At 65.6% G+C, this 225,030-nt stretch carries 219 protein-coding genes, 3 tRNA genes and 1 pseudogene (2 of these 223 running past the window's edge); 150 read left to right on the top strand and 73 right to left on the bottom strand.

The window, feature by feature from the left end; genetic code table 11:
* From ABD727_RS05255 to metK, 21 genes are all read left to right on the top strand, one after another.
* Positions 1-492, top strand: partial view of a TrbG/VirB9 family P-type conjugative transfer protein gene (locus ABD727_RS05255; protein ID WP_344706329.1) — the 3' portion only. It extends 279 nt beyond the left edge of the window; only the last 492 of its 771 coding nucleotides appear in the window; the start codon falls outside the window, past its left edge; it ends in the stop codon at positions 490-492.
* The gene (locus tag ABD727_RS05250) at positions 479-1,675 is read left to right on the top strand and encodes a TrbI/VirB10 family protein (protein WP_344706328.1); all 1,197 of its coding nucleotides are present in this window, start codon (positions 479-481) and stop codon (positions 1,673-1,675) included. Before ABD727_RS05255 ends, ABD727_RS05250 begins: the two co-directional genes overlap by 14 nt.
* Positions 1,672-2,688 (top strand): P-type DNA transfer ATPase VirB11, encoded by a 1,017-nt coding sequence (gene virB11, locus ABD727_RS05245; RefSeq protein WP_344706327.1) that lies wholly within the window; start codon positions 1,672-1,674, stop codon positions 2,686-2,688. Before ABD727_RS05250 ends, virB11 begins: the two co-directional genes overlap by 4 nt.
* A gap of 27 nt (positions 2,689-2,715) precedes the next feature.
* On the top strand, positions 2,716-2,946 hold the full coding sequence (tatA, locus tag ABD727_RS05240; RefSeq protein WP_344706326.1) for a twin-arginine translocase TatA/TatE family subunit: 231 nt from the start codon (positions 2,716-2,718) through the stop codon (positions 2,944-2,946).
* A gap of 4 nt (positions 2,947-2,950) precedes the next feature.
* Positions 2,951-3,244 carry a Sec-independent protein translocase subunit TatA/TatB gene (locus ABD727_RS05235; RefSeq protein WP_344706325.1) on the top strand — a complete coding sequence of 98 codons (294 nt, stop codon included), beginning with the start codon at positions 2,951-2,953 and terminating at the stop codon, positions 3,242-3,244.
* Entirely contained in the window at positions 3,241-4,011 is a 771-nt protein-coding gene (gene tatC, locus ABD727_RS05230) for a twin-arginine translocase subunit TatC (RefSeq protein ID WP_344706324.1), read from the top strand. The genes ABD727_RS05235 and tatC overlap by 4 nt, the downstream gene beginning before the upstream one ends.
* A 213-nt stretch (positions 4,012-4,224) precedes the next feature.
* A complete protein-coding gene (locus tag ABD727_RS05225) occupies positions 4,225-5,907 on the top strand; it encodes an efflux MFS transporter permease (RefSeq protein WP_344706323.1) in 1,683 nt (560 codons plus the stop codon).
* Positions 5,907-7,094: an HlyD family secretion protein gene (locus ABD727_RS05220; RefSeq protein WP_344706322.1), complete on the top strand. Its 1,188-nt coding sequence runs from the start codon at positions 5,907-5,909 to the stop codon at positions 7,092-7,094. Before ABD727_RS05225 ends, ABD727_RS05220 begins: the two co-directional genes overlap by 1 nt.
* Before the next feature lie 4 nt (positions 7,095-7,098).
* On the top strand, positions 7,099-8,478 hold the full coding sequence (locus ABD727_RS05215; protein WP_344706321.1) for an efflux transporter outer membrane subunit: 1,380 nt from the start codon (positions 7,099-7,101) through the stop codon (positions 8,476-8,478).
* 187 nt (positions 8,479-8,665) lie between these two features.
* Positions 8,666-13,267 (top strand): Calx-beta domain-containing protein, encoded by a 4,602-nt coding sequence (locus tag ABD727_RS05210; protein WP_344706320.1) that lies wholly within the window; start codon positions 8,666-8,668, stop codon positions 13,265-13,267.
* A 134-nt stretch (positions 13,268-13,401) separates the two neighbouring features.
* Positions 13,402-14,022 (top strand): tRNA (adenosine(37)-N6)-threonylcarbamoyltransferase complex dimerization subunit type 1 TsaB, encoded by a 621-nt coding sequence (gene tsaB, locus ABD727_RS05205; protein WP_344706319.1) that lies wholly within the window; start codon positions 13,402-13,404, stop codon positions 14,020-14,022.
* Complete coding sequence (locus ABD727_RS05200; protein WP_344706317.1) at positions 14,019-14,504, top strand: GNAT family N-acetyltransferase; 486 nt, start codon at positions 14,019-14,021, stop codon at positions 14,502-14,504. The genes tsaB and ABD727_RS05200 overlap by 4 nt, the downstream gene beginning before the upstream one ends.
* Positions 14,505-14,606: 102 nt before the next feature.
* Complete coding sequence (locus ABD727_RS05195) at positions 14,607-15,035, top strand: Ros/MucR family transcriptional regulator (protein ID WP_344706316.1); 429 nt, start codon at positions 14,607-14,609, stop codon at positions 15,033-15,035.
* 152 nt (positions 15,036-15,187) lie between these two features.
* A complete protein-coding gene (locus tag ABD727_RS05190; protein ID WP_344706315.1) occupies positions 15,188-15,610 on the top strand; it encodes a Fur family transcriptional regulator in 423 nt (140 codons plus the stop codon).
* Positions 15,594-16,403 carry a lysophospholipid acyltransferase family protein gene (locus ABD727_RS05185; protein ID WP_344706314.1) on the top strand — a complete coding sequence of 270 codons (810 nt, stop codon included), beginning with the start codon at positions 15,594-15,596 and terminating at the stop codon, positions 16,401-16,403. The genes ABD727_RS05190 and ABD727_RS05185 overlap by 17 nt, the downstream gene beginning before the upstream one ends.
* A gap of 10 nt (positions 16,404-16,413) precedes the next feature.
* Positions 16,414-17,724, top strand: coding sequence for a tRNA (N6-isopentenyl adenosine(37)-C2)-methylthiotransferase MiaB (gene miaB, locus ABD727_RS05180; RefSeq protein ID WP_344706313.1), 1,311 nt, complete (start codon positions 16,414-16,416; stop codon positions 17,722-17,724).
* 61 nt (positions 17,725-17,785) lie between these two features.
* Positions 17,786-18,808 carry a PhoH family protein gene (locus ABD727_RS05175; RefSeq protein WP_425566762.1) on the top strand — a complete coding sequence of 341 codons (1,023 nt, stop codon included), beginning with the start codon at positions 17,786-17,788 and terminating at the stop codon, positions 18,806-18,808.
* Positions 18,805-19,311, top strand: coding sequence for an rRNA maturation RNase YbeY (ybeY, locus tag ABD727_RS05170; protein ID WP_344706311.1), 507 nt, complete (start codon positions 18,805-18,807; stop codon positions 19,309-19,311). The genes ABD727_RS05175 and ybeY overlap by 4 nt, the downstream gene beginning before the upstream one ends.
* Complete coding sequence (locus tag ABD727_RS05165; protein ID WP_344706310.1) at positions 19,311-20,189, top strand: hemolysin family protein; 879 nt, start codon at positions 19,311-19,313, stop codon at positions 20,187-20,189. The genes ybeY and ABD727_RS05165 overlap by 1 nt, the downstream gene beginning before the upstream one ends.
* Before the next feature lie 4 nt (positions 20,190-20,193).
* A complete protein-coding gene (gene lnt / locus ABD727_RS05160; protein WP_344706309.1) occupies positions 20,194-21,774 on the top strand; it encodes an apolipoprotein N-acyltransferase in 1,581 nt (526 codons plus the stop codon).
* A 47-nt stretch (positions 21,775-21,821) separates the two neighbouring features.
* Positions 21,822-23,033: a methionine adenosyltransferase gene (gene metK / locus ABD727_RS05155; protein ID WP_344706308.1), complete on the top strand. Its 1,212-nt coding sequence runs from the start codon at positions 21,822-21,824 to the stop codon at positions 23,031-23,033.
* Here metK and ABD727_RS05150 read toward each other — a convergent pair.
* Together ABD727_RS05150 and ABD727_RS05145 are read right to left on the bottom strand one after the other, a co-directional pair.
* Positions 23,030-23,281: a hypothetical protein gene (locus ABD727_RS05150; RefSeq protein ID WP_344706307.1), complete on the bottom strand. Its 252-nt coding sequence runs from the start codon at positions 23,279-23,281 to the stop codon at positions 23,030-23,032. The two genes, metK and ABD727_RS05150, sit on opposite strands and share 4 nt — an antisense overlap.
* A gap of 60 nt (positions 23,282-23,341) precedes the next feature.
* Positions 23,342-23,851 (bottom strand): DUF2231 domain-containing protein, encoded by a 510-nt coding sequence (locus ABD727_RS05145; RefSeq protein ID WP_344706306.1) that lies wholly within the window; start codon positions 23,849-23,851, stop codon positions 23,342-23,344.
* Between the two features lie 59 nt (positions 23,852-23,910).
* On the opposite strand from ABD727_RS05145, the gene trmB reads away from it, so the two are divergent.
* Positions 23,911-24,615 (top strand): tRNA (guanosine(46)-N7)-methyltransferase TrmB, encoded by a 705-nt coding sequence (gene trmB / locus ABD727_RS05140; protein WP_344706305.1) that lies wholly within the window; start codon positions 23,911-23,913, stop codon positions 24,613-24,615.
* Here the strand turns inward: trmB and ABD727_RS05135 are convergent.
* Positions 24,609-25,319 (bottom strand): VV20781 family protein, encoded by a 711-nt coding sequence (locus ABD727_RS05135; protein WP_344706304.1) that lies wholly within the window; start codon positions 25,317-25,319, stop codon positions 24,609-24,611. The genes trmB and ABD727_RS05135 overlap by 7 nt on opposite strands.
* 121 nt (positions 25,320-25,440) lie before the next feature.
* Here ABD727_RS05135 and ABD727_RS05130 point away from each other — a divergent pair, with 121 nt between their 5' ends.
* Positions 25,441-25,707: a CsbD family protein gene (locus ABD727_RS05130; protein ID WP_344706303.1), complete on the top strand. Its 267-nt coding sequence runs from the start codon at positions 25,441-25,443 to the stop codon at positions 25,705-25,707.
* A 51-nt stretch (positions 25,708-25,758) separates the two neighbouring features.
* Here ABD727_RS05130 and ABD727_RS05125 read toward each other — a convergent pair whose 3' ends face one another.
* Complete coding sequence (locus ABD727_RS05125) at positions 25,759-26,847, bottom strand: PQQ-dependent sugar dehydrogenase (protein ID WP_344706302.1); 1,089 nt, start codon at positions 26,845-26,847, stop codon at positions 25,759-25,761.
* A gap of 99 nt (positions 26,848-26,946) precedes the next feature.
* Between ABD727_RS05125 and ABD727_RS05120 the strand changes: the two genes are divergently transcribed.
* The 10 genes from ABD727_RS05120 to ABD727_RS05075 all read left to right on the top strand — a co-directional run bounded on the left by ABD727_RS05120 (position 26,947) and on the right by ABD727_RS05075 (position 36,206).
* On the top strand, positions 26,947-27,993 hold the full coding sequence (locus tag ABD727_RS05120) for a type III polyketide synthase (RefSeq protein WP_344706301.1): 1,047 nt from the start codon (positions 26,947-26,949) through the stop codon (positions 27,991-27,993).
* Entirely contained in the window at positions 27,993-28,514 is a 522-nt protein-coding gene (locus ABD727_RS13945; RefSeq protein WP_425566761.1) for a hypothetical protein, read from the top strand. The genes ABD727_RS05120 and ABD727_RS13945 overlap by 1 nt, the downstream gene beginning before the upstream one ends.
* An 87-nt stretch (positions 28,515-28,601) precedes the next feature.
* On the top strand, positions 28,602-29,171 hold the full coding sequence (gene rimP, locus ABD727_RS05110) for a ribosome maturation protein RimP (protein ID WP_344706300.1): 570 nt from the start codon (positions 28,602-28,604) through the stop codon (positions 29,169-29,171).
* A gap of 3 nt (positions 29,172-29,174) precedes the next feature.
* Positions 29,175-30,839, top strand: coding sequence for a transcription termination factor NusA (nusA, locus tag ABD727_RS05105; protein WP_344706299.1), 1,665 nt, complete (start codon positions 29,175-29,177; stop codon positions 30,837-30,839).
* Positions 30,840-30,879: 40 nt separating this feature from the next.
* The gene (locus tag ABD727_RS05100) at positions 30,880-31,587 is read left to right on the top strand and encodes a DUF448 domain-containing protein (RefSeq protein WP_344706298.1); all 708 of its coding nucleotides are present in this window, start codon (positions 30,880-30,882) and stop codon (positions 31,585-31,587) included.
* 12 nt (positions 31,588-31,599) lie between these two features.
* Positions 31,600-34,272: a translation initiation factor IF-2 gene (infB, locus tag ABD727_RS05095; RefSeq protein ID WP_344706297.1), complete on the top strand. Its 2,673-nt coding sequence runs from the start codon at positions 31,600-31,602 to the stop codon at positions 34,270-34,272.
* A gap of 130 nt (positions 34,273-34,402) precedes the next feature.
* Entirely contained in the window at positions 34,403-34,798 is a 396-nt protein-coding gene (gene rbfA, locus ABD727_RS05090) for a 30S ribosome-binding factor RbfA (RefSeq protein WP_344706296.1), read from the top strand.
* Positions 34,795-35,337 carry a GNAT family N-acetyltransferase gene (locus ABD727_RS05085; RefSeq protein ID WP_344706295.1) on the top strand — a complete coding sequence of 181 codons (543 nt, stop codon included), beginning with the start codon at positions 34,795-34,797 and terminating at the stop codon, positions 35,335-35,337. Before rbfA ends, ABD727_RS05085 begins: the two co-directional genes overlap by 4 nt.
* 53 nt (positions 35,338-35,390) lie before the next feature.
* A complete protein-coding gene (locus ABD727_RS05080) occupies positions 35,391-35,537 on the top strand; it encodes a hypothetical protein (protein WP_344706294.1) in 147 nt (48 codons plus the stop codon).
* A gap of 36 nt (positions 35,538-35,573) precedes the next feature.
* Positions 35,574-36,206 carry a thymidine kinase gene (locus ABD727_RS05075; RefSeq protein WP_344706293.1) on the top strand — a complete coding sequence of 211 codons (633 nt, stop codon included), beginning with the start codon at positions 35,574-35,576 and terminating at the stop codon, positions 36,204-36,206.
* On the opposite strand, the gene ABD727_RS05070 is transcribed toward ABD727_RS05075, so the two are convergent.
* On the bottom strand, positions 36,161-37,159 hold the full coding sequence (locus ABD727_RS05070; protein WP_344706292.1) for a hypothetical protein: 999 nt from the start codon (positions 37,157-37,159) through the stop codon (positions 36,161-36,163). The two genes, ABD727_RS05075 and ABD727_RS05070, sit on opposite strands and share 46 nt — an antisense overlap.
* A 17-nt stretch (positions 37,160-37,176) precedes the next feature.
* Here ABD727_RS05070 and truB point away from each other — a divergent pair, with 17 nt between their 5' ends.
* The 4 genes from truB to ABD727_RS05050 all read left to right on the top strand — a co-directional run bounded on the left by truB (position 37,177) and on the right by ABD727_RS05050 (position 42,081).
* Positions 37,177-38,085, top strand: a complete 909-nt coding sequence (gene truB, locus ABD727_RS05065) for a tRNA pseudouridine(55) synthase TruB (protein ID WP_344706291.1) — start codon at positions 37,177-37,179, stop codon at positions 38,083-38,085.
* A gap of 17 nt (positions 38,086-38,102) precedes the next feature.
* Entirely contained in the window at positions 38,103-38,372 is a 270-nt protein-coding gene (gene rpsO, locus ABD727_RS05060; RefSeq protein WP_300975157.1) for a 30S ribosomal protein S15, read from the top strand.
* Positions 38,373-38,536: 164 nt separating this feature from the next.
* Complete coding sequence (gene pnp, locus ABD727_RS05055; protein ID WP_344706290.1) at positions 38,537-40,924, top strand: polyribonucleotide nucleotidyltransferase; 2,388 nt, start codon at positions 38,537-38,539, stop codon at positions 40,922-40,924.
* Between the two features lie 122 nt (positions 40,925-41,046).
* Positions 41,047-42,081 carry a sensor histidine kinase gene (locus tag ABD727_RS05050; RefSeq protein ID WP_344706289.1) on the top strand — a complete coding sequence of 345 codons (1,035 nt, stop codon included), beginning with the start codon at positions 41,047-41,049 and terminating at the stop codon, positions 42,079-42,081.
* On the opposite strand, the gene ABD727_RS05045 is transcribed toward ABD727_RS05050, so the two are convergent.
* From ABD727_RS05045 to ABD727_RS05035, 3 genes are all read right to left on the bottom strand, one after another.
* Entirely contained in the window at positions 42,078-43,007 is a 930-nt protein-coding gene (locus ABD727_RS05045) for a methyltransferase (RefSeq protein WP_344706288.1), read from the bottom strand. The genes ABD727_RS05050 and ABD727_RS05045 overlap by 4 nt on opposite strands.
* Positions 43,008-43,082: 75 nt before the next feature.
* Entirely contained in the window at positions 43,083-43,985 is a 903-nt protein-coding gene (locus tag ABD727_RS05040; RefSeq protein WP_344706287.1) for an iron-containing redox enzyme family protein, read from the bottom strand.
* A 188-nt stretch (positions 43,986-44,173) separates the two neighbouring features.
* Positions 44,174-44,249: transfer RNA gene (locus tag ABD727_RS05035), tRNA-Ala, on the bottom strand.
* A gap of 190 nt (positions 44,250-44,439) precedes the next feature.
* Here ABD727_RS05035 and ABD727_RS05030 point away from each other — a divergent pair.
* Both ABD727_RS05030 and ABD727_RS05025 read left to right on the top strand, forming a co-directional pair.
* Positions 44,440-45,918, top strand: a complete 1,479-nt coding sequence (locus ABD727_RS05030; protein WP_344706286.1) for a DUF2171 domain-containing protein — start codon at positions 44,440-44,442, stop codon at positions 45,916-45,918.
* Positions 45,919-45,996: 78 nt separating this feature from the next.
* Entirely contained in the window at positions 45,997-46,989 is a 993-nt protein-coding gene (locus tag ABD727_RS05025) for an NADP-dependent oxidoreductase (RefSeq protein WP_344706285.1), read from the top strand.
* Positions 46,990-47,101: 112 nt separating this feature from the next.
* Here the strand turns inward: ABD727_RS05025 and ypfJ are convergent, their stop codons facing one another.
* Positions 47,102-47,995: a KPN_02809 family neutral zinc metallopeptidase gene (gene ypfJ, locus ABD727_RS05020; protein ID WP_344706284.1), complete on the bottom strand. Its 894-nt coding sequence runs from the start codon at positions 47,993-47,995 to the stop codon at positions 47,102-47,104.
* A 130-nt stretch (positions 47,996-48,125) separates the two neighbouring features.
* Between ypfJ and ABD727_RS05015 the strand changes: the two genes are divergently transcribed.
* From ABD727_RS05015 to ABD727_RS04975, 9 genes are all read left to right on the top strand, one after another.
* Entirely contained in the window at positions 48,126-48,911 is a 786-nt protein-coding gene (locus ABD727_RS05015; protein WP_344706283.1) for a 3-hydroxybutyrate dehydrogenase, read from the top strand.
* Between the two features lie 79 nt (positions 48,912-48,990).
* Entirely contained in the window at positions 48,991-49,596 is a 606-nt protein-coding gene (locus tag ABD727_RS05010) for a DUF4893 domain-containing protein (protein ID WP_344706282.1), read from the top strand.
* A gap of 76 nt (positions 49,597-49,672) precedes the next feature.
* Positions 49,673-50,956 (top strand): amidohydrolase, encoded by a 1,284-nt coding sequence (locus ABD727_RS05005; protein ID WP_344706281.1) that lies wholly within the window; start codon positions 49,673-49,675, stop codon positions 50,954-50,956.
* A gap of 149 nt (positions 50,957-51,105) precedes the next feature.
* Positions 51,106-53,187 carry an XrtA/PEP-CTERM system histidine kinase PrsK gene (gene prsK, locus ABD727_RS05000; protein WP_344706280.1) on the top strand — a complete coding sequence of 694 codons (2,082 nt, stop codon included), beginning with the start codon at positions 51,106-51,108 and terminating at the stop codon, positions 53,185-53,187.
* A complete protein-coding gene (prsR, locus tag ABD727_RS04995; RefSeq protein WP_344706279.1) occupies positions 53,184-54,554 on the top strand; it encodes a PEP-CTERM-box response regulator transcription factor in 1,371 nt (456 codons plus the stop codon). The genes prsK and prsR overlap by 4 nt, the downstream gene beginning before the upstream one ends.
* Positions 54,555-54,609: 55 nt before the next feature.
* Positions 54,610-56,496, top strand: coding sequence for a M48 family metalloprotease (locus ABD727_RS04990; RefSeq protein ID WP_344706278.1), 1,887 nt, complete (start codon positions 54,610-54,612; stop codon positions 56,494-56,496).
* A gap of 71 nt (positions 56,497-56,567) precedes the next feature.
* On the top strand, positions 56,568-57,746 hold the full coding sequence (locus tag ABD727_RS04985) for a DUF47 family protein (RefSeq protein WP_344706277.1): 1,179 nt from the start codon (positions 56,568-56,570) through the stop codon (positions 57,744-57,746).
* A gap of 12 nt (positions 57,747-57,758) precedes the next feature.
* The gene (locus tag ABD727_RS04980) at positions 57,759-58,772 is read left to right on the top strand and encodes an inorganic phosphate transporter (RefSeq protein WP_344706276.1); all 1,014 of its coding nucleotides are present in this window, start codon (positions 57,759-57,761) and stop codon (positions 58,770-58,772) included.
* 69 nt (positions 58,773-58,841) lie between these two features.
* Positions 58,842-59,990, top strand: a complete 1,149-nt coding sequence (locus ABD727_RS04975) for a TraB/GumN family protein (RefSeq protein ID WP_344706275.1) — start codon at positions 58,842-58,844, stop codon at positions 59,988-59,990.
* Here ABD727_RS04975 and ABD727_RS04970 read toward each other — a convergent pair.
* Entirely contained in the window at positions 59,908-61,689 is a 1,782-nt protein-coding gene (locus ABD727_RS04970; protein WP_344706274.1) for an ABC-F family ATP-binding cassette domain-containing protein, read from the bottom strand. The genes ABD727_RS04975 and ABD727_RS04970 overlap by 83 nt on opposite strands.
* An 85-nt stretch (positions 61,690-61,774) precedes the next feature.
* Between ABD727_RS04970 and ABD727_RS04965 the strand changes: the two genes are divergently transcribed.
* From ABD727_RS04965 to ABD727_RS04950, 4 genes are all read left to right on the top strand, one after another.
* Complete coding sequence (locus ABD727_RS04965) at positions 61,775-62,161, top strand: VOC family protein (RefSeq protein ID WP_344706273.1); 387 nt, start codon at positions 61,775-61,777, stop codon at positions 62,159-62,161.
* Between the two features lie 47 nt (positions 62,162-62,208).
* Positions 62,209-62,499, top strand: a complete 291-nt coding sequence (locus ABD727_RS04960; RefSeq protein ID WP_344706272.1) for a hypothetical protein — start codon at positions 62,209-62,211, stop codon at positions 62,497-62,499.
* Positions 62,500-62,578: 79 nt separating this feature from the next.
* The gene (locus tag ABD727_RS04955; protein WP_314443682.1) at positions 62,579-63,241 is read left to right on the top strand and encodes a response regulator transcription factor; all 663 of its coding nucleotides are present in this window, start codon (positions 62,579-62,581) and stop codon (positions 63,239-63,241) included.
* Entirely contained in the window at positions 63,238-64,671 is a 1,434-nt protein-coding gene (locus ABD727_RS04950) for a sensor histidine kinase (protein ID WP_425566760.1), read from the top strand. Before ABD727_RS04955 ends, ABD727_RS04950 begins: the two co-directional genes overlap by 4 nt.
* On the opposite strand, the gene ABD727_RS04945 is transcribed toward ABD727_RS04950, so the two are convergent.
* The gene (locus tag ABD727_RS04945) at positions 64,652-66,637 is read right to left on the bottom strand and encodes a response regulator (RefSeq protein WP_344706271.1); all 1,986 of its coding nucleotides are present in this window, start codon (positions 66,635-66,637) and stop codon (positions 64,652-64,654) included. The two genes, ABD727_RS04950 and ABD727_RS04945, sit on opposite strands and share 20 nt — an antisense overlap.
* A 159-nt stretch (positions 66,638-66,796) precedes the next feature.
* Between ABD727_RS04945 and ABD727_RS04940 the strand changes: the two genes are divergently transcribed.
* The 3 genes from ABD727_RS04940 to ABD727_RS04930 all read left to right on the top strand — a co-directional run bounded on the left by ABD727_RS04940 (position 66,797) and on the right by ABD727_RS04930 (position 69,526).
* Positions 66,797-67,804, top strand: a complete 1,008-nt coding sequence (locus ABD727_RS04940; RefSeq protein ID WP_344706270.1) for a polyprenyl synthetase family protein — start codon at positions 66,797-66,799, stop codon at positions 67,802-67,804.
* Positions 67,805-67,890: 86 nt separating this feature from the next.
* On the top strand, positions 67,891-68,316 hold the full coding sequence (locus tag ABD727_RS04935; RefSeq protein WP_344706269.1) for an ExbD/TolR family protein: 426 nt from the start codon (positions 67,891-67,893) through the stop codon (positions 68,314-68,316).
* Positions 68,317-68,410: 94 nt separating this feature from the next.
* Positions 68,411-69,526: an NAD(P)-dependent alcohol dehydrogenase gene (locus ABD727_RS04930; protein ID WP_344706268.1), complete on the top strand. Its 1,116-nt coding sequence runs from the start codon at positions 68,411-68,413 to the stop codon at positions 69,524-69,526.
* A 45-nt stretch (positions 69,527-69,571) separates the two neighbouring features.
* Here the strand turns inward: ABD727_RS04930 and ABD727_RS04925 are convergent, their stop codons facing one another.
* Positions 69,572-70,675: an alpha/beta fold hydrolase gene (locus ABD727_RS04925; protein WP_344706267.1), complete on the bottom strand. Its 1,104-nt coding sequence runs from the start codon at positions 70,673-70,675 to the stop codon at positions 69,572-69,574.
* A 216-nt stretch (positions 70,676-70,891) separates the two neighbouring features.
* Between ABD727_RS04925 and ABD727_RS04920 the strand changes: the two genes are divergently transcribed.
* The 7 genes from ABD727_RS04920 to ABD727_RS04890 all read left to right on the top strand — a co-directional run bounded on the left by ABD727_RS04920 (position 70,892) and on the right by ABD727_RS04890 (position 78,221).
* Positions 70,892-71,155: a hypothetical protein gene (locus ABD727_RS04920; protein ID WP_344706266.1), complete on the top strand. Its 264-nt coding sequence runs from the start codon at positions 70,892-70,894 to the stop codon at positions 71,153-71,155.
* 52 nt (positions 71,156-71,207) lie between these two features.
* Complete coding sequence (locus ABD727_RS04915; RefSeq protein ID WP_344706265.1) at positions 71,208-71,963, top strand: leucine-rich repeat domain-containing protein; 756 nt, start codon at positions 71,208-71,210, stop codon at positions 71,961-71,963.
* A 261-nt stretch (positions 71,964-72,224) separates the two neighbouring features.
* Positions 72,225-74,681, top strand: coding sequence for an ATP-dependent helicase HrpB (gene hrpB / locus ABD727_RS04910; protein WP_344706264.1), 2,457 nt, complete (start codon positions 72,225-72,227; stop codon positions 74,679-74,681).
* 32 nt (positions 74,682-74,713) lie between these two features.
* The gene (locus ABD727_RS04905) at positions 74,714-74,995 is read left to right on the top strand and encodes an ETC complex I subunit (RefSeq protein WP_344706263.1); all 282 of its coding nucleotides are present in this window, start codon (positions 74,714-74,716) and stop codon (positions 74,993-74,995) included.
* Positions 74,996-75,056: 61 nt separating this feature from the next.
* A complete protein-coding gene (gene wecB / locus ABD727_RS04900; RefSeq protein WP_344706262.1) occupies positions 75,057-76,178 on the top strand; it encodes a non-hydrolyzing UDP-N-acetylglucosamine 2-epimerase in 1,122 nt (373 codons plus the stop codon).
* A 50-nt stretch (positions 76,179-76,228) separates the two neighbouring features.
* Positions 76,229-76,304: transfer RNA gene (locus tag ABD727_RS04895), tRNA-Glu, on the top strand.
* Positions 76,305-76,367: 63 nt separating this feature from the next.
* Positions 76,368-78,221 (top strand): DUF6538 domain-containing protein, encoded by a 1,854-nt coding sequence (locus ABD727_RS04890; protein WP_344706261.1) that lies wholly within the window; start codon positions 76,368-76,370, stop codon positions 78,219-78,221.
* Between the two features lie 6 nt (positions 78,222-78,227).
* On the opposite strand, the gene ABD727_RS04885 is transcribed toward ABD727_RS04890, so the two are convergent.
* On the bottom strand, positions 78,228-78,917 hold the full coding sequence (locus ABD727_RS04885; RefSeq protein WP_344706260.1) for a TRM11 family methyltransferase: 690 nt from the start codon (positions 78,915-78,917) through the stop codon (positions 78,228-78,230).
* On the opposite strand from ABD727_RS04885, the gene ABD727_RS13940 reads away from it, so the two are divergent.
* From ABD727_RS13940 to ABD727_RS04870, 4 genes are all read left to right on the top strand, one after another.
* Positions 78,886-79,305 (top strand): SH3 domain-containing protein, encoded by a 420-nt coding sequence (locus tag ABD727_RS13940; protein WP_425566759.1) that lies wholly within the window; start codon positions 78,886-78,888, stop codon positions 79,303-79,305. The genes ABD727_RS04885 and ABD727_RS13940 overlap by 32 nt on opposite strands.
* A gap of 142 nt (positions 79,306-79,447) precedes the next feature.
* Positions 79,448-80,128, top strand: coding sequence for a vWA domain-containing protein (locus ABD727_RS04880; protein ID WP_344706259.1), 681 nt, complete (start codon positions 79,448-79,450; stop codon positions 80,126-80,128).
* 1 nt (position 80,129) lies between these two features.
* Complete coding sequence (locus ABD727_RS04875; protein ID WP_344706258.1) at positions 80,130-80,882, top strand: PP2C family serine/threonine-protein phosphatase; 753 nt, start codon at positions 80,130-80,132, stop codon at positions 80,880-80,882.
* Complete coding sequence (locus tag ABD727_RS04870) at positions 80,879-83,812, top strand: TonB family protein (protein ID WP_344706257.1); 2,934 nt, start codon at positions 80,879-80,881, stop codon at positions 83,810-83,812. Before ABD727_RS04875 ends, ABD727_RS04870 begins: the two co-directional genes overlap by 4 nt.
* A gap of 241 nt (positions 83,813-84,053) precedes the next feature.
* On the opposite strand, the gene ABD727_RS04865 is transcribed toward ABD727_RS04870, so the two are convergent.
* From ABD727_RS04865 to ABD727_RS04855, 3 genes are all read right to left on the bottom strand, one after another.
* The gene (locus ABD727_RS04865) at positions 84,054-85,784 is read right to left on the bottom strand and encodes an amidohydrolase family protein (protein WP_344706256.1); all 1,731 of its coding nucleotides are present in this window, start codon (positions 85,782-85,784) and stop codon (positions 84,054-84,056) included.
* 279 nt (positions 85,785-86,063) lie between these two features.
* Positions 86,064-86,678, bottom strand: coding sequence for a response regulator FixJ (gene fixJ / locus ABD727_RS04860; protein WP_344706255.1), 615 nt, complete (start codon positions 86,676-86,678; stop codon positions 86,064-86,066).
* A complete protein-coding gene (locus ABD727_RS04855) occupies positions 86,668-88,119 on the bottom strand; it encodes a PAS domain S-box protein (protein ID WP_344706254.1) in 1,452 nt (483 codons plus the stop codon). The genes fixJ and ABD727_RS04855 overlap by 11 nt, the downstream gene beginning before the upstream one ends.
* A 178-nt stretch (positions 88,120-88,297) precedes the next feature.
* On the opposite strand from ABD727_RS04855, the gene ABD727_RS04850 reads away from it, so the two are divergent.
* The 5 genes from ABD727_RS04850 to ABD727_RS04830 all read left to right on the top strand — a co-directional run bounded on the left by ABD727_RS04850 (position 88,298) and on the right by ABD727_RS04830 (position 91,526).
* A complete protein-coding gene (locus tag ABD727_RS04850) occupies positions 88,298-88,987 on the top strand; it encodes an alternative oxidase (RefSeq protein ID WP_344706253.1) in 690 nt (229 codons plus the stop codon).
* Between the two features lie 25 nt (positions 88,988-89,012).
* The gene (locus ABD727_RS04845; RefSeq protein WP_344706252.1) at positions 89,013-89,372 is read left to right on the top strand and encodes a response regulator; all 360 of its coding nucleotides are present in this window, start codon (positions 89,013-89,015) and stop codon (positions 89,370-89,372) included.
* Between the two features lies 1 nt (position 89,373).
* The gene (locus ABD727_RS04840; protein WP_344706251.1) at positions 89,374-89,757 is read left to right on the top strand and encodes a group III truncated hemoglobin; all 384 of its coding nucleotides are present in this window, start codon (positions 89,374-89,376) and stop codon (positions 89,755-89,757) included.
* The gene (locus ABD727_RS04835) at positions 89,754-90,038 is read left to right on the top strand and encodes a TehB family protein (protein WP_344706250.1); all 285 of its coding nucleotides are present in this window, start codon (positions 89,754-89,756) and stop codon (positions 90,036-90,038) included. Before ABD727_RS04840 ends, ABD727_RS04835 begins: the two co-directional genes overlap by 4 nt.
* 477 nt (positions 90,039-90,515) lie before the next feature.
* Positions 90,516-91,526: an HWE histidine kinase domain-containing protein gene (locus tag ABD727_RS04830; RefSeq protein ID WP_344706249.1), complete on the top strand. Its 1,011-nt coding sequence runs from the start codon at positions 90,516-90,518 to the stop codon at positions 91,524-91,526.
* An 89-nt stretch (positions 91,527-91,615) separates the two neighbouring features.
* Here ABD727_RS04830 and ABD727_RS04825 read toward each other — a convergent pair whose 3' ends face one another.
* The gene (locus tag ABD727_RS04825; RefSeq protein WP_344706248.1) at positions 91,616-92,407 is read right to left on the bottom strand and encodes an ion transporter; all 792 of its coding nucleotides are present in this window, start codon (positions 92,405-92,407) and stop codon (positions 91,616-91,618) included.
* A 79-nt stretch (positions 92,408-92,486) separates the two neighbouring features.
* On the opposite strand from ABD727_RS04825, the gene ABD727_RS04820 reads away from it, so the two are divergent.
* The 5 genes from ABD727_RS04820 to ABD727_RS04800 all read left to right on the top strand — a co-directional run bounded on the left by ABD727_RS04820 (position 92,487) and on the right by ABD727_RS04800 (position 96,939).
* Entirely contained in the window at positions 92,487-93,458 is a 972-nt protein-coding gene (locus ABD727_RS04820; RefSeq protein WP_344706247.1) for a mechanosensitive ion channel family protein, read from the top strand.
* Positions 93,455-94,201, top strand: a complete 747-nt coding sequence (locus tag ABD727_RS04815; protein WP_344706246.1) for a hypothetical protein — start codon at positions 93,455-93,457, stop codon at positions 94,199-94,201. The genes ABD727_RS04820 and ABD727_RS04815 overlap by 4 nt, the downstream gene beginning before the upstream one ends.
* Entirely contained in the window at positions 94,198-95,550 is a 1,353-nt protein-coding gene (locus ABD727_RS04810; protein WP_344706245.1) for a DUF2254 domain-containing protein, read from the top strand. The genes ABD727_RS04815 and ABD727_RS04810 overlap by 4 nt, the downstream gene beginning before the upstream one ends.
* Positions 95,551-95,648: 98 nt before the next feature.
* On the top strand, positions 95,649-96,563 hold the full coding sequence (locus ABD727_RS04805; RefSeq protein WP_344706244.1) for a L,D-transpeptidase family protein: 915 nt from the start codon (positions 95,649-95,651) through the stop codon (positions 96,561-96,563).
* A gap of 10 nt (positions 96,564-96,573) precedes the next feature.
* Complete coding sequence (locus ABD727_RS04800; RefSeq protein WP_344706243.1) at positions 96,574-96,939, top strand: YidH family protein; 366 nt, start codon at positions 96,574-96,576, stop codon at positions 96,937-96,939.
* Between the two features lie 917 nt (positions 96,940-97,856).
* Here ABD727_RS04800 and ABD727_RS04795 read toward each other — a convergent pair.
* From ABD727_RS04795 to ABD727_RS04770, 6 genes are all read right to left on the bottom strand, one after another.
* Positions 97,857-98,297 (bottom strand): hypothetical protein, encoded by a 441-nt coding sequence (locus tag ABD727_RS04795; RefSeq protein ID WP_344706242.1) that lies wholly within the window; start codon positions 98,295-98,297, stop codon positions 97,857-97,859.
* A 648-nt stretch (positions 98,298-98,945) separates the two neighbouring features.
* A complete protein-coding gene (locus ABD727_RS04790) occupies positions 98,946-100,415 on the bottom strand; it encodes an META domain-containing protein (RefSeq protein WP_344706241.1) in 1,470 nt (489 codons plus the stop codon).
* 14 nt (positions 100,416-100,429) lie between these two features.
* Complete coding sequence (locus tag ABD727_RS04785; protein ID WP_344706240.1) at positions 100,430-101,671, bottom strand: serpin family protein; 1,242 nt, start codon at positions 101,669-101,671, stop codon at positions 100,430-100,432.
* Between the two features lie 56 nt (positions 101,672-101,727).
* The gene (locus tag ABD727_RS04780; RefSeq protein ID WP_344706239.1) at positions 101,728-102,627 is read right to left on the bottom strand and encodes a hypothetical protein; all 900 of its coding nucleotides are present in this window, start codon (positions 102,625-102,627) and stop codon (positions 101,728-101,730) included.
* A gap of 53 nt (positions 102,628-102,680) precedes the next feature.
* Entirely contained in the window at positions 102,681-104,231 is a 1,551-nt protein-coding gene (locus tag ABD727_RS04775) for a hypothetical protein (protein ID WP_344706238.1), read from the bottom strand.
* 1 nt (position 104,232) lies between these two features.
* Complete coding sequence (locus tag ABD727_RS04770) at positions 104,233-106,476, bottom strand: hypothetical protein (protein ID WP_344706237.1); 2,244 nt, start codon at positions 106,474-106,476, stop codon at positions 104,233-104,235.
* A gap of 995 nt (positions 106,477-107,471) precedes the next feature.
* Here ABD727_RS04770 and ABD727_RS04765 point away from each other — a divergent pair.
* Entirely contained in the window at positions 107,472-107,765 is a 294-nt protein-coding gene (locus ABD727_RS04765) for a hypothetical protein (RefSeq protein ID WP_344708095.1), read from the top strand.
* Here ABD727_RS04765 and ABD727_RS04760 read toward each other — a convergent pair.
* Positions 107,758-107,961, bottom strand: coding sequence for a helix-turn-helix domain-containing protein (locus ABD727_RS04760; protein WP_344706236.1), 204 nt, complete (start codon positions 107,959-107,961; stop codon positions 107,758-107,760). The genes ABD727_RS04765 and ABD727_RS04760 overlap by 8 nt on opposite strands.
* Positions 107,962-108,034: 73 nt before the next feature.
* On the opposite strand from ABD727_RS04760, the gene ABD727_RS04755 reads away from it, so the two are divergent.
* Positions 108,035-108,637, top strand: coding sequence for a hypothetical protein (locus ABD727_RS04755; RefSeq protein ID WP_344706235.1), 603 nt, complete (start codon positions 108,035-108,037; stop codon positions 108,635-108,637).
* 462 nt (positions 108,638-109,099) lie between these two features.
* Here ABD727_RS04755 and ABD727_RS04750 read toward each other — a convergent pair whose 3' ends face one another.
* Complete coding sequence (locus tag ABD727_RS04750) at positions 109,100-109,744, bottom strand: sigma-70 family RNA polymerase sigma factor (RefSeq protein WP_344706234.1); 645 nt, start codon at positions 109,742-109,744, stop codon at positions 109,100-109,102.
* A gap of 329 nt (positions 109,745-110,073) precedes the next feature.
* On the opposite strand from ABD727_RS04750, the gene ABD727_RS04745 reads away from it, so the two are divergent.
* The 3 genes from ABD727_RS04745 (at position 110,074) to ABD727_RS04735 (ending at position 111,476) form a co-directional block, all read left to right on the top strand.
* Entirely contained in the window at positions 110,074-110,247 is a 174-nt protein-coding gene (locus ABD727_RS04745; RefSeq protein WP_344706233.1) for a hypothetical protein, read from the top strand.
* A gap of 103 nt (positions 110,248-110,350) precedes the next feature.
* On the top strand, positions 110,351-110,881 hold the full coding sequence (locus tag ABD727_RS04740; RefSeq protein WP_344706232.1) for a YdcF family protein: 531 nt from the start codon (positions 110,351-110,353) through the stop codon (positions 110,879-110,881).
* A gap of 91 nt (positions 110,882-110,972) precedes the next feature.
* Positions 110,973-111,476, top strand: coding sequence for a hypothetical protein (locus tag ABD727_RS04735; RefSeq protein WP_344706231.1), 504 nt, complete (start codon positions 110,973-110,975; stop codon positions 111,474-111,476).
* Between the two features lie 65 nt (positions 111,477-111,541).
* Here the strand turns inward: ABD727_RS04735 and ABD727_RS04730 are convergent, their stop codons facing one another.
* The gene (locus ABD727_RS04730; protein WP_344706230.1) at positions 111,542-111,823 is read right to left on the bottom strand and encodes a hypothetical protein; all 282 of its coding nucleotides are present in this window, start codon (positions 111,821-111,823) and stop codon (positions 111,542-111,544) included.
* A gap of 639 nt (positions 111,824-112,462) precedes the next feature.
* Between ABD727_RS04730 and ABD727_RS04725 the strand changes: the two genes are divergently transcribed.
* A complete protein-coding gene (locus ABD727_RS04725; protein WP_344706229.1) occupies positions 112,463-112,774 on the top strand; it encodes a hypothetical protein in 312 nt (103 codons plus the stop codon).
* Positions 112,775-114,338: 1,564 nt separating this feature from the next.
* On the opposite strand, the gene ABD727_RS04720 is transcribed toward ABD727_RS04725, so the two are convergent.
* The 3 genes from ABD727_RS04720 to ABD727_RS04715 form a co-directional block, all read right to left on the bottom strand.
* On the bottom strand, positions 114,339-114,950 hold the full coding sequence (locus ABD727_RS04720) for an HIRAN domain-containing protein (RefSeq protein ID WP_344706228.1): 612 nt from the start codon (positions 114,948-114,950) through the stop codon (positions 114,339-114,341).
* Positions 114,940-115,275, bottom strand: a complete 336-nt coding sequence (locus ABD727_RS13935) for a helix-turn-helix domain-containing protein (protein ID WP_425566801.1) — start codon at positions 115,273-115,275, stop codon at positions 114,940-114,942. The genes ABD727_RS04720 and ABD727_RS13935 overlap by 11 nt, the downstream gene beginning before the upstream one ends.
* 2,384 nt (positions 115,276-117,659) lie before the next feature.
* Entirely contained in the window at positions 117,660-118,298 is a 639-nt protein-coding gene (locus ABD727_RS04715; protein WP_344706227.1) for a nucleoside/nucleotide kinase family protein, read from the bottom strand.
* Between the two features lie 779 nt (positions 118,299-119,077).
* Here ABD727_RS04715 and ABD727_RS13985 point away from each other — a divergent pair.
* The 3 genes from ABD727_RS13985 to ABD727_RS04705 all read left to right on the top strand — a co-directional run bounded on the left by ABD727_RS13985 (position 119,078) and on the right by ABD727_RS04705 (position 121,464).
* On the top strand, positions 119,078-119,191 hold the full coding sequence (locus ABD727_RS13985; protein WP_486387603.1) for a sunset domain-containing protein: 114 nt from the start codon (positions 119,078-119,080) through the stop codon (positions 119,189-119,191).
* 88 nt (positions 119,192-119,279) lie between these two features.
* Positions 119,280-119,786, top strand: a complete 507-nt coding sequence (locus tag ABD727_RS04710; RefSeq protein WP_425566758.1) for a Ros/MucR family transcriptional regulator — start codon at positions 119,280-119,282, stop codon at positions 119,784-119,786.
* A gap of 181 nt (positions 119,787-119,967) precedes the next feature.
* Complete coding sequence (locus ABD727_RS04705; RefSeq protein ID WP_344706226.1) at positions 119,968-121,464, top strand: hypothetical protein; 1,497 nt, start codon at positions 119,968-119,970, stop codon at positions 121,462-121,464.
* Positions 121,465-121,810: 346 nt separating this feature from the next.
* On the opposite strand, the gene ABD727_RS04700 is transcribed toward ABD727_RS04705, so the two are convergent.
* The 4 genes from ABD727_RS04700 to ABD727_RS04685 all read right to left on the bottom strand — a co-directional run bounded on the left by ABD727_RS04700 (position 121,811) and on the right by ABD727_RS04685 (position 126,961).
* The gene (locus ABD727_RS04700) at positions 121,811-122,749 is read right to left on the bottom strand and encodes a hypothetical protein (RefSeq protein ID WP_344706225.1); all 939 of its coding nucleotides are present in this window, start codon (positions 122,747-122,749) and stop codon (positions 121,811-121,813) included.
* Positions 122,750-122,830: 81 nt separating this feature from the next.
* Entirely contained in the window at positions 122,831-124,072 is a 1,242-nt protein-coding gene (locus ABD727_RS04695; protein WP_344706224.1) for a hypothetical protein, read from the bottom strand.
* 983 nt (positions 124,073-125,055) lie between these two features.
* Positions 125,056-125,688, bottom strand: a complete 633-nt coding sequence (locus ABD727_RS04690; RefSeq protein WP_344706223.1) for a hypothetical protein — start codon at positions 125,686-125,688, stop codon at positions 125,056-125,058.
* 748 nt (positions 125,689-126,436) lie between these two features.
* Positions 126,437-126,961: a hypothetical protein gene (locus tag ABD727_RS04685; RefSeq protein ID WP_344706222.1), complete on the bottom strand. Its 525-nt coding sequence runs from the start codon at positions 126,959-126,961 to the stop codon at positions 126,437-126,439.
* Positions 126,962-127,598: 637 nt separating this feature from the next.
* Between ABD727_RS04685 and ABD727_RS04680 the strand changes: the two genes are divergently transcribed.
* Both ABD727_RS04680 and ABD727_RS04675 read left to right on the top strand, forming a co-directional pair.
* On the top strand, positions 127,599-128,078 hold the full coding sequence (locus ABD727_RS04680) for a sigma-70 family RNA polymerase sigma factor (RefSeq protein WP_344706221.1): 480 nt from the start codon (positions 127,599-127,601) through the stop codon (positions 128,076-128,078).
* Positions 128,079-129,671: 1,593 nt separating this feature from the next.
* Positions 129,672-129,944, top strand: coding sequence for a hypothetical protein (locus ABD727_RS04675; protein WP_344706220.1), 273 nt, complete (start codon positions 129,672-129,674; stop codon positions 129,942-129,944).
* Between the two features lie 16 nt (positions 129,945-129,960).
* Here ABD727_RS04675 and ABD727_RS04670 read toward each other — a convergent pair whose 3' ends face one another.
* The gene (locus ABD727_RS04670) at positions 129,961-130,188 is read right to left on the bottom strand and encodes a hypothetical protein (protein ID WP_344706219.1); all 228 of its coding nucleotides are present in this window, start codon (positions 130,186-130,188) and stop codon (positions 129,961-129,963) included.
* Positions 130,189-130,274: 86 nt separating this feature from the next.
* Between ABD727_RS04670 and ABD727_RS04665 the strand changes: the two genes are divergently transcribed.
* The gene (locus ABD727_RS04665) at positions 130,275-130,478 is read left to right on the top strand and encodes a hypothetical protein (protein ID WP_344706218.1); all 204 of its coding nucleotides are present in this window, start codon (positions 130,275-130,277) and stop codon (positions 130,476-130,478) included.
* A gap of 337 nt (positions 130,479-130,815) precedes the next feature.
* Here ABD727_RS04665 and ABD727_RS04660 read toward each other — a convergent pair whose 3' ends face one another.
* The 4 genes from ABD727_RS04660 to ABD727_RS04645 all read right to left on the bottom strand — a co-directional run bounded on the left by ABD727_RS04660 (position 130,816) and on the right by ABD727_RS04645 (position 133,867).
* On the bottom strand, positions 130,816-131,148 hold the full coding sequence (locus ABD727_RS04660; RefSeq protein ID WP_344706217.1) for a hypothetical protein: 333 nt from the start codon (positions 131,146-131,148) through the stop codon (positions 130,816-130,818).
* 1,009 nt (positions 131,149-132,157) lie between these two features.
* On the bottom strand, positions 132,158-132,556 hold the full coding sequence (locus tag ABD727_RS04655) for a hypothetical protein (RefSeq protein WP_344706216.1): 399 nt from the start codon (positions 132,554-132,556) through the stop codon (positions 132,158-132,160).
* A gap of 53 nt (positions 132,557-132,609) precedes the next feature.
* Positions 132,610-132,825, bottom strand: coding sequence for a hypothetical protein (locus ABD727_RS04650; RefSeq protein ID WP_344706215.1), 216 nt, complete (start codon positions 132,823-132,825; stop codon positions 132,610-132,612).
* Between the two features lie 505 nt (positions 132,826-133,330).
* A complete protein-coding gene (locus ABD727_RS04645) occupies positions 133,331-133,867 on the bottom strand; it encodes a flavodoxin family protein (RefSeq protein ID WP_344706214.1) in 537 nt (178 codons plus the stop codon).
* Between the two features lie 478 nt (positions 133,868-134,345).
* Between ABD727_RS04645 and ABD727_RS04640 the strand changes: the two genes are divergently transcribed.
* The 3 genes from ABD727_RS04640 to ABD727_RS04630 all read left to right on the top strand — a co-directional run bounded on the left by ABD727_RS04640 (position 134,346) and on the right by ABD727_RS04630 (position 137,189).
* Positions 134,346-135,458: a hypothetical protein gene (locus ABD727_RS04640; RefSeq protein ID WP_344706213.1), complete on the top strand. Its 1,113-nt coding sequence runs from the start codon at positions 134,346-134,348 to the stop codon at positions 135,456-135,458.
* Between the two features lie 113 nt (positions 135,459-135,571).
* Positions 135,572-136,189, top strand: a complete 618-nt coding sequence (locus tag ABD727_RS04635) for a hypothetical protein (protein WP_344706212.1) — start codon at positions 135,572-135,574, stop codon at positions 136,187-136,189.
* 28 nt (positions 136,190-136,217) lie between these two features.
* The gene (locus tag ABD727_RS04630; protein ID WP_344706211.1) at positions 136,218-137,189 is read left to right on the top strand and encodes a radical SAM protein; all 972 of its coding nucleotides are present in this window, start codon (positions 136,218-136,220) and stop codon (positions 137,187-137,189) included.
* Positions 137,190-137,310: 121 nt separating this feature from the next.
* Here ABD727_RS04630 and ABD727_RS04625 read toward each other — a convergent pair whose 3' ends face one another.
* From ABD727_RS04625 to ABD727_RS04575, 11 genes are all read right to left on the bottom strand, one after another.
* On the bottom strand, positions 137,311-137,880 hold the full coding sequence (locus ABD727_RS04625) for a hypothetical protein (RefSeq protein WP_344706210.1): 570 nt from the start codon (positions 137,878-137,880) through the stop codon (positions 137,311-137,313).
* Between the two features lie 305 nt (positions 137,881-138,185).
* On the bottom strand, positions 138,186-138,494 hold the full coding sequence (locus ABD727_RS04620) for a hypothetical protein (protein WP_344706209.1): 309 nt from the start codon (positions 138,492-138,494) through the stop codon (positions 138,186-138,188).
* Positions 138,495-139,100: 606 nt separating this feature from the next.
* On the bottom strand, positions 139,101-139,292 hold the full coding sequence (locus ABD727_RS04615) for a hypothetical protein (protein WP_344706208.1): 192 nt from the start codon (positions 139,290-139,292) through the stop codon (positions 139,101-139,103).
* 109 nt (positions 139,293-139,401) lie between these two features.
* The gene (locus ABD727_RS04610; protein WP_344706207.1) at positions 139,402-140,181 is read right to left on the bottom strand and encodes a 3'-5' exonuclease family protein; all 780 of its coding nucleotides are present in this window, start codon (positions 140,179-140,181) and stop codon (positions 139,402-139,404) included.
* A 204-nt stretch (positions 140,182-140,385) separates the two neighbouring features.
* On the bottom strand, positions 140,386-141,027 hold the full coding sequence (locus ABD727_RS04605) for a hypothetical protein (protein ID WP_344706206.1): 642 nt from the start codon (positions 141,025-141,027) through the stop codon (positions 140,386-140,388).
* Between the two features lie 99 nt (positions 141,028-141,126).
* On the bottom strand, positions 141,127-141,960 hold the full coding sequence (locus tag ABD727_RS04600; RefSeq protein ID WP_344706205.1) for a ribonuclease H-like domain-containing protein: 834 nt from the start codon (positions 141,958-141,960) through the stop codon (positions 141,127-141,129).
* Positions 141,961-142,476: 516 nt separating this feature from the next.
* Complete coding sequence (locus tag ABD727_RS04595) at positions 142,477-142,935, bottom strand: hypothetical protein (RefSeq protein WP_344706204.1); 459 nt, start codon at positions 142,933-142,935, stop codon at positions 142,477-142,479.
* Between the two features lie 19 nt (positions 142,936-142,954).
* Positions 142,955-143,422 carry a hypothetical protein gene (locus ABD727_RS04590; RefSeq protein ID WP_344706203.1) on the bottom strand — a complete coding sequence of 156 codons (468 nt, stop codon included), beginning with the start codon at positions 143,420-143,422 and terminating at the stop codon, positions 142,955-142,957.
* Positions 143,422-144,105 (bottom strand): hypothetical protein, encoded by a 684-nt coding sequence (locus ABD727_RS04585; protein ID WP_344706202.1) that lies wholly within the window; start codon positions 144,103-144,105, stop codon positions 143,422-143,424. Before ABD727_RS04585 ends, ABD727_RS04590 begins: the two co-directional genes overlap by 1 nt.
* 275 nt (positions 144,106-144,380) lie before the next feature.
* Entirely contained in the window at positions 144,381-147,488 is a 3,108-nt protein-coding gene (locus ABD727_RS04580) for a hypothetical protein (RefSeq protein WP_344706201.1), read from the bottom strand.
* A 232-nt stretch (positions 147,489-147,720) separates the two neighbouring features.
* A complete protein-coding gene (locus ABD727_RS04575) occupies positions 147,721-148,389 on the bottom strand; it encodes a hypothetical protein (RefSeq protein ID WP_344706200.1) in 669 nt (222 codons plus the stop codon).
* Positions 148,390-148,731: 342 nt separating this feature from the next.
* Between ABD727_RS04575 and ABD727_RS04570 the strand changes: the two genes are divergently transcribed.
* From ABD727_RS04570 to ABD727_RS04510, 13 genes are all read left to right on the top strand, one after another.
* The gene (locus tag ABD727_RS04570) at positions 148,732-149,181 is read left to right on the top strand and encodes a hypothetical protein (protein ID WP_344706199.1); all 450 of its coding nucleotides are present in this window, start codon (positions 148,732-148,734) and stop codon (positions 149,179-149,181) included.
* A 355-nt stretch (positions 149,182-149,536) separates the two neighbouring features.
* On the top strand, positions 149,537-150,346 hold the full coding sequence (locus ABD727_RS04565; protein WP_344706198.1) for an RNA polymerase sigma factor: 810 nt from the start codon (positions 149,537-149,539) through the stop codon (positions 150,344-150,346).
* Positions 150,327-150,929 (top strand): hypothetical protein, encoded by a 603-nt coding sequence (locus ABD727_RS04560; protein WP_344706197.1) that lies wholly within the window; start codon positions 150,327-150,329, stop codon positions 150,927-150,929. Before ABD727_RS04565 ends, ABD727_RS04560 begins: the two co-directional genes overlap by 20 nt.
* A 4-nt stretch (positions 150,930-150,933) precedes the next feature.
* A complete protein-coding gene (locus ABD727_RS04555) occupies positions 150,934-154,368 on the top strand; it encodes a UvrD-helicase domain-containing protein (protein WP_344706196.1) in 3,435 nt (1,144 codons plus the stop codon).
* Positions 154,369-154,455: 87 nt separating this feature from the next.
* Positions 154,456-155,199 (top strand): multiubiquitin domain-containing protein, encoded by a 744-nt coding sequence (locus ABD727_RS04550; RefSeq protein ID WP_344706195.1) that lies wholly within the window; start codon positions 154,456-154,458, stop codon positions 155,197-155,199.
* Between the two features lie 109 nt (positions 155,200-155,308).
* Positions 155,309-155,581, top strand: a complete 273-nt coding sequence (locus ABD727_RS04545; protein WP_344706194.1) for an E2/UBC family protein — start codon at positions 155,309-155,311, stop codon at positions 155,579-155,581.
* Positions 155,578-156,924: a HesA/MoeB/ThiF family protein gene (locus ABD727_RS04540; protein ID WP_344706193.1), complete on the top strand. Its 1,347-nt coding sequence runs from the start codon at positions 155,578-155,580 to the stop codon at positions 156,922-156,924. The genes ABD727_RS04545 and ABD727_RS04540 overlap by 4 nt, the downstream gene beginning before the upstream one ends.
* Complete coding sequence (locus ABD727_RS04535; RefSeq protein WP_344706192.1) at positions 156,921-157,445, top strand: ubiquitination-like system serine protease family protein; 525 nt, start codon at positions 156,921-156,923, stop codon at positions 157,443-157,445. The genes ABD727_RS04540 and ABD727_RS04535 overlap by 4 nt, the downstream gene beginning before the upstream one ends.
* A 165-nt stretch (positions 157,446-157,610) precedes the next feature.
* The gene (locus ABD727_RS04530; protein ID WP_344706191.1) at positions 157,611-158,738 is read left to right on the top strand and encodes a metallophosphoesterase family protein; all 1,128 of its coding nucleotides are present in this window, start codon (positions 157,611-157,613) and stop codon (positions 158,736-158,738) included.
* Positions 158,739-158,750: 12 nt separating this feature from the next.
* On the top strand, positions 158,751-159,140 hold the full coding sequence (locus tag ABD727_RS04525) for a hypothetical protein (RefSeq protein ID WP_344706190.1): 390 nt from the start codon (positions 158,751-158,753) through the stop codon (positions 159,138-159,140).
* A 142-nt stretch (positions 159,141-159,282) separates the two neighbouring features.
* Complete coding sequence (locus tag ABD727_RS04520; protein ID WP_344706189.1) at positions 159,283-160,092, top strand: hypothetical protein; 810 nt, start codon at positions 159,283-159,285, stop codon at positions 160,090-160,092.
* A gap of 35 nt (positions 160,093-160,127) precedes the next feature.
* Positions 160,128-160,796, top strand: coding sequence for a hypothetical protein (locus ABD727_RS04515; RefSeq protein WP_344706188.1), 669 nt, complete (start codon positions 160,128-160,130; stop codon positions 160,794-160,796).
* 25 nt (positions 160,797-160,821) lie between these two features.
* Positions 160,822-162,894 (top strand): M13 family metallopeptidase, encoded by a 2,073-nt coding sequence (locus ABD727_RS04510; RefSeq protein ID WP_344706187.1) that lies wholly within the window; start codon positions 160,822-160,824, stop codon positions 162,892-162,894.
* A gap of 45 nt (positions 162,895-162,939) precedes the next feature.
* On the opposite strand, the gene ABD727_RS04505 is transcribed toward ABD727_RS04510, so the two are convergent.
* Entirely contained in the window at positions 162,940-164,082 is a 1,143-nt protein-coding gene (locus tag ABD727_RS04505; RefSeq protein WP_344706186.1) for a DUF1501 domain-containing protein, read from the bottom strand.
* A 2-nt stretch (positions 164,083-164,084) separates the two neighbouring features.
* Positions 164,085-165,563: a DUF1800 domain-containing protein gene (locus ABD727_RS04500; protein ID WP_344706185.1), complete on the bottom strand. Its 1,479-nt coding sequence runs from the start codon at positions 165,561-165,563 to the stop codon at positions 164,085-164,087.
* 503 nt (positions 165,564-166,066) lie between these two features.
* Here ABD727_RS04500 and ABD727_RS04495 point away from each other — a divergent pair.
* The 5 genes from ABD727_RS04495 to ABD727_RS04475 all read left to right on the top strand — a co-directional run bounded on the left by ABD727_RS04495 (position 166,067) and on the right by ABD727_RS04475 (position 171,587).
* A complete protein-coding gene (locus tag ABD727_RS04495) occupies positions 166,067-166,585 on the top strand; it encodes a hypothetical protein (protein WP_344706184.1) in 519 nt (172 codons plus the stop codon).
* Positions 166,586-166,713: 128 nt separating this feature from the next.
* On the top strand, positions 166,714-167,316 hold the full coding sequence (locus ABD727_RS04490) for a hypothetical protein (protein ID WP_344706183.1): 603 nt from the start codon (positions 166,714-166,716) through the stop codon (positions 167,314-167,316).
* A 120-nt stretch (positions 167,317-167,436) separates the two neighbouring features.
* The gene (locus ABD727_RS04485; protein WP_344706182.1) at positions 167,437-168,195 is read left to right on the top strand and encodes a fimbria/pilus periplasmic chaperone; all 759 of its coding nucleotides are present in this window, start codon (positions 167,437-167,439) and stop codon (positions 168,193-168,195) included.
* Positions 168,196-168,201: 6 nt separating this feature from the next.
* Entirely contained in the window at positions 168,202-170,706 is a 2,505-nt protein-coding gene (locus ABD727_RS04480; RefSeq protein ID WP_344706181.1) for a fimbria/pilus outer membrane usher protein, read from the top strand.
* On the top strand, positions 170,703-171,587 hold the full coding sequence (locus ABD727_RS04475) for a hypothetical protein (RefSeq protein ID WP_344706180.1): 885 nt from the start codon (positions 170,703-170,705) through the stop codon (positions 171,585-171,587). The genes ABD727_RS04480 and ABD727_RS04475 overlap by 4 nt, the downstream gene beginning before the upstream one ends.
* Before the next feature lie 16 nt (positions 171,588-171,603).
* Here ABD727_RS04475 and ABD727_RS04470 read toward each other — a convergent pair whose 3' ends face one another.
* Positions 171,604-172,005, bottom strand: coding sequence for a hypothetical protein (locus tag ABD727_RS04470; protein WP_344706179.1), 402 nt, complete (start codon positions 172,003-172,005; stop codon positions 171,604-171,606).
* Between the two features lie 135 nt (positions 172,006-172,140).
* Here ABD727_RS04470 and ABD727_RS04465 point away from each other — a divergent pair, with 135 nt between their 5' ends.
* Positions 172,141-172,818, top strand: coding sequence for a phytanoyl-CoA dioxygenase family protein (locus ABD727_RS04465; protein ID WP_344706178.1), 678 nt, complete (start codon positions 172,141-172,143; stop codon positions 172,816-172,818).
* Positions 172,819-172,866: 48 nt separating this feature from the next.
* Here the strand turns inward: ABD727_RS04465 and ABD727_RS04460 are convergent, their stop codons facing one another.
* Positions 172,867-173,751 carry a LysR family transcriptional regulator gene (locus ABD727_RS04460; RefSeq protein WP_344706177.1) on the bottom strand — a complete coding sequence of 295 codons (885 nt, stop codon included), beginning with the start codon at positions 173,749-173,751 and terminating at the stop codon, positions 172,867-172,869.
* Positions 173,752-173,874: 123 nt separating this feature from the next.
* Between ABD727_RS04460 and ABD727_RS04455 the strand changes: the two genes are divergently transcribed.
* The 8 genes and pseudogenes from ABD727_RS04455 (at position 173,875) to ABD727_RS04420 (ending at position 180,369) form a co-directional block, all read left to right on the top strand.
* A complete protein-coding gene (locus ABD727_RS04455) occupies positions 173,875-174,537 on the top strand; it encodes a glutathione S-transferase family protein (protein WP_344706176.1) in 663 nt (220 codons plus the stop codon).
* 33 nt (positions 174,538-174,570) lie between these two features.
* A complete protein-coding gene (locus ABD727_RS04450) occupies positions 174,571-175,050 on the top strand; it encodes a hypothetical protein (protein WP_344706175.1) in 480 nt (159 codons plus the stop codon).
* A 24-nt stretch (positions 175,051-175,074) separates the two neighbouring features.
* Positions 175,075-175,224, top strand: coding sequence for a hypothetical protein (locus ABD727_RS04445; protein ID WP_344706174.1), 150 nt, complete (start codon positions 175,075-175,077; stop codon positions 175,222-175,224).
* A 27-nt stretch (positions 175,225-175,251) separates the two neighbouring features.
* A complete protein-coding gene (locus tag ABD727_RS04440; RefSeq protein ID WP_344706173.1) occupies positions 175,252-176,388 on the top strand; it encodes a hypothetical protein in 1,137 nt (378 codons plus the stop codon).
* 30 nt (positions 176,389-176,418) lie between these two features.
* Positions 176,419-176,940: a hypothetical protein gene (locus ABD727_RS04435; RefSeq protein ID WP_344706172.1), complete on the top strand. Its 522-nt coding sequence runs from the start codon at positions 176,419-176,421 to the stop codon at positions 176,938-176,940.
* A 178-nt stretch (positions 176,941-177,118) separates the two neighbouring features.
* Positions 177,119-177,748: a biliverdin-producing heme oxygenase gene (locus ABD727_RS04430; protein ID WP_344706171.1), complete on the top strand. Its 630-nt coding sequence runs from the start codon at positions 177,119-177,121 to the stop codon at positions 177,746-177,748.
* A pseudogene (locus ABD727_RS04425) lies at positions 177,745-179,307 on the top strand (GAF domain-containing protein); the annotation flags it as partial. The gene ABD727_RS04430 and the pseudogene ABD727_RS04425, both read left to right, overlap by 4 nt.
* 66 nt (positions 179,308-179,373) lie before the next feature.
* On the top strand, positions 179,374-180,369 hold the full coding sequence (locus ABD727_RS04420; protein ID WP_344708026.1) for an HWE histidine kinase domain-containing protein: 996 nt from the start codon (positions 179,374-179,376) through the stop codon (positions 180,367-180,369).
* A gap of 16 nt (positions 180,370-180,385) precedes the next feature.
* On the opposite strand, the gene ABD727_RS04415 is transcribed toward ABD727_RS04420, so the two are convergent.
* Both ABD727_RS04415 and ABD727_RS04410 read right to left on the bottom strand, forming a co-directional pair.
* Positions 180,386-181,366 carry a YeiH family protein gene (locus tag ABD727_RS04415; protein WP_344706170.1) on the bottom strand — a complete coding sequence of 327 codons (981 nt, stop codon included), beginning with the start codon at positions 181,364-181,366 and terminating at the stop codon, positions 180,386-180,388.
* Positions 181,367-181,407: 41 nt separating this feature from the next.
* Positions 181,408-181,647 (bottom strand): DUF6356 family protein, encoded by a 240-nt coding sequence (locus tag ABD727_RS04410; protein WP_344706169.1) that lies wholly within the window; start codon positions 181,645-181,647, stop codon positions 181,408-181,410.
* A gap of 119 nt (positions 181,648-181,766) precedes the next feature.
* Here ABD727_RS04410 and ABD727_RS04405 point away from each other — a divergent pair, with 119 nt between their 5' ends.
* Complete coding sequence (locus ABD727_RS04405) at positions 181,767-182,240, top strand: Lrp/AsnC family transcriptional regulator (protein WP_344706168.1); 474 nt, start codon at positions 181,767-181,769, stop codon at positions 182,238-182,240.
* Here the strand turns inward: ABD727_RS04405 and ABD727_RS04400 are convergent.
* Positions 182,237-182,671 carry a DUF2141 domain-containing protein gene (locus ABD727_RS04400; protein ID WP_344706167.1) on the bottom strand — a complete coding sequence of 145 codons (435 nt, stop codon included), beginning with the start codon at positions 182,669-182,671 and terminating at the stop codon, positions 182,237-182,239. The two genes, ABD727_RS04405 and ABD727_RS04400, sit on opposite strands and share 4 nt — an antisense overlap.
* A 107-nt stretch (positions 182,672-182,778) precedes the next feature.
* Between ABD727_RS04400 and crtY the strand changes: the two genes are divergently transcribed.
* Genes crtY through ABD727_RS04385 form a run of 3 tightly spaced genes read left to right on the top strand, consistent with a single transcriptional unit; the run spans position 182,779 to position 186,304 of the window.
* Positions 182,779-183,918: a lycopene beta-cyclase CrtY gene (gene crtY, locus ABD727_RS04395; protein WP_344706166.1), complete on the top strand. Its 1,140-nt coding sequence runs from the start codon at positions 182,779-182,781 to the stop codon at positions 183,916-183,918.
* Complete coding sequence (locus ABD727_RS04390; protein WP_344706165.1) at positions 183,915-185,378, top strand: phytoene desaturase; 1,464 nt, start codon at positions 183,915-183,917, stop codon at positions 185,376-185,378. The genes crtY and ABD727_RS04390 overlap by 4 nt, the downstream gene beginning before the upstream one ends.
* Positions 185,375-186,304 (top strand): phytoene/squalene synthase family protein, encoded by a 930-nt coding sequence (locus ABD727_RS04385; RefSeq protein ID WP_344706164.1) that lies wholly within the window; start codon positions 185,375-185,377, stop codon positions 186,302-186,304. Before ABD727_RS04390 ends, ABD727_RS04385 begins: the two co-directional genes overlap by 4 nt.
* Here ABD727_RS04385 and ABD727_RS04380 read toward each other — a convergent pair.
* The 3 genes from ABD727_RS04380 to ABD727_RS04370 all read right to left on the bottom strand — a co-directional run bounded on the left by ABD727_RS04380 (position 186,264) and on the right by ABD727_RS04370 (position 187,706).
* Complete coding sequence (locus ABD727_RS04380; RefSeq protein ID WP_344706163.1) at positions 186,264-186,794, bottom strand: sterol desaturase family protein; 531 nt, start codon at positions 186,792-186,794, stop codon at positions 186,264-186,266. The genes ABD727_RS04385 and ABD727_RS04380 overlap by 41 nt on opposite strands.
* Positions 186,795-186,893: 99 nt before the next feature.
* Positions 186,894-187,181 carry a hypothetical protein gene (locus tag ABD727_RS04375; RefSeq protein WP_344706161.1) on the bottom strand — a complete coding sequence of 96 codons (288 nt, stop codon included), beginning with the start codon at positions 187,179-187,181 and terminating at the stop codon, positions 186,894-186,896.
* Between the two features lie 27 nt (positions 187,182-187,208).
* Positions 187,209-187,706 (bottom strand): DNA-deoxyinosine glycosylase, encoded by a 498-nt coding sequence (locus ABD727_RS04370; protein ID WP_344706160.1) that lies wholly within the window; start codon positions 187,704-187,706, stop codon positions 187,209-187,211.
* Positions 187,707-187,831: 125 nt separating this feature from the next.
* Between ABD727_RS04370 and ABD727_RS04365 the strand changes: the two genes are divergently transcribed.
* Positions 187,832-188,998 (top strand): glycosyltransferase family 4 protein, encoded by a 1,167-nt coding sequence (locus ABD727_RS04365; RefSeq protein WP_344706159.1) that lies wholly within the window; start codon positions 187,832-187,834, stop codon positions 188,996-188,998.
* A gap of 3 nt (positions 188,999-189,001) precedes the next feature.
* On the opposite strand, the gene ABD727_RS04360 is transcribed toward ABD727_RS04365, so the two are convergent.
* Complete coding sequence (locus ABD727_RS04360) at positions 189,002-189,619, bottom strand: PadR family transcriptional regulator (RefSeq protein WP_344706158.1); 618 nt, start codon at positions 189,617-189,619, stop codon at positions 189,002-189,004.
* Between the two features lie 95 nt (positions 189,620-189,714).
* Here ABD727_RS04360 and ABD727_RS04355 point away from each other — a divergent pair, with 95 nt between their 5' ends.
* From ABD727_RS04355 to ABD727_RS04330, 6 genes are all read left to right on the top strand, one after another.
* Positions 189,715-191,028 carry a replication-associated recombination protein A gene (locus ABD727_RS04355; protein WP_344706157.1) on the top strand — a complete coding sequence of 438 codons (1,314 nt, stop codon included), beginning with the start codon at positions 189,715-189,717 and terminating at the stop codon, positions 191,026-191,028.
* Positions 191,028-192,347, top strand: a complete 1,320-nt coding sequence (locus tag ABD727_RS04350) for a mechanosensitive ion channel (protein WP_344706156.1) — start codon at positions 191,028-191,030, stop codon at positions 192,345-192,347. Before ABD727_RS04355 ends, ABD727_RS04350 begins: the two co-directional genes overlap by 1 nt.
* On the top strand, positions 192,344-192,682 hold the full coding sequence (locus ABD727_RS04345; RefSeq protein WP_344706155.1) for a hypothetical protein: 339 nt from the start codon (positions 192,344-192,346) through the stop codon (positions 192,680-192,682). The genes ABD727_RS04350 and ABD727_RS04345 overlap by 4 nt, the downstream gene beginning before the upstream one ends.
* Complete coding sequence (locus ABD727_RS04340) at positions 192,625-193,524, top strand: hypothetical protein (RefSeq protein ID WP_344706154.1); 900 nt, start codon at positions 192,625-192,627, stop codon at positions 193,522-193,524. Before ABD727_RS04345 ends, ABD727_RS04340 begins: the two co-directional genes overlap by 58 nt.
* A 48-nt stretch (positions 193,525-193,572) precedes the next feature.
* A tRNA-Thr gene (locus tag ABD727_RS04335) sits at positions 193,573-193,648 on the top strand.
* A gap of 127 nt (positions 193,649-193,775) precedes the next feature.
* Positions 193,776-195,152 carry an ammonium transporter gene (locus tag ABD727_RS04330; RefSeq protein ID WP_344706153.1) on the top strand — a complete coding sequence of 459 codons (1,377 nt, stop codon included), beginning with the start codon at positions 193,776-193,778 and terminating at the stop codon, positions 195,150-195,152.
* A gap of 43 nt (positions 195,153-195,195) precedes the next feature.
* Here ABD727_RS04330 and ABD727_RS04325 read toward each other — a convergent pair whose 3' ends face one another.
* Together ABD727_RS04325 and ABD727_RS04320 are read right to left on the bottom strand one after the other, a co-directional pair.
* A complete protein-coding gene (locus ABD727_RS04325; RefSeq protein ID WP_344706152.1) occupies positions 195,196-195,501 on the bottom strand; it encodes a PspC domain-containing protein in 306 nt (101 codons plus the stop codon).
* 235 nt (positions 195,502-195,736) lie between these two features.
* Positions 195,737-196,957: a threonine synthase gene (locus ABD727_RS04320; RefSeq protein ID WP_344706151.1), complete on the bottom strand. Its 1,221-nt coding sequence runs from the start codon at positions 196,955-196,957 to the stop codon at positions 195,737-195,739.
* Between the two features lie 117 nt (positions 196,958-197,074).
* On the opposite strand from ABD727_RS04320, the gene ABD727_RS04315 reads away from it, so the two are divergent.
* Positions 197,075-199,159, top strand: a complete 2,085-nt coding sequence (locus tag ABD727_RS04315; RefSeq protein WP_344706149.1) for a TonB-dependent receptor — start codon at positions 197,075-197,077, stop codon at positions 199,157-199,159.
* Positions 199,160-199,161: 2 nt separating this feature from the next.
* Here ABD727_RS04315 and ABD727_RS04310 read toward each other — a convergent pair whose 3' ends face one another.
* Genes ABD727_RS04310 through ABD727_RS04295 form a run of 4 tightly spaced genes read right to left on the bottom strand, consistent with a single transcriptional unit; the run spans position 199,162 to position 200,101 of the window.
* Complete coding sequence (locus ABD727_RS04310) at positions 199,162-199,404, bottom strand: hypothetical protein (protein WP_344706148.1); 243 nt, start codon at positions 199,402-199,404, stop codon at positions 199,162-199,164.
* Entirely contained in the window at positions 199,401-199,790 is a 390-nt protein-coding gene (locus ABD727_RS04305) for a PspC domain-containing protein (protein WP_344706147.1), read from the bottom strand. The genes ABD727_RS04310 and ABD727_RS04305 overlap by 4 nt, the downstream gene beginning before the upstream one ends.
* Before the next feature lie 28 nt (positions 199,791-199,818).
* The gene (locus tag ABD727_RS04300) at positions 199,819-199,980 is read right to left on the bottom strand and encodes a hypothetical protein (protein ID WP_344706146.1); all 162 of its coding nucleotides are present in this window, start codon (positions 199,978-199,980) and stop codon (positions 199,819-199,821) included.
* Complete coding sequence (locus ABD727_RS04295) at positions 199,973-200,101, bottom strand: hypothetical protein (protein ID WP_344706145.1); 129 nt, start codon at positions 200,099-200,101, stop codon at positions 199,973-199,975. Before ABD727_RS04295 ends, ABD727_RS04300 begins: the two co-directional genes overlap by 8 nt.
* A 232-nt stretch (positions 200,102-200,333) precedes the next feature.
* On the opposite strand from ABD727_RS04295, the gene ABD727_RS04290 reads away from it, so the two are divergent.
* Positions 200,334-200,585 (top strand): hypothetical protein, encoded by a 252-nt coding sequence (locus tag ABD727_RS04290; protein ID WP_344706144.1) that lies wholly within the window; start codon positions 200,334-200,336, stop codon positions 200,583-200,585.
* A 109-nt stretch (positions 200,586-200,694) separates the two neighbouring features.
* On the opposite strand, the gene ABD727_RS04285 is transcribed toward ABD727_RS04290, so the two are convergent.
* Positions 200,695-200,976 carry a DUF3297 family protein gene (locus ABD727_RS04285; protein ID WP_344708025.1) on the bottom strand — a complete coding sequence of 94 codons (282 nt, stop codon included), beginning with the start codon at positions 200,974-200,976 and terminating at the stop codon, positions 200,695-200,697.
* A 94-nt stretch (positions 200,977-201,070) separates the two neighbouring features.
* On the opposite strand from ABD727_RS04285, the gene ABD727_RS04280 reads away from it, so the two are divergent.
* The 4 genes from ABD727_RS04280 to ABD727_RS04265 are packed head-to-tail and all read left to right on the top strand — an operon-like array spanning position 201,071 to position 205,181.
* Entirely contained in the window at positions 201,071-202,360 is a 1,290-nt protein-coding gene (locus ABD727_RS04280; RefSeq protein ID WP_344706143.1) for a thiamine pyrophosphate-dependent enzyme, read from the top strand.
* Positions 202,361-203,374, top strand: a complete 1,014-nt coding sequence (locus tag ABD727_RS04275) for an alpha-ketoacid dehydrogenase subunit beta (RefSeq protein ID WP_344706142.1) — start codon at positions 202,361-202,363, stop codon at positions 203,372-203,374.
* Complete coding sequence (locus tag ABD727_RS04270) at positions 203,374-204,684, top strand: dihydrolipoamide acetyltransferase family protein (RefSeq protein WP_344706141.1); 1,311 nt, start codon at positions 203,374-203,376, stop codon at positions 204,682-204,684. Before ABD727_RS04275 ends, ABD727_RS04270 begins: the two co-directional genes overlap by 1 nt.
* On the top strand, positions 204,681-205,181 hold the full coding sequence (locus tag ABD727_RS04265) for a TPM domain-containing protein (protein ID WP_344706140.1): 501 nt from the start codon (positions 204,681-204,683) through the stop codon (positions 205,179-205,181). The genes ABD727_RS04270 and ABD727_RS04265 overlap by 4 nt, the downstream gene beginning before the upstream one ends.
* A gap of 53 nt (positions 205,182-205,234) precedes the next feature.
* Here ABD727_RS04265 and ABD727_RS04260 read toward each other — a convergent pair whose 3' ends face one another.
* The 4 genes from ABD727_RS04260 to ABD727_RS04245 all read right to left on the bottom strand — a co-directional run bounded on the left by ABD727_RS04260 (position 205,235) and on the right by ABD727_RS04245 (position 207,429).
* Positions 205,235-205,783 carry a hypothetical protein gene (locus ABD727_RS04260; protein ID WP_344706138.1) on the bottom strand — a complete coding sequence of 183 codons (549 nt, stop codon included), beginning with the start codon at positions 205,781-205,783 and terminating at the stop codon, positions 205,235-205,237.
* Positions 205,780-206,322 (bottom strand): hypothetical protein, encoded by a 543-nt coding sequence (locus tag ABD727_RS04255; protein ID WP_344706137.1) that lies wholly within the window; start codon positions 206,320-206,322, stop codon positions 205,780-205,782. Before ABD727_RS04255 ends, ABD727_RS04260 begins: the two co-directional genes overlap by 4 nt.
* Before the next feature lie 121 nt (positions 206,323-206,443).
* Complete coding sequence (locus ABD727_RS04250) at positions 206,444-206,851, bottom strand: DoxX family protein (protein ID WP_344706136.1); 408 nt, start codon at positions 206,849-206,851, stop codon at positions 206,444-206,446.
* A 23-nt stretch (positions 206,852-206,874) separates the two neighbouring features.
* Positions 206,875-207,429 (bottom strand): FMN-dependent NADH-azoreductase, encoded by a 555-nt coding sequence (locus ABD727_RS04245; protein WP_344706135.1) that lies wholly within the window; start codon positions 207,427-207,429, stop codon positions 206,875-206,877.
* Between the two features lie 90 nt (positions 207,430-207,519).
* On the opposite strand from ABD727_RS04245, the gene ABD727_RS04240 reads away from it, so the two are divergent.
* The 13 genes from ABD727_RS04240 to mltG all read left to right on the top strand — a co-directional run bounded on the left by ABD727_RS04240 (position 207,520) and on the right by mltG (position 220,532).
* The gene (locus ABD727_RS04240) at positions 207,520-207,954 is read left to right on the top strand and encodes a winged helix-turn-helix transcriptional regulator (RefSeq protein ID WP_344706134.1); all 435 of its coding nucleotides are present in this window, start codon (positions 207,520-207,522) and stop codon (positions 207,952-207,954) included.
* A gap of 44 nt (positions 207,955-207,998) precedes the next feature.
* Complete coding sequence (locus ABD727_RS04235; RefSeq protein WP_344706133.1) at positions 207,999-210,290, top strand: transketolase; 2,292 nt, start codon at positions 207,999-208,001, stop codon at positions 210,288-210,290.
* Between the two features lie 20 nt (positions 210,291-210,310).
* Positions 210,311-210,766, top strand: a complete 456-nt coding sequence (locus tag ABD727_RS04230) for a MaoC family dehydratase (RefSeq protein WP_344706132.1) — start codon at positions 210,311-210,313, stop codon at positions 210,764-210,766.
* Positions 210,763-211,602, top strand: a complete 840-nt coding sequence (locus tag ABD727_RS04225) for an HpcH/HpaI aldolase/citrate lyase family protein (protein ID WP_344706130.1) — start codon at positions 210,763-210,765, stop codon at positions 211,600-211,602. The genes ABD727_RS04230 and ABD727_RS04225 overlap by 4 nt, the downstream gene beginning before the upstream one ends.
* Before the next feature lie 5 nt (positions 211,603-211,607).
* Positions 211,608-212,657 (top strand): NAD(P)-dependent alcohol dehydrogenase, encoded by a 1,050-nt coding sequence (locus ABD727_RS04220; protein WP_344706129.1) that lies wholly within the window; start codon positions 211,608-211,610, stop codon positions 212,655-212,657.
* 1 nt (position 212,658) lies between these two features.
* Positions 212,659-214,539, top strand: a complete 1,881-nt coding sequence (gene acs / locus ABD727_RS04215) for an acetate--CoA ligase (protein ID WP_344706128.1) — start codon at positions 212,659-212,661, stop codon at positions 214,537-214,539.
* Positions 214,529-215,020, top strand: coding sequence for a DUF3833 family protein (locus ABD727_RS04210; protein ID WP_344706127.1), 492 nt, complete (start codon positions 214,529-214,531; stop codon positions 215,018-215,020). Before acs ends, ABD727_RS04210 begins: the two co-directional genes overlap by 11 nt.
* A 50-nt stretch (positions 215,021-215,070) precedes the next feature.
* On the top strand, positions 215,071-216,456 hold the full coding sequence (gene rimO / locus ABD727_RS04205) for a 30S ribosomal protein S12 methylthiotransferase RimO (protein WP_344706126.1): 1,386 nt from the start codon (positions 215,071-215,073) through the stop codon (positions 216,454-216,456).
* Positions 216,437-217,219, top strand: a complete 783-nt coding sequence (locus ABD727_RS04200; RefSeq protein WP_344706125.1) for an SDR family NAD(P)-dependent oxidoreductase — start codon at positions 216,437-216,439, stop codon at positions 217,217-217,219. Before rimO ends, ABD727_RS04200 begins: the two co-directional genes overlap by 20 nt.
* A gap of 146 nt (positions 217,220-217,365) precedes the next feature.
* Positions 217,366-218,766, top strand: a complete 1,401-nt coding sequence (locus ABD727_RS04195; RefSeq protein WP_344706124.1) for a leucyl aminopeptidase family protein — start codon at positions 217,366-217,368, stop codon at positions 218,764-218,766.
* Between the two features lie 96 nt (positions 218,767-218,862).
* Positions 218,863-219,255: a MarR family transcriptional regulator gene (locus tag ABD727_RS04190; protein ID WP_425566757.1), complete on the top strand. Its 393-nt coding sequence runs from the start codon at positions 218,863-218,865 to the stop codon at positions 219,253-219,255.
* Between the two features lie 103 nt (positions 219,256-219,358).
* A complete protein-coding gene (locus tag ABD727_RS04185; RefSeq protein WP_344706123.1) occupies positions 219,359-219,559 on the top strand; it encodes a hypothetical protein in 201 nt (66 codons plus the stop codon).
* 1 nt (position 219,560) lies between these two features.
* Complete coding sequence (gene mltG / locus ABD727_RS04180) at positions 219,561-220,532, top strand: endolytic transglycosylase MltG (protein ID WP_344706122.1); 972 nt, start codon at positions 219,561-219,563, stop codon at positions 220,530-220,532.
* A 39-nt stretch (positions 220,533-220,571) separates the two neighbouring features.
* On the opposite strand, the gene fabF is transcribed toward mltG, so the two are convergent.
* Complete coding sequence (fabF, locus tag ABD727_RS04175) at positions 220,572-221,828, bottom strand: beta-ketoacyl-ACP synthase II (RefSeq protein ID WP_344706121.1); 1,257 nt, start codon at positions 221,826-221,828, stop codon at positions 220,572-220,574.
* A gap of 81 nt (positions 221,829-221,909) precedes the next feature.
* Complete coding sequence (locus ABD727_RS04170) at positions 221,910-222,146, bottom strand: acyl carrier protein (RefSeq protein WP_192586890.1); 237 nt, start codon at positions 222,144-222,146, stop codon at positions 221,910-221,912.
* Between the two features lie 73 nt (positions 222,147-222,219).
* On the opposite strand from ABD727_RS04170, the gene ABD727_RS04165 reads away from it, so the two are divergent.
* Positions 222,220-222,687 (top strand): vgr related protein, encoded by a 468-nt coding sequence (locus ABD727_RS04165; RefSeq protein ID WP_344706120.1) that lies wholly within the window; start codon positions 222,220-222,222, stop codon positions 222,685-222,687.
* 121 nt (positions 222,688-222,808) lie between these two features.
* Positions 222,809-225,030: the 5' portion of a TonB-dependent receptor gene (locus tag ABD727_RS04160; protein WP_344706119.1), read on the top strand. The gene runs 202 nt beyond the window's last position; the window shows 2,222 of its 2,424 coding nt (coding positions 1-2,222); it begins with the start codon at positions 222,809-222,811; its stop codon lies off the right edge, out of view.

The raw sequence follows: 225,030 nt of genomic DNA, 5'->3' as shown, positions 1-225,030 counted from the left end.
GTCATCACCGACCAGCGCACCTATCTGTTCGACCTTGAGGCGACCCGCGGCACGCAGCCGGTCTACACGCTGAGCTTCGACTATCCCGACTTCCCCGCTCCGGGTTCCATCCAGCCTCCGCCCGCGCCGCCATCGCCGTTGCCAGGAGCCACGCTCGCGAGCGTGGCGCCGGCCCCGCCACCGGTGCTGAACTTCGCGTGGAAGGCCGAAGGAGCCAAGTCGCTCCGTCCCGCCCGATTGTTCGACGACAGCAAGGCGGTCTATCTCAGCTGGCCCGAGACGTCGCCGCTCCCGGCGGTCCTGGTTCCCGGCCCCGACGGGACCGAGGGCCCGGTCGACTACCGGATGGAAAATGGCTTCATCGTGATCGCCGGCCTTCCGCGCCGGATCATCCTTCGCCGCGGCAAGGAATCGGCGATCGTGCAATCGACCGGCAACCGGCTGACCATGGTCAAGACCGCCACCACGGAGGCTCGTGATGGGCGTCGTTGAGACCCGCACCGGCGTCCGCGCTGAGGACATCCGGCCGGTCGGGATGAGCGGCCAGCTCGTCCCCTTCGATCCGCGCCGCGACCTCGACGAAGGCACGCTGATCGAGGCCAGCCGGCTCGCCTATCCGGCGGTCGCCATGCCGCCCTCGCGCAAGGAAGGCATGGCGATGGCGGTCGGCGGAGGCGCCGCGGTGCTGCTCGGCCTCGCCACCTTCCTCGGGATGAGCAGCAGCCGCGACATCCAGCAGGCGCCGGTCACCCGCACCGCACCTGCCGCTGCATCCCAGAACGGGCCGCTTCCCATCGTGCCGCCACCGACCGCCGAGCAGCTTGCCGCGATGAACGGGGCCGCGCAGCCTGCCGGGGGATCGCTGGTCTTCAGCTCGCCGCAGCAGCCCTATGTGTCGAGCATGCCGTTGACCTCGCCCGGACCGGTGGCGAGCGGAACGCCCCTCGCCGACCGCCTGCGCTCGCCGACCCTGATGTTCGACGAGTCGGGCCCGGTGCTCGGCACGGGTGCCGCCGCGGCACCCACCGCCGCCCTCGCGGGACCGGCAACGAACGGACGCCCGGCCGGCGGCGACGAATTCTCGGCCCGTGCCGATGCCTCGGCCGCCGACACGGCGACCGCTCGCCCGATGGCCAGTCCGGCATCGACCGTCAGTCAGGGCACGCTGATCCCGGCCGTGCTCGAGACCGCCATCAACAGCGATCTTCCCGGCTTTGTCCGCGCGGTGGTGAGCCAGGACGTCCGCAGTTTCGATGGAAGCCGGGTGCTGATCCCGCGTTCGTCGCGCCTCATCGGCCAGTATAAGAGCGGCCTCGCCTCGGGTCAGACCCGTGCCTACGTCCTCTGGTCGCGGCTGATCCGTCCCGACGGCGTGTCGGTCGCGATCGCCTCGCCCGGGACCGACGAGGCCGGACAGAGCGGTCTTGCCGGCGAGGTCGACAGCCACTTCTTCAAGCGCTTCGGATCGGCCCTGCTGCTGTCGGTGGTCGGCGCGGCGAGCGCGATCGGCACCGGCGGAGCGTCGGTTCTCGCCTCGGGCGGCGGGATCGGCGCGGCGGGCGTCGCCGCGCAGCAGAGCGGGGGCATCTCGCCCACGGTCAAGGTGCGCCAGGGCCAGCCGATCCGCGTATTCACCGCTCGCGACCTCGATTTCTCGCGGGTCTCGTCATCGTGAGTTCCCCGCTCGCCGTCGTCGAGCCGGAGGTCCCTTCTCCCTCCGCCGACGGCGGCGTCTACCTCAACGCCTACCTTCGCCCGTTCCGCAAGTGGCTGGAGCAGGACGATGTCTCCGAGGTCATCGTCAATACCTCGGGCGAGGTGTGGATCGAGCAAGCCGGCAACATGCACCTCCGGCGGGTCGCGGCGCCCGAAGTCGACGACGTCCTCGTCCGGCGCCTAGCCGAGCAGGTCGCGCGTTCCACCCACCAGGGCATCAGCCGCCAGCGCCCGCTCCTCTCCGCGACTCTGCCCGATGGTGCGCGAGTCCAGTTCATCGCACCGCCCGCGACACGTCGCGGCTGGGCGATGGCGATCCGCCGGCACCGGCTCGTCGATCTTCCGCTCTCGGCCTATGCCGCTGTGCCGGGCGCCGGCGCGACGCTTGCCGACAGCGTCGAGCCCGCCGCCGATCCGATCGAATATCTCCGCCAGGCGGTGCTTCAGAAGCGCACCATCCTCGTCAGCGGCGGCACTTCGTCGGGCAAGACCACTTTCCTCAACGCACTCCTTCGCGAGGTGCCGGTCGAGGAACGGGTGATCCTGATCGAGGACACGCCCGAGATTCGGCTCCACAGCCCGGCAAGCCTCGGACTGGTCGCGGTCAAGGGCGAGCTTGGCGAGGCGCAGGTCACCACCGACGATCTCCTCCAGGCCACGCTTCGCCTGAGGCCGGACCGGATCGTCCTCGGCGAGCTGAGGGGCACCGAGGCGATCAGCTTCCTGCGGGCGATCAACACCGGCCACCCCGGCTCGTTCAGCACCATCCACGCCAACACCCCGCTCGGCGCGCTCGAGCAGCTCGGGCTGATGGTGATGCACGCCGGGCTCGGCCTCACCCGCAAGGACACGCTGGCCTACGCCCGCTCGGTCATCGATCTGGTGGTCCAGCTCGATCGACGCAGCGGCACCCGCGGCATCTCCGAAATTCTCGACCTCCGAGCGCTGCCGCCCGGCGACAGCCTCTCCTGATCTCACTGCTACAAAGGAACATGCACGATGGGCAGCTTCAGCCTCATTCACTGGCTCGTACTCGGCCTTGTCATCTTGCTGCTGTTCGGCGGCAATCGCTTCTCGACCATGATGGGTGACGTCGCCAAGGGCCTCAAGGGCTTTAAGCAGGGCATGGCCGACGACCCCGCCCCGCCGCCCTCGGCCGCCCTTTCCGATCGCGCAGCGGCGCCGCCGATCGCTCCCGACGCCGCCCACCGCGACACCGTCCAGCGCTGAGCCGGTGTTCGGCATCGACAGCAGCGAGCTGCTCGTCATCGCGGTCGCAGCGCTGATCTTCATCGGTCCAAAGGAGCTTCCCGGAACCCTCCGAACGCTTGGACGGGCGATCGCCAAGGTCCGCGCCCATATGCGTCACTTCACCGGCGGGCTTGAGACGATGATACGCGAAGCCGAGCTGGCCGAGATGGACGCCAAGTGGCGTGCCGAGATGGCCGCGGCCGAGCGGCCCGCCCCGAGGCCGCCCGCCAGCACCCCTGCGGCTGAGCCGGTGGTGACGGACCGGCCGGCGCCGTGATCCCCACCGCGTCCGGAAAGCTCGAGGCGTTCGAGCATCTGACCGAACTTCGCCAGCGCCTTCTGGTAAGCGTGGCGGTGCTGGTGGCCGCCTTCTTCGGCTGCTTCGCCATGGCCAAGCCGATCTTCGCCGTCCTGGTCCACCCTCTCCTCGCCGCAGGCGAGGGGCGCCTCATCTACACCGACGTGTTCGAGGCCTTCTTCGCGGAGGTCAGGGTCGCGCTCTTCGCCGCGCTGATGATCTGCTTTCCGCTGTTCGCGATGCAGGCGTGGCGGTTCGTCGCGCCGGGGCTCTACGCCACCGAGAAAAGGGCGCTTCTCCCCTTCCTCCTGCTCACCCCATTGTTCTTCGCGGGCGGCGCCTGTTTCGCTTACTTCCTCGCCATGCCCTGGGCGCTGCACTTCCTGCTGGGCTTCGAGGGCAACATCGGCGGCGTCCAGCGCGAAGCCCTTCCGGGGGTCGGCAACTATCTGTCCTTCGTGACCCGCTTCCTGTTCGGCTTCGGAGTCGCCTTCCTGCTCCCGCTGGTGCTGGTTCTCGCCCAGCGGATCGGGCTGGTGACCCGCGAACAGCTCGCCGCCAAGCGGCGCTATGCGATCGTCATCGCCTTCGCCATCTCCGCGGTGCTGACCCCTCCCGACGTCATCAGCCAGTTCATGCTCGCGGTGCCCCTGTGGCTCCTCTACGAGGGCGCGCTCCTGACGATGCGGCTGACCGGTCCGACCCGCCGCGAAGCCGCCGCCGCCGTGCCGCTCGGGGCCGGCTGAGCGATATCTCCTTCGCCAAGGCTTTCGACCGCCTCCGGAACAACTGACCTTTGGCTTCGTAGATGATTCGGGTGAACCGGCGGTGAGAGGATCCGCCAGCCGCTCGTGTGCGTGATCAATTCCGCTGCGAAGGCCGAGCCCGTGACCCCGTTCCTGCTACCGATCAGCCCCGGCACGACCCTGGACGTCCTGCGCTGCGAGCGGTGACAGTGCGTGGCTGAGACTTCCCCGCTTCAGGACCCGCGGACCGGATACATCTTCCGTCCGCACGAGCTGCCGCTCATTCCCGGCTCTCCCGCGACGCCCGACCACCCGGCATCGCGCCGGCTCGCCTATCTGCTGATCGGCGTCTTCCTCGGACTGGTCGGAGGCGCGCAGAACGGCTTCCTGCTGGCGAACACCCCGGCGCTGCAGGGCGAGATGGCGCTGACCCCGGTCGAGGCCGGCTGGCTGTCGGTCGCCTTCTATTCGACCTACGCCTGCATGAGCATGCTGCTGCTCCGGATGCGGCAGGAATATGGGATCCAGCCCTTCGTCCGCTACGCCATGGTCGGACTGGTCGCGGCCAACTTCGTCCAGTTGCTCGACCTCGGCTATGGGCCCGAGCTCGCGGCACGGGCCGTCGCGGGAATCGCCGCGAGCGGCCTGTCGGCGCTGTCGATCTATTATCTGATGCAGGGGTTGCCCCCGGCCAAGCGGATCGGCGGGATGGTGCTTGGGGTCGGCCTTTCGCAGGTCGCCTTCCCGCTTGCCCGGGCGATCTCGCCCGCACTCCTCGTCGACGGCGACATCGGCCACGCCTTCCAGCTACAGTTCGCGCTGTCGCTGCTGGCGCTTGGCGCGGTCACCATCTTCCGCCTTCCCCCGGGACAGCGCCGCGAGACGATCGAGTGGCTCGACCTGCCGAGCATCCTCCTGTTCGTGACGGGCGTGGTCGCGCTGGTGATCTTCCTCATCCAGGGTCGCATTCAGTGGTGGGACACGCCCTGGCTTGCGATCGCCCTCGCCGTGGCGGTGCTCGGCCTCGGCGGCTGCCTGCTGCTCGAGGCCAATCGCCGCAATCCGATGCTCCACGTCCGCTGGCTGTCGAGCCGCGGGATCCTCGCAATGGCGATCACCGGAGCGGCCGTCCGGGTGCTCGTCGCCGAACAGAGCTTCGGCGCGACCGGGCTGTTCTCCGCGCTCGGCTACGCCAACGAGCAGCTGACGGGCTATCATCTCGCGCTCGCCGGAGCCACGGTCGCCGGGGTCCTGCTGTCGCTGGTCCGGCTCGACCCCACAGACCTCAACCGCCCGATCCTGTTCGCGCTGCTGGTCATCGCGATCGCGGCCTTCGCCGACACGCGGACCGGCGTCATGTCGCGCCCATCCGACCTCACCTGGACCCAGGCCGCCATCTCCTTCGCTGCAGTCTATGCGATGGGTCCGGTGCTGATGGAGGGGATGATCCGGGCGCTGGTCGCGGGCCCGGGCCACATGGTCAGCTTCATCGCCATCTTCTCGCTGTCGCAGACGCTCGGCGGACTGGCGGGCACCGCGGCGCTCTCGGCGCTCCACACCATTCGCCTCAAGACCCACCTGGTCGACGCGGGCGCGACGCTGACCGCGACCAATCCGCAGCTCGCCGACGGCCTCCGCCAGGCCTCGAGGGCGCTTGCGCCGACCCTCTCCGATCCCGCGCTCCAGCAGGGAGCGGCCGCGGCGCAGGTCGCCCGAGAAGCGGGGCGCGAGGCCGCGGTGCTGGCCTTCAACGACGTCTTTTTCGTGATCGGGTGGCTTGCGGTGATCGCCTTCGTCGCCGTCCTCATTCCCTGGACGGTCAACCGGGTTCGCGGGCGCAATCCGCTCGGCAAGGAACTCGCCGCCCTCCAGTCCATGCTCGCCGGGAGTCGTTGATGAACAAGGAAGTGCTGCTTGATCGGGATAAAGGCGAGGCGGACGAAGCCCACGCCGCTCCCGCAAGCGAGGAGCGGGAACAGCCGCGCGACCCGGAATTCGACGACCCCGATGCAGGCAGCGCCAAGTCGACTTCCGGCGGCTGGTCGCCGGGCGTGTCGCGTTCGAAGATCGCCGCCGGCCTCCTGGTCATCCTTGCCGGCATCGTCGCGGCCTTCCTCGCCTGGGGCATCAATCCCTTCGACCGCGGCGAGGAGACCACCAACAATGCCTATGTCCGTGGGCAGACGACGGTCATCAGCCCGCAGGTCGCGGGTTATCTGATCGAGGTTCCGGTCCGCGACTTCGACCGCGTGCAAGCCGGCCAGCTGCTCGCTCGGATCGATCCCGCTCCTTTCCGCCAGCGTCTCCGCCAGGGCGAGGCCAACATCGCCGCGCAGCGCGCGACGCTAGCCAACAGTCAGCAGAGCCTTCGTTCGGGCGAGGCGCAGGCGCGGCTCCAGGATGCCGCCGTCGCGAGTGCGCGCGCCGGTCTCGAGAAGGCGCAGGCCGACATGCGCCGGATCGCCGAACTGGCGGGCGAAGGTTCGGTCTCGCTGCGCGAACGCGACCAGGCGCGGGCCGCGCTCAAGCAGGCGCAGGCCGCGGTCCAGCAGGCGCAGGCGCAGCGCGCGATCGCGGGCGAGCAGGTCCGCACGGTCGAGGTCGGGCGCGGCGCGCTCGAAGCGCAGGTCGAAGGTGCCGGCGTGGCGGCCGAACTGGCGCGAATCGATCTGTCGCGGACCGAGATCCGGGCGCCGCGCGCCGGACGATTGAGCGAGGTCTCGGCGCGCGTTGGCCAGCTCGTCTCGGCCGGGACGCAGCTCATGTACCTCGTCCCCGACGACCTGTGGATCACCGCCAACTTCAAGGAGACGCAGACCGCGCGAATGGCGGTCGGGCAGCGCGCGAGCCTGACGGTGGACGCGCTCGGCGGCGCCAAGCTGTCGGGCCGGGTCCAGAGCATCGCGCCGGCGGCCGGGACCGAGTTCAGCCTGATCAAACCCGACGCCGGAGCGGGCAACTTCGTCAAGGTGCCGCAGCGCATCGCGGTGCGCATCGTGCTCGACCGCGATCAGCCGCTCGCCGCCCGGCTCGGCCCGGGTATGTCGGTGGTCGCGACCGTCCACACCGGCAACGGCAATTGACCGGATGAGACGCCCCCTTCGCTGCGGTGCCGGCGTCCTCGCACTGCTCGCCGCGGCCGGCTGCGCGCCGTCGCTTCGCCCGCTTCCGGCCGCCTCGACCGTCAATCCGCCGCTCGAGTGGCGGACGCAGCTTCCCGGCACCGCGGCAATCGAGCCGCGCTGGTGGGACGCATTCGGCGATCCCGCTCTCTCCGCCCTGGTCGAAGCCGCCCGCGCCAGCAACAATGACGTGCTGCTCGCCGCCGCCCGGATCGAGGAAGCCCGCGGGACCGAAGCCGCGTCGCGCTCGCTGCTCTTCCCGACGGTCGAAGCCGGGGTCAATGCGGCGGCTCGGCGCGAGGTGTCGCCGTTCGGCAAGGGCCAGGAATCGGTCGTCGCCCAGCCGCTTGCTCGGGTCTCCTACGAGCTCGACCTGTTCGGTCGCAATCGGGCCGGGATCGATGCTGCCCGCGCCGGGACCGCCGCAAGCGAAGCCGCGCGCGAGGCGACCCTGCTCAGCGTCAGCGCCGCCACCGCGAGCGGCTACGTCACCCTGCTCGCGCTCGACGAGCGGCTGGCGACGCTCCGACGCACGCTTGCGGTGCTCGAGCAGTCGGTCCGCTTTGCAAGGCGCAGAGCGGAAGTCGGCTACACCTCGCAGCTCGAGTGGCGCCAGGCGCAGGCCGAATATCAGGGCGCGGCCCAGTCGATCCCGCAAGTCGAGGCGCAGATCGCGCGACAGGAAAATGCGCTGTCGGTGCTCACCGGCCATTTGCCGCGGGCAATCCGTCGCGGCGGGACCCTCGCAAGCCTCATCCGGCCCGCGACCCCCGCCATCGTCCCCGCCGAGCTGCTTCGGCGGCGACCGGACATCGCGGCGGCCGAATATCAGCTGGCGGCAAGCGACGCGCAGATGCGCGCCGCCCGAGCCCGCTTCATGCCGACCTTCGGGATCAGCGCGACGGCCGGTGCAGTCGCGTCCGACCTGTTGAGCAACCCGATCTCGGTCTGGTCGCTCGGCGGGAGCGTGTTGGCTCCGATCTTCGACGGCGGGCGATTGAGGGGCCAGCTCACCTCCGCCACCGCGCGCCGCGACCAGGCGGCCTTCGCCTATCGCGGCACCGTGCTGACCGCCTTCCGCGAGGTCGAGGACCGGCTTGCGACGCTGGCCCGGCTCGACGAGCAGAAGCGCTCGCTCGACGCGCAGCGGCTGGCGGTCGCCGATGCGCTGCGGCACGCCCGCAACCGCTACGACGCCGGCTACTCGCCCTACATCGAGCAGATCGATGCGCAGCGGCAGCTGCTTGGAGTGGACCTGTCGATGGTCCAGCTCCGCGCCGACCAGTTGAACGCGGTCATCGGACTCTACCAGGCGGTCGGGACCGCGCCGCCGACCGCCCGCTAGGCGACTGCGACTTCTGTGCCGCAATGGGGCACAGCCTGCGGAAAAATGAGCCGCAGTCAGAATCCTGTCATGGATTCCGGCCAGTTGCGCGGTTAGCAAACACTTACCGGGACAGCGCCGATCGCATCCATGCCGCCTCTGGGCGGAGGCGGCAGGTCGCTGTTGCATGTGCAGGGGAAGCGACTCAGTGGGTAAGACCTATTTCAAGCTGTCGGGTGGCAATTTCTTCCAGGACTGGAGCGACACGGGACAGATCGCGGCCGACAACAACTGGGCCGGCGTGCCGAGCATCGTCGGCTATCGCGGCGACGACCTGACCACCTCCACCGCGACCGACCCGCGGACGATCACCACCGACAGCACGGTCGTCAACGTCATCGCCAACCAGACCAGCACCGCCAACTCGAGCGGCGGCATCGCCGAGTTCCAGATCGCCAATCCGACGGTCGCGCTGCAGGGCTCGGGCACCGCCGATGCGCCCTATCTGGCGCTCTACCTCGATGCGACCGGGCGCGAGAACGTCGTCCTGACCTTCAACGCGCGCGACGTCGACGGTACCGTCGACAATGCCGCGCAGCCGATCGCCGTCCAGTATCGGATCGGCGACAGCGGTCCGTGGATCAACCTTCCGAACGGCTATGTCGCCGACGCCTCGACCGGGCCGAGCCTCGCCACCGCCGTCACTCCCTTCACCATCACCCTGCCGAGCGCGGCCAACAACCAGGCCGAGGTGCAGGTCCGGATCATGACCACCAACGCGGTGGGCAATGACGAGTGGATCGGGATCGACGACATCGGTGTCTCCAGCAGCGCCGCCGCCGCGGTCCAGCCGGGGCTCCTCGCCATCGCTGATGCCAGCATCGCGGAAGGCAATAGCGGGACCACCGAGCTGAGCTTCCTCGTCAGCCGCAGCGGCGGCAGCGACGGCGCGGTTTCGGCCAACTGGTCGGTCAACCTCAACGGCACCGCCTCGGCGGGCGACCTGTCGGGCGCGCTCAGCGGTACCGTCAACTTCGCCGCGGGCGAGACCAGCAAGCTCGTCAAGATCTCGGTGGTCGGCGACACGGTGGCCGAGCAGAACGAGACCTTCTCGGTGGTTCTGACCGGACCGACCGGTGGCGCGTCGCTCGGCAAGGCGAGCGCAATCGGGACCATCACCAACGACGACCTGGCGCCGGTCGCCAACGTCTTCATCAACGAGATCAACTACGACACCGCTGGTTCCGACGTCGGCGAGTTCATCGAGGTCGCGGGGCTTGCCGGGACCGATCTCAGCGGCTGGAAGCTGGTGCTCTACAACGGCAACGGCAACGGCAGCTATGCGACCATCAACCTGTCGGGCACCATTGCCGACAGCGCGAACGGCTTCGGAACGATCAGCGTCGCAACCCCGGGCATCCAGAACGGCGGTGACGGCGGATCGACCCAGCCCGACGGCATCGCGCTGGTCGACGCTTCGGGCCGTGTCGTCCAGTTCCTCAGCTACGAAGGCGTGATGACGGCGGTGAATGGCCCGGCGGCGGGCCTCACCTCGACCAGCATCGGCGTGTTCCAGGACGGCGCGCCGGTCGGGACCAGCCTCCAGCTGACCGGCACCGGGTCGAGCTACGGCGACTTCACCTGGTCGTTCAACGTCGACGACACGCCGGGCGCGGCGAACGTCGGGCAGTCCTTCCTCTCGGGCACCGACCAGGGCCAGATCCGGATCGGCGACGCCTATGTTGTCGAGGGCAACAGCGGGACGAGCGCGCTGACCTTCACCGTCACCCGCGCCGGCGGCTTTGCGAGCGAGGCCAGCGTCGCCTGGTCGCTCGACTTCGGCACCTCGGCGCAGGCGAGCGACCTCGCCCCGGGCACCGCGACCAGCGGCACCGTCACCTTCGCTGCAGGCGAGTTCACCAAGACCATCTCCATCCCCGTCGCCGGCGACACGGTCGGCGAGGACAATGAGGGCTTCACCGTCCGGCTCGGCGAGGCGACCGGTCATGCGAGGGTGGTCGACAACAGCGCCCTCGGCGTGATCCTCAACGATGATCCGGTCCCGAGGACGATCATGGCCATCCAGGGCGAGGGCCATGTCTCGGGCTATAATGGCCAACCGGTAATCACCACCGGCATCGTCACCGCGGTCGAGGCGAACGGCTTCTACCTCCAGGACCCGAATGGCGACGGCAACGCCCGCACCTCGGACGCCATCTTCATCAAGACCCCCGCGGCGCCGCAGGTCGCGCTTGGCGATTCGGTCAGCGTCACCGGCGTCGTCGGCGAATATAAGCCCAGCGCGACCGGCCTGTCGGTGACCCAGATCACCGGCTCGGCCTTCGCCATCCTCTCGTCCGGCAACGCGCTTCCGCAGGCGGTGCTGATCGGGACCGGCGGCATCCTGCCCCCGACCGAGTACATCGACAGCGACGGCCTGACCGTCTTCAACCCCGAGGTCGACGGGATCGACTTCTGGGAATCGCTCGAGGGCATGCGGGTCACCGTCGATGCGCCGGCGGTCGTGTCGAACATCAGCAGCTTCGGCGAGGTCGACATCGTCGCCTCGGGAGGAGCGGGCTCGACCGGTTTCAACGAACGCGGCGGGATCACCATCTCGGCCGGCGACTACAATCCCGAGAAGCTTCAGCTCGACCTCGCCGTCTCCCAACCGACGCTAAGCATCGGCGACCGCATCGACACCGTCACCGGCGTCATCAACTACAGCTTCGACCATTATGAGCTGGTCGCGACCGGGCCGGTCACCATCACCCGCGACGTTGCGCTCACCGACAACAACACCACGCTCAAGGGTGACGCCAACTTCGTCTCGGTCGCCACCTACAATCTCGAGAACCTCGACGCGTCGGACGGCAAGTACGACATCCTCGCCGCCGACATCATCTACAGCCTCAAGGCGCCCGACATCATCGCGGTCCAGGAAGTGCAGGACGCCGACGGGGCGGGCGGCGGCAGCGACCTGTCAGGCGTCGGCAACGTCCAGGGGCTGATCGACGCGATCATCGCCGCGGGCGGTCCGCGCTACACCTATGTCGAGATTGCGCCGACCACCGCCGGCTCGACCGGCGGCGAGCCGGGCGGCAACATCCGCAACGGCTATCTCTACCAGGACGACCGCGTCGATCTGGTCAGTGGCAGCCTCAACCTGCTCGCCGACCCGGCGTTCAACGGCTCGCGCAAGCCGCTGGCCGCGACCTGGGAATTCAACGGCCAGCAGTTCACCACCATCAACGTCCACTTCACCTCGCGGCTTGGCTCCGATCCGCTGTGGGGCGACGCGCAGCCGCCGCAGGATGGTGGCGACGCCAGCCGCACCGCCCAGGCCGCGGCGGTCGGCGACTATGTATTCGACATCCTGACCCAGGATTCGTCCAAGCAGTTCATGCTGCTCGGCGACTGGAACGGCTTCTACTTCGAGCAGGCGCAGCTTCAGCTGACCAAGGGCGGGGTGTTCACCAACCTCTCGACCCTGTTGCCCGAGGCCGAGCGCTACTCCTATATGTTCGACGGCAATTCGCAGCTGATCGACAACATGCTGGTGACCGGCGGGCTGTTCCAGAACGCCCGCTACGACGCAGTCCACATCAACGCCGAGTTCACCGGTTCGCGCCCGACCGACCACGATCCGCAAGTCGCGCTGCTGCGTCTCGCGATCACTCCGCACGACATCGTTCTGGCGGGAGGCAGCGTCGACGAAAACCTGCCGGCGGGCACGATTGTCGGGAAACTTACGGCGACCGACACGCCGGGAGATACGCTGACCTTCACCCTGATCGATGATGCCGACGGACGCTTCACCGTCGACGCCGAGGGCGTGGTCCGGACGACCCAGCCGCTGAACTTCGAGGCGGTTCCGAGCTTCGTCCTCAAGGCGCGGGTGACCGACGGTGCTGGCCTTACCTCGACCGGCGACGTCACCGTCACGGTGGGCGACGTCAACGAGGCCCCGAACGCGGCCGCCGACAGCATCGCCGTCAACGAGGATGCGACCAGTGGCAACCTCTGGTCGCAGCTGATCGGCAACGACAGCGATCCGGACGCGGGCGATGCGCTGACCATCTCGGCGGCCGGCACCGCCGGCACCTACGGCAGCCTGGTCTTCGACCCCGCCACCCAGACATTGCGCTATGTCGCCGACAACGACGCCTTCGACGCGCTCGCACCGGGGACGACCGCAACCGACAGCTTCAGCTATACGGTGACCGACAAGGGCGGACTGAGCAGCAAGGCGACCGTCAACGTCACCGTCACCGGGATCGATGACGGGATCGCGCTGGCGGGCGGCAACGGCAACGACCAGCTCGCCGGCACCGGCGGCGAGGACCGGTTGGCGGGCGAGAACGGCAACGACCGGCTGTTCGGGCTCGATGGCCACGATCGCCTCGATGGCGGCAGCGGCAACGACCAGCTGTACGGTGGGACCGGCAACGACCTGCTGATCGGCGGAAAGGGCGACGACAGCCTCGAGGGCGGCGCGGGACGCGACAGCTTCGTCTTCGCCGGCCAGTCGGGCAACGACGTCATCCGCGACTTCGACCTCGTCAACGACAAGCTCGTCTTCGAAGGCACCGGCATCCGCAACGCCCAGCAACTCGACGCCAATAGCGATGGCATCACCGACCTCAAGCTGGTGCTGACCGGCGGCGGTTCGGTCACCCTGCTCGGCATCGCCTCGCTCGACGGTGTCACGACCGAGAGCAGTGCCTTGTCCACCACGGGCTTCAAGGTCGCGACCTTCGACGAATTCGTCGGCCAGCACGGCTCGGGAGACTATTGGCTCCACGTCTGAGGTCGAGCGCACGCCAGGGAGGGGTCGCGATCGTTCGGTCGCGGCCCCTCTTCATGTTCCGGCAACGGCCTCGGCAAGCGCTCCAGATCGGTTGCACTTGCCCACTTAACCAAACTTCCCCACAGTTAACCGCCATGCTGCTCGCTCTCGACACCGCCACTCCGGCCTGCACCGCGGCGCTGTTCGCCGAGGACGGACGGCTGATCGACCGGGCCGACGAGGTCATGGCCCGCGGTCACGCCGAGCGACTGATGCCCCTGCTCGAACGGATGCTGGACGGCCGCCGGCCGAGTGCGATCCTGGTCGGCTGCGGCCCGGGCAGCTTCACCGGCCTGAGGGTCGGCATCGCCGCCGCCCACGGCATGGCGATCGGCTGGGGAGTGCCGCTCCACGGCATGTCGACCCTCGCGCTGATCGCCGCCGGCGTGGCGAGCGACGGCCCGGTCGCGGTCGCGCTTACCGGCGGACATGGCGAGCTCTTCGTCCAGCAGTTCGAGCGCAACCCGCTTGAGGAGGCCGGTCCGCTGGCGAGCCTGAGCCCGGCCTCCGCCGCTGCCGTCATCGACGCCCCCGTGATCGTCGGCTCGGGCGCGGCCGTGCTCGTGGCCGAGCGCGGGCACGGCGAGGCGCTCGAGGTTCCCGCGGCTGCCGCCAACGCCCTCTTCCTTCCTGCTAGCCTTCGGAGCCTCGCTCCGCGACCGGTCTACGCCCGCGCTCCCGATGCCAAGGCGCCGCTTCCGAAGGTCGCCGCATGAGCGGCACGGCTCCCCTTGCGCTCACCATCGTCCAGGCCGGAGGCGACGAGCTCGACGAAGTGATGAGCGTCATCGAGCGCAGCTTCGATCCGCGCTTCGGAGAGGCCTGGACCCGGGCGCAATGCGCCGGGATCCTCCCGATGAGCGGAGTCTCGCTGCTGCTCGCGAGGAGCGAGGATGAGCCAGTCGGCTTCAGCCTCAGTCGCCGGGTCGCCGACGAGGCAGAGCTGCTGCTGATCGGGGTGGTACCCGAGGCGCGGGGCCGCGGGATTGCCGGAGCGCTGGTGGACCGCTTCGTCGCCGACAGCCGCGCCGCCGGGTCCAGCCACCTTCATCTCGAGGTGCGCGACGGCAATCCCGCGGTGTCGCTCTACCGCCAGCACCAATTCGGGGTCGCGGGGCGGCGCAGCAAATATTATCGCGGACCTGGTGGCGAGTTGTTCGATGCCTTGACCATGGTCTATACCGTTGAACCTCAGTAACGATTCCCGCGCCACTTGCGCGTGATTAGCTCTCGGCGTTAAAGGCGTTCTCGCGTCCACCGGCGCGAGTTTGACGCTTTCGGGTAATCACCGGGGATTAAAATGAACGATAATGACCAAGGGGCCGAAACCCTGATCACCCTGACCGCCGACATCGTCGCGGCACATGTCAGCAACAACAGCGTCGCGGTCAATGACTTGCCGCAACTCATCGCCAACGTGCACGGTGCATTGGCGGGACTTGGCGGCGCTCCCGCCGCCCCCGAAGCCAAGCCCGAGCCCAAGGTTCCGATCCGCTCGTCGGTCAAGCCCGACTATCTGGTCTGCCTCGAGGACGGCAAGAAACTGAAGATGCTCAAGCGGCATCTGATGACCCACTACAACATGACCCCCGACCAGTATCGGACCAAGTGGGGCCTCAACGCCGACTATCCGATGGTCGCCCCCAACTATGCCGAACAGCGCCGCACGCTCGCCAAGAGCATCGGCCTTGGCACCAAGCGCAAGCGCGGCACTCGGGTCGCCAAGTAGCGCCTGACCGCCGTGCCGGACACGTTCCGGCGTCCATCTGGCCGCACTTGCTCGGGTGCAAAAGGCGGGATGGATGCCGGAACGGGTCCGGCATGACGGATAATCGCCCATGACGGCTTTGCTTTCGGCGCATCCTCCCCTAATCGAACTGCATGCACCGCTCGATCGACATTGAAGCGCTCTGCGCCGAGAAAGGGCTGCGGATCACCGAGCAGCGGCGCACCATCGCCCGCATCATCTCCGAGTCCGAGGACCATCCCGACGTCGAGACGCTGCACGAGCGCGCCGCCGCGGTCGATCCCAACATCTCGATCGCGACCGTCTACCGGACCGTCCGCCTGTTCGAGGAAGCCGGGATCCTCGAGCGCCACGAGTTCGGCAATGGCCGCTCGCGCTACGAGGCGGTGACCGATGAGCACCACGACCATCTGATCGACGTCGAGACCGGCAAGGTCCTCGAATTCCATGACCTCGAGCTCGAGGAACTGAAGCGCAAGGTCGCCGAGCGGCTCGGCTTCCGCCTGATGGACCACCGGCTGGAGCTCTACGGCGTCCCGCTTGAGCGCGACCGCTGATCTCAAGGAGCCGTCCGGCGCGGTGACGTCGCTCGACGAAGCCGCATCGGTCCCGAGTTCCCGCCTTCGTGCCTTCGTCCGGCTGATCCTGATTGCGCTGCTGGTCGCGGTCTGCGCCGCGATCCATCTCGTCCACCGGCTGTTCGGCCCCTCCCCCTGGCCGCGTCGGCTGCTTCGCGGCATCGGCTGGCTCGCTGGAGCCCGGGTCCGGAGCGATGGCCCGAGGCCGGGCGCCGGGACGCTGATCGTCGCCAATCATGTCAGCTGGCTCGACATCCCGGTGCTCGCCGGGGCGACCGACTGCGCCTTCGTCGCCAAGGACAGCCTCCGCGGGCACCCCTTCATGCGCTGGCTGTGCGAGGAGAATGGCACCGTCTTCGTCGATCGCGACACGCGCTCGAGCGTCGGCGAGCAGGTCGCCGCGATGGAAGCCGCGATCCGCAGCCACAAGCCGCTGACGCTGTTTCCGGAAGGCACCGTCGGCGATGGGCGCACCCTCCTGCCCTTCCGCTCGAGCCTGCTCAGCCTTGCCGAGCAGCCGCCGCTTCCCCTCACCGTGCAGCCGGTCGCGATCGACTATGGTCGCCACGCGCCCGAGTTCGGCTGGCCGACGGGCGAGAAGGGCGAGGCCAACTTCCTCCGCTTGCTCGGTCGGCGCGGCACGGTCGCGGTCACCCTCCACTTTCTCGAAGCGCTCCCGCAGGGTCTCGATCGCAAGGCGCTCGCCCGGCTCAGCCGGGCCGCGGTGGCCGACGCGATCGCTTCTGGCGGCGCGGTGCCGCCGCGCGTATAGGCGGCCGCCCATGACCAAAACCTTCCAGATCAAGTCCTTCGGCTGCCAGATGAACGTCTATGACGGCGAGCGGATGGCCGAGCTGCTCGGTGCCGAGGGCATGGTCGCCGCCGCTCCCGGTGCGGATGCGGACGTGGTCGTGCTCAACACCTGCCACATCCGCGAGAAGGCGGCGGAAAAGGCCTATTCCGAGGTCGGCCGGCTGCGCCGCGATGACGGCAGCCGCCCGGTGATCGCGCTTGCCGGCTGCGTCGCCCAGGCCGAGGGCGCCGAGGCGAAGCGCCGCTCCAAGGCAATCGACCTCGTCGTCGGGCCCCAGGCCTACCATCGCCTTCCCCAGCTGCTGCGCGAGGTCGAGGCCGGCGCGCGCCCGGTCGACACCGACCTGCCCCCGCTCGACAAGTTCGCCGCGCTTCCCGCCCGCCGCCGCGCCGGGATTTCGGCCTTCCTCTCGGTCCAAGAAGGGTGCGACAAGTTCTGCACCTACTGCGTGGTGCCCTACACCCGTGGCGCCGAAGTCAGCCGGCCGCTTGGCGACCTGCTGATCGAGGCGGAGCAGCTGGTCGCCGGCGGCACCCGCGAGCTCACCCTGCTTGGCCAGAACGTCAACGCCTGGGAAGACGGGTCAGAGACGCTCGCGACCCTCATTCGCCGCCTTGCCACGCTGCAGGGTCTCGAGCGGATCCGCTACACCACCTCGCACCCGATCAACATGGCCGACGACCTCATCGCCGCGCACCGCGACGTACCCGAGCTGATGCCCTACCTCCACCTTCCGGTGCAGGCGGGGAGCGACCGCATCTTGAAGGCGATGAATCGCCATCACAGTGCGGACGACTATCTGCGCACGCTCGACCGGGTCCGCGCCGCGCGCCCCGACATCGCCATTTCGGGCGACTTCATCGTCGGCTTCCCGGGTGAGAGCGACGAGGATTTCGAGGCGACGCTGAGCATCGTCCGGACGGTCGGTTACGCCAGCGCCTTCACCTTCAAATATAGCGCGCGCCCCGGAACGCCCGCGGCGACGATGGACGGCCAGCTGCCCGAGGCAGTCAAGGACGAGCGGCTGCAGCGGCTCCAGGCGCTCGTCGCCGAGCAGAGCCGCGCCTTCAACCTGTCGAAGGTCGGCGCCGAGACTCGGATCCTGATCGACCGGGTCGGGCGCAAGCCCGGACAGATGATCGGCAAGTCGCCGTGGCTCCAGTCGGTGTTCGTCGATTCCGACGCAAGGATCGGCGAGATGGTCGATGTCCGCCTCACCGCGGCGCTTCCCAACAGCCTTGCGGGTGAAGTCGTCACCGACTCGCAAGAGGCCGCGTGACTCTGCGCGCAGGGGCACTACATTCGGGAACGATGACGACCCTCATGGCTTCTCGCCGCTGATGCCAAAGCGCCCCGACCTTCGCGCCGTGGACGACCCCACCCGCGCCCGGCTCGAGATCGAGTTCGAGCAGCCCTATCTGCTGGGGCCGCTGTTCGGCGACTATGACCGCCACCTGGTCGCCATCGAGGACCGGCTCGGGGTGAACATCGCCGCCCGCGGAAGCCGGGTCCAGATCGAGGGCGAGCCCGACAGCGCGGCCCGTGCCAAGGAAGTGCTGGTCGACCTCTACGCCCGCCTCGACTCCGGCCAGGACGTCGATCTCGCGGTGGTCGAGAGCGTCATCGGCATGGGCGCGCAGCGCAAGCTCGACGGGATCCTGCCCGAGGCCGACGCTCCGGCTCCCGGCGGCGGCGGCGGCGCCCCGCGGGTGATGATCCGCACCCGCAAGAAGACCATCGTCCCGCGCTCGACCATCCAGACCAGCTACATGGAGGCGCTGGCCCGCGACGACATGATCTTCGCACTGGGGCCCGCGGGCACCGGCAAGACCTATCTCGCGGTCGCTCAGGCGGTCTCGATGCTGATCGGTGGCCAGGTCGACCGGCTGATCCTGTCGCGCCCTGCGGTCGAGGCCGGCGAACGGCTCGGCTTCCTCCCCGGCGACATGAAGGAGAAGGTCGATCCCTATCTCCGCCCGCTTTACGACGCGCTTTACGACATGCTCCCGACCGAGCAGGTCGAGCGGCGCATCGCCTCCGGGGAAATCGAGATCGCGCCGATCGCCTTCATGCGCGGTCGGACCCTGTCCGATGCCTTCATCATCCTCGACGAAGCGCAGAACACCACCCCGCAGCAGATGAAGATGTTCCTCACCCGTTTCGGCATGCGAAGCCGGATGGTGATCTGCGGCGATCCCAACCAGACCGACCTTCCACGCGGGGTCGAGAGCGGGCTCAATGACGCGGTCACCAAGCTCGAGGGCATTCCGCGGCTCGCCATGGTCCGCTTCGGCGCCGCCGACGTCGTCCGCCACCCGCTCGTCGGGCGGATCGTCGAAGCCTATGAGGGGCCGGGCCAATGACCCTCGACATCGTGCTCGACGCCGACGAGGATTGGGACAGTAGCACCGACTGGGCGCGGCTCGCCGAGGACGCCGCCCGGGCCGCGATCGCGGAAAGCGCCTTCCCTGCGCTCGCCGAGGCGGCGCGGCCGGTCGAGATCTCGGTGGTCCTCACCGACGACGAGCAGGTCCGTGCCCTGAACGCCGAATGGCGCGGCAAGGACAAGCCGACCAACGTCCTTTCCTTCCCCCAGGCCGAGCCCGACGAGTTCGAGTCCGCCCGCCAGCCCGGGCCCGAGCTGATGCTCGGCGACATCGTGCTCGCATACGAGACCTGCGCCCGCGAGGCCGAGGAAAAGGCGCTTCCGCTCCGCGCTCACACCGCCCACCTGATGGTCCACGGCACGCTCCACCTGCTCGGCTACGACCATCTCGACGATTCGACGGCCGAGGACATGGAAGCGCGCGAGACCCGCGCCCTCGCCCGGCTCGGGATCGCCAACCCCTATGAGGTCGCCGCCTGATGGCCACCCAGCCCGACAACGGCTCGCGCCTGTGGCGCGGAATGCGCTCGCTCCTGTTCGGCGAGGACAGCGAGCCGACGCTGCGCGACCAGATCGAGGAAGCGATCGACGAGGCCGAGGACGACCAGCCGCGGCAGGGCGACCTCAGTCCGCTCGAGCGGCAGATGCTCAAGAATCTGCTGCATTTCGGCGATCGCACGGCGGGTGACATCTGCGTCACCCGGGGCGACATCATCAGCGTGCCGCATGCCAGCACGATGGAGGATCTCGCCCGCCTGTTCGCCGAGGCCGGCCACAGCCGCCTGCCGGTGACCGGTGAGAGCCTCGACGAGATCGTCGGCATGATCCACATCAAGGACGTCTTCAACGCCTACTTCGACACGACCGAGCGCAAGCGGGTCGACGAGATCATCCGAACGCCCCTGTTCGTGCCCGAGTCGATGGGCGTTCTCGACCTTCTCGCCCGGATGCGCGCCGAGCGGGTCCATCTCGCCATCGTCATCGACGAGTTCGGCGGGACCGAAGGGCTCGTCACCATCGAGGACGTGGTCGAGGAGATCGTCGGCGACATCGCGGACGAGCATGACGAGGAAGTCCAGCCGTTGCTCGCCCGCCTCGACGACGGTTTGTGGGAAGCCGACGCCCGGCTCGAGCTCGACGACCTGTGCGAGGCGGTCGACGCCCGCCTGTCGGCCGAGGACGACGAGGTCGACACGCTGGGCGGGCTTGCCTTCATGCTCGCCGGCCGCATCCTGCCGCCCGGCGAGAGCGTCGCCCACCCGAGCGGCTGGCGGCTCGAATCGGTCGCCGCCGACGAACGCAAGATGACCCGCCTCCGCCTCCACGCGCCCGAGGGCACCGCCGAGGTCGAGGAATAGCATCTTGAACCCTCGTCGCCTGCCGGCCTCGCTGCTGGCGCTGCTTCTCGGGCTCTTGTCGGCCTTCGCCTTCGCGCCGGTCGGCTGGTGGCCGCTGATGCCGCTCGCCTTCGCCGGGCTGGCCTGGCTCCTCGCTCGAAGCCCGTCGCTGCCGCGCGCGTTGTTCGCCGGCTGGGCTTTCGGGGTCGGGCAGTTCGTCCTCGGCCTCAACTGGATCGCCACCGCCTTCACCTACCAGGCCGCGATGCCGCCGTGGCTCGGCTGGATCGCGGTGGTGCTGCTGAGCCTCTACCTCGCGGTCTATCCCGCGCTCGCGGCGGGTCTCGCCTGGCGCTTCGGACAGCGCTCGCCACTGGCCCTGGTCATCGCCTTGTCCGCCGGCTGGGCGCTCACCGAGTGGCTGCGCGCGACGATGTTCACCGGCTTTGCCTGGAACCCGGTCGGAGCCGTGTGGGCGGATGTCGGGCCGGTGCGCGGCATCGCGACGCTGATCGGCACCTACGGGCTGTCGCTTCTGACCGTCTACATCGGCGGGCTCCTGTGGCGAGCGAGCACCCTTCGCGCCGCGCCTGCCGACGGGGTAAAGACTACGTCGCGCCGCACCCTGCTGCTGGCCGCCGCGCTGCCCACAGCCCTCGTCCTGCTGTTTGCCCTCATGCCCGGTCCTTCCCGGTCCGATGGGGCTGCGCGTCCGATCCGGATCGTCCAGCCGAATATCGGGCAGGAGGACAAGTGGCGCGAAGGGCTCGACGAGGAAGCTTTCCAGCGACTCGCGGCTTTGTCCGCGGGAGGCACCTCGCCGCGCCTCCTCTTCTGGCCCGAGGTCGCGGTCCCGGTCGCCTTCCAGGCGGTCCCGACCGACCCCCGGCTGCTCCCGGTGGCGCTTCCGCCCGCCGCCCGCGCCGCGAGCCTGCTCCGGCCGGGCGACATCCTCGTCACCGGCGCCTTCGCGCTGACGGTGGACGCGGAAGGCCGGGTCACCGGAAGCACCAACAGCGTCATGCCGATCGACCCGCAGGGCCGGATCCTCGGCCGCTACGACAAGGCGCACCTCGTCCCCTACGGCGAATATCTGCCGATGCGCCCGCTCCTGACCGCGATCGGCCTGTCGCAGCTCGCGCCCGGCGTCGGCGACACCATGCCGGGCCCCGGGCCGCGCAACCTCGAGCTTGCCGGTTGGGGCCGGATGGGACTTCAGGTCTGCTACGAGATCATCTTCTCGGGCGAGGTGGTGGATCGCGCCAACCGTCCCGACTTCCTGTTCAATCCCTCGAACGACGCCTGGTTCGGGGCGTGGGGCCCGCCCCAGCACCTTGCCCAGGCCCGCCTTCGCGCCGCCGAGGAAGGGCTTCCGATCATCCGCTCGACCCCGACCGGGATAAGCGCGCTGATCGACGCCGATGGCCGCCTCCTCAAGTCGCTTCCGTGGCGCACGGCGGGGGTGATCGACGGCTTCCTGCCCCAGGCCGAGCGACCCACCTTCTTCAGCCGCCACGGCAACGTCATCCCGCTCGCCCTTGCGTTCCTGCTGCTCATCATCGCGGTTGGCATGGACGGTCGGGCTCGCTACAGGCGCGGCATATAAAGCTTTCTTTATATCCTTCTTCGCCGCCCCGGCGGCCCCGGAGTCCCATGCGCCAGTCCTATCTCTTCACCTCCGAATCCGTGTCCGAAGGCCATCCCGACAAGGTCGCCGACCAGATCAGCGACGCCGTCGTCGACCTCTTCCTGTCGAAGGACCCCGAGGCGCGCGTCGCCTGCGAGACCCTGACTACGACTAACCTCGTGGTGCTGGCCGGCGAAATTCGCGGCCAGGGCATCATGGACGAGGCCGGTGAATGGGCCCCGGGTGTCCAGGAAGAGATCGAACAGGCGGTCCGCCAGACCGTCCGCAGGATCGGTTACGAGCAGGAAGGCTTCCATTGGGAGAAGCTCACCTTCGAGAATCATCTCCACCCGCAGTCGGCGCACATCGCGCAGGGCGTCGATGCCAGCGGCAACAAGGACGAGGGCGCGGGCGACCAGGGCATCATGTTCGGCTTCGCCTGCGACGAGACGCCCGACCTGATGCCGGCGACGCTCGACTACAGCCACAAGATCCTCGAGAAGCTCGCCGCCGACCGCCACGCTGGCCGTGCGCCTTTCCTCGAGCCCGACGCCAAGAGCCAGGTCACGCTCCGCTTCGAGGGCGGCAAGCCGGTCGCCGCCACGGCGATCGTCGTCTCGACCCAGCATGCCGAGGGCTATGACGAGGGCGACAAGGAGGCCGAGCTCAAGGCCTATGTCCGCGACGCCATCGCCAGCGTCATCCCGGCCGAGCTGCTCGGCGACGAGACCGTCTACCACATCAACCCGACCGGCAGCTTCGTCATCGGCGGGCCCGATGGCGACAGCGGCCTGACCGGACGCAAGATCATCGTCGACACCTACGGCGGTGCGGCCCCGCATGGCGGCGGCGCCTTCTCGGGCAAGGATCCGACCAAGGTCGACCGCTCGGCCGCTTATGCCGCGCGCTACCTCGCCAAGAACATCGTCGCGGCCGGGCTCGCGACCCGCTGCACCATCCAGCTGTCCTACGCCATCGGGGTCAGCGAGCCGCTGTCGCTCTACGTAGACACCCACGGCACTGGCACCGTCGGCGACGACAAGCTCGAGCAGGCGATCGGCAAGATCGAGCGCCTCGGGCGACTGACCCCGCGCGGCATCCGCACGCTGCTCGGCCTCAACAAGCCGATCTATGCCGCCACGGCGGCCTACGGCCACTTCGGCCGCAAGGCCGAGGGCGATCTCTTCCCGTGGGAGAAGACCGACCTTGGCGAAGAGCTGAAGGCGCTGGTCGGCTAACTAGCGACCGGGACCGGGACCGGGGCGAGTTTGCCCCGTCCCGGGGCCTCGCGGCTTCGGCCGAGAGACCAGTTGGCCTGCATCCGCACCTGCGGATTGGGGACGCACCAGATCTCCCCGCCCTCGTCGAGCGCGACCACCCACAGGAGGTCGAACTCGGCTCCATAATCGATCACGGCGACGGCCTGGCCCTTGCCCCGATCGAGGACATGGAGCGGAAGCGGCGGGTTCAGCTGGGTGAAGCTCATGGCAGGACAACGGCTGGTGGCCGCGACGAGGTCCAACTCTGGTCCAAGGACCAGCTTCGCTCAGCGCCGGTCGCGGCTGAGCTTCTCGTCGCGCATCGGGTCGAGCGAGGGGTTGCCGGGCCCGCCCTGCACCCCGACCCGGTGACGGTAGACCAGCTCGCCTCCAAGCCAGCCCGAGTAAGCGAGGATGACCACGCTTGCGAGGCTCAGCCACACGCCGAGACCGCCGATCTGGTCGCTGTCGGAAGTCAGCCGCACGACGAGGTTCACCGCCTCGAGCGTGACCACGACGATGTTGGCAATCATGTGCCGGGTCGCCGCCCCGATCCGCTTGATCCGCTCGTCGCCGAGATAGTCGGTCATCCCCGCCGCGGCGGCGGCAAGCGCGGTGAGGAGGCCGATCCCGAGCAGCCAGTTGCTCGCGGTCGCCCAGCCGCCCTCGCCGGTCGTCAGCCACATGACGTCGGTGACCAGCGCCCCGATGAAGCTGACGATCGGGAAGGGGATCAGCAGGGGATGAATGGGATGGCCGGCAATCTGCGCGGTGCTCCGGGGATTGTCGCCGTCCATGTCCGTGGCATCTCCTCACCAGTTGCTCGCTCAACGTCCCCGCGCTTAAGGCGTATCCCATGACTGCGATCAAGTCGGGCGATCCGACGACCCTCAATCGACTCTACGGCCGCTCGAGCGGGCACAAGCTCCGGCTTGGCCAGCAGGCACTGATCGACACGCTCCTGCCGCAGATTTCCGTCCCCGACGAAGGCGAGATCACGTCTCGCGCCCTATTCGGCGACGATCGCCCGCTTCACTTTGAGATCGGCTTCGGCTCGGGCGAGCATCTCGCCCACCGCGCCGACCTGCTGCCCGACCATGGCTTCGTCGGCGCCGAACCCTTCCTCAACGGGGTCGCGACCGCGCTCGGCCATGTCCGCGACGGGCCGCTGCGCAACGTCCGACTGCACATGGGCGACGCGCTCGAAGTGCTCCGCAGGGTGCACGACGGCAGCCTCCTGATGATCTACTTGCTCCATCCCGATCCCTGGCCCAAGGCCCGGCACGCCAAGCGGCGGATGGTCAACGACGGGCCGGTCCGGCTGTTCGCCGACAAGCTGAAGCCCGGCGGCGAACTTCGCGTCGCGACCGACCACCCGGTTTACCTCGAATGGGCGCTGACCGTCATGCAGCGCCACACCGAGCGCTTCGAGTGGCTGGCCGAGAAGCCGTCCGACTTCCTCGAGCCGCCCTCGGGCTGGATCGAGACCCGCTACGGGGCCAAGAGCCGCCGCGAGGGCCGGCGCCCCTATTACCTGCGCTACCGCAGGAGCGCTCAATAGTCGGAGTGGAGGTCCGCCGGATCCCACAGGATCGATAGCGCGAGGCCGGCGGCGATGACCGCCGACCGTTGCTCGCCGGAGCGCGGCGCGAGGATGGTCTTGCCGGTGCCGTTGAGGTCGACCGCGCCGACCTCGCGGCCATCGACCAGGAACATGTAGCCGAGCGGGGTCGGGGTCGGCAGCCCGCCGCCCTCCATCCGATGGATCGAGCGCACTTCGAGCCGCTGGCCGAGATAGTCGAAGGTGCCGCGCCTTTCGGCCCGCCCGCTCGGCGAGCCCAACGGCCCGGCGGCCGCCTCGAGGCGGAGCGCGCCGGCGAGCCGGCCGCCCGACTGCAGCTCGCACGAATAGCGCAGGCGCTCGGGCGCGACGCTGATCGCGCCCACCGTCGGTTGCACTTCGCCGTAGCGGCAGCGTGCCGCCATGGCCGGACCGAAGCGGCTGTCGGGTAGTTCGAACGAGCCGCCGCCGCTGAACCGCGAAACGAGGGTGGCGGGGCTTCCGAGCCGCTCCGCCCCGCGGGTGAAGTGGCCGGGCACATCGGCGAGCCTGAAGCTTCCGCCGCCGCCCCCGCCCATGCCGCTCACCGCGATCCGTTCAGCCTCGGTGGCGAGCGACGACGGCACCGCGATCCGCGCCGCGCTGCATCCGGCGAGGCCGAGCACCATCACCATCGCCGCCGTCAGTCTCCGCCTGTCTTCCATGTCGTTTCTTCCCTGCAATGACTGCCGTCATGGACATTATTGCAGCTTTCACGAAGTTGAACGGCACTTGGGCGGGCCAGGCGCGTTGAGGCGCTCGAACCATAAATCACGGAGAAGACAGATGAACATCGATACGCTCGCCGGCGAAGGCACGCAGACCAAGGGTGATTTCAAGCGCGGACTCGGCGAAGTCACCGGCGATCCGAAGTTGCAGCAGGACGGCGCCGCCGACCAGCTCTCGGGCCAGGTCCGCAAGGGCGTTGGCCAGGTCCGCGACTTCGTCAAGAACAACAAGGCCGCCAGCTACACCGCTGCCGGCATCTTCGGCCTCGCGCTGCTCAACAGCCTGCGCAGCAAGGGCAACACCCGCACCACCAAGCGCGCCTGACGCCTTGCAACTAGAAAGGGCGGCCCCCGAGCGGAGCCGCCCTTTTTCGTGTCAGGCGGGGGTCAGCCTTAGCAGCCGGCCATTGTCCTCGAGCAGGTAGATCTCGCCGCCGGGCCCCTGCTCCACCTCGCGGATCCGCTTCATCGGCCAGCGCTCGGCCTTCTTCGCCTGGTCGCCGTTGACGTCCACCCGGATCAACGACTCACCCGACAGAGCGCCGAGAAGCAGGTCGCCCTTCCACTGCGGGAAGAGGTTTCCGGTGTAGACGATCAGCCCGGCCGGCGAGATCGACGGGTTCCACCACACCTTGGGCTGCTCATATTCGGGCCGGGTGGGATGGTCGGGGATGTCGCCGCCGCCATAGTCCGACCCGTTCGAAACATTCGGCCAGCCGTAATTCTTTCCCGGTAGGATGAGGTTGACCTCGTCCCCGCCCTGCGGCCCCATCTCGTGCTCCCACAGCCTGCCGTCGGGAGCGAAGGCGATGCCGAGCAGGTTGCGATGGCCGATGGTCCAGAACTCCGCCGCCACCCCGCCGCGGCTGGCGAAGGGGTTGCCCGGGTGCGGCTGCCCCTCTGGAGTGAGCCGGAGCAGCTTGCCGAGATTGCCCGACAGGTCCTGCGCCGGTGCGCCCTTCTGCCGCTCGCCCGACGAGACGAACATGGCGCCATCGGGAGCGAAGGCGATGCGATGCGAGAAGTGGCCGTTCCCGCTCACCTTGGGATTCTGCCGCCAGACGGTCTTGAAGCCCTGCAGCGCATAGCCGCCGGGGCCGGCGCTCAGCCGTCCATAGCCGACCGCCGCGCCGCTGGTCCCGCCCTCGCCTGCTTCGACGAAGCTGAGATAGATGCGGTTGTCAGGACCGACCACGACATCGCCGAGGCCGCCTTGCCCGGCCACCTTGACCGCCGGGACGCCGCTGACCGCGCTCTTCTTGCCGGTAGCGGTGTCGACCACCCACAGTTGTCCGCTTTTTTCGCTGACCAGCGTGTTGGCCGAGCCGGGAAGGAAGGTCATTGCCCAGGGCGTCTCGAAGCTCGCGACCGCCGCGACCTTGAAGGGAACGCTTCCAGCCGCAGGCTTGTCCTCGGCAGGCAGCGCCGCCGTGCCGCAGGAAGCCGCTGCTAGACCAAAGACCAATACGCCCTGTAGGTGAGAAAGCCGCATCCTTGCACTCCGCTGGCGAGTTATGGTTCGAAACCCCATAACGGGGTTCCCATGTAGGAAGTGCCATCTCCCTTGCACCCGGTCCATCTCCTCAGCCTCGCCACCGCCCTCCCGCCGCATCGAATCAGTCAGGACGAAGCCAAGCGCATCGGCCGTGACCTGTTTTCCGGTCGCAAGGCGCTCTACGACCGCCTCTCGGGCGTGTTCGACAATGCCGGGATCGAGGGACGCAACATCGTCGCCCCGATCGACTGGTATGCCGACGAGCATGGCTGGCAGTCGCGCAACGACCTCTACCTCGATGCCGCCGAGGCTTTGTTCGAGGAAGCCGCCCTCAAGGCCATTATTGCCGCAGGCCTCGAACCGTCCGACATCGACGGGGTGGTCACCGTCTCGACCACCGGCATTGCCACCCCGAGCCTTGAAGCGCGGGTCGGGCCTCGCATCGGGCTTAAGGCCGCGGTGCAGCGCGTCCCGGTGTTCGGCCTCGGCTGCGCGGGCGGGGTCAGCGGCCTCGCCACCGCCGCCAGGCTCGCCGCCGCCGACCCGGGGAGCCGCTGGCTGTTCGTCACCGTCGAGACCTGCTCCATCTCGATCCGGCTCGACACCGACGATCCCGCCGCGCTGGTCGCCACCGCGCTGTTCGGCGACGGTGCCGCCGCCGCGGTGGTCTCCACCGAGGGAACCGCGCTTGGCACCATCACCGGCGCGGGCGAACGGCAATGGCCCGAGACCCTCGGGATCATGGGCTGGCGGGTCGAGGATCCGGGCCTCGCCGTCGTCTTCGACCGCGCCATTCCGCCCTTCGTCACCGCCGAGCTGGCGGCGGCCGTCGACGCCATCCTCGCCGATCTCGACCTCACCCGGAGCGACATCGACCGGCTCTGCTCGCACCCCGGCGGAGCCAAGGTCATCACCGCGATCGAGGAGGCACTCGAGCTCGACGAGGGCAGCCTCGACCTCGAGCGCGAGGTGCTCCGCGACCATGGCAACATGAGCGCTCCGACCGTGCTGTTCGTGCTCGAGCGGCTGCTGAAGCGCGGTCTCCCGGACAAGGCGCTGCTGACCGCCTTCGGTCCCGGCTTCACCTGCTCGGCCCTGCTTCTGGAGCGCGCATGATGCACCAGCATCTCTGGCCCGCCCTCGCCATCCTCTTCTTCGTCACCGCCCAGCGGCTGCTCGAACTGGTGCTGGCGAGGAAGAACACCGCCGGGCTCCTCGCCATCGGCGCGAAGGAATATGCGCCCGGCCACTATCCGCTGATCGTCGCGGTCCATGCGACCTGGCTTGCCGCGCTGTTCTGGCTGGCCCCCGGCCGCCCGATCCACTGGCCGCTGCTGATGGTCTTCGTCTTGCTCCAGCTCGGCCGGGTGTGGGTGCTGCGCACGCTCGGCCCGCTGGACCACCCGGATCATCGTCCTTCCCGGCGCTCCGCTGGTCGAGGGAGGGCCGTTTCGCTTCGTCTCGCATCCCAATTACCTGGTGGTCATCGGGGAGATTGCAGTGCTCCCGCTGGTGTTCGGCCTGTGGCAGGTGGCGGTGGTCTTCTCGGTCCTCAACGCGCTGGTGTTGTGGATCCGGATCCGGGCCGAAAATCGCGCGCTCGCCGGAGTTGCCTGATGCCCGGCCTTCGCTTATAGGCACGCTTCCTCCTCACATCGCTGATGCTGGCGAGGCTGCCCGGGACACCGCGGCGGTCCGGGGAGGGCTGAATTCTAGGAAACCGCATGAACAGCAAGCTGACCGCATTGATCGATACCGAGGCGAAAGCACTCGGCTTCGACCTCGTGCGAGTCGCGATGATCGGCGGGGCGAGTGATCCGACGCTCCAGATCATGGCCGAGCGCCCCGACACGCGGCAGCTCGACCTTTCCGACTGCGAGGCGCTGTCGCGGCGCGTGTCCGAGCGGCTCGACGCGCTCGAGGCCGCCGGCGAGGACCCGATCGAGGGCGGCTACCGGCTCGAGGTCAGCTCGCCCGGCATCGACCGGCCGCTGACCCGGCTCAAGGACTATAGCGACTGGCAGGGCCACGAGGCTCGCCTCAAGCTCGCCCGCGAGGTCGACGGTGCCAAGCAGGTGACCGGTGACATCGAGGGCCTCGACGGCGAGACCGTGATGATCTCCGGCTCCAAGGGCAGCCGCGCCATTCCGTTCGATGCGATCCATTCGGCCAAGCTGCTGCTGACCGACCGGCTGATCGCCGCGACCATGCCACTGTCCGCCCAGGACGCGGACGAAATCATCGAAGCGCCCGTCGAGGGCGTCGACGACCTTGAACCCCAAGAGGAAGACTGACCCATGGCAACCGCCGCTCCCTCCGCCACGGCCAATCCGACGGCCAACCGGGCTGAGCTCCTCGCGATCGCCGACAGCGTCGCGCGTGAGAAGCTGATCGACCGCGGCATCGTCATCGAGGCGATGGAAGACGCGATCCAGCGTGCCGCCCGCGCCCGCTACGGCGCCGAGAACGACATCCGCGCCAAGCTCGATCCGCAGACCGGCGACCTTCGCCTGTGGCGCGTCCTCGAGGTGGTCGAGGAGGCCCCCGAGGATTACTACAAGCAGATCGACCTCAAGGGTGCCGCCAAGCTCAAGGCCGATGCCGCGGTCGGCGACTTCATCGTCGATCCGCTGCCCCCGATCGAGTTCGGTCGGATCGCCGCCCAGGCCGCCAAGCAGGTCATCTTCCAGAAGGTCCGTGACGCCGAGCGCGAGCGCCAGTTCGAGGAATTCAAGGACCGCGTCGGCGAGATCATCACCGGCGTCGTCAAGCGGGTCGAGTTCGGCCACGTCGTTGTCGACCTCGGCCGCGCCGAGGGCGTGATCCGCCGCGACGCGCAGATCCCGCGCGAAATGCACCGCGTCGGCGACCGCGTCCGCAGCCTGATCCTGCGTGTCGCCCGCGAAACCCGCGGCCCGCAGATCTTCCTCAGCCGCGCGCATCCCGACTTCATGAAGAAGCTGTTCGCGCAGGAAGTGCCCGAGATCTACGACGGCATCATCGAGATCAAGGCCGCCGCCCGCGATCCGGGCAGCCGCGCCAAGATCGGCGTCATCAGCTACGACAGCTCGATCGACCCGGTCGGCGCCTGCGTCGGCATGAAGGGCAGCCGCGTCCAGGCCGTCGTGCAGGAAATGCAGGGCGAGAAGATCGACATCATTCCGTGGAGCGAGGACACCGCGACCTTCGTCGTCAACGCCCTCCAGCCGGCGACCGTCGCCCGCGTCGTGATCGACGAGGAAGAGGGCCGGATTGAGGTCGTGGTCCCCGACGACCAGCTCAGCCTGGCGATCGGTCGCCGCGGCCAGAACGTCCGCCTCGCCAGCCAGCTGACGAGCAGCCAGATCGACATCCTGACCGAGGCCGACGCCAGCGAGAAGCGCCAGAAGGAGTTCGTCGAGCGCTCCGAGATGTTCCAGAACGAGCTGGACGTCGACGAGACCCTCGCCCAGCTGCTGGTCGCCGAGGGCTTCACCAGCCTCGAGGAAGTCGCCTACGTCGAAGCCGACGAGATCGCCTCGATCGAGGGTCTCGACGACGACATCGCGTCCGAGCTCCAGGAGCGTGCCTCCGAGGCGCTCGAGCGGCGCGAAGCCGCCGCCCGCGAGGAGCGCCGTGGCCTCGGTGTGGACGACGGCCTCGCCGAGCTCCCGCACCTCACCGAGCAGATGCTGGTGACGCTGGGCAAGGCGGGCATCCTGACGCTCGACGACCTTGCCGACCTCGCCACCGACGAGCTGGTCCAGAAGAAGCGCCCCGAGCCGCGCCGCCGCGCCGAGAACGCGCCGCAGCGCGAGCAGGACAAGGGCGGCGTGCTGGCCGAATACGCCCTTTCGGAAGAGCAGGGCAACGAGATCATCATGGCCGCCCGCGCCCACTGGTTCGAGGACGAGGCCGATCAGTCGCCGTCGAGCGACGAGCCGCAGACCGAGGAGGCCGCCGATGCGGACTCCTCGCAATGAGGGCGATCTAGACTGTTCCCCTGCGCAAGCAGGGGCCCAGTTGCCGGATGCTGACGAGGGAACGGGGCTCCTGCCTGCGCAGGAGACCGGCCCCCAGCGCACCTGCATCCTCACCCGCCGGACCGCCGACAAGGCGGAGCTGATCCGGCTTGTCCTCGGTCCCGACGGGCAGGTCCACCCCGACGTCCGCGCCCGGGCGCCCGGTCGCGGGGCGTGGATCGGCGTCTCGAAGGCCGAGCTCGAGACCGCGCTTGCCAAGGGCAAGCTGCGCGGCGCGCTCGCCCGCGCCTTCAAGACCCAGGCGGTCGAGGTTTCGCCCGATCTTCCCGAGCGGATCGAGCAGGCGCTCGCCCGCGGCGCGCTCGATCGGCTCGGCATGGAGGCCCGCTCGGGCACGCTGGTCAACGGCTCCGACCGGATCGAGCAGGCGGCTCGCGCCGGCAAGGTCCACCTGCTGCTCTATGCCAGCGATGCCGGGAGCGATGGCCGTCGTCGGCTCGACCAGGCGTGGCGGGTCGGCGGGGCCGAGGAACTCGGTCACCGGCACGGACTGGAAATCCCGGCGACGCGCACCATCTTGAGCATGGCGCTTGGCAGGGAAAATGTGGTACATGCGGCGCTGACCGATCGGGGAGCTGCCGCGCGCGTGCTTGAAGCACTGACCCGCTGGCGTGCTTTCATTGTAGGACATGCTGGGCTAGGCCGCGGCGACGACGCCGCTGGTCACGCATCGGCTGACGACGAGTAGACAAAGGAATTTATGAGCGACCAGACCGACAAGCCGAAGCTGGGTACCCGGCCGCCGCTGGGCATCAAGCGTACGGTTGAGACTGGCAAGGTCAAGCAGAGCTTCAGCCATGGCCGCTCGAACACCGTGGTGGTCGAGGTCAAGAAGCGCCGCATCCTAGGTCGTCCGGGCGAGGCTCCGGCCGCGGCTCCCGAGCCCGCGCCCCAGGCCGCCGCTCCGGCGCCCGCTCCGGTCGCGCCCGCGGCTCCGGCCGCCCCGCGCCGCTCGGCTTCGGATGACATCGCCGCCCGCAAGGAAGACACCGCCCGCCGGATGCGCGAGGCCGAAGAGGCCCGCATGACCGCGCTCGAGGATGCGCGTCGCCGCGAGGAGCAGGCCAAGGTCAACGCGACCGAGGACGAGAAGCGTCGCGCCGAGGACCGTCGCAAGGCTGAGGAAGACGCCGCTGGTCAGGCCGAGGAAGACGCCAAGCGCCGGATCGCCGACGAGGCCCGCGCCGCCGACGAGGCCGCTGCCGCCAAGGCTGCCGAGCCCGAGCCGCAGCCAGCCGAGCCAGCCCCGGCCCCCGAGCCGCGGATTGTCGCCGCTCGCCCCGGCGGGCAGCGCTTCACCCCGATCAAGCGTACTCCGCCGCCTGCCCCGCCCCAGCCGAAGCCGGCCCCCGCGCAGCAGCAGCAGGCTCCGGCCGCTCCGAGCGGTGGTGGCAGCAACAACAGCGGTGGCGGCTCGTCTGCCAGTGGTGCGGCGCGTCGGCCCGAGCCCGCGCGTCCGGCCCGTCCGGGTTCGCGCGGCGATGATCGCCGCCATTCGGGCAAGCTCACCGTCAGCCGCGCCCTGTCGGGTGACGACGATCGCGCCCGCAGCCTCGCCGCGCTTCGCCGTGCCCGCGAGAAGGAAAAGCGTGCCTACGCCCAATCGGGACCGCGCGAGAAGCAGGTCCGCGACGTGGTCGTTCCTGAGAGCATCACCGTCGGCGAACTCGCCAACCGCATGGCCGAGAAGGCCGCGGACCTGGTGAAGGCGCTGTTCAAGATGGGCACGCCCGTCACCGTCAACCAGGTCATCGACCAGGATACGGCCGAGCTGCTCGTCACCGAATTCGGCCACACCATCAAGCGCGTGAGCGAGAGCGATGTCGACATCGACACCGCGACCGACGTCGACGACGAGGCGACCCTTGTCTCGCGGCCGCCGGTGGTTACCATCATGGGCCACGTCGACCACGGCAAGACCTCGCTGCTCGACGCCCTGCGTGGTGCCAGCGTCGCTTCGGGCGAAGCCGGCGGGATCACCCAGCACATCGGCGCCTATCAGGTGAAGGTGCCGTCGGGCGACCAGATTACCTTCCTCGACACGCCGGGCCACGAAGCCTTCTCGGAGATGCGCGCCCGCGGTGCCAACGTCACCGACATCGTGGTGCTGGTGGTTGCGGCCGACGACGGCCTCAAGCCGCAGTCGATCGAGGCGATCAACCACACCAAGGCGGCCGGCGTGCCGCTGATCGTGGCGATCAACAAGATCGACAAGCCCGACGCCCGCGCCCAGCGCGTCCGCGAGGAACTGCTCCAGCACGAGATCGTGGTCGAGCAGCTCGGCGGCGACGTCCAGGACGTCGAAGTGTCGGCGCTCAAGGGCACCAATCTCGACGGGCTGCTCGACGCGATCGCGCTCCAGGCCGAGATCCTCGAGCTCAAGGCCAATCCCTCCCGCGCCGCCGAAGGTACGGTGATCGAGGCCAAGCTCGACAAGGGTCGTGGTCCGCTCGCCACCGTGCTGGTCCAGCGCGGCACGCTCAAGGTCGGCGACGTGTTCGTCGTCGGCGCCGCGAGCGGCAAGGTCCGGGCGATGATCGACGATCATGGCCGCCAGGTGAAGGAAGCCGGGCCGTCGATGCCGGTCGAGGTCCTCGGCCTCGGCTCGGTGCCGAGCGCGGGCGACCAGCTCACCGTCGTCGAGAATGAGGGGCGTGCCCGCGAGGTCGCCGCCTATCGCCAGGGCGTGCTCGACCGGAAGCGGACCACCGCCGCTCCGATGAGCCTCGAGAACATGTTCGCCAACCGGGCCTCGACCACCATCGAGTTCCCGCTGGTCGTCAAGGCCGACGTTCAGGGCTCGGCCGAGGCGATCGTTAACGCGCTCAACCGCCTGTCGACCGACGAGATCAAGGTCCGCATCCTCAACTCGGGGGTCGGCGCGATCACCGAGAGCGACGTCACTTTGGCCTCGGCCACCGGCGCGCCGATCATCGGCTTCAACGTCCGTCCGAACGCCAAGGCGCGCGAGGTCGCGGCGCGGAACAAGACCGAGCTTCGCTACTATGACGTCATCTATCACCTGACCGACTGGGCCAAGGGTGCGATGGCGGGCGAGCTTGGTCCCGAGATCATCGAGACGGTCGTCGGCCGTGCGCGGGTCCAAGAAGTCTTCCCGGCCGGCAAGCGCGACAAGGCCGCCGGTCTGCTGGTGCTCGAAGGCGCGATCCGCAAGGGTCTCCACGCCCGCCTCACCCGCGAGGATGTCATCGTCTCCAAGACGACCATCGCCTCGCTCAGGCGGTTCAAGGACGACGTGGCGCAGGTCATCGCCGGCCTCGAGTGCGGCGTGCTCCTGGCCGACACCAACGATATCAAGGCAGGCGACAATCTCGAGGTGTTCGAGGTCGAAGAGCGGGCGCGCACCCTCTGAGTGCAGGGGAGCTGGAAGAGGATCCGCAGGAGCAGGCAGTCACGGGGCGCATGCTCAATGGCTGCCTTGAAAGCCTCGGCTGCGCGACCTGGCTTTCGCTCTCCTGTCTCCTGCTGATCTGGATTGGCTGATGGCACATCGTACCGAAACCTCCGAAGGTCGCTCCGTCCGCCTGCTTCGCGTCGGCGAACAGGTGCGTCACGTGCTGAGCGAAGTGCTGGCGCGCGGCGACGTCCATGACGCGACGCTGCAGAGCCATCTCGTCAGCGTGACCGAGGTCCGGATGAGCCCCGACCTTCGCCACGCCACCGTGTTCGTGAAGCCCCTCCTCGGGCAGGACGAGGAAGTGGTGCTGAAGGCGCTTCGCACCAACACCGCCTATCTCCAGAGCGAGGTCGCGCGGCGGGTGAACACCAAATATGCCGCGAAGCTCAAGTTCCTGGCGGACGAGAGCTTCGACGAGGGCGGCAAGATCGACCAGATCCTGCGCACTCCGCACGTTCGTCAGGACCTCGCCGAGGAGTGAGCGGGCTCGGCGCGCCCATGGCTGGCGAGGGCTGCACCGCCCTCCCCTTCGCCGAGGAGCATCGCGCCGCGCTGCAAGCCGCCTGCGCCGAGGATCGCGAGATCTGGCCGATCTACTCGGTCGACTGCGGGCCCGAGGGATTCGACCGGACCATCGACGGCCTGCTCGAGCGACCCGACGCCGAGACCTTCACCCTGTGGGACGGCCAGCTCCTCGCCGGCATGTCTAGCTACCTCAGGATCGAGCCCCGCAACCGCGCGCTCGAGATCGGCTTCACCTATCTTCGACCGGCCGTTCGCGGCACCGGGCTCAACCGGCGGATCAAGGACATGATGATCGGCCGGGCGATCGAGGCCGGTTTTCATCGCGTCGAATTCCGGGTCGATGCCCGCAATGCACGCAGCCAGGCCGCGGTCGCGAAGCTCGGCGCGACCCGCGAGGGCATCCGCCGCGCCGACACCGTCACCTGGACCGGCCATGTGCGCGACACGGTGATGTTCTCGATCCTCGCCGACGAGTGGCTGGCCCAAAAGCGGTAGGACCGCATCGCGGCTGCCGCGTTGATGCTTCCGACACAAACAGGAGCATCACGATGACCGAGAAGAAGGGCCACGGCAGCGCCACCGCGCAGAAGGCCAACGCCAAGGCCTCGCACGAAGGCAAGAAGAACCCCCGCAAGTCTTCCGCGGCTCAGGCCGAGCTCGGCAAGAAGGGCGGAAAGGCGGCGGCCAAGAAGTGAACTGGACCCCGGCCGGAGCCGGGGTACAAGGCCGCCATGGCCAAGCTCTATTTCTATTATGCCGCGATGAACGCGGGCAAGTCGACGACCCTCCTCCAGGCCGACTTCAACTATCGCGAGCGCGGCATGGAGACGATGCTGTGGACCGCCGCGCTCGACGATCGGGCGGGTGCCGGCCGGATCTCATCCCGGCTCGACATCGGCTCGGACGCGCACAGCTTCGATTCGACCACAGACCTGTTCGAGACGGTCGGCGCCGAGCTCAACCGCCGCCGCCTCAATTGCGTGCTCGTCGACGAGGCGCAGTTCCTCACCGAAGAGCAGGTCCACCAGCTGTGCCGTCTCGCCGACGAGCTCGACCTGCCGGTGCTTTGCTATGGCCTACGGACCGATTTCCAGGGCGCGCTCTTCCCGGGAAGCGCGGCGCTGCTGGCGCTGGCCGACGCGCTCGTTGAATTGAAGGCCGTGTGCGAGTGCGGTCGCAAGGCGACGATGAACCTCAGGGTCGATTCCGAGGGCCGCGCGGTGGCGCAGGGTGCCCAAACCGAAATCGGCGGCAACGACCGCTATGTCGCCATGTGCCGCCGCCACTTCTTCGCCCGCCTCAGGGCCGGCGACGGGACTCAATCGTCGTCGTCGTCCTCTTCGTCCTCGAACGCCCGGGCGTAGTTCCACCACAGCAGCGCGCTCGCTCCCGAGGCTCCGATCCGCGCCGCGGCCGAAGCGAAGACCAAGGTCGCCGGTTCGCGGGCGACGATCAGGAAGAACAGCATCAGCCCGGCGCTGATCGTCGTCAGTACCGCCATTCCGCCGCGATGGCGCGGGATCATCCGGCTGATCTTGGCGTCGAGCCGGGCGCCGCGCCCGGTCCTGGCGATGACAGTCCCGAACGGCCCCAGCAGCCCGCCGAGCACCGACTTCGCCATCCGGTAGGTCAGCCGCCGCCGTGCGCTCGCCTCGGTCCGGGCGGCGACCTCGTCGAAGGTCAGCACGCTGGTGTCCGGCTCGTCGCTTGCCGGACGACGACGACCGAACAGGAAGGTGGCGAGAAGCCCGCCCCACTCGCGCAGGCCGAGCACCAGCGCGGCCTCGAACCAGCCAAGTCCGAGCTGCCACACGAAAGCGGTTCCGATGACGGCGGTCGCCGCCGTGCCGAGCCGCCACGGCACCTCGCGGTCGCGCTTGATCGCGAGCACGCCGCCGGGATGCCGCGCCGGGAGCCCCACCCCGATCAGAAGCACCATGCCGGCGGCGACGTCCATGTTCCGCCACCAAAGGAAGCCGGCAAGCAGCACGGTGACGAGGAGGCAGGCGAGCAGCACGAGCAGATCGATCTTGAGTGCGCGCCGCCGCGACGGCTTGAACACGCCGTCCAGCCCGACACGCTTGGCGAGCGTCCCCACCATCTCCAGTGCGCAAAGGTTGCGCAGCGCCTGGACGAAGGTGTTGGCGGCGAACATGCGGACCGCATCGGCATGGCCGAGCGCTAGCCCGAGCATCGCCCAGGTCGCGAGCCATCCGCCGAGCGGCAGATATTCGCGCACCGTCAGGCGACGGACGAGGGGATGGGTGACCGCCCGCTTCAGCACCTTGTCGTTCGAAGCTCCCCTCAGCCCCATCATGGCGCTAGGGGCCGCATATGCCCCTCCCCTCACCTCCCGTCCACCGCTCCGGCTGGATCGTCCTCGACAAGCCCCTCGGCCTCGGCTCCACCCAGGCGGTCGGCGCGGTCAAGCGCGCGCTCCGCACCGCGGGCGAGCCCAAGACCAAGGTCGGCCATGGTGGCACTCTCGACCCGCTCGCCAGCGGGGTGCTCCCGATCGCGCTCGGCGAGGCCACTAAGCTCGCCGGGCGGATGCTCGATGCGACAAAGGCCTACGACTTCACCATCCGCTTCGGCGAGCAGACCGACACGCTCGACCTCGAAGGATCGGTCATCGCTACCAGCCCGATCCGCCCCACGCCCACCGAGATCGATGCCGTGCTGCCGCGCTTCACCGGCCCGATCGAGCAGGTCCCTCCCGCTTATTCGGCACTCAAGGTCGAAGGGAGGAGGGCCTACGATCTCGCCCGCGCTGGTGAGGAGGTCGAGCTTGCAACACGGAGCGTGACCATATTCGACCTTCGTCGCGCCGTCGACAGCGTGACCGACCAAGTCGAGGAGATCACCCTCTCCGCAACCGTCTCCAAGGGCACCTACATCCGCAGCCTTGCCCGCGACATCGCGCTCGCGCTCGGGACCGTCGGGCACGTCACCATGCTGCGGCGGACGAGGGCCGGCCCGTTCGGCCTGGACGGGGCGATATCGCTGGACTTTCTGGACGATTGCGCTAAGGGCGGCTCGCTCGACGGGGCACTTCTGCCATTGCAAGCAGGGCTGGACGACATCCCGGCCTTTCCCGTCACCCCCGAGGAAGCTCGTCTGCTCCGTGTTGGAGCGAGGCTTTCGCGGGTTCCGCCTGCGGGCGGTCTCCACCTAGCCGTCGAGGGTCAGACCCCCGTCGCCTTGGTCGAAGGGGACCGCATCGTGCGCGGGTTCAACCTTTAGGAATAGGAGTAAGTTCGATGTCGATCACTGCCGAGCGCAAGGCCGAGCTGATCAGCGAATACCGCCGCGACGAGAATGACACGGGCTCGCCCGAGGTCCAGGTCGCCATCCTGACCAGCCGCATCCAGACTCTGACCGACCACTTCAAGAGCCACGCCAAGGACAACCACAGCCGGCGCGGTCTTCTGATGATGGTCAACAAGCGGCGCAGCCTGCTGGCCTACCTCAAGAAGGAAGACGCCCAGCGCTACACCGACCTGATCGGTCGTCTGGGCCTCCGCAAGTAACAATGGTTTCGAAGGGCGCCCGAAGCGGCGCCCTTCGCTTATCGGGCGTCCCGCAATCCGGCGGGCAGTCCAGGGGCTTAAACGAACGCTCCACCCGCTGGCAGGCCGGATCGCCCGCCAAAGCTGAACCCGTCCGCATCCGGCGGCGGGACAAAGGAAATCACATGTTCAATATCAACACCGTGGAAGTCGATCTCGGCGGCAAGACGCTCAAGCTCGAGACCGGGCGCATCGCCCGCCAGGCCGACGGCGCAGTGCTCGCCACCATGGGCGAGACCGTCGTCCTGTGCGCCGTCACCGCCGCCAAGAACGTCAAGCCCGGCCAGGACTTCTTCCCGCTGACCGTCCACTATCAGGAGAAGTTCTCCGCAGCCGGGCGCATCCCGGGCGGCTTCTTCAAGCGTGAGCGCGGCGCGACCGAGAAGGAGACGCTGACCAGCCGTCTCATCGATCGCCCGATCCGCCCGCTGTTCCCGGAAGGCTTCTACAACGAAGTCCTCGTGATCGCTCAGGTCCTCTCCTACGACGGCGAGAACGAGCCCGACATCGTCGCCATGTGCGCCGCCTCCGCCGCGCTGACCCTCTCGGGTGTTCCCTTCATGGGCCCGATCGGTGCTGCCCGCGTCGGCTATGTCGACGGTGAGTACATCCTCAACCCGACCACCGAGCAGGCCAGGGACGGCGACCTCGACCTCGTCGTCGCCGCCACCGGCAACGCCGTGATGATGGTCGAATCCGAAGCCAAGGAGCTGTCGGAAGAGGTCATGCTCGGCGCCGTCGTCTTCGCTCACGAGGCCTCGAAGAAGGTCGTCAACGCGATCTGCGACCTCGCCGAGAAGGCTGCCAAGGATCCGTGGGACCTCAAGCAGGCCGACGACAAGGCCGCGACCAAGGCCAAGCTCAAGGAGCTCATCGGCGCCGACATCGCGGCGGCCTACAAGGTCACCGGCAAGTCCGAGCGTTCCGACATGCTCAACGCCGCCCGCGCCAAGGCCAAGGAAGCCTTCGCCGAGGCCGAGCCGCAGGAGCAGCTCGTCGCCGCCAAGCTCGTCAAGGTGCTGGAAGCGGCCATCGTCCGCACCGCCATCCTCGACGAGGGTCGCCGCATCGACGGCCGCGACACCAAGACCGTCCGTCCGATCGAGGCGATGGTCGGCTTCCTCCCGCGGACGCACGGCTCGGCGCTGTTCACCCGCGGCGAGACCCAGGCGATCTGCACCACCACGCTCGGCACCAAGGACGCCGAGCAGATGATCGATGGCCTCGACGGCCTCAGCTACTCGCGCTTCATGCTGCACTACAACTTCCCGCCCTACTCGGTCGGTGAAGTCGGCCGCTTCGGCGCGCCGGGTCGCCGCGAAGTCGGTCACGGCAAGCTCGCCTGGCGCGCGCTTCACCCGATGCTTCCGACGAGCGAGGAGTTCCCCTACACGATCCGAGTCCTCAGCGACATCACCGAGAGCAACGGCTCCTCGTCGATGGCCACCGTCTGCGGCGGTTCGCTGTCGATGATGGACGCCGGCGTTCCGCTCAAGCGTCCGGTCGCCGGGATCGCCATGGGCCTCATCCTCGAGGGTGAGAAGTTCGCGGTGATCAGCGACATCCTCGGCGACGAGGATCACCTTGGCGACATGGACTTCAAGGTTGCCGGTACCGACCAGGGCATCACCACGATGCAGATGGACATCAAGGTCGCCGGAATCACCAAGGAGATCATGCAGGTCGCGCTTGAGCAGGCCAAGGAAGGCCGTGCGCACATCCTCGGCGAGATGGCCAAGGCGCTCGACAGCACCCGCCAGGAACTGTCGGCCCATGCCCCGCGCATCGAGACCATGCAGATCCCCAAGGACAAGATCCGCGAAGTGATCGGCACCGGCGGCAAGGTGATCCGCGAGATCGTCGCCACCACCGGCGCCAAGGTCGACATCGACGACGAGGGCCTGATCAAGATCAGCTCGTCCGACCTGTCGCAGATCGAGGCCGCCCGCCAGTGGATCCAGGGCATCACCCAGGAGCCCGAGCCCGGCACCATCTACACCGGCAAGGTCGCCAGCATCGTCGACTTCGGCGCGTTCGTGACCTTCATGCCGGGCAAGGATGGCCTGGTCCACGTCTCGGAGATCAAGAACGAGCGCGTCGAGAACGTCCGTGAGGTCCTGAGCGAAGGCCAGGAGGTCAAGGTGAAGCTGCTCGAGGTCGACAATCGCGGCAAGGTTCGCCTGTCGATGCGGGTCGTCGATCAGGAGACCGGCGCCGAGCTCGAGGACACCCGTCCCCCGCGCGAGCCGCGTGAAGGCGGCGACCGTGGTCCGCGCGGCGATCGCGGTGGTCGTGACGGCGACCGTCGCCGCGAGGGCCGTGGCCCGCGCCGTGACGGCGGTGATCGTGGTGGCCGTGATGGCGGCGGCGATCGTGGCCCGCGCAGCGATCGTGGTGACCGCGGCGATCGTGGCCCGCGCCGCGACCGTGAAGGCGGCGGCAACCGCGACGACGGGCCCGCGCCCGAGTTCGCTCCGGCCTTCCTGACCAACAACAACAACAACGACGACTGAGCTTTCTGAACAGCGGGAAACCGCCACCGTTCAGATCGAGGCAAGGCCTCGCAGGCAACTGCGGGGCCTTGCTGCATTCAACCAACCTTCCTTTTAACCGCCGACCCGGTAGGGGTAGGATCGTGCCCTCCGTCGCCGCCACTCGAGGTCGCTGGACCGAACGCTACCCGCTAACCCGGATGGGGCTGGTGGGCGATCTGCTCGTGGCGCTGGTCGCGACCGGCGCCGCGACGGGCATTCGCCAGTTGATCGACAGCCAGCTTCCCGCCGGCTTCCCCTTCCTGACCTATTTCCCGGCGGTCATCCTCATCGCCTTCGTGCTCGGCACGCGTGCCGGCACGCTCACCGCGATCCTTTCGGGCCTGTCGTCCTGGTACTGGTTCGTCGCGCCGTTCGGCAGCTTCGAGCTCGAGCATAATGCGCGCATCGCGATGACCTTCTACGTCTTCATCACCGGGACCGAGATCACGCTGGTCCACTGGATGCAGCGTTCCAACCGCCTGCTGGTGGCCGAGCGCGAGGCCAATGCGCGGCTCGCCGAGACCCGCGAATTGCTCTTCCGAGAGCTCCAGCACCGGGTCTCGAACAACCTCCAGATGGTCGCCGCGCTGCTCACCGTTCAGCGCCGGCAGGTCAAGGACGAGAGCGCCCGCACGGCGCTCGACGAGGCCGCACGCCGCCTCCAGACGGTCGGCAAGATCAGTCGCCAGCTCTACGATCCCTCGGGGGACGGGCAGCATCTCGGCACCTTCCTCGACCAGCTCGCGCGCGACGTGATCGAGACGTCGACCGACCAGCGCGTCAGCCACCGGGTCGTCTCGCACAGCGAGGCGCGGATCAGCCCCGAGGCCGCCATTCCGCTGGCGCTTGTGGTGGCCGAAAGCATCGCCAACGCGATCGAGCACGGCTTCGGCGACGGCCGCGACAATGGTGCGCTCGAGATCAGGCTCGACCAGGCCTCGCACGAGCGGCTGGCGGTCGAGATCGAGGACAATGGCCGCGGCCTTCCGCTCGGCTTCCGCTTGGACGACAGCAACAGCCTCGGACTGCGCATCGCGACCATGCTCGCCGGCCAGCTCGGCGGCTCCTTCACCCTTTCATCGGCGAGCGGCGGCGGCGCGCTGGCGCGCCTCGAACTGCCGCTCGAGCCCGTCTAGGTCCGGCGCAGCACCGCGCCGATCGCGGCGATCCGTTCGACCCCGGCCGCGGCATAGGCCCCGCCGCCGAGCTCCTCGCCGAAGATGTCGGGATCGAGCTCCTCGTAGCGGAGCGAGGCCTCGCGCTCCTCGGCCAGTTCGGCCAGCGCGGCGAGCAGCCGATCCTCGCCCTGCACGATCGGGCTTCCGGTATAGAGCAGCATCGTCCCGCCTTCGGCCAGCCGCTCGAGCGACTGCCGCGCCCAGTCGAGCGACAGTCCCGCGCCGAGCATCTCGCCGCCGTCGCGATAGTCGCGGCCCTCGGGGTCGGCGATGAACGGCGGGTTGGCGATGACGAGGTCAATTTCCCCGCTGACGTCGGCGAGGCTGCCGGTCACCGTCTCGACCTCGAGCCCGGCCGCGAGCGCATTGGCCTCGGCCAGGCACAAGGCCTTCGGGTTGATGTCGACAAGCGTGATTGCCTCGGGCTCGAGCAGCCCTGCCGCGCTGATCCCGCCCGGCCCCGCCCCGGCGCCGAGGTCGACGAGGTGCCGCGGCGCGTCCATGTCCTGCGCCGCCGCCTCGATGAAGCGGGCGAAGCGGTAGGTGTCGGGACCGAAGAAGACGCTGTCGCCTTCATCGGTTGGAAAGGCCGAATGGGCGAACAGCCGCCCCGACAGCGAGGCGACCCGGATCAGGCTGCGATAGCGCTCGCCGCGCCGCTCGAGCGCCCCACCCTCCTCGAGCAGGCCGAACAGGTCGCCGGGCAGCGTCTCGCGTCCGAACTCCATGCTCCAGCCGAAGACGTCGCGAAGGTCGGCCGCGGCCTCGCCCCGGCGCCGGTCGAGCACGCGCTGGTGGGTCGCCGGAGTGACGGTGGTGAAGGCATAGCCCTCATTGTCGAGCGCTTCGAGGAGCGCGGCCAGGGGCTCGGGGGAAAAGGTCATGGCCGAGGCGGGTAGCAGGGGCGGCGGCGAGTGCAACCTCGCCCTCGCCCTTGCCTGCCGGTCACCGCTACACGCTCAGGCGACGCCGAGCATCTCGCGGTAGCGTTCGAAGCAGCGCTTGCCGCACCTCAGCCGCATCAGCGCGCCCTCGGCCATCGCCCGGGCCCGCGCCGGACCCTCGACCGGGTCGGCGACCAGCGGCGTGATCGCTTCCTTGTTCCACTCCTCACTGTGCTTGATGTCGAGCACCGCGTGAAGGTCGAAGTAGCGCCGAAGCCGGGCATCGAAGCCGAGCCGCCGCATCGACTTCGACACCGCCGCCGAGCGGGCTGGCGCGGTCAGCTCGATCGCGCCGAGCGCGCCGACGCTGTGCCAGGCATAATCGCGGTTGGTCGCCATGCCGGTCATCGCATTGGCGAGCGCGAGGCTCTCCCAGCTGGTCGTCTCGATCGCGGGCTCCAGCTCCAGCTCCTCGACGACATAGTCGAGCATCGGGCCGTGCATCCCCTTGGGGTTGCCGCGGCCCATTTCGTCCCAATAGTTGCGGGCAAGCTCCATCTTGGCCTGAGCGGGAAGCCGAACCTGGGTCATGGCCACGAGGTCGTCGAACCCGGCCTCGCCCGCCGCCTCCTGGGTCAGATAGAGCTTGAGATCGTCGACACTCGCCTCGGCCTCGAGCCAGTCGAACAGCCGGTCGTGCTGGCCGGGACCCGACGCTTCCAGGCCCTCGAACCAGGCGATGAATTCGGCGACGTCGGTCGGCGCCTCGGCCGCCTCTTCGACCACTTCGGCCCGCAAATCCTCGAGGAAGCCGAGCTCGAGCCGCTGCATCCGCACGTCGCGGTCGATCCGCGCGGCGCTGCCCGGCCCCGGAAGCGACGGCGCCAGCCGCTCGCGGTTCCAGTGGCTGAGCGCGCGCTGGAAGGCGTCGTTGAAGAACTGCGACCCGGACAGGGTCGAGTGGAAGCGCGTGGCCATGCTCTGCTCGCAACAAAAAGGGGGTGCGAGGGTAACGGAGGCGCCGGGAAGGTTGTTCCGACTTGGACCAAGGGCGGGGCCGACCGTCAGTCGCCTGGCCGATCACGGCGGCGACACGCGCCCACCGTCGGCTCTCTACCGCGGCGGGAAACCGCGCTCGACGATGATGCGGGAAAACAAACCGGGGCTGGTGGAGCTGAGGGGAATCGAACCCCTGACCTCTGCAGTGCGATTGCAGCGCTCTCCCATCTGAGCTACAGCCCCGCACCGGTTGTGGGGCGCGCTCTAGCGGCGCTTGGGCGCCAGCGCAACGCGCTATTTGCCCCCTATTCGTTTCGGCTCTGGCGCGCGTCATCCTGGCCCTTGGGCCCGGAACGGCGACGCGATGCGCTCGTTTCCCTCCCACAGCATCCGTTATCCCCTTGGCGGATTGCTCCCAGACGGAGGAGAGTAAATGGCTTACGATCGGTATGACAGCCGCGACCAGAACCGCGGCCACCGTGACGACCGCTCGCGTGACGATCGCGATGGCGATGGACGCGGCTTTTTCGAACGCGCTCGCGACGAGGTGAGCAGCTGGTTCAACGAGGACGGCGACAGCCGCAACGAAGGCCGCGGCTACAATCGCGCCGCCAACGCCTATGACCCCAGCGCCAACGAGCGTGGCGGCGGCTACAGCCGCAGCAGCTACGAGCCGCGTGCCTACGACCGCGACGAGAGCCGCGAGCGCAGCAGCCGCGACCACGACCGTTCCGGCCAGTCGGACCGCGGCGCCTTCTTCGGCGGCGGCCAGTCGAGCAGCTACGGCCGTGGCCGTGACGAAGGCGACTATCGCAACCAATATGGCCGCGGCGGCGGCGAGAGCGGCGGCTTCGGTCGCGGCGACTATGGCAGCCAGGGCCAGGGTTCGAACGATCGTGGCGCGAGCCAGAACCGCTCCTATCCGTCGGGCTATGGCCAGACCGGTGGCGGCTCCTACGGCGAATCGCAGCACCAGTCCTATGGCTCGCAGAGCCATCGCGACCAGGACGACCGCCAGTCGCGCGGCTACCAGAGCCAGGGCAGCGAGCGCTATCGCCCGATGACCGGCGACTATGGCCGCTCGGAGCAGGGCCGCCAGGGCTCGGGTATGGGCAGCCAGGACTTTAGCCGCGAGCAGTATGGCCGGCAGGACTTCAGCCAGGACCAGGATCGTGACCGCTTCGGCTCGGCGGGTCGCGACAGTGGGCGCGACTATGCCCGCTCGGGCATGATGGGTGCCGCCGCCGGCGTCACCTCGTCCTTCGGTCGTTCGACTCACGACGATCATTACTCGTCGTGGCGCCAGCGCCAGATCGAGGAACTCGATCGCGACTATGACGAGTATCGCCGCGAGCATCAGAGCCGCTTCGAGAACGAGTTTACGGGCTTCCGCACGCAGCGCCAGACCAAGCGTCAGATGCTGCAGTCGATCCGCGAGCATTTCGAGGTGGTCGACGAGAGCGGCCAGCACATCGGCACGGTCGACAAGGTCCGCGGCGACAAGGTCATCCTGACCAAGAACGATCCCGAGGCGCACGGCGTGCACCGCAGCTTCACCTGCTCGCTCCTCGAAAAGGTCGAGGACAACAAGGTGTATCTGACCGGCTCGAAGGACTCGATCCGCTCGCGCCTCACCGAGGAGCGTGACGAGCATCAGGATCGCGGCCACTCGGGCGGCGGCTTCCTCGGCTCGCTGCTCGGCTCGGAGAGCAACGATCGCGACGACCGTCGCGACCAGCGCTCGACGATGAGCTCGACCAACCAGCCGACCGGCGACGGCCCGCACATGCTCGATAAGAGCTTCTCGGGCACCTACGACGACAGCAGCCAGGCCGGCACCGCCGGCACGAGCGGCACCACCCCGACGAGCACCACCGGCTCGACCACGGGCAGCAGCTCGACCAAGCGCTAAGCGCTCTTGGCAGCTTGACGGGAAGGCCCGGGCACCCCAGCGGTGTCCGGGCCTTTCCCTTGTCTGGAGAACCGACCCATGGCCGCAGCCTGGCACCTCAAGAGCCGTCCCACCGGCCTTCCGACCGCCGACAATTTCGAGCACCGCGAGATCAGCCTGCCCGCACTCGAGGACGGCATGGTCCGGGTGCGCAACCAGTGGCTGTCGGTCGATCCCTACATGCGCGGCCGGATGAACGACGTGAAGAGCTACGTCCCGCCCTTCCAGGTCGGCGAGCCGCTCGAGGGCGGCGCGGTCGGCGAGGTGGTCGAAAGCCGCTCGTCCGACTTCCAGCCCGGCGACCGCGTGCTCCACATGATGGGCTGGCGCGACGAGGCGGTGGTCCCCGCCGCCGCGCTCAACAAGCTTCCGACCATTCCCGGGGTCGAGCCGCAGGCCTTCCTCGGCAACCTCGGCCTGACCGGCGGCACCGCTTACTGGGGCCTGCTCGACGCGGCGCAGGCCAAGGCCGGCGACATTGTCTTCGTCTCGGCCGCCGCGGGCGCGGTCGGCTCGGCAGTGGTCCAGATCGCCAAGGCCAAGGGCATGACGGTGATCGGCTCGGCCGGCGGCGCCGACAAGTGCGCCTTCGTCCGCGAGCTCGGTGCCGACGCGGTCATCGACTACAAGTCGGGCATCCCGCTGGTGAAGGCGCTGGCCGAAGTCGCGCCCAAGGGCATCGACGTCTATTTCGACAATGTCGGCGGCGAGCATCTCGACGCCGCCCTCGCGCTCGGTCGCAAGGACGCGCGCTTCGCCATCTGCGGGATGATCGACGGCTACAACAGTGGGGAGCCGACCGCGCTTCGCTACCTGATGCGGGTGATCGGGATGCGGATGATGCTCAAGGGCTTCATCTACACCGACTACCTCCCCCGCAACGCCGAGTTCTTCGCCGACATGGGCCAGATGATCGCAAGCGGCCAAGTCCGCGGCCGCGACACGGTGGTCGAGGGGCTGGAGAAGACCCCCGAGGCCTTCCTCGGCCTGTTCAGCGGCGCCAACACCGGAAAGATGCTGGTCAGGCTCTAGCTTCGCCGCTCCCCTTTAGGGAGCTGTTACGCAGTAAGAGAGGGGTTCCCGCCACTCGCGAGAACCCTTCTCTCCGCGTCGCCACCACCTCCCCCGAGGGGAGGCGCAATCCTCACACCCGATTGTAGTTGCACACGCTCGGATTGCCGCTCTCGAGCCCGCGCTTGAGCGCTTCCATCCGCTGCGCGCTCGAGCCGTGGGTGAAGCTCTCGGGGCGAACCGCCTGGCCGGCCTGGCTCATCAGCGCGTCGTCGCCGATCGCCTCGGCCGCGCGGAGGCCCTCGGCGAGATCGTCCGGATCGAGTGCACGGCTTCCGTCCGGCGCCTTGGCCCGCGCCGCCCACACGCCGGCATAGCAGTCCGCCTGGAGCTCGACCCCGACCTGGACCGCATTGCCCTCGGCCTTGCCGAGGCTGGCCTGGGCCCGGCTCGCCTTGTCGAGCGTGCCCTCGAGGTTCTGGATGTGGTGCCCGACCTCGTGCGCGATCACATAGTAAGGCGCGAAGTCGCCGCTCGCGCCGAAGCGGGTCTTCAGTTCGTTGAAGAAGCTCGGGTCGATGTAGATCCGGCTGTCGCCCGGGCAGTAGAAGGGCCCGAACGCCGCCTGGCCCTGCCCGCAGGCGGTCGGATAGCCGCCGCGATAGGCGACCAGCTGCGGCTCGCGGTAGGTCTGGCCGGCGGCGCGGAACAGCTCGCCCCACACCTGGTCGGTCGAGATCAGAGTCGACCGGAGGACCTGGCCGTCTTCCGCCGACAGCGTCGACTTGCCCGCCTCACCCTGCTGCTGGGTGGGAGCTCCGCCCCCGCCGAGGATCCCGCCGCCGCCGAGCCCGCCGAGCGCGCAATAGCCGAGCGCGAGGATCAGCAGCCCGACGAAGCCGAACCGGCTGAGCACCAGCGGGATGAGGAAGCCGAGGATGCCGCCCCCGCCGCCGAGCATCGACGATCCTCCGGAACGACCCGTTGCATCGATGAAGTCGCTGTCGTTCCCGTCGCCTAGCCGCATGCCCTAACTCCCTTTCGGCCCCTTAATGATCGGCGGGGCACTGCGGTTGCAAGCCGCCTATCGTCACCGCGGGCTTGACCCGTCGCTCCGCTTCTTCTTGTGACGGAAGGACACAAGGAGTCGCATTCACATGATCCTCAAGGACAAGGTCGCCCTCGTTACCGGTTCCACCTCGGGGATCGGCCTTGCCATCGCCCGGGCGCTCGCCGCGGAAGGGGCGCGGGTCATGCTCCATGGCTTTGGCGACCGCGACGCCAACCTCGAACTCAAGGACGAGCTCGCCGCCTTGTCCGATGATTGCGCCGGCTTCTCCGATGCCGACCTGTCCGACCCGGACGCGATCGACGGCCTCGTCGCGCAATGCACCGACGAGCTCGGAAGCCCCTCGATCCTCGTCAACAATGCCGGCGTCCAGCACGTCTCGCCGATCGAGAACTTTCCGCCCGAGAAGTGGGACTGGATCATGGCGGTGAACCTGTCGGCGGTGTTCCACACCACCCGCCTCTGCCTGCCCTCGATGCGCCAGCGCGGCTTCGGGCGGATCATCAACACCGCCAGCGCGCACAGCCTCGTCGCCTCCCCCAACAAGGCACCCTATGTCGCGGCCAAGCATGGAGTCGCGGGCTTCACCAAGGCGGTCGCGCTCGAGGCGGCGCGCGACGGGGTCACCGTCAACTGCATCTCGCCCGGCTACGTCTGGACCACGCTGGTCGAGAACCAGATTCCCGACACGATGAAGGCGCGCAATCTCACCCGCGAGCAGGTCATGAACGACGTCCTCCTCGCCGCCCAGCCGACCAAGCGCTTCGTCGAGCCGGTCGAGGTCGCCGCCCTCGCCCTGTTCCTCTGCCGTCCCGAGGCGGGCAGCATCACCGGCGCCAACCTCAGCATGGACGGAGGCTGGACCGCGCAGTGACCGGTCTCACCGCGCCGGGCTGTGAGGGGAGCCGCATTTGGGTGCTGGCGATACTCCGCCGGGACGATAGGGTGACCGGATGAAAGCCCTTCTTCCCCTCGCCGCACTGCTCGTCGCGGGCTGCGCCACCGACAATGCGCCGCTGACCCCGCCGGGGACAACCGTGCGCGCGGCGGCGACCGACGGCGACCGCCAGCGGCTCCGTGACTGGCGCGAGGCCTTCACCCGTGGCCTCGCCGAAGCGCGCGCCGCCGGTCACCAGCCCGCGATCCTGCGAGAAGGCGCACTGCTCGAGCCCGACGCCGCACTCGGCGGACCGATCCCGAACGGCACCTATCGCTGCCGGGTGATCAAGCTCGGCGCGCGTTCGCCCGGGCTCCTGCCGTTCATCGCCTATCCGCGCTTCAACTGCCGGATCAGCACCCACGCGGGCGTCCAGCACTTCGCCAAGCTGACCGGGTCGCAGCGGCAGGTCGGGACCATCCTCCCCGACGGCGTGCTCCGCTCCGTCTTCCTCGGCACGCTGGTCCTCGGCGACGAGCAGCGCGCCATGCCATACGGCGCCGACTCAGAGCGGGATCTCGCCGGCTATGTCGAGCGCATCGGTCCGCAGCGCTGGCGCCTCATCCTCCCCTACCCGCGCTTCGAAAGCCTGATCGACGTCATCGAACTCGTCCCCGCCTGAACTTCCCCGCGGCGCGACAAAAGGGGAGGTTCGAGGGCGGCTGGACCGGCGGGAAGCGCTCGCTACACTCGCCCCCATGATCAGCTCGCTTCTCGCCGCCGCGACCCTTGCCGCCGCCTCGCCGACCCCGGCGGAAATGGCCCCGCTGATGACCCTCTACCGCGAGCTTCACGCCGCGCCCGAGCTGTCGATGCAGGAGGTGAAGACCGCCGCCCGCCTCGCTCCCGAATTGAGGAAGCTCGGCTTTACCGTGACCGAGAAGGTCGGCGGCACCGGTGTCGTCGCGGTCCTTCGCAACGGGCCAGGCAAGACGCTGCTGATGCGCGCCGACATGGACGGGCTTCCGGTGGTCGAGCAGACCGGACTGCCCTTCGCCAGCAAGGTCCGCGCGACCGCCCGCTCGGGGGTCGAGACTGGGGTAATGCACGCCTGCGGCCACGACACGCACATGGCCGCGCTGATCGGCGCCGCCCGCCGCCTCGTCGCCGACAAGGCGCGCTGGAGCGGCACGCTGGTGCTGGTTCTCCAGCCCGGCGAGGAGACCGGCGAAGGCGCCAAGGCGATGCTCGACGACGGCCTCTACAGCCGCTTTCCCAAGCCGACCCACGCGCTCGCCTTCCATGACAGCGCGAGCCTTCCCGCGGGCACCATCGGCGTCACCCCCGGCTATGCGCTCGCCAACGTCGACAGCGTCGACATCCTGGTGAAGGGCCTCGGCGGCCACGGCGCCTACCCGCACACCGCCAAGGACCCGATCGTCCTCGCCAGCCAGATCGTGATGGGACTGCAGACCCTCGTCAGCCGCGAGAACAACCCGCTCGATCCCGCGGTGGTCACCGTCGGCAGCTTCCAGGCGGGCGCCAAGCACAACATCATCCCCGACGAGGCGCGGCTCCAGCTCACCGTTCGCAGCTACACGCCCGAGGTCCGCCGCAAGCTGCTCGGCGGGATCGCCCGCATCGCGCGCGGAGAGGCGATCGCCGCCGGGCTTCCCGACGCGCGGATGCCCGAGGTTAAGGTCCGCGAGGAGCTGTTCACCCCCTCGACCTTCAACAGCGAGGGCTTCGCCAACCGCACCCTCGCCTCCTTCCAGACCCGCTTCGGCAAGGACCGCGTCCGGCAGGTCCCGCCGGTGATGGGCGGCGAGGACTTCAGCCGCTTCCGCCTCGCCGACACGCAGATCGAAAGCCTGATCTTCTGGGTCGGTGGCGTGCCCCAGGCGCAATGGGACAAGGCCGCCGGCGACCCCGCCAAGCTCCCCTCGCTCCACTCGCCCTTCTGGGCGCCCGAGGCCGAGACCGTCATCGCCACCGCGGTGACCGCAATGGAAGCCGGCGCGCTCGACGTGCTGGGGAAGTAACCGCTCCTTCCCCTTGGCGGAGGTGGCCGCCGCGTGGCGGCTGACGGCGGGGCCAGCTTGGTCACCACGGGCCCCTCCACCACTCCGATCGCTGCGCGACAGGGAGGATCTTCACCCTTCCTTTGTAAATTTCTCCGACACTGCCCTTCGTGGACAGTCTGCTTTCCTTCTGGAGCCATTCGCTCGGCGCGGTGGCCTTCGCCGCCGTGCTCCTTTGGCAGCTGCGCGGCTGGGCGACGGGGCCGGCACAGAAGCTCCTGCTCGGCGGCCTCCTCACCACCGCCGCTTCCTCCTGGCTGACCGGGGTCGTCCCCGGCTCGCTCCTCGCCGCCCATGCCGAGACCGCGCGCAACCTCCTCTGGGTGGCGATGCTGTTCGTGCTTTCGGGCGCGAGCGGGGAGAGCGGGCTTCGCCGCCGCGGGGTCGGCCTCGTCTATGCCGCAGTCGCGCTCGTCATCGGGCTCCAGTTCGTCGCCGACAGCCTGCTGCCCTTCGCCTCCCCCGCCGGCGCCCCCGCGCTTGCCGCCAGCGCCACCCTGCTTCGGGTAATCGGCGCCGCCGGCGCGCTGGTCCTCGTCCACAACCTCTACGGACAGGCCGCCGCCACCAGCCGCGGCGCGATCCGCCTGCCGATGCTCGGCCTCGCCTTCCTGTGGAGCTACGACCTCAACCTCTACACGATGCTCGCGCTTCACGTGCCATTGGCCGAGGGTGTCGCCGACTATCGCGGGATCGTCGTCGCGCTCGCCGCCCCGGCCTTCGCGCTGACCCGCAGCGACAGCGAGGCCTGGTCGCTCAAGCTGTCCCGCGCGGCGACCTTCCAGTCCCTCTCGCTGCTCGCCATCTGCTCCTACTTCGCGGTCATGGCGGTGCTCGCCGCGGCGCTCCGGGCCGGCCAGTGGGACTGGCTCTCGGGCCTCGCCGTCCTGGTCCTCGCCGGGATGACCGTCGCGCTCGCCGTGCTCCTCCCCAGCCGCCGCGCGCGCAGCTGGACCAAGGTCAAGATCGCCAAGCACTTCTTCGAGCATCGCTACGACTATCGCGCCGAATGGCTGCGCTTCGCCGCGACACTCGGCGCAAGCGGCTCGGCCGAGCCCCTGGGCGAGCGCATCGTCCGTGCCTTCGCCGACATCCTTGAAAGCCCCGCGGGCCTGCTCCTAGCCCCCGACGACCAGGGCAAGGTCACCGCCGCCGGGCTCTGGCGCTGGCAGGACCGGCTCCCCGCCGGGCTGGTCGCGGGCGACGGGCTCGACGCGCTCTGGCCGCACCTCGCCGACGGCCGGGTGCTCGAGATCGACGCCCATCGCTATCGCTGGGGCTCCGCCGCGGACCTCGCGCTCCCGGTCCCCGGCTGGTTGCGCGACGAGCCCTCGCTGTGGGCCGGAATCCCGCTCGTCCATGGCGAGACCGTGGTCGGGCTCGTCCTGCTCACCGCGCCCGACCTCCGCCGCCCGCTCGACTGGGAGGATTACGACCTCCTCAAGACCGCCGGCCGCCAGGCCGCCTCGAGCCTCGCCGAGGCGATCGGCCAGCAGCGCCTCAGCGAGGCGCAGCGCTTCGACGAGTTCAACCGCCGCTTCGCCTTCATCCTCCACGACATCAAGAACCTCGTCAGCCAGCTGAAGCTGCTCACCCGAAACGCCGAGCGGCACGCCGACAATCCCGACTTCCGCGCCGACATGATCGCCACCCTCAAGGGTTCGGTCGGCAAGATGAACGACCTCCTCGCGCGCCTCGCTCCGTCGGGCGCGGGCGGGGTCCGTCCCGCCCTCGGACCCGTCGCGCTTCGCCCGATCCTTGCCGGCGTGCTCGCCGCCCACCGCGGCCACCATGAGGTCCGGCTGCTCGGCGACGGCGGGATCGAGGCGCTGGCCGATAGCGCCGGGCTCGAGCAGGCGCTTGGCCACCTCGTCGGCAACGCGGTCGACGCCAGCCCGGCCGACACCCCCGTCACCGTCCGGGTCAGCCGCGGCCCCGCCGAGGTCCGGATCGAGATCCTCGACGAGGGCGTCGGGATGGACGCCGAGTTCGTCCGCCTCCGCCTGTTCGCGCCCTTCGCCTCGACCAAGCAGGGCGGCTTCGGGATTGGCGCCTACGAGGCCCGCTCGCTGATCCTCGCCATGGGCGGCGCGCTGACCGTCGACAGCCGCCCCGGCCAGGGCACCCGCTTCACCATCACCCTGCCGCTCGCGGCATCGTCCCCATCCGCCCTCGAAAGGCTGTCCGCATGAGCGATTCCCCCGACCTTCCCGTGCTGCTCGTGGTCGAGGACGACGAGGGTCTCCAGCGCCAGCTGAAATGGGCCTATGAGGGCTATCGCGTGGTCAGCGCCTTCGACCGCGCCCAGGCGCTCGAACTGCTCCGCCTCCACGAGCCCGCGGTCGTCACCCTCGACCTCGGCCTTCCGCCCGACCCCGACGGGACCAGCGAGGGTTTCGCGGTGCTGAGCGACATCCTCCGCCTCCAGCCCGCGACCAAGGTCATCGTCGCCTCGGGCCACGGCGCCCGCGAAAGCGCGCTCCACGCGATCGCGCTCGGCGCCTACGACTTCTACAAGAAGCCGGTCGACATCGACGAACTCGGCCTGATCGTCGCCCGCGCCTTCTCGCTCCACGCGCTCGAGGCCGAGAACCGCCGGCTCGAGGCGCAGGCGGCCGACGGCGGCACCGTGCTCGGCCGGATCATCACCTCGGCGCCCGAGATGCTGCGCGTCGCCCGGACGGTCGAGCGGGTCGCCCCCGCCGACGTCTCGGTCATGCTGCTCGGCGCAAGCGGCACCGGCAAGGAACTGCTCGCCCGCGCGGTCCACGAGAAGAGCCGCCGCGCCGACGGTCCGTTCGTCGCCATCAACTGCGCCGCCATCCCGGAAAATCTCCTCGAGGCCGAGCTGTTCGGCTTCGAACGCGGCGCCTTCACCGGCGCGGTCAAGACCACCCCGGGCAAGATCGAGCTCGCCGCCGGCGGCACCCTCTTCCTCGACGAGATCGGCGACGTGCCGCTCCCGCTCCAGGTCAAGCTGCTGCGCTTCCTCCAGGAACGGGTCATCGAGCGAATCGGCGGCCGCCAGCCGATCGCGGTCGACGTCCGGATCGTCTCCGCCACCCACCAGGACCTCGGGGTCATGCAGGCCGACGGCCGCTTCCGCGAAGACCTCTACTATCGCCTCGCCGAAATGGTGGTGAAGATCCCGGCCCTCGCCGAGCGCCCCGGCGACGCGGTGCTGCTCGCCCGCCACTTCGTCCGCCGCTTCGCCCGCGAACTGGGCTCGCCGGTCACCGGCCTCGCTCCCGACGCGGTCGCCGCGATCGACGGCCACGCCTGGCCCGGCAACGTCCGCGAACTCGAGAACCGCATCAAGCGCGCGGTGATCATGGCCGAGGGCAAGCTCGTCGGCGCGCTCGACCTCGACATCGCCGAGATCTCCGAAGAAGCGTTCGACGCGATCAACCTGCGCGCCGCCCGCGAAAAGGCCGACCGCCGCGCCATCCACCAGGCGCTGGTCCGGACCGAGCACAATATCTCGGGCGCCGCCAAGCTCCTCGGGATCAGCCGCCCGACGCTCTACGACCTGCTCAAGCAGTATCAGCTGCAGGCCTAGCTCCCCCGCTTGCACGACGCGCGTCCTTCGCGCACCATCCGCTCCGGGGGTAGTCATGGTCTCCTGCAGTCTGCGTCTCGACAGTTCGGCGGATCACTGGAATTCGGGTTTCCGGATCGACAGCCGCTACCACCCGCTGGTCGCCCGCCTCACCCGCAGCGCCGAGCGCGACGCCGCCTCCTACCGCCGACGCGTGATCCTCGCCGCCCTGCTCGGCTATGTCGTGGTCGGCGCACTCATCGGGCTGCTTCTGGCGGTGGTCGTCGGCAGTGCCTGGAGCCTGTTCGGCTCGTCGAGCGGGGCCTACGTCAAGGTCAAGCTCGGCCTCGTCGCGGGCGCGCTCGCCTTCGCCATCCTGCGCTCGATGATCGTCCGCGACGACGGGCCGAGCGGGGTGCTCCTGCAACGCGACGACGCGCCCGAGCTGTTCGCCCTGATCGACGAGGTCCGGCTCCAGCTCGGCGGATTCCCGCTCCACGCGGTCTACGTCTCGGACGATCTCAACGCCTCGATGGCGCAGCCCGCGCGCTGGTGGATCTTCGGCACCCGCAACATCCTCACCCTCGGAATCCCGCTGCTGAGCAGCGTCGACCCGGCCGAGTTGCGCGCGATCATCGCCCACGAATTCGGCCACTCGGTCGGCGGGCACGGCCGCTGGGCGGCCTTCGTCTACAAGGTCCGGATGCGCTGGATGCAGATGGCGGAGCGGCTTCAGTCGGGTTTTGCCGCGGCGCTGCTCGGCCGCTTCTTCCGCTGGTACGGACCTTGGTTCAACGCCTACAGCTTCGTCCTCGCGCGGCAGCAGGAATATGAAGCCGACCGGGTCGCCGCCTCGGTCACCTCGCCCGCCACCGCCGGCCACGCGCTGCTCCGGATCGAGGCCGCGGCGGACCATTATTCGGATCACTGGGAGCGGCTGTGGAGCGAGGCCCGGACCAGCGCCGAGCCCTCGGCGCTTCCCTTCCGCTCCTTCCGCCCGCACAGCTCGGGCGATCCTTCGAGCGCCGAACAGGCGATCCGCCGGGCGCTTCGCCGGCCGACCGGCCTCGACGACACTCACCCCTCGCTGTCGGACCGGCTGGCGGCGCTCGGAGTCGCGGCCGACGCCCCCCTGCCCGAGACCGCCGGCTCCGCGCTCGACCTCCTCGGGCCCGCCGCCGACGCGCTGCTCGACCATTATGACCGCATGTGGTGGGACAATGCCCACCCCTCATGGACCGCCTTCCACGCCGACCTTCCCGCGCTCCTCGAGGAGCGTCACCGGCTCACCGCGCTGGTCGACACGGGCGAGGCCTCGCCCCCCGACTGCGACGCTCTGGTCGAGGTCGCCGAGCAGGTCGGCGGCACCGAGGGCGGGATCGATGCCCGCCGCAGCATCCTCCGCGCCTTTCCCGGCGCGGTACCGAACCGCTTCCACCTCGGCATGATCCTGCTCGGCCGCGACGATCCCGAAGGAGTCGCGTTGACCGAGCAGGCAATCGCCGAGTGGCCCGGTCTCGGCGAGGTCGGCTACGGCGCGCTCGCCGACTTTGCCGCGCTCAACGACGAGGCCGCAGTCGAGCGCTACCGTGCGCTCGGGGCGCAGGCCGTGGAGCAGGAGAAGCGCAGTTCGGGCGAGTTCAACAAGCTCGGACGCGGCGACCACTTCGCGCCGCTGTCGCTGTCACCGCCCGACCTCGCCCGGCTGGTCGCCGCGGCCTCGGCTGTGGAAGGCGTCAAGACGCTGGTCGCGGGCGAGCGTCGCCTCCAAAGCGACGGCCGCTGCCAGCGGGTGTTCGTGTTCGAGGCACGCCGCGGTCACGACTCCAATGCGCTGCTCGACGCACTCATGCCCCTGTTCCTTCCCCACGGCGACGTCGCCGGGATGGAGAAGGGCCTGCGCAACCGCTGGCTCCATCGCCGGCTCCGCGCACTCGACGGCGGGCGGTTGATCGGCGACTGAGCCTCCGCGCGGCAGCGCTCGCACGGCCCTCGCTTGCAAAATGTAATAATTCTGTCATCTCGCCGTCACCGTTGGAACCGGCCGCCTGGGCGTGCCGGCGGGCGGTCCGGGGACCTTCCATTCGCCAGATTGCCGCCCTTCCCTACCGCGCGCGGGGAGCGAACCTCGACGCACCGGTAAGCGTGCTGCTCGTCACCTCGCGTGAGAGCAAGCGCTGGGTCATCCCCAAGGGCAACCAGCCCGGCGGGACCTCGCCGCACGTCGCCGCCGCGCTCGAGGCCGAGGAGGAAGCGGGCGTCCGAGGCGCGATCTGCCCGGTGCCGCTGGGCTCCTTCCGCTACCGCAAGCGCCGCAAGACCGGCGCCAGCCTGATGTTCGATGTCGACGTCTATCCACTTTCGGTCAGCGAGGAGATGGACGACTGGAAGGAAGCGGGCGAGCGGACCCGCCGCTGGTGCACGCTCGCCGAAGCCGCCGACCTGGTCGAGGAACCGGACCTCTCCGACCTCATCCGCTCCTTCAACGCCGCCGAATTCAATGCCGCCGCCCGTCGCCGGAGCCTCTTCTCCGTCGTCGCCGAACGATCAAGGGTTGGACCCATGTTTGCCTGGTTTCAGAAACTGCTGCCCCAGACGGGCAATTTCTTCGAACTGTTCGAAGCCCACGCGCAGAGCGTGTGCGGCGCCTCCAAGGCACTCGGCCGGCTGTTCGACGGCGGCAGTGCCCGCGCCGAGCATATCCGCGAGATCAACGAACGCGAGAGCGACGCCGACGAGATCATCCGCGAGACTCTGTCGACCGTCCGCCGGACCTTCCTCACGCCGTTCGACCGCGGCGCGATCACCTCGCTGATCGGCGCGATGGACGATGCGATCGACGAGATGCAGGCCGCCGCCAACGCGGTCGATCTCTACGATTTCACCCAGATCGAGCCCGAGATGAAGGACATGGTCGCGATCATCATCGACAGCGGCCGGCTGATGGCCGAGGCGCTGCCGCTGCTCCGCGACATCTCCCCCAACGCCTCGCGCCTGCACGAGCTGACCGAGCGCATGGTGCGGATGGAAGGGCATGCCGACGAGACCCACCGCGCCGGCCTCAAGAGCGCCTTCGGCCGCTTCGGCAACGATCCCGCGGGCGCGATGCAGTTCACCGTCCGGCGCGAGATCTACAAGCATCTCGAGCGCATCGTCGACGCGTTCGAGGATGTTGCGAACGAGATTGACGGCATCGTCATCGACCATGCCTGAGGTCCGGGCCTGATGCACGAGCTCGCGCTGCCCCTGCTGGTGGGGCTGATCATCGTCGCGCTGGCGTTCGACTTCCTGAACGGACTCCACGACGCCGCCAATTCGATCGCCACCGTGGTCGCGACGCGGCTCCTGGGACCCGTCCAGGCGGTCGCCTTCGCCGCCTTCTTCAACTTCGCCGCTTACTTCCTGACGCTCGCTTTCCCGGCGCTGCACAAGGTCGCCGATACCGTCGGCAAGGGCCTGATCGACAAGGACCTCGTCACCCCCTCGGTGGTGTTCGCGGCGCTGATCGGGGCGATGTTCTGGAATGTCGTCACCTGGCTCAAGGGCATTCCCTCTTCGTCGAGCCATGCGCTGGTCGGCGGGATCGTCGGCGCCGGCCTTGCCTCGGCCGGGCTCGACACCATCCAGTGGAACGGCGTCACCAAGACCCTCGCCTTCATCCCGCTCGCGCCGCTGCTCGGCCTCGCCATGGCGATGATCGTCATGCTGCTGTCGAGCTGGCTCGCGCGGGTCGCCTCCAACCGCGGCGCCGACAAGGCCTTCCGCCGCCTCCACCTCGTCTCTTCGGCCGCCTACTCGCTCGGCCACGGCCTCAACGACGCGCAGAAGACGATGGGCATCATCACCGTGCTCCTCTTCTCGACCGGCTATCTCAGCGGCGACTTCCACGTTCCCCACTGGGTCGCGATCAGCTGCTACATCGCGATCGGTCTCGGAACGCTGACCGGCGGGTGGAAGATCATCGAGACGATGGGCAGCCGGATCACGAAGCTCGACCAGCACCAGGGCTTCGCCGCCTCGACCGGCGGCTCGGTCATGCTGTTCGGCGCGAGCCTGTTCGGCATTCCCGTCTCGACCACCCACACCATCACCGGCGCGATCATCGGTGCCGGCGTCGCCCGCCGCGCCAGCGCGGTCCGCTGGGGTGTCGCGCAGAGCGTGGTCATGGCCTGGCTGATCACCATTCCCGCAAGCGCCGCGGTCGCCGCGATCATCTACGGGATCACCACCCTCTTCTAGGCTCTTGCGCCGCCCGGCACCCGCCATAGGATAAGCGCGCTCCGCCCGGAGCCGGTTGGGGGTGCTTGCATGAGTGTGGTCCAGTCCGCGGCGCTCGCCGCCCTTCTCCTCGGCCAGGCCACCCCGGTGCCGCCGCCGGTCGTCACCGTCGTCGCGCCGCCGCGGATCGTCGTCGCTCCAGCTCCCGCTCCGGCGCGCAGCGCCGCCGAGGTTATCGCCTGCCAGCGCGCCTTCTACGGCCAGGACTATCTCCCGCAGCCGCCGCTCTTCCGCATTCGCGATTCCGACACGACCCTCTACCTGCTCGGCTCCATCCACATCCTCCCACCCGGCTTCGACTGGCGCAGCAAGCAGCTCGACGAAGTGATCGCCGTCTCGGACATGCTGATCACCGAAAGTGCGGGCAAGCGCCCCGACGCCCTCAATCCCTTCGCGCCGACTCCGACGACGCCCAGCCCCCATCCGCCCCTGCGCGACCGCCTCCGGGGCGAGCGGCTGGCAAAATGGCTCGGCATGGCCGCCATGGGTCCGCGACCCGTCGTCGAAATGATCGACCGGATGCCGAGCTGGCTCGCTGCCTTCACCATCGGCGGCATCGCCGGCCGAACCGACGTGACCCTTGGCAGAGGCGTCGAGACGCAGCTCGAGATCGATTTCCGCCTCAAGCGCAAACCGCTGGCGGGGCTCGAGGACGGCCAGGCGGTGTTCGACAAGGTCGGCGCGATGCCCGCGCCCGTCCAGCAGGCGATGCTCGACCAGGCGCTCGACCAGATCGGCACCACCCGCACGTCGGCCGACCTGCTCGCGACCTTCCACCGCTGGGCGCGGGGAGAGGAAGCGGCCGACCCGAGCGAAAGCGGCCTTCCGCCTGAGCTTCGCCAGATCCTGCTCGACGCCCGCAACCAGGCCTGGGTGCCCGAGGTCGAAAAGCACCTGCAGAAGCCTGGGTCTCGGCTCGTCGTCGTCGGTGCCGCGCACCTGCGGGGCAAGGGCTCGCTGCTCGACACGCTCGCTGCCCGCGGGATCACCGCCGAGCGGATCTCGCCGACCGGCCCGCCAAAGCCACGGGCGCTGACCGCGGCCAAGCCCGCCACCCTGCGCGAATGCTCGGGACGGCTCGTGCCGCCCCTGCCGCCTAGCCGAGTCCCTCGGCCATCTCCGCCACCTCCAGCCAGCGCAGCTCCGCCGCCTCCTTCTCCGACCGCTTCTTCTCGATAGAAGCCATCAGCGCGGAGAAGCGCCTGGGGTCGCGGGTGTAGAGCTCGGGATCGGCCATTGCCGCCTCGTCCGCCGCGATCTCCCGCTCGATCCGCTCGATCTCGCCAGGCAAGCGGTCGAGGTCGCGCTGGTCCTTGAAGCTGAGCTTCCGGTTCGCCGGGGGCGGCCGGGTCCCGCTCTCCTCCGCCTTCTTCTTCGCTGGCGCCGGGGCCTTGGCCGGTGCCCGCCGCTTCGCCCAATCCTCATAGCCGCCGGCGACCACGTCGACCTTGCCCGACCCGTCGAGCCCGAGCGTCACCGTCACCGTCCGGTCGAGGAAGTCGCGGTCGTGGCTGACGATCAGCACCGTTCCCTCATAGTCGGCGATGACTTCCTGCAGCAGGTCGAGCGTCTCGAGGTCGAGGTCGTTGGTCGGCTCGTCGAGCACCAGCAGGTTCGACGCCCGGGCGAATTCGCGCGCCAGCAGCAGCCGCGAACGCTCGCCCCCGGACAGGCTCGCCACCGGCGCCTCGGTCAGCTCGGGCGAGAAGAGGAACTCCTTGAGATAGCCCTTGATGTGCTTCTTGACCCCGCGCACCTCGAGCCAGTCGCCGCCGTCGGCGAGCACCTCGCGGACCTTCTTCTCGGGGCTCATCAGCTTGCGCTGCTGGTCGATGACGATCCCGTTCAGCGTCTTGGCCTGGACGACCTTGCCCTCGTCCGGCTGGAGCTCGCCGGTCAGCAGCTTGAGCAGCGTCGTCTTGCCCGCCCCGTTCGCACCGACGATCCCGATCCGGTCGCCGCGCTGGATCCGCAGCGTGAAGTCCTTGATGATTGTCCGCTCGGCGAAGCGCTTCACCACCGCCTCGGCGTCGATCACCGTCTTGGTCTTGGTGTCGTCGCGCGCCAGCCCGAGCTTGGAGACGCCCGGCCCGCCGATCATCGCCGCCCGCGCCTCGCGCATCTCGCCGAGCTTCGCCAGCCGCCCCTGGTTGCGCCGCCGCCGCGCCGTCACCCCGCGCTGGAGCCAATGAAGCTCGAGCTTCAACTTGGCGTCGAGCTTCTCGGCCGCCCGCTCCTCCTCGGCATAGACCCGCTCGGTCCATGCCTCGAACCCGCCGAAGCCGACCTCCGCCCGCCGGATCTGCCCGCGGTCGAGCCACAGGCAGCTCTTGGTCAGCCGGGTCAGGAAGGTCCGGTCGTGGCTGATGACGATGAACGCGCCCGAGAAGCGCTGAAGCCAGCCCTCGAGCCAGTCGATCGCGGCGAGGTCGAGGTGGTTGGTCGGCTCGTCGAGCAGAAGCACGTCGGGCTCGCGCGCCAGCGCCCTCACGATCGCCGCCCGCCGCCGCTCGCCCCCGCTCGCGGTCTGGGTGGTCCGGGCAAGGTCGATCCCGAGCTGGTCGGCGATCGCCGCCGCGGCATGCGGTTCGGGCGGATCTTCTCCCGCCAGCACCCACTCCTCGAGCGTCGCGTGCGCGCCCATCGGCGGGTCCTGCTCGAGCAGCACCACCTTCTTGCCCGGGACGATCGTGCGCTTCCCCTCGTCGGTGTCGATCACCCCGGCGAGGCACTTGAGCAGGGTCGTCTTGCCCGCGCCGTTGCGCCCGATCAGCGCCAGCCGGTCGCGCGGCCCGACATGAAGGTCGAGGTGGCGGAACAGCCAGCCCTCGCCCTGGACGAGGCCGAGGTCTTCATAGGAAAGGATCGGTGGAGCCATGCCCGCCACTTAGGCAGTGCATCGCTCCGCGTCATCACTTAGGCTGCGGCCGGGCGGAGCAATCCTCGCTGCCGGGAGAAAAGTGATGACGGTAGTCGGCATGGGCGGGTACTTCTTCCGGGCCAGGGACCCCGCGGCCCTCAAGAGCTGGTACCGCGATCACCTCGGCGTCGGCAGCGGCTGCGGCACCGACGACCAGGGGCAGTCCAACGAGTGGCTCTGGTACACCAAGGGCGGGCCGATGGTGTTCGAACCGTTCAAGGCCGACTCCGATTACTTCCCCGACGACAAGCAGGCGATGGTCAACTTCCGAGTCTCCGACCTCGACGCGCTGTGCGACAGGCTCGCGGCCGCCGGAGTGGAGGTCATCACCAAGGACGGGTGGAACAGTCCCGAAGTCGGCCGCTTCGCCCGGGTCCACGATCCCGAGGGGAATGCGATCGAACTGTGGCAACCCGTGCGGCCCGCGTGAGACGGTTCACAAGCTATTCAAATCCTTGTGCTACAAGTCCCCTCGACATGCGTAGCCTGTTCACCCTGTTCCTGGCGGCCCTGGCCGTCACCACCCCGGCCGCGGCGCTCGAGCGTCCGCGCGACCAGGATCGTGCGTTCGAGGCGACCCGTAAGGGACGTTCGATGCCCCTGCCGATGATCGAGCGGCGCGTGCTGCCCCGAATGGGCGGCGCCGACTATCTCGGACCTGAATTCAACGGCTCGACCTACCGCCTCAAGTTCATGCGCGGCGGCCGGGTGATCTGGATCGACGTCGACGCCGCCAGCGGCCGGATCGTCGGGCGCAGCGGCGAGTAGTCGTCGCAAGGCTTCATTTCGCCAAAGCAACCGTTCATCTTGGGATGTGTTAAGGTCCTCAAAAGGGAGAAACACATCGATGCGCGTGCTGATCGTCGAAGACGAACCTTCGCTGGGCCGCCAGCTTCGCTCGACCCTCGAGGGCGCGGGCTATGCGGTCGACCTCGCCACCGACGGCGAGGACGGCCATTATCTCGGCCAGACCGAAAGCTATGACGCGGTCGTCCTCGACCTCGGCCTGCCCGAGGTCGACGGACTGACCGTGCTCGACCGCTGGCGCAAGGAAGGGCGGCGCATGCCGGTGCTCGTCCTCACCGCCCGCGACAGCTGGTCGGACAAGGTCGCCGGACTCGACGCCGGTGCCGACGACTATCTCGCCAAGCCGTTCCAGACCGAGGAACTGATCGCCCGCCTCCGCGCGCTGATCCGCCGCGCCTCGGGCAACGCCTCGTCCGAGCTGATCGCCGGCGACATCCGCCTCGATACCCGCTCGGGCAAGGTCACCAAGGACGGCGAGCCGGTCAAGCTCACCGCGCAGGAGTATAAGCTCCTCAGCTACCTCATGCACCACAAGGGCAAGGTGGTCAGCCGGACCGAGCTGATCGAGCATATCTACGACCAGGACTTCGACCGCGATTCGAACACCATCGAGGTATTCGTGACACGCATCCGCAAGAAGCTCGGGCCCGACGTCATCACCACCATCCGCGGCCTCGGCTACAGCCTCGAGGAGCCTGCATGAACGCCGCCGTCCCGGCCAAGGCCGGGACTTCCGAAGAAAGCGGTTCAAGGCCTGCGACCGGTCCCCGTCGTCTCGGGACCGGCTCGCTGACCCGGCGAATGATCGTCGTCGCGGCGGTATGGATCTCGATCCTGCTGTTCGCCGGCGGCTTCGCGCTCGACCGGGTGCTGACCAACAGCCTGGTGCGCAGTTTCGACGACAGCCTCGAACTCGTCATGCGCTCGATGATCGGCGCCTCCGAGATCGGCACCACCGGCGAGATCCGCTTCTCGCGCCCGCCCGCCGACCAGCGTTTCATCGAGAGCTACTCGGGCAGCTACTTCCAGATCTCGCCGCTCCCGGGCGCCGACGGCCGAGTCCCCGACGTCCCCGACTTTCCCTCGCGCTCGCTGTGGGACCGGCGGCTCAAGGTCGAGCCCGCGTTGGGCCGGATCGATACCGCGACCTACGACAGCTACCAGTTCGTCGACGAGCCGCTGCGGATCGTCGAGCGCGACGTCATCATCCCCGGCTCGCCGGTCAAGTGGCGCTTCCAGGTCGCGCAGAGCCGCGAGAACCTCGACCTCCAGCTCAAGGAGCTGCGCACCGTCCTCATCTGGAGCTTCGCGGTCCTCGGCCTCGGGCTGATCATCCTCGCCGCGCTCCAGACCGTCTATGGCCTGTGGCCGCTGCGCCGGGTGCGTTCCGAGGTGATCGCGATCCGCTCGGGCGCCAAGACGCGCATCTCCGACGACTTCCCCGACGAACTCCAGCCGCTGACCGAGGAGATCAACCAGCTCCTCGCGCACAATGAGGCACAGGCCGACGAGGCGCGGCGCCACGCTGGCAACCTCGCGCACGCGCTCAAGACCCCGCTCACGGTCATCACCAACGCCGCCACCGCGCGCGATCCCGAGCTTCACGACACCGTCTGCCGCGAGGCGACCACCATGCGCCGCCAGGTCGACCACCACCTCGCCCGCGCCCGCGCGATCGGTCGCCGCGCGTCGGCCCAAGCCCGGGCGCCGGTGTGGGACAGCCTCCAGGCGGTCCAGCGCGCGGTCACCACCATGCACGCCGGCTCGACCATCGACATCGCCGGCGACAAGCGCGCCGAGGTCCGGGTCGAACGCCAGGATCTCGACGAGATGCTCGGCAACCTCGTCGAGAATGCCGCGAAATATGGCTCCGGGCGGGTCTTCGTCACGGTCGAGGTCTCGGCGCCCTTCGTCGACATCATGATCGAGGACGACGGGCCTGGCATCCCGGCGACCCAGCGCGACGAACTGTTCACCCGCGGCAAGCGGCTCGACACCACCGGCAAGCCCGGCACCGGCCTCGGCCTCGCCATCGTCCGCGACGTCGCCGAGATCTACGGCGGTCGGATCACGCTGGAGGAGAGCGAGGACCTCGGCGGGCTGTTCGCCCGGCTCAGTCTTCCTGCCGGCTAGCCTTCAGGCTGCTGGCAATCGCTTCCATCAGTTCGTCCGCGGTAAACGGCTTGGCCAGCGTCGCCGTGTCGAGACAGGCACGGCGCAGCTGCTCGGTGTCAGAGAAGCCGGTGACGATCAGGAACGGCACGCCCGGCCGGACCCGCCGCGCTTCCTCGATCAGCTCGGCGCCACTCATCAGCGGCATCAGATAGTCGGTGACGATGAGGTCGAACTTCTCGGCGGCCAGCGCCGCCAGCGCGCTGGTGCCGTTGGCGACCGCGTCGACCGCATGGCCGGCCTCGCTCAGCATTCGGGCAATCGTCCCGCGGACCTCGGGGTCGTCGTCCACCACCAGCAGTCGCAGCGTCTTGCTGGTGCCCGGTGCGGCAAGCTCGCTTGCCTCGGCCCGGGCCGCGGCCTTCTCCGGCTCGGCGCACGCCCGTAGCGCGAGGGTGACCACCGTGCCCTCGCCTTCCTTGCTGGCGATCTCGACCGTTCCGCCCGACTGCTCGACCACCGCGAACACCTGCGGCAATCCAAGTCCGGTCCCTTGCCCGGTCGGCTTGGTGGTGAAGAACGGCTCGAGGGCGCGCCGCCTTGTCTCCTCGCTCATTCCGCTGCCGCGATCGATCATCGAGAAGCGGATCACCTCCTCGCCTTCCCGGCCATGTCCATCCGCCTCGACCCTCAACGTGATGGGGCTTCCCTCGGGGGAGGCGTCGCGGGCGTTGATCGCGAGGTTGAGCAGTGCCAGCTCGATCTGGGTGCGATCGGTCAGGATGCACGGCGCCACCGGGTCCGCTTCGATCTCGAAGCGATTGCGGGCGCCGAGCGTGCGCTGGATCAGCTCGCGGACGTCGGCCAGCAATCTGGTGACGTCCACCGCGCCGATCGCAAGCCGTTGCCGGCGCGAGAAGGCGAGCAGTTGCTGGGTCAGCCGCGCGGCGCGCTGCGCCGAGGTGAGCGCGCCTGCCGCAAGCCGCCGCCCGCGCTCGTCCAGCCCGTCTCGCCGCTGGAGCTGGTCGAGGGTCCCGATCACCGGGGTCAAAAGATTGTTGAAGTCGTGCGCGAGGCCGCCGGTGAGCTGTCCCAGCGCCTCCATCTTCTGCGCCTGCTGCATCCGCTCGGCGAAACGTCGCGCGTCCATCATCTGCCGCACCGCGAACCAGATCAGCAGCCCCGCAAGCACCAGCGACAGCAGCGCGGCGACCCCGAGCGAGGCGAAGAAGCGCCGCGCCGGATTGTCGAGATAGGCCGACCCCAGCGCCAGGTGCGCGCTCCAGCCGGTCAGCCGCGACCGGGTGAAGGCCGAATAATTCTCCAGTCCCTCCAGCGTTTGCCCGCGGTAGAGGTCCGACGCCTTCCCCGAGCGGACCGCCTGCTGGACGTAGGTGGAGCTCAGCGTCGAGAAGCGCTCCTCGTGGCCGAGCGAGCGGGCGATGAAGCGGGCCTGCGGTCCGGCCAGCGCCGACACGTCATACTCGCTCCGCGGCGGGAGCAGCCGGGCGAAGGTCTCGGACCGCGAGAAGAGGGTCAGCGCCACCGGTTGCCCGCGGATCTCGCCCGAGCGCTCGAACAGCAGGCAGCGGCAGCCGCCGCCATTGGCGAAACCGGCGAAGATGGCGCGGTCGTTGACCGGCCCGATGCTCCGCAGCCGCTCGCCGTCGGTCACGCCCTGGCGCAGAAGCACGCGCCCGCTGCGATCGCGGACCTCGAAGCCGGTGATGTCGGGGTGGAGCTGGGTGAACTTGACGACCCGCTGGGCAAGCGCGTCAAGCTCGCCCCGCTCGAGCACCGCCGAGGTGCCGAGCGCATCGAGCACCGTCGTCAGCCGCATCACCTCGCCGTCGGCGCGAAGGATCACCGCCGTACTCGCGCTCAGCGCCTGCGCCTCCAGCACCCGGCGCTGCTCGCGCGACGAATAGCCGATCTGGAAGATGGCGAAGAGCAGCAAGGGGACGAGCGCCGCCGCGGCGATCAGCAATGCCGACCGCCGGATCGATGTACGCTGTGACGCTCCGTTCAGACGCTCACCCCCATTGTCCCCGCCGCTTCAGCGAGCAAGCCCTGGCAAAGTTCCGCCCGCGCAACAAACACGCCCCGGCCTTGCTCCCGCCGCGCTCCCCGCCTACCCGCTGGCCTCGTGACCGCCTCGCTCCACAGCCTCACCCCGCCGCCCAGCCTCGATCCGCTGGTCGCGCTCACCGCGCCCGACATGAACGCGGTCAACCAGGTCATCCTGTCGCGGATGCAGAGCGAGGTCCCGCTCATCCCCGAGCTCGCCGGCCATCTCATCGCCGGCGGTGGCAAGCGGATGCGGCCGATGCTGACCTGCGCCAGCGCCGCGCTCTGCCAGTATAACGGCAGCCGCCACCACATGCTCGCCGCCGCGGTCGAGTTCATCCACACCGCGACGCTGCTCCACGACGACGTGGTCGACGGCTCGGGCACCCGCCGCGGCAAGCGCACCGCCAACCTCATCTGGGGCAATCCCGCGAGCGTGCTGGTCGGCGACTTCCTCTTCTCGCGCGCCTTCGAGCTGATGGTCGAGGACGGTAGCCTCAAGGTCCTCAAGATCCTCAGCCGCGCCTCGGCGGTAATCGCGGAAGGCGAGGTCGCGCAGCTGACCGCGCAGCGCCAGATCGAGACTCGCGAGGACACCTACCTCCACATCATCGAGGCCAAGACCGCCGCGCTCTTCTCCGCCGCCTGCCGCATCGCCCCGGTCGTCGCCGAAGCCGGCGAGGAGGCCGAGGACGCGCTCGAGAGCTTCGGCCGCAATCTCGGGATCGCCTTCCAGCTGGTCGACGACGCGATCGACTACACCAGCGAGAGCGCGACCAGCGGCAAGGACCTCGGCGACGACTTCCGCGAGGGCAAGATGACCCTTCCCATCATCCTCGCCTACGCCCGCGGCTCGGAGGAGGAACGCCGCTTCTGGAAGGAAGCCGTCGGCGGCGAGCGCACCTCGGACGAGGACCTCTCCCACGCCGTGTCGCTGCTCAAGCGCACCGGCGCGATCGACGAGACGCTCGAGCGGGCCCGCACCTACGCCCGCCGAGCGCTCGACGCGATCGCCCCCTTCCCCGCCGGCAAGGCCCGCGCCGCCCTCACCCAGGCGGTCGAATTCGCCGTCGCCCGAACCTACTGAGCCGCACTCCCGCCGAAAAACACCCGCTTGCGAACCTCACTCGAAAGTGAGACGTTACACTGTCTCATGATTGAGGAGTCGCTTGCATGGCCGCACTCGCCTTGATGCCGCAGTCCACCCCCGAGCCGATGGTGGAACTCAACACGACGCCGCTGATCGACGTCATGCTGGTGCTCATCATCATGCTGATCATCACCATCCCCGTGCAGACCCACTCGGTCAGCCTCGACCTCCCGACCGGACCCCCGCCGCCGACCCAGCCCGACCGCACCAAGAACAAGATCGTCGTGACCGAGGCCGGCACCCTTCTCTTCAACGGGATGTCGGTCAGCAGGCCGCAGCTCCAGTCGCTGCTCTTCGCCACCGCTCAGCTCCCCGACGAGCCCGAGCTCCAGCTCCAGCCCGCGGCCCTCGCGCCCTACGGTCTGGTCGACGAGCTGCTGGTCGACATCCGCAAGGCGCAGCTGACGCGCGTCGGCTTCGTTGGCAATGAAAGTTACGCCCGCTTCTGACCGGCCCGGCGCGACCATGAGGCGAAACGGGGAACAAACCTCCCCGCTTCCCTTTCTTCCTGTCTCACCCCCCGAGACAGGAAGACGCCTCCTTATGGTCGACACGATCGGTTACGCCGCCAAGCACAGCTTCAGCCGCATGAAGCCCTTCCGCTTCACCCGCGAGGAGCCCAAGGACAATGAGCTCCTGATCGAGGTGCTCTATTGCGGCCTCTGCCACTCGGACATCCACCAGGTGAAGAACGAGTGGTCGAACACCGTCTACCCCTGCGTCCCCGGCCACGAGGTCGTCGGCCGGGTCGCCAAGGCGGCGAAGAACGGCAAGTATAAGGTCGGCGAGATCGTCGGCGTCGGCTGCATGGTCGACAGCTGCCAGTCCTGTGCACCCTGCAAGGAAGGCGACGAGAATTACTGCGAAGGCCCCAACGGCTTCCTTGCCACCTACAACGGCCCCTTTATCCCCGCCGCCAAGGCCGCGACGGGCGAGAACATGTACGGCCGCGACAACACCTATGGCGGCTATTCCTCGAACATCGTCTGCCGCGAGGACTTCGTCATCCGCATCCCCGACGCGCTCAAGCCCGAGGAAGCCGCGCCGATCCTCTGCGCCGGCGTCACCACTTATTCGCCGATGAAGCATTGGGGCGTGAAGCAGGGCGACAAGGTCGGCGTCGTTGGCCTCGGCGGGCTCGGCCACATGGCGGTCAAGATCGCCAGGGCGCTCGGCGCCGAGGTCACCGTCTTCACCACCTCGCCCGAAAAGAAGGCCGAGGCCGAGAAGCTCGGCGCGACCCACGTCACGGTCGAGAAGGAGCTGAAGAAGGAGGCCGAGAAGCTGTCCGCGGTCCCCGGCACCTTCGACTTCATCATCTCGACCGTGCCCGAGAAGCACGACATCAACCCGTTCATCGCGCTCTTGAAGCGCGACAAGACGCTGGTGATCGTCGGCGCGCTCGAGCCGATGGCGGGCGTCGACAACAGCCAGGCCGCCTTCCACCGCCGCTCGGTCGCGGGCTCGCTGATCGGCTCGATCGCCGAGACCCAGGAAGTAATCGACTTCTGCGCCGAGCACGGAATCGCGCCCGAGATCGAGATCATCCCGGCGCAGGACATCAACAAGGCGATGAAGAAGGTCGAGAAGGGCGACGTACGCTTCCGCTACGTCATCGACATCGCCACCCTCGCTAACGAGGAAGCCGACGAGGAGTGAGCCGGCCGGGGGAGCGGCACCCGGCCGCTCCCCTTCCCTCGCCGCTCAGATCCGCCCGCAGTCGCTCGGCGCGCGCGTCCCCGCGAACCGCTCGCCGATCCATTCGATGGTCGCCGCCGCGCTCTGCTTGGCGGTGGTCGCATGGTCCTTGCCGGGCAGGTCGAACCAGCGCACCCGCACCCGGTTGGCGCACATCCGGCGGGCGAAGGCGCGAGTCACCGCCGGCGCGACCAGCGGATCCTGCGCCGTCTGCGCGAACATCACCGGGACCCGGCTGACCGGGCTCGTGCTGTTCGCCGCGACATAGCTCGCCCAGGGCGGGGTCCGGCCGAGGTCGACCCGCGCGAGGTCCTGCCGAAGCGCGAGGATCCCGAGCAAAGTCCCGAGATTGGGCGCCGAATCCACCGTGACGCACTTCTGCGCCAGCCGCCGGATCAGCCCCGGGGTCCGCGCCTGCCCGATCCTCAGCGGGACGCCATAATAGCGGCTCCAGCTTTCGGTCGCGAGCGCGGTCAGGAAGCCCTTGGCGTTTGGATCGCTCGCCTGCGCGAAGTTGGCGGCAAGGTCGGTCGGCGGCGCCCCCGCGGCGACCCCCACCAGTGACAATCCCCCGCCATCGGCCGCCATCATCTGTCCGGTCCACAGCGCCGCATGGCCGCCCTGGCTCTCGCCCCACACCGCGAAGCGATTGCCCGCCGCCGCCCCGCCGACCTGCTGCGCCGCACGTACCGCGTCGAGCACCGAGCGCCCGGTCGTCGTGCCCACCAGATAGGGGTGGACCCCCGCATTCCCGAGCCCGGGGTAGTCGGGTGCCACCACCACATAGCCGCGCCGCACCGCGTCCAGCGCCGGAAGAGTCTCGAAGAAGCGCGCGCTGAGCGAGGGTGCGCAGCCCTGCGCGGTGCCCCAGGTGCCATGGGTCCAGGCGATGACCGGGCGCGGCTTGGTCGGGACCGCCTCGCGCGGCGCAACCACCATCGCGGTCAGTTCGCGCACGCTCGTCCGGTCGTCCCGACTGAGATAGCGCACCTTCCACGCCTGCATTCCCGCCGGCGTATTCGCCACCGGCTCGGCCGCGACCAGCCTTCCCGTCTGCGCGACTGCGGGCGTGGCGGACATCATCAGGACCAGGATGGCGGCACGACGCATCGATCGTCTCCTCGACAAGCACGCCCCGCCCCGCTGCCACTATCGACCGCGTTCCTATGAACACGCAAGACCGCCACAACCTCCCCGTTCCGCCCGGCGGAATGGGGAGGGGGACCACTCGGCCGCAGGCTGAGTGGTGGAGGGGCCAGAGCGACTCTTCACTGTGGGACACTATGTCCAATGCCGCACCGTTGCCGCCGGCACTAAATCCACTCCATGCCCCATGACCGTCAGAACGCCGCCGCCGACTTTCGGCGGATCATGAAGCTCATCATCCTGCTGGCGGTGGTCTTCACGATCGGCGCGCTCGTCTATCTCGGCGCCACCGGCGAGCTCTACCTGCACATGGTGGTGGCGGTGATCGGCGGCGTGTTCATCTCGGTCCTGCTCGGCTGCGGCCTGTTCGCCGCCGCTTTCTTCAGCGACAAGAGCGGGCACGACCAGAGCGTCACCGACGCTACACGGTCGCGGGTCGACTGACTCCAGCCCGCGGTTGCAGCCTTCCTTAACCGCCCCGCGCTAGTCGGTTGTCATGAACGCCGACTTCGACGCTTTCCCGACTCTCGAACGCGCGCTCCAGTCGCACTATCGCGGCCATGCCGACCGCGACTGGACCGAGTGGAAGGCGGACCACTTCCGCGCCAGCGCCGACTTGATCCCGGACGAAGCCCGCTGCGCCTGGCTCGCTCGCGACGGCAGCAACTATCGCGGCCTCGGGCAGCGAACCGCGCTCCGTCACCTCGTCGCCGCCAACGTCGACCAGCCCTGTCTCGAGGAGATCGGCCGGATCTCGGGGCTCGAACGGCTCGAGCTCGAGTGGCCGTTCGTCGCCACCGACCTGTCCCCCCTCCTCGGGCTCGACCGGCTATCGCATCTCAGCATCGACAGCCCGCGCAAGCTGTCCGACTTCGCCCCCCTGCTCCGGCTTCCCGCGCTTCGGACGCTGCTCCTCACCAATGCCCGAAGGATGCCCGGTCTCGACTGGCTCGCCGACGCGCACCAGTTGCGGGTGATCGGGATCGAGGGCGCGATCGACACTCCGCTCACGATCAACAGCCTCGCGCCGCTTGCCAGTCTTGCTTCGCTCGAGGCCTTTCTCGCCGTCTCGACCCGGCTCGCCGACAAGGACCTGTCGCCGCTGGCACTCTGCCCGCGCCTCCGTTTCCTCGACATTGCCCGGGTCGCCCCGCGCGAAGCCTTCGCCCGTCTGCATGCCGAGCGGCCCGACCTCGTCTGCCGCTGGTTCGATCCGGCAAGCTGGACCGAGGGCAGGCTGCGTCCCGCCTAAACCGATTGCCAAGTAGGACTTGGCATGATCTACTCGCCAGGGTGGTTCGCCTGCCAGACTCACTCAGATACAAGCCTCTCTTTGCACGTTTGACGCTTGTAACCATACCGGTGTGTCAAACTCGCAACTCTTTCCTACGGTTAGGAGCCTTGCGACACCCCTTTACCCTGGGAACTTCGAGAACTTCGCCGCGCCGCCGGACCCTCGCACCCGGTGAACTTCGAGAACTTCGGCCCATTGCGCCGCTGTTTTCGTATCCCCATGGACACAGGCGTGACCGCCCTGCCGATCCATGCCGTCCTGCCCGAACTGCTCGCCGCGCTGCGCGCCGGGCCGCGGGCGCTGCTGATCGCGCCGCCAGGGGCGGGCAAGACCACAGCGGTCCCGCCCGCCCTGCTCGCCGAGCCCTGGTGCACCGGCCAGCTGCTGCTGCTGGTCCCGCGCCGGCTCGCGGCCCGTGCCGCGGCCGAATATGTCGCCCGCCAGATGGGGGAGGAGCCGGGCGCCACGGTCGGCTACCAGACGCGGCTCGACAGCAGGGTTGGTCGCGACACCCGGCTCATCGCCATGACCCATGGCGTCTTCCTTTCGCGCCTCCAGGCCGATCCGGAGCTTGGCGGCGTCTCGGCGGTGCTGTTCGACGAGGTCCACGAGCGCAGCCTCGACAATGACCTCGCGCTCGCCCTCACCCTCGATGCCGCCGGCGCGCTCCGCCCCGACCTCCGCCTGCTGGCCATGTCGGCGACCCTCGACGGAGAGCGCTTCGCCCGGCTGCTGGGCGACCCGCCGCTGGTCCGGTCGGAGGGCAAGAGCTTCCCGTTGACGCTCCGCCACCTCGGCCGCGATCCCGCCGCACGGATCGAGCCGCAGGTCGCTGCCGCCTGCCGCCTCGCGCTTGCCGAGCAGCCGGGCGCCTCGGTCCTCGCCTTCCTCCCCGGAGTGGCCGAGATCGAGCGCACTGCCGACGCGCTCGGCGCCCTCCCCGCCGACGTCGTCCTCCACCGCCTCCACGGCCAGGTCGACCCCGCCGCCCAGCGCCAGGCCCTGAAGGCACCCGATCCCGGCACCCGCAAGCTGGTCCTCGCCACCTCGATCGCCGAGACCAGTGTCACCCTCGACCATGTCGCCGCGGTGGTCGACAGCGGCCTTGCCCGCCGCCCTCGCTACGACCGCGGGGCCGGGCTCACCCGCCTCGTCACCGAGCGCGCCGCCCAGTCCGCCGTCATCCAGCGCGCCGGGCGCGCCGCCCGCCAGCGGCCCGGCACCGCCTACCGCCTGTGGGAGGAGGCAGCGACCAGCGCGCTGCCCGCCCACGACCCGCCCGAGATCCTCGAGGCCGACCTCTCCAGCCTGCTCCTCACCTGCCTGTTGTGGGGCGAGACGGACCCCGCCTCGCTGCCCTTCCTCGATCCGCCGCCCGCCGCTGCCATCGCCGAGGCCCGCGCCCGCCTCCACGTGCTCGGCGCGACCGATGCCGACGGCCGGGTCAGCGACCACGGCCGCGCCATCGCCCGGCTCCCGCTCGAGCCTCGCCTCGCCCACATGCTGGTCGAGGGCGCCGCCCGCGGCCTCGCCGCCGATGCCGCCGACGCCGCGGTCCTCCTCACCGAGCGCGGGCTGGGCGGCAACGATCCCGACCTCGACCTCCGCCGTCGACGCTGGCGCTCGGACCGCGGCCGCCGCGCCGATGCCGCGCGCGGGCTGGGCAGGCGCTGGCTCAAGCAGGTCCCGTCAGGCCACGGCGGAGGCGGCGACGCACTCGCCATGGCCGTCGCCCTCGCCTTCCCCGACCGCCTGTCGCGCCGCCGCGACCCCTCGGGCGAGCAATGGCAGTCGGTCGGCGGGCGTGGCTTCCGGCTCGATCCCGCCTCGACCCTCGCCTCGGCCAAATGGCTCGCCGTGGCCGAAGTGGCAGGAAGCGCCGCTGGAGCGCGGATCCTCTCCGCCGCCGCGATCGACGAGGCCGACGTCCTCGCCCTCTTCGCCGACCGGATCGAGGTTCGCCACGACGGCGCCTTCGATCCCGCCACCGCGAGCGTGACCCCGACCCGCAGCCGGCGGCTTGGCGCCATCCGCCTTTCCTCGGGCCCGGACTCGAACCCCGATCCCGCAGCAATCGCCACCGCCCTGGTCGAGGGCGTGCGCAGCCACGGCCTCGCCCTCTTGCCGTGGGGCGAGGACGCGCAGGCACTTCGCGCCCGGGCCGCCTTCGCCCGCCCCTTCGCGCCCGACCTTGCCGACCTGTCCGACGCGGCGCTGCTCGAGCGGCTCGACGAGTGGCTCGCCCCGATCGTCGCCAACCGCCGGAGGCTTGGAGACATTGCTCCCGGCGCGCTCACCCAGGCGCTCCACGGGCTGCTCGGCTGGGACGGCCAGCAGCGCCTCGACAAGCTTGCCCCGAGCCACTTTCGCTCGCCCGCCGGCGCCGGGCACCCGATCGACTATGCCGCGGCCGGCGGACCGACCATCGAGGTCCGGGCCCAGGCGCTGTTCGGCCTGTCCGCGCACCCGATGGTGGGGGGCGAACAAGTCCCGCTGACCCTCGCCATCACCTCGCCCGCGGGCCGCCCGATCCAGACCAGCCGCGACCTTCCGAGTTTCTGGGCGGGAAGCTGGCGCGAGGTCGCCAAGGAGATGCGCGGCCGCTACCCGCGCCACCCCTGGCCCGACGATCCCGCCTCGGCCTCGCCGACCCTTCGCGCGAAGCCGCGGTCTTGATTTCGCCGATGGCTTCCGCCACCTCGCAGCCCATGCCGACCGCCCGCATCATCGAGACCGATCGCAAGACCACCCAGTCCGGCCGCGCCAAGGCGGGCAAGTGGACCCTCGAGTTCGAGAGCGACCGCGCCCAGCGCCACGATCCGCTGACCGGCTGGGTCGGCAATGCCGATACAAGGGTCCAGGTCCGCCTCGCCTTCGCGACTCGCGAGGCCGCGATCGCCTATGCCGAGAAGCACGGTTTCGACTATCACGTGGTCCTCGCGCCGCCGGTCAAGCTCAAGCTGCAGGCCTACGCCGACAATTTCCGCTAGGTCGAAAACACAATCTAGGTTATCGTTGCGGAGCCGGATCGTTCCCTAGGGGGGAACGCTGGTGTCGTCACGCCAACTGCTGCTCGTCATCGGCACCCGGCCCGAAGCCATCAAGCTCGCGCCCGTCATCCATACGCTGATCGAGCGCGGGCATGAGCCTCGCATCGCGCTTACCGGCCAGCATCCGCACCTCGATCCCACCCTCTACGGTCTCGGCAACGTCCCGGCGGTGCGGCTGCGCTGCAAGGCGGGACCCGACCCCCGCCATCATGCCGAACTGGTCGCCGCCGCGCTCCAGCCCGAGCTTCGCGGGCCTTCCCGTCCCGACCTCTTGATCGTCCAGGGCGACACCTCGTCCGCGCTCGGCGGAGCGCTCGGCGCGGCGGCTGCGGCGGTTCCCCTCGCCCATGTCGAGGCCGGGCTCAGGAGCCATGACCTTGCCCTGCCCTGGCCCGAGGAAGGCAATCGGGTCGAGATCGACGCCTTGTCGGACCTGCTGTTCGCGGCGACCGAAGGCAATGCCGCCAACCTCCGCGAGGAGGGTCTCGGCGGCGAGATTATGGTCACCGGCAACACCGCCATCGACGCGCTGTTCCAGACGCTCGCCAGCCTGCCTCCGCGGCTGCTCGACGCGGGCGGGCTTCCGCGCTTGCTGGTGACCTGCCACCGGCGGGAGAATTGGGGCCTGGCCTTCACCCCCATCGCGACGGCGCTGGTCGAGCTTGCCCGCTCGCCTTTCCTTCGGATCGAGGTGGTCCTGCACAGCAATCCCGCCATGGCCGATGCCGCGCGGATGATGCTTGGCGGGCATCCGCGCCTTCGCCTACTGGCGCCGCTCGACCATCGCGGGATGGTCGCCGCGCTGCGCTCGGCCAACCTCGTCCTGAGCGACAGCGGCGGGATCCAGGAGGAAGCGCCAGCGCTCGGAATCCCCTTGCTCGTCCTGCGCTCGCGGACCGAGCGTCCCGAGGGGATCGCCAGCGGTAACAGCATGCTGGTCGGAAGCGACCGCGAGACCATCGTCCGCGAGGTCCGCAGGCTACTCGACGATCGCGCCGCCTACCGTGCGATGTCGATCCCTGCGCTCCCGTTCGGCGACGGTCAGGCCGCTCCGCGGATCGTCGACGGGATCGAGGAGTGGATGGTCCGGAGCGGTCGCCGCCAGGAACGGCAGATCGCGTGATTGACGAACGGCGGCCGCCCCGCCATAGGGCCCCCGCACGCTTCGCGCATGGCCCCTTCGTCTAGCGGTCTAGGACGTCGCCCTCTCACGGCGAAAACACGGGTTCGAGTCCCGTAGGGGTCACCATCCAAGCCTAAGGCTTGGAAAGCGTTGGATTTACGGCCTCTTTACCCATCATGTGTACAGAACATGGGTACAGAAACCGTGAAGAAGTCCAGCATGGCCACCCCCTTCGCCGACCCCCGTACGGGGCAGCTCTACTTCCGGCGCGCCATCCCCGAGCCGCTTCGGGCCGCGTTCGGCGGCATGCGTGAGCGGAAGATTACGCTTGGCACCAAGGATCCCGTGATGGCCAAGGAGCCATTCGCCAGGCTGAATGCCGAGTTCGAGCGCGATCTCGCCGAAGCCAGGCACAAGCTCGCAGAGGGTACGCTGCTCCCCACACCCGGTGCAGTCGTTCGGCGCTGGTGCGAGAGCGCACCGACAAACGGCGGGCTGTCGGGTCAGCAGCGACTGTTGCTTACCCTCATGGAACTGGATGCGGGTGTCGGCGGACGCTTCTCGGCCAACCCCAAGCAAATCTACCCGCCCGCAATCACTGGACCGGCGGTCAACACTGATTGGAATGCCGTGCTTGACGAGCCGTCTCGGTTCGCGGGCATCGTCACTGACGTCTACGGCGGCGAGGCCGAGCAGGTCGGCACCAACTGGATTCGATCTCTCTGGCACGAGTCCGGGAACGCCTGGCATCCTCACCTTCTGCAAGCCGCAGAACGGCTCCGGCGCTTCGTTCCTGAAGCTCAGCGCTTCTCCACCGAAGAGATCGCTAAGGCCCTGCTCGCCGTCCTAGATGAGCAGCGCCCGGCCGACGAAGACTTCAACCGTGCTCGGCTGGCCAAGCGGCGCCATCGCCCCAACCGGTCACGACTTCGCCCAAACATGCGGCTCAAGCAGCTGTTTGACGAGTGGGAAGACGGCAACAAACCCCGCCCGCAAACGGCGCTGGAGTATAGGGCCTCCGTTGATGACTTCATCGACTTTGCAGGTGATATCCCGGTATCGGCGATCGACGCCGACTTGCTTTTCGACTATCGCGACGAAGCAGCGCGGCTGCCCAGCACAATGCCCCGTGCCGATCGTGCCCTCCCTTTTCGGGCTCGCGTGGAAAAGCACGGCGGCGGTACGCCTAAGTGTTCGCCGGCAACCCTGAAGAAGCGGATCGGCGCGCTTCAAGCGCTACTCACCTACGCCTTCCAGCAGCGCTGGACGGCGAGCAACAACGGCGTGGGCATCACCATCATTGGTTACTCAAAGACAAATAAGAACCGTCGCAGCTTGGAGGACCACGAACTCACGTTGCTGTTTGCTTGTCCCCTCTTTGTCGATCCGCGGTCGTGGAACTCACCGTCCCGGATTAGCGACGTCACCATCTTCTGGCTGTTCCTGATTGCTGCGACGACCGGGGCTCGGTTGGAGGAAGTCGGGCAGGTGGCGCTCGCCGACATCCGCCGTGACGGTGACATCGTCTATCTCGACATCAGCGACTATGCGCTTCTAGAGGACGGAGAAGAGAAGAGCGTCAAGAACCCGGAGTCGAGGCGTCTCGTGCCCGTCCATGCCAACTTGGTTGCGATCGGCTTCCTCGCCTATTGCAATGCGCTTGCTGCAGCCGGGCACCGGCAGCTTTTCCCCGACCTAAAGGAGAACAAGGTCGGAAAGAAGACCAAGGAAGCCAGCCAACGCATCAACCGCATCGTGGACCGATACGTGTCCAAGGATAAGCGGCTCGTCTTCTACTCGCTCCGGCATACCTTCAAGGCCAAGGGTAACGAGGCCAATCTGACATCCAAGACCCTCAACCAGATCTGCGGGCATGCGCTGGTCCACGTCGGCGAGCAGTATGGCTCCGAGCCTCGCATCCGGAACTTGTACAGGGAACTCCATCGCATCGACTTCTCGTGCATCGATTGGGAGGCGATCAGGCAGGCGGTGTCCGGCTTGAATTGGAGTGAGGTCCTGCGCCGCGGCAAGCCGGATGACTGATGATTTTCAGTCGGTCGTCGAGCCGTCTTTGTACTCGCGGTAGAGACGGACGATCTCCGACTTCGCTAGGCTCGGGTTGCCGGCGACATTGCCGACAACACTGGCGAAATCGAGCTGCTTCATGATCGTCTCGACCTCTCCCTTGATGAAATAGTGAGATGACGGACTCATGTTGAGGTCGTGATGTACACGCCCGGCATTGGCGCCAACGCGCTGGATAGCAAAGTCGGCTAGCTCCGGCTTGGTAAACTTGAAGTCGGGGTGAGTGGTCTCCGTGCGCTGCAGCTCCCGCTTGTAAGGGCGGCGTTCCCAAATTTGGAAGACAGCCGGCACGTGGAATGGCTCGTACCGGAAGAGGAAAGCGTTCTCAGGCACCGGCACCTCGCAAATGCGATGGAATGCATTGTCGAGACGGTTCTCAATCGAAGCTTTCCGAACGGACGCTGGCATAATGAATGCGATCACATCCCCTGCGCGAGCGGCGCGATTGAAGAACGCAACAGCCATGCTGGCATTCTTACCGAACGGAGGGTTTCCGATGATGGCTGTTGGCCGATCGCGCGGGAGATCGACAGCGAGGAAGTCAGCACGTTGAACGCCTGGATATCTCGGATCTAGATCGTAACCAAGGCTATCCGGCGGCAGCAGCGCCGCCAATTGCCGGATGGTTCCGGACAGCGCGGCGACGATTGTCACCAAGCTCGCGCGCGGTTCAAAGGCCAACGTGCTTGAGACTGGTAACGGATGGACCAAAGTAGAAGCCGGTGCGGCCGTATGCTGGGTCTCAACTCCCCTTCTAAGCGACGTGAAGCCAATCGATCCAGTCGAGCCTGTCCCCGATCCGAGCAGTCTCTCGCCGAGCCAGAGCCTTGGCCTTTACGCGGGCGCAGCGGACGCATCGAGGCGCCAATCGCGACCTGGCACCTCCTCGCACCGATCATCATCAACTCGCTCTCGCCCACGCTCACACAAGCGGTTCTACGAAGACGCTGGATGCCCTTGTTCGGGCGACCGCGTCTGCATAGGCCCGCGGGGAGGACGCTATTGCATCACGTCGGGTGGCAACAAGCGATACGGCGTTTGACAGTAATCGACGTTGCCGGCGCGTGGCTCTCAAAGCACGGGTGCTCCCAAGAAGGTGATCTCCTCCGCACTTCATCAAGCTTTTGTTGAAGCTCCCCGGGTAACGCGCTTAGCTGACAGTGTAGATTCAAGCGGGGGTAAGTATGTCCAACGAGTTCGAACAAGTGGCTTTCGGTGGTGCCGAGTTTGCGGAAAACCCCGAGCCGCGTTGCCCATGCCTCCTCCTTCTAGACACGTCCGGCTCGATGAGCGGTCAGCCCATCAACGAGCTGAACGCTGGCCTCACGACCTTCCGCGACGAGCTCAATGCCGATGCGCTGGCTGCCAAGCGGGTCGAGGTCGCTATCGTCACTTTCGGTCCGGTTGAGGTCCAGTCTGACTTCACGTCGGTTTCTAACTTCTTCCCGCCTGAACTGCAGGCTGGTGGCGTGACCCCAATGGGTGAAGCCATTGAGCGTGGTCTCCAGATGCTGGAGGCTCGCAAGAACGAGTATCGAACGAACGGCGTGTCCTATTATCGTCCCTGGATATTTCTCATAACCGATGGCGCTCCGACCGACTCCTGGCAGCGTGCCGCGGAGCAGGTGAAGGCTGGTGAAGCAGCCAAGCGCTTTATGTTCTATCCGGTGGCGGTGCAGGACGCCGACCTGCAGATTCTGTTACAGCTATCCGTCCGCGAGCCGTTGAAGCTGAAAGGCCTCGCTTTCGGCGAGCTGTTCAGGTGGCTCTCGAGCTCGCTGAGCTCGGTCTCGCGGTCAAACACGGATGATCAGGTTCCGCTCCAAAATCCAACCGCTCCCAACGGCTGGGCCGTAGCCGGCTGACGTGACCGCCTGGTCCTGGGCTGCCGCGAGTGTTCGCGGCACCTCGCATGTAAAAAATGGCACCCGCTGCCAGGACGCCAACCAGTGCAAGCAGGTAGGCGAAACCCTCGTAGCAATCGTCGCCGATGGGGCGGGAAGCGCTGAATTCGGCGGCGAGGGCGCAAGCCTCGTTGCCCGAACCATCATGCGCAGGGCCGAGCAAAGTTTGGCTGCCTCGCCTACCCTTCCGACGGAGGAGACGCTCTGGTCCTGGCTGGACGAGGTGCGTGATCTCCTTGCCTTGGCCGCGGAGCGCCGCGGATCGGTTCCACGCGCCTTTGCTTCGACGCTTATCGCTGTGCTGGCCAATCCGACCGAAACGCTCGTGCTGCATATTGGCGACGGCGCTGCCATCATGAAGTTCGCCGCCGAAGAGGAGTGGTCAGTGCCGCTGTGGCCGGCGCATGGAGAGTATGCCTCTACCACCTACTTTGTGACCGACGATCCCAGTCCTCAACTCCGGTTCGAGCGATTGGGCAAGGCGGCATCCGCGCTGGTCCTGATGACAGATGGGCTGGAGCGCCTCGCCCTGGACTTCAGCGCCAAGACGCCGTTTGCGCCATTCGTCACCAACATGGTGCGTCCGCTCGAGAGCAACGCTGGAACAGGGCGGAACGGAGATCTTTCGCTCCAGCTAAGGAGCTATCTCGACAGCGAGAAGGTGAACAGCCGCACGGACGACGACAAGACACTGGTCATTGCCGTTCGCCGATGAATAAGCCAGTCCTCTTCCGCTTCGACGGCACACAGCTGGCGCTTGGCGATCGTCTTGGTCGAGGCGGTGAAGGGGAAGTCTACGCGCTTGCCAACGACAATGCCCGCGCGGTGAAGGTCTACTCAGGTAATGGCGCCAGAGAACGTCATGAAAAGATCCTGGCGATGGTGGCAGCTCGCCTATCGGAGCTCACCACCCTCGCTGCCTTTCCGATCGATCCTGTTCGGAAGCGCAATGGCGAGTTCGCCGGCTTCATCATGCGCAAGGTCAGTGGTCATAAGGCACTGTTCGAGCTCTACTCACCAGGAGCCCGCAAGAGCAGCTTTCCACAGGCGAATTACCCGTTTCTGGTCCGAACCGCGTCTAACTTCTCCAAGGCAATCGGCGCCGTCCATGCGAGCGGCTGCGTCATTGGCGACATCAATCCCTCCGGCATCTTCATCGCTGATGACGCCAAGGTCACGTTGATCGATGCGGACTCGTTCCAGCTCAGCCAGGGTGCAAAGCGCTTTCTCTGCAAGGTCGGAGTTCCCGATTACACGCCGCCCGAACTGCAAAGCATGTCGCTGGATGGCACGGTCAGAACGACCAATCACGATAACTTCGGCCTAGCCATTGTCGTCTTTCAGCTCCTTTTCATGGGCCGCCATCCATTCTCGGGATCCTACTCGAAGGGCGAAATGCCGATCGAGAAAGCGATCCGTGAGTTTCGCTTCGCTTATGGCAAGCGGCCCGTCGGCATGGTGCCACCTCCAGGGGCGCCGCTCTTCAAGCACTTCCCGCCAGCACTGGGTGGCGCATTCGAAGCTGCCTTTGGACCTGCCGCGAGCAGACCGAGCGCGAAAGACTGGATTGGTCTTCTCGACCAGCTGACTCGTGGTCTGAAGGGCTGCCGGGACAATAGCCTCCATCACTATTGGCAAGGCTCGCCTGAATGCCCGTGGTGCCGAATGGAACGGACGCAGGGCATCATGCTGTTCCTGCCTCCCTTCAAGGCAGCGTCACCGAGCGCCCCATCTCCAAGCAGTATCTCCTTCAATCTCGAGGCAGTTTGGCGAGCGATCGAGGCAATCGCACCCCCAGGTGCCTGCCCGCCAACCCCGAGGCTTCACGACATCTCGCCCGAGCCCTCGGCAGAAGCACGACGCCTTCGAGCCGAGGCCTGGAAGCAGAAAGGGCTGGGTGCTGGAGCAGTTGCACTCGCCGGCGCCATCCTGCTGGCAAGCCCTGGGCTGTGGATCTTCTACATTCCGGCCGGTTGGTTCGGCCTCGCGCGACTGTTCGGCTGCGCGGGTGACGTAGGCGGCCTCAAGGGCCAGCGCAGCAACCTTGACCGGCAATGGACAAGAGCCCTTGGCGATTGGCAGAATCGCTGCGGTAACGAGCCCTTCAGCAAGCTCAAGGCAGATCTTTATAAGGACAAGCAGGCCTATCAGGGCCTTTCCGCTGAGCTCAACCAGCGCCTTCAGTCTTATCAGCAGAACCGGCGGACCACTCAGCTCGAAGCATTCCTGAATGGCTTCTACATTCGAAGAGCGCAAATACCCGGCATCGGTCCGGCCAAGACGTCGACGCTTGCTTCCTATGGCTTCGCAACCGCAGCCGACATTACCACGCCGCACCGCATCGAACAGGTGCCAGGCTTCGGTCCGTCGAATGCCTACAAGCTGATTGCATGGCGGCGGCGCCTCGAAGCCCAATTTGCCTACAATCCCAACCCTAATCAGGCTGACCAGGTTCAACTCAACAACATCAAGTCAGACATAAGCCGAAAGGAAGTCTCCCTTCGGCAGAAGTTGGCCGACGGACAGGCAGCCTTGACCAGGGCTGCCCAGCAGGCGCTCTCCTTACGTCAGGCGCCCGACGCTCAGCTTCAGAAGCTGCACGAGCACAAGCTGCAGCTCGATGCGGACATCAAGCACGTTCACGGCTCATTCTCAGCCCCAATCGGCTGGGGGGCTGCCATATTCGCCATCATCGCCGTGCTCGTCGCCATCGGAAGCTGGACGCCTACAGCGCCCGTGGTTCAAACCTCCAACACTTCGACCAGCCTCACTCCTCCCGTTCCAAATGGCTTTGCGCCGGTCGACGCTTCTGACGAGGGCACGGGACCAGACCAAGTCACTCCTGAAGAAGAGTCGGCAGCCAGTTCTCACTACGCAGTGCGCGAGACGAACGTGAGGTTTCGTGCCAGCACTTCGACACCCATTATTGGCAAGCTTCCACGCGGAGCCCAAGTGATGGGAGTGGAGGTAACGCCGGAAGGCGAAACCAAGAAGTGGCTGAAGATCACGTCGGGACCCTACAAGGGCTATTACGCGTCGGCAGAGTGGAACCTATCTCTGAACGAACGGCCATCGCTCGATACAAGCGCTACCGGTCAACGGGTAATCAACGAGAGCATTTCGGCCCTCCGCGAACCCGATCCGGAGGCCGAAACCGTCAAGGAGCTGGTTGCGGGCACGCCGGTGACCCTGATCGGGTTGACGCCAGACGGCTATGCAGAAGTGTCGCTCAAGGGCGGCACGATCGTCTACGTCCCGCCCTCATTCCTAGGCGATCCTGCTTCAACATACGAAAACCCGTCGACCGGCGTGGACGGCGGACCAGGTGTCCCGCTGGGCCAAGCGGTCACGGCGCCTGTCCCGCATCAGGCCCTTGCATCACTGATTACAGCAGACGATTACCCCGCAAGCGCTCTCTACGCCCGGCAAGAGGGCAAGGTCAGAGTCTCGATCGACGTGGATGAGCGTGGCGGCGTATCGGACTGCACCATGATCGTGAGCAGTGGATTTCCCCTGTTGGACAACGCGACTTGCCGACTGATGCGGGCGAGAGCGAAGTTTGCGCCAGCCCAAGACGCAAGCGGCAATCCCGCCCCCTCCGCTACTACCGTGACCATATACTGGACGCTGCCGAGGCTCGATTAGCTAGCGCAGGGAAGACTCAGCGAATGTCTGCAACGGGTCGTAAGCGGACATCCTTAGTTTGGTCGAACGGCCGTCCGCTATACGAGTGCCCCTACCCGAAAGAGGACCGTCCGCTTTCCACCATGTGGTGCCACTTAAGCTAATCGAGGTGTGAACGTCAGCACCGGGGGCGCCTCCTGACCACAGCCCAAGGCCCACAAGTGGACTGACTGACTACCACTGTCGCAGCAGCGTAACGGCGTCACTCCTGCAGCTTAACCTGTGCATCAGCGAACCATACCCGCCTGATGACGCCATCAACTACTTCGTAGGTTGCCGAAGCATGAAACGGCGGTTTGGCCGGGTCGAGCGAGCAAACTTCCTGGTCGATGACGAAGCGGCCTTCAACCATCCGCTGCGCTCCGCGACAATGAATTGCCGGGAACTTCTGGAATATGTCGCCATAGATTTTGCGCATCGCGGCTTTGCCCTCAATGCTTGGCTTCGTCGTAACCGGCAGGTCATAGACCTGCACGTTCTCGGCATAGGTCGCAAGAAAGTTATCCAGGTCTCGTGAGTTATAGGCCTGCAGCTGCCTCTCAACCACCAGCTCGGGACTGCTCGGCAACAGCTGCGAAGGACGATACGCAACGCCGCGGCTCCACACCTGCGAGATGCGGCTCAGATTGGAAACGCTCTTCAGAGGATCAGCATCAAGGATCAGCAGGTCGGCACGGTAATTGGGTGCCAAGACCCCGATGTCGGGCCGAGCTGAATAAGCGAACGCTGCATCTCTGGTGGCAGCAGTCAGAACCTGAGACGGGGTGAGCCCCGCCTGCGAAAGCATCTGCAGCTCACGATGAAGCGCTGGACCATGAAGAGTACCGATGTTTCCCGCATCGGTGCCAGCGGCAAGTCGGCCACCGGCCCTCAACAAAGCCAGCGCATTAGCCGAGACTTGTGGGACCGGATCGGCCGGATAGCGGGCAGTCGCTCGCTCGATCACTCCATGCGGCATCTCGTAAAGCGAGGCGAGAATGTTCGGATCAGAGTTGCCGCGCTCGATAGCCGTAAGCTGCACTTGGCCAAGGAACGCATCGCGATAGCCCTCATGCACCATCAAAGTGCTGACGTAGACTGCGTTGTTCGCCTTGAGCTTCGCAATGAAGGCAGGGGTTAGTGGTGCATCTTCCACACTGTGCACCAGCACGTCGGCGCCGCCATCCAGAGCAGCCTCTGCGGTCTCGAGGCGAGTGGCGTGGACAGCAACTCGAACCCCTGCTGGACGTGCAACCGCGACGACCGCACGAGTAATGTCTCGAACTCTGGCGCTGCCTTCAGGACCTGACCCGATCCCCCAAATCTTGATTAAGTCCGGCTTGCGCTGCAGCTGGGCCCTCGCAAGCTCAGCCGCTTCTCTCGGCGACGCAGCCGAGACGATGATTGGCTCACCCCAGTCCAGCTTCGTGGTTTCAGGGGCAGGCTCAGTTGCAATCAAGGCACCCGCGACGGCGACGCGAGGCGCTGTCACGCCGCTCGAGGCACGATTGCGGACCTCATAGATCCATAGCGGTCCACCGGCATCCACAACGGTTGTGACGCCGCTCGCTAGGTATCGTCTGAACGTCTCGTCTAGCCGTGCCTTCGATTGCTCTACATCCTGCTTGTACGGAATGACTTTCGTGAGATCGATGGCGTCCGGTCGCGTGTAGATGCTTCCTGATTGCGAGAAATGGACATGGGCGTCCACCAGTCCTGGCGTGATCCACTTGCCCCGGACATCGATCCGGCGGGCGTTGGAAGGGATGCGAACGGCATCTTTGCTACCAACCGCCGTAATCCTGTCTCCATCAAGCAAGACGACTCCGCCTTCGATGGGTTTACTGCCGGTTCCATCAACGATTGTACCTCCGACTAAAGCGACGGGTTCGGCTTGTGTCGGAACTGCTGATCCCAGCAGAAGCATTGCAATCGCGGCTTGCGCCTTCTTCATGAGCCCCCCCCGAAGCTGCCAGCTTCAGCGGCTATAGCTGCGTGGCGGCGCACGCCCAAGTCAAGAACTATGAAAGGTCTGGCTCGGGTCGTGTGCGGACGCTCTCGAGGTAGCTGAACGAACGTCCGCTTACGCCTCCGGGTCACCCGAAAGCAGCCCTTCCACTTACCACCAGCGGCTGACGCAGGGTCTGGCCAACCTGAGTGTCGGCAATTGGCCGGTAGCAGAACGTCCACTGTTATCATCTTCGCTTCACATTCAGACGTCCTGGTGAAGTTGTCAGCGGGCAATCATTGCCATGCGGACGAGGTCGGAGAGCGTCTTTGCCTGCATCTTCAGCATGACGTTAGCGCGGTATACTTCAACGGTCCGGGCGCTGATGCTGAGGTCGAAGGCGATGACCTTGTTGGCGGCACCGGCGACCAGCGCGTCCATGACTTCATGCTCACGGCCAGATAGCGTGGCGATTCGGTCATGGATGGCTTGCCGCTCAGCTTGCGCTGCCTGCCCTTCTGCTTGCTGGGCAAGAGCTTTCCGGATGGCCGACAGGAGCAGCTCGTCGTCAAACGGCTTTTCAATGAAGTCGCTGACACCTGCCTTCATGGCCTGAACGGCAAGCGGAACGTCCGCGTGACCAGTGATCATCACGACCGGCGCAGTGGCGCCGCGGCGCTTCAGTTCTTCGGCGAGTTCAAGCCCGCTCGTACCGGGCATGCGAACATCGGTGATGATGCAGGCGCCGCCAAGCGGCGGCGAAGCGCGAAGGAAGGCGTCGGCCGAGGAGAAGGATCGAACCCTGACGCCATTGCAATCGAGCAGAAATTCAAGGGACTCCCGCGCGCCCTGATCATCGTCGATCACGTAAACAATCGCGCCCGCGCCTTCACTCTCCATCGTGCAGATCCTCTTCCCGGACGCGTTGCAGGGTGAAGCCAAATTGTGCGCCGCCGCCATCGCGCGGGACCGCCCAGATGCGCCCGCCATGCGCCTCAATGATGGTTCGCGAGATCGACAGGCCGACGCCCATACCCGTCCTCTTGGTGGTGATAAATGGCTGAAACAAGCGCTCAGCGACGTCGGGGTCGATACCACGACCGCTGTCGGACACTGTGACGAGTGCCATCTCACCATCTGCGGGTTCGATGGCGATTACTAGGTCGCGCTCGAGCGAAGAATATTCCGACAAGGCATCCACGGCGTTGCGGACGAGGTTCAAGACCACCTGCTGAATCTGGACCCTGTCAGCAAGCACCAGGTCGACTTCCGACGCGAAGGCGTAGCGCACCTTGATGCCGTGCTCCTTGGCGCCGACCAGCGCGAGGGCACTCGCCTCCTCGACGAGCTTGGGCAGGCTCTCGATGGTGCGCTCGGTCTCGCCACGAGCGACGAAGTCTCGCAGACGCCGGATGATGTCACCGGCGCGAAGGGCTTCGCCGGCGGCGCGATCGACCGCATCGGCCACCTTGGCCTGCGGGACTTCATCGCGGGCAAGGAGCATCCGGCTGCCTTTGAGGTAGTTAGCGATGGCGGACAGTGGCTGGTTGAGCTCATGCGCGAGCGCGGAGGCCATCTCCCCGAGCGCCGTCAGCCGGGACACATGGACCAGCTCATTTTGCAGCTCCTGAAAATGGGCTTCGGCTTGCTGGCGCTCGGTCAGGTCACGAATGAAGCCGGTGAAGAAGCGCTCGCCAGCAGCTTTCATCTCTCCAACCGCTAGCTCGAGCGGGAAGGTTGATCCGTCCTTGCGCTCGCCGACCACGACCCGACCGATCCCGATGATGCGCTTCTCGCCGGTCTCGTAATAGCGGGCAAGATATCCGCCGTGCGCGGCACGGTGCGGCTGCGGCATCAGCAGGCTGACATCGCGCCCAGTCACTTCAGCTGCGGTCCAGCCGAAGGTGCGCTCGGCAGCGGGGCTGAAGTCGCGGATCAGCCCGGCGTCGTCGATCACCACCATTGCGTCTGGCACCGTGTCGAGAATGGAGCGGAGGTGCGCCTCGCGCCGTGCCAGGCTTGCGGCGGCCGCTTCCGTTTCGACCCGGGCGCGCTGGAACCACTCGCCCCCGATCGCCACCGCGAGACCAATCACGACAAAGGCGGCAGAGGCAATCAGGCTGCCCCCAGTAACCGGCCCTGTCAGCCAGTCGCACCACAGGCCCGTCATTGCGCCGATAACGGCTGCCACTGTGCCCGCCCTAACTCCGGACAAGGCGCTCGCAACCACCACGCCGGGTACGAAAAAGATGAAGGTGGCGCGCTGGCCAAGCTCGTCCGCGAAAAGCAAGCGGATCGCCGCCGCACCACCGATCGCTACGAAGGTGAGTGCGAGCGCCACTGGCACCGACAATCGCGGCAAGAACCGGCTGGCGAAACGCGCCCCGCGCGCCTCCGGTAAATCCCTTAGGGGACAGACCGTAGGGACATCATCCAAATCGTGCTGCTCCCTCCAGGCGCCTAAAGCCCTCCTATCGGCGGCACGACAGACGATAAAGCCGCGAGTTGGAGAAGTTTCCATGACTGCACCGTTTATCGACCTCAGCGTCCACCATCAGCCGAAGGGCCTGTCGGACCGGATCGCCTACGGCTTCACCAAGATGCTGCGCTGGACCGCCGACACCTTCTTCGCCGAACGCTACGGCCACCGTGCAGTGGTTCTGGAAACGGTTGCGGCGGTACCAGGAATGGTCGGCGCGACCATCAACCACCTCGCCTGCCTGCGCCGCATGTGCGACGACAAGGGCTGGATCAAGACGCTCATGGACGAAGCCGAAAACGAGCGCATGCACCTGATGACCTTTATCGAGATTTCGAAGCCCACCCTGTTCGAGCGGGCGGTGATCATCGGGGTGCAGTGGGTCTTCTACCTGTTCTTCTTCGCGCTTTACCTGGTCAGCTCGAAGACGGCGCACCGGGTGGTGGGCTATTTCGAAGAAGAAGCGGTGATCAGCTACACCCACTACCTTGCCGAGATCGACGAAGGACGCAGCGAAAACGTGCCGGCACCCGAGATCGCCAAGCGCTACTGGAACCTGGCCGACACGGCGACCCTGCGTGACGTGGTCCTGGTGGTCCGGGCCGACGAAGCCCATCACCGCGACGTCAACCACGGCTTCGCCAACGAGATCGCCGGCCTGCCCGTCGGCAAGATCGCCGAATGCCCGCCCCACGCCGAGCTCCAGCCCAACTGGAAGCAGGCGGCCTGAAGACGCTCGAAGAGGAGAACGGGACATGCTGCCAACGCCGGAGATCCATCTCTTTGTTGCCGACGCAGCGGTCCTGTCCTCGCTCGAATTCGCTCTTGCCATTCAGGGCTTTCGGGCCTTGGACGGCTCATTGCCGGACGACGACCTTACCACTGCCGCAGCGATCGTGATCGATGCGGCAACGGTGCCGACCGCGCTTCAGCTGCTGCAAAGATTGCGCAGCAGAGGCTGCTCCGTCCCCGCCTTATTTCTTGTCACCAATCCGACCAGACGGGACCGCAAGCAGGCGCAGGCAAAAGGTGTCGCTATCGTCGAAAAGCCACTGCTTGGTGACGATGTGAGCCGGGCGCTCCACCATCTCCTCACGCTTGAAAAGGCCGCCTGACATGACCGATCACGCCGTAACCGAGGAAGACATCGCCCGTCTCGTGCCCACATTCTACGAGCGGATCCGGCGGGATGACCTGCTTGGTCCCATCTTCGACGGTGCGATCAAGGACTGGCCGCACCATCTCGCGAAATTGCAGGACTTCTGGTCTTCGGTGATGCTGACCAGCGGCCGCTACAAGGGGCAGCCGGTGGCCGCTCACGTTCGGCACGAGCAGCAGATGAGCAAGGAAGCCTTCACCCGCTGGCTGGCGATCTGGGCAGAGACCAGCCGCGAACTGCTGTCCGCAGAGGCTGCTGCTGCCTTTCAGGACCGCGCGGCGCGGATCGCCGAAAGCCTGCAGCTCGGCATCCAGTTCTTTCGTGACCGGAAGGCGGCATGAAGGAGCTTCCGCCTGGGCTCGAGCCCTACAAGCGCACGCCGCTGTTCACCGGAGCAACGGTTCCTGCCGGCCTGCTGAAGGACCATTCGACCAAGGAAGGCACCTGGGGCCTGATCCATGTCGAGGAGGGTCGACTCCGCTACTTTGTCACGGACGCGCGCCGTCCTGCCTCATGTCGAGACCTCATCGCCGGGAGCGCGCCCGGTGTCGTCGAGCCCACCATCGTCCACCGGGTCGAGCCTACCGGTCCCGTCCAGTTCTGGGTTGAGTTCTACCGGTGACTCACCGGCAATCGGCAGCGCTTGGCCGAAAGCGGACGCTAGCTCAGGCATGGCACCGCTACCCGCTTCCAACCCTTACGCTGCAAAAGCTGTGAACCGATCGCCATCACCTCGTCTGCGCAACTCAGTCTCACGATCTTCTGGGCAGCGGGCTTGTTGTAACCATGTCGTGCAGTGTCGCACACACCCCTGTCGTCATGATTACGATCTTGCGGATAGCTTGCGCATCGGTGACGCTTTATGGGTCACTCATCAAGCAATGAGAGAACCGCTGGTCAACGAACGCTCGTCTTTCGAACACGGATGCGCAAGGGTCGCAACGCCGCTCCATATGTTTTGCCTGCTGCTTTCTAATGAGAATAGCGACGCTTCGAACGAACGCTAGTGCGCCCTCGTCGTCTTCCCTGCTGCAAGATAGCGTGACTCATTGTTGAATTTGTGAAAGGTTTTCCGAAGCTTGTTTCGTCGGGGGCGGTTATGCAGATCGATCGAACGATAGAGGAAGACGGGTTCACGCGGGACATTGTTTTTAGAGCCGTCGCAGAGAACGCGATTGACGCGGTTTTTGTGCTCGATCGAGAAGGACGCGCAACGTTCGCGAATAAGGCCGCTGAAGAGATGTTCGGGTGGTCTCAATCCGAGTTGTCCGGCCATCGCCTACACAACCTGATCCATGGCAAGCGGCCAGACGGATCGCCTTACCCTATCTTCGATTGTCCCCTCAACGCGGTGTTCGCATCAGGCCAGTCGCTGCGGCTGCACGATGACGTCTTCTACCGGCGCGACGGCAGAGCCGTGGCAGTGACTTGTACCAACAGTGCTATCGAGCGCGAAAGCGAGATAATCGGTGGGCTGCTAATCGTTCGTGATGAGACTGAGCGGAGGTTTATCGAGGAGCAGAATGAGCTCCTACGAAGAGAGCTCAATCATCGCGTCAAGAATACTTTGGCGCTGGTTCAAGCGATTACCCATCGATCGCTCAGGGGTGTGGCTCCAAGCAGTGCTCTGAAATCCTTGAACTCACGGCTGACTGCACTGACCGACGCTAATAAGCTCCTCGCCGAGGAGGCTTGGGTGACCCCTCGCGTCGACGTGGTCGTCCAGCGCTCCTTGCAACCCTTCGAGGGTACCGCCGAGCGCATCGGAGCGGAGGGACCTGCTTTGAATATCGAGCCCTCGGTTGCCGTTGCATTGGCGTTGACCCTTCACGAACTTGCCACCAACGCTATCAAGTACGGCTCGCTCTCTACCGACAAGGGCAGTGTGCGACTACGGTGGCAGATCGACGCTAAAGGCAATTTCGAGCTGAGGTGGGCCGAGATGGACGGCCCGCGTGTGGTTGAACCAAATCGGCGTGGCTTCGGTACGGAGTTGATGAGGCGCGTCTGGCAGGGCTTGGGAGGGACAATCAGACTCAGGCTCTCCGAGGATGGACTGAAGGCGCTGTTCTGTGCACCCAGAGAGCGAATAGAAGCCACCGAAGCTTAGGCTGTCCGAAGCACTGAAGAAGTAGTTGGCCATGTGCGGCTGACCAAGCAAGAAGACGGCCCGGAGCTGCTCGAGGGAGTCCACGGCGCCTAGCTGTCGGACCGGGCAAGCTGGAGCCGAAGTTCGCGCACCTCCTCGACTAGGCGCTGGATCTCCGCAGTGCCCGCAACCGGCGCATCGGGCTCCGCCGCATCGCGACCGACAAAGAAGCTCGCAAAGCTAGCGGTGATGTAACCGAAGACCGCCAGTCCGTAGATGGACAGGAGCAAGGCCAGAATGCGGCCCTCGCTCGTCAGCGGCCAGAAATCGGAGCCGATGCTGGTCACCAGCATAGCAGTCCACCACAGAGCATGCCCGTATGAGGTAAACCCGCCTTCCCCGTCGGCTGCCGGCTCGAAGCTCAGCATGCCCGCCGCTCCAAGCAGTACCACCAACGCCGTCAGCATCAGCACGTAACCGAACCGGCGCCTGCGCAGCGTCACCCGAAGCGCGTTCATGCTGCGATTGGCAGTGCCGACGATCCGCACCAGCCTGATACCGCGAAGCGCTCGCGCGGCACGAAGCACCGCCAGAGACCGGAAGAAGCGTAGCGCCGGGACGATCAGCGCCATGGCCGTGAGCCAGTTGCGCCGCAGAAAGGTGGATCGGTCGGGGGCGAGCAGGAGTCGGATCGCGAACTCGGCGATGAAGATGATCCAGATGACCGTGCCGGCCAGTTCGAACAACTGGCTTTCGCCCCAGACCAGCTCAGTCAGGACCAGGAGCAGCCACGCAAGTCCCAGGATTGCCATGGGTACGCGAAGCCACCTATCGAGCTCTTCGAGAACGCCCCACCGTTCCGCCGTCGCTGTCATGTCTATCTCCCGGTCAGTCTTCCTCACCTCAAGCGAGCGTCCGGCAGTCCGTTCCGTTTGAAACAAACCGACCCTCTCGTCCGTCTCCTTGGGGAGGAGGCGTCGATTGACGGCAGGTAACGCACTCGAACTCTTCGGCATCACGCTGGTCGGCGCAACGCCGGAGAATGGCAAGAAACTGCTTCTCACCATCGCGCTGGTGGCGGTGGTGCTATCCTTTTCGACAATCGTACGGCGGATGCTTGCGCGTACGCCCGGCGAGCGCCTCGGCGCAGGCAAGGTCCGCTTCTGGTCGCGGCAGGCAGTCGGGCTCCTCGCCGGCGCCATCCTGGTGCTCGGCATTGTCTCCATCTGGTTCGACGATCCCGCTCGCCTGACCACCGGGCTGGGCCTCGTCACCGCCGGTGTCGCGTTCGCGCTGCAGCGGGTCATCACCGCCGTTGCCGGCTACTTCGTGATCCTGCGCGGCAAGACCTTCAATGTGGGTGACCGGATCGTCATGGGCGGGGTGCGCGGCGACGTGATCGCCTTGTCCTTTATGCAAACCAAGATCCTGGAAATGGGCCAGCCACCGCCCGTGAACTCGGCCGAGCCTGCCATGTGGGTGCATTCGCGCCAGTTCACCGGTCGCATCGTCACCGTCAGCAACGACAAGATCTTCGACGAGCCGATCTACAATTACACCTATGATTTTCCCTACGTGTGGGAGGAGATCCGCCTGCCGGTCAGCTACCGGGACGATCGCGCAACGGCGGAGACGATCCTGCTGGAGGCAGCACAGCGCCATGCGGTGCAGGATAATGAGATCCCTCAGCACCACATCGCTCAGCTCGAGCGCCGCTATGGCATTCGCATCGGTGACGTCGCACCCAAGGTGTATTGGCGACTGACCGACAATTGGCTGGAGCTGGCAGTGCGCTTTCTGTCGCCGGATCATGGCACCCGCGAGATCAAGGACGCCATGAGCCGCGAGATCCTTGATCGGCTCGATCAGGCAGGGATCGGCATTGCATCGGCGACCTATGAGATCACCAGGGTGCCGGTGCTCACCGTCGAGCAGAAGGGCTTGTCGGCTTGAACCCGACAACGCTCTTCATCCTGCTGATTGTGACTGCCTTTGTGGTCGTCCATGTTTTCGGCGGCAAGCTTACCTTTCTGTCGAGGACGCCGCGAAGCGCATGGCTGTCGGCGGCGGGCGGCGTGTCGGTCGCCTATGTGTTCGTGCACCTGCTCCCCGAATTGGCCGAACACCAGGAGGTGATCGGCGAGCGGGCGCGTGACGCAGGGTTGCTGGGCGCAATCGAGAGCCATGCCTACCTGATTGCCCTCTTCGGTCTTGGTCTCTTCTACGGCGTGGAGCGCTTTGCACGCTCCAAGAGCAGGCCGCAGTCAGGCGGCGAAGGGCAACAGACCCCACTTGCTGTCTTCTGGGTGCATCTTGGCGCCTTTGCCCTCTACAATGTGCTGATCGGCTACCTGCTTCTGCACCGGGAGGAGACGGACCTTCGCGGGCTCATCATTTACGGCGTTGCGATGAGCCTGCACTTCATCGTCAACGATCAAGGGCTGAGGCAGCAGCACGGCGATACTTATCATCGCTATGGTCGGTGGGTGCTGGCAGCGGCTCCCCTTGCCGGGCTGCTGCTTGGCCTTGTCACGAACGTTTCTGCCCTGCTGCTCAGCGCCTTGTTCGCCTTCCTCGCCGGCGGCGTCATCCTGAACGTTCTGAAGGAGGAATTGCCTGAGGACCGGCAAAGCCGCTTCTCGGCCTTCGCGCTTGGCGCCACGGCTTACGCGGCCCTGCTGCTGCTGACCGCATGAACCGGCTTCGAGCTCACCTCAGCGCAGTTCGGTCGAGCTACTGGTTCGTGCCGAGTGTCATGGCCCTCCTCGGCATCCTGCTCGGCGCCCTGATGATCTGGGTCGACGCCAGTCTCAGCACCAGCTGGATCGAGGGTCTGGGCTGGTATCAGCAGGTTCGCTCGGACGGTGCGCGCGAGGTGTTGTCGACGATCGCAGGATCGATGGTGACGGTAGCCGGCGTGGTCTTCTCCATCACCATCGTCGCCCTGTCTTACGCGTCGAGCCAATATGGTCCGCGCGTGCTCACCAACTTCATGAGCGATCGCGGCAATACGATCACCCTTGGTACCTTCATTGCCACCTTCCTCTACAGCCTGATGGTGCTGCGCACGATCCGCGGCGGCGAAGAAGATTTCGTCCCGCAATATTCGGTGATCGTGGCCATGCTGCTGGCGGTCTGCTCCATCGGCGTGCTGATCTACTTCATTCACCACGTGCTGCAGAGCATCCACATCAACCATGTGGTCGAGAAGATCGGTCGCCAGTTGGTTGAGGATGCCCGGATCCGCTTTCCCAAGCTGATCGGTGAAGCGGGGGCGGAGAACCAGTCACCTACCCCTCAGCTCACAGGCAAGGTCCAGGTCACGACCAGTCATTCGACCGGCTACATCCAGGCGCTGGATGGCGACGATTTGATCGATCTTGCACGAAAAGCAGACGTGCTGATCCGCCTCCGCTATCGGCCGGGCGACTTCGTCATGGAAGGACGCGGACTGGCTGACATCGCGCCGTCGGAGAATTGGACGGACGAGCATTGCGATGAACTGCGAGCCTGCTTCACCGTGGGGGCCAAGCGCACCCCGGAACATGACCTCATGTTCCTGGTCAGCGAATTGGTCGAGATCGCCGCCCGTGCGCTGTCGCCCGGCGTGAACGATTCGATGACGGCGGTGACCTGTTTTGACTGGCTTGGCGCCGGCGGAACGGAGTTCGCAACCCGCGAATTGCCCGGCGCGATCCGCCTGGACAAGAAAGGCACTCCCAGGCTGATCACCAGTTCCGACGATTTCCGCTTCTTTGTCGATCGAAGCTTTGGCCGGGTTCGGCAATATGCCGCCGCCGACACCCTCGCCGCCCTGCACCTGCTTCGTGTGATGGGCGAGGTCGCTGCCGCTTGTCGCCATCCAGACCAGATCGACACACTCCGCGCGGAAACGAACCGCTTTGCCGAACTGGCGGCGGAGCAGCTCGACGGGCCCAACGGCCGCGAAGTGCAGGCGCGCGCAACGGCGCTGCAGAGCCTGCTGTCGCGCGGCGCCGGCCAGATCGATGCTCGGCAAGCGGACTGGCTTGGCGGAAGCGCCTGATTTCCAAGCAACAACTCAGAACGGTTACGCCGCCCGGGCGTTCTCAAGACAGGTCGCGCGCTCAAAGCGCGCCACATCTCGCCATTTGGAGATTATCGGTGCCTTTCCACTTCGCTTTGCCTGTCGCGGCGCTTGTCGCCGTCGCCGGCACCCCCACTGCCGCTGCTGCTGCTCAGCCCTCCTCACCGGATTGGGTGCTGGAAGCGCAGATCCTGCTCGACCGCCACCATCACTCACCCGGCGTGATCGACGGGCGGCAAGGCAGCAACACGCGCCGCGCAGTGCGTGCCTTCGAGACGGCCGAAGGACTACCCGCAGACGGCATGCTGGACGCAGAAGTCATGAAGAGGCTTCGGGCCTCCTCCAGCGAGCCGCTGCTGACGGACTATAGGGTGACAGAGGAAGATGTCTCCAAGCTGGTCGACGTGCCTGACGGCATGGAAGCGCAGGCGAAGCTGGATCATCTCGGCTTTGAGTCGGCCGCCGAGGCGCTGGCTGAGAAGTTTCACATGAGCCAGGCTCTGCTGAAGCGGCTGAACCTCGGTGCCAACTTCGCTGTAGGCGAGTCCATCAGAGTCGTGCGCCCGGGGAAGGACGAACTTGAGAGTAAGGTGGCTCGGATCGAAGTGGACAAGGGCAGGTCCGAAGTTCGCGCCTTCAGCGATAACGGCAAGCTCCTCGCCAGTTATCCCGGCACCATCGGCAGCGATCGCTTCCCCTCCCCTGATGGCAGCATGGAAGTAAGGGCCGTCGCGCCGGCCCCGACCTACTATTTCGACCCGTCCGGGCGTGACTGGGGCCCAGACCAGCGCCTGACCATCGCGGCAGGTCCGAATAATCCAGTCGGCGGAACATGGATCGACCTCACCAAGGATGGTTACGGTATACACGGATCTCCTGACCCCAGGCTGATCGGCAAGACCGCCAGTCACGGCTGCGTGCGCCTGACCAACTGGGACGCGGCCGAGTTGGGCGGGGCGGTTAAGCCCGGGACCGTGGTCATCTTCACGTAGGACCCGGACCATGCCTCGTACTGACGACTTGTCCCGGGATAATCTCGCCGAAGATCGTACGATACTTGCCAACGAGCGGACCTTCGATAGCTGGATGCGCACAAGCCTCGCCTGCGTGGCGATCGGCGTAGGCTTCAAGGGGCTGTATCCAACCATGGAGCCAGCCTGGATACCGCGTGCGATCGCGACCGGCTTCCTGCTGCTAGCGGTGCTGGTGATCATAGCAGCTCAGCGACGTGCGGCCGCAGTCCTTGCTCGTCTTGAGCCTCATGTAGTGGCAGCAGCCAAAGGCATCAACTTGCGCCTCTTCGCCTGGTTGGTCTCCACGGGTGCTGGCGCCCTCGTGATCGCAATCTGGACCGTGCGGATCAACTGAAGGCGAGCATGAGGTCCCGGACCATGGTCAACGTAGACGCGGGTCCGCTTTCAGGCGCTCGCGCGACGTCAAAGAACGTCCGCAAGGGGCGCTAAGCCGACTTCTTGGCCAGCCTGAACGAACGGCAGCTTATCGACATCGCTCACCCGAAAGCTGCCGGTCCGCTTGCCACCACCATCGGACACGAGGTCCGGCTACCCTGAGCGTCGGTCAGCGGCCGGGAGCGGAAGGTCCGGTTTGGGAGCGTGAGATCAAAAAATGGCGACATCGTGCCGAGGCGATGCTTTCGGCAAGCTTTTGCACATTTACTCGGGCAACAATCCTGAGATCATTGGACCGAAGCGCCTACGGAACCAGGCGCTACGTACCAGATGGGATTACTGCGGCAGCGCTCAGGAACGTCGGGTGATAACCCTTGTACGGCTGGTTCGCCGGAACTCGAGCCCCCCACTTCTAACGATGTGCCAACATCATAGGTGGAACCACGCACGACAAGAGCGCGCCGCTGTCTATCCCATGCCGCTTCACCTTGTGAGAACGCCAAGGTCGTGAAGGTCAAGCCCGTGACCAACCCGACACAGCCATTTTGCACAGTCAGCTTGCCTGCCATCCTCGCCGTGTGAAAGGTCGGCTGCGGGATACCGGACCGAACCCCAGCCGCAACGTAAGTAGCGAGCGCCTCGCTTTGCTCCATTCGTGATGACTCCGGGTCTCGGTTGTCGTGGCTGAGGAATGAGGATCAACCTGTGCGCAGGCGCTCAGCAGCGTCAGCGAAACCAATAGCGACCTCATTTCAGACCTCAGAGCCGCCTCCTGCGCCACGCATCAAATGAGTAAGAAATCGGGCTCAGATCTCGCCCTTCTGTGACCGACTACGCGCAGGAAATCCGCCGGACTTTCTCCCTGCTACCGTCACCTCAGTCGTGTGCCCGCTCGATTGAGCGGATCAGAGCGACACCTGCTCCGCAGCGGCCGTCATACAACCATGCAAGGGACATAAACATCTTGAGCGGGCTCGAACTCTGCATGCGCAGGATTTCTCCATCAATGGCGTCCCCAGCGCGCGCTTTCTCGCCGGTTGCTTCGTCGATGAGGAACGTCCCTTTCTCATCAAGTCCGGAAACCACGCTTCTGCTTACCGCTATGGCGTAAGTCCTGCCGATTGTGTGAGCTCCGGTTTCGCTGGAGCCAATATCCTCTTCTGAAAACGAGAGAGTCAGACAATCATGCCTCTTCATCAACAAAGCGGTCGATGTCGCGCCGCCGAGGTCTACGTCTTCATGGTGGTAGACCTTCCCAGGTCCTGGCGGTCGCAACCACAGGCCGAAGAGAATTATCATCATCGCCGCTGATGCCATCATAACTCGCGCGCTTCGAGTCATCGGCCGCGGCAACGGCCCGAGGGCGCTGGAGGCGGGTTTCCTCTCTTCAGCGCTGCCAGGCGTCGATCCGCTTCCATCTGCCGGCATGCGTCGGCAGCGGACTTGAACACGACCGCCCCTGCGACCTGCTCGGCCAGCAGGCAATCGGCTGGTGCCTCGCAGCTCATCCACAGCAGGGCATAGGTCGGCTGGTGCCAGAGAAGCGCTGCCGAGTCAGGTCCACCGCTGTCTGCGGTAACGACGTAGGTGCTTGCGCCGCCTTCCGAGGAGGAGCGGTGCACCGCGCGCCCATTGATGAGGACGGGCGACCTAAGCTGCGCGGAGGCCGGGCCGGTATCCCCGTAATCGTCCCTGGTCCTCAGGGTGAACGTCTCGGACCGATGCGTGAGAACCGGGCCCTCGTCGAAGAGGATGCAATCGTTCGGCGGAGCGGTTCCAACGCCGCATAGATTGTCGTGGCCATCGATCTTTCGGTTGCCGGGAAAGCGGAAGGTGATGGTGCCAATTTCGACCGGACGCCAAGAGTCAGGAACGGCGACGGTCGTGCTCGGTGTCCGCTCCTCCCGCAGCCGCCAGTGAGCAGCAGTGCGGCGATGAGAACAACCCAAGGTGGCGCCGGCCGCGTCATCGCCCCGCCACTCTGCCGGCGAGCACCTCGTGCCGGTTGAGCAGGAGAACATGTTCGTTGTTGCCGTCCACCGCTGCCTGGACCTCGCCCTGAAACATGGCATGCATCCTGTCTGCGAGATCGGCCTGTGTTCTAAGGCAGTCGGGAGCGTGCCGCTCAACTGGGTCAAGGTTGAAGCGGGCGGGCTGACCGGAGCGCCACTGCCCTTGCAGCACGCCACAAGGCAGGATGACCTTGAACCGGCGCGGCTGCGTAAGGTCCAGACGCGCTGGACCTGCTGAGGTCACAAGCCCAATCTGCATTCCCGGGCGAAGGCCACTGCGAGCAGCATCAGGGTAGGACCGCGCAGGGATGCGCTTGAGGTCAAGCCGCCCTCGCGAGGAAATCAGCGCAAGACCGTTCTTGGTCCGTGCGATCTGCGGGCTGCTGCCGACAATGGCAGGAACCTGCGGACTGACTCGCTCGGGCAGGCAGTTGGCCAGCGTGCTTAGTCCGGAGTCGCGGGTCAACAGCTGACGACCGTAGGTCAGGTAGACACCTTCGGTATGGTTGCAGCCGTCCCATACACCGTAGGAGGCCTTGCTGAAGATGATGTTCGGCGGCGTTGGCGACACGTTAGGCGCTCGTCCATCGATCGCGCGCACCAGCCATTTGCCGGTCAGCAGCGAATGCTCTTGCTGGTCGGTGAAGCGGGTGAACTGCCCAACGATGAAGTTGCCCTTGCCTGCGATGACGAGCTGGTCGTTCGGACCCACAACATAGGCGAGTGCTCCTCCGATCATCTCTTGCAGGGCGGAGGCGAAGGCGTTGCCGTTGCAGGATGGTGGCGGCCCGCGCCCGTGCAGCCGCAGAGCGCTGCCGTTTTGCTGCCACTCTCCGGACCAGGTTCCGCACGACGCCGACCAGGTCCATTGTTCAGCCTCGAACTGCAGTATCGCAGGAGAGTTTGCTGCGGTCGTGATGAGCTCGCCGTTCGCTCCGGTCAGCTGCCAGCGGGTGCCGGCCAGCTGCATCTTCGGGGCCGGGTCCGGCAGCACCTTTCGGGCCGGTCCGATCCGCTCTAGGACCATGCTCGAAGGACCGGCCGAGAGAGTCAGGCGACCGGTCCCGGTCCCCCTGAGTGTCGGCGCGCTCGTCAGCAGCTTAAAGAGGGCGCTCTGCTGCGCGTCGAGCTTACCGCAGCCCTTCGCATCGGCCTCCAGCCAGCTGGAATAGAGCCGTTCCTCGTGGAGCAGCGCCGTGCCACCGAACTCGGTGCAGCCGGACTGGTCGCCATATTTCGGGCTGCCGATCGACAGCCTCGGCATGGCCTGAGGATTGGCACTTCGGGCCGGTTGGCCGTTAATCTCGACGATCCGCCACTGGCCCAGCGGAGTTGCCGCCTCCGCCCCCGACGACTTGTTGGTCATGGCGCCGGCTTGCTGCTCGCCTGGCTGACAAGCCAGCAGCCCTGCCGCAGCGGTCATCAAGGCTAGCGCTTTCAAGGGTTGGTCCTCGCCGCGACTGCGGTTGGATCGGCGATCCGCCCGAAGAAGATCAACGCCTCGCTTGCCCGGTCGCGGATGGTGACGAGAAACGGCCGGTCGACGATCATGCGGGGAATGTCGGCTGGTGTGATCCGGGAGCCGGTTGCGACGATCGTCACTGCCGTGGCCGCAGCCGCTTCCGTCCCTTGCTCGTCGACCCGCAGGAAAGTCGCATGCGCCACCCGGTCAATTTTCATTGGTGCGGGTGCGATGCCGGAGAAGTCGGCGCAATCCTTGCGGAAGGCGCACGGCATTCCAGCGGCAGCGAGCGCCTCATTGACGCTCTGGTTGAACCGAGCCTCGAACCGCGGGAGCCGGAGCAGAACAGTTTGCCGCTTGGCTGCTCCCAGATCGAACCGTTCGTCGCTGCCTTGCTCGCTCAGCTGGAAGGTCGAGCCGTGGAGCTTCTGCTCCCACTGCCGGAGCGTCGCGGCATCACGCGGCAGGAAGACTTCCATCACGAAGCGACCGTTGCCATAGGGCAGCACGACCGCCTGGCCCTCGCTGTTTTCTCGATATTGCATTGGGCCGATCCGCTCCATCAGGTAGATGGGCTTCTTCGAGCCGCTGCCGGTGGTGAAGGTCGCTTCAGCGCCATCGACGAAGGGGGTTTGCCAGTCGGCCTTGAAGTAGACGGCGTTGGTCAGCACCGCGGCCGTGAGATCGTTGAACTGGTCGGGCACGACGATCTTCGGGATCCGCCCCCTGGTCCAGTCGGAAACCCAGCCGTTGATCCGATCGGGCGCTGCATCCGGCGCGCGGGCAAAGTTCACTGTCTCCGGCGCGGCATCGTAGGCGTCGCGGGCGGCAGCGAGATACTCAGAGCGGACCGGCAGCCACTCGGCGAGCCAGAGCGCATTGGCGATGCGCATCTCGACCTTGGGATCGTCGGTCTTCAGGAGAAAGATGTTGTAGCGCGAAGTCAGTGTTGCGGGGTTGCCTTCCCACCAGCCAAGCACGGCTCGCATTTCCTCGGCCGTTTGCCCCCGAGCCCCGAGCCAGGCCAGGCCAAGTCCCTGCGAGAGCGACAATGGCGAGATGAACAGGTTGGCGTTCGGACCCGCCTCGTCTGTGAGGGGCTTGTAGAACCGCGCGGCGAAATAGCCGAGGCCTTGAGTTAGATCCCAAGGGATCGCCTTCTCTGCCGCTCCTGCCGCACGGCGTGGAGGATCAGCGGCGGCTTGCGTGGACTGCATGGGTGCGCAGGAACTCAAGGCCAAGCAGCAGCCGAGTGCCATAAGCGCTTTCATCGTCATCGATCCTGTCTTGCAGCGGGAGGAGGAGGCGGTGGTGTTGTAGGTGAAAGCGGAGGCGCGGCCTCGGCCTGCGGCCCACCTGACGGCGGAGTGACTGGCGCACTTCGGCGGCGCACCTCGGCCTCACTCTCAAGGTTCACGACTAGGTCTCCTGCTGTCAGCGCGAGACCGCTGGCATCACGCTCCACGAGCGGATTGTCGCGCACGATCTTCAGCAGAGTCGCGCTCGGCGAGTCGCTGCCGCATTCGGCACGACCTTGTTCAACGACATCGGCCATGCGGCCGTCCTGCGTGTAGCGGAAGGTGAAGCGCGCTCCACCGCAACCGGAATAGCCGAGACTGTGCGGAGTGATGACCACTAGCGCGGGCTGGTGAAAGCCGCTGCCGCTATAGCCGTTCCCCTCGTGGAGCTGAGTAGCCATCTGCGGAACCCAGCGGCCCGCCAGTTCTCGCGGAGGGACAAGGTTGGCGAGCCGACGCTGAACGGGTCGTTCGAGGATGAGCTGGGTGCGCCCATTGGACATCTGGAGACGGCCGTTCTCCATCCAGCGCACCGTCGGCTTGGAGCCGAAGAACCCGAACAGCGCGCCCTCACGGCGATCCTTGAGCGGTTCGCACAGCATGGCGGTGGACGTTCGGAGCTCACCGTCGTCGTCGTGCAGCGTGCCGGAGCTGTCGATGTGCGCAGGGTTGCCCGAGTAATTGCACTCGATGTTGTAGGACAGGCCCTTCTGCCCGACTTCCACGAACGCGCGCCTTATTCCGCCGTGCAGACGTGTCGGCGTGTAGCGCTCAAATCGGGCGATGTCCCAGGACCCGGCGATCTCGTCGAGCGAGGTGACCGGCTTTCCGGCCCTGCCGGGCGGAGGCGGCTCACTCGAGCAACCCGTCGCCATGAGCACAGCAATGGGCCCAATCAGCCAGCTGCCAAGCATGCGCCGATCCCTTGTCACTGCGCACCCTCGCGGCGACAGCTGATCGTACCCTCCTTGAGCTCGAACACCGCTGGCCGCGGACCGACGCGAAAGCCGCCGACCCTTGTCCCTGCGTCTAGCCGGACGGCGCTCTGCGCGGGCAAGCGGCAGGTCAGGGCGGTGGCCGTGCGGGTGCAGTCGGTCGTGCTCGGGGCATAGAGGCGGAAGCTGCCGAACTGGGTAAACAGCGGGTGCCCAAGCGCCAGCGCGTCGGCTTCGCCGATGCGGATGCAGCCGGTAAAGGAGAACGGATCGACCGGCGGGGTTGGCGGGATCAGGACAGGCTCGGGCAAGGGCCTGCCGTCCGCCAGCGCGCGGAGCCGCGCCCGCAGGCTGGGCCCAGTCTCGCGCCGGTCGGATCCAGTCCACGGCCGCACCGGTGCTGCCCGTCCGACCAGAGGATCGGCACCAGTCCTTCCACGCACCTCAAAGCCCGCCGCCACACCCGCCACTTGCGGGTTGCGTGCAAGCTTGGCGAGCGCCTGCGGCGTTCCGGTCACCTCAATTGCGATCACCCGAGCAGGTGCAGCACCGTCCGGCTCTGCCGCGGCGGACTGGAAAAGCAGGTCGGCCTCCTGCTGCAGCGCAAGGTCAAGCTCTAGCCGCTCGTCGGTCTCGTCCAGGAACTGGGCGGCAAGCGCACGAAGATAGCGACCCCGGTTCGCTGCGGATGCCTGCATGGCATAGGGGATCAGCGAGGCGTCCGCCTGCTCGAGCGGCCCGCGGCTTTCCTCGATCAGCTTGCCCCTCGCAATGCTCACCGCGACCGGACGGACCGCCGCCGCTCGGGTCCAACGCTCGGCTTCGCCGGCACTCAGGCCGGTTCGGAAGCGAACGGCCATCAAATTGGACGAGGGTTGCCTTGCAACGCTCTCAGGCTTCTGGCCGGCAGTCGCAATCACGGCGGAGTAGAGCCAGCCAAAGCTTTCATCCAAGGTCACAGGCATTAGTGGGAAGGCGCGCTCGCTGCGTCCCTCGTGGGTCGGCACGGCGCCAAGCAGCCGACCATCGGCCTCCCGGAAGATGACATAAGCCTGGCCAGCTTTGACGCCGAGGAAACCCGGGTCGCAGCTGTTCGTGATGAACGGTGACTTGGGGTCGACTTCGTGTGGATAAGGATAGGGCGACACCCGGCCCTGATCATCGACAAAGTGCTTGGGCTCCGGGATCGGGTCACCGGTTTTCAGCTGATGGACGTAGAGCGAGAGTCGGTCGGGCGACTGGCCCTTCAGACGATAGATCACGCGAAAAGTTGTGGAGTAGACCGTTGGTGCAGGCGGCCGCGCACCCCCGAAGGCTGGGTGGATCTCCTCTGCGACGGCCACATCAACGAACGTCGCCTCGGGTGCCATGCGCTTGGTGAAGAACTCAGCGGAGGCGTGACCGACCGGCTCAAGCACCTGTGAATACTGGCAGGCATGCGCCGGCTCGGCGATCAGGAGAGCCGCGGCAAACAGCCCCAGGGCTGCCCACGATCGGCTAAGCAATCTCAGACGGTGATCAAGATTGGGGGTAAGGGACCACATGTCAAGGCAGCCTCCGCGCTGCGACCTTGCCGGGGTTCTGCGCCTCGGCCGCATTGAACGCGCGGTCGACCGGCACCAGCGCCGCCCGCACCTTGGCCAGGCTGCTCGGCCACGAGTCCGAGACGTAGCGCAAGTCAAGGGCGTCTCCGTCGACCGGAATAAAGGCGCGGAAGCTGACCTGGTCGCCGGGGCGCGAGCGTCCGCCGCTCAGCCGCGCGCGATGATCGTTGAAGGTCGGAGACAAGAAGAGCATCCAGCGCGACCCGTTGCTCAACGAGCCGGGCAGTCCCGGCAGAGCAATTGGCTCATCGCCGGCCTGCTGGAAGGTGCCGTCGGCATCATAGCCACTGATCAGACGCACCCGGACTATCTCACCGATCTTCGCCGCGCCTTTCAGCGACTCGACAATCCGGAACTCAGCCGTTGTCCGGCTGCCATCTCCAAGCCGCTCCGGCACCAGGCGCACCAACTCGGCGACTACCGTGTCGCGCAGGCTTGCGGCCAGCATCTCCGGGCCGACCAGCATGTTGATCTGGCCCCACGCGGCGACCGGATCGAAGCCGGCCGCACGATGGCGCTTCAGATCCTCGGCAGTCCAGCCGAGCGCGACCAACATTCGAGCGTCATCGCGGGCTTCGCCCGGACCCGGCTTTCGGCGCGGCCCGACCCGATCCGCATACTGCACGCCCGGCAGCCAAGTGTCCTGGATTAGCGCCTGGATTGCCGCAAAGTCGGGTGCCGCTTCGAGAGCAGCGTTTGCTGACTGGTTGAACTTGTCGAGGTAACCGTCAAATGACGCTCCATTGCTGACCACCTGGACGACTGGCGGAAGCTTAAGCGACCCCGCCAAAGCAGCCCGGCTTAGCATTGGCAGATCAGGACCAGACAGGTAGAGTCGCCCGGCACCTTCCATCACCTGCACCTCGCCTTTGAGACCATTACGTTTGAGCTGGGCGCGCACATCCGCTGCAGCCGCGTTTAGTTCGGCGATCAGCTTAGGCACGATCTGCACGGAAACGAGTGCACGCAGATCAGCGGGAACGGCCGCCAGTGCCTGCGCGCTCGTGCCCGCCCACTGCAGCGTTGCCCCGTCAACGGTGGCATAAAGGCTGACGAAGGCTTCGGGTTGCTGATCAGCCAAGTTCTTGCGTAGTGCCGTCCAGCGAGGGGCCCGAGCCTGTGCAGCACGCTCGGCAGCCTCGGCCTGCCCCCGTGTCATCTTCTCTTCGCGCATGAACCAGGTGATCCGCTCCTCGCGGTCCTGCGCGTCATACTTGGCCATCGATCCGAAGCTGCCAGCATAGACGTAAGGGCCCGGGCACGCCGCACTCAGTCCGTCGACTTCCGTCACGTCGACCGGCGAGCGCATCTTGAAACCAAGGCGGATTCGCCCCACCGGCACACGTTCGCCGCTCAGGCGATGAATGACGACCGGCTTGCCGTCCTTAATCTCCAGCGCCGCCTCGGCCGGCCAGACGATCAGCCGACTAGGCCCGTCCCCCTGCTTGAGCCGAAGGCAGCCGTTCTCCAAAACCATCATCCCGCTGATCAGGATGTCTGGCTCGGGGCCGTTGCCGGTGCGGCCGCGCACCGTCGGGAACGCCTTCACCGTGTCACGCCAGCCGGCCGGAAGTTCCGGCGCTGCCGGCAAAGGTCGTGGCCCAGTCAGCCGAACGTAGGACGGGAGCGCCACTTCGCCCCGCGCCACGGCGGCATTGAAGGCCGAAAGGTCGCCCGAATAGCCGAGCTCGACCGTGCCCTTCATGACGTCGACAAACGCCACGCCGGGCTTGGCTCCGAAGCGCGCCAGTTCGCGCCCGATGCGCAGCCGCGCTTCGTTGAGGTCGCGCTCGCTTGCTGCCGGGCGGTCGACCGGAATGTAAAGTGGGTCGCGCGTATATTTCGCCAGTGTCTTCGCGGCGTCGCGAGTGAAAGCAACGACCACGCCGTAGGTTGGCTGGTGTTGAATCCACAGCCCGGCGAAGGTCGCCGCCTCATTTGCCTTGATCGCCTCTACCAAGGCGGGCGATGGGGCGATCGCCTGTAGATTCATGCGCCGTCGCGCTTCGCTCATTGGAACGCATTGCTCGCGCGCATACCAGGCGAGCTGCGATCCAAACTCGAACTTGTCTGGTGCTTCGATGTCAGCCCGCTCGGCCGCCGATAGCTTCGGGCACTTCTCCGCGAGCTTCGGCGGTGGCGCGGCCTGGGCAGCTGCTGCGGCGACGAGGAGGGTAGCGAGCATGGGTCGGCTTTGTCTTGGTGCAATTTAAGCGAAACTGAACAAAGCCAATAACTTATCAGGAGTGACGCTCTCCCTAGATTTGGCACGCTACCAACGCAGACGCCATTCAGAAATCAAGGGCTTTGTCGGCGGTCAGATGCCCCGAATAGAGGCGATGGCTTGCTCAGCCATGCGACAACCTTCTTTGGAGGCGCACGTCGCCCAGACCGAGACGCCGCGACCGGTCGGATCTCCTCGGCGCGGAATGAATACGTTCAGGCTTTGGGACCGCTTCAACGGAGCAACTTGGCCGCGACGCCATCGACTAAGAGGCTCGACAGTCCGCAACCGGCACTGCGGCATTCCCAGGTGGGCGGATAAGCCCAAGTCTCAATCGTCATGACCACTCCATCACCGCGCAGATAGTGACGGCGAGTGTCTTCACCGGCTTCCCAGCTGCTTACCCAGTGCGCGGGCGGCGAAACCGTTAGGGAGGGTGTGCCGTCCGGCCGAGTGCGGAGCGGCACGATCGGTGTGAGACCGGGAACGGTCATCGTCTGAACCGGTGGCGGTTTAGCCGTCGGAACACTACCAACCTGTCCTGTGCAACTGGTCAACGCCGCAGCAAGAACGATCGAGGTCACAAGCACAAAGCGCTTCATGCTGGTTCAACCTGTCAGCACCTTCGCTGTTCCGAGGTGGCGCACGGCTTGAACAGAAGGTCGTCTGTGGCTTCTGCAGCGGCCAACTACCGGCTGCAGCTGATGTCTGCTTTAGGCCGGTTCCAGGTATTGTTCACTAAGCTGAAGGAACGTCCGCTCACGGGTGCCGGCATAATCCGCGTGAGCGTCCGTGATGGGCGCATTGCTGCCGCCACGGCGAGTCGTACCACCTTCAGCCGATTTCAAGCCGAGAGCGGCCGGCCCGTTAACCACTAAGATCAGACGCAAGATTTCGCCAACTGGTTTCAGGCAAGAGCCCGGCGGTGAGACTTGGCTGGCCGCAGGAACCTCGATGTGGAATTCGACAGTACCCCTTCACTCTCTCAAAGCTGCGGCTCGACTTCTCGCTCGATTCCCCGCTTCGTGCGCCTCATGCATTTAGACCACCGCGACCGCCTTAATCAGCTCGGAAGTGAGCTTGCCGGCATCCTTGAAGAGGCCAGCGCTGAGGCAGCTTTGCTTGCCGGGGTCAGCGACAGCGGCTGTGACAAAGTGCTCACCAAGCTTGAAGAGGAGATTGTGCTCGCTGGTGAGCACGTCGGGCTAATGCGAGCTCTCCTGCCTCGAGGCAGCTTACACCTTAGCTAAGCAGATCCGACACAGTCACTCCTAGCGCCCTGGCGAGCGTCTCTACTACCCGTATCGTCGGGTTACGGGCGGCGCGCTCAAGATCACTGACATAGGTACGGTAAACGCCAGCCTCGTCAGCAAAGGCCTCTTGGCTGAGGCCGCGCTCTTGACGCAAGCGGCGCAGATTGGCGGCAAGGCGTTGCTGGACATCCACCTTGCGGCAGAGACGCGCATGTCGACGAACGATCTACAGACGATGAGTGACATACCAGTTAGCGGCTGGCATCTTGCCGCAGGCCTGGCGCGAACTGACCAACGAAGTGCACGAGCAGCTACTCGAGGCTCTGATCGACAAGGCCGAAGCGCTATGTGGTTACAAGCCGGCGCAGGATGAGGTGATCCGATTTTTGCGCAACCTCAAGGCACAATCATTCAGCGCAAGTGGCACCTCCTCCCCTGCCCCAGTCAGCAGCCGCTCAGCTAGGTCCGCGACCGACGAAGCTGCGGCTACCGTCAGCAACACCGCTCTAGCCAAAACAAGCGGCGAAAAGACGATCACCTTTACCTACCGCGGTGACGTGCGGACAGCGCCAAACGCAAGCGTGGCGCTTGTCGAGATCTTACGCTCCATGCTCGTGGGACATGAAGAAAACCTACCGGAGCTCGCGAGAGCCGTAAGGGGCACCAAGATCAACCATATTGGTCAGTCGCCGGAGGAGATTAATCCAGCCCAGCCCCATCTTGCTCGCGCTGTCGAGATCGCTCCAGGTTGGTCTGTGGGACTGAACATTTCGAATCAGACCAAACTTGGAATCATTCGAAGTGCCTGCGAACTACTGTGCATTCGAATGCCAGAAGATCTCGACGTGCGTCTTCCCAACGCCAACTAAGTGCATGACGGCAATTTCGTGCAACCGCTGACCAGTTCCTTCCTGTATGCTGAACGTCCGATCTCAACGCACACAGAATGTTGCACTTGGGCCTGCTTACAACCCATCTCCTATGTCAGAGTAAGCACGAGAGGCACCCTGACGGCGCCAACCACAGAGATTTCTTAGGTCACTTAGGTTCGTCCATTGCTCGACCCTGCCAAAGTTTTATGTCTGCAACTTTGCGGCCGGAATGCCAAAGCTCTGATGCGAACGGGTGCATAACCTCTTCGGCTCTTCTGATCGCAGCTAAGTCGCTTTCAGCCTCGATGAGGTCGGGTCTGAGGATATGTCCTCGACTGTCGAGGCAGTATAGCTTGTTTATTTCGAGCATGTGTCACCCCCGGACCCATGTTGCACATATATCGCCGGTTACCGAGTCTGCCACTCTAGGAATATGCTCACATAAGCGCTGACGGCGCTTTAAATGGAGCCGCGAGCACCATTAACTAGTTCTCCCAGCATGACCCGCGCTCGAAAAACTCGGGCTTTGATGGTGCCGATCGGTTCGCCGGTCTGCTCCGCTAATTCGCTGTAAGCAACTCCGTCGATAGCAACGCTGACGAGTGCGTTCCGAAGTTTCGGTGGTAACCGTTCAAGCTGAGCTATTACGTCCCTTACGTTCAAGGCCGCCTGCTGCGAGGGGAGTTCAGCTGGCATCCCATGCACGGTCTCCTCGTCGATAGGGACGTAAGGGCGCGAACGTCGTTGGCGGTATTGGCTGAGGAAGACATTACGAAGGATCACCATCATCCAGGCAGTCAGGTTCGTACCAGGCTCGAAAGTGTCGCGGAATCGAATGGCTCTGGCATATGCTTCCTGAACCAAGTCCTCCGCCTCGTCTGCGTCGCGACAGAGTCTGAACGCATAAGCATTCAACCGACGCCGAAGACTCGGCAGCTCTCCCTCGAGCGCCTTGTCAAACGCAAGCGATGTCGATTGCTCGCTTGAGCATCGATCCTCGCCTTTCGCCTTCACGATACCCCCATACAGCGTCCGAAGCCCCTCTTTGCGGCAAGCGATTACATGCAGCTCCCTGACTGAAAGATGAAGCGCATGCAGCCACAAGCCCTTGTAATTACGGCCAAATCAAGATTGTATGCTTTGGCGAATCGCAGAAAGTGCCCAAATCAAGCATGAGGGATGCCTTGCCCTTCTCACGGGAGCCGTACAGATTCCGAACATGGTTGCGCCGGCTTTTGCCGAACCCTTAAGCGGTGCTTGCACCAAAGGGTCGCGATTGCGAGGCCCTAGGCGGGAAGCACCAGCGGTGCGGTGCGAGAAACGGAAGCGTCACCTGCTTGCATTGCCATGCCATGCGGCCGCAACCGAAGCTGTCAAGGCTCCCCCATTGAAGATCTGAACTGAGACAGCTGCCGGAGCTCTGAGGAGAAAGCATGGGTTACCGCATGGAACGCGAGACGCTCACCAAACAGCAGTGGCTGCTGATTGTGTCATCCATCTTGCTGATGATTCCGGTATTCCTCGACGCCTCGAGCGTCATCTCTCTTAAAGAATGGCGCTTTGCACCTTTTCTTATCCTTCTGATGCTTTTTCAGCCGGCACAGTAAGTTCAAGGGGGAGAGACGCTGAGAGATTTCCTAGGCTTATGAAGAAGTGAGACAACTGTTGAAGCAATTTGCGTGGGTTGCGGCCGTGCTTCTGGTATTTTGGATGGCAATGCTGGCCATCCAGATTTATCAGCAAGGCAAAGTAGACGCTGTTCAATCCGCCGACGTCGCGATCGTGCTCGGGGCCGCGATCCACGGAGTTAAACCCTCACCGGTGTTTGAGGAGAGGATCAGGCACGGCCTAGACCTTTATAGGAGCAAGAAGGTTCGCAAGCTGCTATTCACGGGAGGTATCGGAGAGGGCACCCGCGTGGCGGAGTCAGTGGTCGCTCGTCGCTATGCTCTGAGACACGGGCTACCAGAAGCTGCAATCCTGACCGAGGAATTCTCGCGCACTACCCGTGCCAATCTCTTTGAAGCTCGCAAGGTAATGCAGGCCAATGATGTCGATTCAGCACTCATCGTCAGCGATCCGCTGCACATGAAGCGCGCCATGCGTATGGCAGCCGACCTCGGGATGGCTGCCGAACCGTCGCCTACGCCGACAAGCCGCTATCGTTCCTGGCACGCTAAAGCAGCCTTTCTGATGCGCGAACTCTACTTCTACAATCATTATTTAATAACAGGGCAATAGCCCGCGTCTGTCCGGATTGAGGCTGCGCCTGCAGACTTTGGTATAAAGCGCTGACGGCGGCCGCGTCGGCTACGTTGTATGTCGATAGTGGATGGAAAGCAGGCACTTGCCGCCGAGCGGGTGTGGTAGCTACGCTCCGTTCATCTGGCTGCGCCTCACCACTACTTTCGCTGTTTTGCTCCTCGTTGGGTGCGACCGGTTCTACGGGGTTGAGAGCCGAGCCACGCTGCCCGCCCCGGTCGATGTCCGGTGCGTCAATGCTGCATTATCAGGCGTCGAAGGTGTGGGCAGCGTGCAGTATTGGCGCACCGAGAACCGCTCGACTGAAATCCTGCCGAGACAACGCAATTCCCTGATCGTCGCGCATGCTTGGCTCTACGGCGAGAGCGGCGCGGACGTTCTTGAAATCATGCAAGGGCCAGACGGATGGTTCTTTCGAAACTCACGCAGTCGGATGGGGGTGGCTGTGCCTCATGACACGATGGCCCGCTTCGTGCCGCTCATGCAGAAGGTGAACTATGCTCTCGAGATGCGCTGTGGCTTACCGGTAGCGGACCTCAAAGCCGAGCTTGTGGAAATGACCAAATCGCGCTGAGCCTAATGTCCGCTCTGGGTGGGAAAGCGGGCTTCGAATCTGTAGTGCTTCGAATGATGGAGAGCCTACCAGCCGATCGCGTTACCAAAGCTATCCTGTTCGGGTTCATGGCCCTTATCCCTCTGCTGATAGGCTTGCTTGCGTGGATCGGTCACGCGAGTCACACGAGAGCAATGGCTCTCGCTCGAGAAGTGCGAGTCTTTGAAACCGGCGAGCCATTCCGTGATCTCCGCGATTGCCTGGGTTGGCAAATGAGCCTCGCTAAAAGGTGGGATGACCTCGGTACCGGTGTCAAAAGCATGAACGGGGTGAAAGAGTTGGGCGTAGCGCTTTACGACCTTGGTCAATCCCGGAAAGTCGTCGTCTCGACCCGGAGAGGCCGTCCCCTCCGCGACAGCGAGATCGCTTCTCTCGCACTTTGCGGCCTTGATTAGAACGCTCGGCCCATGTCCGTCATGGATAGCAAGCGGGACATTTAGCTCGGGCGCTTGTAAGGTTGAAACAAGCGAACGATGGCATTCGCTGTTCACATCTTACGTGCACCATTTGGTGCGACGTAAAGTGTGTTCATGCGTCGGCAAATCTCGGGAACAGCAACATCTCCGATCCGGCTTCTCTTCATAGGGCCCCCGGGATTAGCATGAAGCGCAATTCGGTCCCCGAAGCGGAGGAACCCGGAACTCTTGGACCAGAAGGTCTGGTCTTTCGGGTCGAAAATCGTGTGAGGGGGCCAGATGATAAGGAGTTTCCCGGCTCCACCTGACGAATAAACGCATCCGCTCTCGTCTACGGCCAAGACGCCCTCTGCTTCACGCCCGATGTAAGGGATCGGGAGCTCGCCGGGCCGAAGGGGAACTTCGACTTCACGCAAGAATAGCGAGGCCGCAGCTCGGTTACTGGTTGTTGCAGTTGGCCGGAATGCTGCTGTCACACAGCCGCCAAGCGCAATCATCAGAATGGCTGCGATCAGCCCTTGAGACTTCATCATGGCCTACTTCGCCTTTACCGACATTACCCGCAATGGGCCGAGAGCGGAATATTTGCAATGGGTGGAAAGCGGACGGATCGTGGTGACCTACAGCAGACCGAGGGAGAGTTTTGCCGTGGATGCTCGGCAAAAGACCATTGCCTCAACCGCCATCGGGGCAGTTGCTGGGCTCGCAACTTCCGCTGCCCAGTTCGTCACTGTCGGGGTGCCGTTTATGTTCAGTATCTTGTGGGGCTGTTCTACTATCACCGCGTTCGATTCGACCCACACCCTGTTCGGCTCTGACAACTACGACCACGCTTTTCGCTGAAGCCGCGACGCGCCGACTACTTGGCTGGCTGGTTTACCGGTGCGACAAACGAAGGGCGATGACGTGGCTGGAAGGCTGGTAGTGCGGACGAACTGCTCGCCCATATGACCGGCATGGGTGGATAGCGTACGTTACGCAGACGGTCGCTTCGCCGTCCTGTCCGGCTCGCGTAAGCCTTTCCCGTTTCATCTGCGACTTTCGCAGCAAATTGCGGCCATCCATCAGCTTCGAGCAGGCCAAGCGCAGCCCCAGCAATCGCCGGCGAAATCAATCGTGAGGGGCTCAGTCTCGACACTCAACTCACGACCACAGGTCTGACACCGCTCAGCCAAGCTGCCCCTCCACCTCGCTAAACGGGAGATTGGCCGCCGGCGCTGACGTCTGCAATGGATGGAAAGCGGACATTGGCTCACTTGTCCGGATCGGTCAGTGCTCCGATCACCTTGATGGCTACGGTAATAGGATCGCGACCCTAGCCATAGCCATACTCCGCTGCCTCTCTCTTCCCGCATCGGCGTTCGCCTTGGAAGATGCCGCAGGGAGCAAAGTCATCCCCAGACAACGCCAACCGAGACCTTTCCGGTGCGGAGGCCGCTGCTCGCAAACTCCTTCGGAATGCGGAAGCGATCCGAACGCTTACCACAAATCACGATCTCACTACTCGGCCCAGCCGCCGAGCAGGTTGAAGGGGAGGTCAGCTTAAGCGTTCCGCTCCATTCCGTGCCCCGCGAAGGTTCGCTTGATTGGGCTGCAGCAGATGCGGAAAGAAATTCTGCCGCTAGGAGCAGGCAAACGCGAACGAAGTGCATTCCGCACCTTAGGCCTAAAAAGACTACCTGCAATGGCATGAGAGCACATAGATGGTATCGAATGTGCGCAATGGGTGGAAAGCGGACATGAGGTCCGTCAGCCGTGTTGCCGAAAGGTGATCGCATGCAGGGTGATAATTGCGAGGTTGTGCGCTCTTGCGATAATCTCGCATGACCACAATGGGTCGTAAGCAGACCTTCAGCTGATTGTTCCATGCGGACGATTTAACTTGCGCTTACCGCAGGTGACGTGGAGGCCAACAGCTCCGCTGCCTTTGGATCTGCTGAAGTGTCCCAAACTTATGAGGCGCCATTGATCGGAAGGGCAAACCGTGCGGCGATGCACGCCGGCCATCTCGACTAATCTCTTCAAGGGGCGATGTAGGCCGCCTATGGAAAGTGTGACCGGCTGCCCAGGCGCACATACTGCAGAATGGACTTCAGGCTAGCTTCTGCTCCATGCTCCTTCTGCCCGTTGCGCGGGTGCGGGGCGTCAGCGGCTGGGCCGGTCGCGCGTGACGGATCCAGGTCCCGTCGGTTGCTGAGTGTGGCGCTCGGCACCCCCGCTCGGCCTCTTACACCGAACGCTTTACGATGCTTGCGAGTTGGTCCTGCCATCTTCAGTGCAACCCGTCAGGCATTGCGGGTCTGTCACTTAGCACAGTCATAATGTTGCCATGCACCGATGCGGCGCGCCCTCTGGGGCAAACTACTATCTTCCACCAGGCCACCGCTTAGGTCGGCAACCGTTTGCCTCACTCGCGGTACTTGCGTGTGACGACCCCAGTGTCCGATCGAAGCGTCACGCCGATGACTAGCGAGATAGCGTCTTCTACGTCTAATCTCATCCGGATGAGGGATGCGTCGCATCCTTGGCCTTCGTCGTAGATTGCACACACCAGCCAGTGATCGCGAGGCATGCGGCCGATCACTTCGTCGCGCGTGCTAATGATGGCTACGGCTCGAGGGTCCCTTGGATTGCCAACCTCGCGGGCGATGCTGACCTCTTCGCCTACCCAGCATCGTTCAATGGCTTCCCTATACACGCGTCCGCTGAAGATCGTCACCGGATAGATCACGGTAGCATCCGAACAAGTTACGACTGTTGAGCTCGGGATGGTACCAGAGTTACTAGCCCTTGGGGAAAGTTGCAGCTCCTCGCGCTGTTGATCCAGCACTTGTAGAAGCATCATCCTCACGCGGGAGGAGGAAATCAGCAGTCGTGTGTCTTCCTCAACTCGATCGAGGTACTCCTCGGCAGCCGACTTGCCGAAGTCCTTGCAAAGACGGTCGCTCTCTCTGACAAAATGACGGCAGGACTCGGCGACATGCCGGATCAATTCTGCCTCCATCTTTTCACCTTCCATCTCGCCCCCTTCGGGTGTCACCGATTGATGCTGATCCTCGGTCGTCGATGTCGTTGATCAGCGGAAGTCCCTCTGGTTTGTGGCGCCCCAAATCCGCCTGGTGTGCTCTTCGATGTGCCGTATTCTCCCTCAACTTGCACGATTCTAGGGAGAGGATCGCAGTCGCCTCGTAGCGACTGTGAACATTCAACATGCGGAACGCCGCCTGCACATGCGCTTTGACGGTGCACGGCGAAATTCCGAGTTCCCGGGCTATGACCTTATGTGGCTTGCCGCGCGCTACCAAGACAATGACTTGCTGCTGACGTTCTGTGAGATAGGCCATCACCAATGCTCCCAGATAGGAGCTCTGTTTAACTCTCATTAATATCTTCGCGCAAGGTGTGCGGATAATGCTTGTATGGAGCGCAGGCATTTTTATCTCCTCGGCTTTCGAATCGAAGAGACCTGATGCTCAAGCATCGTCCGCAAGATGCTCATACCTGACCCTTCCGGACTGCTGCCTTTTGTCAACCTGGGTGTGACGCGACCGATAAGACGATCGTGGAGCCACAGCTCACACTCCACACTTTGGCAAATCTTGCGCGCAAATCTGAGCGCCTCAGCGTCACTGCGTGCCTTGATCATATGCGGAGGTCCCACGATGCGACCATCCGAAGCGAGAGGACAAAGACTATACTGTTCGTCCGCGCTCATAAGTTTATGATTACAAAGACTTGCACTCACATCAAGAGCCAAAAGGTGCCCTGAAGCCGACCTCGTTACCAAGGAGCAGTTGCGCATCTGCCTTAGGGCTTTCGGCTCCATGGACATGCACAAAGTCCTGGCAATATGTCGCGATCGGGTCGAGAAGGAGTTGCGGAAGGACGCCTTCTCGACCCTGACCGAAAGCTACTTAGGGGGGCAACTCACGGCCTTCGCCCTCCTTATGCCGTGCGAGGAGCAATGCAACACCGGCGCAAGGCGGTATTGGCCGAAAGGCTTTGGCGCGGAGGACTCATGTCAGGAACAGTAAAGCGAGCCTTCGAACTCGCTCCTGAGTGCACTACAATTGAAGAATTGCGGTTTAGGCTCCGAGCCGAGGGTTACAGCCTCATCGGCGAGCACCTTTATGGCAGCAGCATTCAGAAAGAGCTGAGAGCCAGGCTTCGAAAGACGCCTGCTCGAGACTTCAGAGAGGACTGAAGGGGATCGTCGCTTATGTCTGACCAAGCCAGCCGCGAAGAACCCACCAGGAATTTGCTTCAGCGTCTGTTCGCGGCGACCTCTCCTGAAGAGATAGCGGCAGTGCAGTGCATTGTTGACCGTGACGAGAGGATTGCCGCCGCTCGCAAGCTACTGAGTGTTGCAGCGGCGAGGGTGAAAGATGAGCACGGTGTCGTGCTGCATTTTCCTAGGCGAGATGTTGCGTGAGAATGGCTACACGCATGGCGGCGCTGCGCTAAATTACCGAGCGGGCATACCAGAGCTTAGCTGCAGCGACTTCCTCAGCATCTCAGACGGTGGTTGGCGACCCGATGGATTAGGAACACCGAGTCGCCGCATGCAGGATGTTCGGGTGCGCGAGCATAAGCAAGGGTCTAGCCTGGGCCATTTTAATTTGCTGATAATATGTATCTGCGAGCACGCGGGGGGAGACTGGGTGAGAGCAGCGATGCGCTCACCAGTCGTTTTCTGCTTCATACCACGACAATGATGCTCTCAGATGTGGGCAACGCGAAGACCTAAAGGGCTGTTAATGCGCAATATATCCGTATGCAGATAAGGGCTGCGCCAGCAACGGACTGCGGAGATTAAGGTGAGGCCCCGAGAGGCGAGAAAGTGCTTGCCGGGCAATGCGGCATCGCAGCCACTCAAGCAGGCTCTTGAAACTGAATTGCCGACCTTGCGGCACCGGCTGCGCACTGACGCTCTTCGACTTTGCAGCAATTCCGTTGAGGCCGAGGATCTCAATCGCATTGCGTCAGAAGGGTGCTCAGCGCGAGGCTCTTCTACAGTTTCCGATGCCCTCAGCACAAGGGTCCAAACTTCAGCCGCAACTTCGCCGACCGCAAGTTGACTCTCGCACCATCGAGAACGGCGTTCGGGCTGCACTATCCGCAGATTGGGATCCTAACTCGCGTGGCAAGCCCGTTTCGTCGAGGTCTATTCTGACGGCTTGTGACCAAGCTGCGTTATGTCCGCTTTGGGTCTGAAGCGGACCGTCAGCTAAGGGTGAATAGCCGACGTTAGAGATGGGCTACTTTGGCGAAGTCCGCGACTACCTTCAGACCGCAAGTTTTGAGATCATCTTCCCAGCAATTATCGTAAGCGCTTCCTACGGTTCTACCTGCATTTTCAATTTGCACCTGATAAGTGACGAGGGTTCTCCCTTGAACTTCCCGCCAAGCATCATCGGTTGGAATAGTCGCTCGCAGAGCAGCGTCCGGAGCACCTGCGGTAAATCTAGCCGCACTGGCAAATGAGTTTCCAACGGCCGCGGCAAGCCGCTGGGTGAGACCGTCGTCTCCTCCGACGAACACTTTGACCGGTGTGCTGGTCAGACTCGCAGGACTCTGGGTCGTCTGACAGCCTCCACAAAGCATTAGCCCTACGAGAAGCGCAACAATTCTCATCAGGCCACAGTTGCCGATGACGCCAGTGTCCGCAATGGGTTTAGAGCCGAATGTCCGCTATGGCTGGAAAGCGGACATAGCCGTGTGGCTAAACTCAGCTCAAACTATCCATGACGATGTCGGCGTAGTCCATCGGCTGGCATTCTGCGTCGTAACGGGCAAATGCAGGACCGTAGCGCCGGTCGTAGAGTTCCGAAGCGGCAGCAATGCCTCCTAGAGCTGGCGCATCCCGCTCCACTCCGCGCCTCCGAGCTTCGTCCGGGCGAACGTCCAAAAAGATCACAAAATCCCATGTGTCGCGTAGCTCGGGCCGCTGTAGAAACGTGCCGTCAACGATAAGCACGGCATCGTCCGGCGCTCGCTCCGGCGACCACACCAAGGGCTTGTCTCGCTCCAGGTCGAATGAAGCCGTCACGTAATGCAGGTCGCCGCTAGCACCGAGCGGATCGAGGAGCAGCTGGCGCATGGCGTACAGGTCACGCGCGTCCTCGTAGTAGCCGTCAGGCGACAGCCGACCTCGCCGATGTCTTTCCACGCGCGGTCGATGAAAGCCGTCAATCAATGCTCGTATTACGAGACGTCCCCGCTGGTGCATCGCGACGGCGAGCGCGTCGGCAAAAGTAGTTTTCCCAGATGCTGTCCGGCCGTCCACCGCCACCCGGGTAGGATGCGACAAGCCCAATTCGTGGATGCGCTTGGCGACGCGTTCAGTCGCTCGCTGATTGCCTATCATCCAATTAGCTTATTGGCACGGAACTAATGTCCGCAATGGGTCGAAAGCGGACACTAGCCTAACAGCCGAGCCAGGCATGCTTTACACGCGTCATTGGCGGCCGCTGGCAAGTCGAAATTCCCTATTCGATTCGACAGTATCTTACGAGTGAGCGGTCTAAAATGAAGCCATGCTGATCAGTCCAGGCATCGCTGTTCTCGGGATCTTTGTCGCCTTGATTGCGAACGTATCCGCACCTCATGAAGTCGTGGTGGGATCAGCTCGCGCGAATGATGGCGCCTCTTTGTTGGTTGGTTCCTATGAGGTCCGACTTTTTGACATCGACGCACCAGACTTCGATCAGACTTGCAAGCGGGCTGGGGTCTCATGGCATCGCGGAGCTCGAAACGGCCAGAAAGCTGTGCGACTTGGTAACCGGGCGAGAAGTGCGCTGTGTCTCACGTGGAGCGGAGCAGTACGAATGCACCTTGGCAGTGTGCACAATTGGTCAGTTAAATATCAACCGCACGATCGTTGCAACCGGCCATGCCGTGGCCTTCCGTCGCAATACTTTCGACTTTGTGTCGGCGAAAGGGAGCGCCATGGTGAACTGCCGCAGGCTTTGGTCGAGTGAATCTCAATCTCTCCCATGCCTTTAGGTCGATTTACCCGTCGGCGCCCACTGCACGCCGATCAATTGTGCGAAGCCAGCTCCGGCCGAAAGCGTCATCAAACGATTGGGCCAGTCGTGCAAAGGCCAACTGCAACTTCAAGGGTAGTCGCAATGTAAGGGTGAGTGGATCTACCATGCGCCTGGGTTGGGCCACTATGATCAGATCCACCCGGGGGACATCTTCTGCACCGAAACGGAGGCTCAGGCGGCCGGCTATCGAAGATCGATCGTTCGGCGCTGAGCAATGATTCGGCCTAAGCTCATTGCGCTAGGTTCACTTATAGGTCATGGCACAACTAAAACTACATACACTGCCACTGGAGATTGAATTGGAACAGAGCGACCTCAACAGCACGCCCGTGGAGCTTGCCACTGAGCTCACGATTGCTTGGTTATCTAACCCCAACACGCGAGCACAAGCCGAAGAGGTTCCAGCCTTTCTCCAGAAAATGCATGAAGCTGTGACGTCTCTCGAGGATGGTTCAGGTCGTGCCGAAGCATCTCAGCCAGAGGCACAACATGAGCCGGCTGTCACGGTGCGCAAGTCGCTGGCTTCGAGGGATCATCTGATCTCTCTGATCGATGGCAAGCCATACAAGAGCTTGCGCCGGCATCTTACTCGCCACGGCCTCACGCCCGAGCAGTACCGCGAGCGCTACAATCTGAAGGCCGACTACCCGATGGTCGCTCCTGCGTACTCTGACTCGCGGCGAGAGATGGCCAAGAAGATCGGTTTAGGCAACAAGGGAAGGCAGGCCAAATCCTCCACCGCGCCGAAGGTCGAAAGGACAAAGGGCACGCGGCGCCGCCAACCGAAGGTAGAGGCCGAGGCGTAGCCGCAAATACAGAGTTGGTTACTGGGCCGGCTGCTGCGCCGTGGGCCTGCGTGTCTTCGATCAAGAAACGTGGCCGCTTGGTCGAGTGCTGAGCCCACTCGTCTCGACTATGTGCTTCTGCCAATATGAGAGCTCGCATGGATTAAGGTTCTCGCAATACAATGCCAGGCTAAGTAGCTGGATGATCAAGCGTCTTCTCTGCGTCGCCGGTCTCTACGGTAGTCTCAATGCCCATCCAGCTTTGGCCTGTCAGTGGGAGTTTGCGCCCGAGCCGATCCAAGGCCCTTCGGCATCGTTCATCGCCCCCCGCATGGCTGCGCAAGCGACTTTCATCGATGTGGTCATGGCCGAGGGGGCAAGTGCGGTGAAGGTTCCGCCGGGTGCGCGCCCGGGGGCAAGCCAGGCACTCAGCTTCCGTGTTCTGAAGCGGCTCAAAGGCCGGTCAGCCGATCGCTTCATCCTCTTCGGAAACCTTGGCGAAGCCAAGCCCGGAGGTGATTGGGGCATGACCCATTGGGTGGACAAGGAAGGCCGCATCTACCCGCATGCCAGCTTGCACGAGGGCTCGGTGACGATGCTGGAGAGCATGAGCAGCTGCGATCCGCCGCAGCTCAGCGTGGCTCCTGGGCGAGTATATGTCGTGCTCCGCGAGGCTGACGGACGACTACTCGGCCGAGTGAAATGGCACGAGGGAATGGAGACTGCTGGAACTCCGATCGCATTGGCCAGCCTGATCAATCTGGACGACTTCACCTTCAAGTTGATCCAGTCCACCGATGCCTTCAATCGCGACAAGCTGCCGGAGCCCGTCGACTCCGCTGAGCCCGGTCGGGCCACAATCGTCCTGCGGCGTCCTCTTGAGTTGGAAGGGGCGCGAGCCCTTCTTAAGACTGCAGGCGCGGTTCCTTACGGCGCAGTGACTTCGCGGGGCGGTGTCACCAGTGACTATCGGCTTCGATCTGACTATGCGTTCGAGCGGCTGCTCGAAGATGCGCTGCTCTTCGCCGATGGTGTGGCGACCTCGCCTAAGCAGCTCAAGGCATTGGCCGAGCAGATGGTTGAAGGTTTCTCTGCGGCTACGTTCGACGACTACGATCCAAGCTTTGGCATCGTGCCAGCTATTGTCGCTGTTGCGGAGAGCAAAGAGCAGGGTAAGGCGAGCTTTGTTGCCATCGACGTGGTGGCAGACGCAGCAGCCCAGGCGCGTCTGGCGAGGAACACGGCAGTTCTTCGGGTCGAGCCTGCACGGCGGGTGCGTCTGGCGGTCGCGGCGGGCACCGTCGACCCTGTTGCAACAGCGTTGCCGGTCCGGTCCGAACTGTTCCCGCGACTGACTCGGCTTTCGGGAAAGGTCCTTGCGCCAGCGACAGTAGACGGGCGCTGGCGCGTCATTGGCAGCTACGAACTCTTCAAGACGGTGCCGTTAAATCTGGATCTAAATGCTGGAGTGGTCGCGGCTACGGCTGATTGTTTCGGATCGGTACGAGGGCGTTACACGTTGGATGGATTGGTGCTGAAGTTGCGCCTTGCAAAGCCGGACCTAACGAAATGTCCTAAGACCATGGAGTACTGGTCGCTGGAGTATCTGTTCGGGGACAAGGACTTTACAGTCCGTGCGGTCGACAGTAAGCTTCGACTGGAAGGCTCAGCCGGAAGCGTCTTCACATTCGAACGCTGAGGTTATGTCACGGCTCGTGAGTTCATGCATTCTGGATCGGGAAGAGCGGACCTTCTCCATCGCAAGCATTAAATAGAGACGTCCGATCATCTCTTCGTTTCACGAGCCATTCAGCAAGATGATACTGATGGATAGACGATCGTACGAGCGCAGGTAGATTGTTTCACTAGCGTGATCACTCGCCTGTTTTGTTCTCCCAAGCACAGCTTCGCCAGCGCTAGCGGCTCAAGCGACGCGCCGCTGAGTAGCTTTCTTTGATGCGCACCGGTGGCAGGTCCGGTAAATCGAAGCTTTGAAGCTTATGCCAAGCGATGGCTTTTACGCTGACGAAGTCTCAACGACGCATTCACATCCGAGGAGCAGGCGGCGGAACTGGCGGCGAAGCAGGCGTCCTTGGTGAAGCAATCAAGACTTCATCGTCGTAACAGTTGCCTCGCCTAAACTTCGTGCCTGGTGGGCAATTGCCCTGATCTGGAGGGTTCAGGAGCGGGTGCCCGCACACGTTGTTCACTTGAATTTCTGGTGCATTGAGATTGGTACGCCGAAACGAGGCTTCAAATTGACGATCGCATTCCTGCACGGCTTGCAAAGCTTCTTCCCAGCTTACTCCTTTGCTGCCACGCTGAAAAGCGATCGCAGCTGCGGCGTCCTGACGCGCCGCGGCCGTAGAAGCACTGCTCGGCACAACTTGCAGTACGGCGCCCTGTCCGCAAATTGAGTGAATAAGCCCGAGTGACTTGGGCTCGCTAATCTGAGCAGCATAGGCTTCCCAGAACAGCTCTTCGCCAACCCTCGCCTGCATGTCTGGTCGGCCGGGCACCCCAACACTCAGAAACCCTCCTTGGATGAAAAGCCTCGTATCTGGCGGAAACACGACTAGGGGGCCATCGCCTGTGTCGGCGCGAAAACAGCCTTCGATCAGAACCAACCTTAGCTGAGTGTATTTGTACTCCATGGTAGTGATCCTCAGGCCATCGTTTTGCGGCTGCGGACGCGTACGGAAGAAGGCTTTAATCCCACCGGCAATCGATGGATCCAGAGAGCGCCCCGGTGGCGTTGCGGCAAGCAGCCGCTTACCCTCGATGTTTGGGCTTGGCTTGGCCGTGGTCGGCGGCACGCGAAGGATAGTGAGCCGACCGTTAGCGTCGAGAATGGCGCCGTATGGCAAGCGCTGAATGAGCCCACGCCCAGGCACATTTGCTTCTACTTCCAGAGAAGGTGGCGGAGGATCTCGCCAACGATGAAAGGTGCCGTAGCTATCGAGTATCGCGAAGGTGGCGAACACGAAAGCTGCAAGGAGCGACAAAAGGGCAAGTAGCAGCGCCGGGTCGTGGTGCCTCCACTCGGTCACGGTTCTCTGCGCCGCTTAATGCGCGAGGCGGGCACGAGCAGAACCGAACCGTCCGGCAAACAACGCAATGTCCCGAATTGGTCCGATAGCCACATCGACGTTATCCGAATATATGCGCTGCAATGGATGAGGCGCCGGATCGCGCATGCAGGTCTCGGTTGTACGATCCGGACCGAAGCGCACGCCACCGTCACGCTCGCCGGGAGCAGCACGCCATCGCCCCTCGGTAGCGCCGCACGACTGCGTCAAGTGGAAGCGATTGCCCGCAAGGATCACCAAGGTGCCACCACCTCGATCAATGAAAGTGAAATTTGTGCCTGGCTTAAGGCGGGTTGTCACCCCGTCCGAGGTTGAGGGTACCTCACCTGTACGCCGAAGGCGCATCGCACCTGCTGTTGAAGATAAGAGCAAGCCATCGAGGGTGCGGCCAATTCGCGGCTCGGAGACATTGATGCGCTTAAAGCGAGGATCATCCCTGCCGGGCATGCAGTTGGCTAGTGTAGAGAGACCACTACCATGAAGAAACAGCTGCCGCTCGTATGCGAGCGCAAGCCCCTCGGCGTGGTTGCATCCGTCCCAAAGGTAATAGGCGTTACGGGTGAGAATAAGTTCAGGCGGCTTTGCACCATTGCGCTGGGCCGCCGTAGCTCCCCCCTCCAGCTCATAGCGACCAGCAAGCGCGGCGGCTTCGCTGCTTCCACGACGATCCAAGCCGCCAACCATCCAGTGCCCGCTGCCAGCCAGCAAGATCTCGCCATTTGGTCCGTTGACGTAGCGTAACGCTCTACCCATTGCCTCAGTCCAGCGTTGGCTCTGAGCGCGTGAGGCAGGATTGCAGCTGCGCGGTGCTCGCCGTCGCGGGCTGAGCGTGACAGTGTTCGAAGACGCCTGAGCCCAGATGCCTTCCGAAACCAGGCACGGTGTCTCCAGTGTGAAGCGGTCTCCCTCAATCGTAAGCGTTGGGCCTGACCGCGCGCCAGGCATTTCGATCGGTTTTCCATCAAGAGCTCCAAAGCTCCATGCTGTGCCGATCAGCGGCATGGGCGGGATTACTTCTCGATCGTGTGACGACGGGCTCGTCAGCACCAGCTCAAGGCGCTGCTTATCGCCGACAATCGCAACCCGTTTACGTCCTTGCCATTCGATCCCGAGGTGCACTGGCCAGGAGGTTCTGAAGGCCTCTTTCTTGCTCATCAAACGGGGCGCCGCATGCCATAGCGGTGACCGTGACGAAGCCGCCAGAAAAGCGACCTTCATGCGCCAAGACCTAGTCCGCCAAAGCCGTTGCAACCAACATGACCGCCGAAACTCTGCTCATTGAAAGTAAGAACGGACAGCTTGCCTCCTCGGCCTACATTGAGAGCTCGGCCGTCGAATGCGATGACACGCCACTCTCCAAAGAGTCTGGATTGTGCTTCCGCAGACGGAGCATCGGCCGTGTTGGCTGGTGAGCACGCGGCAAGAGCAAGGAGCAGAGGCACAAGACGACGCATCCTCTGACTAAACCTATGCTCGGGCGAACAGCACCTTAACCGCTGCAAGGGCTTCCCTGATTAATGGTCGCGTTATGCGCTCTTCTTACTCACGGAACCCGGAGCGACAAACCAGCGCACCAACTGTGCGCATCGAGCGGGTATGTCCGCTGGCCCTGTTGCCGGGCCGCCTGTCGAAGATCCACCAACTCTGACGGCCTCGCCTAGTCGGAATGTGCGTTTGTCGATCAGAAGATTTTGCTTGTTCAGTAAACGTACGGAGCGGCGGGCAAACACCAGGAGCAGACTTTCGCCTCCAGAGTTTAGCACCAAGCACCCACCCTGAAGAGCGAGGATCCCTTCCGCGGCCGCAGTGTGGAAGGTCGGGACAGGTCGTTCGCGCACTGCTGCAACCTGCTGGTAAGTTGCGAATTCGAGTGGGCTAGGCTGGCGAACGGCATCCGCCTCCGTATCAACTCTGCTGCCAGAGTTTGCGTCCTCCTGGCATGCCAATAGAGTTACCAACGAAGCAATCAGGATGGAACGGCAAAGAAGCGCTCGAGGGACCATGCTGATCGACATATTTTTAAGTTTCACGCTTGTGCATGCGGCAAAACCGTTTTTAACGTAGTGAGGGCTAGAGCTTAAGTGCAACGCTTGACTTCTTGCCTTATAGTGCTTCGCTCTGGACGAAGGCCGCGTTGCTTGTCTGCTCTTAATGATTTCGGCTAAACGGCTCGCAAGTTAGCACTAGCTGTGCTGTTCGAGTCATCGGCGCTGACACTGGCGAATGAGCGGCGGCGATGGCTGTCCCGTCTTCTGCTCGGCAAGAAGCAAGTCCGCCTCCATCTGTTGACAACTTTCCGCAGCAGATCCGAACTTTACTGAACCTGCGATCTGCTCGGCTACCTTACAATCGGCTGCGGACCTGCAGCGGATCCATAGCAGCGTATCGTTCGGCTTATACCAGAGAAGGACCGCAGTGTCGGGACCACCGCTCATTGCCGTGATGGAATAGGTAAGCTCGCCCCCTTCAGTCGAGGCGCGGTGTACCGTGAGACCGTTAATGAGGACGGACGAACCAAGCTGCGACAAATCCGGGCCAGTGTCTCCGTAATCGTCTCTCGTCGTTAGTGTCAGGCCGATCGAACGATAAGTGAGAACGGGCAACTCATCAAAGAGAACACAATCTTTACCCAGACCGCCCTTCATGCCGCAGCGATCGTCGTATCCTCCAAGCGTGAGATCGCGAGGGAACCGGAATGTCGTCGCGCCATTTTCGATCGTTCGCCAAGATGGCGGAACTGCTACGTTCTTAACTGGGATTTGGTCTTCCCCGCACCCCATGAGTAGGAGCAGCGCGCCGGCTAAGCGCACGTGAGCTGATCGAGTCTGCTTCATAAAGTCATAACGCTGCAGGAGAGCACTTGGGTAATTCCTTAGAGCAATTGGTAAGCTCGGCGATTCCTGCTTTATGGTAAAATTGTGCCGAGCAAGTTCACTCCGATTGTGACGGACGTACCCACAACCAGACAATGGCTGCTTGACCGCAAAAAGCTGTGAAAACAGCAGCGCGCGAGTTCATTAGCCTGCTTCTGTTAGAGGAGGTGGAGGAGGCGCAGGTGGAGGTGGCGGAGAAGCACGTTGCGGTCTTGTCTCGAGGTGTCGTCTTGGTGACCGGTATTCAGGACGCCCCCGCCAAATCAGAAGTCCAGCGCAACTGGTTCCATAGTGCTGCAAGGGCACGGCCCATATGGAGTAGTCGGTGACCGTAGCGACAACGTTTGTATAACCGGTCAGGTTTGCGTCCGTTCCTCCACTACAGCTCTCCGGCACGTGTCTGAAATCAGAGATCGTAATCCGGACAATCAGCAGGCGGGTGAGTAGACCTGCTATAGGGTTGCTGTTGAGGTGCGAGCGCGACTCTCGAGCGTTGCGATCATAGGCTTGTTCACCCTCGTTCCTTGGCAGATCGGCAAGCGGCAGGAGCCATGTGAACAATGCTCCCGCCAGCCATAAGCCAACAAAACCGACGAAAAACCTTAGACAGCCGTTCATTTAGTGTCAGTCGCTATGTGCAAAGTAATGGGAAACAACTCAGCAGTATCACTCTGCGGATTTCACCGGAAGTGACAAGTCGCATCGGAGCTTATCGTTTTAAGCTTCTACTTAGGATTAAGCCAAACTCTTCATTGGCAATCAGCAAGCGTCCACCACTTAGCTCTTCAACCCAGGGATTGGAGTGAATTAGCGGCAAGATGTCCAACGCTGAAGGTAACGATGGAGCGTTGTAATCGGGAGAGCGGAGCGCCGCACATTGAGGCTTGGCTGGCAGCGCTTCTTGCCCTTTGTTCATCAGGCGTCCATCGTGCGTGTAGACAAAGGTCAGGTCATAAGCAGGACAGCGGTCGTAGCTCAGTCGACTGCTATCTATGACGATGCTTCCAGGGACGTCAGAAAGACCGATGCCCGAGAAACCACCGCTCCGCTCATAACGGGTCAGCTCTTCCATCCGCCATCTTCCCTGAATTGTCGTTGCAGATGGCATAAAAGCAAGCCGACGCTGTGCCGGACGTTCCAGCAGAAGGATCGACTCACCTGCCAAGAGCTGCAAACGCCCATTTGCCACTTGCTCAATCACCGGTGATCGATCGAAAAACGAAAAGTAGCGCATGTCGCGCTCCTCTCGTTCCTTTCCGCAGCCCATCGCAGTCTGCGCTCGCGAGCCAGGCACAGCAACAAAGCGGCCATCGCGCACAAAGCCGGTCACTCCCGAGTAGTTGCACTCAATTCTGAGCCCCACCCCCCTCTCGCTGAAGTCGGCAAACGCGCTTCGCGTGCTGCCAATTTTTCTACCTGGCGTGTAGCCTTCAAAGCTTACCACGTCCCATTGACCCGAAACTTCTTGCGTACCAACTGCCCGGGACGCGGGCTTCGGCAGAGATGGTTCGCTTGAGCCAATCTGAGTGACTGGACTTACGCAGGCCTTCAGCAGGCATGCGGCAACGGCGATGCTGGCAACCCTCGACATGAACAACGTCTAAGCGTTCCGCCCTGAACATCTGCTTTCACAATCACCCGAGGGTTCGTTCAGGTGAGGTGAGACTTGCCACTTCAGTCGTGCGAAATGACGACGCTTATCCTGCAGACTGTTCATATCACCGTAATTCATCAAAGGAGGGCGAACCCTCTGCAATGGCCTTCGTTGTCGCTGTGAAACCCAGACTAGGTGGATCTTGCCTTCGGATAGAAACATAGCTGATGATCGTCGGAGCGAACCGCAAATTCTTGTCGAGCTTCTTGAGCGCGAGATGATTACCTTGCACCCATTGCTGTTTCGCTACGCCTCGAAACTCTGCGGCAATCGCGACCAAGCCGAAGACCTTGTGCAGGAGACTTTTGCCAGGGCGCTGCGGTTTGACGAGCGCTTTGAACCCGGAACCAATCTTTTAGCGTGGCTCTTCGTCGTTTGCCGAAACATCTTCCTCTCGGATCGGCGTCGAGCCCGACACCAGTCGCCTTGGCATGATAGCGTTGCCGAGCAGCTGCTGATCACTCAACCTCATCAACAACAACACGTTGAGTTGCTGGAGGTAGCAGCGCTTCTTGAAAGGCTTCCCACCTATCAGCGCGAGGCTCTCGTCAGCATCGTTTTAGAGGGGGCGACTTATGAGGAGTTGGCGAAGAGCACCGGTAGATCATTGGGCACGATAAAAACTTGGGTTCATCGGGCGCGCGTAACCCTATCGAAGGCTGTCGAGGGCACCATGCTGTCACGACATAGCGATTGATTGCGGCATGCTGAGTGTCGGGATCGGTCCGGACGACATTATCCAAAGCCGACGGTCCGCTCCCGATGCATTGCGGAAGTTTGCGCGATGGTCTGGCGCGACCTGGTGAAGTTCGACGCTAAGCGGATAGCGGACCATTTTTACGAGGTTTGAGACCATAGATCAGAGCGCTATTGACGCCCCGCACATGCTTAGATGGTGCGATGCAACTTGAGGCCGGGGAGCGCATCACTGCGCTCACCCGACCTCCCCCCAAGCCCGCGTCACGGTCTCAACCCCATATCAGTGCCGCACATGGCCGCCAAGCATGCCCCTTGCTCTTGGGCACGAAATTGCACAACCTTTCGTCGGCGACTCGGTGTTTTTAATCCATCGGGTCGCCAACTTGCTTGGGGCCTCTTCTTAGCTTGGCTCGCAGCTCATTCTAAATTCCGCTGCCTTGAAGGTGCTCGCTAATCTGGCGGTAGCCTTCCGTGCGGAGCCGAAGCCTTATTTCGTCGATTGTTGTGCACTCTGGTGCAAGTTCGAAGGCTCGCTTCACCGTTCCTGACATGTTTCCTTCGCCCCTTAAACTTAGCTGCCATACCATCTTTCACATGTGTTGTGTTGCTGGCGGCAGTTGTTAACGGGGACGGAAGCTGCAAGCTGCTCCCCTAAGTGGCTTTCGGTTAGGGTCGAGAAGGCAACCTTCCGCTACTCCTTCTCGACCCGCTGGCGGCATATCAACGAGAGATTGGCGCGTGGCTGAAGAGACATGCGAGCTGGCAGCGCAGCTTAGACTTCGCGCGGCACAACTTCGGAAAGACGCAGACCTGCATAATGATGATGCCTTATCGCCAGTTCTGAGAACGTTGGCAGATGAGCACGAGCGGCGGGCCTCTTACCTCGAGGCTGCTGATGAGGTCGCTTCGGCGATCTTCGGATGCAGCCCGCCTGGTGATGAGCCGCAGCAGTGATCAATGATCAGGCGCCTGCTGCTGTCGCTCCATTTCAGTTGCCTCTTCTTCAAGGTCAGTTGCCAGTGCGCGTAAATGGTCAGCCGCAACCTGATCTCCCTTTTTTAGCTGCCAAGCGGCGGCATTCCTCGGCGCGCTCACGATAGCGCTCGATTTCAGACGACATTGGGCACCTAACGCGAGTACCTTCACTGAATGCTGACGATTCAGTCACGTTCCCGACTTTTCACGTGTGCAATGAGGAACAGCGTCGGTGTCTCAGTAAAAATGTAATGTATGATCTTGTGCTCGGCCGCTGTTCTCCTCGGGGCTGCGAGAGCAAGCTTGAGGCAGCTCGGCGAGCGTACGCGGTGCAGGTCCGCGAGGCAGGACCGAGTACGGAGATTCGGATCACTGGCCGTATTCTTGTGCAGGAAGCGAGTGCGGCCGGCGATGACGCGCTCGCGATCGCAACCCGCGATGAGATAAGGAGCCATTGCCGAATATTGAGGCAGCGAGTGCGAGCCATACTCGACGAGAGACCCTAATTCGACATTCATCTTGAATCCCTAATCCGTTCACTACCGGTCCTGCACTGTCGTATACCCGCCGTTCTAAGGCTCTTGAAGCGAGCGCAAGTCATTGTAATAAGACACTTATGAGCGCCCTGGAGCCATATAGCCTGTACCCGCTTGACGCCGACGGACGGATTGCGGGGCCGCCGCATGTTGTCGAGGCAGGCGACGATACTGAAGCCATGCGCATTGCCACCGAGCTTTGTCAGAGTGTGGAGTGCGAGCTTTGGCTGCTCGATCGTATGATCGGGCGCGTGAGACCGTTGTTACCCGAAGGCGCCATCGTCGAAGGCACAGGCATGACCATCTTGCGGTCAATGCTTGAGCAGAATGCGCCAGCTTTAAAGGACGAGTAGCTGATCGGACAGCGCTTCAATCAACCTTCGAACTCTCGAGATTATCTGCAATCGAGGCGCTGACCTCGTCAGCAGCCTTCGTGATGGTTGCAAGCCGTCTCCAACTCTTCGCATTCGCAAGATGCTTTGCCCTCAGGTTCGGGAGCGTCGCTCTGGCGGCCTCTCTCTCTGCGGCTTCAGCAAGCTCCAGGCACCTCTCCAAAGAGGGCGTCCTGGCATTCGGGTTCACTGCGCGATCGGACAAGTTTCACCCCTCTTTGCAGATGGATAAGCGTTGATCGTCCGCGCGGCTAGTGAGGATCGCATCATCGGCCCAGGCGTTGGCTGGCGATGATGGATCAAGATGAGATGCGCATGGCGGCGGCGCACGATGATGGTGTTCATTCAGGACTAGATCTTGACCAGCAAGCCGCCGACAATCCCTTTGGTCACGATCAAATAATGCTGCGGTCAGCTTGGCTCCTCGGCTTCGCCACTGGCCGCACCAAGCTAGGCGAGTTGACCGGCGGCAAGCCACCTACGCAAGAGCTTTGATCTGAGTCTATTGTGAGCTCAGAGGAGCGCTTACGACAGAGGGCTCACGGACAAGTTGCGAAACCTTTCTCGGCTTGGCACGACCGAAGTCCTCCTTTGTCCACTCATGGATTTTGCCAAATCTTACTGGTGCCTTGCGCTCAGTCATGAGGAAACTTACTCCACATCAGAGAACACGTCCGCAGGTCTTGATGCCGAGCTGGGGTGCTGGGCCTTAATCAAATAAGTGACGGAGCGATGGCTCCAGTAACGATGCTTCTAATGGGTCGAAAGCGAGCTGTCGGCTTCGGTTGAAAACCAGACGGTAAAGCTCGCGCCGCTGAGAACCGGAGCCTTGCTACAGAGCAAAGGCAAGTGGCAGGAGCGCGAAGCCGAGCAATGTCGCGATCAGATGCCATATGCGGTCACCGATTTCGCCGGGAGCGAGTTCAGGGTCGCGCCGTAGCAGGAAGGTGCCCCCGAATAGAAAGGACAAAGCAAATGCCATGCTGTCTAAGCTGAAGGCAGATGGCAACAGCTTGGCACGCCCCGCCAGCCAGAGGACGAAGAGGGTTAGCGCAACTATCTCGGCGAACGCGCCAAACCACTGCCAACGGTCAAATGGACGCACAATTGGATGCACGTGGCGCTTTGTAGCGAGTGGATCGAAGTTGGATTGCCGATAACCCATTCTGAGTCGCTCCGAGTTGAGGCAAGCCTGTGTTTATACAACGGCTTAGGCCTGCTCATTCCGCTTTTTTGCCAGTGAACGCGTATTTGCGACAGACGGCAGGTTTGACCCGCTTAGCAGTGGCAGGTTAGCAACCATTTCGAATGTCCGCTCACGGTCGTAAGCCGACTGTCCGCTCGGGGTGGTAAGCGGATGCTTAGCGGGCTGGCGCTCCTCACGTAGGGCCAACAGACGACCAGCTGCAAGCCTTTATGTGGATCGGTCGCGCGCGGCTGCAGGTGCGTGCAGCAGCCTTAACAGCTCCTACAGTGACCTTCGATCCCACACGCAATTGCAACGCTTCAACCTTGCCGGCATTCTCGATTAAGACGTGGCACACCCCTGTGCTGGTCTTTTCGCAATGAAGTAAGAGCTGTTTGCTCGCATCGCTAAAGCTTGTTGTGACCTGGACAGATGAAGGCGGCGTCACGTCCACTGAACACCCGCTAGGCACGATGAGGAGCGACCCGCAGCACCGCAGCGTAAAGCGCATCTCCCACCCCTCTTCTGCCAAAATTTTCGGCTTCAGCTTAGTCAACTGACTTACGTCCGCAATGGGTTGCGAGCCGAGGTTGGCTGAAATGTCGTAAATGGGTCGTAACCAAACGTTCCGCGCGAGCATCGCATATCGGGTGGAAAGCGGTCACAGTCCGCTTCGTGAGCATGCTCTCGCAGCTACTCGTCAAATTCAAGTTGAGCCGCCGCACCGCCGGTAAGATTGTTCGGTCTTGAAGGCTCGACAGGCACCCCGCCACCCTCGGGGTCGCCCTTTCGATCTCGTCGCCTCGGCTTGCTTATCCGGACTGAAACGCGAGGGCGCTGTCGGGGTGGACGAAGGGGGTCGTCGTTGCCGGGGCATGCAGCTTCCATATTGCCTTTGGGAAAGGTCACCAATGTCCGCAATGGGTGGAAAGCGGACATTGGCAAGGAAGCGAAAGTTGCTGCCTTGAGCCTGATAAACGCACGCCGGTCACAGACCAAGCACGCGCCTGGCCCGCTGCCACCACGACGAGCGCTTGGATGGGGAAAAAGGCCGACCAGCAAGCCGCGCAGACGGCTGATCGCGGAAGGCTACTCCGAGCATCGCTTTAGTCAGGTCTTTTGGAGCGGGGATGATTGCCGACCCTGTGTGCTGGAGGTCGCCATCAACATGCGCCTCGATCATGGGCGCGCTTGCCCACACTACCAGATGATCAGGGGACCATTCCACCTCACCGACTGCACAATCTTGGAGACCGTCCGTGACGGTCAGCGTGATCGTTGAACGGGCCGGAACCTCTACTTCGTCAGCCCATGGCTCAAGCCAGACGGAGAGCGGCTGCGGTCCCGGATTTGATAAGCCCCAGTGGCAAACGCGGTCGGTCATCATGCCAGCATTTCAGACCGGCTGAATGTCCACAATGGGTGGAAAGCGGACATAGCTTAATCGGGCATGCCAAGGCTTCTCTCCCGGCGCAGCTTGACCCATATGACGACCACGGCTCCTCCGCAGAGCAGAGCGAAGAACAGCCGAAAAGAGACATTCAAGCCGAACGAGAGCGAGTCCGAAGCGAGCCGAACCATCTCGGTGCCCCGGCCCAGTTCCTTGATTGCGCCACTACTCAGGCCGCTCCAGATATGAATAACGTTGTAGAGCAAGAGCGCCGTTGCGAACGTGATGAGAAGAGCGGACCTGATGACGTGCCATCGGCTCAGATGACTGCGGTATCTGCCCATCTCAAGACCCTCCCACTTGCCTGTTCCAAGCTAAGCCGCTCGCGAATGTCCGCAATGGGTCGAACGCAGACCTTCGCCCTGGATGTCCGCAATGGGTGGAAAGCGGACATCCGGCTTGCGCCTAGTGCCGCCAATCGGAGATGGTGGGGCATGGAGTTCCAGAACCGAGACTTCATCCAACTGGTGAAGCGAACCCGCGAGAAGTTCGGCGTCTCCATCGATGAGGCGCACGATATGATTCGCTGACGAGGAGATGCGGCGGCTTGTGGCTTGGCGCATCAATCACAACGAGGATTGTAGAAAACAGGCGCTATGGGACGTGTAGCACAACGGTAGCGCGTCACGGTTCATGCGCCACGGCGACCGCGTCTGCTTCCGGAGGAGCGACGGTCAACGCTAATGTCTGCTGTGGGTGGAAAGCGGACGTTCAGCGACTGCCGCAGTCGACAATCGCCGCAGCCAAGGTGCGGACGTCGGACCAGTCTTCAATTGCGGGTAATGCGGCGGCATGAACCTGTACGTAGGCTGCTGCCTGCCACTGCATATCGAAGTAATCCGCCGTCTTTTGAAAAGGTATGACGAAACCGTCCGGTAGTGTGTCATCAGTTCCGGTGGCAAGTAGCCACATATTTCGGCCCGCCAGCGCACGGCCAAGCTTTCTCGATTCTGCGTTGGAGAGCAGATCTGTCAGGCGGTCAAAAAAGGTCTTCATCAAACCGCTCATTGCATACCAGTAAACGGGTGTCACAAAGACCACATTCTGGTGCTGAAGCAGACGAGCAATAATCTTATGGAAATCATCTCGCTCCAGCCCAGCGTCGTACTTAAATGGTTCGATGTAGCTGGAACTCAGATCCACCACTTGCTCTGGCCTTAGCTTAAGTTCAGCCTGCAGGCACTGTGCGACAGCATCGCTGTTTCCGCGCTTTCTTGGAGACCCTGTTATCAGAAGGCAGTCGCTCATCGACAAATGATGAGCGCATTCTTCGAATGTCCGCAATGGGTCGAAAGCAGACATTTGAGCCGGCAGCTGAATGAACGGCCGCTTGTGGGTTGACCGCCGATGCTCGGAATGACCGGCAAGGGCGCTAGGCCGACGGTCGGTCGAGCATGAATGAATGTCAGGATCCCGCCAGTTTGCGCCCGAAAGCGGTCAGCCCGCTTCCCACCACCAGCGGACAGATGGATCGTTGCCCGGCGGAGCGTCCGCATGTGGCCGGAAGCAGACCAACCGGTTCTCGCGTCGAGGTCAAGGAAGTGGCCGCTAGTTCAGCTAACGTCAGTCCACCTTCCGGCGAGAGCATAAAGCGGCGGCAATCTCGACCGTATGACGCAAAGCCGAGAGCGGATTTTCGTCGGTGCATCCTTTTATACTTTCACAACTGCCTCAGCACTAAGCTTCACCGATGAAACGCACTTGGCACTTCGGACGACGTCTCCGCATGCTGATCGGCACCGGTCAATTTGCTCGTACCGAGCAGTTGATCCGCCTGGTCGCAGCTAAGTTGGTTGCACCAGACGTAATAGCCGCGCTCGACCGCCCAACTGATCAAGTGAGGATCGAAGGGTGGGATACCATTGGCGCTCGGATGGAGGAGGCGAAATGCTTTCTACACGGCGATAATCAGGGGCGAGATTGGCGCGCGGTGATCCTTGGCCTTCGCAACGATACCGGAGTGAAAGATCTTAGGGTTGAGACCCTCTTCTCGATGTCCGATCAGGCACGTCTGTGGCATCCGCTCACCGATTTCCTGAGCGACTTTCAGATTCAAAGACAAGAGCGTGAGCTCGGGACCCAGGCACTCGTGCCCGACACCGACCTCGTTACGATGGATGTTGCGCCGTTACGCTTGCTCGGGTTGGACGACTTGTACGCGATGCAGGTCAATCAGCCGGTCTCGTGGAGCAAGCAGCGGGAGTGCACCCAAGACCTTGCTGCCGCTGCCATCCTGCTGCGGTTTCACCAGGCCGTTGAACGCCACGCTATGACCGATGGCCTACCACACGGCTTGCCGCTGTACGCAACGGTGAAACCAGTTTCACGACCAATGGAGGTGAATGCCCTGAATTTCGGCGAGGTTGCCACGCGCCGGCTTAGCCCCGTGGTGGGGAACTTCGAGGCCCGCACGGCCGAGCTGGTGGCCGAAGCAAAGCAGGCACGTGAAGCCGAATTAATTCACGATACCCGCCGCCTTATTAGTCAAATGCGAGAGAGGGAGGCGGTGCTCGCCCGCTGGCCAGTCTGGCACAATCCCCTCAAACGCCATGGGTTTGCCGAACAAGTTCAGCGTGAGCAGCGGCTTACCCGCGACGCCCTCCAACGCATGCACGGCATCGAGGCAGGGAACGCCGATGGTGAGACCTTGATCCGGCTCCTGGTCGAAGCGCGTCACGGCAAAGTGACGCCCGAACTCCTCGCAGATCTCCCAGCGAAAGATCGTTCCGAACTCCACCAAATCAGCATGGCATATGCCAAGATGTTCGGTGGTCGGCGCGTCCGTGCCTACTTAATGGCACATCCGGATCGCCCCGCGATCGTAGACGAAATCGGCTGACGGTTAGGTAGCTCCGTCCGCCTCTTTGGTCTTAGTGACTTACGCCGCGAATTTGCTACCTTCATAGAGCTGATCGGAGACGACGTAGCAGCTCGCCATGAGATGTTTCGTCCTTGAGCCAGATCAAGAAGCACAGGAGTAATTTTGTCATGCCTTCTGCCGGAATTGGCGAGCTGCTGGAAGGACGAGTAAATCTTGGAGTGATCCGATTCGTGCGCGTGAGGCCAAGCCGCGACGTACCAGGAGACGAATACTTATTCTTCTTAGCCAACGCCAACGAGCAGCCAGCGGCTCGGGTGACAGTCCACAATCGAAGCTGGGACCTGACCCGGCAAAGGGCGGAAGCTGCCGGAGAGGACTGGTTCGCAGGCTCGGTCAAAGAACATCTCGCTGCTGTCCGCGACTTCGTCAAACGGCATGGCTTGACCCTCGAAGTGAATGAATTTCTTCTGTGTTCCGGATATGAAGATCGCGTCGAAGTTGTCCGCCAAGGATTTCTTGAGGCGCTAGCCTCTGGCGCTCGGGAGCCAAGCACGGATCGAGACGTGCGGATCGGACAGCTTCCTGTTAAGCGCGGTAGGATCGAGTTCAGACCACACAATCTTTCAAGAAAGCATGATGTTAGTTTCGCATTCGGCCACGGGAAGGAATCGCGCGTGACCGACATCCGCGCTAATCCGAATACTGTTCTCAGGGCTCTCAAAAGGTGGTTCAGAGTAGAGGAATTGTAGGACGCCGTCTTCGAATGGGATTGGCAGCATGATCGTTCTTTGGCGTGTCACTAATCGTTGCAACTTGTCTTGTTCCTTTTGTGCTTATGACAAGCGCCTTCCGATCCCGCGCCTGGCGGTCGATAAGACGCAGGTAGAGCGCTTCGTTGATCTGCTTGGGCAATGGCAGGCAGAAAGGGGCAGGCCGGTCCTGCTAAGCTGGCTTGGTGGGGAGCCGCTGCTTTGGCGACCGCTATCCGGGCTCAGCATGCGGGCAGAAGCTCTGGGTATTGAACTCAGCATTACGACCAACGGCACTACGCTCGGCGCACCACGCGTGCGCGCCGAGTTGATCCGCCGCTATCGCGAGGTCACGATCAGCATCGACGGGCTCGCCGACTTTCACGACACAATGCGCGGCTGGCCGGGCGCTTTCGCCAAACTTGCCCAGAATGTGCCCGCCTTGATCGCCGAACGTGACCAGGCGGGTGCATCGCTCAAGGTGCGCGCAAATGTCGTGCTGATGCGCGAAAACATCGCTCAGTTCGAGACGCTGTGCCGGAACCTCAGCGATTGGGGCGTCGACGAGATCAGCTTCAACCAATTAGGCGGCCGCGACCGACCCGAATTCTTCCCAACGCACCGGTTGACCAGCGCCGAAGTGACGATGCTCGCAGCGTTGCTTGTGCGGCTTCGCACGGAGCTCGGCCTGAGCGGCACGATGCTGGTAGGCGGTCCGGCCTATCTTCAACGGATCGCCGATACAGTGGCGGGCCGTCCTTTCCTGATCGACGACTGCCGAGTGGCCGAAACTTTCCTTTTCGTCGACGAGCATGGCCGAATAGCGCCGTGCAGCTTCACCCCCGAGCATTTCGATCTTTCAATCGACGACTTGCATAATCCTGCCGATCTAGACGCATTGCCGGCGCGGCTCCGGGCACTGCAGCGCGCAAGGCCTTCCCGTGACTGCGCTGACTGCCCTAGCACGCAGCAGTTTGCTAAATTCGAGATAGCGGCGTGAAGCCTCGGTCAGCATCAATATCAGTGCGTCCAAAGCGTCGGCGACGGTCCGCTGCGGAGTCGAATGCAGAGTTCAGTCGGAATGTAGTAGATGCGTGGAACGCGGAAGAAGATTTCACCTTTTAAGTATGCAATGGATTTGGCTCGCGGCCGAAGTCATTGACAGCAGTGAGGTAGGGATTTTTTTCAAGACTGGGCCATTGCCGACGATACGCCTCCCACTCTGGGTGGTAGTTCTGCAGCAGCCAACGATTATAACGTTCGACCGCCTTCCTACGATCGAGAGGATCAAGCAAGCCAGCATCGTTGGCGGCAAGATCATGCAGGCGATCTATAGCTGCTACTGGAACATACAGCAGTAAGACGCGGGAGGCATAGCTATAATCCTCCTGATGCCCCCAAACGGGCTTCACATCGATCGCGCTGAGGCGCTTAAGCGATGCGCGGAACGCGAGGTTGCTCTCCAGCATTCGCTTTCGCGCATCCGCCTGTATGTTCATGGCAGTGATGTTGTCTTCAGTCGCGAGGACGCCCCGAGTGCTAGATAGTCCAACGGTGCTCCAGAGCTTCCGATTTGGCTCTAGATGAATTCCCGATGTCATGTTGGCCGCGATGTTATTGAGCAACCACATTGGGGACAGGCTCTTCAGCACGTAATCAAGATACTCTCCATCGGAGCGCTCATCGATCATCTGCCCGATCTCCTATAGTCGACGAAGAAGCAGGTATGCTCAAATCGTGTCGATGCTCCCAGCGTGTCGGAAGCCGCAATCTGGCGTGCGCTGAACGAACAACTACTTCTAAATGATCTACCTACCCGAGCGTCTGGAGCTTGCGCGGAACCGACGCCTCAACCGAAATGAATAAACGTCTGATATGCGCCCCATATTACCCGAAAGTAGCCGGTCCGCTTACCACCATGTGTCGCCAACACAGCGATCGGGAAAGCATAACGTCCGTTTGAAGATAGAGCTTACGCCGCTCGGATGCCGGCCGTTTACGGACTGGTCTTCTTGAGCCGCGGCAGCGCCACCCCAAGCCAAGTGCAATAGGCGTCTTCCTGCTCGAATTCATACGCGCAGTCCTTTCTGAACTCCTCTTCGAGTGCGTGGATCTGCTCTAGCGTATCGACTAGGGACATGTGCTCGTAGTTCTGACCGGTCTCGCAAACGAAAGCATAGGCGAAGCGCGGCTCGGTGGACGCTTGGCGCTGAGGCGAGAGACCCGTCACATCCACCCTGACCACGTGGCAGCGAATGCTGTCTTCGATTCGACCTTCGTGCTGTAGATGGATGACATCCCTCATCTGTGTCGCAGCAGCCGTAGTGCCAAAGATCTGCACGGTGTGTACTCCGAGCGCCTGAACGATAACCGCAGCCCAGTCGCATGTGACCGGATCTCTGAACTCGCCATCCGGTCTGCGCCATCTATGAGGTTCGTACTCATCACCAGCGATGAGTTTTTTTTAATTAATTCAAAACGTCTTTTTGCGCGCTCAAGCGGGCGGCACGTTCGTCTTCATGTCTGTAAATAGTACTGAATGAAGATAGCATACGCTCTCGCGAGTCGATCACGTCCAAAATCTTGTCCAGGTCCTTCATCTCAGCTTGCTCCGAAACTGTCGTCCTCTGGATTTTAGGATGGACTCTCTCATCCACAAAGTCGCAGCTTCTCGTTGCGAGGTAGCAAAATCTCCATCACCAACGGGCCATCGCCGTATGGGAGTGAGGCAGCTGACCTTTAGGGGGTCTTACCGTACTGCGTCTCCCCGGCACGCTCGATGAGGTAGATCGGCTCGCGAATACCGTCGGTCCTGTTTATGCTCCGTTGCGCTTCCTTGATGAAGGGACCCTGCCAATCCGCCTTCTAGACGGCGTTGGCCAGCACCGCTGCGGTAGCCGGGTTGAGGCCGTCAGCCGAGAAAGCTTCGGAATGTGGTCGCGTGTCTGCTTTCGCCACCCGGAACACGCTCGAAGGTCTTGCTCTCGGCCTCGATGCGGCTGCACGGCCGCACGAAGACCTTGGCTTGACGTAGGGGACCGATAATCAGGAGGTCATAGTTTAAATGCGGCAGTGCCGCCGCCGGCGACGGATCGATGGACATGGTTCGTCCTATCGGAAGAGACTGACCCTTGCACTTGGACCAGCAATGTTGATGATAATGGGGCAGCGTGCCGAACTGCGGGGCGGGCTCATCGCCCGCCCCGCGACATTCACGCGGCTGAGGCGATGAAGGCCTGCGCTTCAGCCAGTACCTCCATCGACAGTCGCTTCTCGACGCGCCCAAGGTAGTCGGCATAGCGGGCATGCGGACGGCGGCTGGCAACCTCCCTCAGGGTCATGATCTGCGCCGCTCGCGCCGAGCTGAGCTCGCCGTGCGATTCCAGTTGTGCCTGCAGAAGTAGGGAGGTGGTCAGAACATCGGCTATCGGCACGTCTCTCAGCCTCTCGAGCTTGCCGGTCTCCAGCAGCTTGCGCACGCTGGATGCCCGATCAGCGAACTTCACCGGCAGATCAAGCGCCACTGCGACTTCAGTCAGGTGCACGTAGGTTCCGCAATGGTGTTCCTTGGCAAGATCGAGATGCAGCCAATCACGGCCCTTCCTGGCATCCTTGATCAGCTGGCGTGGCAGCCGCAGATGGTGCCGGGCGGCGCCGATCCGAAGCACGGGGAGGTCCATCGACAGGCCGCCCCACGTCACCAGTCGGTGGTCGGGCAGCATGCGCAGTTGATCAAATAGTGCACCAAGCAGGGCCGGCTCGTCGTCTCCGGCCCAAGAATGCAAGCTCCCAAATTCGAAGATGCCGTCCACCACCGAGAAGGTCAGCAGGGCCGCAGCGCAGGTTGCTCGAAATGGGTATCGAATAACTTCGCAGGGACTGGGATCCAGTTTCCGGTAAGATTCAACGGCGTCGAGCCGGTATAGCATCTCAATATCGAGCACCGCGTAGAACGCGGGCCGATTGCTATTGTCGTTGTGGTGCTGGGTCATATTGTTGACTTTCTGGTAGAAACTACAAAACCCCCAGGCGGCGGGCTTTGTCAGGTGGTCGTCGTTGTTGTGCCTCGACCGCTTAATGCGGCCTTGGCTCGAGCAATGGCGAGGTCTTTCCCTCCTCACCGCTAACTCGCAGGAGCGCCCGTCAGCGCGCTTCACATCTTTTGGACTTCGATGCCGCGGGTGAGGGATCCAGCGTCATGCGATGGAGCGCCCGGTGGCCCGCCACGCCTCAAGATCAGCGCTGGCGGCCGATCTGGTCTCGGGATTGGAGCAATGCCGTCCCGCGCTTGCCAGAAACAGCGTCTGCGCCCGAGCGGAAAGGCGGCGGCCATTTGCAATGGGGTTGCGTTCGCGGCTTTCGCAATTCCAGGCCGGCTCAAGCCCGTAGGGTTCGCCGATACTGTCGAGGACGGCGCGACCCATCTCACAGTCGTAGAGCGAGAGGTCCTCTGGAACCTGGTCCAGGATCCTGACGAGCCTTTCCAGCGAGGGCCGTGAGTGAGCATCGTTCGGCTCGCCTCGAGGCGTCCGCACGAGCCCCGAGACAACGTCGTGGACGTTGATCGAGGCCAGTCTGGCGCCGTCCGGGATGGCGGCCACCAGCTGCTCCAGCAGCTCGACTGACTGGGTGTACTCTTCGCTGACCCTGACGGTCTCGCCGAAGCTGAACTGACCACCCGCATAGGTGACTGTCAGGACTGCGAACCCGGTCAGAAAAACGAACAGCTCCGGCTGGTCGTCAGGCGTTGAACCCTGTGCTGCGAGGAGGTCCGGAACGACAAAGCTGACGGGAACGGAAAAGACGTCAGCGAGCTCGACGTCGAGAGGGTACTCCATGGTTATATCCTTTGTGATGGACGCGCGTCAGGGCCGCCGCCGCGAGCGCGGCGCCGATGCTGACGGCTTTTCAGTTGCTGATGGTCCGAGCCGGAAGGCTCAGCCGTCGTAATCCTCGAAGGCGGGCTCAACGATCCGGGCGCAGCGCTGCGGATCGACCCAGTTGAGGTGCTCCCGTATCTCCACGGCCTCCGCCCCGGCTTTCGCGACCGCCTGCGCCGATCGCCGACAAAGTTCGTCCCTGCGCGGCAGATGCGTGAAGTCTGCCAAGTGATTATGCTCGGCCGCCCAGACATACTCGTCGAACTGATAGAGCAGGGTTGCATAATAGGCCGGGTCACCCTGCCTCATCGCCGCCCAGTGTGCCCACAAATGGAGTGTGCTTGCGCAGTCCTGCTCGCAGTATCGACGAACTTTCTCGATCTCACCTGCGGCCATCATGGTGGCGACGTCCCCGCCGTCGCAGTTCACCTTGGCCGACACGTCCAGTGCCCGGCTCAGCTCCTTCATAGAGCAGCCGCCTCGCACCGCGCCGTAGTTGCCGAAGAGCTCGACCAAGTCGGCATGGGCCGCACCGAAGCGCGGCGACGACCAGAACCGAGCGATGTTGTCGCAGTCGAACACCTGACAGCGCATGGCGGCCATGCCGAGGACCGGAGCATCGAAATTCCGGCCTCCCAGGGTCACGACGGTGCGCTTGCCGATGAGCTGATCGATGGTGCGGATCGCATCTTCACTGTCACCGTCCACGGTGACCAGATCGAAGTGCCACTCATTGTAGCGCTCTCGGTCTGCCAAGAGCATTGACGTGCAGACGATCTCGTGGCGCGGCCATGCCGGAAAGCCTTCCTCCGGATCAGCGCCAGGCACGATTGTCTCGAGGTCGAGCACGACGAAGTGGCCCCAGTTGTAGCTGGGTGGGCTGTAGGTCATTCCAGTCTCCTTGGATGAAGACGGGCGGGAGCGTCAGCGGATTGCCGACCTTTTCCACTCCCTTCCAATCTTCACTCCAGGAGCCCGAAGGTGCTTTCCCCTTTTGCACCCAAAGGTTGTCGCCGCATGTCCCCACCATGCGGGCCTGCAAGGACGACCTTATGTAATAGCAGCCTAACGCGAGGATCTCGCCCGTCCGGGAAAGGGCATTCGCTATCCACGAGAGGCCATGAGAGGTCGGGCGGGCGTCTGGCACGAATATCTGCGTCCGACCCCACAGGGCTGTGCCCATAGGCCTTTCTACCTAGAAGATGCGCGACCTAGCTGGCCGCGACGATTAGCCGATCAGCGTCGATCCCGCGCCTTTCTGTACTCGTCCATCCAAGGACGCGGCACTCGGCGGTTTTGCATACGGCAGCCGTCGTGCGTGCCGTTTTCCACCAACGGATTCATGACTTTGCCTCTGGCAGTGTCGCTCAACCAACTGCCAGCACGAAGAACAAAAAGGCGACAGTATCAGGCTTCCCTTCGGCAGGCCCGAGCGCGGGCGAGCTGATCGCGATAGGCTTTCAGGACCAGCATGCCTCCGATCTTCCATCCAATGGACGTGCAGACCACCAAGGTGAGCAGTAGCCATGGTACGTCTAGTTCGGACCGGGCCGTGGTGAGTTCTCGCTGAAAGATCGCGAAGGTGTAGCAGGCGCCGATGTAGAAACCGATTACGCCCTGAGCGACAGCAGGCGGCACCAAGCGGATGGCCATCCCACCGAGGCGCCAGAGCACGAAGATGGTTGCACCAGCTAGCGCGATCTGGAAAGCCGGGTGCAGCGAGGTCGCCCCGCTCAGCTGCGCAAGCCGAAAGATGATGAAGCTAGGCAGTACCATCGGAGGCAAGACGATCAGTCCTGCGATCAGCGCCGTGCAGCCGAGACCTGACGCCGCTGCGAACACCTGCTCATCGGGGTTCCTTGCCATGATGAAGGTCCTCCCGCGCTCAATCGGCAAGCCACAACGCCGCGGGCTTGCCGCCGCGCAGCTTGAACAATGCGGCACTTGCTTCCGGGCAGGTGAAGGCGATGGCCGTGCGGTCGGTAGCGTCGGCGGCAATGTAGCAGCTTCCGTTCCACCGGCCTTTGAAGGTGGCGGCAAGGAGAGGCTTCCCCATGCTTCCGGCAAGATCGACGATGATTGCGCTGATGCCGCCACCTTCCACCATGCGGGCAAGGTCGAAGCGACGATCGCCATTGTAGTCGACCCTCGCTGTGAAGGTGCATTTGGCCAAGGAGTCGCTTCGGTCACATCGCGATGCCGGCAGTGTGCGCCAGCGGTTCGGCAGGAGGGAGGGCTGTCCCGCCTGGAACGGAGACGTCCACCGTTGATCGTGCTGGCTTGCCGTCGAGCAATTGGCATTACTGGTGATCGAGGCTGCAACTAGGGCGACGAGTAGAGCCGGGCTGCGCATCAGAAGCTCGCCTTCGCACCGGTGTGCTGACGGAAGAGGCGAATCTGTTCAGCCTTCAGGCCAGGATCGTCGGTGTAAATGGAAACGCCGTCGTTGCTTTCCGACAGTGTGATACGAGCATAGTTGAGACAGTCTCGCGCGTCCTTCGCCTGCTTCGCGCACCACATCGACCAGGGGGCTCCGGCCGCCTGCCCGAAAGACCTGCGACCATAGCGCCTGGTGAGCTCCGCCTCTGCCTGCTCGAAACTGAGCACCTCCAGCGGTGCCGAATAGCCGATCAGGGTCGCGATGGAGCCGCCGGGCATGGGAAGGTAGTTGACGCTGATCCTCTCCCCGCCCCGCCTGTACTCCTGATCGCGGATCCCCTTATTGGGTCTGCCGAATTCGAATGGAGCACCCGTCGCACTCCTGAGCGCCTCAGCCCAATCGTCGCCCTTGGTTTCATGCAACAGCTGATAGCCAGCCTTGCTTGCAGCAGCGGCAACCTGAGAAGAGGACAAGCCTAGGGCTATGCCCGCAACGGCATAGCGTGCAGTCACTTGCCCCTTTGTGCCCTCCTTGCCAGCGCTCGGAGCAGTCGCGCCCACGCAGGCGGCGAGAGCGATAACAGTGCCAAGCAGCAAACGCCTGGCGTGACCGCCTTGAAGGTCACATCCTTTCGCAAGAATCGTCCAGTTCGACATCTACGCACCCCTTAAGCCGACGGGCTGCGGACAGCCGGCGGCATCCCTCGAGTTGCGAGGCGATGCCGGCCTTGGAACCGGATGTTGGAAACCTGCGATTAGACAGGCGCGAGCGCCTTTAGCCGGATGGCCTGGACATACGCGCCCGCCACCCGGTCGACCTAAGGTCGGTGACCGGCTCTAATCGACGAGGTTTCCACGCCTCGGCCCATCATCGACGGGCAAGAAGAGGCTAGATCAGGAAAGGCGTGATTGGAAGTGCTTGCAGGTGCGTTTCAACGACCAAGTATGATACGGCCCGCGACAGCGCGGGCGTTTTGCGCGGCCAGGTCCGCCGCCTTCCGCCGGATGGCTTCCTCCTGCTCGGCGGCAAACCACGCGAGAGCCTTTTGCAACTTCGGCTCGTCTCGCCAACTTTTCATAAGCCGTTGGCAGCGAGGGCCGGGCTGCTTGCCCGTGCGTGCCAAGGCTTCACCGTGCCTTAGCAGATAGTCCTGCACCTGGCGGATCTCGAGCTGCTTGGTTGCAAGGCGTTCGAAAGCTAAGCCGCCCCAGCGAAAAAGCAGCTTGTCCGTGAGGCTTAATTCCGAACCATCTCGAAACGATCCGTGGATTTCACTTGTGGCTTTGTTCTTGCTGAGGAGTACGCCGTTGGCCTCAAGCTTGCGGAGATAGGCTGCGATCATCTCTGCGTGCGTTAGGTCGCGTCGCGTAGTTTCCGAGCTCTGAGGTGGGTCTGCCCATATCCTGCGTGCCGCTGGAGAAGACGCGCCAAGCACTCCGCTAGCGTCGGTGCCGCTCTCCTTGTTCAATCCGTCCCGCGCAAGTGACTCTATCGGCAATGGATCCCCGCCCTGCTCCGCCACAGGTTGCACCCCCACGCCTCGCGCATCCCCCGGCTCTTTCGGGGGCGGCTCGGACCCGCTTATGGCCGGCTGGCCTGACAGCGCCGCCGGCGCATTTCCGGCGGCCACGGGCTGAGCGGTGAACACGGAGGGATGAGGCTGGGAGGCAGTCCCGAGCTCAACCTTCGAAACGGCATGCTTCTTGTCGTCATCTTGCGCCAGCTCTGACGGAGCACTCGAGCCACTCGCAGCAGGGACAGCGTCGCTCCTATCCGAGTTCATCGGCGCTGCAGGCTGCCACGTCTGCCTCATGGCGTTCTCCGTCTTGCCGTTCGCTTGGTCGATTTCTGATGTGGTAGGGGGCGTCGGCTCGACTGAGCTTATCGATCCTGCTTGGCTGATGTTTCCGTCGAGCCTGGAACCTCGGACCATGATGTTCCGCTTTGGCTCAGCCACAGTTTCAGAAGTGCGATGATGGGCCTCCTCGATGATACGCTTAAACCGACGACCAAGCAGCAGCGGGGCTTCGCTCTCCACGATTGACGCCGGTGTGACTGGAAGAGGCACAGGCTCCGGCGAACGCCACGTCGCACCCTCAACGCTCTCCGCCAGTCCGCTCGTAGCGTTGGTCATGAGCACTGGCCGCAAGGCCTCAGCTTGCAGCCGTTCCGACGCAGCTTGTAGCTCGCCTTCTCGGGCCGCAAACGCCGACAGCTCCCGGAGCTCGTCAAGAGCGGGTTGATTGTGCTTTTGCCAGTCGCGCCAATAGTGGCGTGCCTCTTCGCCAAGCGTAGCGAGCTCGCCGCGCGGATCCTCGCCGAGGCGTTTGGCCCGGCCGGCGGCCCTGATCATGTTCCGTGGGCGAGAAAGCTGCCGCTGCATCTCAAGCCGCGACAGCTCGGCCCGGTAGCGGGCGCGGGCCACCAGCTTCAGGTCAGCAAGCGCAGCATGGGCCTCGTCTCGAGCCTTCTTTTGCTCGGAGCTGGGCTCGCCTTGCTGATCGCACTTCGAGTCAAAGGCGCGCTGCTGCTGAGTGATCTCTTTCAGCCGCTGCTGATGAGCAGTTTCAATCAGATGGCGGTCCGCTTCGGCATGGCGCTCTTCGTTGCGCATGCCCGCATTCGTCGGCGCGCCTTTTGCCTCAAGGCCGTGGCGCCTGGGACCGAGTTGCTCGTCCGGTTCCTTGGCGATCTTCATCTCGCCGTAGGTGCGGGGATTGTAAAGCCTGCCGTGCCCGCCAGCAACGGCAATCGCATTGATGATGCCGGCAATTTCTGCCCTATGCCGCTTAGGGAATGAGAAGGCCCGAAAGGCGCCCGACTTCTTCGCCCGAAATGGCTTGTGGAGCGTCCGATTGCCGGAACTGGAGCGATACTCTCGGACCGCCGCAAAGTCCCACTGTCTTTTAAGGTGCTGAAGCTCTCCGGCTTCAAGTTGGCGTTTGATCTCGGCCTTCCATTTGGGGGCAACGTTGTCGAGGTCGCGTGCATCGCCGAACAGAGGGCGGCATGGCCGGTCATAGACATCGATGTGGGCATGGTAGTTGTTCTGGTGATTGGTCGCGACCGGCTCGTGTATGACGGCGGCATACATGGCTCCGCGTCGCTCAAGCCGGCGGCAGATCGCCTCTGCCGCACGGCGACGCTGGCGAGCCGAAAACTCGACCGGCAGCGCGACCACGATGCGCCATTGAATGCGCCCGCCCCTGCCCTTGGTCAGCTTCAGTCCATTAAGCTCCTGTTGGCGCTCTGGCGAGTGGACCTTGTCTGCCGGAACGAAGCCATGCCGCTTCATCAGTTCAAGCAAGGCATCGGCACCGCGAACCAGCTCGACCTCAACGCTCCCCTGCCCCTTGACCGCCAGGTACGCCTTCAGCACCGCTGGCTCACACGCGGGGTCGTCGACCACCCGCCTCCAAACCTCAGGATGCCGATTGAAGACGATCAGCGCCTTGTCGGGCTTGGCATCGCGTTCGTTCTCCTCGACCAGTGAGTAGAATTCGGCGATTTCGTTGGGGTCCCTACTCGGACTGATGTTGGTGATGATGAGCGGGCGCCCGAAAAAATCAGACTGGACGCGATCGCCAAGCAGATATGCTTGCTCGCCTTCGGTTCTCGTCGTGTAACGGATCCGAGCCTCGCCAGCGCCCGGACCGATCTTGGTGCCGGACGCGAGCTGTCGAAAGAAGGAGGACTTGGGAATGGGCTCGATCGAGTAGTGGAACGAGCGCAGGCCAGCAGCTGACCTCCGTGGCTTGTAGGTGACCGCTGGCACCGTCACGTCACGCACAAGGCGCGAGCGGCTGTTCTTCTTGGTTGGCTTGAAATGAGGGATGGTTGTGTAAGATCGAGAAGAGCCAGCCCACAGGTCACTTGCGCTGCTCCTGAGTCCAAGCTGCCACTCGAGGTTGCGCTGCTTGGCTAGGGCAATACGTCCATCAGTCTCCGCTCGACGGATCTTGGTGTCGTGCTTGACGCTGTCGCACAGCTGCGCCAACGCGATGATGGATTGTGTGTCGAGGCGGGCAGCACTGCTCATCGACCATGATATGGGATGATTGGCTTACCTTAGCAAACACCTATGGCGAAAGTCATAGGTGTTTGCGCTATTGCAACTACCCTACGATCTTACTTACCCTTTTGCGCGCGCACTTCTGATCTGACTTACTATCTCTTTTCCACCAACGGGCACATGCTTGGCCCTTCATCGGTTCAGCCCGGGCAACAGCTTGGTTCGCGGCTCGCCCGGGCTCTCTCCACCTGCGTCAATGTCAGTTTTTGGGACACTTTTCGCGAAGGTACCGGCCGAGCTTATGGTGGTTGCCGCCGAAATACTCCTTGAAGTCGGATCCGTCCGGTCCTTGCTCGAGCACCGTGAGGATCGTTTGGTAGCTCACCTTTCTCTTCAACATGCCTGTGATCGTCATGCGATAACGGGTGGTAAGGCGTATCGCCAGCTCGTCCTGAGATGGAGGCCGAAGCCGTGCCGCAGCGTCGTCCATCTCCTCCTCGGTCATGTCCGGCCGCAGGATCACCTTCGGTCCGGCGGTTTGATGATCAGCAGTTTGGCCCTGACTTCTCGCCGATGATGGCCCGTTATCCACTGGTCCCTCACAGCGGACCGGCGTCGGTCCGAGCTTGTGCAGCTGCTCGCCTCGTCCTGTTTCAGGCGGTGACCGCAGCGGTCGCGCCCCTGGCTTAAAGGCCTCGGCATTCTCGCCGCGGCCCCGGTCCTGAACCGCACCAAGGTCGATCGATGGCGTTTGCGCGCTCGGAAAGGGCACCTGCTGATCGCTAGCCTGAGGCGGTGTCCTTTCCGTCCCGCCCTCGCTCAACTCCGTTGCTCTTGCTTGAGCTGCAGCCACGTACGCAATGTGCACGGCTTGCGGCAAACTTCCGATCTCGTCGCCTTGACGAGGCGTTTTTGACGTATCCTCCACGATCTTCTCCTATCGTATCAAGACACCACGGCGGCGTCTCCAAGTTCCTTCTAGGACAAGTTCGGAAATCCGACTCGGAACTGGAGAGAGGCCGGACTGCTCGTATCCTCGCCGCCCGCCCGCTCACGGTACATGACTTTCATCGTAGTGCATCAGGCGCAGATCAGAAGACTGCGAAGGATGTTACGTTTGAACAGCTAACTGCAGAAGACGACTATCTCCGCGCGGAGGCACGCTCTTTGACGTTTGGCTTAGTCGCATAGACTTTGTAGCGCATTTGTTGGTTCTCTTCGTCCATCCTACAATTCGTAACACCACGAGCGAGAACGAAAGGGTGTTACGATGCGTGCTGAAGAAGTTTGGAACGGTGTATTGGTTTACGGTCCACAATCGGAGATCGAGCGTCTAATAAAGCTCTGTCATCTTTGGACCAATCAAGTGCCCACGGATAAAGCCGTGGCAGATTTTGGTGAGTTGATGATGCCTGGATCGTCGTGGAGTTGCGAGTACTTCACGTGGAATGGTGTCACCCACGGGCCCCACAAGCCTGGCGAGTTTAGCTTCTGCTTTGACTCTGATGGCGGCGCTCCGGAGGAAATCTTCAAGCGCCTCGCTGAGGAGTTCCCGACCTTAGAATTCCGATGCAGCTCAATCGGCAGCCAGGACGAATTCATGGCTGAAGGCACGTTCCATGGTGCGTCCGGAAGGCAAGGATTTACGTACCAGAGGGTTCCTGCGGACTACTGGGGACGAGGCAGCGAGCCCGAAGAAGAAGATACGGATGTAAATTGACCTTCATCGGTCACGCACCCGACCGGCGAAGTGTAAGGCTTGTGGTACATCGGAAAGCCGGTCGGGTGATGACATCGCCGCCGCGATGCGAGCGCTGTTTCGCCTCAGTGATGATCACATAGGTCTCACAACCTTGAAGACCCAGGATCGGCCATTCGGGCCAACCTTCCCGCCCACCATCTTCAGCCATTCGTTAATGCCGGCCCTCGGCGACTTCCAGCAGTCCAGATCGATCGGGTAGACAACACGAACTGGTCTAAAGCGGAACGGCCGCTTTCGGACTGCACTTTCCATCGACGGAGAAAGGTGAGCGCTTTACCATCGGCATCACGGCACGCCGCTCGAGGAGTCCGCGTTGGGAACAAATGTACCGCCACTGACGAAGCAGAAGCCGGATGGCACGACATACACGCGCCGAGAGGATGTCGAAGACGCTCTTGAACGGCTTGTCGGACTTCCGCGATCAGAGATCATCGCCGCCTTAGAAATCCTCGATGTCCGCTCGCCGCTCTATGTGCAGTCGGAATGCATAGTCCATCTGATCCGGGCGACGCGATCCGACAACGATCAGGCCTATTTCGGCGAACTCTATCGCGAGCTGATGCGAAGAATCACGGCCGTGCTGCCGCGGGTTGAGGGAGAGCGCGGAGGCACGTCGGAGAACGTGCATGCCGCCGACGCCCGGGATCGTGTCCGCGACCTATTCAACGAGAAGGTGAGCGTCGATCGCAACATGGCGGGCTCCGATCTCGACTACTACGAAGTGATGTTCGCCGATGCCATAGCCGCGCTCCGGAAGACGGCCATGAGGCGCGCCACGCGGTCGGCGGCCCGGAGCGAACGCATCGAGACCGACGACGACGGCAGTGAGTCGTCGCTGGCCGTGGAGAGGGCTGTGGGCAGCCTGGACCTGAAGCAGGAACTGCTCTCCGAGGATCCGATTTACCGGTCCCGCGTGATCGCGGCGATACAAGCTCTACCAGACAAGCAACGCAGAGTGATTGAGATGATCCTTCAGGAAATGCCGATCGACTCTTCAGACGAGAGTGTGATGACCATCCGCAAGATAATCGGGGTCTCTTCCGAGAAGACGGTCCGCAATCGACGCGACGCGGCGTTCGATACGATACGCCAAGCGCTCGGGATTGGATCAGGCGATGATTAACCACAAACAACTGAGCGACGAAGACGTCCTGCTGGCGTTCGCGGTGGAGCCGGAGCACGACCGCGCGACCCTCGAACGTTACCTGAAGTCCCATCCGCATCTGGCCGACGATCTGATCGACCTGTCGCTCGACATGCGGCTCCGGCGGGCGGGCGACGGCGCCAGCACACCCGTCGACGAGGCTTGGATCGAGGAATCTTGGGCGGCGTTCCAGGCAACAATGCCCACCGATGCCGGTGCAGCCGTCGTCGATCCCTTCGAGACTGCATCAAGCGAGGATCTCGTCGCTCTCCGCCGGACGCTGGGCGTGCCCAGTGGCGTCATCCAGGGGTTCAGTACGAGGCTGGTGGACATCGCGACGGTGCCGGCGTGGATCGTCGATGCCGTCGCGCGAGGCGTCAGGACCAGCGTCGGCGATCTGCGGGCGTTCATGACCGCCGGGCCCCGACTGGCGACAGACCTGAGCTACAAGTCAGATGAGGCCCCCGCTGCAGCCACCGCCAAGATCACCTTCGAGGCGCTGTTGGTTCAGTGCCGGGTGAAGGACGACAAGCGTCGCGAGCTTCTGGAAGACCGGGACTGAATCGGTGGACGCGGTCGAACTCGCACGTCAGCAGGCCGCCGCGCTCCATGCCCGAGCGGTGTCCGAGGGTGCCGACCCATGGTCGCCGATAGCAATCGTCAATGCGGTCGCCTCGATGCGCTGCCTCGACAACGAGGCCGTCGAGCCGGGCAGCGAGATCCTGGCTCGCGGGCGGGCGCAGTTCGATCCGAAAGGACGGGCGATCCGCTACGAGGACGCAGGCTCGGACTTCGACAAGGCGTTCCTCATCGGACACGAACTCGGTCACGCAACGTTAGGCGATGACCGCATTGAGCACGTTGCCAAGGTCGTGGATCCGACGCGGTCGTCCGAGGCCGCGCCCGTCGGCGAGGATCGTGTCGTCGACTATAGCCGCCGGCAGCGACGCGAGATCCAGATGGACCTCTTCGGACGCGAGCTGATCCTCCCGCGCGCTCGCGCGAGGTCCCTCCACCTCGACGGGATGACCGCGACGGAGATCGCCGACAAGCTGGGCGCGCCGTTCGACGTCGTCGCTATGCAGCTGCTCGACGCCCTGCTGCTGCCCGAGATCCAGCCTCCCGCTGCGGACCCGGCCAAGAAGCCTCCGAAGCCCCTGAATTCAGAGCAGGCCGATGCAGCGCGGCATCGCGGCGCGCCCTATCTCCTCGAAGCGGGCCCCGGCACCGGTAAGACCCAGACACTGGTCGGCCGTGTCGCCGGGCTCGTCGAGGAAGGCGTCGATCCCACGGGCATCCTAGTGCTCACCTTCTCGAACAAGGCCGCGGGCGAGCTTTCCGAGCGGATCGCCTCCATAAACCCCGACGCGGCGTCGGCGATGTGGATAGGCACCTTCCACGCCTTCGGCCTCGACATCGTCCGCCGCTACCACAAGCAGCTGGGCTTCGCCGCCGAACCCCGCATGATGGACCGCAGCGAGGCGATCGCGATCATGGAGAAGGAATACCTGGCGCTCTCCCTGACGCACCATCGCGAGATCATGAATCCGGCCAAGCCCCTGAGGGAGATGCTCGGCGCAATTTCGCGGGCCAAGGACGAGGTCGCCGAGCACGAGCGCTTCACCGAACTCGCCCAGGCTATGCTCGACCACGCCGTGGATCCCGACGCGCACATGGCGGCGCAGCGGTGCATCGAGGTCGGCCTAGTGTACCGCCGGTACGAGGAGCTGAAGCAGGCGGCCGGCGCGGTCGACTTCGGCGACCTTGTGTCGTTTCCCGTCAAGCTGCTCGACACCGATCCCGAGGCCGTGGCGGTGCTGCGCGGCAAGTACGCCCATGTCCTCGTCGACGAATACCAGGACGTGAACCGCAGCAGCGTCAGGCTCCTTCAGCGACTGACCGACGGGGGCAGGAACCTCTGGGCCGTCGGTGACGCCCGGCAGGCGATCTACAGGTTCCGCGGTGCGTCGTCATACAACATGTCGCGGTTCGCGACCGACGACTTCCCGGGCGCAACCGGCGGCAGGCTCCGGCTCAACTACCGGTCGACGCCGGAAATCGTCGATGCCTTCTCGGCGTTCGGGAAGGGCATGCGCGCCGGATCGAACGACGCGTCGCTCGGCGCCGACCGTCCCGCAAGCGGACACAGCCCAGAGCACGTGACGTTCGGCGACAATGACGACGAGGCGGATGCGCTGGCGGACGAGATCGAGCGCCGGTCGGCGGACACCGTGTTCCGGGACCATGCCGTACTCTGCTCGGGCAACGACCGGCTGACCCGCATCGGACGCGAGCTGGAACGGCGCGGCATCCCGGTGCTCTACCTGGGCAACCTGTTCGAGCGGCCCGAGATAAAGGACCTGCTCTCCCTGCTTTCGCTGCTGGTCGACCGCCGCGCGATGGGGCTGGTCCGCAAGCCGACGCTCCCCGGGCTGGCGACCGGAATGACCTTCTCCGGCGCCACCGCTGTAGTCCAGCACCTGGGCAAGACCGATGCGGAACCGCTCGCCTGGACCCAGTCGACGTGGGCGCGGCCCGAGCGATCGCCCACGGATGTCACATCGTTGCGGGACATAATCGCCATGCTCGATGGCTTCGGGATCTCGTCGCGTCCGTGGCCTGTCCTGGCGCGTATTCTGCTCGACCGTACGCGCACTGCCGCCTCGATCGCCACCGCGGACGATGTCGCCAGCCGAGCAATGGGGGTGGCGATCTGGCAGTTTATGGGCTTCCTCCGCGCGGAACGCGCAGGTCCCGGCCTGCCGGTCCAGCGCATGCTCGATGGCATCCGCCTTCTCGTGCAGCTCGCCGACGAGCGCGATCTTAGGCAGTTGCCCCAGGCGGCGCAGGGCATCGACGCCGTCCGCCTGATGACCATCCACGGCAGCAAGGGACTCGAGTTCCCGGTGGTGCACGTCATGGGGCTCAACAAGAACAGCCTGCCCACATCCTCCGCCACCCGCCGACCCACCTGTCCCGTTCCAGACGGCATGATCACCGGGGGCGAAGGGAACGAGAGCAGCACCATGACGCTCGCCGCGATCGACCACGACCTAGAGCAGGAATGCCTGTTCTACGTCGCCGCCTCACGGGCGAGGGACAGGCTGCTCCTCTATTCGGCGACACGCACCGCGTCGTCCGGGACGGGGTCGCCCCGCAGACGCGACCCGTCGCCCTTCATCGCACGTCTCGGGGTGAGCGCCACGCGGGCCGCAACGCCCCGCACCGACCGAACCGCCGATCCCGAAGACAAGCCGCTGCCCGTCCGCATCGGCCCGCCGATCCGGATCACTACCTCCCAGCTCCACCTCTATTCACGCTGTCGCCGGCGCTACCTCTACACCCATGTTCTGGGCGTGGGCGGAAAGCGGACATCCACAACCATCACCAGCATGCACGACATTGTGCGCTCCGTGATCGAAGACATGGCCGGACGGCAGCCCACCGCCGGATCCGCATCCGAAGCCGTCACCCTGCTAGATCAGCTCTGGTCGGAAGGGCCGCTCGCTGGCGACGAATACGCCATCCACCGCGAGATCGCGGGCTTGCTCGTCCAGCGTTTCGTCGACCTGCGCGCCGGAGGCACCCTGGCGGACCCCATGACACTGGAGACGCGCATTGGGGACGACGCCCTCATCGCGATCCCCGACGATCTCAAAACCAACTCCTCCGGTCAGCGCATCGCCAGGATGGTGAGAACCGGGCATCGGTCCTCGAAGACGGGGGAGGATGTGGCGGACGCCGCCTTCCAGATCGCAGCCGCCGCATCCCTTCCGGGCTGCACCGCCGAGATCATCCATCTCGGTGACGACGATCCCACCACGCGGGTCACGTTCGATCACAAGGGATTGGTTAAGCAGACGGAAAAGCTCTCTAAGGCCTTCACCGCCATCGGCGAAGGCCGGTTCGAGGCCGACCGCTCCGAACGCACATGCCCCTTCTGCCCGGCCTTCTTCACCTGCGGCCCGATCGTGGACGGCAGCCTGCAAATAAATTCCTGACCGGAATTACCGGTTAGGCCGCGCTGCGGGGATTGCCCCTGTGAGACCGACGCAATCACGCCTCGGTCCACGGGAACACAATACACTATGTCCATCATCGAGAGCCACGACATCGACGATGTCGAACTCGCCGTGCAGCAGGATCGCCCGCTGCGCCCCGGCCGCTACCGCGTCTCCTTCGCCCTCGACGGGGTCGACTACAGCCCTATCATCCTCGACGACCCCGTCCCCCTCGGCCGCCAGATCCTGAAAGCCGCAGGGATCAATGACATCGATGGGCACTCGCTGTTCGTCATCTCCCAGGAAAGCGACTTCGAAGACGTCCGCGCCGATGAACCAGTCGTTTTGCGCGATCGCCTCGCCCACCAGTTCATCGCGTTCAGCACGGACCCGCTCTACCGCCTCAAGCTCGACGACAGCCGCATCGTCTGGGGCCAGCCGAGCATCCCCGAGTCCGTCCTGCGCTCCCTCGCCGGGATCGACGACGACAAGGCGGTCTTCCTCGAAGCGCGCGGCGGCACCGACAAGCTGATCGAGGTGGGCACCCAGGTCGATCTCACCGCAGAGGGCGTGGAGAGGTTCATCACGGCCAAGGCCAAGACCTCGTACTTTTTCTTCGTCAACGGCCAGCGCTATGAAACCGAGAAGAAGAAGCTCACCGGCGCGCAAATCAAGGCGATGGTGCCCGGCTGGGACGAGACCCACGACCTCGCGCTGGAAGGGCATGGTGACGAACCCGACCGCACGATCGGCGACGACGAGAGCATCAGCCTCGATCCGAAGCACGGCGTGCGCCGCTTCTCGTCGGTGCCCAAGGCGAACTTCGGCTGATGTTGGGGCCCGTCACCATGCAGCTGGAACAGCTGCGGGAGCGGTTCGGCGGAGCGGACGTCCGGCTGGTGACGAGCGACGTGATGCTCGTCACCAGCCGAACGTCCGAATGCCGGAGGGGTGGTCGAAACCCTCGACCGCCATCCGCTTCATCATTCCGTCGGGGTATCCCTACGCGCTTCTCGACTGCTTCTGGACCGATGCCGACCTCACCCTGCAGGGCGGAGGCCAGCCCCAGAACACCGGGATGAACCCGATCCCCGGCGTAACCGAGCCGTTGCTCTGGTTCTCCTGGCACCTGACCGCGCCCTGGAACCCCAACCGTGACACCCTCACCACGTGGATGAACGTGGTGATCAACCGCATGAAGGAAGTACGATGAGCGGCATCCGGTTCCCGTCGCCGATCTACGGCCAGCTCGCCGCAACGCTTCTCGACGCCCACGCCGTCGAAAGCTGCGCCATCGCCTATGCCCACTACGTCCCCGGTGCAGACGCGTGGATCGTCGCCGACGCCTCGCCCGTGCCGGACGGCGCCTACGATTGCCGCGACCGCATCTCCGCGGTGCTGAAGGCCGAGTATCTGCTCGAAGTCGCCAATCGTAGCCGGGTCACCGGTATGGCGGTGATACTCATCCACACCCACCCCGGCTACTCGACGCATCCCATATTCTCAGCGACCGACGACGACGGCGAGGCCCAGATCGCCCCCTACCTCGCGCGGCGCGGCGCACCCGTTCCCCACGCCGCGCTCGTCATCGGCGCCAACGGCTGCCGCGCCCGCCGCCTCGGATCGAACGACGAGATCAAGGTGTGGGAGGTCGGACGGAACCTCGCCCTGCATTCCCCCGGACCAGACTGCGCGGATCTGCAGCGCGAGGACCGGCAGGTTCGCGCATTCGGCGAACCCGGCCAGCGTCTGCTGAAGAGCCTCCGCTACGGCGTCATCGGCGCCGGAGGTACGGGTTCGCTCGCCTGCCAGCAGCTCGCCCATCTAGGCGCGATGGACGTCACCGTCATCGACCCAGACGAGGTCGAGACCACCAACCTCAACCGGCTGGTGGGTTCGGTGCCCGGCGATGTCGGAACGCCCAAGGTCGAAGTCGCGGCCAGGATGATCCGGGCCGTCAACCCTGAGGCGCACGTCACGGAGCTCCAGGCGGACATCGTCGACGCCCATGTCGCCGATCTCCTGCCCACCTTCAACTTCGTTTTCCTATGCACCGATTCGCACGCGAGTCGGGCGGTCGTGAACCAAGCCGCGCACCAGTATCTCGTGCCGGTAATCGACATGGGGGTCAGCATCACGGCCTCCGACTGCGTCATCACGCACGTCACCGGACGCATCCAGATGATCGCGCCGGGACTGCCCTGCCTCACCTGCACCGGCGCGCTGGACGGCAAGGCCATTCTTCGCGAGCTCCAGACGCCGGAGCAGCGGGCGGCAGATCCGTACGTGCAGGGCGTCCACGAACCCCAGCCCGCCGTCATCTCCGTCAACTCGACCGTCACCTCGCTGGCGCTCACCATGCTGCTGGGGGCCGTCACGCCCGTGCCGACGCGTCCGCGCCACCTCGCCTATGACGGTCTGCGCGGCCAGGTGAGCGAGATGGCCGTCGCCAGCCATCCGGGGTGCATCGTCTGCTCGACCGCCGGCGCGCGCGCCAAGGGATCGATCTGGCCGCTTCCCGTCCGCAGGGCATCTGCAAAGGGGGAAAAGGAATGACGGCGCCGGCAAGGATGCTCCACCTCGTCGGTGAGGCCGAGTATCGTGACGAAGCGGAGGCCAAGCTCGCCAAGCCCGGCGATGCCGCGCTGGTGGTCCGCGGGCGCACGCGTTCGATGGTCATGGCCTGCCCCGACGGCTGCGGCGAGACCCTCGTCGTCAACATCGACCCCCGTGCCAACAAGGCTTGGCGCATGGACACCCGTGGCGAGGGCCTGACCCTGTATCCGTCCGTCTGGCGTGACGGAGGGTGCAGGAGCCACTTCATCGTGTGGCGCGGTTTCCTCATCTGGTGCGACCGTTTCACGTTAGGGAACCGGGAACCGCGATACGATCCCTCGATCGAGGAGGCTGTCCTCTCGGCGATGGACGTCTCCAAACCCCTGACCGCCGAGGCGATCGCGTACGCGATCGATGAGCTTGTTTATGACGTCAATCGCGCAGCCAATCGTCTGGTAGGCTACGGTCTCGCCCGCAGCTGGAAGGAGAGCCAAACTTGGTTCTTCGTCCGAGCCGATTAATCTTGTTGAACTAACATAAAGGATTCCAAAGGCAGTCGCCGGGCTGCGACGTGGCCGGGGATCTGCGCCTCGGCCGCATCTAAGGGACGGATACCGATCAACTAACCTCGGCTACGGTGCCACTTACGATTACAAGCAACATCAACTACTGACCCGGAGTAGCCCATGGCCGCGCTGAAGATTATCCACACCGCTGACTGGCAGCTCGGGAAGCCGTTTGGACGCTTTCCCTCAGAGGTGTCGGGAGCTCTGTCCGAGGCGCGTCTCGATGTCATCGACCGCATCGCCGAAGTGGCACAAGCCCGCGGCGCGAACCATGTGCTGGCCGCCGGTGACATCTTCGACAACGTTGACCCGGGTGACCGCATTGTTCTCCAGGCGCTATCACGGATGGATCGTGCGAAGCTCACCTGGTGGCTGATGCCCGGCAATCACGACCACGCCCGTCCTGGCGGCCTCTGGAGCCGAGTGCGTGGCCATGCCCCCGCCCGGGTCAGGATTGTCGACGAGCCATGCGCAGTCGAGATCGAAGAAGGAGCCTGGCTGCTTCCTGCTCCTCTTGAGCACCGGAAGACGCTTTCCGATCCTACTGCCGCCATGGTCGACATGGAAACGCCAGCCGGGGCCATCCGCATCGGCATGGCTCATGGCTCCATCACTGAGTTTGGTGCATCGGGTGAGAGCACCAACCTCATACCCCCTGATCGAGCCCAAACGGCCGGACTGGACTATCTCGCACTTGGTGATTGGCACGGCTTTCTGACCATAGGAGACCGCACCGCCTACAGCGGTACGCCAGAGACAGACCGGTTCGGCCGCGAAGAAGCCGGTGCGTGCGTCTTTGTTGAGGTGCGGCAGGGGAATGCTCCGGTTATCGATCGCGTCGAAACTGGGCGCTATCGGTGGCTGTCACGGCGCTGGGACCTCTCAATATTGGACCACCTGCACGTCGAGCTTGCGGATCTGCGGTCAGAGCATCGCCTCAATGACGTGCTGCTCGACCTCAAGCTGGCGGGCGCCGCCAGCCTGGCTGACCGTGTCGGGATCATCGATGAACTCGAGCAACGCGTTGCTCATGAGCTCCGCCATCTAGACCTTGATGGCTCGGGCCTTGTGGCCCGCCCCACCCCGGAGGACGTCGCCCGTATCGACGTGCAGGGCGCTCTCGCAGGAGCCGCGGCCATCTTACAAGCCCGCGCCGATGCGGGCGGTGCGGACGCCTCATTAGCGGCAGCGGCCCTGGAACGGCTCTACGTCGAGGCAATGCGCAGCACGGCGGGAGCGGAAGCATGATCATCCGATCTGTTGAGCTCGCCAATCATTATCCTCGTCTCGGTGCCGAGAAAGCCCGTTTTTGCGGGGGGCGACGGAGACGGACAGGGCGACAGCAAGGTTGCCGGGACGAACTACAACGCCACTGCCGACATCCCTTGCACGGGGATCAAGGGAGCGGGCCCCACCTGCAAGGCGGGAGCGATCCGCGCTCGCGACCAGATCGCGATCGAAGTCACCATTCCGAGCGGCACGCGCACCTTGCTGTTCGACGGCAAAGGAGAGTTCGTGACGCACAGCAGCAGCCAGGCCGATGGCTCCGCGGCTCTTCGCAGCCGAGGCAAGCGTGACGGGGACTGGCAAGTTATCAGCGTCGGTTCGGAGACCTATCGAGTGCCCGATGTCCTGGTCATGGGTGACTAGGAGACGGGGGCGGACCGCCGGCCTGCAATGGCGTCAAATGCCAATGGTTTGACCGCATTTGCCAAGACGCGCCGCCGAAACGACGTGGCATCATCCACGCCGCGCGACTCGCCTCTGGCGGGCAAATGGCGGGAGACAGATGATGGCGACGCGCAAGGCGATCTTCCCTGGAATAGGCGCGGGCATTGCTCTTTTGCTCCAGCCGGCCGCGGTGCACGCCGCAGAACCGCCCGGGTCGGTTCGCGATCTTGTCGGCGCACGAGCCAGCAGCGGCGAAGCCTCGCTCGAGGCGCGCGGCTTCACCTTCATCAGCGGCGCAACCAGGAATGGCCAAAAGCTGTCCTACTGGTGGAATGGAAGTGCAAAGGAATGCATTCGCGCTGCGACGGACGATGGAGCCTTTGTCCAGATCGTGTCCGCTCCGAAGCAGGATTGCGGGCAGCGCGGCGGTGACAACGGCGCGGCCCTCGCGGTCGGTGTTGGCGCGGCGGCGCTGATCGGCGCCATCGCGCTCAGTCACAAGAGCCACAACCATGACAGTGGCCGTCACTATGACGATGTGACCCGCGAAAGCCATTACGAGCGAGGCTACCGCGACGGGCTCTATCACCAGAGCTACCACAATTACGATCGCAGCGACGCCTACACCGAAGGCTATGAGAATGGTGCTCGATCACGCGGAGAAGAGACCAGCTACCGCAACGGAAACTATTACGGTGGTGGCTACGGCAGCCACGTCTCGATCCACGACCTGCGCGGCGCTGACAGAGGCTACGCCGTCGGTCAGTTGCTGAGGAGAGGCTTCATCCAGCGCGACAACAAGAAGACCGACGACGGCCGCTACGCGACCTACTGGCGCGAGGCGAGCCGCCAATGCGTGATCGTGGTCTCGCATTCGGGGCGCATCGATTCGATCGAGAGCACGAGCGAAGACACCTGCCGTCGCTGGTAAGCGCTTTCCAGTCACCATCAGTGGGAGTGCCCTGCATGACAAGTCGTGGATCATCCGGGAGCCGCCTCAAATCCTTCCTGCTGGCCGGCATCATCGTGTCGATGGCCGCGGCTCCCGCGGCGGCGCAGCAAAGTCAGACGGTGGCCATCGCGCGTGGCAAGACGCAGACGACCATGCTCGGGGCCATCAAGGGCAAGGCCTATCGCGACTATCTCATCGCGGCAGGCGCAGGTCAGATGCTCAGCGTGCGTTTGACCGGCAACGGCTCGACCTACTTCAACGTGCTCCCACCGGGCAGCAACGACGTCGCGATCTTCAATGGCTCGATGGACGGGAACAGCTTCGAGCGACGGCTCGAGCGCTCGGGTCGGTATACGGTCAGGGTTTACCAGATGGGCGCTGCCGAAGACAGCGGGCGAAACTCGATCTTCACCCTCAAGGTCGGAGTCACGGGTGGCAGCGGTGCAGCCAACGGCAACGCTGGCGGAAAGGTCAACATCGCCGACCTTTCCGGAATGAACTCGATCAGGGCGATCGACGTGATGGCCGAGCGCGGCTTCAGGGACGTCGACAGCTTCAGTTCCGGAAACACGCAATACGGGATCTTCTGGCGCCCGACGTCGCGTCAATGCGTGCAGCTGACGATGGCGGCCGGCCGGGTGGCCGCGGCGAACGACATCGGCACCCATCCCAAATGCCGCTAGGCTCCGAGGGAGAATGAACATGCGAATGGCGGCCGTTGCCTGCGCGCTGGCAGGCTCGCTGCTCTCGACGGCTGCGGTCGCGACGCAGAAACCGGGCGCGGGCCTTCCACCGATGGGTCCGGACCAGATGGTCTTCAGCATCGCCAACATGGATCGGTCGGTGTCACCCGGCCAGGACTTCTATCGCTACGCGGCCGGCGGCTGGCTGACCCGTGTGCAGCGGCCGGAACGGCACGCAAGCTACGGCTTCTTCGAGATCGTCGCCGATCGGGTGCAGGATCAGATGGGCAGCGTGCTGCAGAAGGCGGGACAAGACGCCGCCACTGCGCCGAAGGGCAGTCCCGCCCAGCAGGTCGGCACCTTCTACAACGCCTACATGGACGTCGGCGCGCGCCGATCCGCGGGACTTAGACCGATCCGCTCCTTCCTCGACCGGGTCGACCAGATCCAGGACATGCCGAGCCTCGCGCGGTTCATGGCCAACTCTCAGCGCGACGGCGGGCCGACCCTGTTCCTGGTCGCCGCACCCGACATCGATTTCCGCAACAGCAAAGAGAACATCATCTATCTCGCGGCCGGCGGACTTGGCCTGTCGAGCGACTTCGAGGATGTCTTCGAAGAGCCCGATGGCGGGCCTCGGATCAGCGGTTACCGCACCTACCTCGTCGACACGCTGAAGATCGCCGGCTTCGATGCGGCGAAGGCCGCCGCCATGGCGGACCTGTCGATCAGGATCGACCGCACCCTTCATGCCGCGAAGCTTCCTCCAGCGGAGGCCGGCAACCCCGCCAAGCTCTACAATCCGCGGACGATTGCGCAGCTCCGGAACGAGCTGTCCAGCCTCGATGTCGGCCTGCTTCTCGACGAGCTGCAGTTCGGCAGTCCGGAGCGGCTGATCCTGGCGGAGCCGCGCTATCTGCCAGCCTTGTCCAGGCTCCTTGCCGGTCTGTCGATGGCGGAGGTGCGGGACTATGCACGGGCGCGCACCATCCTCACCTTCACGCCCTATCTCAGCCCGGACTTCGACAAGCCACTCGTCGCCTTCTCCAAGTCGCTGACGGGGGTCGGCGTCCTTCCGCCGCAGGAGCAGAGGGCGCTCGACCTCATCACGCAGAACCTCGGCCAGCCGGTCAGCAAGCTCTACGTCGACAATTTCTTCCCCGCCGAGACGCGCCAGCAGGCTTCCGAAATGGTCGGCCTCATCAAGGGCGCGTTCGTCGAGCGCATGCCGAACCGTGCCTGGCTATCGGACCCGACCCGCACGGCCGCGATCGCCAAGCTCGATGCCCTGCAATTCGCGATCGGCTATCCTGACGAATGGATCGACTATCGCGGAGTCACGGTGACGCCCGACCTCGTCGACTCGAAGGTCGCGCTCGCCCGCTTCGACCATGACCGCCTGCGCAATAAGATCGGGCGACCGGCCAAGCACGACTACTTCGCCACCTCCAAGACCCTGCCGATGATCGTCAACGCCGGCTACGATCCGCAACTCAACGGTTTCGAAGTACCGGCGGCGATCATCCAGGTCCCGATGTTCGACGCCAAGGCCGATCCTGCCGTCAATTTCTGTCGCATGGGGGCGGTTCTCGGCCACGAGATGACGCATGGCTTCGACTGGTCCGGCAAGCAGTTCGACGGCAGCGGGAACATGCGGAACTGGTGGCAGCCGGTCGATGACGCCGCCTTCGACAAGCTGGCAGGCGGATTGGTCGCGCAGGCCAATTCCTATGAATTCCTGCCCGGCAAGATCAGCACGAGCGGCGCTCAGCAGGTGGGTGAGAACATGGCCGACCTCGGCGGCATCACCCTCGCCCATGCCGCCTTGCGCGCCTACCTCGCCAAGCATCCGGACAAGGACGTACCGATCGACGGCCTGAGCCAGGACCAGCGCTGCTTCCTTGCATGGTCGCAGCTGTGGGCGTGGAAGGGACAGGACCAGATGCTGCAGTCATTGGTGGCGCGCGACCCGCATCCGCCCAATGCCTATCGAGCGACGGCCCCCTTGCGTCATCTCGACGCCTTCTACTCGGCCTTCGGGATCAAGGAAGGCGACGAGATGTGGCTCTCCCCGGAAAAGAGGGTGCGCGCCTGGTAAGGTCATCAGCGACCATGTCTCCGGGATCGGGTCCCGCTGGAAGGGTCAACCCGTGACGAGCGACTGCTTGAGGGGGGCGGAGTTCGTGTCCGGGAACAGCAATTGGGCCATCCGCGCGGGGTCCTGTCCGAAGTGCTGGCCGAGCGCACTGGCGATCAGGGCGTCGAGGTTGAGCGTCGGCTTGAGGTCGCGCGCTTCGTAGAGCGAGGCGGGAGCGAGGCCCGGCCAGTCGGCCAGCACCTTGCCACCGGCCACCGCTCCGCCGAGCAGGAAGGCAGTCGAGGCGGTTCCATGGTCGGTTCCGCCGGTCCCATTCTCGTGCGCGGTTCGGCCGAACTCGGTGGCGACCAGCACCAGCGTGTTCTTCCAGTCCTCGCCCAGACCGTCGCGATATGCGGCAAGCATCGCATCAAGCCCGGTCAGCTGCGAGTTCAATCGCCCCCTCTGCGCCGTGTGGGTGTCCCAGCCGTCGGTCTCGACCATTCCGATCCGGGCCCCGCCGGGTCCCTTCATCATCCGCGCCGCGAGTGCTCCGGCAGCGGCGGCCCCACGACCGTCGGCAAGGTTGCCGGCCTTCGTTCGCGCCATGAGCGCCTCGTTCCACAACGGCCCGAGCTGTGCGTCGTTCGCGTATAGGTCACCGACGCGGATCATCAGGTCCTCGCCCGCGTCGGGTAGGTTGGACGGAGCATAGGACGCGACCCGGGCCGAACCGCGCAGCGCGGGCGGGACGGCAGGGGCGAATGCGATTGCCTGGGGATTGTCGGGCATTGTCCGAATGAGCCGGTTCATCCAGCCGTCCTGCATACGATAGGGTAGCGCGCCGCCGGTCTCGAGCACGTTCTGCCCGTCAAAATGCGAGCGGTCGCGGTACGGGGAAGCAACCGCGTGGACCAGCAGCGCCTGCCTCGCGGCGGTCATCGCCGCCACTTGCCTGAGGGCCGGGTGAAGCGTGAACATCGCATCGACCCTGCTTCCCGTGGCAGCCTCTGCGCCGAGTTGCGGGCGGAGGCTCGCATAGCCCGGGTCTCCGGTCGGAGCGAGGATGGCGAGGCCGTCGGCGGCGCCGCGCTGGATCACGAACAGGAAGCGGCGGTCGGTCGCGGCGGCGGCGAAGGCGAGGCGCGGCGCGAAGGTTGCGGCGGCGACGCCGCTCGCCCCTGCGGCGAGAAAGCTCCGGCGGTCCATGATTACCTCCTCAGGAATTCGGGCGAGACGAGCAGCAGGGCAAGGCCCGTCGCGGGGCTTTCGGCGCGGCTGATCGCGGTCGCGGTGGCGGTGCTGAGGCGAGCGCCGAGTACCCTGGGGGCGAGCGCTCTCGCATCGACTCCCTGACCGGCGGCGTTGGCGAAACGCCCCGCCGCCTCGACCCTTCGAACCAGCGCGTCCGGCCCAGCCCAGCTCGCGGCGACATCGTCGAAGCCTGCCGGCGAGGTCGGTCGCCAGACCGGCATGCCGAGCTCGTTGAGCAGGCCGACGGTGCGCTGCGCGGGCGGCGCCGGAAGCTCGAGCGCGCGCATGCTGGCGATCGTCCACTCCCACGGATTGCGGAACTTGGGGCGGTCGGACTGCCACGCCTCGGGCGCGGCGATCAGTGCGCGGTAGACGGTCGGAAGATCGCCACGGCTGGCGAGGAACGCCTGTTCGATCCGCGACACGGCGGCGGGCGGCGGATCGTCGGCGATGAAGTGGCGGGCGAGCTTGACCGCGATGTGCCGGGCGGTCGCCGGATGCACCGAAAGGTCGAGCAGCACCGAGCGCGCCTGCCCCTCGCCGTCCTCGCCATAGCGCTTGCCGAGAATCGTTCGGGTGCCGGGCTCGTGAAGGATCTCGGCGAAGGCGAAGTCCCCGCTCGACCCGGACATTAGGCGGCGCATCGGACCGCGGCCGATCCCCGCCACTGTCCAGCCCGTCAGCGCCCGGGCAAACTCGGTGACGTCGGCCTGGCTGTAGCCGGTCCGGACTCCCAAGGTATGGAGCTCGAGGATTTCGCGCGCGAGATTCTCGTTGAGGCCGACGTCGCGTCCGCGCGATTCGGCGCGCTGGCCGGCGGTGCTGTTGGGCCCGACCGACTGTGCCTGGTCGAGGTAGAGCAGCATCGCGGGGTGGTGCTCGACGGCGAGCAGCAGGTCGGCGAAGCGGCCGGTCAGGTTGGGCCGGATGGCGTCGAGCTCGAGCAGGCCGGCATAGCCGACCGTGGTCATCTTCGTCGCGGCGACGGCGAAGTGATTGGCCCAGAAGTGCGCCATCCGCTCGAGGAAGGGAGTGGGCGTGGTCAGCGCCGCTCCGATTCGGGCGTCGACCGCTCGGAGGTAGAGGTCGCGCTGGTCGCGGCGCGCGGCGGCCAGTTCGGGCGGACGCGCGGCGCGGCGGGCGGGAGCGCCATTGGCAGGCATCGGCGCCATGCTCATCGTCGGGGGCGCGGCCATCGCGTCGCCGCTCGCCATGGTGGCAGGCGTCGCCGGGGCGTTCTGGCGAGCGTCGCGGCGTTCCTCGCGATAGGCGATCAGCGCTTCGGCGGCCTCGGCGCGGGTCGGGACATCGTCGAGCGCCGCAAGCCGCTGCCCGAGCTGCGCTTCGACCCACTCCCGCCCGTCACGAGGCCCCGCCGGCTGGTTGCCGCGCGGCCCCAAACCGAACCGGTTCTGGGCGAATAGAAGGTCGCTCATCACTCTTGATCCCCGAGCTTCGAGAGACGGTTTTGTCCGCCCGCGAGGGTGAACGGCCGGTGACTGAAGGCTAGCAGCGGCTGGCCAGCCTTCCAGCGCGAAAGAGGCGACCGTGGCGGTGAGACGACCCGCGATGGACAGTAGAGCAAGTCAAACACCGGTCGATACGAGTGCGTAACAATCTCAAACCGCTGATCGCATAGTAGTCGCTGATCTGGAACGGTCGCGGATGGGCGGTTCTTCTACTTGGCAGCGCCTCCACACCGACCCATCGTCTTGGTTGAGGCGGCAACGTCCCAAAAAAGGACAGCATTTTCAGCGCCGATTCGGTGGCTTCCAATACAAATAAATCCAGCGCATTAAACGTGCGTTAACTGATTCGCATTGGCGGAGAGTTGGCGAGTATCCCTAACGCTCTGTTGGGGAAAGGGGGTCTTGCGTTCATGCGTGCCGTTGCGTTTCGCGCCTTGCCCCTGCTTCTTCTCGCATTCGCTGCGCCTTCGATGGCGGCGACGAATGTATCGGTCCCGACCGACCTCGTTCCGTCTCTGCGCTACGAAGTGCGCGGCGTGATCGTCCCCGCCTGCACCTTTGCGCAGGGCGCCCGCGACCAGTCGATCGTCGGCCTCGCCAATCCCGCCGACGACACCGTTCGCGCGGTTCGCATCGACCTGCCGTTCACCGTCCAGTGCAACTCGCCGGTTCGGGTCGCGATGGTCTCGAACAATGGCGGTCTCAAGCATGTCGGCCCGGGCACCAGCGATCCCGCCTTCGCGGGGCTGGTGCCCTACAACGCGGTCGTGAACCTGCCCAATGGCGGCGCGGCGCTGTCCTGTTCCAGCCAGGCGATGGCGGTCGAACAGGCTGCATGCTCAGGCCGGACCAGCGAGCCCGTCGCCGCCGGACGAGGCCACATCGCCGTCTCGGTGCCGGCGCAGGACCGCCTGCTCCTCGCCGGCCGCTACCAGGATCAAGTCACGCTGACCCTCACCCCCCTCCTCGGCGGGGAGAACGGCAGCTGACCTCACCAGATGTACGGGGGTGCCGCGTCGCGGCTCGCTCGGCATGACCTCCGTCCGGTCTCCTAGTTTCCACCTGACGGTCCGACCCAAGGTGCCCCCCGGCACCCTCACGTAAAAGGGGAATACGAATGAAGAAGTTTCTGATGATCGCCACCGCCGCCGCCACGCTCGCCACTCCGGCGATGGCTGCCGACTGGCAGGGCAAGACCTACGGCCAGGACGCGATCGGCCTCTATGACCTGGGCGCCAACGTCCAGACCTTCTGCAAGTTCGGCACCTCGAGCAGCGGTCAGAACGTTGCCGGCACCACCGTCACCCCGGGTGCTCCGGGCACCGCCGCCGAAGGCGACGGCTCGTTCGAGTTCGACATCCAGAACATCAACGACAACACCGTCAAGTTCGCGCAGGGTCGCTACAAGATCTCGAACGCCGTCTGCAACACCGGCCACGATCTGACCGTCCAGTCGTCCAACGGTGGCCTCAAGAATGCCGCCACCACTTCGGACACGGCCTTCCTGAGCCTCGTGCCTTACGACGTCGCGCTTCTGTTCGACCTCAATGGCGCGCAGACGTCCTCGACCGAAGCGCGGACCGAAAAGGCAGTCTCGACCATCCGCGAAGCCCGCGCTGGTGAGTTCGAAGTCAGCATCGTCGTTCCGGCGATGGACAAGCTCCTGATCCAGGGCCGCTACACCGATCGTCTGGTCGCGAAGATCCGCCCGATCATCTAAGCCAGCGTTCGACTTGGGAAGGGGAGCTCCGCTCGGGGCTCCCCTTCTTCAACCTGTCGGTAAGGCCTGCCCTCTAGGCTCGCGCCTTCCAAGCCCTCCAGTATCTCGAGAGTCGCGTCCATGATGAAGTCCCGCCCGCGCGTGCTGATCGCCTTCGCCGCGCTCCTGCTCGGGATCTTCGCTCTGGCGACGCCAAGCCTCGCCCTGCTCGTCCGCCCAATCATCATCGACCTTACGGCAAGCGGCACCAGCGCCAACGGCCAGATCGAGGTGGTCAACGACCGCAACAAGCCGATGGCGATCGAGGTCAAGGTCAACAGTTTCACCCTGCCCGAGCGCGGCGATCTGGTGCTCGGCCCCGACGCCGCCAAGGACTTCCTGATCTTCCCCGCGATCGCCCAGCTTCCGCCCGGCGGCCGGCAGGTGTTCCGGGTCCGCTACATCGGCGATCCCGCCATCGCGCAGAGCAAGCTCTACATGTTCTCTTCCTCGGAGCTTCCGGTCAGCGAGGCTGCGGCAGGCGACAAGGCGCGCATCGAGGTCCTCTACGCGATCAGTTCGGTGGTCGCGGTTCGCCCGCCGCGCACGACCGCCGCCATCTCGGTAGCCGCGGTGGAGCGCTCGGTTGGGCCCGACAAGCAGCCGGGGATCCGCATCACCTTCCAGAACAAGGGCGCGTCGCACGGCTATGTCGGAAGCACCGTGCTCGACCTCAACTCGGGATCGTGGCGCAAGTCGATCGCGGCCGATGCGACCGGCAAGGCGTTCGGCCTCGGCCTCGTCCCGGCCAACGCGCGACGCTCGCTGTTCATCCCCGTGGCCGACGTGCCCGCGAGCGGTGCCATCAACGTGACGATCAAGGCCGCCAGCGAAGCCTGATCGATCATGCCCGGCCCGGCCTCTTCCCGCGTCTCGCGCGCCGCCGTCCTGCTGCTCGCGGGAACCGCGCTGCTGAGCGTCGCGACGCCGGGATTCGGGCAGGACGCCTCGGCTCGCATCGGCTCGGCTCCGGCATCGGTCCCGGTGCCCAGGCAGAAGCTCAACACGTCGGGCCAGGCGATCGACCTCGTGGTTCCGCTCCGCGAGCGCGTCCCGCTCGGCCAGGTCGCCGTGCGGATCGCGCCCGACGACAGCGTCACCGTCGCCCTAGCCGACCTTGCCGCCGCGCTCGGCCGCTCGGCCACCGCGACCTTCCTCGACCGTATCCGAGCGGTTCCGGCAAGCGACGGCTATGCCTCGCTCGAGGCGCTGTCCGCCGTCGGCCTCAAGCTCGCCTTCGATCCGGCGGCGCTCGACCTCACGGCAAGCTTCGACGCGTCGGGCCGGCCCGACCGAACGGTCGGCCTCGGCTTCGCCCGCGACGGCGTCGGAGTTCTGCCCGACACCTCGTCCGACTTCGCGGCCTATCTCAGTTACCAAGGCAGCATGGACTGGATCCAGCGCGGGACCGACACCGGCCTTCGCCGTCCTATCGCCAACTTCGACCTGAACGGCCGCCTCTTCAACCTGGTCTCGTTCGAGAACCAGTTCACCTACGACGGCAACCGCGGGCCGAGCTTCAGCCGCTACGCCTCGCGCCTGATCTACGATCGGCCGGGCAGTTCGCTGCGCTTCCAGGCGGGCGACCTCTTCTCGATCCCGCAGGTGTTCCAGGACCAGCCCGAGCTTGCCGGCTTCGGCGTCTCCAAGCTGCTTCGCGAATTTCGCCCCGACCGGGTCTACACCACCAGCGCCGGGCGGCGGATCACGCTCAACGACCCCGCGACGGTCACCGTCATCATCAACGGCGCCCCCTCGCAGACGCTCCGGCTCGACCCGGGCAACTACAATCTCGAGGATTTGCCGCTCACCGGCGGGGCCAACAATGTCCAGCTGCTGATCGAGGATCCCGCAGGCGGGCGCCGGCTGGTCACCTTCGACTTCTTCCTCGACAGCGAGTTGCTGGCGCGGGGCATCGACGAATATGACGCCAAGCTCGGCATCCGCAGCGACTATGAGGATGGTCGCCGGGCATACCTGTCGAAGGAGCCGCTGGTCACCGGCTTCTACCGCCGCGGCCTGTCCGAGCAGCTGACCGCGGGCGCCAACCTCCAGGCCACCCGCTCCCGCCAGCAGCTTGGCGGCGAGGCGATCTTTGGTACGCCCGTCGGCCTGTTCACCGCCAATGCCTCGCTCAGCCACCTGCGCGGCTTTGGCAGCGGCTATGCCGCGCGGCTGCAATATCGCTACTCCTCGCCGCTCGCGCAGGAGCTTGGCGCGCGGCGGATCGACATCTTCGCCGAGCATCGCAGCGAGAATTTCGGCGGGGTCGAGACCGAGCGCCCGTTCAACAGCAACGCCTGGTTCTTCTCGGGCCGCTACAGCCAGCCGGTCACGCGCCGCCTCTCGTTCGGGCTCGGCGCCGACTATCAGATCGGTCGCAACGGCGAGCGCAACCGCTATGCGGTGCGCGGAAGCGCCGGCTACTCGCTTTCCAACGGCATGCAGGTCAACGCGTCGGCCGGGTTCGAGCAGCGCGCGGGCTTCGTCTTCGGAGCGACCTTCTTCTGGCGCCGGACCCGCAACACACTCGTCACCGCGCAATATGACAGCCGGATCGACGACGCCCGGGTCGGCTATTTCTACTCGCCCCAGCGGCCGATCGACGCCATCGCCTGGAACCTCGAGGCGAGCCGCACGAACGGCATCGCGGGCCTCAACGGCACCGCGGTCTGGCGTACCAACCGCGGCGACTTCGAGCTGTCGCACCGCGCCGCGCTGCTGGGCGGCGACCGCGACAGCCGGATCATGCAGAGCTCGGCCCGGGTCCGCGGCACCCTGGCCTTCGCCGACGGCCAGTTTGCGCTCGGCCGCTACCTCACCGACAGCTTCGCGATCATCGCCCCGCACCGCAGCCTCAAGGGCGCGCAGGTGCTGGTCGGGAGCCGGGTCAGCGAGCAGGTCGACGCGCGAAGCGGGACCCTTGGTCCGGCGCTGGTCCCGCTCTCCTCCTATTCTCCGCGCGCGGTCTACTTCAACGTGCCCGACGCGCCCGACGGCTATTCGATCGGCGAGGGCAACGAGTCCTTCTTCGCCTGGCTCCACAGCGGCCATCGCGTGGTGGTCGGATCGGACTATAACGTCACCGTCATCGGGACCCTGCTCGACGCGCGCGGCGACCCGGTCTCGCTGATCGCCGGAACCGCGCGCCGGACCGACATCGCCCAGTCGCCGACCGTGCCCATCTTCACCAATCGCGACGGCAAGCTCGGCGCATCGGGACTGTCGCCGGGCCGCTGGCAGATCACCGCCGGGGACAATCTCTACGACCTCGTCATTCCGGTCGAGGCTGATTCCTTCGTCGACCTTGCAACGCTTCGCCCAACAGGGCGACGGGAGAAGCGACCATGACCAAGTGGACCATCCTCGCCGGCGCTGCCCTTGGCGCTGCGCTGCCCCTGTCGCCCGCGCTGGCCGACAATGGCTGCGCGGTGCAGGCCCCGGCGATCCAGCCGCAGACCGTCATCGTCACCTATGATCCGTTCGATGCCGCGACCGCCAATTCGGACTTCCTGATCCGCCTCGACACGGTCGGCTGCCCGCCCAATCGCAACCTCTTCCTCGAGCTCGATCCGGTCGATCCGACCCAGAGCGACGGCACCTCGATCCGCTTCGCGGGCTCGGGCGGAAGCAGCCTGCTCGCCGCGATCAGCGACCAGCGCGGCGGCCAGGGGCACGGCCGCGACGACTTCTTCAACGTCACCGCCGGAAGCGAGACCTTCTACCTCGTCGTGCCGCGCGGGCAGATCGTGCCGCCGGGCGACTATCGCGCGCAGGTCCGTGCCGCGGTCCGCCTCAACAATGGACGCGGCGAGCCCGAGGCGCAGACCCCGTTCGAGATCGTGATCCGGGTCGGGGCCGCGATAGGGCTGGTGCCAGCGATCGGACGAGGGCTCGACCTCGGCGAGCTTCGCGACGGCGATCGCGCTGACACTCCGGTTACCTTCGACGCCTATGCCAACGTTCCCTATCGGCTGACCGTTCGTTCGGACTTCGGCTATGTCCTTCGCCGCGGCGGGCTCGCGACCAGCAGTGGTCCGGCCTATCTGCCGCAGCTCGACAGCGACCTGCTGACGACGAGCGCGCCGCAGCGCGATTTCCCGCTCCCACCCGCGAACCTCTGGCGCCGGCGGCACAGCCTCGACGTGCAGGTGCCGAGCATCGCCGGTCAGCAGGCCGGGACCTATCGCGACTATCTGACGGTGGAGATCGGCGCCCTGCTCGGAGAGTGAGGGTGCGCGGCCGTGCCTAGAGCGGCATGACCGAGAGATGCACCAGCACCGGCTGCAAGCGGTCGCGCTGGCGAAAAGCCTGCACCGACCAGTGACGCTGCAGCCGGCGCGGTCCATCTGCGGTGAAGGTCGCCGAGCCGGTCTCGTCGAGCGCCGCGCGCTCGGTCCCGGCAAGGACCACGCCCTGCGCGAGGTTGGTGAAGCTCGCCCGGACCTGATAGCCCCCCGGCATGTTGCAGACTTCGGCGACGAGCCCGATCGCGCCGTCTTCGCTGACGCGCTCGTCGGGTGCCTGGATCCTGCAGAAGGCGTCCACATTCGCGCCGAGCGTAAAATCGGCCTCGGCCGGCGCGGCCATGGCGGACGGCGCGGTGACGACGCTGGCGGCCAGCACCCCAATGAACACGACTTGCCGCAACACGACCTCCAGCCAAGCTATCGGACCGGGCTAACGTGCCTTCGTCTCGATTTCGTTAAGCGTGCCTGCGAGGTGAACCCTTTGGCCGCTCGGACGAGATTGCGTCATCGGCGCGCGCCGGCTTAGCTGCCCGCCATGAGCGTCCGCGCCCTCGACGACTTCGCCACTTCAGGCGCCCGGCATGTTCCTGGCGCGCTGAAGTCGTGCCTGCCCGGCCTGCGGCGAGTGCTGGAGCCGATGGATGCGAGTGCGGCAGGAACCCGGCTTCACCAGGTCGGAGGGCTCGCTGAATTCCTCGAGGTGACCGGCTGTATCGGAAAGGTTGCCGCTGCAGTGCTCGGAGAGAAAGCGCGACCAGTCAGGGCGATCCTCTTCAACAAGTCGGCCGAAACCAACTGGGCACTGGGCTGGCACCAGGACCGGACCATCTGCGTGCGCGAGCGGAAGGAAGCGCCAGGCTTCGGCCCATGGACGCTCAAGTCCGGGATGATCCACGTCTCGCCGCCGATCGCACTGCTCGAAGGAATGGTCACGGTGCGAGCCCATCTCGACGATGTGCCGCCGACCAACGCACCCCTGCTGATCGCGCCAGGATCGCACCGCTTCGGACGCATCGGCGAAGACCGGATTGAGGCTGTTGTCGATTCTTGTGGCACGGTTAGCTGCGTTGCCGCGGCGGGGGACGTGTGGCTCTACGCCACCCCCATCCTGCACGCCTCCGACGCTGCCGCAGACCCGCGAAGCCGACGGGTGCTTCAGGTCGACTATGCCGCCACGTCGCTGCCCTATGGGCTGGAGTGGCTCGGCATTTAAAGTGGCAGGTCTTTCCGTCCGGCTTCGCGGCAGCCGCACGATGCCTGCTCAGCCGGTGCCGGTGAGCAGGTTGCGCTTGGCGAGGACGTGGGCGCCGAGGAAGTCGAGGAAGGCGCGCACGTGGGGCTCGGCCTTCATCCGTTCGTGATAGACGAGGAAGACCGGAGGGCGGATCTCGGGCAGGTCGAAGCAGCGCCTTAGTCCCGGCTCGACGTCGCCGATGATGCACGGCAGTCCGCCGATCCCCGAGCCGGCGATCAGCATCGCCGACAGGTTGGGCAGGGAGTTGCTCCGGCAGGCGATCTCGAGGTCGGGAGCGATCGCGGCGACCCAGTCGGCAGCCGCTGCCTCCGAGGTCACCAGCGCATGCCCGGCGAGATCGGCGACCCCGGCCGGAGCGCCGAACTTGGCGGCATAATCGTGGCTGCAATAGGTCGCCCAGGCGGCATGGGTCAGCGGCCTGATCACGAGGCAGGGATCGGTCGGCTTTGACCCCACCCGAAGCGCGACGTCGGCCTCGCCGCGCGCGATGTCGAGCGGGTGGTCGCCGACCGTCAGCTCGACCCGGACTCGCGGATAGGCATCGCGGAAGTCGCGCACGGCGCGGGCCGCGACGGTATTGGCGAGCGGCTCGTTGGTGGTCATCCGGATGGTGCCCGACAACCGGCGCTCGGCGCCCGCGACATCGGCGAGGAAGGCCTTGACCTCCCTCTCGACCCGCTCGGCCGAGACCACCAGCGGGGCCGCCCGGCCGGACAGCCGATACCCTTCGCGGCCACGCTCGAAGAGGGTGAAGCCGAGCTCCTCCTCCAGCGCCGCGATGCGCCGCGCGCAGGTTGTCTGGTTGACCCCCAGCTCACGTGCGGCACCGAGCGTGCTACCGTGGCGGGCCACGGCAAGGAAATGCCGCAGGTCACTCCAGTCCAGTGCCATCGCCGATCCCCTGTATTCCCCGGTGGCATTCTGCATCCTTGCAGACCAACCGCGCAATAGTTCGGATTTCGGGACGTAAGCGCAACGATTAGAAGATCGGTCAGTCATACGGATTGCTGACCCATGAAGCTTTATCTCGACCCGATCTCGACCACCTCGAGGCCATTGCTGATGTTCGCCGAGGAACATGCGCTGCCGGTCGAGATCGTCCATGTCCGCCTTTTCGAGGGCGAGCATCGCACTCCGGACTTCCTCCGCATCAATCCCAACGGCTGCGTGCCGGTGCTGGTCGACGGCGGCTTCGTCCTCACCGAGTCGGGCGCGATCCTGCGCTACCTTGCCGATCTCGCCGGATCGCCGGCCTATCCGACCGACCTTCGTGCCCGCGCCCGGATCAATGCCGCGATGGACTGGTTCGCGACCAACTTCCACACCGCGGTCGGCACCCAGCTCGCCTATCCGGCACTGTTTCCGGCCTTCCACCCCTTCTCGCCCGAGGCGCGGGCCGAGGTGGCGGCGACCGGCCTTGCCTCGGCGCACCGCTGGCTGGTCGTGCTCGACCAGCACATGCTCGGACCCCGCCGCAACTATGTCGCGGGCGAGGAGCTGACGATCGCCGATTATGTCGGCGGCTCGATGCTCGCCCTGGCCGAGGCGGCCGAAGTCGACCTCGGCGACACGCCCAACGTCCGCCGCTGGCTCGCGACCCTCAAGGGGCGGCCGAGCTGGGACCCGACCTTCGCCGCCTTCAACGGCCTGCTCAGCGCCACGCGACCCGCGGCCTGACCGCGCCCGCTTCTCTTCAGACAGGAACCACCGATGATCTACCATCTCTCGATCGCCGCCCATGATCCGCGCCGGGTCGCCGCCGTCCTCGCCGAGCTGTGGCGGGGCGAAGTCCATCCCTTCCCGCCGATCGCCAGCGGCAGCCTGGTGGTGCTCGCCGGTGACGATCGCAACTCGCTGATCGAAGTCTATCCGCACGGGACCGAACTCGTTCCCGCCGAGGGCGACGCCGACTGCATCAGCACGCACAATCCCGAGGCGAGCAGCCGCTCGGCGACGCATGCCGCCATCGCTACGCCGCTGAGCCGCGCCGAGGTGATGGAGATCGCCGCGCGCGAGGGCTGGATCGCCAAATATCGCAAGCGCGGCGGCGCGTTCGGAGTCATCGAGCTGTGGCTCGAGAACAGCTGCATGATGGAGCTTCTGACCACCGACATGGCCGGCGAGTATCTCGACACCATGACCCCAGCGGGCTGGCGCCAGGCGCTCGAAGCCGCTGCTCCGAGGGCCTGACGGCTACCCTGCAAGGACACCGCCATGATCAGCCACCGCCCGACCCTTCGCGCGCTCGCCCTGTCCGCGGCGATCCTGCAGGCCGCCTCGATCGGCGCCCTTTCGATCGCGCTTGCCGTCCCCGCCGCGCTCCTCCCCGCCCCGGCGGGAGGCAGCACGTCGACCCATCGCTGACGCCCGCCAAGAAGGAGTGACCACAGCATGACCAAGCAACTTCTGCGTGCCGCCACTGCCCTCCCCGCCTTGGCGGCGCTCTCCGCCGCTGCCCCACCGAAGGCCGTATCCGAGACCCGCTACTGGATGAGCGCCGAGACGGTGTCGGGACTGACGAGCGGGGTCGGCGGCGGCCAGGCGAAGCGGCTGCAGCTTCAGCTCGGCTCGCCGCAGACCATTGCCGCGCCTTCGGCCGAGCATCTTCCGCCAGCGACGCTAAAGGCCGGCGCCAGCCTGCCCCTGACGACCCCGCGCATCGAGAAGGTCGCCGGCTGGCAGGCCGACGGCACGCGCCCCGAGGCGATGCCCAAGACGCGCATGCTGCTCTACTGGGGCTGCGGCGAGAAGGCCGGACCGGGCCAGCCGATGGTGCTTGAGTTCGGCACTCCCGCGGCGGCCAAGGTGATGGCCAGCCTGACCCCCGCCGTGGCGATGATGAACATGCCCAATGCGCGCTCGAGCGCGACCTATGGCGAGTGGCCGAACAGCGAGGGACGGACGACCGTTCCGGCGTCGGGCTCGCTGGTCGGCGACCATCTGGTGCGGGGCAACTATTCGCCCGACATCCGCTTTTCGCTGACCGCCGCCAACGACTTTCTCGCGCCGCTCGCGCCGCGCAGCAGCAAGCTCCCGTCGGGCGCGATGCAGATCGATTGGGCCAGCATCCCCAATGCCCGCGCCTACATGGCGAGCGTGATGGGTGCCAAGCAGGATGGAACCATGCTGCTGTGGAGCTCGAGCGCGGTGAAGCTCGCGAGCATGCTGATGCCCGACTATCTCGCCCAGGGAGACATCACGAGGCTGGTCGCGTCCAAGGTGCTGATGGCACCGGACACGACTCGCTGCGCGGTGCCGAGCGAGGTCGTCCAGGCGACCGAGGGTGCGGCCCTGCAGATGACCGCCTTCGGACCGGAGGCCAACTTCCACTCGCCCCCCGGCCAGCGCGCCTGGGCGGCGAAACTGCGGTCCAAGTCCACCCACATGGGGATGCTCGGCATGTCGGCCGACCTCGGCGGACTGGACATGCGCGGAGAGCAGCCTCCCGCGCAGCAGAACGGCCAGCGCCCCAGCCGCAAGCGCCAGCTCCTCCGCGGCCTCGGCTCGGTCCTCGGCGTGCCCCGCTAGGCCTCCGTCTCCTCTGACAGGTAGAACAGGATGAAACGCAACTTACTCATCTCCGTGGTGGCGCTCGCCCTTCTCTGCGGTTCGGCCCCGGAAGCGATGGCCCAGGCCTCGCCCGACATGGCACAGGTCGTGCGCCAGCTGCGCGAGACCGCCGAACGCATGCGCGGCCAGCTTCCGCCCGAGGACATCGCCGAAATGCTCCGCAACGCCGACGAGCTCGAGCGCGAGAACCGCAAGGGCAGCTTCGCACCGGTCGCGGCTCCGGCCTCGCCGCCGATCATCGCCCACTTGGAGAAGGTGCATGGCGCCACCTTCGAGTGGTTGATGCGGACCACCACCTGTGCCGGCTATCAGTGGGAGAATTGGCGCCGCTACGACATCACCACCGGCGACCACATCGCCGAGCGCAATGCGGGCTGCAAGCGCGCCTTCGGCCTCTACGAGCGCTACTTCCTTGCCGCACGCAGTGGCGACCAGCGCACGGCGCTTCCGCTCCTTGCCGAATATGACAAGGCGGCCCACGAGATCGTCGACGCCTACGGGATGAACTGACCGGTCGAAGGATGGTCGGGAGAGCGGCGCCGGATCGGCCCCGGCGCCTCCCCCCATCTTTCCAAATCATTCGCCATCTGGAACAATATGCTGCCGGGAGAGCAGTTGTAGAGTTTGAACTCGCTGCGTACCGCGTTGCGCAGCGCGTTTTGCCAGACGACGGAATGAGGCCGACTGTTTGACCATCCTATCAGCCAGGCGAGCGATCGATCGTGGTGAAGAGCGGAGCGTTGCATCCGCTCGCTGGACTCTGCGCGACGCCACGACGGAGGCGCATGAGCGCGTCGACCGGCTGTTCAGTCGCTTCGATCTCGCCCGCGCCGACGACTATCGCCTGTTCCTCGAGGCGCACCGGGCCGTGCTCCCCGGATTGGAACATTCGCTTGCAGAGTCGAACGTCGAGGAGTTCCTGCCGGACTGGCCGCGCCGCCGCCGCGCGGACTCGCTGGCAGCCGATCTTCGCGACCTCGGGCTCAGCGATTCCGTCGAGGATGTAACCGCCCCCGCGCTCAGCCGGGCCTCGGCGATCGGCCTGCTCTACGTACTCGAGGGATCCCGACTCGGCGGCGCCGTCCTTGCCCGGAGGGTCAGTGCCAACGACGATCCCCGGTGCCGCGCTGCCACCCGCTACCTTCGCCACGGCGAGGGCGAGCGCCTGTGGCCGACCTTCGTCGCCGCACTCGACCAAGTCGACGAGCTCCGCGACCACCTGCCCGAGATGATCGATTCCGCCCATCGCGCCTTTGCAATCTTCGAAGCCGCGGCGGACGCCGTGCTTGCCCGCTCAATCCCGAGGACTTCCCATTGACCACGACCCAAGCGGCCGCCCAGTCGTCCAGCGACGTCGACCTCACCAACTGCGACCGCGAGCCGATCCAGTTTCCGGGCGCGATTCTTCCGCACGGAGCGATGCTGGTGCTCGATCCGGCGAACTGGGACGTCATCCAGGCCGCGGGAGACGGTGAGGGTCTGTTCGGGATCGCGATCGAGGATCTCCTCGGTCGCCCGCTCGCGCAGCTGTTCAGCGAAGAGCAGATCGCGCACCTTCGCGGGGTCGTGGCCGACTGCGACCTTGCCAAGCCAAGGCACCTGCTCGATCCGCTGCTGCGGGTGATGCCCGAGCGTCCGCTCGATGCCAGCATGCATATGATCGACGGGCTGCTGGTGCTCGAATTCGAGGAAGCCGACCGGACCGACAGCAATGCTCGGGATCCGCTGAGCTGCGTCCACGAAATGCTCCACGGGCTGGACGCATTCCCCGACCTCCACGGCTTCTGCCAGACCGCCGCCGAACGGGTGAAGAAGGTCACCGGATACGACCGGGTGATGATCTACCGCTTCATGGACGACGGCTCGGGCTGGGTCTTCGCCGAAAGCCGCGAGGAGCGGCTGCAGCCCTTCCTAGATCTTCATTATCCGGCTTCCGACATCCCCAAGCAGGCGCGCGCCCTCTACCTGCGCAATCCGCTCCGGCTGATCACCCAGGTCGACTATGATCCGGCCCCGCTCAAGCCCGCGGACAATCCGCTGACCGGTCGCCAGCTCGACATGAGCCAGGCGCTGCTTCGCGACGTGTCGCCGATCCACCGCGAATATCTTCGCAACATGGGCGTGGACGCATCCATGTCCATCTCGATCGTCCGCGAGGGCAAGTTGTGGGGGCTGATCGCCTGCCACCACTACAGCCCGCGCCGCCTTCCCAGGCATCTTCGCGCGGTCTGCGAGCTGTTCGGAGCGATGTTCTCGCTCCAGCTCGAGGCGCGTGAGCGCGCGGAACTGTTCGAGTCGCGGCTCGCCAGCCGCAAGGTGCTGCAGCAGCTCATGCACAATCTCGCGGGTGACGAGAATTACGGCAACGGGCTGATCCGCAACACGCCCAACCTGCTCGACTACATCCATGCCAGCGGCCTCGCGCTGCGGGTCAGCAATCCCGGCGGGGTGGCCGTGCGGGTCAACAACGGGATCACCGCGCTCGGCGCGACCCCGACGAACGAGCAGATCGCCGAACTCACCGACTGGCTGACCCAGCAGGTGGAGGAAACCGGCGACGGCATCTTCCTCACCGATCGGTTGGGCGAGATCTATGCGCCGGCGCAGGCCTATGCCGAGGTCGGCTCGGGACTGCTTGCGGTGTAGGTGTCGCGCGATCCGCGCGACTTCATCCTCTGGTTCCGGCCCGAGGTGATCGAGAACGTCAGCTGGGGCGGCGATCCGCACAAGCCGGTCGAATATGGCGCCAACGGCCCGCGCCTCACGCCGCGCAAGTCGTTCGAGATCTGGACCGAGACGGTGCGCGGGCGGGCGACCCCCTGGACTCCGGCCGACAACGAGGCCGCTTTCGATCTTCGGGTCGCGCTGCTCGACGTCGTCCTTCGCCGGATCGAGGCCGCCAACCGGGAAAGGGAGCGCGCCTACCAGCAGGAGCGGCTGCTGATGGCCGAGCTGGACCACCGGGTGAAGAACACGCTCGCCAACATCTCCGCGCTGATCAGCCAGACCAGCCGCAGCGCCGACAGCCTGACCGACTTCGCGACCGGCCTCAACCGGCGGATCCAGTCGATGGCCAAGGCGCACAGCCTGCTGACGAAGAGCCGCTGGGAAGGCGTCAGCCTGATGAACCTCATCCGCGAGGAGATGGACCATTTCGGCGACAGCGACGGGGGCGTGACCCTCGTCGGCGGACCCGAGGTGGTGCTGTCGCCCAAGGCCGCGCTGTCGCTCTCGCTCGCGCTCCACGAGCTGGTGACCAACGCCGCAAAATATGGCGCACTGTCGTCGGCAGGTGGACGGGTGACGGTGCGCTGGGACCTCACGCCGGAAGCGGGCCTCGCGCTTCAGTGGCGCGAGACGGGTGGCCCGGCGGTGCAGCCGCCCAGCCGCAAGGGGTTCGGCACCACGCTCATCCAGCGCGCGCTCAGCATGGAGACCGGCGGTCGCTCGCAGGTGCGGTTCGAGCCAGCCGGAGTCGAGTGCGACATCTCGCTTCCGGCCTCCTCCATCGTCAGGACGTCGGAAGCGGCGCCGACCCCGTTGGCCGAGAGCGCTGCTCCGCCGGAAGAGCCCAGGCCCGAACTCACCCGAAGGATCTTCGTGGTCGAAGACAGCTCGCTGGTGATCATGACCATCGAGGGCATGATGGACGATCTCGGCTGGGAGATGGTCGGGCCGGCGACGCGGGTTCCCGACGCCCTCGCGCTCGCCGCGACGGCCGACGTCGATGCGGCCCTGCTCGACGTCAATCTCGATGGCGACCTGAGCTGGGAGGTCGCCCGACTGCTTAAGCGGCGTGACATCCCGTTCGTCTTCACCACCGGCTACGACGGCTCGACGGTGCTCCCCGACGACCTTGCCGGAGTCGAAATCGTCGGCAAGCCCTTCACCGCGAAGGACGTCGAGCAGAAGCTGCGATCACTGATCGCCTCGGCCTGAGCCGCGTGGTAGCCGCCTAGCGACCGACGCCGAGCCACAGCCCGCCGAGCACCAGCAAGGCCAGCAGTAGCGAGGTCAGGACCAGGATCAGGAGCGGCTTCAGCCCCTCCCCGCCGAGCTCCGACGGCGAGGTCTTGAGGCCGAGCGCGGCGATCGCGACCAGCAGGCACCATCTGGAAGCTTCGCGCGCCGCTTCGATCAGTGGCGGCGGGATCAGCCCTGCGCTGGCGATTGCAGCGAGCAGCGCGAAGGCGAGGAGGAAGCCCGGGAGCAGCGGAACCCTCGCGCCGCCGCTGCCCGACTCCGCTCCGCGCCGCGCGGCCATTCCGATCCCGATCACGACGAGGCCGAGGCAGGCGACCCGCAGCATCTTGACGATCGTCGCCGCCTTGCCGGCCTCGTCGCCGACCATGACCCCGGCTGCGACCGCCTGAGCGACCTCGTGCAGGCTCGCGCCGAGGAAGATCCCGGTCTGGTGCGGGCTCATCCCCGTCGCCTTCGCGAGCAGGGGATAGAGGAGCATCCCGATGCTGCCGACGATGGTGATCCCGGCAAGGGTCCGAGCGATGTCGCGGTCCTTGACGCTGCCGGGCGGAAGCGCAGCGGCAATGGCGAGCGAGGCCGACGCACCGCAGATCGCGACCGCGCCGGCCGCGACCATCGCAGGTCCCGGCTGTTCGCCCATCCGGCGGCCAAGCCAGCTTCCTCCGAGCAGGGTCAGCAGGAGCGCGCCCACGGTAAGGCCGGCCGTGGCCCAGCCCAGCGCGACGAAATCGGTCAGGCTGATGGTCGCGCCGAGCAGCGCCACGCCGACCCGAAGCACGGGCCGGACCGCGATCGCCAGCCCGGGTCCGAGCTCCTCGCGGCGTCCCCAGTGGCTGAGCGCCAGCCCGAAGGCGAGCGCCAGCGCGACCGGCGGCAGCGGAAGCCACAGCCCAACGAGCCTGGCCGCGGCGGCAATTCCCACGGCCAGCAGTAGGCCCGGCAGCCACGGCATGACGCCGGCGCGCGGATCCGCCCGGCCGATCTCACCGCCGCTCAGATGACGTAGTCCAGGCCGGGAAGCGTCTCGGGCTTGCGCTGGCGATGGGTGACCATGCGCTGGTTCAGCCGGCGAATGGTGTCGCTCCCCGTCTTCATGAACAGCCCGGGCACGAGGCCATGGATCAGGCAGGCGATCCCGCCGGCGATCATCGACGCGCCGAACGAGGAGGCGACCAGCAGATGCTCGCCGTAGCTTTCGCCGACACTTTCCGGATGCTCGGTGAAGAAACGCATGTTCGACCTCCCTCGTCGAAGTCGACAATAGCGCAGAACAGTGCGCGATTGCTTCCCAACGTCGCGCCATTCATAGTGTCTGAGGGCGTATTCCTTCGCTCCTGGCCACGTGAGGGCGAATGAACCTGCCGGACCTCAAGATCCTTCGCGCGCTCCAGCAGGATGCCTCCCGCTCGATCGCCGACCTTGCCGAAGTGGTCAGCCTGTCGAGCAACGCCGTGTGGAAGCGGCTTCGAAGGCTCGAGGCCGAAGGCTATGTCGAGCGCCGGGTCGCGGTTCTCGATCGCCGCAAGCTCGGTCTGCCCGTCACCGTCTTCGTCAGCGTCAGGACCGACCAGCACAGCCAGCGCTGGGCCGAGGAGTTCGCCGCCGCGGTCGGCGAGGTGGAGGAAGTGGTCGAATTCTACCGGATGGCCGGCGACGTCGACTATCTGCTCAAGATCGTCTGCGCCGACATCGACGACTATGACCGCATCTACCGCAAGATCATCGCCGCGGTGCCGCTGCGCGACGTCAGCGCCTCCTTCGCGATGGAACAGCTTAAATATACCACCGAGCTGCCGCTCTCGCGGATCGGCGAACGCAGGTCCTAGAGGACGTAGCGGACCCGGATGTCCTGTTTTGCCGGCGCGGCGGGCATGATGAAGCGGATTTCCTCCCAGCGTGGCGCGCGCGGCCGCATCGCCGGATTGTTCGAGAATCCGAAGCCTTCGCGCGGAATGCCCATCATCATGTCGAGCTTGCCGTTGCTGTTCTCGTCATGGACGACCAGCAGCGCATAGTTGCCGGGGCGCACCCGGCCGAGGTCGAGGGCGGCGGCCTGCCCGGCCGGTACGGTCCGGGCCAGCGCCGAGCGATCGCCCTTGCAGTCGAGAAATCGCTGCGCATTGCCGCTCAGGCAAAGGTGCACGACGCCCTTGGCATTGCGCAGCCCCTGGATCTCGACGCGCAGGTCGGCTCCGCCTGCATTCGGCGCAGCCGCGCCCGTCAGGGCCAACGCCGCAAGCGCCAGCGAAATGGTCATTCCCCGCTTCATGGCCTCGGCCCCTGCCCCAATCTCTCCCAACGTCGGCTTAACGGCCTTCGGCCAGGGTCGCCAGCCGCCTCCGGGTTCGCTAGGGCAATCGCAGGATGAGGCGTTCGGATCTGGTGATCGTCGGCGGTGGGCTGGCTGGCGGCCTTGCCGTCCTCGCCCTTCGTCGCTTCCGCCCCGAGCTGTCGATCACGCTTGTCGAGCCCGGCGAGCGGATCGGCGGCAATCATCTGTGGTCCTTCTTCGACAGCGACATCGCCGCCGATCACCGCTGGCTGGTCGAGCCGATGGTCGGCCAGCGCTGGCCCTCCTACGAAGTCCACTTCCCGCAATATGGCCGCGAGCTCGAAGCGGGCTACCAGACGATCGCCAGCGAGGCGCTCGACCGGGCGGTCCGCGAGGTGCTTGGCGCGGAATCGATCGTCGGCGGAACGGCGAGCGATCTTGGACCCGGGCACGTCACGCTTTCGACCGGCGAGCGGATCGAGGCCGGCGCGGTGCTGGATGCGCGCGGCGGCAAGGGCGACGGGCTGGAGCTCGGCTGGCAGAAGTTCGTCGGCCAGATGCTGACCATCCCGCAGGGGCATGGCCTGGCCCGGCCGATCGTGATGGATGCGACGGTCGCGCAGCATGACGGCTACCGCTTCGTCTACTGCCTGCCCTTCTCGCCGACCGAGTTGTTCGTCGAGGACACCTATTACAGCGACACGCCCGACATCGACACCGAGGCGCTGCGTGGCCGGATCGCCGACTATGCCGCTGCCCGCGGCTGGCAGATCGCCCAGCGCAGCCGCGAAGAGCAGGGCGCGCTTCCGGTCGTCATCGGCGGCGACTTCGCGAGGCTGTGGCCTGACGAGGACAAGGTAGCCCGGGCTGGTGCCCGCGGCGGCTTCTTCCATCCGCTGACCAGCTACTCGCTGCCCGACGCGGTGCGCTTCGCCGTCTGGCTTGCCCGCGAGGCACCGCTCGATTCCACCCTCGGCCAGGCCACGCGCGAGCGGGCCGCGCGCCATTGGTCACGCGGCGGCTACTACCGACTGCTCACCGCGATGCTGTTCCGCGCTGCCCAGCCCGGCCAGCGATACCGGGTGCTCGAGCGCTTCTACCGCCTGAGGGCCCCCTTGATCGGACGCTTCTATGCGGGCGAGAGCAGCCTATCTGACAAGCTCCGGATCCTGTCGGGCCGACCTCCGGTCCCGCTGGGCCGGGCGCTCGCGACATTGAGGAATTTCCTGTGAAGTCTGCCATCGTCATCGGCGCCGGGTTTGGGGGGCTGGCACTTGCGATCCGCCTCCAGTCGGCGGGCGTCGCCACCACCGTCATCGAGGCCCGCGATCGTCCCGGCGGACGCGCCTACGTGTGGGAGAAGGACGGCCACGTCTTCGATGCCGGCCCGACCGTCATCACCGACCCCGACTGCCTTCAGCGCCTGTGGAAGCTCAGCGGCCATGACATGGCGCAGGACGTCGACCTCGTGCCCGTCACCCCATTCTACCGGCTGAGCTGGCCCGATGGCACGGTGTTCGATTATTCGAACGACGATGCCGACCTCAAGCGCCAGATGGATGCGCTCAGCCCGGGCGACTGGGCCGGCTACCAGCGCTTCCTCGCCTACAGCGCGGGCGTGTTCAACGAGGGCTATGTCAAGCTCGGGACCAAGGCATTCGAGAGCATCGGCGACATGCTCAAGGCGGCGCCGGCGCTCGCCAAATACCAGGCATGGCGCTCGGTCTATTCGATCGTCTCGGGCTATGTGAAGGACGAGCATCTGCGCCAGGCGCTGAGCTTCCACACGCTTCTGGTCGGCGGCAATCCGATGACCTGCTCGTCGATCTACGCGCTGATCCACAAGCTGGAACGCGACGGCGGCGTGTGGTTCGCGATGGGCGGGACCAACAAGCTCATCGCCGGCATGGTCAGGCACTTCGAGCGGATCGGCGGGACGATCCGGCTCGGCGACCCGGTGGTCGGGATCGAGACCGAGGGTGAGCGGGCGACCGCGGTGCGGACCCGCTCGGGCTGGCGCGGCGAAGCCGACGCGGTCGCCTCGAACGGTGACATCGTCCACAGCTATGGCCTGCTCGAGGGCAGCAGCCGCGGTCCGCGCCAGGTCAAGGCGCTCAAGCGCAAGTCGTTCAGTCCCTCGCTGTTCGTGCTCCACTTCGGACTCGAGGGGACGTTCGAAATCCCCCATCACAGCATCCTGTTCGGGCCGCGCTACAAGGAGCTGGTCGGCGACATCTATCGTGGCGGCAAGCTGGCGACCGATCCCGCCCTCTACCTCCATCACCCGACGATCACCGATCCGTCGATGGCGCCCGAGGGCTGCTCGACCTTCTACGCGCTGGCTCCGGTTCCGCACATGGGCAAGGCCGATGTCGACTGGGCGGTTGAGGGCGAGCGCTACAAGGAGGTCGTCCTCGACACGCTGGCCGAGCGGCTGATTCCCGACATCCGCGAGCGGCTTCGGGTCTGCTTCCACTACACGCCCGACGATTTCCAGACCGACCTCTCGGCGCATCTCGGCTCCGCCTTCAGCCTCGAACCGGTGCTTTGGCAATCGGCCTGGTTCCGCACCCACAATCGCGACGACCAGATCCGCAACCTCTACTTTGTCGGGGCCGGCACCCACCCCGGCGCCGGCATCCCCGGCGTCGTCGGGAGCGCCGAGGCGACCGCGGGGCTGATGCTGGCGTGAGCGGAAGCGACGATCGGGCACGGCTGGTCCAGGGAGCGCTCGAGAGCATCTCGGCCGGGAGCAAGAGCTTCCGCTTCGCCAGCCAGCTGTTCGACCTCGAAACGCGCGAGCGCAGCTGGCTGCTCTACAGCTGGTGCCGCGCCTGCGACGACGTCACCGACGGGCAGACGCTCGGCCATGACGCCGTGCGGGTCGACGATCCCGCGGCACGGATCGCCTTCCTCAAGCAGCGCACCGCCGAGGCCTTCGCCGGCGTCGATACCGGGATCGTCCCGTTCGAGGCGCTGCGCGTGGTCGCCGCCGAATGCGCCATCCCCAAGGCCGTCGCCGACGATCACCTTGCCGGGTTCGAGCGCGATGCAGGGGGCTGGCGGCCCGAGACAACCGAGGATCTCCTCTCCTACTGCTATCAGGTGGCGGGAGCGGTCGGGGTGATGATGGCGCACGTCATGGGCGTGCCGCCCGAGGACCGCGACACGCTCGATCGTGCCGCCGACCTCGGCATCGCCTTCCAGCTCGCCAACATCGCCCGCGACATCGTCGAGGACGCGCGGATCGGGCGAGTCTACCTGCCCGCTCAATGGCTCGAGGCAGAGGGTCTTGCGGGCGCCGACCTCGCCGACCCGCGCCATCGCCCCGCGCTTGGCCGGATCGCGCAGCGGCTCGGGACGATGGCCGACGACTATCGCCGCTCGGCGCGGGTCGGTGCCGCGCGACTGCCTTTCCGCAGCCGCTGGGCGGTGCTTTCTGCAAGCGGGATCTACGGCGAGATCGCGGTCCGTGCCGCCGCCCTCGGCCCGCGCGCCTGGGACGAGCGCATCACGACTTCGAAGGCGGAGAAGGCGGCGCTGGTGATGGAGGCCTTCTGGGAAGGCCTGTGGCCGGTCAGGCCGGTTCCGAGGACCGGTCTGTGGACGCGCCCTTAGCCGCCCTGACCCGCGCCCCGGCACTGCCCTTCAGCGCCTGCTTCAGCCGCTCGACCGGCGGCGCATAGAGGAAGCCGTAGCTGACCGCTCCGTCGCGGCTCTCGACCGCATGGTGGAGCTTGTGCGCCTGGACGATCCGCTTGAAGTAATGCGACCGCGGGACGATCCGGTGCGGCAGCCGACCGTGAACGATCACGTCGTGGAAGCCGAAGTAGATGATCCCGTAGAAGGCGACGCCTGCCCCGCTCCAGGTCGCCCAGTCGCCCCAGCCCCCGTTCATTCCGCCCCAGATCAGCAGGATCGAGGGCACGGCGAAGACGACCGCATAGAGGTCGTTCTTCTCGAACCATCCGTCGCGCTCGCGATGGTGGCTCTCGTGCCACGCCCAGCCGAGCTTCGAATGCATGACGAAGCGGTGGAGCACATAAGCGAAGGCCTCCATCAGGAGGACGGTCGCGGTGAACAGGGCAAGGCCAGCGAGCCAGGACATGGGGGCGATATAGGCGTCGCTGCTCTCCTGCGAAAGCAGGAGCCCGATGGACCTTGGCCTACATGGAAGAAAATGGGCCCCGCGTCGGCAGGGAAGAACTCAGCTCCGCTCCGCGATGAAGCGCATCAGTTCGGCGAGCGTGCTTTCCATCTGGTCCTGCATCTGCGTCACCAGCTCGTTCTCGCGCATGCCCTCATGGTCGAGCGGCTTGGAATAGCTGTCGCTGAACGCCTTGAGGTCGCTCTCGTCGAACACGCCCCGCGCGACCAGCTTGGCGAGGATCACCAGGAGGCCATTGGTGTTGGCGATGGTGCCGGCGACCAGCGCCTCGTCGACCATCGACAGCTCGGTGCGGTCTTCTTCTTCGGTGGGTTGTTCGTCCGCCATCCCTCGCCTTTCGAGTGCCGCGCGCGCCTAGTCAACCAGCGCCGAGGCAAGGACGCTCCAGCGCTCGGCCTTGGTGGCGAGCGGAAGGGTATGGGCCGGGCTCGACGAGGGAAGATCGATCAGCCGCAGCGTGCCCGGGTCGAGTGCCCTGCGCCCGAGCCGCGCTGCCGCGGCGCCGTTGAAGCCGACCGCCCGGAGGTCCGGCAAGGTGGCGACGAAAGCGGCAAGGTCGCGCGGTTCGACCTCGCGCATCGACTGGTCGAGGCTGCCGCTCCGGCGTGCGCTGTCAATCACGTCCCACAGTGCGACCCGCCGCTCGACCAGACGCTCGAGCCGCTGCTCATAGTCGAGGCTCGCAAGCGGCTCTCCAACCACCGATCCCAGCAGTGACCAGAAACCGTTGCGCGGATGGGCGTAGTAGCGCTGCTCGCGGAGCGATGCCTCGCCCGGCAGGCTGCCAAGGATCAGCAGCCGCGCGTCGGCCCGGGCCACGGCAGGCAGGCCGTGCTTCCTCTCCCCGGTCATGCTAGGGGGTTTGCTCCATGCCCCGTCCCTTCCACCTCGCCATCCTTGGCCTCGCCACCCTCCTGCTGACCCGCAGCAGCAAGCGCGATTGGACGAACAAGCCCCGGCAACGCTAAGGGCGCGCCATGGCTCCGGAGGACCTCCGAATTGCCCTCATCTCGGGCAACTACAATTATGTGCGGGACGGCGCCAACCAGGCGCTGAACCGACTGGTCGGCTTTCTGCTCGGAAAGGGCGTGAAGGTCCGCGTCTACAGCCCGACCGTCGCCACCCCCGCCTTCCCGCCCGTCGGCGATCTCGTCTCGCTGCCCTCGATCGCCGCCCCCGGCCGACCCGAATATCGCATTCCGCTCGGGCTCACCCGGGCGGTGCGCCGGGACCTCGAGGCGTTCGCGCCCAACATCGTCCACATCGCAAGCCCCGACATCAGCTCGCACCGCGCGGTCAGCTGGGCGAGGCGCCGCAACATCCCGGCGATCGCCTCGGTCCACACGAGGTTCGAGACCTACCTCGCTTACTATCATCTCGAACTGTTCGAGCCGGCGGTTCGTGCGGGCCTTCGCCGCCTCTACCGCCGCTGCGATTCGCTGCTTGTCCCGGCCGAGTCCACCGCGGCGGTGCTCCGCGCCCAGCGGATGAACCGCAACATCGCCATCTGGTCGCGCGGGGTCGACCGCACCCAATTCAACCCCGACCGGCGCGACCTTGGCTGGCGCCGTGGCCTCGGCATTGGTGACGACGAGCTGGTGCTCGCCTTCCTTGGCCGGATCGTCATGGAGAAAGGGCTAGACGTCTTCGCCGCGGTCCACGACGAGCTCACCCGCCGCGGGATCGCGCACCGGGTGCTGGTCATCGGCGAAGGACCTGCCCGCGGCTGGTTCGAGAAGGCACTGCCCAACGGAGTGTTCATCGGCCACCAGGAAGGCCCTGACCTCGCCCGGGCGCTCGCAAGCAGCGACCTGTTCCTCAATCCGTCGATCACCGAGACCTTCGGCAACGTCACGCTCGAGGCGATGGCCTGCGCGCTGCCGGTGGTTGCGGTCTCGGCGACCGGCGCCACCAGTCTGGTCCGCGACGGCGAGACGGGTACGCTGGCCGAACCCGGCGACATCGCGGCGCTGACCGACGCCGTCGCCACCTATGCCGCCGATCCCGATCTTCGCCGCCGCCACGGCGAGGCCGGTCTCGCCTTCGCCGAGACTCAGGACTGGGACGTCATCAATGCCGCCGTCCTCACCACCTACGCGCGGGCGATCGAGCGGCGCGAGCGGCTCGGACGGCGAAAGGGCTGAGCCCTAGCGCGCCCGCTCGATCCGCTTGGCCGCGTCATCGAGGATGTCGACGACCTCGTTCAGCAGTTCCTCGTTCCAGCCGTCGGTCGAAGTCCGGTTCTTTAGCGCGGCCATGAGGTTGCCCATGGCTCGACCCAGCTCGGGCCTGGACGAGCGGCGCCGGCCTTCGCCGGTTTCTTCCAGCCGCTCGAGCAGTCGCCCGACTTCCTCGGCCTTGTCGGCCAGTTCGGCCCGGCCTTCGTCGGTGACGGCGAACTTCTTGCGCTGGCCCTCGGCCGCCTGGGCGACGATCTGCCCCATGTCCTCGAGCAGGGTCAGCGTCGGATAGACGACGCCGGGGCTCGGCGCATAGTCGCCGTGGGTGAGCTCCTCGATCGCCCGGATGAGGTCGTAACCATGACGGGGTTCGTCGGCGATGAGCTTGAGGAGTACGAGGCGAAGCTCGCCCTGCCCGAACATCCGCCGGCCGCGGCCGCGCGGACCACCGCCGCGGCGACCCTCGCCATCGTCGCCGAACTCGAACTTGAACCGGCCGCCGGGTCCGAAGCTGAAGCCTCCCGGGCCCACGGCCATGAACGCCCGCCCGTCGCCGCAGCCGTGCCGATGCATGTGGAATCGCATGGATGATCTCCTGTCTTGAGCGCTCAAGATATATCTTAGACATTATCTGACAAGAGGCATGGCGCAATCGGTCCGCATTTTCTACGAACGACCCGATGGCCGACCTGTTTGCTTCCGAGCCCGTGCCCGAGGCTGCCCGCGCCGTGCCCCTCGCCGAGCGCATCCGCCCCGCGAGCCTCGGCGAAGTCATCGGGCAGGAGCATCTGACCGGGGCGGCGGGCCCGATCGGCCGGATGGTCGCCGCCGGCCGCCTCTCGAGCCTGATCCTCTGGGGCCCGCCGGGAACGGGCAAGACCAGCATCGCCCGGCTCCTCGCCGACGCGGTCGGCTACCGCTTCGTCGCCCTGTCGGCGGTGTTCAGCGGCGTCGCCGACCTCAAGAAGGTGTTCGCCGAAGCCGAGGTCCATGCACGCGCGGGTCAGCATACCCTGCTGTTCGTGGACGAGATCCACCGCTTCAACCGAAGCCAGCAGGATGGATTCCTTCCCTATGTCGAGGCGGGCACCGTCACCCTTGTCGGCGCGACGACCGAGAATCCGAGTTTCGAGCTCAACTCGGCGCTTCTGTCGCGAACCCAGGTGCTGGTCCTCAACCGCCTCGACGAGCCGGCGCTCGACGCACTGCTCGCACGTGCCGAGGAGGCCGAAGGCGGCGCCCTCCCACTCGTTCCGGAGGCGCGCGCGGCGCTGGTCACGAGCGCCGACGGCGATGGTCGCTTCCTCCTCAACCAGGCCGAGGCGCTGTTCGCGGCCGGGATCGACACGCCGCTCGACACCGCCCAGCTCCGCGACCTTCTGCAGCGCCGGATGCCGGTCTACGACAAGGATCGCGAAGGTCACTACGGCCTCATTTCGGCGCTCCACAAGTCGATCCGCGGCTCTGACCCGCAGGCCGCCCTCTATTATCTTGCGCGCATGCTGACCGCCGGGGAGGAACCGCTCTACCTCCTGCGCCGCCTGACGCGGGCGGCGGTCGAGGACATCGGGCTCGCCGATCCTCAGGCCCTCGTCCAGTGCATGGCGGCGAAGGACACGTACGACTTCCTCGGCTCACCCGAGGGCGAGCTGGCGATCGTCCAGGCCTGCCTCTACCTCGCCACCGCACCCAAATCGAACGCGGTCTACACCGCCCAGAAGGAAGCCTGGCGGAGCGCCAAGGAGCATGGCTCCCTGTCGCCGCCCAAGCACATCCTCGGCGCACCCACCAAGCTGATGCGCGGGCTCGGCTATGGTGCCGGCTACCAATATGACCATGACCAGCCCGACTCCTTCTCCGGCCAGTCTTACTGGCCCGAGGAGATGGAGGGGCAGACCTATTATCGTCCAACCGACCGCGGGTTCGAGAAGCGGCTTGCCGAACGGCTCGCCTGGTGGGACGAGATGCGCGCGACACGACAGGGAGGACAATGATGTACCCGCCGACCACGACCGTAGCCTGGCAGACGCAGATGGTGCAATGGGGGCCGCGGGTGCTGATCGCCCTGCTGATCCTCATCGCGACCTGGGCGGTCGCCCGGGCGGTCAAGTGGGGGCTGGCCAAGGCGGTGTCGCGCACCCCCGCGCTCCAGAAGCACACGCCCGGCAACAGCCACGAGACCGTCGGCAACCAGCTCGGCACCGTGGCCAAGCTGCTGGTCTGGCTGGTCGGCATCATGGCCGCGCTCAGCTACTTGAGGATCGACCAGATCCTCGCGCCGATCGCCACGCTCAACACCGAAATCTTCGCCTTCCTCCCGCGGCTGATCGGTGCCGGGCTGATCTTCTTCGTCGGGCTGATCGTCGCCAGGATCGTCCGTCGGCTGGTCGAGACCCTGCTGACCGCCGCCAACATCGACGGCTTCATGGCCCGCGCCGGCCTTGGCGAGCATAGCGCGACGGTCCGCACCGACCCGGCCGCGGTTCCGCCCGGCGCTGCGCCCGGCGCGACCCGTGCCAGCCTCGCCCGCGCCGCCGGCATCCTGGTGTTCGCGCTGATCATCATCCCGGTCGCGATCGCCGCCCTCCAGGTGCTCGGGATCGAGGCGATCAGCGGGCCCGCCATCCTCATGCTGAGCGAGATCAGCGCCGCCATTCCGCGGATCCTGACCGCGGCGCTGTGGCTCGGCATCGCCTTCATCGCCGCCAAGTTCCTCAAGTCGATCATCGAGGCGATCCTGCCACCGACGGGCTTCGACAATGCGGTCCGTTCCACCGGCATCCTTCCGGCGCGCACTGCACCGAGCCGGATCATCGCCAACGTCGCCTTCATCGCGATCATGCTCGCCGCGGCGATAGAGGCGGCGCGGCAGCTTGGCGGCGACACGGTCGCCATCTTCCTCATCCAGGTGACCGAACTCGGCTCCAAGGTCATCTTCGGGACTTTGATCATCGTCGCCGGGATCTTCCTCGCCCGGATCCTCGCCAACCTCGTCGGAAGCTCGACCGGCGAAGGCGGCTATGCGCAGACGATCATCCGCTACGCGATCATCGCCCTGTTCACCGCCATCGGCCTGACCTTCATGGGGCTGGCGAACGAGATCGTGATCCTGGCGTTCGGCCTGATCCTCGGTTCGGCGGCGATCGCCACCGCCCTGGCCTTCGGGCTCGGCGGGCGCGAGGCGGCGGGCCGGATCCTCAACCATTATGCCGACCGGATCACCGGTCCGGCCGTTCCGCCGACTCCGCGCCGCCCGGCCCGGCTCGAGGGCAGCAAGGAAACGCCGAGCGGCGGCGACGGCACGCTTATATGAGCGGGCTCGGGGACTGGGCGGCGGTGGAGACCTTCGCCGCTGCCCGGCCCGGTGCCTCTGCGGGCACCTACTATGGCGGGCCGGCGGTCATGGCGGCGGCAAGCGATCGCCCGGTCGTGACTCCGAGCCGCGAACCCGACAGCTTCGTCCTTCACATCGACGCCGACCAGAAGTCGATGCTGATGGACCTCGATCCGGCTCTTTTCTGGGAGACCCCCCACTATCAGGGCTATCCCGCGCTGCTCGTCCGCTACGGGCCCGCGGACGGCATCGCCGAATGGATCGACCGCGCGCTCGAGCTCGCCGCCGCGAAGCCGCGCCGCAGGAAGAAGTGAGCTTCACCCGCTTCGTCGCCATCGACTGGTCGGGAGCGAAGGGACGCCGCCACAAGGGGATCGCCATCGCCGCCTGCGGGCCCGCTGGTGCTCCCCGCCTCGTCCGCCCCGGCCATGTCTGGAGCCGGACCGAGGTGGCGGACTGGCTGCTCCGCGAAGCCACCCGGGAGCCGACCCTGTTCGGCTTCGACTTCTCCTTCGCCCCGCCCTTCGCCGAGCGCGGCGCCTACCTGCCCGGAGAGCACGGCGTCCCCGAACAGGCCCGCGAATTCTGGGCCTATGTCGATCGCCGCGCGCCCGACGAGGACCTCGGTGCCGCAAGCTTCCTCGAGCAGATTCACCGCCGCCACTTCTACTTCGGCATCGCCGACGGGACCAAGGCCGACTTCGTCCGCTTCCGCCAGTGCGATCACCGCCTCAACCTCGCCGGCGGGCGCAAGACCGCAAGCGCATATGACGCGATCGGCGCGGCGCAGGTCGCCAAGGCGAGCTTCTCCGGCATGCGGCTGCTTCACCATCTGTCGGGCAAGGTCCCCATCTGGCCGATGGATCCGCTCGAGGCAGGCCGAAGCGCGGTGGTCGAGATCTACACCCGCATCTACCTGCGCAATGCGGGCATGAGCGGGACCAAGCTGCGCAGCCGGGTCGATCTCAACCGGGCGCTGGACGGCCTCGGAAGTCCGCCGGCGCGGCTTCGCTTCGAGCCTGACGACCACCAGACCGACGCGCTGGTCACCGCCGCCGGAATGCGCGCCCACGCCGCACGGTCGCGGGCCTTCGCGCCCGACGGCCTCACCCCGTCGCTGGCCCGGACCGAAGGCTGGACCTTCGGGATCGTCTGACGATCGCTACTGGACGAGCGCCGCTCGCTGCCGCAAAGGAGCGCCCGCGCCGGTTTAGCTCAGCTGGTAGAGCAGCGGTTTTGTAAACCGAAGGTCGCGGGTTCGATTCCTGCAACCGGCACCACTTCCTCGATCCCTCGCGTGAAATGTTGGCGCGGCGCCTGCTTGGCGTTGTGCGGCGCAGCAACTTCTTCCAGCCTCGCGGTCGCGACGATCTGGGAGGGGACGAATTGACGAAGCTGGCTGGGATCATGTCCCTGCGTCTGGCTGGGGCGCTGGTGGGGGTCGCCGCCATTAGCTCGCCCGCAAGGGCGGCTCTCCTCGCCGCTCCCATCCCCGACAAGGGCGACACCGCCTGGGTGCTGGTCAGCGCCGCCCTCGTCCTGCTGATGTCGGTCCCCGGCCTGGCGCTCTTCTATGGCGGCCTCGTCCGGGCCAAGAACATGCTGTCGGTGCTGATGCAGGTGCTGACCATCGTCGCTTTGTCGGCGCTGGCCTGGGTCGGCTGGGGCTACAGCCTCGCCTTCACCAGCGGCAATGCGGTCGTCGGCGGGCTGTCCAAGGCCTTCTTCGCGGGGATCGGACCGGGCAGCGTCGCGGCCACCTTCTCCAATGGCGTGGTCATTCCCGAATATGCCTATGCGGTGTTCCAGATGACCTTCGCCTGCATCACGCCGGCGCTGATCGTCGGCGCCTTCGCCGAGCGCATCCGTTTCTGGCCGCTGATGCTGTTCGTGCTGCTGTGGCTGACCATCGTCTATTATCCGCTGGCCCACATGGTCTGGTACTGGGCCGGGCCCGATGCGCTCGCCGCCAGTCCCGGGGACATGGGCCTGCTGTTCGGCTGGGGCGCGCTCGACTTCGCCGGCGGGACCGTCGTCCACATCAATGCCGGGATCGCCGGTCTCGTCGGCTGCCTCGTGCTCGGCAAGCGGATCGGCTTCGCCACCGAGCCGATGCCACCGCATTCGCTGGTCATGACCATGATCGGCGCGTCCCTGCTGTGGGTCGGCTGGTTCGGCTTCAATGCGGGCTCGGCGCTCGAGGCGAACGGGATCGCCGCGCTCGCCTTCGTCAATACATTGGTCGCGGCCGCCGCCGCCGCGCTCGCCTGGGCGGGGATCGAGCAGGCACTCCACGGCAAGTCGTCGCTCCTCGGCGCGGCGACCGGCGCGGTCGCAGGCCTGGTCGCGATCACTCCCGCTGCCGGTTTCGCCGCGCCGGGGCCGTCGATCCTGCTCGGAGCGGTGGCATCGGCCGTATGCTTCCTGTTTGTCGCGCGGGTGAAGAGCCGGCTCGGCTTCGACGACAGCCTCGACGTCTTCGGGGTGCATTGCGTCGGCGGGATCGTGGGTGCGCTCGGCACCGCGATCGTCGCCGCGCCGGCGCTCGGCGGACAGGGAACGATCGACTACAGCGTCGTCCCGGCGGTGCCCGCCGCCTACGACATGGCCGCGCAGGTCGTGATCCAGGCCAAGGCGATCGCCTTCACCCTCGCCTGGTCGGGAGGGCTGTCAGCCCTGCTGTTCCTCGGGATCGACCGCCTGGTCGGGCTTCGGGTCGCCCGCGACGCGGAGCGCGAGGGGCTCGACATCAGCGCGCATGGTGAGCGCGCCTACCATCTCTGAGGCATGAGAGGTGGGGGCGGAGGCAAGCTCCGCCCCTCGCTCGTCAGGCGGCGCGGGGGAGCGCCACTTCGCTGTTGCTGGCTTCCGTCTCGGCGGCGGGCGCATCGACGGCCACCTGCGTGACCTTGTCCGGGAAGAAGCTGCGGCTGACAAAGGCGAGCACGCCCAGCGCCAGGTAGATTCCGACCATCAGGAACGGCGCGAAGATGATTCCGCTCGCCAGCGGGATGCGGAGGAAGTTGGGATTGAAGCCGAGGTCGTGCCCAAGCGCCTCGCAGACACCCAGGATGGTGTCGTTGCGGAAGGCGACATTGTTGCGAAAATAATCGGCGCTCGGAAGCAACTTCATCTCAGATCTCCTGTCCGCACGGCCACAAGGCGCGGCGCTTGCAAGGACAGATGCACCTTTCGTGCCATCCAACCTTTTGCCTTGTCGTCCAGGGACTTGGGGCTGCAAGCGGCGTTGGTGGTCGCCGGCTCTTCCCTCCTATGTTGGGAATCTCTCCCAACCTTTAAAGGGCCGTTCGCCCGACGCGCGGCGGGCCTCGACCAACGGACCCGACGCGGATCGGACCAAGAGGTCGCTAGACGGTGGCTCCATGGCTGTCGGCCAGCCGGATCCGCGGCGCGGTCAGCGGAAGCGGGTATTTGTTGCCCGCGGCACAGTTGAACAGCAGCACCCTTTCGTCGCGACCGACCAGTCCGCGCTCGAGCGCGGCGCGCCAGCCGGCCAGTACCGCGCCGCCTTCGGGGCAGAGCAGCAGCCCGTCGTCGCGCGCGGCATCATGCACCGCCGCAAGGATCGCCTCCTCCTCGACCGCGATCGCGAAGCCACCGCTTTCACGAACCGCGCGAAGGATCAGGAAGTCACCCACCGCCTTGGGCACGCGGATCCCCGTCGCCACCGTGGCCGGCTGCTCCCAGCGCTCGGCGAACTCGTCCCCCTGTTCGAAGGCGCGGACCATCGGCGCGCAACCGGTCGCCTGCACCGCCACCATCCGTGGCCGCTCGGGCCCGATCAGCCCGACGGCTTCCAGCTCGGCGAACGCCTTCCACATGCCGATCAGCCCGGTCCCGCCGCCGGTCGGATAAAAGATGACGTCGGGCAGCTCCCAGCCATATTGCTCGGCAAGCTCGAGCCCCATCACCTTCTTGCCCTCGGCGCGATAAGGCTCCTTGAGGGTCGAGACGTCGAACCAGCGGCCGGCGGCCGCGCCCTCCCCGACCAGCCGCCCGCATTCGTCGATCTGGCCGTCGGCGATGAGCACCCGAGCACCATAGGCCTCGGCCTCGGCGACATTCACCGCGGGCGTCTCCTCGGGACAGATCACCGTCGCCGCCATGCCCGCCGCAGCCGCATAGGCCGCCAGCGCCGCGCCCGCATTGCCGTTGGTCGGCAGCGCCAGCGCCTCGATCCCGAAATTGCGCGCCATGCTCACCGCCATCGCCAGTCCGCGCGCCTTGAAGGAGCCGGTCGGAAGCCGCCCTTCGTCCTTGACCAGCAACGGCCGCGCGCCGGCCTTCGCCGACAGCCGGTCGAGCGGGAGCAAAGGGGTCTCGATCTCGCCGAGCGTCACTGGCTCGGCGCCAAGCGGAAGCGGCAGCAGCTCGCGCCACTTCCACATGCCGGGCGCGCGCGCCGCCAGGATCTCACGGCTGAGTGCCTCGCCGACCGCATCGAGATCGTAGCGGACCAGCAGGGGGCGCCCCGCCTTGCTGAGGTTGTGCACCTCGCCGGCGGCATAATGCTCGCCTGTCAGCGAGCATTCGAGATGGGTCACGAAGGAAGGAAGGCGATTGGTCATGCCCCTCCCTAACCGCGCCGCGACCAATCGCACCCTCCTTTCGACGAGCGGTCCGGAGACGGTTTGCGATGATGTATCATCCGCTCTACATGCCGACCAAATTTTGCCGGAGTATTCATGATCACTGCCCTTGCCGCCGTTCTCGCTGCCCAGGCCGCGCCTCTGCCTGTCGCCTCCGCGGAGCCTCAGCCGGCCCCGGCCTCGCCGCGGGTCAGCGACCATGATGCCGCGCAGAACGGCGCGATCGTCGTCACGGGCATTCGCCGTAACCGCGAGGACGTGCTCGGCGGAGTCTCGGTCCTTTCCTCCGAAGAACTCGAGCGCGAGCTTCGCCCGACCATCGGCGAGACGCTTCAGCGCCAGCCCGGGGTGAGCGCGACCAGCTTCGGCCCCAATGCCAGCCGCCCGATCATCCGCGGCCTCGGCGGCGAGCGCGTCCGGGTCCTGACCGACGGGATCGGCAGCCTCGACGTTTCGACCTCCAGCGTCGACCATGCGGTGGCGATCAACCCGCTGACCGCCGACCGGATCGAGGTGCTTCGTGGCCCTGCGGCGCTGCTGTTCGGAAGCTCGGCGATCGGCGGCGTGGTGAACGTCATCGATTCGCGCATCCCGCGCAGCGTTCCGGAAGCTCCGCTCCACATCGACGCGCTCGGGACCCTTGCGGCCGCCGCCGACGAGCGCTCGCTCAACGCCCGCGTCGACGTTCCGCTCGGCAGCAACTTCGTGCTCCACGGCGACGGCAGCTGGCTCAAGACCGGCGACCTTCGAACCGGCGGCTACATTCTCTCGCGCGACCTTCGCGAGGAAGCCGCGGCCAGCGCCGATCCCGACATCCGCGCGCTTGCCGACCTCAAGGGCACGCTGCCCAACTCGGCCGCCAAGTCCCGCGAACTCGCCGGCGGCCTCGCCTACATCGACGGCGGCTTCAACATCGGCGCGTCGGTCAGCCGCCTCGACAATCTCTACGGCGTCCCGGTCCGCTACTCGCTCGATCCTGGCGGCGAGGCCGAGGAAGTGCGGCTCGACATCGCCCAGACCCGCTACGACGTCCGCGCCGAGGTGCCGGTCGGCGGCTTCATCGACCAGCTCCGTTTCCGTGGCGGCGCGGTCCGCTATCGCCATGACGAACTGGAGGAGACGGGCGAGATCGGCACGACCTTCCGCAGCCGCGGCGAGGAAGCCCGGCTCGAGGCCGTCCAGCGCACCCCCGCCAGCGGCTGGGGCGGCGGCTTCGGAGTGCAATATCTCGATCGCCGCGTGTCGGTCGTCGGCGAGGAGAAGTATCTGCCCGTGAACCGCCAGCGCCAGCTCGGCATCTTCGCCTTGCAGAACTTCACCACGGGTCCGTTCCGGCTCGAAGCCGGTGCTCGGGTCGAGCGCAGCCGCCAGACCGCCGAGGCCGATATCGACCTTGGCAGTCCCGCTCAGCGCCGCAGCTTCACCGCGCTCTCGGGCTCGGTCGGGGGCAGCGTCGAGGTTGCCGCGGCGACCCGGCTCGGCCTCAACCTCTCCTATTCCGAGCGCGCCCCGTCGAACGACGAGCTTTACGCCAACGGCCCCCACGCGGGCACGCAGGCCTTCGAGATCGGCAATCCCGACTTCGACAAGGAGCGCAGCCTGTCGGTCGAGGCGAGCCTTCGCCGGACGAGCGGTCCGCTGACCTTCGGCGTCAACCTGTTCCACACCCGCTTCGCCGACTTCGTCTATCTCGCGCCGACCGGCGACATCGAGGACGACCTGCCGGTCTACCGCTACGATCAGGCCGGGGCGCGGCTGACCGGCTTCGAGATCGAGACGAGGGCGCAGGCCGGCACGCTGGCCGGCATCGACTGGACGGTCGAGGCGCAGGCCGATTACGTCCGGGCGACGGTCAAGGGGTTCGGTCCGGCCCCCGCCATTCCGCCGCTCCGCCTGCTCGGCGGGATCGAAGGCAAGCGCGGCGCAGTCGACGGGCGGCTCGAGGTCGAGCACAGCTTTGCGCAGAACCGCAACGCGCCGATCGAGACGGAGACGAACGGCTTCACCCTGGTCAATGCGGCGGTGAACTGGCGGCCGCTCCAGGATCGGCCCGAGCTGTCACTGGGGCTGCAGGCCAACAATCTGTTCGATGTGGAGGCGCGGCGCCACGCCAGCCTGCTCAAGGATTATGCGCCGCTCGCCGGGCGGGACTTTCGTCTGACCGCCCGGTTGGACTTCTAGCCTTAGAGGTCGATCCCGGCGGCGATGGCTTCGAGCTTGCGGACCCGCTCCTTGAGGTCCGCCAGCTCGATCCGGCCGCCCGCCGGCGAGGCGGTGGGTTCGTCCTGCCGCGGGCTTCCGCTGGCGAGCTCGAGCTTCTTCAGTTCGAGCCAGCCATGCCAGCCCTTGAGGGTGAAGCCGGCCGCGAGGGCCAGGGCCAGCAGCCCGAACAGGCCGCTGGCGAGGATGGCGGTGAGGGACATCATGCCTTCTCCGAACGGAGCGCCTCGATCTCACGGGCGAGGTCGGCGCTCGAGCTGTCGTTGAGGTGGTGGTCGATCGCCATCAGCCGGCGGTCGGTCTGGTCGAGCCGCTCGCGCAGGTCCTTGACGCTGCTGCCGCGCGGGCTGTCTTCCATCCGCTCATAGTCCCGGCGGCGGTTCGACTTGCTCGCCGCCACCGCGCCGATCACGCCGCACACGAAGTAGGCCAGCAGCGCCTGCGTGATGGTTACGAAGGTCAGCAGCGGGATGGCGACCCACGCGATCCGGACGAAGGTCGGATCGATCCTCAGCAGGTTGCCGATGCCCGAGCAGACGCCGAGCAGCTTGCGATCGCGGGTGTTGAGGCGGAAGTCAGACAGGCGGTTCATCGGAAGCGATCCTTGGACGGAAGCGCGATCAGCGCTTGATGATCGAGAAGAAGCTCTGCAGCGTCCCGGCCAGCCAGATGTCGACGGTGTCGAGGATCTGGAGCACCGGGCCGAGCTCGGCCGGCTTGGCACCGATCGGCCCGACATATTCGAGCCGTGACTGGTGCCGGATCAGGCCCTGCTCAAGCATGGACGATGACCGGGACCGGGGCCGAGGCGACGGCGGTCGCCGGGGCGATGGCGGAGCCGACCGCGATGCTGCTCACCAGCAGGGCGGCAAGGGCGGCGGTCAGACTGGACTTGATGGTCATTTCTCTCTCCTGAAACTCTCGGGCCGGCCGTTGCCGGTCATGCCGTTCATTATGCAGCAAGCGTGCCAGTGGCTGTTTTCAGCCAATCTTGCTTCTGAGGAGGCGTTGGCGAGACCGTTGTTGGGACTTTTGCCCATATCGTCTGGCGGCTTTTCCCAAGCGATCGTCGGGAACCGCATGCCGGGTCGGTGAGTAGACGAAACGAACTGTTTTCACGCGAAAGGATCAACACATGCTTGGCAAGATCGCTGGCGCCCTTCTCGGACGCCGCCTCGCCGGTCGCAACGACGGACTGAAGGGCGCGCTGCTCGGCGCCGCGGGCGCGCGCCTGGCCGCCCGTGGCTTCGGCCCGCTCGGGACCGCGCTCGCGGTCGGCTATGGCGCGAAGAAGCTCTACGAGTGGAATCGCGACCGCCGGACCAGCCCGAGCTACCCGCGCTCGGCAACCCCGAGCCAGCGCTCGACCCGCACGCACGGCGCCTGAGGGAAAAGCAAAGACAAGAAAAGGCGGCATCCCTCCCGGGGTGCCGCCTTTTTCATGTCTCGCTGATGGGTGTGGAAGGCAGGCGATCCTGCCCACCCGCAACCGCGCCCTAGTCGGCCTTCTCGTCGCCGGCGTCCTCGCCCGCTCCCGCGGCCGGGCGCTCGTAATAGGGCTCCACCGTTCCCTTGAGCTTGATCGTCATCGGGTTGCCGAAGCGGTCGCGGCTCTTGCCCGCGGCGACCTTGATCCAGCCTTCCGACACCGAATATTCCTCGACGTTGGTCTTCTCGACCCCGTTGAAGCGGATGCCGACGCCGCGCTCGAGCTTCTCCTGGTCGAAGTGCGGGCTGCGCGGGTCGAGGCTGAGGTGGTCGGGCGGAGTGTCGTTGATCTCGGTCATGGGCGCGGCCCTGCCAAGCGTCTGCCGCCGGGTCAACCATGCCCCTGTTGATACGCCCGCCGCCCCGCTCTAAGCGCTGCCGGCAATGGATATTCCTTCATCCGATCCCCGCCGCAACGCGCCGCGCCTCGCGCTGCACGTGCCCGAGCCGGCCTATCGTCCGGGCGACGCGCCCGATTTCTCGAACGTGACCGTGCCGCCCGCGGGAAGCGCGCCACGTCCGGATTCGTCCGCGCCGGCCCGCGACACGCATCCGCTGGTCGACCATCTCGTCCGTGTGCTCGACGAGGATGGCCGGGCGGTCGGGCCATGGGATCCGCGCCTGTCGCCCGACACGATGCGCAAGATGCTCGCCGACATGGTCACCGTCCGCGTGTTCGACGACCGCATGTACCGCGCCCAGCGCCAGGGGAAGACCAGCTTCTACATGAAGTGCACCGGGGAGGAGGCGATCGCGGTCGCCGCCGCCACCGCGCTCGATTCCGAGGACATGTGCTTCCCGACCTATCGCCAGCAGGGCCTGCTGGTGGCGCGCGGCTATCCGCTCGTCGACATGATGTGCCAGATCTACTCGAACGCCGGCGACAAGCTTCACGGCCGCCAGCTTCCGATCATGTATTCGGACAAGCCGCACGGCTTCTTCTCGATCTCGGGCAACCTCGGCACGCAATATCCGCAGGCCGTCGGCTGGGCGATGGCGTCGGCGATCAAGGGCGACAGCCGGATCGCGATGGGCTGGATCGGCGAAGGCGCCACCGCCGAGGGCGACTTCCACTCCGCGCTCACCTTCGCCGCGGTTTACCAGGCACCGGTGATCCTCGCGGTGGTCAACAATCAGTGGGCGATCTCGAGCTTCTCGGGCATCGCCGGGTCCGAGCAGGCGACCTTTGCCGCCCGCGCGGTCGGCTACGGGGTCGCCGGCATGCGCGTCGACGGCAATGACGCGCTGGCCGTCTACGCCGCGGTCCGCTGGGCGTCCGAGCGCGCCCGCGCCAATGCCGGGCCGACCCTGATCGAGTTCTTCACCTACCGCGCCGAGGGCCACAGCACCTCGGACGACCCGACCGGCTACCGCCCGGCCGGCGAGGCGCAGGCCTGGCCGCTCGGCGATCCCGTCGAGCGCCTCAAGGCGCACCTCATCGGCCTCGGCGAATGGGACGAGGAACGCCATGCCGCGCTCGTCAAGCAGGCCGATGCCGGTGTCCGCGCCGCGCAGAAGGCGGCCGAGGCACAGGGCATCCTGCCCGGCCAGGGCTTCGACCGGATCGGCTCGATGTTCGAGGACGTCTATGCCGACACTCCGTGGCACCTTGCCGAGCAGCGCGACACCGCGCTCGGCGAAGCCCGCACCTACCTCGGCCGGGACGCAAGCTAGATGCCGACACGCAACATGATCGAGGCGATCAACGACGCCCACCGCGTGATGATGGCGCGCGACCCCGACATCGTCGTCTTCGGCGAGGACGTCGGCTATTTCGGCGGCGTGTTCCGCGCCACCGCCGGCCTCCAGCAGGAGTTCGGCAAGGAACGCTGCTTCGACGCGCCGATCAGCGAGGGCGGGATCGTCGGGACCGCGGTCGGCATGGCCGCCTACGGCCTCAAGCCCGTCATCGAGATCCAGTTCGCCGACTATATCTACCCCGGCTACGACCAGATCGTCTCCGAGGTCGCCCGGATGCGCTATCGCACAGCGGGCGAGTGGACCATGCCGATGGTCATCCGCTCGCCCTACGGCGGCGGCATCTTCGGCGGCCAGACCCATAGCCAGAGCCCCGAGGCTTTGTTCACCCACGTCGCGGGTCTGAAGGTGGTCATCCCCTCGACCCCGCACGACGCCAAGGGCCTGCTGATCGCCGCGATCGAGGATCCGGACCCGGTCCTCTTCTTCGAGCCCAAGCGCATCTACAACGGACCCTTCGACGGCCACCACGACAAGCCGGTGAAGCCCTGGTCGAAGCATGCCGACAGCGAGGTGCCCGACGGCCATTACACCGTGCCGCTCGGCAAGGCGCGGATCGTGCGGCCCGGCAACGACCTCACCGTCCTCGCCTACGGCACGATGGTCCACGTCGCGCTCGCCGCGGTCGAGGAGAATGGGATCGACGCCGAGGTCATCGACCTGCGCACTCTGCTCCCGCTCGACATCGACACGATCGAGGAGAGCGTCAGGAAGACCGGCCGCTGCCTCGTGGTCCAGGAAGCGACCAGGACCAGCGGCTTCGTGTCCGAGCTGGTGACCCTCGTCCAGGAGCGCTGCTTCTACCATCTGGAGGCGCCGGTCGGGCGCGTGACCGGCTGGGACACGCCCTACCCGCACGCTTACGAGTGGATCTACTTCCCCGGCCCGATCCGGATGAAACAGGCTCTAGAAAAGGTCATGGCAGACTGATGGCGACCTACAAGTTCAAGCTTCCCGACATCGGCGAAGGCATTGCCGAGGCCGAGATCGTCGCCTGGCACATCAAGGTCGGCGACCGGGTCGAGGAAGACCAGCAGCTCGCCGACATGATGACCGACAAGGCGACCGTGGAGATGGAATCGCCCGTCGCCGGCACCGTCACCAAGCTCGCGGGCGAGGTCGGCGACCAAATCGCGATCGGCTCGGTGCTGGTCGAGATCGAGACCGAAAGCGCTGCCGAAGCTCCGGCCGAAGCCGAGGAAGTGCCGCTCGCCGACGGCGCCGCGGTGCCGACCCAGGCGCAGGAAGAGGCCAATCCGACGCTCGAGGTGGCCGATACTCCCCTCCCGCCTGCGGGAGGGGAAGAGCCGCGCAGCGGCGAAGGGGAGGGCCTGTCCGCGCCCGCTCCCACAAGCCCTCCCCCTGCCCCTCCCGCAGGCGGGCGGGGAGAGAAGATCCTCACCACCCCCGCCGTCCGGGCCCGCGCCCGCGACCTCGGGATCGACCTCACGCAGGTGAAGCACCAGGGCGAGCACATCCGTCACGCCGACCTCGACGCCTGGCTCCTCTACAATGGTGGCCAGGTCTCGGGTCGCTCGACCCCGCTCCGCCAGGACGAGCAGATCAAGGTCGTCGGCCTGCGCCGCAAGATCGCGGAGAACATGCAGGCCGCCAAGCGCCGCATCCCGCACTTCGCCCTCGTCGAGGAGTTTGACGTCACCGCGCTGGAGGAAACCCGCGCGATGATGAATCGCGATCGCGGTTCGAACCCCAAGCTGACCCTGCTTCCGTTCCTGATCACCGCGCTAAGCAAGGCGCTGGCCGATTTCCCGATGATCAACGCCACCTATGACGACGAGGCGAACGTCATCACCCGCCACGGCAGTGTTCACATGGGCATGGCCGCGCAGACCCCGAACGGGCTGATGGTGCCCGTGATCCGCAACGCCGAGCGGCTGTCGGTCTGGCAGCTCGCCAGCGAGGTCGCTCGCCTGTCGGACGCCGCCAAGACCGGCAAGGCGACCCGCGAGGAGCTGTCGAACCCGACCTTCACCATCAGCTCGCTCGGGCCGATGGGCGGGATCACCTCGACCCCCGTCATCTCCCCGCCCCAGGTCGCGACCATCGCGGTCAACAAGGTCGAGGAGAAGGTGGTGCCGGTCAATGGCGAGCTCGAGATCCGCAAGCGGATGAACCTTTCGCTCTCCTGTGATCACCGGGTCGTCGACGGCTGGGACGCCGCGACCTTCCTCCAGGCATTGAAGCCCCTGATCGAAAACCCGCTGCGGCTGCTGGCATGAGCCTGCGGAGGATGGCCAAGTCGGCGTCCTCCGCATCGAGCTTCCGTACGCTCACCGCCGTCCTGCTGCTGGCCTTGGCCAGCTGCGACGGCCCAGCCACTGTCACCCTGCCGCAGAGCCCTCCGGCGGACGGCGGCCAACGGGTCACACTGACCAGCTACATCTCGGACGATGCCGGCCTCCTCTCCGCTTCCGACCGCAGGCACATCACTGCCCGCCTGCGCGAATGGGAGCAGAAGACGAACCACCAGATGGTCGTCGCCACCGTTACCGACACTGGCGGTCAGGAAATTGCTGCATTCACCCGCGATTGGGCGAACGCCCGTGGCGTCGGTCGCAAGGGACATGACGACGGCATCGTGCTGCTCATCTCCCCCAACCAGCAGGTCGCGCGCCTCGCTGTCGGCAAGGGCCTCGAAGCGAGGCTTGCGACGCCGCCGCGAAGAAGATCATGGATGGCGAGATCGTCCCCTATTTCGCCCGCAACGAGTGGCTGAACGGCATCGACGCCGGCATCACTGCGGTCATCGAAAAAGTCGGCTGAGCCAGCCTACTGCCGCGCATAGGCATCGTGGAACGCCCGCCGCGACTCGCGCTCATACTGTTCAGCGGCACGATCGAAAGTTGCATTGATGTCGGGCATGTTGGCCACGATCGCGCTGCTCAGTTCCTTGTAGGTCCGGCGGCGATCGAACGGCCGCCCTTCAAAATCGGAACTGATGGCTTCGCGCATGTTGGCGAGGTAGAGCCGCTTGATCTCTGGTTTCTTCTCCAGCCGTCTTTCGACGTTTCCAAACGGCCCCTCCTTTGTCCCCTGAAGGTCGAGCTTCATCTGCGTGCCGGCGCTTTCCGGAGTGAGGTCGGCGAGGAAGCGCATCACTTCCTCATCCTTCCGCCTGACGATCCAGCGCACCTGCGTGCCTGAAGCCTCGGGTTCGATCTCGACCGGATTGGAACCGAACATGTCGGAGGGCACCTCGACCTCGAGCAGCCGCTGCTGCACTTCGGCAAGTGGGAGTGCAACGACGTCCGGCTCGTCACGCCCGCTACAGGCCGCCAGCAGCAGCGCAGACGCGATCAGCAAGCTCCGACCGATCATCGTTCGTACTCCCCGCCCTTCTGCCCGCGGCGGAAACGAAAGCCGCTCTCCATCGACCCCCGCTGCACGTTGCAGACTCCGTTATTTTCCTTGACGTCGGTCTTGTTGAGGAAGCTGTAGTCATGCTTGCGCTGTTCAAGCGTGGCGTCGACCAGCTCCGTGATCGCAGGCCGGAGCGGCTGCAGGAACAACGGCCGAACCAGTTCGGTCGTCCCGCTGTAACTTTCCTTGCCGTTCGAATCCTTGCTGACCTCGACGTCGACCTTGGTCTTGCCCGGCCCGACCTCGGTCAGCCGCGCGGTGAAGTAGAAGACGTCCATGCCGTCCGTGCTTACCCACCAGGTCACGGCATTGCCGCCGCCGCCCGGGGTTATGGCCAGCAGAACGCCGCACTGGCGCTGATATTTGAATTCGGTGAGGTCGGCGGCAAGCAGCCGCTTCGACGCTTCGGCGATCGGTAGGTCGTAGACATTGGCTTCGGGAGTGGCGCACCCCGCGATCCCGCACGCCAGAACCACGGCCATCGACGCCTTGCGCATGCTGACTCCCAACCCCCTTCGAGCAGCGGAGGGCGTAGCCGAGCATCACTAAGAAATGTTTGTCACCTGGACGGCGGAGAGGCCAGCAAGCCTCTCCGCCGTCATGAAGCGTGCCTGCAGCTTAGCGTGCGACGGTGCGGCGCGAGCCGTCGATGCTGAATCGGCCGGGCCCTGCGAAGACGAGGTAGAGGAAGACGAAGCAGTAGAGCACGGCTGCGTCGCCGCCATTATTCACCGGGAAGAAATTCTGCGGCGCATGGGCCATGAAATAGGCCGCGGCCATCGTTCCCGAGGCGATGAACGCCGCCGGCCGGGTGAACAGGCCGAGCGTGATGAGCAGGCCGGTGACGAGTTCGATGATGCCGGCATAGGCACCCGGATTGTCGAGCGCGAGGCCCGAACCCGCGCGCTCCCCGCCCGGGAAGGACAGGAACTTCTGCGTCCCGTGGGCCAGGAACAGCAGCCCTGTCATGATCCGCAGCACCCCGAGCATCAGGGGCGCGGAGGCGCTGAGTTTGTCGTTGGTCATGGAGTTCCCCTGTTGGTTGATACTCAAGCCGCCAGCTTCTCGGTGTCGCCGAGCGCCTGGGCAAGGCTGGTTTCGCGCTGCTCGGGCCCGATGGCAATGCCGTCGGCCGCGACGAACTCAGGCTCGATGCCGATAAAGCCGAAGACTCCGCGCAGATAGGTCTCGGTATGCTCGAGCGCGCTTGCCGGCGAATCCGCGCCGTAGAAGCCGCCGCGCGCCAGTGCGATGATCACGCGCTTGCCGCCGGCCAGCCCCTCGGGACCGTTCTCGGTGTAGCGGAAGGTCTTGCCCGCAACGAGGATCCGGTCGAGCCAGCTCTTGAGCTGGGTCGGGATCGTGAAATTGTACATCGGCGCACCGATGACGACCGTGTCGGCGGCGAGGAACTCGTCGAGCACGCTCGGGTCGGCGAAGGCGTCGAGAGTCAGGTGACTGATCGGCGCGGCGACGAGGTCGCGCTGGATGACCTCGGTGCCGGGGCCTGCATTGGCGAGACGCTCGACGATCGACCGGCTGAGGATTCGGCTGACGCTGTTGTCGCCCGTGATGCTGCTGTCCAGGTGAAGGATGGTGGCCATTGTCTCTCCAGTCACAAATGATTACCTAGACACCATAGGTAACCAACCCGCCGCGCAAAAAAAGACGGCACATGAAGGGTATCAGGGCACATGCATGATACTGGTTTGGCGGAAGCATCGGGGCTCAAGGCCGCGGGTTGCCGCAACGTCACCCCGGTTCTCAATCGCATCGGCGACAAGTGGTCGGTGCTGATCGTGATGATCCTCGCCCGCCGTGCGCATCGCTTCAACGAGCTGAAGCGCGAAATCGACGGGATCAGCCAGCGGATGCTGACGCTGACCTTGCGCGGCCTCGAACGCGACGGCCTCGTCGACCGCTCGGTCGAGCCGACGGTTCCGCCGCGCGTCACCTATTCGCTGACCGAGCTTGGCCAGAGCCTGATCGAGCCGGTCGAGGCGCTCGGCCGCTGGGCGTTCGCCCACATCGACTGCATCCGCGCCGCCCAGCAGCGCTTCGATGCGGCGATCGACGCGGACGTCCCGGCGCAGGCCGGGGCTCCGGGAGCTTTGCGGGCGATCGCCTGAGAACGCGCCTTCGCCGGGACGACGGTTGCTGCTAGGCCGCGCCCATGCCGACCGATCTCGCCGCCCTTGCGACCCTCGAAGAACGCCTCCGCTTCCTCGCTTCTTGGATCATCCACCACGCCAACCACGTCCGCGACAGCAATGACGGGCTGAAGGTCGGCGGGCACCAGGCCTCGAGCGCCTCGATGAGCGCGATCCTGACCGCCCTCTACTTCGACGCGCTCGGGCCCAACGACCGGGTCGCGGTCAAGCCGCACGCCGGCCCCGTCCTTCACGCCATCCATTATCTGCTCGGCGGGCAGGACCAGGCGACGCTGGAGAACTTCCGCGGCTTCGGCGGCGCGCAAAGCTATCCCAGCCGGACCAAGGACCGGATCCCGGTCGACTTCTCCACCGGCTCGGTCGGCCTCGGGGTCGCCATCACTTTGTTCGCCAGCCTCGTCCAGGACTGGCTCTCCGCCCGCGACGCGCTCCCGCAGGACAAGCGCGGGCGCTTCGTGGCGCTGATGGGCGATGCCGAGCTCGACGAGGGCAACATCTACGAGGCGCTGATCGAGGGCCACAAGCACGACGTCCGCAACCTGTGGTGGATCGTCGACTACAATCGCCAGAGCCTCGACGCGACCAGCGCCGACCGCATGTTCGAGCGGTTCGACGACATCTTCCGGACCTGCGGCTGGCGGGTGGTCGAGCTTCGCCACGGCAAGAAGCTCACCGCAGCGCTGGGGTCCGCCCCGATAATCAGGGAATGGCTCGAAGCCCTTCCCAATGCCGACCACAGCGCGCTCCTCTACCAGGGCGGCGCGGCTTGGCGGGCACGCGTGCAGAAGGACCTCGGCGATAGTGCAGCGCCCTTCCTCGCGGCCCATGACGACGACCAGCTCGCGACCCTCTTCAGCGACCTCGGCGGCCACTGCATGGCGAGCCTCACCGAGGCCTTCGCCGCGGCGCGGGACGATGTCCCCACCGTCTTCATCGCCTGGACCGTCAAGGGCTACGGCCTGCCCTTCGCCGGCCACAAGGACAATCATGCGGGCCTGATGAACCCGACCCAGTTCGCCGCCTATCGCGACGGGCTCGGCATCGCCGAGGGACAGGAATGGTCCCCGCTCGATGCGCTCGGCGGCAATGCCCGCGCCGGCGTCGAAGCCCTCATCGACGGGACCAAAGTCCGGCGTTCCAAGGAGCCACGCAACTTCACCAGCTGGGCCGTCCCGCCCCTTCCCACCCCCTCGGGCGAGGAACAGAGCACGCAGGCCGCCTTCGGCCGAATCCTCCTCGACCTCGCCAAGTCGGGGCACCCGCTCGCCGACCGGATCCTGACCACCTCGCCCGACGTCACCGTCTCGACCAACCTCGGCGCCTTCGTGAACAGTCGCGGGCTGTTTCACCGCCGCGGCATCAAGGACGTGTTCGCCGAAGCCAGGATCCCTTCCGCGCAGAAATGGGCGGCGAAAGACGCCGGCCAGCATGTCGAGCTCGGGATCGCCGAGTCCAACCTCTTCCTGATGCTCGCCGCCGCAGGCCTGTCGGGCGACCTCTTCGGTCATCGCCTCGCGCCCATCGGCACGCTCTACGATCCGTTTATTGCCCGCGGTCTCGATAGCCTCAACTACGGCTGCTACCAGGATGCCCGCTTCCTCCTCGTCGCCACCCCGTCAGGCCTGACCCTCGGGCCCGAGGGCGGCGCGCACCAGTCGATCAACCCGCCGCTGATCGCCTTGGGCCAGCCAGGCCTGCGCCACTACGAGCCTGCCTTCGCCGACGAGCTGGCGCTGTTCATGGGCGAGGCATTCCGCCTGATCGACGACCCGCAGGGCGAATCGACCTACCTCCGCCTCTCGACCCGCAACGTCCGCCAGCTGGAGCGTGCGTCCGACGACTGGCAGTCCGACGCACTCGCCGGCGGCTACTGGCTGCGCGAGCCCGCAGGCGACTGCGCGATCGTCGCAATGGGCGCGGTGATGCCCGAGGCGCTCGCCGCCTGGGAGGAGCTCTCCGCCGACCTTCCCGGGCTCGGTCTGCTGTCGGTCACCAGCCCCAATCTCCTTCATCGCGGCTGGAGCCAGGGGCAGGCGACCCGATGGTCTGGCGCGCGCAGCCCGAGCCATGTCGAGACCCTGCTGTCGAAGCTCGGACCCGGCGGCCGGCTGGTCACCCTGTGCGATGCCGCGCCCGCCTCGCTTTCATGGCTCGGCGGCGTGGTCGGCCAGCGCGTCGCCCCGCTCGGGGTCGATCGCTTCGGCCAGACCGGAAGCCTCGCCGACCTCTATGCCGAATACAGGCTCGACGGCGAGGCGATCACCGAAGCCGTGGCGGAGTTGCTCATCCCCTGAGGCGGTCCTAAGCGTGGCCCATGCCCGGACGCTTCTTTGACGAGTGGGAGGTCGGCCATTCGGTCGCCCACGCCCTCCGCCGCACGGTCACCGAGACCGACAATCTGCTGATCTCGACGCTGACCCACAACCCGCAACCGCTGCACCTCGACGCCGAGGCCGCCGCGGCGACCGAGTTCGGTCGGATCCTCGTCAACAGCTGCTTCACCTTCAGTCTGCTGGTCGGCGCCTCGGTCGCCGACACGACCGAGGGCGTGCTCGTCGCCAACCTCGGCTTCGATGAGGTGCGCCTGCCCTCGCCCGTCTTCATCGGCGACACAATTCATTTCGAGAGCGAGTGCGTGGCGCTCCGCCCCAGCAACTCGCGCCCGACCGCCGGCCTCGTCACCTGGGCGCATCGCGCGATCAACCAGCGCGGCGAGACCGTTTGCACGATGAAGCGCACCGCGCTCATCAGCAAGCGCCCCGCCCAATGAGCCGCGAGCCGCGCAGCTGGCTGTTCGTCCCCGCCGACAGCGAGAAGAAGATCGCCCGAGCGCTCGAAAGCGCCGCCGACGCCCTCATCTTCGACCTTGAGGACAGCGTGGCCCCGTCCGAAAAGGCGCGCGCCCGCGACATCCTTAGAGGGCTCCCCGCGCGCTCGGGAGGTCCGCAATGGTGGGTCCGGATCAATCCGCTGCGGACCGAGGAGCATCGCCTCGACCTCGAGCTGCTCGGCTCGGCGGACATCCACGGCCTCGTCCTCCCCAAGGCCGAGAGCGGCGCCGACATCACCGAGCTTGCGCACCGCACCGGCTCGATCCCGATCCACGCCATCGTCACCGAGACCGCCGCCTCGCTGTTCGGCCTGCTCTCCTATCGCGACGTGCCCTCCTCCCCGCTGGCTGCCATGAGCTGGGGCGCCGAGGACCTGTCCGCCGCGCTCGGAGCCGCTTCCAAGACGGACGGCAAGGGCCGGCTTACCTTCCCCTATCAGCTCGCCCGGACCCTCTGCCTCGCGGGTGCCACCGCCGCCGGGGTGCAGCCGATCGACGGGGTCTTCGCCGACTTTCGCGACGAGCCCGGCCTGATCGACGAGGCGCTCGATGCCGCCCGCGACGGCTTCACCGGCAAGCTCGCCATCCACCCCGCGCAGGTCGCTCCGATCAACGCGGCCTTCACCCCGACCGACGAACAGATCCTTCACGCGCGTTCGATCGTTGATGCCTTTGCCGCCGATCCCTCGGCTGGAGTGTTGAGCGTGAACGGCCGAATGGTCGACAAACCCCACCTCATCCAGGCCCGGCGAACGCTGGACCGCGCAGGAGACTGATAGACATGCCCACCATCGCCAGGGGCTATGGCACCGACGCCGCCGACCAACCCCTTCGCGCCATGGAGTTCGAGCGCCGCGACCTCCGTCCCGACGACGTTGCGATCAAGATCACCCACGCCGGGATCTGCCACTCGGACCTCCACACCGCCCGCAGCGACTGGAAGGGCACCCATTACCCCTGCGTTCCCGGCCACGAGATCGTCGGCACCGTCACCGAGGTCGGCGCGGACGTCACCAAGCATCAGGTCGGCGACACCGTCGCGGTCGGCTGCATGGTCGACAGCTGCATGAAGTGCGACCAGTGCCTCGAAGGCTGGGAAGTCTTCTGCCGCGAAGGCAATGTCGGCACCTATAACGGCAAGGACCGCCACGACGGCTCGATCACCAAGGGCGGCTATTCCGACCATATCGTCGTTCGCGATCATTTCGTCTGCAAGGTGCCGCAGGGCATGGACGTCGCCCGTGTCGCACCGCTGCTCTGCGCCGGGATCACCACTTATTCGCCGCTTCGCCAATATGGCGTCGGCGAGGGCAGCAAGGTCGCGGTCGTCGGCCTCGGCGGGCTTGGCCACATGGGAGTCAAGCTCGCGGTCGCGATGGGCGCGCACGTCACCATCATCACCACGACGCCCGAGAAGGGCGAGGACGCCCGGGCGCTGGGCGCGCATGACGTCATCGTCTCGACCGACAAGGCGCAGATGAAGGCGGCGCGCACCCGCTTCGACTTCATCCTCAACACCATCCCCGTCAGCCACGAGATCGACGGCTATCTCCAGCTGCTCGGTCGCTCGGGCCGGATGGTGATCGTCGGCGCGCTGAACGAGATGCCCGGCTTCGTCGGTGCCAACCTCATCTTCTGGAACCGCGCGGTCGGCGGTTCGGCGATCGGTGGCATCCCTGAAACCCAGGAGATGCTCGACTTCTGCGCGGCGAACGACATCTATCCCGAGTGCGAGCATATCGCGATCGAACAGGTGAACGACGCCTACGAGCGACTGCTCAAGAACGACGTCCGCTACCGCTTCGTCATCGACATGGAGCAGCCCGCCTGACATGACCCCGGAGAGCCTTGCCGCGCTGCACGCCGCTCATGCGGCGGACCCTCATGCCTTCTGGCTGAACCAGGCGCGGCGGCTCGTCTGGGAGCGTTTCCCGGCCACCAGCGGTGACTGGTCGTTCGACCGCTCGGACTTCCACATCCGCTGGTACGGGGACGGGGTTCTCAACCTGTCGGTGAACTGCCTCGACCGGCACCTGCCGGCCCGGGCCGATGACGTCGCGCTCCTGTTCGAGCCCGACGAGCCCGGCACCGGCCGGGCGGTGACCTATGCCGAGCTGCACGCGGAAACCTGCCGCCTCGCCAACCTCCTCAAGGAGCGCGGGGTCGGTCGCGGCGACCGGGTGATGATCTACCTGCCGATGATTCCCGAGGCCGCCGCCGCGATGCTCGCCTGTGCGCGGATCGGCGCGGTCCACTCGGTGGTGTTCGGCGGCTTCAGCCCCGAAAGCCTCGCCGGGCGGATCGAGGATTGCGGCGCCCGCGTCGTCGTCACCGCCGACGAGGGAGTCCGCGGCGGCAAGACGATCCCGCTCAAGGCCAATGTCGATGAGGCCTGCGAGATCGCCGCCGGGGTCGAGACCGTGATCATGCTGACCCGCACCGGCGCCGAGGTGGCACTCCGCGAGGGCCGCGACCTCCGCTACGACGATCACCGCGACCGCCTGTCGATCGACTGCCCGCCCGAGCCGATGGGCGCGGAAGACCCGCTCTTCATCCTCTACACCTCGGGCTCGACCGGAAAGCCCAAGGGCGTCGTCCACACCACCGGCGGCTACGCCGTCTGGGTCGCGACCACATTCGACTGGGTTTTCGAGCCGCGCCCGGACGACCTCTTCTGGTGCACCGCCGACATCGGCTGGATCACCGGGCACAGCTACACGCTCTACGGGCCGCTGATGGCAGGCGTGCCGACCGTCATGTTTGACGGGATCCCGACCTACCCCGACTCCTCGCGCCTGTGGGAGACGATCGATCGGCTGGGCGTGACCATCCTCTACACCGCGCCGACCGCCATCCGCGCACTGATGCGCGAGGGCGACGGACCCGTCCGGAAGCATCGCCGCGACAGCCTGCGCCTGCTCGGCACCGTCGGCGAGCCGATCAACCCCGAGGCATGGCGCTGGTACCATGACGTCGTCGGCGACGGCCGGCTTCCGATCGTCGATACCTGGTGGCAGACCGAGACCGGCGGCGTCCTGATGACCCCGCTTCCGGGCGCCACCCGCATGAAGCCCGGCAGCGCGACCCGCCCGCTGCCCGGGATCGAGCCGCTCCTCGTCGACCCGCAAGGGCAGGAGATCATGGGTGACGACGTCAGCGGCAACCTCTGCCTGCGTGGCTCGTGGCCGGGTCAGATGCGGACCGTCTGGGGCGACCCGCAGCGCTTCATCGACACCTATTTCGTGACCTATCCGGGGCTCTACTTCACCGGTGACGGTTGCCGCCGCGACGCCGACGGCGACTATTGGATAACCGGCCGGGTCGACGACGTGATCAACGTCTCCGGCCACCGCATCGGCACGGCAGAAGTCGAAAGCGCGCTCGTCGCCCATCCGCTGGTCGCCGAGGCCGCGGTCGTCCCCGCCCCCCACGACCTCAAGGGCCAGGCGATCCACGCCTTCGTCACCTTGAACGCCGGCGAGCAGGGCTCCGACCCGCTCCGCGCCGAGCTGAACGCCGAGGTCCGCAAGCATATCGGCGCTCTCGCCATCCCCGAGCGCATCCAGTTCGCTCCCGGCCTGCCCAAGACCCGCTCGGGCAAGATCATGCGCCGGATCCTGCGCAAGATCGCCGAGGGCCAGCTGGACCAGTTGGGCGACACCAGCACCCTTGCCGACCCGGGCGTGGTCGAGGCGCTCGTGCGTGACCGCTAAGGCCGTCCTGCCGCTGGCGTTCGTCCTCGCCGCCTGCGCCCCGCCCGACCTTCCGGCCGGCACCGCCCCACTCGATCCGGTCGCCTTCTTCACCGGCGAAAGCCGCGGCGAGGGCGTGCTCGACCCGATCGTCGGCAAGAGCGTCCCGGTCACGGTCGAAAGCCGCGGCAGCCGCACCAGCGCCGGCGGCCTCAGCCTCGTCCAGCGGATCGCCGAGGGCAGCAAGAAGCCGCGGATCCGGACCTGGGTGATGCAGCCCCGCGGCCCCGGCCGCTTCACCGGGACCCTGACCGATGCCACCGGGCCGGTCGAGATCGAGAGCGCAGGTCCCCGCGCCACCGTCCGCTACCACACCCCGTCCGGGCTTCGCATCGAGCAGCAGCTCGCGCTCCAACCCGATGGCCGCACCATCCTCAACCGACTGGAAGCCTTCAAATTTGGCGTCCGCGTCGCCGTCCTGAACGAGACCATCCGCAAATAGCGCGCGCCTAGCTTTGGCCGCACTTTTCGGCTACTGGCGCCAGCCTTCCCATGGCTACTGTCCTTCCCACCCCGCCGCGCGTCGGCATGGTCTCCTTGGGCTGCCCCAAGAACCTCGTCGATTCCGAGCGCATCCTCGGCCAGCTCCGCTCGGACGGCTACCAGATGAGCGCCGACTATCAGGGCGCCGACGTCGTGCTGGTCAACACCTGCGGCTTCCTCGATTCGGCCAAGGAAGAAAGCCTCGAGGCGATCGGCGAAGCGCTGGCCGAGAACGGCCGGGTCATCGTCACCGGCTGCATGGGGCGCGAGGCCGAGGTCATCCGTGCCCGTTTCCCCAACGTCCTCGCAATCACCGGGGCGCACGCCTATGAGGATGTGGTCGCCGCGGTCCACGACGCCGCCCCCGCGCCGCGCTCGCCCTATCTGGACCTCGTCCCGCAGGCGACGCCGCACCTCAAGCTGACGCCCAAGCATTACAGCTATCTGAAGATCTCCGAGGGCTGCAATCACCGCTGCGCCTTCTGCATCATCCCCCAGATCCGCGGCGATCTCGTCAGCCGCCGTCCCGACGCCATCCTCCGCGAGGCCGAGAAGCTGCTTGCGCAGGGGACCAGGGAGCTGCTGGTCATCAGCCAGGACACCAGCGCCTACGGCCTCGATCTCAAGCACGCCGCCTGGCCGTGGAAGGGAAGCGACGTCCGCGCCCACATGACCGACCTTGCCAAGGCCCTGGGCGAGCTTCGCACGCCCGCTGGCGACCGGCCGTGGGTCCGGCTCCACTACGTCTACCCCTATCCGCACGTCGACCGGGTGATGCCGCTGATGGCCGAGGGGCTGGTCCTCCCCTATCTCGACATCCCGTTCCAGCATGCGTCGCCGAAGGTGCTGAAGGCGATGCGCCGCCCGGCCAACGAGGCGCGCGTGCTCGAGCGGCTGGTGCAGTGGCGGCGCGAGGTCCCCGACATCGCGATCCGCTCCTCCTTCGTCGTCGGCTTTCCCGGCGAGACCGAGGAGGACTTCGACTATCTCCTGCAGTGGCTCGCCGAAGCCCGGCTCGACCGGGTCGGCGCCTTCCGCTTCGAGCCGGTCGAGGGCGCGCCTGCCAACGACCTTCCCGGCCACGTGCCCGAGGAGGTCAAGGAAGAGCGCTATGCCCGGGTCATGGAGCTGACCGCCCGAATCTCGGCCGAGAAGCTCGCCGCCAAGGTCGGCAGCAGCCTCGACGTGATCATCGACGCGGTCGATCCGGAGACCGGCGGTGCGAGCGGGCGGAGCAAGGCCGACGCGCCCGAGATCGACGGCGAGGTCCACCTGCGTGATGCCGGTCATCTCACCGTCGGCGACATTGTCCCGGTCGCGATCGAGGATGCCGACGAGCACGATCTCTTTGGCGTTCCGCTGGTAGAGCAGGGGCGTGAAGCGGCTCGCGGGTAAGCACTGCGTCGTGACCGGCGCTGCGCGCGGCATCGGTCGCGCCATCGCCGAGCGTTTCATTGCCGAGGGCGCCGACGTCCTCCTGACCGACCTCGACCAGACGGCAGGCGAGGCGAGCGCGGCTGCGCTTGGCGCCGACTTCCATCCGCTCGACGTCCGCGACGAGGCGCAATGGGACGCGCTCGCCCGCGCGCACCCGACCTGCGACGTCATGGTCAACAATGCCGGCATCACCGGATTCGAGGGCAGCGCTGGCCCGCACGATCCGGAAAATGCCAGCCTCGCCGAATGGCATGCCGTCCACCGCACCAATCTCGACGGCACCTTCCTCGGCTGCCGCTATGCCATCCGGGCGATGAAGGCGAAGGGCGACGGTTCGATCGTCAACATCTCGTCGCGCTCGGGGCTGGTCGGGATCCCGGGGGCAGCCGCCTACGCCTCGTCCAAGGCCGCGATCCGCAACCACTCGAAGTCGGTCGCTCTCTACTGCGCGAGCAAGGGCTGGCGGATCCGCTGCAACAGCGTCCACCCCGCCGCCGTAATGACCGACATGTGGGACGAACTGGTCGGCCATGGTCCGGACCGCGAGCAGCGGCTCGCCTCGATGGTCGCCGACACCCCGCTCAAGCGTTTCGGCACGGTCGAAGAGGTCGCGGCCATGGTCGCCTATCTGGCGGCCGACGAGAGCGCTTATGTGACCGGCTCCGAGTTCACCATCGACGGCGGGCTCCTCGCCGGCTCGGCGGCAAGTCCCGGCGACTGAACCCCGCTGGGCTTGCCTAGTAGGATTTCGTCTGATGAAGTCGGAGGATGTCCGCCTCTCTCCCTTCTCGCCGCTTCCGCTGCTCGCCCGCCGCAGGGGGGTGACACGGAGTTACAACCCCCGATTTACGTCCTAGAAGCATGGGCGTGACCGACTTTTCCCTTCTCCTTCGCCCCGACCGCGGCGAGGCCGCCCACCCGCTCCATCTCGTCGATGCCGAACTGCTGCCCGAATGGCTGAAGGCCAACGCCGGATCGCGCCGGCCGCTGGTCGAAGCGGCGCGCTTCGAGGGCAAGGCCGGCCAGCTTCTTGTGATCCCGGCGGCCGCTGGCGGCGACTTCGAGGTGCTGGTAGGGGTCGGCAAGCTCGCGCAACTGTCGCCCTGGTGCCTCGCCGCTGCGGCCGAGCGCCTGCCGGAGGGCAGCTACCGGATGGCAGGCGAGGTGCCGCTCGGCACCGCGGCGCTCGGCTGGCTGCTCGCCCAGCACCGGTTGACCCGCTACAAGAGCAAGAAGGACGCCGGTACCGGCCCTCGCCTGCTGCTCAGCCAAGAGCCGGCACGGGTCGAGGAGATGATCCGGCTGGCCGATGCCACGGCCCTCGTCCGCGACCTCGTCGACACGCCGGCCGCGGACCTCGGCCCCGCCGAACTCGAGCGCGAGGTGCGCGACTGGGCTGCCGCGAGCGGCGTCGAGGTCGAGGTCACCAAGGGCGACGCGCTCGAGCAGGGCTTTCCGATGATCCATGCGGTCGGCGCCGCTGCGACCGCCGCCCGCGCGCCGCGGCTGATCGAGGCCTTCCACGGCGACCCCTCGCACCCCCGCCTTGCCATCATCGGCAAGGGGGTGGTGTTCGACAGCGGCGGGCTCGACATCAAGCCGGCATCGGGCATGCGGCTGATGAAGAAGGACATGGGCGGCGCGGCGCATGCCTTCGCGCTGGCCCGCCTGATCGTCGCCGAGCGCTGGCCGGTCCGGCTCCACCTCCTCATCCCGGCGGTCGAAAACGCCATCTCGAGCGCCTCCTTCCGCCCCGGCGACATCCTCGTCAGCCGCGCAGGGCTGACCGTCGAAGTCGACAATACCGATGCCGAAGGTCGCCTTGTCCTCGGAGACGCGCTGACCCGCGCCGGCGAGGAGAAGGCCGAGACGATCGTCGACTTCGCCACGTTGACCGGCGCGGCCCGGGTTGCGCTCGGTCCCGACCTCCCCGCGACCTTCAGCAACGACGAGGAGCTTGCCGGCGACCTGCTCGCGAGCGGCACGGAGGTCGCCGATCCCCTGTGGCGGATGCCCCTCTGGGATGGCTATGACGAGCAGCTCAAGAGCGATCTTGCCGACATGGCGAACAGCGCCGACTCGCCATTCGCCGGTTCGATCACCGCGGCGCTCTTCCTCCGGCGCTTCGTCCCTGAAGGGGCGCGCTGGGCGCATCTCGACACCTTCGCCTGGCGTCCGGCACCCAGGCCTGGCCGTCCCAAGGGCGGCGAAGCGCTCGGCTTGCGAGCGGTCCACGCCGCCCTCGCGAAACGATATCGTCGCAAGTGACAACGGAATTTTCTCCGACTTCCTTCTCTTGGCGCAACATTTTCCTCTCCTGCCGGTTGGAAGGGCACGCTAGTCAGGCGAGGAGTTTCCAGTCCAATGAGCGATGCATCGCTAAGCGGGTGGATGCGTGCCCTGGTAGGTTATGTGAGATCGGGAGAACCGGACCTCACCAACCGCCAGATGGCGCTCCTTATGTGCGTGTACCTGACCCCGGGTCCGCACACGGTCCGCGGTCTCGCCCGAGTGCTCGGAGTCTCCAAGCCCGTCGTCACCCGTGCCTTGAACACGCTGGGTGCGCTCGGCTATCTGCGCCGCGAACGCGATCAGGACGACCGGCGCAATGTGTTCGTCGTCCGCACCAGCAGCGGGGCAGAATTTCTTGAAGGCTTCAAGCGCAACATCCGGGGCAGCGGCGAACGGACAGGCGGCGGAGAACGCGACGCCGATCGCCGACCAGCACTCGGCCAGCTCGCCCACGCCCACCGCTGAGGCGCCTCCCGGCGGCTTTCCGCTCGCCGGGCCCTCGGTCCATCCCGATCCACGAAGCCACGCCTACCGCCAGGACCTCGCCGACGTTGCGCTTGCGGGGACGGTGATCGCCTCGCACTACGCGGTCCCGCTTGTCTGCACTCTTGTCCGCGACACGGTTCTGACGAGCACGCCGGCAGCCGATGGCGAGCCGCTCGCCGAACTGGCAAGCGGCGAGCAGGTCCAGATTCTCGACAACAGCCGGGGCTGGGCCTGGGGCTATGGCGGCGGCCTGGTCGGCTACATCCCAGCAAGCGCGCTCTGACATGCTGAAACGGCTGCTTCTCGCCGCGGTGATCGGAGGGGCACTGATCCTGGCCGGTGCCACCTGGTTCTTCTGGTGGTCGGCCGCTTCCGGCGCCGCCAAGGTCCAGACGGTCGAAGTGGCCGAGGGATCGACCCTTACCCGGCTCTGTCCGCAGCTCGCGACCAAGGGGCTGATCCGAAACTGCACGCCATTCCGCGCCTTTGCCCGCTTCCTCGCGTCGGACGACGGGATCCAGGCCGGCGAGTTCGAGATCCCCGCCAAGACGACTCAGGCGGGATTGCTCGACATCCTCCAGCACGGCCAGCCGGTGCAGCGGCTGATCACCATTCCCGAGGGCATGCCGAGCATCCTGGTCCAGGAAAAGCTCGCCGCCGCGCCTTTCCTGACCGGTGAGGCACCGCTCCCCGCCGAGGGCGCGGTGCTTCCCGACAGCTATAGCTACGCGCGCGGCGAGACCCGTGCGGCGGTGGCGGCGCGGATGGAAACGGCGATGACCAAGGCGCTGGCCGAGCTGTGGCCCGCGCGCAAGGTCGGCACCTGCCCCGTCTCCAGCCAGGCCGAGGCGGTCACCCTCGCCTCGATCGTCGAGAAGGAGACGGGCAAGCCCGCCGAGCGGCGCGCGGTCGCGGGGGTCTATTGCAATCGGCTCAGGATCGGAATGAAGCTCGATGCCGATCCGACGGTCATCTACCCGGTGACCAAGGGCAAGCCGCTCGGCCGGCGGATCCTGCGCTCCGAGCTGAACGCGGACACCGGCTACAACACCTACCGCCGCGCCGGCCTGCCCGCCGGTCCGATCGCCAATCCGGGGCGGTCGAGCATTGCCGCGGTGCTCGATCCCGAACCGCACCAGTTCATCTACTTCGTCGCCGATGGCACCGGAGGGCATGTGTTCGCCCGCACGCTCGACGAACATAATGCCAATGTTCGCAAGTGGTTCGCCATCCGCAAGGCACGCGGCGAGATGTAGGGACCTGTCGTCCCGGCCCCGGCCGGGACGAGGTCAGCGTCAGATAGCCTTGAGCACCAGGCTGGCGTTGGTCCCGCCGAAGCCGAAGCTGTTGTTCAGCACCGCCTTGACCGGCCGCTTCTTGGCGACGTGAGGAACGAGGTCGACCCCTTCGGTACCCTCGTCTGGCGTGTCGAGGTTGAGCGTCGGAGGCACGATCTGGTCGCGAAGCGCGAGGATGCAGAAGATGCTTTCGACCGCGCCGGCGCCGCCCAGGAGGTGGCCGATCGCCGACTTGGTGCTGCTCATCGACGCACCGCCGAGATCGTCGCCGAACACGCGCTTGGCGGCAGCGAGCTCGATCGTGTCGGCCATGGTCGAGGTGCCGTGGGCGTTGATGTAGTCGATGTCGCCCGGCTCCATGCCGGCCTTGCGGAGCGCCATGCGCATCGCATTCTCGGCGCCGAGCCCGTCGGGGTGCGGAGCGGTGACGTGGTAGGCGTCGCCCGACAGGCCGTAGCCGACGACCTCGGCGTAGATGGTCGCGCCGCGGGCCTTTGCGTGCTCATATTCCTCGAGCACCACCACCCCGGCGCCCTCGCCCATGACGAAGCCGTCGCGGTTCTTGTCATAAGGGCGGCTGGCCTGCTCGGGGCGGTCGTTGTAGCTCATGTTGAGCGCGCGGGCCTGGGCGAAGCCGGCCACGCCGATCGGGCAGATGGTCGCCTCGGCGCCGCCCGCGACCATGATGTCGGCATCGTCGTCGCGGATCATGCGTGCCGCGTCGCCGATCGAGTGGGCTCCGGTCGAGCAGGCGGTCACGACCGCATGGTTCGGACCCATCAAGCCGTACTTGATCGAGACCTGGCCCGAGATGAGGTTGATCAGCCGGCCGTGGACAAAGTGAGGAGAGACCCGGCCCGGGCCCTTTTCGGCGAGAACCAGGCTCTCGATCTCGATTCCCGGAAGGCCGCCGATCCCGCTGCCGATCGAGCAGCCTGCACGAAGCTTCATTGCGTCGGGCATGTCGGTCAGACCGGCATCCTCGAGCGCCTGCCCGGCGGCATCGAGCCCGAAGACGATGAACGGATCGACCTGCCGCTGGATCTTGTGGTCGACCCGCTTGCCCGGATCGAAGCCATATTCATGATCAGCCGGCTTCACTTCGCAGGCGATCTTGCACTTGTGGGCGGTGGTGTCGAAGCGCGTGATCGGCCCGGCGCCGCTCTTGGACGCAAGGATGTTCTTCCAGGTGGTCTCGACGTCGCTCCCAAGCGGCGTCACCAAACCCAGACCCGTGACCACGACACGACGCATAAACTTCCCTTCCGAATACAAGAACAGGCCCGGCGACGCCGAGCCTGTTCCTATCGCCTCGGCGAAGCCCCCAACGGGGACTTAGCCCTGATTCTGGTCGATGTAGTCGATCGCATCCTTGACGGTGGTGATCTTCTCCGCCGCGTCGTCGGGGATCTCGACACCGAATTCTTCCTCGAAGGCCATGACGAGCTCGACGATGTCGAGGCTGTCGGCGCCCAGGTCGTCGATGAAGCTCGCTTCCTCGGTCACCTTCTCGGCCTCGACGCCCAGGTGCTCGACAACGATCTTCTTCACGCGCTCGGCAGTCTCGCTCATCATTCTTCCCTTCAGGTTGTCTTTGCCGATGCGTTAGCGAGGCTCCAATGGCTTGCCAAGAGTTTCACGACCCATGACGACGAGCAGCCCTGAACGCCCGCTGACCACCGGGGAGGTCGAGATGGCCCGCTCGGTGTTCGGTGAGGCCGTCGATTACGGGTCGGTGCGGCTTGTCCGGCGCAAGTGGTGGCCGTTCCAGCCCAAGGGCATCGTCATGGCCCCATGTGGCCACATCCACTTTCATCCCCAAGATGCGCACTGGCGCGAGGACTTCGCCACCGCCGAGTGGAATCTGCAGGGCCTCTTCATCCACGAGATGACCCATGTCTGGCAGGCGCAGCGGGCCGGCAGATACTATCTTCCGCTGATGCGACACCCCTTTTGCCGCTATGCCTACTCCTACCGGCCAGGCCGTCCGTTCCTCCGCTACGGACTGGAGCAGCAGGCGGAGCTCGTCCGTCACGGCTTTCTCCAGCGGCGTGGCATCAAGCCGCTCCGCGCCGCCGACCTGCCCGAGATCGAGGCGATCCTTCCTTTCTGACCGGCTTCCTGTCGCCAGATTGCAACAGCTCCGTAACGAAAAGCATGTGGCGGCTCTCTTCCCCTCGCCGCTCCGGCGCTGAAAAGTTACGCTTGGTTGCACAACTGCATTGGGGGGAACCATGCGCCTGAACTCTCTCGCCGCCCGCGCCCTGCTCGCGTCCACCGCTGGCATTGCGCTAGTCGCTCCTGCCTCGGCTCAGACCGCGCAGGAAAGCCAGGCCCAAGCTGCAACCGCCACCGTCCCCGACCCGTCGCCTGATCAGGATGAGCGCGGACTCGGAGACATCATCGTCACCGCCACCAAGCGCGCGTCGACGGTGCAGGACGTCCCCTTCTCGATCAATGCCCAGACGCAGGAAGACATCCAGCGCGCCAACGCGGGTACGATCGAGGACATCAGCCGCAACGTCGCCGGCCTCCAGGTGCAGAACCTCGGGCCGGGGCAGAGCCAGGTCAGCGTCCGCGGCGTCTCCGCCGGGCAGATCGTCCGCGACCAGCCGGGCGTGAAGGAGCAGGTCGGCGTCTACCTCGACGAGAGCGTCGTCTCGCTGTCGCTATTCACGCCTGACTTCGATCTGTTCGATCTCAACCGGGTCGAGACGCTGCGCGGTCCGCAGGGCACGCTGTTCGGTTCTGGCTCCGTCGGCGGCACCATCCGCTACATCACCAACCAGCCCCGGCTCGGTCGTACCGAAGGCCTGGTCGAGGCCAATCTGAACACGCTCGCCGATGGCGATCAGGGTGGTCACCTCAAGGCTGCGGTCAACGTTCCCCTGGGCGCCACTGCCGCACTGCGCGTGGTCGGCTATGCGACCAAGTTCGCCGGCTTCGTCGATGCGGTGGGACCTGCTGCGGGCAAGGACGTCAATGACGGGCAGCGCAAGGGCGTCCGATTGTCGCTGCTCTGGCAGCCGGTCGAAACCATCCGCATCACTCCGCGCGTGGTGCTGCAGGAGATTGAGGCCGACGGCTTCAACCGGCAGGAGATCTTCAACCTTTACTCAAATCCGTTCACCACCCCTTCGCGCACCTTCGACGAGCGCGAGCAGTATCTGCTCTTGCGAGAGAAATTCCGGGACAAGACCCGCCTCTTCGATCTCACGGCAAGCGCGGACTTCGGACCGGTCGAGCTCACGTCCATCACCAGCTACATCGACCGTGACATTCTGGTGAGCCGTGACGCCTCGGCCCTTACCGGGTCGGTCTCGGTCGACCTTGGCTATCCGGCCGCGGCCGTGAACCTGCCATCGAACCTGGTCGACACCACCGGTCTTGAGCAGTGGAGCCAGGAAGTCCGCCTGTCCTCAGCCGACAGTGGACCGTTCCAGTGGGTCGTCGGCGGCTTCTATTCGACGGTTGATCGTCGCTACTCGCAGCGCCTCCCGACCTCGGGCTACGATGCCGCCACCGACGCCGTCCTCGGCGCAGGGACCTCGGCGGCGGTCAGCAACGGCTTCCCCGCCAATTCGCCCTACAATGCCGACCTGCCCTACGACATCAAGCAGAAGGCTGTGTTCGGCGAGGCGACATACGACTTCGGTCAGCTCAAGGTGACCGGCGGCGGCCGCTTCTACGACTTTTCGGAAAGCCGGGACTTCATCTCGGGTGGGTTGTTCGCCAACGGTGACCGCCGCCTGGGCGACAAGACCAGTTCCAACGGCTTCAGCCCGCGAGCAATCGTGTCCTGGGAGCCCGACCGCAATCTGACCGTGAACCTTCAGGCGGCGAAAGGCTTCCGACTCGGCGGGGTCAATGACCCGCTCAACCTTCCGCTCTGCTCGGACGCCGACGAGGCGCTGTTCGGCGGCTTCCAGAACTATGACGACGAGACGCTCTGGAACTACGAGGGCGGGGTCAAGTACAGCAAGGGTCCGGTGACGTTCAACGCCGCCGCCTTCTACACCGACATCAAGAACCTCCAGGTGACGCTGGATGCCGGAAGCTGCTCGAGCCGGGTGGTGTTCAACGTCGAGAAGGCCCACACGCGCGGTCTCGAGGCCGAGTTGAACGTCCGCCCGGCCCAAGGTCTCGACCTGAGCTTCTCGGGATCAATGGTCCAGGCCGAGTTCGACACGACCTTGCGGTCGGACCTCGCGGCGGCCACCGGCATTCGCAACGGCAATCGCCTTCCGAGCGTCCCCAAATATCAGTTCGCGGCGGCCGCCACCTACGGCGGGCGACTGCGCGACAGCGGCGAGTGGTTCGTCAGCGCCAGCTGGCAGAGGGTCGGCAATCGCTACACCCAGCCGGCCGACCAAGAGAATAATCCGCGGGTCTTCGTTTCGGGGCTGCCCTTCAATGGGGCTTCGGGCACCGGCACGACGCGGGTCAACCTGCTGCT

The sequence above is a fragment of the Sphingomonas swuensis genome (assembly GCF_039538045.1).
Taxonomy (GTDB): Bacteria; Pseudomonadota; Alphaproteobacteria; order Sphingomonadales; family Sphingomonadaceae; genus Sphingomicrobium; species Sphingomicrobium swuense.
The sequence above is the reverse complement of the archived record's forward strand: the minus strand, read 5'-3'. Positions and strand labels throughout refer to the sequence as shown.

Excerpts from the sequence above, each read along its gene's own strand:
- fixJ (WP_344706255.1), bottom strand. The coding sequence starts at position 86,678 with ATGGAGAGTGAAGGCGCGGGCGCGATTGTTTACGTGATCGACGATGAT.
- ABD727_RS04950 (WP_425566760.1), top strand. The coding sequence starts at position 63,238 with ATGAACGCCGCCGTCCCGGCCAAGGCCGGGACTTCCGAAGAAAGCGGT.
- ABD727_RS04245 (WP_344706135.1), bottom strand. The coding sequence starts at position 207,429 with ATGGCCACCATCCTTCACCTGGACAGCAGCATCACGGGCGACAACAGC.
- nusA (WP_344706299.1), top strand. The coding sequence starts at position 29,175 with ATGGCAACCGCCGCTCCCTCCGCCACGGCCAATCCGACGGCCAACCGG.
- ABD727_RS04455 (WP_344706176.1), top strand. The coding sequence starts at position 173,875 with ATGAAGCTTTATCTCGACCCGATCTCGACCACCTCGAGGCCATTGCTG.
- ABD727_RS04835 (WP_344706250.1), top strand. The coding sequence starts at position 89,754 with ATGAAGGAGCTTCCGCCTGGGCTCGAGCCCTACAAGCGCACGCCGCTG.
- truB (WP_344706291.1), top strand. The coding sequence starts at position 37,177 with ATGCCCCTCCCCTCACCTCCCGTCCACCGCTCCGGCTGGATCGTCCTC.
- ABD727_RS04770 (WP_344706237.1), bottom strand. The coding sequence starts at position 106,476 with ATGCTCGCTACCCTCCTCGTCGCCGCAGCAGCTGCCCAGGCCGCGCCA.
- ABD727_RS04515 (WP_344706188.1), top strand. The coding sequence starts at position 160,128 with ATGACAAGTCGTGGATCATCCGGGAGCCGCCTCAAATCCTTCCTGCTG.
- ABD727_RS04795 (WP_344706242.1), bottom strand. The coding sequence starts at position 98,297 with ATGGCATCAGCGGCGATGATGATAATTCTCTTCGGCCTGTGGTTGCGA.
- ABD727_RS04355 (WP_344706157.1), top strand. The coding sequence starts at position 189,715 with ATGGCCGACCTGTTTGCTTCCGAGCCCGTGCCCGAGGCTGCCCGCGCC.
- fabF (WP_344706121.1), bottom strand. The coding sequence starts at position 221,828 with ATGCGTCGTGTCGTGGTCACGGGTCTGGGTTTGGTGACGCCGCTTGGG.
- ABD727_RS04870 (WP_344706257.1), top strand. The coding sequence starts at position 80,879 with ATGAATAAGCCAGTCCTCTTCCGCTTCGACGGCACACAGCTGGCGCTT.
- ABD727_RS04410 (WP_344706169.1), bottom strand. The coding sequence starts at position 181,647 with ATGCGTTTCTTCACCGAGCATCCGGAAAGTGTCGGCGAAAGCTACGGC.
- ABD727_RS04290 (WP_344706144.1), top strand. The coding sequence starts at position 200,334 with ATGCTTGGCAAGATCGCTGGCGCCCTTCTCGGACGCCGCCTCGCCGGT.
- ABD727_RS04400 (WP_344706167.1), bottom strand. The coding sequence starts at position 182,671 with ATGACCATTTCGCTGGCGCTTGCGGCGTTGGCCCTGACGGGCGCGGCT.
- ybeY (WP_344706311.1), top strand. The coding sequence starts at position 18,805 with ATGACCCTCGACATCGTGCTCGACGCCGACGAGGATTGGGACAGTAGC.
- ABD727_RS04510 (WP_344706187.1), top strand. The coding sequence starts at position 160,822 with ATGGCGGCCGTTGCCTGCGCGCTGGCAGGCTCGCTGCTCTCGACGGCT.
- ABD727_RS04845 (WP_344706252.1), top strand. The coding sequence starts at position 89,013 with ATGCTGCCAACGCCGGAGATCCATCTCTTTGTTGCCGACGCAGCGGTC.
- tsaB (WP_344706319.1), top strand. The coding sequence starts at position 13,402 with ATGCTGCTCGCTCTCGACACCGCCACTCCGGCCTGCACCGCGGCGCTG.
- ABD727_RS04810 (WP_344706245.1), top strand. The coding sequence starts at position 94,198 with ATGAACCGGCTTCGAGCTCACCTCAGCGCAGTTCGGTCGAGCTACTGG.
- ABD727_RS04265 (WP_344706140.1), top strand. The coding sequence starts at position 204,681 with ATGAGCCTGCGGAGGATGGCCAAGTCGGCGTCCTCCGCATCGAGCTTC.
- ABD727_RS05070 (WP_344706292.1), bottom strand. The coding sequence starts at position 37,159 with ATGATGGGGCTGAGGGGAGCTTCGAACGACAAGGTGCTGAAGCGGGCG.
- ABD727_RS05080 (WP_344706294.1), top strand. The coding sequence starts at position 35,391 with ATGACCGAGAAGAAGGGCCACGGCAGCGCCACCGCGCAGAAGGCCAAC.
- ABD727_RS04725 (WP_344706229.1), top strand. The coding sequence starts at position 112,463 with ATGGCCTACTTCGCCTTTACCGACATTACCCGCAATGGGCCGAGAGCG.
- ABD727_RS04890 (WP_344706261.1), top strand. The coding sequence starts at position 76,368 with ATGGGTACAGAAACCGTGAAGAAGTCCAGCATGGCCACCCCCTTCGCC.
- ABD727_RS05075 (WP_344706293.1), top strand. The coding sequence starts at position 35,574 with ATGGCCAAGCTCTATTTCTATTATGCCGCGATGAACGCGGGCAAGTCG.
- mltG (WP_344706122.1), top strand. The coding sequence starts at position 219,561 with ATGCTGAAACGGCTGCTTCTCGCCGCGGTGATCGGAGGGGCACTGATC.
- ABD727_RS04460 (WP_344706177.1), bottom strand. The coding sequence starts at position 173,751 with ATGGCACTGGACTGGAGTGACCTGCGGCATTTCCTTGCCGTGGCCCGC.
- ABD727_RS04595 (WP_344706204.1), bottom strand. The coding sequence starts at position 142,935 with ATGGCAAGGAACCCCGATGAGCAGGTGTTCGCAGCGGCGTCAGGTCTC.
- ABD727_RS04495 (WP_344706184.1), top strand. The coding sequence starts at position 166,067 with ATGGCGGCGACGAATGTATCGGTCCCGACCGACCTCGTTCCGTCTCTG.
- ABD727_RS04800 (WP_344706243.1), top strand. The coding sequence starts at position 96,574 with ATGCCTCGTACTGACGACTTGTCCCGGGATAATCTCGCCGAAGATCGT.
- ABD727_RS04190 (WP_425566757.1), top strand. The coding sequence starts at position 218,863 with ATGAGCGATGCATCGCTAAGCGGGTGGATGCGTGCCCTGGTAGGTTAT.
- rimO (WP_344706126.1), top strand. The coding sequence starts at position 215,071 with ATGGCTACTGTCCTTCCCACCCCGCCGCGCGTCGGCATGGTCTCCTTG.
- ABD727_RS04440 (WP_344706173.1), top strand. The coding sequence starts at position 175,252 with ATGACCAAGCAACTTCTGCGTGCCGCCACTGCCCTCCCCGCCTTGGCG.
- ABD727_RS04715 (WP_344706227.1), bottom strand. The coding sequence starts at position 118,298 with ATGATAGGCAATCAGCGAGCGACTGAACGCGTCGCCAAGCGCATCCAC.
- ABD727_RS04255 (WP_344706137.1), bottom strand. The coding sequence starts at position 206,322 with ATGCGCAAGGCGTCGATGGCCGTGGTTCTGGCGTGCGGGATCGCGGGG.
- ABD727_RS04785 (WP_344706240.1), bottom strand. The coding sequence starts at position 101,671 with ATGCAGTCCACGCAAGCCGCCGCTGATCCTCCACGCCGTGCGGCAGGA.
- ABD727_RS04990 (WP_344706278.1), top strand. The coding sequence starts at position 54,610 with ATGGTCTCCTGCAGTCTGCGTCTCGACAGTTCGGCGGATCACTGGAAT.
- ABD727_RS04850 (WP_344706253.1), top strand. The coding sequence starts at position 88,298 with ATGACTGCACCGTTTATCGACCTCAGCGTCCACCATCAGCCGAAGGGC.
- ypfJ (WP_344706284.1), bottom strand. The coding sequence starts at position 47,995 with ATGCGGCTAGGCGACGGGAACGACAGCGACTTCATCGATGCAACGGGT.
- ABD727_RS05215 (WP_344706321.1), top strand. The coding sequence starts at position 7,099 with ATGAGACGCCCCCTTCGCTGCGGTGCCGGCGTCCTCGCACTGCTCGCC.
- ABD727_RS04665 (WP_344706218.1), top strand. The coding sequence starts at position 130,275 with ATGATGGATCAAGATGAGATGCGCATGGCGGCGGCGCACGATGATGGT.
- ABD727_RS04550 (WP_344706195.1), top strand. The coding sequence starts at position 154,456 with ATGTCCATCATCGAGAGCCACGACATCGACGATGTCGAACTCGCCGTG.
- ABD727_RS04965 (WP_344706273.1), top strand. The coding sequence starts at position 61,775 with ATGACGGTAGTCGGCATGGGCGGGTACTTCTTCCGGGCCAGGGACCCC.
- ABD727_RS13940 (WP_425566759.1), top strand. The coding sequence starts at position 78,886 with ATGGTTCCGGACAGCGCGGCGACGATTGTCACCAAGCTCGCGCGCGGT.
- ABD727_RS04735 (WP_344706231.1), top strand. The coding sequence starts at position 110,973 with ATGGAAAGCAGGCACTTGCCGCCGAGCGGGTGTGGTAGCTACGCTCCG.
- ABD727_RS04865 (WP_344706256.1), bottom strand. The coding sequence starts at position 85,784 with ATGAAGAAGGCGCAAGCCGCGATTGCAATGCTTCTGCTGGGATCAGCA.
- ABD727_RS04405 (WP_344706168.1), top strand. The coding sequence starts at position 181,767 with ATGAACCTGCCGGACCTCAAGATCCTTCGCGCGCTCCAGCAGGATGCC.
- ABD727_RS04340 (WP_344706154.1), top strand. The coding sequence starts at position 192,625 with ATGGATCGACCGCGCGCTCGAGCTCGCCGCCGCGAAGCCGCGCCGCAG.
- ABD727_RS05045 (WP_344706288.1), bottom strand. The coding sequence starts at position 43,007 with ATGACCTTTTCCCCCGAGCCCCTGGCCGCGCTCCTCGAAGCGCTCGAC.
- ABD727_RS04450 (WP_344706175.1), top strand. The coding sequence starts at position 174,571 with ATGATCTACCATCTCTCGATCGCCGCCCATGATCCGCGCCGGGTCGCC.
- ABD727_RS05175 (WP_425566762.1), top strand. The coding sequence starts at position 17,786 with ATGCCAAAGCGCCCCGACCTTCGCGCCGTGGACGACCCCACCCGCGCC.
- ABD727_RS04360 (WP_344706158.1), bottom strand. The coding sequence starts at position 189,619 with ATGCGATTCCACATGCATCGGCACGGCTGCGGCGACGGGCGGGCGTTC.
- ABD727_RS04655 (WP_344706216.1), bottom strand. The coding sequence starts at position 132,556 with ATGATGACCGACCGCGTTTGCCACTGGGGCTTATCAAATCCGGGACCG.
- ABD727_RS04630 (WP_344706211.1), top strand. The coding sequence starts at position 136,218 with ATGATCGTTCTTTGGCGTGTCACTAATCGTTGCAACTTGTCTTGTTCC.
- ABD727_RS04295 (WP_344706145.1), bottom strand. The coding sequence starts at position 200,101 with ATGACCATCAAGTCCAGTCTGACCGCCGCCCTTGCCGCCCTGCTGGTG.
- ABD727_RS04625 (WP_344706210.1), bottom strand. The coding sequence starts at position 137,880 with ATGATCGATGAGCGCTCCGATGGAGAGTATCTTGATTACGTGCTGAAG.
- ABD727_RS04490 (WP_344706183.1), top strand. The coding sequence starts at position 166,714 with ATGAAGAAGTTTCTGATGATCGCCACCGCCGCCGCCACGCTCGCCACT.
- ABD727_RS04240 (WP_344706134.1), top strand. The coding sequence starts at position 207,520 with ATGCATGATACTGGTTTGGCGGAAGCATCGGGGCTCAAGGCCGCGGGT.
- ABD727_RS04280 (WP_344706143.1), top strand. The coding sequence starts at position 201,071 with ATGGATATTCCTTCATCCGATCCCCGCCGCAACGCGCCGCGCCTCGCG.
- ABD727_RS04935 (WP_344706269.1), top strand. The coding sequence starts at position 67,891 with ATGGCCGCACTCGCCTTGATGCCGCAGTCCACCCCCGAGCCGATGGTG.
- ABD727_RS05015 (WP_344706283.1), top strand. The coding sequence starts at position 48,126 with ATGATCCTCAAGGACAAGGTCGCCCTCGTTACCGGTTCCACCTCGGGG.
- ABD727_RS04235 (WP_344706133.1), top strand. The coding sequence starts at position 207,999 with ATGCCGACCGATCTCGCCGCCCTTGCGACCCTCGAAGAACGCCTCCGC.
- ABD727_RS04675 (WP_344706220.1), top strand. The coding sequence starts at position 129,672 with ATGAGCGCCCTGGAGCCATATAGCCTGTACCCGCTTGACGCCGACGGA.
- ABD727_RS04350 (WP_344706156.1), top strand. The coding sequence starts at position 191,028 with ATGTACCCGCCGACCACGACCGTAGCCTGGCAGACGCAGATGGTGCAA.
- ABD727_RS04640 (WP_344706213.1), top strand. The coding sequence starts at position 134,346 with ATGCTGATCGGCACCGGTCAATTTGCTCGTACCGAGCAGTTGATCCGC.
- rimP (WP_344706300.1), top strand. The coding sequence starts at position 28,602 with ATGAACAGCAAGCTGACCGCATTGATCGATACCGAGGCGAAAGCACTC.
- ABD727_RS04330 (WP_344706153.1), top strand. The coding sequence starts at position 193,776 with ATGTCCCTGCGTCTGGCTGGGGCGCTGGTGGGGGTCGCCGCCATTAGC.
- ABD727_RS13945 (WP_425566761.1), top strand. The coding sequence starts at position 27,993 with ATGCACCAGCATCTCTGGCCCGCCCTCGCCATCCTCTTCTTCGTCACC.
- ABD727_RS04380 (WP_344706163.1), bottom strand. The coding sequence starts at position 186,794 with ATGTCCTGGCTCGCTGGCCTTGCCCTGTTCACCGCGACCGTCCTCCTG.
- ABD727_RS04275 (WP_344706142.1), top strand. The coding sequence starts at position 202,361 with ATGCCGACACGCAACATGATCGAGGCGATCAACGACGCCCACCGCGTG.
- ABD727_RS04475 (WP_344706180.1), top strand. The coding sequence starts at position 170,703 with ATGACCAAGTGGACCATCCTCGCCGGCGCTGCCCTTGGCGCTGCGCTG.
- ABD727_RS04415 (WP_344706170.1), bottom strand. The coding sequence starts at position 181,366 with ATGCCGTGGCTGCCGGGCCTACTGCTGGCCGTGGGAATTGCCGCCGCG.
- ABD727_RS04300 (WP_344706146.1), bottom strand. The coding sequence starts at position 199,980 with ATGCTTGAGCAGGGCCTGATCCGGCACCAGTCACGGCTCGAATATGTC.
- ABD727_RS04365 (WP_344706159.1), top strand. The coding sequence starts at position 187,832 with ATGGCTCCGGAGGACCTCCGAATTGCCCTCATCTCGGGCAACTACAAT.
- ABD727_RS05150 (WP_344706307.1), bottom strand. The coding sequence starts at position 23,281 with ATGAGCTTCACCCAGCTGAACCCGCCGCTTCCGCTCCATGTCCTCGAT.
- ABD727_RS04310 (WP_344706148.1), bottom strand. The coding sequence starts at position 199,404 with ATGATGTCCCTCACCGCCATCCTCGCCAGCGGCCTGTTCGGGCTGCTG.
- ABD727_RS04740 (WP_344706232.1), top strand. The coding sequence starts at position 110,351 with ATGGCAATGCTGGCCATCCAGATTTATCAGCAAGGCAAAGTAGACGCT.
- ABD727_RS04435 (WP_344706172.1), top strand. The coding sequence starts at position 176,419 with ATGAAACGCAACTTACTCATCTCCGTGGTGGCGCTCGCCCTTCTCTGC.
- ABD727_RS04420 (WP_344708026.1), top strand. The coding sequence starts at position 179,374 with ATGGCCGAGCTGGACCACCGGGTGAAGAACACGCTCGCCAACATCTCC.
- tatA (WP_344706326.1), top strand. The coding sequence starts at position 2,716 with ATGGGCAGCTTCAGCCTCATTCACTGGCTCGTACTCGGCCTTGTCATC.
- ABD727_RS04745 (WP_344706233.1), top strand. The coding sequence starts at position 110,074 with ATGGGTTACCGCATGGAACGCGAGACGCTCACCAAACAGCAGTGGCTG.
- ABD727_RS04645 (WP_344706214.1), bottom strand. The coding sequence starts at position 133,867 with ATGAGCGACTGCCTTCTGATAACAGGGTCTCCAAGAAAGCGCGGAAAC.
- ABD727_RS04970 (WP_344706274.1), bottom strand. The coding sequence starts at position 61,689 with ATGGCTCCACCGATCCTTTCCTATGAAGACCTCGGCCTCGTCCAGGGC.
- ABD727_RS04775 (WP_344706238.1), bottom strand. The coding sequence starts at position 104,231 with ATGTGGTCCCTTACCCCCAATCTTGATCACCGTCTGAGATTGCTTAGC.
- ABD727_RS04955 (WP_314443682.1), top strand. The coding sequence starts at position 62,579 with ATGCGCGTGCTGATCGTCGAAGACGAACCTTCGCTGGGCCGCCAGCTT.
- acs (WP_344706128.1), top strand. The coding sequence starts at position 212,659 with ATGACCCCGGAGAGCCTTGCCGCGCTGCACGCCGCTCATGCGGCGGAC.
- hrpB (WP_344706264.1), top strand. The coding sequence starts at position 72,225 with ATGGACACAGGCGTGACCGCCCTGCCGATCCATGCCGTCCTGCCCGAA.
- ABD727_RS04580 (WP_344706201.1), bottom strand. The coding sequence starts at position 147,488 with ATGAGCAGTGCTGCCCGCCTCGACACACAATCCATCATCGCGTTGGCG.
- ABD727_RS04545 (WP_344706194.1), top strand. The coding sequence starts at position 155,309 with ATGCCGGAGGGGTGGTCGAAACCCTCGACCGCCATCCGCTTCATCATT.
- ABD727_RS04615 (WP_344706208.1), bottom strand. The coding sequence starts at position 139,292 with ATGTCCATCGATCCGTCGCCGGCGGCGGCACTGCCGCATTTAAACTAT.
- ABD727_RS04705 (WP_344706226.1), top strand. The coding sequence starts at position 119,968 with ATGATCAAGCGTCTTCTCTGCGTCGCCGGTCTCTACGGTAGTCTCAAT.
- ABD727_RS04170 (WP_192586890.1), bottom strand. The coding sequence starts at position 222,146 with ATGAGCGAGACTGCCGAGCGCGTGAAGAAGATCGTTGTCGAGCACCTG.
- ABD727_RS13935 (WP_425566801.1), bottom strand. The coding sequence starts at position 115,275 with ATGGCCTATCTCACAGAACGTCAGCAGCAAGTCATTGTCTTGGTAGCG.
- ABD727_RS04535 (WP_344706192.1), top strand. The coding sequence starts at position 156,921 with ATGACGGCGCCGGCAAGGATGCTCCACCTCGTCGGTGAGGCCGAGTAT.
- ABD727_RS05040 (WP_344706287.1), bottom strand. The coding sequence starts at position 43,985 with ATGGCCACGCGCTTCCACTCGACCCTGTCCGGGTCGCAGTTCTTCAAC.
- ABD727_RS04880 (WP_344706259.1), top strand. The coding sequence starts at position 79,448 with ATGTCCAACGAGTTCGAACAAGTGGCTTTCGGTGGTGCCGAGTTTGCG.
- ABD727_RS04600 (WP_344706205.1), bottom strand. The coding sequence starts at position 141,960 with ATGACCTACAGCCCACCCAGCTACAACTGGGGCCACTTCGTCGTGCTC.
- infB (WP_344706297.1), top strand. The coding sequence starts at position 31,600 with ATGAGCGACCAGACCGACAAGCCGAAGCTGGGTACCCGGCCGCCGCTG.
- ABD727_RS04695 (WP_344706224.1), bottom strand. The coding sequence starts at position 124,072 with ATGAAGGTCGCTTTTCTGGCGGCTTCGTCACGGTCACCGCTATGGCAT.
- ABD727_RS04975 (WP_344706275.1), top strand. The coding sequence starts at position 58,842 with ATGAGTGTGGTCCAGTCCGCGGCGCTCGCCGCCCTTCTCCTCGGCCAG.
- trmB (WP_344706305.1), top strand. The coding sequence starts at position 23,911 with ATGACTGCGATCAAGTCGGGCGATCCGACGACCCTCAATCGACTCTAC.
- metK (WP_344706308.1), top strand. The coding sequence starts at position 21,822 with ATGCGCCAGTCCTATCTCTTCACCTCCGAATCCGTGTCCGAAGGCCAT.
- ABD727_RS04790 (WP_344706241.1), bottom strand. The coding sequence starts at position 100,415 with ATGACCGCTGCGGCAGGGCTGCTGGCTTGTCAGCCAGGCGAGCAGCAA.
- ABD727_RS04220 (WP_344706129.1), top strand. The coding sequence starts at position 211,608 with ATGCCCACCATCGCCAGGGGCTATGGCACCGACGCCGCCGACCAACCC.
- ABD727_RS04980 (WP_344706276.1), top strand. The coding sequence starts at position 57,759 with ATGCACGAGCTCGCGCTGCCCCTGCTGGTGGGGCTGATCATCGTCGCG.
- ABD727_RS04225 (WP_344706130.1), top strand. The coding sequence starts at position 210,763 with ATGAGCCGCGAGCCGCGCAGCTGGCTGTTCGTCCCCGCCGACAGCGAG.
- ABD727_RS05005 (WP_344706281.1), top strand. The coding sequence starts at position 49,673 with ATGATCAGCTCGCTTCTCGCCGCCGCGACCCTTGCCGCCGCCTCGCCG.
- ABD727_RS04230 (WP_344706132.1), top strand. The coding sequence starts at position 210,311 with ATGCCCGGACGCTTCTTTGACGAGTGGGAGGTCGGCCATTCGGTCGCC.
- ABD727_RS04660 (WP_344706217.1), bottom strand. The coding sequence starts at position 131,148 with ATGGGTTATCGGCAATCCAACTTCGATCCACTCGCTACAAAGCGCCAC.
- ABD727_RS05130 (WP_344706303.1), top strand. The coding sequence starts at position 25,441 with ATGAACATCGATACGCTCGCCGGCGAAGGCACGCAGACCAAGGGTGAT.
- ABD727_RS04840 (WP_344706251.1), top strand. The coding sequence starts at position 89,374 with ATGACCGATCACGCCGTAACCGAGGAAGACATCGCCCGTCTCGTGCCC.
- ABD727_RS04620 (WP_344706209.1), bottom strand. The coding sequence starts at position 138,494 with ATGAGGGATGTCATCCATCTACAGCACGAAGGTCGAATCGAAGACAGC.
- ABD727_RS04315 (WP_344706149.1), top strand. The coding sequence starts at position 197,075 with ATGATCACTGCCCTTGCCGCCGTTCTCGCTGCCCAGGCCGCGCCTCTG.
- ABD727_RS04925 (WP_344706267.1), bottom strand. The coding sequence starts at position 70,675 with ATGCGTCGTGCCGCCATCCTGGTCCTGATGATGTCCGCCACGCCCGCA.
- ABD727_RS05135 (WP_344706304.1), bottom strand. The coding sequence starts at position 25,319 with ATGGAAGACAGGCGGAGACTGACGGCGGCGATGGTGATGGTGCTCGGC.
- ABD727_RS04920 (WP_344706266.1), top strand. The coding sequence starts at position 70,892 with ATGCCCCATGACCGTCAGAACGCCGCCGCCGACTTTCGGCGGATCATG.
- ABD727_RS05220 (WP_344706322.1), top strand. The coding sequence starts at position 5,907 with ATGAACAAGGAAGTGCTGCTTGATCGGGATAAAGGCGAGGCGGACGAA.
- rbfA (WP_344706296.1), top strand. The coding sequence starts at position 34,403 with ATGGCACATCGTACCGAAACCTCCGAAGGTCGCTCCGTCCGCCTGCTT.
- ABD727_RS04325 (WP_344706152.1), bottom strand. The coding sequence starts at position 195,501 with ATGAAGTTGCTTCCGAGCGCCGATTATTTTCGCAACAATGTCGCCTTC.
- ABD727_RS04570 (WP_344706199.1), top strand. The coding sequence starts at position 148,732 with ATGCGTGCTGAAGAAGTTTGGAACGGTGTATTGGTTTACGGTCCACAA.
- ABD727_RS05250 (WP_344706328.1), top strand. The coding sequence starts at position 479 with ATGGGCGTCGTTGAGACCCGCACCGGCGTCCGCGCTGAGGACATCCGG.
- ABD727_RS04250 (WP_344706136.1), bottom strand. The coding sequence starts at position 206,851 with ATGACCAACGACAAACTCAGCGCCTCCGCGCCCCTGATGCTCGGGGTG.
- ABD727_RS04585 (WP_344706202.1), bottom strand. The coding sequence starts at position 144,105 with ATGTCGAACTGGACGATTCTTGCGAAAGGATGTGACCTTCAAGGCGGT.
- ABD727_RS05165 (WP_344706310.1), top strand. The coding sequence starts at position 19,311 with ATGGCCACCCAGCCCGACAACGGCTCGCGCCTGTGGCGCGGAATGCGC.
- ABD727_RS04370 (WP_344706160.1), bottom strand. The coding sequence starts at position 187,706 with ATGACCGGGGAGAGGAAGCACGGCCTGCCTGCCGTGGCCCGGGCCGAC.
- miaB (WP_344706313.1), top strand. The coding sequence starts at position 16,414 with ATGACCAAAACCTTCCAGATCAAGTCCTTCGGCTGCCAGATGAACGTC.
- ABD727_RS04465 (WP_344706178.1), top strand. The coding sequence starts at position 172,141 with ATGAGCGTCCGCGCCCTCGACGACTTCGCCACTTCAGGCGCCCGGCAT.
- ABD727_RS04905 (WP_344706263.1), top strand. The coding sequence starts at position 74,714 with ATGCCGACCGCCCGCATCATCGAGACCGATCGCAAGACCACCCAGTCC.
- ABD727_RS04520 (WP_344706189.1), top strand. The coding sequence starts at position 159,283 with ATGGCGACGCGCAAGGCGATCTTCCCTGGAATAGGCGCGGGCATTGCT.
- ABD727_RS04305 (WP_344706147.1), bottom strand. The coding sequence starts at position 199,790 with ATGAACCGCCTGTCTGACTTCCGCCTCAACACCCGCGATCGCAAGCTG.
- ABD727_RS04485 (WP_344706182.1), top strand. The coding sequence starts at position 167,437 with ATGATGAAGTCCCGCCCGCGCGTGCTGATCGCCTTCGCCGCGCTCCTG.
- pnp (WP_344706290.1), top strand. The coding sequence starts at position 38,537 with ATGTTCAATATCAACACCGTGGAAGTCGATCTCGGCGGCAAGACGCTC.
- ABD727_RS04165 (WP_344706120.1), top strand. The coding sequence starts at position 222,220 with ATGACGACGAGCAGCCCTGAACGCCCGCTGACCACCGGGGAGGTCGAG.
- ABD727_RS04830 (WP_344706249.1), top strand. The coding sequence starts at position 90,516 with ATGCAGATCGATCGAACGATAGAGGAAGACGGGTTCACGCGGGACATT.
- ABD727_RS04590 (WP_344706203.1), bottom strand. The coding sequence starts at position 143,422 with ATGCGCAGCCCGGCTCTACTCGTCGCCCTAGTTGCAGCCTCGATCACC.
- ABD727_RS04540 (WP_344706193.1), top strand. The coding sequence starts at position 155,578 with ATGAGCGGCATCCGGTTCCCGTCGCCGATCTACGGCCAGCTCGCCGCA.
- ABD727_RS05145 (WP_344706306.1), bottom strand. The coding sequence starts at position 23,851 with ATGGACGGCGACAATCCCCGGAGCACCGCGCAGATTGCCGGCCATCCC.
- crtY (WP_344706166.1), top strand. The coding sequence starts at position 182,779 with ATGAGGCGTTCGGATCTGGTGATCGTCGGCGGTGGGCTGGCTGGCGGC.
- ABD727_RS04680 (WP_344706221.1), top strand. The coding sequence starts at position 127,599 with ATGATTACCTTGCACCCATTGCTGTTTCGCTACGCCTCGAAACTCTGC.
- ABD727_RS05200 (WP_344706317.1), top strand. The coding sequence starts at position 14,019 with ATGAGCGGCACGGCTCCCCTTGCGCTCACCATCGTCCAGGCCGGAGGC.
- ABD727_RS04610 (WP_344706207.1), bottom strand. The coding sequence starts at position 140,181 with ATGACCCAGCACCACAACGACAATAGCAATCGGCCCGCGTTCTACGCG.
- prsR (WP_344706279.1), top strand. The coding sequence starts at position 53,184 with ATGAGCGATTCCCCCGACCTTCCCGTGCTGCTCGTGGTCGAGGACGAC.
- ABD727_RS04530 (WP_344706191.1), top strand. The coding sequence starts at position 157,611 with ATGGCCGCGCTGAAGATTATCCACACCGCTGACTGGCAGCTCGGGAAG.
- ABD727_RS04930 (WP_344706268.1), top strand. The coding sequence starts at position 68,411 with ATGGTCGACACGATCGGTTACGCCGCCAAGCACAGCTTCAGCCGCATG.
- ABD727_RS05010 (WP_344706282.1), top strand. The coding sequence starts at position 48,991 with ATGAAAGCCCTTCTTCCCCTCGCCGCACTGCTCGTCGCGGGCTGCGCC.
- ABD727_RS04500 (WP_344706185.1), bottom strand. The coding sequence starts at position 165,563 with ATGAGCGACCTTCTATTCGCCCAGAACCGGTTCGGTTTGGGGCCGCGC.
- ABD727_RS04605 (WP_344706206.1), bottom strand. The coding sequence starts at position 141,027 with ATGGAGTACCCTCTCGACGTCGAGCTCGCTGACGTCTTTTCCGTTCCC.
- ABD727_RS05190 (WP_344706315.1), top strand. The coding sequence starts at position 15,188 with ATGCACCGCTCGATCGACATTGAAGCGCTCTGCGCCGAGAAAGGGCTG.
- ABD727_RS04915 (WP_344706265.1), top strand. The coding sequence starts at position 71,208 with ATGAACGCCGACTTCGACGCTTTCCCGACTCTCGAACGCGCGCTCCAG.
- ABD727_RS04480 (WP_344706181.1), top strand. The coding sequence starts at position 168,202 with ATGCCCGGCCCGGCCTCTTCCCGCGTCTCGCGCGCCGCCGTCCTGCTG.
- ABD727_RS04960 (WP_344706272.1), top strand. The coding sequence starts at position 62,209 with ATGCGTAGCCTGTTCACCCTGTTCCTGGCGGCCCTGGCCGTCACCACC.
- ABD727_RS05030 (WP_344706286.1), top strand. The coding sequence starts at position 44,440 with ATGGCTTACGATCGGTATGACAGCCGCGACCAGAACCGCGGCCACCGT.
- ABD727_RS04780 (WP_344706239.1), bottom strand. The coding sequence starts at position 102,627 with ATGGCGACGGGTTGCTCGAGTGAGCCGCCTCCGCCCGGCAGGGCCGGA.
- ABD727_RS04375 (WP_344706161.1), bottom strand. The coding sequence starts at position 187,181 with ATGGCGGACGAACAACCCACCGAAGAAGAAGACCGCACCGAGCTGTCG.
- ABD727_RS04720 (WP_344706228.1), bottom strand. The coding sequence starts at position 114,950 with ATGGAAGGTGAAAAGATGGAGGCAGAATTGATCCGGCATGTCGCCGAG.
- ABD727_RS05195 (WP_344706316.1), top strand. The coding sequence starts at position 14,607 with ATGAACGATAATGACCAAGGGGCCGAAACCCTGATCACCCTGACCGCC.
- rpsO (WP_300975157.1), top strand. The coding sequence starts at position 38,103 with ATGTCGATCACTGCCGAGCGCAAGGCCGAGCTGATCAGCGAATACCGC.
- ABD727_RS04445 (WP_344706174.1), top strand. The coding sequence starts at position 175,075 with ATGATCAGCCACCGCCCGACCCTTCGCGCGCTCGCCCTGTCCGCGGCG.
- ABD727_RS05025 (WP_344706285.1), top strand. The coding sequence starts at position 45,997 with ATGGCCGCAGCCTGGCACCTCAAGAGCCGTCCCACCGGCCTTCCGACC.
- ABD727_RS04345 (WP_344706155.1), top strand. The coding sequence starts at position 192,344 with ATGAGCGGGCTCGGGGACTGGGCGGCGGTGGAGACCTTCGCCGCTGCC.
- ABD727_RS04685 (WP_344706222.1), bottom strand. The coding sequence starts at position 126,961 with ATGCGCTACTTTTCGTTTTTCGATCGATCACCGGTGATTGAGCAAGTG.
- ABD727_RS04690 (WP_344706223.1), bottom strand. The coding sequence starts at position 125,688 with ATGAAGCAGACTCGATCAGCTCACGTGCGCTTAGCCGGCGCGCTGCTC.
- ABD727_RS04270 (WP_344706141.1), top strand. The coding sequence starts at position 203,374 with ATGGCGACCTACAAGTTCAAGCTTCCCGACATCGGCGAAGGCATTGCC.
- ABD727_RS04260 (WP_344706138.1), bottom strand. The coding sequence starts at position 205,783 with ATGATCGGTCGGAGCTTGCTGATCGCGTCTGCGCTGCTGCTGGCGGCC.
- ABD727_RS04505 (WP_344706186.1), bottom strand. The coding sequence starts at position 164,082 with ATGGACCGCCGGAGCTTTCTCGCCGCAGGGGCGAGCGGCGTCGCCGCC.
- ABD727_RS04320 (WP_344706151.1), bottom strand. The coding sequence starts at position 196,957 with ATGACCAATCGCCTTCCTTCCTTCGTGACCCATCTCGAATGCTCGCTG.